The sequence below is a fragment of the Nostoc sp. genome (assembly GCF_036917435.1).
GTDB lineage: Bacteria > Cyanobacteriota > Cyanobacteriia > Cyanobacteriales > Nostocaceae > Nostoc.
On record NZ_JBALDM010000022.1, the window covers coordinates 1 to 230,686 of the forward strand.

Genomic DNA, 230,686 nt, shown 5'->3' on the forward strand with positions numbered 1-230,686 from the left:
CATTGGGAAATCTGGGGGAGGAAGCTGTCAAACCCTACGTCAAAGACATCCTCGACTTACTCAAGGATAAAACTGTTGACTCTACTGTTCGTTACGGTGCAGCAAAGGCATTGGGAAATCTCGGTGAGGCTATCAAACCCTACGTCAAAGACATCCTCGACATCCTCAAGGATAAAACCGTTAACTCCGATGTTCGTCACGGTGCAGCAGAGGCATTTGAAAATCTGGGGGAGGTAGCCAAACCCTACGTTAAAGATATCCTCGACTTACTCAAGGATAAAACCGTTGACAATGGTGTTCGTTCCAGTGCAGCAGTGGCATTGGGAAATCTGGGGGAGGCAGCCAAACCCTACGTTAAAGATATCTTCGACATCCTCAAGGATAAAACCGTTGATCCCTCTGTTCGTTACGGTGCAGCACGGGCATTGGGAAATCTGGGGGAGTTAGCCAAACCCTACGTTAAAGATATCCTCGACATCCTCAAGGATAAAACTGTTGGCTACGATGTTCGTTCCCATGCAGCAGAGGCATTGGGAAATCTGGGGGAGGCTACCAAACCCTACGTCAAAGACATCGTTGACATCCTCAAGGATAAATCCGTTGACTCAATAGTTCGTTACGGTGCAGCACGGGCATTGGGTAAGATAGAAAAACTCAACTTGAATAATATTGTTGTAATTCTGGATAGCATCTATTACGCAGGTCAATCAGAATTTGCACAGTGGCGATTTTTAAGCTATTTCCTGAGTGGCGGCACTGATGAAGTCAAAACACTGCTTACATGGCTGGGCTTTCCTGACACTAAAACGATTCCTGCTCACTTGAACCATGAGCAAGCTGATAAAACTCTCAAAATCTTTGCCCAAGCTTGGGAACCTAGCCGAGATTTTACACGATTACGCGAAGACTTGGCAAAGCAAATTGCAGTAGTTGCGAGAAAAGTCTCTTGGCAACCACAAGATATTGTTATTTTAGAAACTCACTACAACAACCTCAAAAACGCCGGATTCAACGAAGCTGATTCGCTGCAATCAGTAATAGTTAACCTCAAGGGTTGGCAGTGGTTTCTCAACGCCAGAACTACTATTTTAATTCACGCTGCCTTTTGGCTTCTCCTCATCTTCGCTTATCCCAAATTTCCCCAAGTCCAAGCCATCTTCTTTTGGAACCCTTGGGTAAGACGCATCTTAGGCGTGGGCTACGTCGGCTTTCTCCTGGCTTGGATTCCCTTTTTCCGTCGCAAATTATTTGAACCCTTCAAGCCTTCCCTGTTAGCCGATGCCGGGTTAGATAATTTTAACCCCCAAACATACTTTCCAGAATCTCAGGTGAAACTTCCCAGTGCCGAAAAACCCCAAGCAATTACCCAGGTGCTACCCAGCATCACCGGGCAAATTGTTCTAGAAGGTGATTCCGGGTTGGGTAAGTCGATGTTTCTGCGCCATCTGGTAAAAACCTCACCGCGCATTGTGGTTTATCTCCCAGCCCGCAAGTGCGACAAGGGGGTAATTGAAGCAATTCAAGCCAAGCTGCACGGGCAAGCACAAGATGCTGATTTTCTCAAGAATTTAATTTACAGTGGTGCGTTAGATATCTGCATTGATGGACTCAACGAAGTCACAGCCGACACCAGGGCTAAAATTTGCCAGTTTGTGGAAAGCTATTTCCGGGGTAATATCATCATGACTACCCAGCCTCTAGAGTGGACACCACCTTCAACAGCCAAGATATATAAATTACAGCCCCTTGAACAAGCCCAAATTCAGCAATTTCTGCTTTCCCGTCAGCCGCGACTCCCCAAAGATGCGAAAGTTCAAGGTGATGATTACAAACAAGCTTGCAATAATTACTTAGCTCAATCCCTCAGCAACCAGCAATCATCTGAAGAATTAGCTGCTAATCAAAGGGTTCTCTCTAACCCAATGGATTTAACTGTTGTGGCGTTAATGATCTCCCAAGGCGAATCCCCCGATTTGTTTCACTTGCAAGAACAGCAATATAATTTGATTGCAGCCGAATACCTGCAAGAGCGGAATCAGGAATTTCCCTTAAAAAAATTCTCCGATGCTGTTTATCAAATGCGGCTGAACGATGAACAAGCGCTACCTGCGGATGATTTTTACCAGGTAGTCCAGTCTTTAGAAGATGAGAAATATAAAATGGTGGTCAGCCGTCAGTGGCAAAACGAAGCAGGTGCAGCCAAGAGAGAATGGTATTTCCGCCACGACAAGATTATGGATTTCTTTTTAGTGCAGAACTTTCTGGGCGATAGTGATGAAGCGAATAATCGGCTGATTGACCACATGGGCGATTCCCGTTTTCGGGGTGTGTACTTTTTGCTAGTCAATTTACTGCCTTTAGATGCTGCTAAAGAATTGAAGGAAAAGTTAGTTCAATACGCCGCCGATACCAAAGACCATACTGTGAGTGATACCTTTGTGCAACTGTTGCGGCCAAGGGCGTGATATTAATTCGTAATTCGTAATGGGCTACGTCCCGCGACGCTAACGTAATTCGTATTTTAAGAAAGAGACTATAGTCTGAAGCGAAATTTTTGATTTACTTAAAATGAGCCTTTGAACTCCATTAATGAGCCTTTGAACTCCGTTAATGAGTCTTTTAGCTCCATTAATGAGCCTTTTATCTTCATTAATGAGTCTTTGAACTCCATTAATGAGCCTTTTAGCTCCATTAATGAGTCTAGGTTAAGAGTCAATACGGTTCAGTTAAGGAAAATTGTAGGTTGGGTTGAGGCTTTGCGAAACCCAACAAACCTGCCCAAATGTTGGGTTTCGTTCCTCAACCCAACCTACGCAGCTTAAGGTTTTTTGCGCTAACTGAACCGTATTGGGTTAAGAGTAAATTCTTGATTTGATAAAAATCTGACCTCTCACATCATGTAGAAAAGCTAACGCTAAACCTAATCCCTGAGCAAGTTTCCTTACTAGGCAATGGAAGCGAGGTTTTCTAGACAAGAGTGAAAAGTCAGATATTGGAATGAGTCGAAAAAGAGATTGTGTCTGTACTACCGCCAAGTAGAATCAATACTCAGTTCACTTAGAACTAAGCTTAATAAATAGACGGAAGGATTAACCACGTCCCCAGTCGCGATCGCGTTCATAGCGACGGTCATTATCAATGTTGCGAAGGTTATTATCGCGGTTATATTGGCGATCGTTATCGCGGTCATAGCGGCGATGATTATCGCGGTTATATTGGCGATCGTTATCGCGGTCATAGCGGCGATGATTATCACGGTTATATTGGCGATCGTTATCGCGGTCATAGCGGCGATGATTGTCGCGGTTATATTGGCGATCGTCGTTACGAATGTTGCGAAGATCGTTCTGGCGATCATAATCACCATTTCTGTCGTGACGACTATGACGTTCGTAGTTACCATCATTGTTGTGTTCATAGCCGTAGCTATCAAACCCAGCAACATAAGACGCTGGTGTATTAGCCCCAGCTTTTGGAGAAATAGCTAAAGCTGATGCGGATGCTATCAAGCCAGCCAGCAAAATAGAGGTAAAGCGGTTCATAATGTTAGTCAAAAATTATTGACATTATATTGATGCAAGTCCAGTCTGTTTAGGAAAAGCAGATTCCACAAGTCTTTAAATCTATGCTATCAGTCTTGAATAAATCGAAAAGTTTTCTTGAGCGTAGTGATTGAGAAAACTTTTGTTGCCTGTGATACTTTCTGACTTTCCAAATCTCATGAAAAGTTAAAATTAAAATGAGTATTTGAACTGGATGAATCCACCTCGAAAATTTAAATTGAATTTCTAAGCGACAGCAAATCCGGTATATTTTCTAACGTTAGGTTCGTGAAATCCTAAAACAATATCTTCTTTTAGGGATACCTGCTTGAACGAGTTCATTCGCAATACCATTTTCAGTATTATCGGACTAAATCCAAACTTTACTGTCAATTATTTCGATATGAATTAAACAGCTATGCAGGTGTTGTTTATTGTTCCAGCCCTCAGAAATAATTAGATATTGATCGTTTTCTAAGTCAAATGCGGCTCGATTACGTATATTAGCATTTGCATAGGAAATATTGAGATATGCTGCAAGTGTGTTACGGATTACATTTCGGTAACGATCTAGTTTATCCATTTGGTAATCACACAATCATGATAAATGTCTTTGGCTGGCATTAATTCTGATTTGATCTTTCAGTGAATTTTTGAGGCTGGATATTACCCAGCCTACTGTTTGCTATTTGAAGTTAATCTGCGCTTGTGACATCAATGTGAAAGTTATCGAAGTTAGCGATCGCATCCTTCATCTTATCCACCACCTCATCGACAGAAATACTACCTAAGTCTCCAGATGTGCGGGTACGAATACTCAAAGTGTTGGTTTCCACTTCCTTAGCCCCCACCACAGCCATCACGGGTATTTTTTCTTTCTCTGCATTGCGAATTTGTTTACCCAAGCGATCGCCACTAGTATCAACTTCTGCACGGATGCCCAAGCCTCTCATCTTCGCCACCACATCTTTAGCAAAGTCTAGCTGTGTATCACCCACTGGCAGTAATCTAGCTTGCACTGGCGCTAACCACAAAGGGAAATCACCCGCATATTCTTCAATTAAGATCCCAATCAGCCGTTCCAACGAACCAAAAGGCGCACGGTGAATCATTACTGGACGTTTGCGAACCCCATCTTCAGCGACATATTCCAATTCAAAGCGTTCAGGCAAATTGTAATCTACCTGCACAGTTCCTAATTGCCACTCCCGATCTAAGGCATCACTAAAGATAAAGTCAAGTTTGGGGCCATAAAAAGCCGCTTCTCCAATCCCTTCAAAGTGTTCCATCCCCAAAGTTTCAACTGCCCGGCGAATTGCACCTTCGGCTTTGTCCCAAACTTCATCTGAACCGATGTACTTATCACTAGCAGGATCGCGGAAACTGAGTCTAGCTTTAAAGTTTTTCAGTTGCAGACTATTGAACACCGACAAAATCAAATCCACTACACTGAGGAATTCGCTATCTAGCTGTTCTGGGGTGACGAACAGGTGAGAATCATCCACAGTAAAACCGCGCACCCGGGTTAAACCGCCTAATTCCCCTGATTGTTCGTAACGGTAAACAGTACCAAATTCTGCCAGTCGCATCGGTAGTTCCCGATAAGAGCGTAACTCACTCTTATATATTTGGATATGGAAAGGGCAGTTCATCGGCTTCATCACAAAGCCCTGTTCCAGTGCAGCAGCTTCTTGATCGTCTGCCATTAAGGGGAACATATCTTCTTTATATTTCTGCCAATGTCCAGAGGTTTTAAATAAATCTACTCTGGCAATGTGAGGTGTTACTACAGATAAATAACCCCGTTTTACCTGTTCTTGCTTCAGGAAGTCTTCTAAAGTACTCCGCAACAGAGTACCCTTTGGTGTCCACAAAGGTAAACCCGGCCCCACTAAATCAGAAAATATAAATAATCCCAGTTCCTTCCCAAGTTTGCGGTGATCTCGCCGTAGCGCTTCTTCTTTGCGCCGCTTATATTCAGCAAGTTGTTCTGGGCTTTCCCAAGCGGTGGCGTAGATGCGCTGTAATTGGGCTTTAGTTTCATCCCCACGCCAATAAGCACCCGCAACACTTTCTAGTTCAATTGCTTTCGGGTTTAATTCACTGATATTTTCCAGATGAGGCCCTGCACACAAATCCCACCATTCATTCCCCAGGTGGTAAATCGTGATTGGTTCGTTTTTAATATCTGCCAGAATTTCTAGCTTGTAAGGTTCCTTAATTTCCTCAATGCGGCGTGCGGCTTCTTCGCGGCTGACTTCTTCCCGAATTACTGGCAATTTGCGATTGATAATCTTCGCCATCTCTTTCTTGATGGCTTTAAGATCGTTTTCGCTAAATGGTTCTGGACTGTCGAAGTCGTAGTAAAAACCGTTTTCAATCCAAGGGCCGATTGTAACTTGCGCCTTGGGAAACAGCTTTTGTACCGCCATTGCCATTACATGGGAAGCTGTGTGACGAATCTTTTTTAAGTTCTCTGATTCGCTGGTGCGCGGTAAATACATTTTTTCAACTTGTTCTGACTGTTCTGACTGATTTGATGAATTTGGCGACATTGGCTGCTGAACCGTTGGCGAAGTGATTACAAAAGGTGATTTATCTTAATCTGTAGGCTTATTCAACTATAGCGACTTTGGTTTTTGCCAATTCAGCTTTATCTTCCAACGACTGAATTAATTTCTCGCCGGGGATAAAGATAAATTTTTGATCGGTTAGGGACTTCCAAATAAAAAATATCCAACTATTTATTGTGGGGTGGGCATCTTGCCCGCCCATGATTACGGGCGGGCAAGATGCCCACCCCACAAGATGGGATAATTTATTTCTTGGAAATCCCTTAGCTGAGTGTCAAATTCAGGATTCCAGGCGACACCGAATAGCCCGTCGTAGACATCGCTAAATTATCTGATGAATTGCAACTCTGTGTCAGCTACCTCTCATCTGATATATATACGCCTCTTCAAAGGAACTCTACAGACCCAATAGCAAGACCATATAATAAATTCTGTACTATTTGTTACATTTATTAGAATTTTCCGAGGTTATGAGATTATAATAAATAAAAATAATGTTAAGAAACGTAAATAACGTTAATATTAGCTAAGAAAGTTGGAAATATCCTTCTCATTTATGTCAGACTCAAATTTACCAGGGACTGAGTTGCTGAAAACGGTTTTAGAACCCCTGCTAGAAGATTTTCAGCATTGGTTTACGCGATCGCGCCATTTACTCGAAACTGAGCAGCTATCATTTATGAGTGACCAAGAACAATCTGACTTGCTCTTACGTGTTAAACAAGCGCAACAAGAACTAAGTACGGCAAAGATGCTATTTGCTGCTACAGATAAACAAGTTGGGATTGATATGGCAACGTTAATGCCTTGGCATCAATTAGTAACAGAATGCTGGAATGTCGCAATTCGCTTTCGTCAAGGGCGTGAACTCTAAATAGATGGGAGCATGTGTTAAATTTCCACAAAATACTTAGCTACGTCTAACCACAAGACGCTACGGCGTGTCATTAAAGAGATAGTACAAAAAGCTTAATAATTTCTTAACATTATTTGGATTAACAAAATAATGTATCCTATGCTACCGTAAGTAGAATAACGGTTGACAAATAGCTCCATATAGATGTAATAGCACCAAGAGTGCGTCAGATAGTCGTCTTAACTGTGAATCACAGTATCGGCGAAACAAAGCGTTACAAAATAAAGTTTTAAAAATTGTTGTCCTGGAGGAAAATCTAATGTTACACCTACTTTACATTCTTGCTTTTACAATCCTTGCATTTATGGCTGTCGGCAACTTAATTCGTAACCTGATTATGTTTAGTTTTGATCGGGAGCGAACTTACCCAACGAATTCCTCACCGATGAATAATCAAGGCAACTACGGTTATTATTCATCCAAAAAACAATTTGTACCCCATCCAGAGTTATTAGATAGCGCGGGCAACTTAATTAAAGAACCACTTTTAGTAATGCGTTCGATTAACGTTGAAGATGCGCGTCAACATCTGGATGCACTTTACGAAGCATCCCCAGGACGTAAGAGTGAAAATTCAGAGGAAGCATAAAATTTAGGAGTTTGGGTGTAAATTATTGTTGTTTTACATCCTTAAGCCTTTTTTGAGCAGAAATTTATTACCATCCTTGAATTAGAGGCGATCGCGTCGTTAGGCTGGTAAGTTAAAATTTGGTCAGAGGTTATTATAAAAAACGAAAGAACTAAGCCAATTTCCATTTCAGGGGCAAAAGGTTTCTGAGTTTGATGAACCTAACATTCGCCAGTTAATCCTAAAGCCATATTGCATTATTTATCGAGTTGAGGAAGACAAGAAATAGGTAAGTATTGCAAGGTTCTGGCACGCATCAAGATTCAGTCCTGAATTCTGACTGTAGGTTTTTACAACAAAGTGTATTGACAACGTAAATACATCTTGCCTAGACTATGAGGTATGGATGTCTTTTTCGTGCTTAATGGTGTCACCTTCGTTTGGAACGAGGAGAAAGCTCGGATTAATCCCAGCAATCATGACGGCATAACATTTCAGCAAGCCGTAGAAACTTTTTTCGATCCGTTTCTAGTGGTGGTTGATGCAAGCCGCAACAATGAACACCGCGATGCTGTGATTGGCTTGGACAGACGATGAAATCTTTTATACGTCGTCTACATTGAGCGTGAAAACGACATGATTCGGATCATCTCGGCTCGGAAAGCGACGCGCAAGGAACGTGAATATTATGAAAACTGAAGTCTTAAAAAAGCGACTGGACAAAAATCGTCCAATGACGACAATCACAATTCGCATTCCCGAAGATGTAATTGAGGATTTGAAGCGAGTAGCACCATTGTTAGGGTTTTCTGGTTATCAGCCATTAGTTCGTGCTTACATCGGACAAGGACTGAGAGTTGATCTTGAGCGACTTGATGGTGATACTGTTTCTACATTAATTGCGAGCTTGAAACGGCATGGTGTGAGTGATGAGATAATTTGTGAAGCACTCAGTGAAGCTACTGGACGACTCAGCAACAGCTAGTAATGGCAGCATTCTTATATTAATAAGTAGCAGGAGTTACCTGCTTGTAGATTAGTAGCATAGAACAACCTGTGATCTATTATTTAGAAGTGCATTGACCAGATTTGAGGTTATAGTAGATGGGCCACCAGTATCACAACAGGCTCGTAACCGTGGTAAGGGCAATCGGCTTCAAGATTGGAAAAAGACAGTGCGACAAGAGGCTGAAAAATACTGGTCTTCGGAACAAAAAATAGCTACTGGGTTGGTTATGCTACAAATAACCTATTTCTATGATTCCGATCAAATGGATGTAGACAATATAGTGAAGCCTATTCAAGATGCAATTAAAGGATTAGCCTACATCGATGATAAACAAGTAAGCGATCTCGTAGTTAGAAAGAGGAATTTGTCAGGTAACTTTAAAGTAGAAAACATGACCTCCATATTGGCGGAAGGCTTTGACCGTCGCAAACAGTTCTTGTATATTGTCGTAATTGATGCTCCCGATCAGGAGGTACTTACTTGATGGCAACTTCAACCGCAAACCTAGAAAGAGAGCGATTACTGAAACTAGCAGAAGAGTATCGTGAGAAGGGTTACGAAGTTTTTTTTCATCCAAATCTAGAAGACTTGCCTGACTTCCTTAAAACCTATCGCCCCGACATGATAGTACGTAGGGGAGAAGAAAATGTAGTTATTGAAGTCAAGTCGCGCGCCTCACTTAACTCTTCTTCTAATCAATACTTAAGTAATTTAGCTAAAGCGGTAGAAAAACATCCTGGGTGGAGATTTGAATTAGTAATGACCAACCCAGAGGATATAATGTATTCTCTGAAAGCAGAGGGTTCTCTTCAAGAACATGAAATAGAATCACAGTTACAAGTAGCAAGCCACCTTACAACGCAACATCCAGAATCAGCTATCCTATATTCTTGGTCTTTGGTAGAAGCAACTTTGAGACTTCTTGCCCAAAAGGAAGAGCTAAGTTTAGAAAGATTTGATCCACTCTACTTAGTAAACCAATTAGCAATTGAAGGTGTAATTTCAAAATCTGAGTATCAGTTACTAATGAATGCACTCTTATTACGTAATTCTATTGCTCATGGCTTCAAAACTACACAAATTACGCAAAATTCTGTATATGAATTGATTGAGCTTACAGAGCAGTTATTGAAAACTCTACACACTAGCCATGAAGCAGAATAACACTACGGTGGAGTAGATGGTAGTAAAAGACCTGTGCTGAATTTCAAGTCATGCCACGAAGCGATGTCTACGATGGGCTATTCGGTGTCGCACCAATCATAAAATAGGGAGTAGATCGTTTACCACTCCCTACCTTTTCTATGCTTCAATAACTACCCGGAGATTGCCCCGTTTTTTGGCAACGCGACAAGCAGTAGTAGTCCCAGAACGCTCGAATTCTAAATCGAGGATGGTGGGGCCGACTCGCAAATTATGAAATGACAGACGATTAATCGATTCTGGCAAAGCAGGGTCGATGATTCGCAAACAGTTATTTTGAGCATCAGGCACTAAGTTGACCATCATTTGCAGCAGTTGAAAGACACTACCAGTAGCCCAAGCTTGGGGAGTGCAGGCAACTGGATACTGTACAGGGGCATTATCACCGTTCCGTTCGTAGCCGCAGAAGAGTTCTGGAGGACGTTGATAAGGCTGCCGACTAGTCATGTCGAATAAACCTTGGAAAATTTCCAGGGCTTGATCGATAAGACCGAGCGATCGCAATCCCATTGCAATCAGAGCGTTATCATGGGGCCAAACCGAACCAGTATGATAGCCCATTGGGTTGTAAGCAGGTGACAAACTACTCAGGGTACGAATGCCCCAACCATTAAACATATCTGGCGCTCGCAACCGTTCTGCTACACTATAGGCTCTTTCATGTGTGAAAAGACCCAAATGCAGACAATGACCAGGATTTGAGGTAATACTGTCTACTGGTTTGCCATCTCCATCTAAAGCCAAGGCGCAAAAATCTTGGTCTTCCACCCAAAAATCTCGGTTAAAACGAACCTTCAGATTTCTAGCCTCTTCTAGCCAACGATCTGCCAAATCTAGCCGCTTTTTCGTCCTCGCTATTTCTGCTAGGCGCATTTTTGCAGCATAGACATAAGCTTGCACTTCACAAAGGGCAATTGGGCCGTTAGCTAGTTCTCCCTTGTGGTCTACAATACAATCACCAGAGTCTTTCCAACCTTGGTTAACAAGACCGCGTTTAGATTTACGGAAGTAACTGAGGTAACTGTTTTCTTTCGTATTGCGATCGATCCATTCCATTGCTGCTAGAGCATTCGGCCAAAGTTGCTCTAGGAGTTCTTGATCGTGAGTCCAAGCATAATGTTCGGCATAGAGCATCAACCACAGAGGAGTCGCATCAACAGTACCGTAATACGGTGTGTGGGGAATTTCTTGACAACGAGCCATTTCTCCTAAACGTAACTCGTGCAAAATCTTACCTGGTTCTTCTTCGCGCCACTCGTCCTCCATTTTGCCTTGGTATGCCGCCAGTAATATCAGGGTTTCTTTAGCGATTTGCGAGTTTAACATTAGGGTTTGGGAAGCCGTAATCAGCGAATCCCGCCCAAATAGTGTAGAAAACCACGGCACTCCCGCCGAAACAGTCTTATACTTACCAAAAGACTGGCGCAACAAATACATATCTTGCTCGGCCCGCTCAATCACTCGATTGAAGGTGCTTTTATCTGAGCTAATGCGGGTAATTTGCTGTACCCAGTTTTGCTCCTCCATCAACTCAGCAGCTTTCGCCTGTCCTAATGTGATGGCGGCGTTTACGGTTGAACTAGACTGGTTATTTTTCAACATATTCACCCGATAACCCAGCTTGTGGGTTTCGTGAGAAGCTAACTCTAGTCGCCAAACCGCAGTGTAACCCTTGAAATAGTCTGGTTGTCGATGCTGGAATAAAATACGCGATTCCATTACCAAACCATCTAGACCTTGATAGGCAAGTGTTAAAGATTCTTCCCTAAAAGTTGATGGGTCTTTGGGTAAAGTTGAAACACTATCGACGATTCCTTCTTCAGTCGTCGGTTCTACTAGACGTAAAAGCCTACCTCGTTTTTCTCTGTCATAACCCCGGACTTCAAATAAATCAACAAAATCTGCATCAAAGCTGATACTTAGTTCAAAACTGACGGTTGTTGTGCTGTAGTTAGATACCTCTATTTCTTCAAATAGCGCCCCATTCAGAACTATTTCCCGGCTAATTCCCACAGTTTCGGCTTTTAGGCGTTCGTCGATTCTGGGGTTGGTACACAAAGCTGAGAGTGAAAACCCCTTTTCAGCAGTACTACTGAGGAGTACAGGCGATCGCCCTTCAATTTGCAACTCCAAGCGATTGAGAAATCTCGTATCACAGCAAAACAGTCCCATACTGGGATTGCCATCGTTAAGGGAACAGCCAGAAATATTGCCGATAGTATCTGTCACGAAAAATAAATCATCATCTTTAACCGTCAGTGTCGGTTGCGATCTTTCACTCACAACACAAGGCCACTCCGGGATAGGTAATTGTTCAGCAGGAATAAAAGTTTTTCCATCCAGGAAAATTTTTTCCGGGGTCATTAGCGTATCCGGTGTCATTAGCCAAAGTTCCGTGTACAGGTAGTTGATTGTTTGTGGTATTCGGAGTAGAGGTCTTTAACCCTCACGACTTGCAGAAAAAAGACTCTCTCTAAAACTTGTTTGAGACATTGTAGCCAAAATAATTATTAGAGGATGTTTGAAAAGTCGTAAAGTATACTGAAAACCCAACTTCCAAACCTCTACCCGTTGGCATCAGCCTGCCGTTAGGCAAGGGTCGGGAGGCTTTGATACCCTCATTCCCTTGGTAGGGAAGGGGGCTAGGGGGTTAGGTCTGCGAGACTTGGATGTGACAAAAAATACTTTTCAAACAACCTCTCACGTACTGCTGAGAAAGTAGCAGCATTCAAATTAATATAAACAAATATTTATAAATATATATTCTATAAGTCTAAACTTAAGATTGAAAATTGAAAATTTTGAGATAACTCCTTAATCGTTGAACTTTCTCAAGATACAAGACATATAGTCTACTCAGGGAAAATGCTAAATTCCTAGTTTTTATGGCTAGAGGTAGCATTTCTTCCCTAAACTATTATACGATTTTGTTTTAAATATCTTTGGTGTTTAATTAGACAAATTTATGATATTTGATTGACTTTAATCAATCGTTATGTATTGGATATATATGATGGTAGTAATGGTTTTTGGGTAAGAAAATTTATTTAATGGGTGTAAATATCAAGTCGGCGATGTCTATGGTGGGCTACGCCAATGCCTGGGATATCAGTGGTTGTTGGAGAACAAAACAGTTAAAGAATACGAAAATTAGTTGTTATGTACTTACTATTGAAAGATTTTAGCTGTGCAAGCATATTTCAAAGTTAGCTGAGAATGTATATTGGGCGTAGTAGGTTGTCAATCAAAAAATCAATTTTGTTACAAAATATTGCGCCTGCTTGGGCGGAAGCTGCTTTTTAGCGTTCTTTACATATCGCAACTCTCTATTTAACTTGAGAGTCCCTTGGAATTTGTACAATGCAGCTGTGACTTTTGATCTTGTCGAGGTTGAGCGTTTAACAATAATTCATGAGCATTTCGACTTCTGTGCTGAGTGATCTGCTAAAGTCCCTACCATACTTGCGGCCCCAGCTATATTTTAAGGCTTCACTAACGGCGCTCTCCCATGCTATGGAAGATCAAGTTTTGGCTGCGACTTTAGCACAACCCCTTATAATTGCTAGTTTCCAGCGAGAGCGATTCTACCGCCAAGAAGCTCACCGCTACTTGCGACTTGCCTTGCGAAGTAATCAAATATACGTATTATCTGCCCCAGAAACGGATTTTGCCAACAGTTCGGAACACTACGAAAAGATCGCTTTTGAACCAAAGGATGGTTTAAGTCAAGAGTGGCATTTGGTAGTGATTGCTGATAATTATGCAACTTGTCTAGTTTGTCGGGAAAGCCTTGGTTCTATTGCCAAAAACAAGCAAATACCGGAACTAAGTCCTACTTTGGATATAGACACAGCGCGAAGATTTGAGGGAATTTGGACATCGGAAAGGGGAGTTAGCCTCAAAGCGGCCGAATTGCTATTAGACAGGATTTTGGTTTACAGACCCGAACTGGCAAGTAAAATTGAGGAGGCACGTCAGAGGTTTGGCATCGGACAACCGCGAAGCCACTCTGGAGCAGAAGAGTTTAACGAATATGCTTGTGACATTGATACAGATCCCTTTGTGCAGCGCTTAGTAACTTATTTGCAAGCTAGTCAGTACAAATTGCACAAAGCCTACCGTTCCATTGCTGCTCAAGCACGAAAAGAGCGATTAGTCAACTCAATTAGTACTGCGATTCGGCGATCGCTCGATCCTCACGAAGTTCTCCAAGTGGCAGCACAAGAATTAGGACAACACCTAGAAGCTTGTCGCTGTCTAATTTACCGCGCTCAAGCTACAGATAGCCAAGCGATAATTGAACACGAGTTTTTGAATCCCGGTATTTTATCGGTTCATGGGCAAACTTGGGAATTAGAGAAAAATTCCCTATTTCAGGACATCGTGCAACAAGGCGAAGGTGTTTGTATTAGCGATACGCTGAATGATCCTCGTGTAAACAATTCGCCAGGACTTTCCTTGATTGCCAAAAAGTTTGCCATTCGTTCTTGGCTGATGGAACCAGTATTTTATCAGGGGCGATTATTGGGCATTGTGGAGTTACACTACTGCCGGATGCCACCGCACGAGTGCCAACCTGGGGAATTAGATTTGGTAGAAGCGATCGCCACCCAAGTAGGAGCAGCCCTGATTCAAGCCGAAGCCTACGCCAACCTAGAAGAACTTAACCAACAGCTAGAAGCCCTAGACCGCACCCGCAGCAATCTTATAGCCATCACTGGACACGAATTGCGGACTCCCCTATCCACCATTCAAGTCTGTCTAGAAAGTCTCGCTAGCGAGCCGGATATGCCTTTGGAGTTGCAGCAAATCATGCTCAACACTGCGCTTTCCGACTCAGAACGGATGCGAAAATTGGTACAAGATTTCCTCACACTTTCCAACTTAGAAAGCGGTCGAGTGCAATGGCATCCAGAATCCCTGACTTTACAAGAGTGTATAGATTTATCACTCAGTCGCAATCGCAGCCGTTCTTCAACGGAAAAGCCGCCCCAAATCAAGACTCAAATTGCTGAAAACCTTCCTTTGGTTAGGGCTGATGGTGATTGGCTAGTAGAGGTACTGGCAAAACTTATGGACAATGCTTGTAAATTTACATCCCCTGAAGGAGAAATCACCATTAAAGCGATTTCTAACAGCCGTCAAATGGTCGAGGTAACTGTGGCTGACACTGGACGCGGCATTGAACCGAATCGTTTAGAAGTAGTTTTTGACCGCTTCTATCAAGAAGAGGGAGCGTTACGCCGCACCACTGGCGGAACTGGACTTGGTTTAGCTATTTGTCGTCAAATTGTGAATGGCTGGGGCGGAGAAATTTGGGCGGAGTCAACTGGCAAAGACCAGGGTAGTCAGTTTCACTTCACTATCCCCATTGTTCAAAATAGCCACGAGGAAAAGCGGATAAAAGTCAAAAGTAAATAAGAATTGGGCATGGGGCATGGGGAATTGGGAATTGGGAATTGGGAATTGGGCATGGGAATCAATGACCAATGACAAATGACTAAAAACTGTTACAGTCTATAACGCGATCGCAACATGATCCTGCTTGCAGTGTTAGGATTCCCTAAAAACGTTGAGAGAATAGGAACTTTATGGCAGAAAAACTCTCTGGACAAACCCCACTATTTGCTGGCAGCACCGGTGGCTTGCTAAAGAAGGCAGAAGTGGAAGAAAAGTACGCTATCACTTGGACTAGCCCACAAGAGCAAGTATTTGAATTGCCTACTGGTGGTGCTGCTACTGCACGCAAAGGCGAAAACCTGTTGTATTTAGCTCGGAAAGAACAAGGCATCGCTTTAGGTGGTCTACTCCGCCGGAAATTCAAAATTACAGACTACAAAGTTTACCGGATTTTACCCAACGGAGAAACCACTCTAATTCACCCAGCTGATGGTGTCTTCCCTGAAAAGGTAAATGAAGGTCGTGGCAAAGTGCGTTATGTAGACCGTCGGATTGGACAAAACCCCAATCCCTCTAAAGTTAAATTTAGCGGTGTTACTACCTACGACGCTCCGTAACTAGCTCTTAGTAGCTGATGGGTAATTAGTAATGGGTAATTGGTAAGAAAAATAATTACTCATTACCCATTACCAATTACCAATTATTTTTGAAAAATAATGATTTTTCCGCATTTCTCCGAGTTTTCCAACCTAGCACAACAAGGTAACTTCGTCCCCGTATATCAAGAATGGGTAGCAGATTTAGATACGCCCGTATCTGCTTGGTATAAAGTCTGTGCAGGTCAGCCCTATAGCTTTTTGTTGGAATCAATTGAAGGCGGAGAAAAATTAGGACGTTATAGTTTGGTGGGTTGCGATCCGCTTTGGGTTTTGGAAGCAAGGGGCGATCGCACCACCCAATTAAACCGCGATGGTTCGCAAGTCGTTTTTGTCGGCGACCCTTTTGCAGCTTTAGCCGAATGTTTAGCACCTTATCACCCAGTCAAGTTACCACAGCTACCGCCAGGGATTGGCGGATTGTTTGGGTTTTGGGGCTATGAATTGATTAACTGGATTGAGCCGCGCGTGCCAATCTATCCACCAGATGAGCGAAATATCCCTGATGGGTTGTGGATGCAGGTAGACCACCTGTTGATTTTTGACCAGGTGAAGCGGAAAATCTGGGCGATCGCTTATGCTGATTTACGCGACCCCAATGTAGATTTATACGCAGCCTATCAACAAGCGGGCGATCGCGTCACCCAAATGCTCGAAAAGCTATCTCTCCCCCTATCCCCTGAAAAAACTCGATTGCAATGGAACCCGCCAGGAAGTAGGGGAGCAGGGGAGCAGGGGAGCAGGGGAGCAGAGGGGTATGGGAGTAATTTTACTCGCCCTGATTTTTGTGCCAGCGTTGAGAAGGCCAAAGACTACATCAAAGCAGGCGATATCTTCCAAGTAGTAATTTCTCAGCGACTATCAACACCATACACAGGCGACCCTTTTGCCCTTTATCGCTCCCTACGTCAGATAAATCCTTCGCCTTACATGGCTTACTTTAACTTCCAAGATTGGCAAATTATCGGTTCCAGCCCGGAAGTGATGGTGAAAGCTGAAATAGATCCAGATGGTGGAGTTATAGCAACGGTACGCCCCATTGCTGGGACACGTCCACGGGGTAAAACTACCCAGGAGGATGCAGCCTACGCTCAAGATTTACTCGAAGATCCCAAGGAAGTAGCCGAACACGTGATGCTTGTCGATTTAGGGCGGAATGATTTGGGGCGGGTTTGTCAAAATGGTAGCGTCAAAGTTGATGAATTAATGGTGGTTGAGCGCTACTCCCACGTGATGCACATTGTCAGCAATGTTGTGGGTAAATTAGCAGATGGTAAAACAGCATGGGATTTATTGAAAGCTTGCTTCCCAGCAGGTACGGTAAGCGGCGCACCCAAGATTCGGGCGATGGAAATTATCCACGAGTTAGAGTCTAGCCGTCGGGGTGTTTATTCCGGTGTGTATGGATATTACGATTTTGAGGGACAATTAAATACTGCGATCGCAATTCGCACAATGGTGGTACATGACAAGACAGTTAGCGTCCAAGCTGGTGCAGGTTTAGTGGCTGATTCTGAGCCAGAAAAAGAATACGAAGAGACGCTAAACAAAGCTAGGGGTCTATTAGAGGCGATTCGTTGTTTGCGTTGAATTTGGAGACTTGGAGACTGAAAAAAACAGATACAAGTGATCAAAAGAGAAGAAGAATAACTCCAAATTCTTGTACAGACACGATTTATCATCAAATCAAGGGTTTAAGACCCCTACGTCTATACGTAGTATTCTTACAAAGTTAGGCGCACGGAAACCGTGACGCACCCACTTTGCGCTCAGTTCAGTTGAGGTTTAAATCCCCAACTCCAACTGTCTAAAATGTTTGAAGTAATGAGTAATAAGTAATAAGTAATGGGTATTTACTCATTACTCATTTATTTTTAACGCATCTCTCCTAACTCAGCACTCATAAAAGCACACTGGTTTTTATTTGTTAATTGTAAAACCGGGCTAGATACAAGTACAGTAACAGTTCGATTTGCTGTATGAGAATCTAAACCCGACTTTAAAAGTTGATTTATCAATATCCTTCTATTTTGGATTACATAGCTTTTACTTTGAACAGCAAGATGTTTAGAAACCATTTCTGCTACTTCTAAGCCCATGTATCCACAATACCTTGACAAATTGGGAAGCTTTATAAATCCAATCAACATCGAATTTTTTCCAAAGCTAAAGAGACTTTTTTAGACATATTTAACAGTAAGAAAAAGTCTTGGTATCAAAATCCAAGACCCCTATTGAAGTTACTAGAGAAATAAACAAACTTACTCATCCTAATTGGCTAAAGTAAATCGCCCAAATAATTCCAGTTACTCCAATAGCGATTAATAGATTAGTGAAAAATCTCCCGAATTCAACTTCCTGTCCCAGTCTTTTGTCGTCTTGACCGACACTGAAAAACAATGACCACGCTTGATTTGCGTTGATGGTCTCAAAGTTGTTGAAATCAGGTCTAAAAACGACTGTTCCAATCAAATCCTTTCTGGGGTAATCAAAATCAGTTTTCATAAGTTTGCATCTAAATTGTTTTACTTGTCAACTGGAGAAAATTTGTAAATTGCTATCTGTAAACTAATATAAATTATTGTAAATATTATTTGCAACTACTTGACACAATAGAAAAGGTAGTAAAAACCGTAATAAATCTTATGTACAGACGGCGATTTATCGCGTCTCCATAACCGTCAAAATGGTTTTGACAGACCAGTAGGGCATTTCAGATTTGTGCGAAAAGAAGGTGATGTCTATTACGGCACACTATCTTCAGAGAAAGATTATTTGTCGAGATTTGATACATGTATAGGAATCCGATTTGATTTGTAAAAAAAATCTAACTATGTGTAGAGTGTGTTATCGCGTAGTGTAACGCACCAAAGTATTAATTTAGGACTTAGGCATTGACTGGAAAAGCCTGAAACAGCGTGTTTACGTTAACTCACATCATAAGTTCTTTGTAAAGTGCGTAAGTCCTAATAATTCCCTTTAATATGACTTCAGTAAAAATTATCATTTCTATAAATAAAAATTATCATTTTATAGCTGAGGAAGTATTGCTTATTGGTAACAGAATTGTTATGTTTCTTTACATAAAGACACAAAAGCAAGAGAAATGCGTTAAACCACTGCTAACCAAGGTTTTCTAAATAACTATGTAGTTGAGCCTGCAATGTGCTTTGTCGAGTATCCAAACTCAACTAGCTATGGCTTTCGTAAAGCGATGTCTACGACCGGCTACAGCTATGCGAAGACTGCTGAATGCCTTTATTAACAGCTAAACGCATTTCCATTCCGTCTTTTCACATTCGATATAACTGTAATTTTTTTAGGGAATATCTGCTTGCTATGTCTTTTACCATCAAGTCGGCTCAAGGTATCTTTCCCGGCACACTAGTTGCCGATGTTGTTCCAACTGTTGTCGAATCATTCTCTCAACTCAATGCTGAAGATCAACTAGCATTACTCTGGTTTGCTTATACCGAGATGGGTAGAAGTATTACGGTTGCGGCTCCTGGAGCAGCAAACATGGTACTAGCGCAAGGTTTACTTGAACAAATTAAACAGATGCCTTTCGAGGCTCAAACACGAGTCATGTACGATTTAGCTAACCGTTCTGACACTCCCCTTTGCCGTTCCTATGCATCCTTCACTGTAAACATCAAATTGGGCTTCTGGTATCAGTTAGGAGAATGGATGGCCCAAGGAATTGTCGCTCCGATTCCAGAAGGTTACAAACTTTCTCCTAATGCTGCTGATGTGTTGCAAGCAATCAGGAATGCTGATTCAGGTCAACAAATCACAATTCTCCGCAATACCGTAGTTAGCATGGGATTTGACCCGAACGCTCCCGGTAGTTACAAAAAAGTTTCAGAACCTGTGGCTCCCCCCACAGCACCAGCGTTTCGGACTAAAGTCACTATTGAGGGTATCAGTAACCCTACAGTGCTTGGCTATATCAACAACATGAATGCCAACGACTTTGAGGCTGCTGTTGCTCTGTTTACCTCTGAAGGTGCTTTGCAACCTCCCTTTGAAAGACCGCTTGTTGGTCAAGATGCAATCCGCGCTTATATGCGTGAAGAATGCCAGGGATTAAAGATGATGCCAGAACGTGGTATATCCGAGCCAGTGGAAGATGGCTATACCCAAGTTAAAGTCACCGGCAAAGTCCAAACCCCTTGGTTCGGTGCAAGTGTGGGAATGAATATTGCATGGCGGTTTTTGCTCGATCCTCAAGGCAAAATATTCTTCGTAGCGATTGACTTGCTTGCTTCTCCGAAAGAACTGCTCAACCTAGTACGTAAGTAAAGGTTAGATTAGCTGCTGCTTAAGCGTGGATGAGTAAAAAAGCGTAGGCGTAGACATCGCTCTCTCACCACGCTTAAGCATTTGAGTTTATTTAACGGAGTCACCTAAACGAAGCTTAATTGAAGCGGGTTGAACATTTAAGTTGAATCATAACTTGAAATTTGAGGAAAGAGCGATCGCAGACAAATAATATCTGTTTAAAGCTTCAAGTTAGCTTATCCATTGGCGATGATTGTATTTTTGGCAGGAGAATAGCGATCGCAAAACGCCCATAATATTTAGGTTACTTCTAGAGCCAAAATTGGCGATCGCCCTCTAGCATACTGCTTGGATAAATCCCTTTTAAGCGCAGTTTTGCCATCCTATGCGCTCCATATATTGGCATTGGCAAGCGAGGCATTTTTAATGCTCCATGATGCAGTAAGGTCAGTTTCAAAGTAGTTTCAACCACTTGTTCTATGGGAGGAGAAATTAAAGCTGGATGGTTTGCAGTGATAACTGTCAAGCGTAAAGGATGAGCAAGACCGAGCTTTTCAGTTACTTGAGTTGTCACCAGAACTGCTTCAGTAGAAGAAATACGCAGCGCCAAACCTTTTTCTGGTGCAGCTATGGTTTTATTAACCAAATTATATAGTCGAGGAATATTAGACTTCCGACACTCTACTAATATCAATTTACAGCCAATGGCTTCAGCCCATTCTAGGAGATTAGCAACTTCTTGTCCGCAAAAGCGCCCATCACGATAAATCAGTACTATTTTTCCTTCAAACTCCTTTTTTGGTAACAGTCCTTCTAGAAATTGTTTAGGAATTTCTTCACCTGGAATCAAACTATCTTTTAGCAGATAGCGAATAAATTCTCCTTGCTTCCCATAAAGACGCATACTCGCACAAGCATTCATTGTTCCAGAAAGTTTTGTCTTAGACTCTCTGGAAATATCCAATCCAATGAAACAGTCGGCTATTTCTAGAGGTTCAGCCAGAACAAAAGGTAAATTACCCAGCTTGGCGAGAATTCCTGGAACCACCTGATTGAGAATATTTTTATAATAATCAGGATTCTTCAATGTATCTTCATAAATCATCTGGCTAGCTATCTGGCGACTAAGCAATAGATCATATATTTTGTAATAAAGACTACCACCATCTTCCTCATCAGCGTTACGATCGCTCTGGGGCAGAAACGCCAAAACTATTTCAGGTTTAATTTCCATTAATTCATTGACTACTTCCTCAACTTTTGCTCTTGCCTGTGTATCACTTAAGTTTTTTAGCGATATTGATTTGGTAACAAATAGGCTTTCAAATTTATAGCTTTTTAAGCGTTCTTTAAGTTTTTGTATAAAGTCATCCAACCCCACCTCACAAAGATTCAGAACAGTAATCCGAATTGGTCTGGATGGGTCAGAAAATTTATGATGGCGGCGGTAAACACCACCTCTAGAAAGACCTGTGAGAATTTTACTTTGAACACCAATAAATCCATTGCCAAATAGCAAGGGTGTATCTTCAATTGGAACTTGTGGTTGCCAAAACAACTCTGGATAGTGACGGCTGTTGATGCTGATTCCTAACTCAAATCCATAATTATTTAAAGCATTTTCAGCTTCTTTTTTATAGGTAGCTAATAATTCTGTTCGTTTTTTGTAAGGAATTTTGGTTTCTTTGAGTAAATCTCCCCACTTAACGCCAAATCTACTAGCTGTTTCAGGTGTAACGCAAGGACGCAAAGCAGTCATGCCATATTCATACAGCTTTTTCCCTTTGCCAAATTTAATAGCTACCAAGAATTTATTAGATAGATCATCCTGAAGAGCTTTCTTACTAATTTCATTCTTTGCTTGCTCGATAAGTTTTTGCTTGTGTACTAAGGAAGGTTCTCTAATAAGCTGGGTAATAGTACCATTACCTTGGATATCACCAGAAAGAGAGCGAACATTCAGATCAATTAAAAGCTTCTCTGGATTATCCTTTTCGGGATGATTAAGATAAAAATCAGCCAAGCTTTTTGTTAACAAAAACTTACTTTTAAAGGTTAAAGTAATAGCCGCTTGTAAAGTTCCATCTATTTCGATAGTTTCTGCCCAGAATTTTGCCTCACGTCTTACTTGCACACCATTTTTAGACAAAGCAGTTATGGATGAAAAGGGATATGGTTTAGATGTCTTTAGTACCTGATAAGCTAATAGAGAAATGACATTTGCTGAGACTGTTTGCGTGAGTGGAACTTCTTGAAACTGCCAAGTGCGATCGCTAAAGTCTTTTATTCCTTCCAGAGCAATTTGTTCTAGCATAGATTCCCAGTCTATCTCAAAGTCCTGCATTGAGTTCTTGAATTGACCAAGAGCATAAAAATATGGCTTATCCCAAATAACAACTATGTGAGGTAAAATACGACTAAGATGGAAGCTCAAGCTAATGCCTTCCTCCTGTTCAATCTCAGGTTTAAGTTGAAAGCACATTATATTGATATTTGAAAAATTTAAACGGAAAATCTCGCTAGAGGAAAGGGTTTTTATTTCACGAAAACTTGCGGTAGCAATCACCTATAAACCTCACTTACAGAAAATTCACAAACTGAATTAAAGGTACAGTACCTACAGGCAATACCAGGATTAGGAGGGAATATTGTGGCAAAATCATTTGGGTTTTTGCCATGATGCATTTTTTCAAGCTCATAACGTTTTGCTATATCTGCTAACTCAATCTGCACAAATTTAAGTTGTTCAGGAGTGGCTGTAATGATATCAGATGCCAAGTCAGTTTCTAAGTTGTAGAAAGACGCAACAGATGGTTGTTGCGGATAGAGATAGCTAGCTGCTAATAGGTAGACGTAAGCCTGTCGTCGGTCAAAGTCTGATTTACCTGTCTTGAAATCTAAAATATGAATAGTACCATCTTGCTGTTTCAAAGTGCAGTCAGTTGGTGCATATAAAGCGAAAGAATAATTACCTTCTTTGATAGTGATCGGTATAGGAAATCCCTTATCACCTTTGCTCAACTGAATAATTTGCTTGCCAACTAAAATAGGTTTTTTATAATAGTTGTTTAGAATGCCAATGATCCGCTCTTGAACTTCCTCTGACTCCTGATTTAATTTTAGAATAGCTGCAACTTGTTCCACACCCTCAGACTGTGACAAAAGTTGGGGGTCTTGATAAAATTCATAAATTCCCGCTTGTGCTAATTTACCAATTCGCTGATGTTTGTTGTCTTCCAACAGAGCTTTAACTTGAGGTTCTTTCTGACGAACCTTGTTAAAGCCTCGCTTCATATCACAAAACCAGGATTCTTTACCTACTCGTGAATCTGATAAAGACCAAAGATTATAACTTGCAGATGGTAGCCAAACTTGTCCCATAAGTTTCAATTTCCTATGATGAAAGCTGGCATTTGGTGTACCTGGTCTAAATCTCGAATCATAGACAGAATTTCTCTGTTTTTAATTAACAAGAGACTATACACCATCTTATGGTTAGTGGTCAAAGCTTTTAGGAAAAAAACTATATGCTATATCTGTAAATAGACTTTTTACCAATAATTATTTATATAATTCCATCGCTCATACTATGCCTGTGTATGTTCGTACTTTACGTTTTGTTGCAACTTGTGGGATGGCGCTCCTTATCATTTCATCATGCGATCGCATCCCACAACTAAACTAGAAAGGAAGATGTTCAGAATCGCTTGTGAACACCACAACAACTACAGATAAATTAAAAATCGACTTGACTGATAAGCAATTTTCCAGATATGTCAGAAAAACCGCGATGCTCGATTTGAGCATATAGCATCAGGGAATTATTAATTTCATGCGATCGCTACATTGTTAACTTTTGGTGCGCTAGCCTTTGGCATAACGCACCCGACAAAACGAAACAGTAAAAAAATCAACCATTAAAAACGCGACTGCGCCACTTATTCAACCGGGCTCCCCCAATTGTGGCAGACCGTCGAGCATCAGCAACTTGCTCTTGCAAACCTGCAATCTGTTTTGCTTGCGCGTCAGCTTGCTGTTGCAAAGATGTATATTCGCCTGTGCTACTTACATAACTTGAAGTCTGCCAACTACTACTGAATTTTGTTGTCCCGATGTTGGCAAAAGGTCTTAAGTCTGCTAGCTGTTGTTGCAAAGTTGCAATCTGGCTTTCTTGCTCTTGAATCTTTCGCTGCAAGCCTTGTTCAGCTTCTCTACGAGCAGCGATAAACGTATTCACAGGAGTGGCAGTTTCTGGTCTTGGCTTGAATATTTCAGCAAGTATTGCACTCACATCTGTGGGTTTCAGTTTACCGTAAGGAGCGTTGGTAATTAGCGATCGCACCAGTTGAGGTTCATTATTCGTCGCCAGGTTCTTATCACTGCTGGAATTACTCCGCAATAGTTGCAGCATATTGCTAAATTCTAATATCTTTTTGCCCGTCTGGGTTTTGTAACCCCGGTAATATGGCACTATATTCTCCCCAAAGGCATCTAAATACTCGTCGCTATCTAGATAAGAATCAATATCTGCCTCAAAACCTTGCTCATCAAGAATATTACTGTGATGTATCGTCTCAGAATAGTCATCGGGAGCGCGACCTAGCAAGTGTTTGAAGTTTAGTTCAATGGCACGGTAGCGGTAAACGTTATCAAAAAATCTGGAGCGATACAACTCTGATTTGGCAAGCTGACGCACAAACTCACGCACATCGATTATACCTTGCTTGAGTTGAGATTCGGGAACGATCAGCCGTTCACTTTCCATAATGTAGGCATTACCCAACACTTGCCGATAAACTGCCCTAATGACGATTTCAATCTCATCAGGCGAAGCATTAGTCCACAGTTCAATGGGTTCTGCTTGAGGAAAAGCTTGATATTGGCGTTGTCTGGTTTGGTCATCTACGAAAGTCTGCATAGAGTTTATGTGGGTAGGAAGAACTAATGGTTTTGAGAATGTTTGCTAGAAATCTATATTTTTAAAGGTAATGGGAACTAAGTATTTGTTAACGCTTGCGTGGTAAAGCTAATACCAAGTTATTTGTGAAATCGCACTACGTAAAATTACAGGCTGTAGAGGTAGTTCAGGAATTACCCTAAGAAGAAAATCTTTTTTCGGCTATTGTTCGCGTAATATAGCGGTTCTTAGTTGAGTAGGTACTGAACCCCACCCCTAACCCCCTCCCCGCAAGCGAGGAGGGGACTATCATGTAACTTGTATGATTGGGAAACGCTATACCAATTTGGAAAATTATTGCGATAGATGGAATTATAGAACTCTTTCATAAAAAGAATTTTCAATCCAAAATGGTATAATCCCTGAAATTTTAATTCTTTTTACAGTCAAGATTAATTTATCAAGTTTTGGGGACTTTTTTAGTTACATTTTCTAACAAACTTAGACGGCTAACTGTTAATCAGTAACAGCTAATTATCGTGAACAATTAGCAATTAAACATTAACAATTAGCCGTCAACCCCCTTAAGGAGTATTTAAAATTCAAAATGTCAAAAGGATGTCCGCAGTATATTAACTCTCAAGCCCGCTCATCAAATCTAGTGTAGAAACCACCATATTTTATCCAGTATTGTTTCAAAGTATGATGCGGGGTATGTAAACTAGCTTTTGCCTGATATAAAATTACTTGACGATGATCGCCCATCCAGATTTTATTAATGGGGTCAACGGATATTACAGTTCCTCCTAAAGAAGCAACACATTCAGAAAATCTCTCAATCGTTGTATACTCTAATGTCTCGAATATAAAAAAGTTACCCGAACAAATTAAGTGGCGGCTGCGAATCCAGCAACGCATCTTTTTTTCAGCCTGTGGAGGCAACATTTTATATTTGACAGGTTCAAGCTGAATCAACATAATGCTCTCACTGCAAGTAATTCATCAGCAAAACTTTCCCGTTTTTCAAACTGCAAAGGCCCAGCAGTTGAACCCCATATTTGCTTATGAGTTTCAATATCTATACCTTTATCTAGACTTATCCAAGTATGCTCGGTTATTTCTACTTCGCTAACCAGATATGTCTGACATCCATTACGGTTAATCAGACATTGATTACCAGGTTCCACGCTACCCCGAAACATTTCACCCTCTCGTTGGAAAACCATTGAACAGTTATAACGCCGTTCGATACACTCTGGGGTGATGGTTTTGAGGATATCTAATTCACGAGCAGCACCTGCATAAAGCATCTGGTCTTTCAGGCTATAATTTTCGATGTAAATGCGATCGCCACAATCCACTAATCTATGTACTCCCTGGCGATAGGGTGTCCATAAATCGTGATCATAAGCTTGTTCTGAATAAAAACCGATGGCAGAAAAAAATTCAATCGGTAAAGGACGAAAAAAAATGTGAATGTGGGCGTAAAGTTGGGGATTGGCAAAAGATTGCTTGTAGTTGCTAAAATCTCCTGCCATCCAACAGGCTAAGGTGAGTAAATCGCTAGCCTTGGTGCTAGATTCACTGGGCGCTATTGTCATCTTCAACCTCAGTAGTGACAAAACTAGATGATTACTTCTATGTTGTAACTTGATATTGTTAATTGGTTGAACTAGACAAAGAGCGAATCTCTGAAGAAAAGGAAGCTGTTGTCACGCCTTTACCATCACTGGTTTTAATTGTCGCTACCCGAAATCGCAGGTTTGGGGTAGCAAACCAAATTCGTTCTTCAGCAGCAGCAAGTTCATACTCTGTTAGCAGGGTAAAAATACCATCGTCACTTAAATGATATTTAGCCACTGCCGGGATTGTTTCGGCATACCCTTTGTCACGTAAGAGTTTGCCTCTAGAAGGATTTTCTCTATCTGGAATTGGTACTAATACGGTACTACCAGAGATTGGTTTATCGTCCCAGTCTGACTCACCCTCCCAAGTCATCCGAAAGGGATGGGTGATACTGCTGGGGTCAATGTTATACAATTGACAGATTGCTAGTACACCCGGATCGTCGTTGGATAAAGGCTCAATGTCAATGTTAGACAGTACTTGTTCAAAATGGGCGAATGCTAAATGATGACCACTACGCTGCGATCGCCATCGTCCAATTGAAAGTTCAAAAAATTCAGTAATTTCCATTAGAAAAGTGATTTTAAAAAGTAGCTTACAATCCAAGAGATATTTTGGCTAAAAAGTTATTCTACTATTCTAGGGAGGAGTTGGGAGTTAGGAGTCAAGAGTTAGAAGTGAATAGTTAGGAGTTGGAAGAATTTTGCCCATCCCCCTCATCTTCCCACTCCCTACTCCCTACTCCCCACTCACCTACTTAAGCAACTTCAGTAATACTGATAATTTTGCCGCCTGTTCTATGAATGTTTTGCATTTGTCCAGACAGTTGATTGTAGTTAACTATATATTCAAGGTTGCCCAGACGAGTACGCAGATTAGCCGAACCTTTCACTGCTTTAATCAAGAAGCGTTTGCTGGTGCTGCTTACACTAGAACCAGCAGCAGGCGCTTTGATGGATGTGGGTAAGTTTGCACCTATGTCACCGATCAGCTTGGCTTTGCGACTGCTATCGCTGGTAGCTACTCCTCTCGATAAAGTAAAGGTGCGGTTAAAGGTAACATTCTTAATCCCTACTTGAGAGCTATTGCTGCGAGGATAAGGGACAATATTCTCGCCAAAATTTTGCTGATACTCTTGGCTATCAATATAGGAGTCGATCTCAGCATCGTAGCCTTGTTCGTTGTAGATGCGGACGTGTTCGGCAATTTCTGCTTGATCGGCAGGTGGACGGCCTAGCAGGTGTTTGAAGTTCAGTTCAATGAACCGATACTGGGAAGAAGAACTGAAAAACAGGGATTGATAGAGTTCTGATTTCGCAACGGTGTTGACGAACTCACGGACGCTGATTTTGCGATCGCGTAATTGCGATTCAGCAGAGGCTAGGCGATCGCTCTCTAGTAAGTGAGCATTACCCAAAACCTGTTTGTAAACTGCCCGAATCAGTGTTTGTAATTCGCTTTCGCTGGTATTAGGACGTAGTTCAACATTAGGTGAATCAATAACCCAAAGTGACATTTAAGTATCTCCTTAAAAACGTGAATTAAATGAAATTTTCGAGCATCCTACCCTTTATGGAGGTAGATTTTCGCCTCAGTTGTCAGTTATTTTTGCTACTGACTAGCATTTGTAAAATTTTAGTTTTTTAAAGTGCGTTAAATGTGTTCGTATATGACAACTGACGGCAGAATTGTCCAAAAGCCATTCACACTATCTCCCAGTTAACAACTAAATTTTATGAGAAGGATATTCAGCAGATGTTAAAAAACTTTACATCGTTATGACTCAAGGAGTGGCCATGGAGACTTTAAATCTTTATTGGTCTTGATGATTTCAGTTTTTACATCGTTAATGCCTTTATGTATTCTGATACGATGCTGAAACCATATTTGTTAAAATTTGTTAAGTAAAATAATACTTTAGAGAAATTTCAGCTTGTTTTTAGTATTTGATTTGCTATTGAGATACAGGTGATGATATTGCTGTTTTCCCTTGAGCAAAAGTATTAATCGTACTGAGTCATGAAGTTTATCTTGGTAAGTGGGCAAGAATAAATCAAGCTATGTTACGTAATATAAACTTAATTAAGTTGGCTTTTAGTGAGCGTATTAAGTGGCTTACGACAAACCTTATCGAGTTTGGAAAGTAGCCAGTTGGCTGATTAAATGGTCAAAATAGAAAGCAAGAGTTTCCTGCTGATTGGCTGGACACCGCTTCAAACTAGCAGCCTTGATGCTTTTTAAGCCTAATAGCATTGCATCTAGTGGAACGTGTAACTCCTGATAAAGCAAGTTCATATAGTGCAGTCCTGTAGGATTGGTATACTCAGCGTGTCCACCTGCTATGCCATAAGTAATACAGCGAAGAAAATGCCAAAAATCGCGCCAGCAAGCTTGGGCGCGTTCAGGCGGATAAAGTCCACCACCAGGCTGAATAATTTCAGGATAGGTTGCTAAAACCTGCTCTCTAGCTTCATCAACGATTTCGGCGGCGCGATCGCGTAACAATACAGCAACAGGAATCAACTCAGAATTATCTGGTGACAAGGTTGTAATCTGCAATAAATCTTCGTCACTCAGATAGCGGAAAGCATCATCCGCAGCTTGGAATATGGCGATCGCTGCTGTTGAATGGGACTGTTCCCACTCAGCAAAGCTGATAATTCTCGCTTTGGCTATTAATTCTTTGGCGGTTTCGCTTAATTGAGTCATTAATTTAGGGAATTGGGAATTGGGAATTGGAAATTGAGAATTGGGAATTGGGAATTGGGAATTGAGAATTGGGAATTGAGAATTGAGTGGGGAACAGAGGAGAAGTTGTAGTAAGTCTTTCCCCCATGCCCCATGCCCAATGCCCAATGCCCAATTCCCTTAGATTAAATCTTCCCAAATGCGATCGCCATTTCTTAGCATCTGTAAAATAAAGTAAAGAATACCTCTACCAAATGCATCTATGGAAATCCATCAAATCCAAACTGAACTGAAGAACCCAGATTTTCACAATCGTTTAAAGGCGATCGCAGCCCTCAATGATTATGAATCAGAAGTTGCAGTTCCTCTGCTAACAAGTAAACTTCATGACTCAGAATTTTTGGTGCGTTCTTTTGTAGCCAGGGGTTTGGGTAATCAACCATCAGCAGAATCTTTTGCTGCTTTGATGCAAATTATGAAATTTGACGATACCCCGAATGTGCGAGCTGAGGCGGCAAATTCGTTATCGCTATTTGGCAGAGTCGCAGTTTCTCATCTAGTTCTGGCATTTTATCAGGATGACCACTGGCTAGTTAAGCGGAGCATTTTAGCTGCGATCGCCGAAATGGATTGCCCTGAAGAACTATTTGATATATGCGTTCAAGGTTTAAAAGATGAAGATTTCACAGTTCAGGAATCTTCTGTTGATGGACTGGGCTTGCTAGCTAATTCGAGCCAACACAGTGCTGCACTATCCCAAATACTAACCTTAGTGAATAATGAATCTTGTCGAATGCGCGTGCGAGTTAGCTATGCCCTCAAACGCTTTGACGAGCCACAATCAAAAGCAGCCTTGAATCAACTCAGACAAGATGAGGATCACCGAGTTGTCGGAGCGGCTTTAGAAGACTTATTGCCACAATAGCGATTTGAGTTTGTGGGGAATATTGTGATAAAACTTATTTGAAAAATAGCCCATATATTATTTTACCTTAAAATTGACCAAAATATCCGGGTAATCTGCCAAAATCTGGAAGAAAAGATCAACTTTTTCAAGATGAGGAGGCATTTGTGACTGATATACAAACTGGTCAAATGACTTGGCGACTACCAGGTTCCTCAGAATGTGCTTTACATTTGCGGCATAATGCTTCGGAACCTTGGCGATCGTATAAAGAATTTCCCCACTATGTTCTACCCGATCCGCCGGGTTTTTCAGAAGGATACGCTACATTTTTAGCGCTTCTAAAAAAGAACTGGAAGCCAGTATAAAGATTGCTGAGTTAAAAGTGCTGAGTGCCTAGCAATTACTTTTGAAACTCAAAAATCAGGACTCAATTGGTGAAGCACTCAAACTGTCACGAGTTGTTTTACGAGTGTAGGCGTTCCAAACGTCGAGTTCTGAATATGGACGGCTTTTAAGCATAGCCTTAGTTGCTTCTGTGAGTCCTTGGGCTAAAGTAAAATCTGCCCCAGCGATGCTTTGAAGATGTTCCATCTCTACATCGTGGAGGTCAGTTGCTCGCAGGTCTGCATCCCGCAAATCGGCTCCAGTCAATCGAGCATTCCGCAAGCAAGCCCCAGTCAAATAAGCTTTCGTCAAGTCAGCGCCACTTAAAGCTGCACCTTGTAAATTTGCTCCTGTCAAATCAGCACCACTCAGGTAGGCTCCACGCAGATTAGCACCTTGTAAATCTGCATTTCGTAAAGAAGCTGTATTCAGAAAAGCACCATTGAGATTAGCACCCGGCCCTACCGCTCCTGAAGCTTTGTAGTTATATTCTTGGGGCCATTTCGTTTGTGTATCATAACGTGCTACTTGCAGTTTGGCTTCATCCAAATTTGCGCCACTGAGATTTGCTTGTTGGAGGTTAGCACGGTTTAAATAGGCTCCCTGCAAATTAGCCCGACTCAAATCGGCTCCTTGCAGATTAGCGCCTCGCAAATCAGCCCCACTCAAATCGGCATTAGTCAAGACTAGCCCACTCAGGTCAGTTCCTACTAGCTTGGCTTTATTCAAGTTAGCTTGTTGTAAATCAACTTCTCTGAGATTGAATTGATACAAATCGGCCCAATCTATAGGGGTTCCAGCTTTCAAGGCTGTTAATATTTCTGGAGTCGGACTGGGGCGTTCGGCAAAGCCGTTGCCGTAGGCATCGCTAGTAATAAGTTGAGTTTCACTATTTGTCATCAGTTGATAAAAATATAACTTTTGGAGTTATCCTACACTTTAGCGAAATTGGGACTTCATCTTAATTAATCAGTATTCAAGAACGCCAAAATTTGATAAAAGAGGTTTTAAAACAGATGCATATAACACCACCCTTGTCAATGATCGACTTCTTCCGTAAAAGTGAGGGGACATGGTTTACAGAACGCTCCGTTCATCATTTTGACTCCGCGGCGGATGAATCGGGGCAGTCGAATTTGATTATTAAAGTCATGGAAAAGGACGATCCGAAAGTCCAGGAAGTCTGTAAAGCTCAGGGGATAGATCCTACTAAAGCAACAGGTGGTGCTAGCTTTGCATGGCAGGCTAACCTAGATACCAGGCTACCTAATAGCGATAATGCTGCAATTTTGGTTGATGTTCCCGACCAAACGAGGCGTTTTGGAAAACTGATCCGCAACCAAGGCTATGTTGAAAGCATTCCCGTCGTGAGTCGGTATCAGTTTGCCAATGATGGAGTGCTGACTATTGATACTGACTATGACAATAACCAAGGTCAAGAGCGTTGTTGGTTTGTTACAGATGATTTTCGTGTCAGAGTTAGTACCGTGCGAATGATGAACGGTGTCAACTTAATGACTTATTGTTCTGAGCGTCGCTGTGTTTCCCAAGAACTGCTAGAGCAAATGCTCAGTCTGAATCATGCTAGGTAGGGAATAGGGAATAGGGAGATGAGGGGGACAAGGAAAATAGCTCATCCTCAATGCCCAATTCCCAATTCCCAATTCCCAATTCCCAATTCCCCATTAAGGAATGTTGCTTTGTTTCTCATAAATGAGACGTGCATGATTGTCATCATTTATTTTCATGCAAGGGTTAACAAATCATGTTCCATGTATAAGCCTTTCCTGGAATTTTTAGAAAAAGAGCTATTTCAGCGCTTTGATTTACAAAGTAGGGTCATTCCCCCTGGTTTGGAATTCAAAGTTAGCGATCGCGGCAGAAACCCTGCAACCATTCAGAGTTGGTGTTACCAATCTCAAGAGTTGCGGAAAATTCGCTATACCTATATTGATGCCGGAGAAAGCGCCCAAATTTTTAACAGCGTGATTTATCCCAGTCATCACTACGATTTACCCCTGCTAGGGATTGATTTTTTATCCTTTGGCAAAGTCAAAAATCTGATTGTGCTTGACTTTCAGCCTTTGTTTCAGGATGAAGATTATCAAAACAAATATATAACTCCGCTAAAATATCTCCATAATAAATACCCGGATTTGGCACAAAATTTAGAAATGAAGTTTTACGATGCCAACCAGTATTTTTCTAAGTACCTCTTGTTTGCCAAAACAGACCCTGAAACAGTTGCAACGCGAGTCTTTGAAGCTTTTCAAGATTATTTAAACTTGTATTGGCAAATGCTAGCAGATGCAAAACCACTCTACGATCCTGAAGATATCCAACGGATTGTTAAAGCTCAAAAAGACTATGACCAATATAGTGCAGACCGCGATCCAGCATCAGGTCTGTTTAGCAGTTACTTTGGTCATGAATGGTCAGAGCGCTTTCTCCATGAGTTCTTATTTGAAGATGCTGTTCCCCTGGCAGTTAGTGGCAGTAAAAGATAATCGATTGGGCATTGGGCATTGGGCATTGGGCATTGGGAATTGGGAAGAATCTCTTAATAACTCCTAACTCAGCACTCACTTTTTCTAGTTTTGGAGCGAAGCGACGTGACACTATATCAGCCATTTCTGGATTATGCGATCGCCTACATGCGATCGCGCTTAGACTTACAACCCTACCCGATTCCGACTGGGTTTGAATTTAAAAGCGCTGTTGTGGGCAAGGGCAAAAATCAGGAAGAGGTTGTCACCACAAGTTACGCCTTTCAAACCGGAAAATTACGGCAAATTCGTGCCGCTCATGTCCAGGGTGGTAATTCGCTGCAAGTACTGAATTTTGTGATTTTCCCCCGCCTCAACTACGATTTACCCTTTTTTGGGGCGGATTTGGTGACATTGCCAGGAGGACACCTAATTGCTTTAGATATGCAGCCCCTATTTCGGGACGATCTAGAATATCAGGCAAAATATACAGAACCAATTCTACCCATTTTCCATACTCATCAACAGCATCTATCTTGGGGAGGAGATTTCCCTGAAGAAGCACAGCCATTTTTCTCTCCCGCTTTCCTGTGGACTCGTCCCCAAGAAACGGCTGTAGTGGAAACTCAAGTATTTGCCGCTTTCCAAGACTATTTAAAAGCTTATCTGGATTTCGTGGATGAAGCGGAAGCTGTAACAGATTCTCAAAATTTAGTAGCCATTGAACAAGCCCAACTGCGATACCTACGATATCGGGCTGAAAAAGACCCAGCACGAGGAATGTTCAAACGCTTCTATGGTGCCGAATGGACTGAAGAGTATATCCACGGCTTCTTATTTGACCTAGAAAAAAAATTAACACCGATCAACTAAGCATCCTAAGACTTTCGGTAAAAAATATATCTTATCTACGCCCACTGCTGTCAACTTAAGCTCAAAGCTTTGTCCCACAGCCGTTTTCCCCCCTCCTTAATCCCCCCTTATAAAGTGGGGAAACAGGAAATCCGGTTCCCTCCCCTTTATAAGGGGAGGGTTAGGGTGGGGTAAAGCGGATCGTGATGAGTGGTGAGTGGTGAGTGAACTCAATATTCAGTTTTTATATGGGTTTCACGTTAAGTTGACACCCATGATCTACGCCGTGTCACTGATTTATTTAGACATACTTTATTGAAAATACTGGTTGCTCAGTACACTTAAGATGGTTGATTGACTTAAATCTATTTACATATGTTATTATTCTTATAGCTTTAATGTTATGATTTGTGTTGTGCTTTTAAGTTATCAACCAGTAAACTATTTGCTGGTTTAAGCTAAAATAACCTAATTTTAGAACTAAAAAGCCAATTTAAGCAAACTTAGAGATTTTTTAACATACAACCGTTCCTTAATAAAGTTAAAGTTTTGTTAAAAGTAACTCAGATATATTTAAATTCTGAATTTTCGAGAGTTACTGAGGTAAGTATGTTTAGTACCGAGCATTAAGTTGACTGAACGCAAGAGGAATTCTACTGTCATTCTGAACTAAATAGAATGTAGACAGTTTAGTGATATGAGGTTTGAGACTAATGCTAAAAAACAGCGAACTAACGATTAATCAGGGTTCTAATCTCAAATTGAAGTTTGGAGATCAACGATACGAGCAGTTTTCTAGGGTAGAAGTTTTGCGGAATCGTACAGTTGGAAAGCCGTTAGAGTTAAACGTAGTGGAATAAATCTTAATTAAGATGAATTCCACAAATTTAAAATCAACAATCCTGAAAGAAATAGGCAAATATTATGCCAATATATTGCGAGTGGGACTAGTTGATTAGTTTGAGGTTATGCCGAATTAAAGGTTAACCCACCTACAGAATTTACTCAAAGTGAATGGTGTTTTTTAATAACATTGCCAGTCAGCAATAAATATTAGCTTCTTATTGAAAGCTAGTTTTGTCGTGCCTTTAATCTAAAAAGATGAAGAGCATAACTTGTTGCTGGCGTGCATTAGGGTAAATCGCAATTATTACCGAAATATCCCAACTTTTTGCAATACAAGGTCAACAGACATGAATAAGGTTCAAGCATCCTTTGAAGCTACAGAAACTGCATTTCACGTGGAAGGGTACGAAAAAATCGATTTTAGTCTTGTGTATGTGAACGGTGCATTTGACATTAAAAATACAGAAATAGCAGATAGCTATGCTAAATTTGGTCGCTGTCTGACTGTAATTGATGCCAATGTTTATGAACTTTATGGAAAGCAGATCAAGTCATATTTTAGGCACTATGACATTGATCTGACAGTATTTCCCATCATCATTACAGAGCCAGATAAAACCCTTGAAAGTTTTGAGAAAATTGTTGACGCTTTCTCCGACTTTGGCTTAGTTCGTAAGGAACCGGTCTTAGTCGTTGGTGGTGGTCTAATTACTGATGTAGCTGGCTTTGCTTGCGCTGCTTATCGTCGCAAGAGTAACTTCATTCGTGTTCCGACAACGTTAATTGGTTTAATCGATGCAGGTGTAGCGATTAAGGTAGCAGTTAATCATCGCAAGTTAAAAAATCGCTTGGGAGCATATCATGCACCTTTGAAAGTTATCCTCGATTTCTCATTTTTGAAAACCTTACCAACGGCTCAAGTTCGTAATGGGATGGCAGAGTTAGTAAAAATTGCTGTAGTTTCTAACTCGCAAGTGTTTGAAATGCTATACGAACATGGCGAAGAACTACTTTCCACCCACTTTGGACAGGTGAATGGGACACCGGAACTTAAAGAGATTGCTCATAAACTCAACTACGAAGCAATCAAAACCATGCTGGAGTTAGAGACTCCAAACTTGCATGAAATCGACCTCGATCGCGTCATAGCCTACGGACATACTTGGAGTCCTACTTTAGAGTTAGCGCCCCACGTACCTCTATATCATGGTCACGCTGTCAATATAGATATGGCTTTATCTGCAACCATAGCAGGACAACGAGGCTATATTCCAACAGAAGAGCGCGATCGCATTCTAGACTTAATGAGTCGCATCGGTCTATCACTAGATCATCCTCTACTAGATGGGGATTTATTGTGGGATGCTACCGAGTCTATAAGCTTGACACGAGACGGCAAACAACGCGCAGCTATGCCTCGGCCTATTGGTGAGTGCTTCTTTGTCAACGATTTGACTCGTGAAGAACTTGATGCTGCCGTAGCTGAACATAAACGTCTTTGTGCTAAATACCCTCGTGGCGGTGAAGGCGTTGATGCCTACATCGAAAGTCAAGAAGCTCAACTCTTGGGGGTGTGAAGACATGACAAGTGTTTTAGGACGAGAAACAGCTAGGCCAATAACGCCACACAGTATTTTAGTAGCGCAGCTACAGCAAACCCTGAAATTAGCAGAAGAGAACAATATTCCCATAGAGATATTAGATTCTCTGCGTCAAGGAGTTGAATTGGCGGCGGGTTTAGATCCCTATTTGGATGATTACACCACTCCAGAATCGAGTGCCTTGACAGCATTGGCGCAAAGAACCAGTAAAGAAGACTGGAGTAAACGTTTCAGCGATGGTGAAACAGTGCGTCAATTAGAACAAGAAATGCTCTCAGGGCATCTGGAAGGACAGACATTGAAAATGTTTGTTCACATGACTAAAGCAAAGCGCATCCTAGAAGTAGGGATGTTTACAGGATATTCAGCCTTGGCAATGGCAGAGGCACTACCAAGCGATGGGCAACTCATCGGTTGTGAAGTTGACTCCTATGTAGCCCAATTTGCTCAAGCTTGTTTTAGTGAATCTGCACACGGCAATAAAATCGTTGTGGAAGTAGCACCCGCTTTAGAGACACTCCACAAGCTGGCAGTAAGAAAAGAATCATTTGATTTAATCTTCATTGATGCCGATAAAAAGGAGTATGTAGAGTACTTCCAGACTATCTTAGATAGTGACTTGCTAGCTCCTGACGGGTTAATCTGCGTGGATAACACTTTGTTGCAGGGACAGGTTTACCTACCACCAGAACAACGCACCGCCAATGGTGAAGCGATCGCACAATTCAATCGTGCTGTTGCCGCCGATCCTCGTGTAGAGCAAGTTCTGTTACCCATCCGAGATGGTATAACTCTGATTAGACGAGTGGCGTAATCGCAGGATAAAAGCAAGGGGACAAGGGGACAATTCTTTCTCTCCCTGCCTCCCCTGCTCCCTGATCTTTCCCTACTTTCAAAGACTTATGGCAAAATCAATGGAGGATGAATCATGCCAGTACTTCGTATCCTTCATTTAGTTGGATCTGCATACAATGATTTTTACTGTGAGTTGTCACGCAATTACGCCCAAAGCTGTCTGCTAGCTACAGCAAATCCATCGCTCTATGACTTTCTGATTGCATACATCACACCCGATCGCCAGTGGCGATTTCCTTCCTCTCTCAGTCCTGAAGATATAGCTGTCGCCAAACCGATGACGCTGTTAGATGCGATACAGTTTATAACAGCGCAAAACATTGACCTTATGTTGCCACAAATGTTTTGTATCCCTGGAATGACGCATTACCGCGCCCTATTCGACCTACTTAAGATCCCTTACATAGGTAATACTCCAGATGTCATGGCAATAACGGCCCACAAAGCCAAAACTAAAGCAATTGTCGCAGCCGCAGGGGTGAAAGTACCTCGTGGAGAACTGCTTCGCCAAGGAGACGTTCCGACAATTACACCTCCAGTAGTCATTAAACCTGCAAATGCTGACAACTCTTTAGGGGTGTCCTTAGTCAGAGAAAAGAGTGAGTATGATGCTGCCTTGAAGAAAGCATTTGAATTTGCAGATGAAGTGATTGTAGAAACATTCATTGAAGCCGGTCGAGAAGTCAGATGCGGCACTATTGTCAAAGATGGGGAGCTAATCAGTTTACCCCCTGAAGAGTATCAGATAGATCCCCAAAACAGACCCATCCGCAGCTATACTGACAAATTCAAAATACCAATCGAGGGCGACTTAGCTTCAACTGCTAAAAATTATGTCCCAGGTTGGATTGTAGATATTAATGACCCCATCGCCCTAAAGGTTCAGCAAGAAGTTAAGAAGTGTCATTTGGCTTTGGGCTGTCGTCATTATAGTTTATTTGACTTCCGAATCGACCCACAGGGAGAACCTTGGTTCTTAGAAGCCGGGTTATTTTGTATTTTTGACCACAAAGCGGTGATTGCCTCTACAGCGAACGCAGTGGGAATTCCTTTAAATGAGTTATTTATGACGGCAATCAATGAAGCGTTGGGCACGATTTGATGAACGGCAAATCACCTTTTTAGCTTTCTTTTGAATTGGAATAGCACAAGGTTTTCGCTAGCTGCAAGTAATAAGCTGTCGTGTATTTAATTTGCACAGCTAGGGCGGGCAAGATGCCCACCCCACAAGAGATTTATTTTTTGGAGGATGCAAATTAAACTATTTTCAACTTAGAACTCGAATGTAAAATGTAACGCTTACTCTATATGGCGATGAACAGAAGATGAAACAATCCTCAGTGGTTGATAGGTTCCAGTATGATGTCATAATTACAACCATGAAAAACCAGATTTTTGCAGTGTTCCAAAACTTGGGCACTCTTGGATTATTGGCGATCGTATTTCCCTTCAACTTCATCGTCGTACTCATATTGCTGCCGTGGAATTTTTTCAAGCGATCGTTAAGCAAGCAAGTGGTTTTGAACGAGAATCCCAAAAATATCTTGATCGGTGGTGGTAGAATGACCAAAACCCTTCAGCTAGCGCGATCGTTTCACGCTGCTGGGCATCGAGTCATTTTATTTGATCTTGACAAATACTGGTTCAGTGGTTATCGATTTTCTAACGCTGTGGCTGGCTTTTATACAGTTCCTGACTCGCAAGAAGATTTAGAAGGCTATACTCAAGCCGTGCGTGCGATCGCTAAAAAAGAAAACATAGACTTTTTTGTTCCGGTAGGCATTTTCGCTGGCAGCTACTTTGACTCCGAGGGCAAACCAGTGTTATCAAGCTGTTGCGAGAATTTCCACTTCGATGCTGATACAATGAAGCTACTTGATAACAAGTTTACCTTTGCAGAAATTGCCCGATCGCTCTCGCTATCTGTCCCGAAAACCTTCCTAATTACAGATTCAGAGCAAGTACTTAAATTCGATTTTGCCAACGAAAAGCGCAAATATATTCTCAAAACTATTGTCTATGACTCTGTTTTACGCTTGGATCTGACGAAGCTACCAATGGAGTCTCACGAAAAAATGGCGCTTCATGTTAAAAGTAAGCCAATTAGTAAAGATAACCCTTGGATATTACAAGAGTTTATTCCCGGAACAGAATACTGTACTCACAGTACAGTGAGAAATGGTGAATTAACAGTACACTGCTGCTGCAAATCATCTGCTTTTCAAGTCAATTACGAAAACGTCGATCGCCCAAAAATTAAAGAGTGGGTGAGTCATTTTGTCAAAGAATTACAACTAACTGGACAAATCTCTTTTGACTTCATTCAGGCGGAAGATGGGACGGTTTATGCGATCGAGTGCAACGCTCGGACTCACTCTGCAATTACAATGTATTACAACCATCCAGGTTTAGCAGATGCCTATCTCAGTAAAGAGCCTCCGATTGAAACTCTGCAACCCCTGAGTGATAGTAAGCCTACTTATTGGCTTTATCATGAACTTTGGAGACTTAATGAAATTAGATCGTTAAAGCAATTGCAGAAGTGGGTTAAAAATATTTGGCAAGGGAAAGATGCAATCTTTGAAGTTAACGATCCACTACCGTTTTTAATGGTACATCACTGGCATATTCCTTTACTATTACTCGATAGTTTGCGCTCCTTAAAAACCTGGGTGAGGATTGATTTTTGCATCGGGAAACTCATCCAGTTTGGAGAAGATGTAAAATATAAAACCTTTACCTCTGCAATCCCTAAATGATATAGCAATCCGATTTGATTTATGAAATTATTTGCGTAGGTAGGGAGTAGGAAAAGCGAATGATTCCACTATTATGTCAACAATTATAATTATGAGAAAGCATATTTTTGTAGTATTCCAAAACTTGGGTACTCTTGTATTACTGGCGATCGCATTTCCCTTAAACTGCGTCGTCGTCTTAACTTCCTTACTGTGGAACTTTCTTAAGCAACCATTCAGTAAGCCAATTATTGTTAACCCGAATTCCAAAAATATCTTGATCGCTGGTGCGAGAATGACTAAAACCCTTCAGCTAGCGCGTTCATTTCATGCTGCTGGGCATCGGGTTATTATAATTGATATTGAAAAATTCTGGTCAAGTGGTAACAAATATTCCAACTCTGTTGCAGGTTTTTATACCGTTCCCGATCCAAGCAAAGACTTAGAAGGCTACGTTGAAACCCTACACGCGATCGCTAAAACAGAAAAGATCGACTTTTTTATCCCAGTAGCGATTTTTTCCGTCATCCACTACGATCGCGGTAAGCCACCATTACCAGACTTTTGTGAATTTTTCCACTTCGATGCTGATGTCACAAAGAGCCTGGACGACAAGTTTGCCTTTGCCGAAACAGCGCGATCGTTCGGTTTATCTGTCCCCAAATCCTTCAAAATTACCGATCCCGAACAAGTCCTCAACTTCGACTTTTCTCAAGAGAAGCGTAAATACATTCTTAAAAGCATCCCCTACGATCAAATACGTCGCTTGAATCTCACTAAGCTACCTTGCGATACACACGCAGAAACAGCAGCATTTGTCAATAGTCTGCCCATCAGTGAGGAGAATCCCTGGATTATGCAGGAATTCATTCCTGGAAAGGAATACTGCACTCACACTACCGCGCGAGATGGAGAGTCACGAATGTATTGCTGCTGTGAGTCATCTGCCTTTCAAGTCAACTACGAAAATGTTGATCAGCTAGAAATTATGCAATGGGCGAGTCATTTTACCAAAGAACTAGGAAAAACCGGGCAACTTTCCTTTGACTTCATCCAGGCAGAAGACGGAACTGTTTACGCGATTGAGTGTAACCCCCGGACTCACTCCGCCATTACTATGTTTTACAATCATCCAGGAGTAGCGGATGCCTATCTTGGTAAAGATTCTCTGGCTGAATCTTTGCAACCTCTTGGTGATAGTAAGCCAACCTATTGGTTGTACCATGAAGTTTGGCGGCTGAATGAGATTAGAAATTTTAAGCAACTGCAAACCTGGGTAAGAAACATCAGGCGGGGGAAAGAAGCAATGTTTGAGGTGAGCGATCCCTTACCCTTTCTGATGGTACATCACTGGCAGATTCCCTTACTCATTCTCGACAATTTACGAAGACTCAAAGGTTGGATAAGAATAGATTTTAATATGGGCGAGCTTATAGAGTAATACTAATCCGCCATCACAGGTTAATACCCCCGCTACCATTAGCGAGTGTGCGTAGCGTCACTTTTCAAGACGACATCGCACCAATGCTTTGAGCGGTCTAACAACTAAGTTGAGCGGCAGTTAATATCCTTTACGTCACTACCAAAATCTGTTGTCTGCCTGCTCCAACGACTTGTTAGACCGCTTTTTCGTGACAAATTCACGACTTCTCTGCCGCTTTCTGCTTCCTTTTTGCGTAAATCTGCAAAGATCGCATCCAAATCATAATTGAACGATTTGGCATACCCTTCACGAATTCGGTGGATCTCTTCGACAATCTCATCTGTCCACATGGCTTAATCTCCCATTAGTTCGTTGGGTGTGCAATTGAGGGCTAACGGTTCTGGTTAGCGGTTGCCGATATCTTTGCAGCCCACCCAAGCGGCTTCGGTCAATCCACTGTACCAGACTTGTTAGCTGGCGGGATTAGTGTTCCAGATGCTGAAACAGAAGAATTAGGAAGAACCTTTTTCCTTTTTCTTTGCATCTTCATTCTTTTCTAACTCGGTCAGTTGTGTTTGCAAACCGTCAATTTTTTGAGTTATTTCGTGTAACTCTCTTTCAATTTTTTCTTTATCACTATCAAACCGTGTAATAAACTCTTGGTAAGACATCAAACTGTTTTTCGCAATTTGATATTGCTCAATAAGTTCACGAATTTGTTGAATCTTCTGATCTTCCATCTCAACTTGGCTCAACCTCTCATCACATTCTCTCCAGGTTTGCTGTTGACGTTTCAGAAATCTTGTAACATCATCATATTCTCGCCATGCACGAATAAACTGAATACCATTTGCAGCAGTGCCAAGAATATCTCGAATACTTCCTTCTTCTTCTTGAGGACAACATATTATTCTTATATCTTCATGGCTGAAGATAAAGCCGCTTTCATTCGTTGCTCTCCATTCGCGTTCCCACATATATCCTTGCCGAGGTTCATCCTCTAATAGAGGAAATAAAAGACGATAAGTACTCTCAAGCAAATCGGTTAAGCGATCGTTCAGATTTCCATCTTCACTTATTTGGTTCTCCTGAATATGGTTATATAAATAGATAATCTGCTTGGTTAGATCGCTTCCTGCATATATAGCAGGTCTGACCTCTCTACTGACTAGGTTTGTCTTATCAAATCCAAGACCAAATCTTTGATCAGTCTTCCATCGTGGAAAGCTGCGATAACGAAAAAAATCAAGTGCAAAAGTTGGTGACTCCGTAAAGCAAACAACTTTCGCAGTGTAAGTACTCGCCGAATGTTCGGGAACAGCAGCTCGAAGGAAACCCTGTCCTTTGCCTAACTCTTCGGATGCATTTTCGCCTTTAAGTATATGAAGAATTTGATTTTTACCTGTCATGTGTACCAAGAATGGAGACATATCAGGTTTTTCAACTGGTGTAAGCTGAAATGTTGGTGTACCAATCTCATAACTCTTCCAAAACACGCCCGAATTTGGTGGTGGTAAAGGCATCTTTTTACACCTATAGATTTGATACGGTAGCCAGCTAACTATTTATTATACGAAAACTTTCCGTATAATCTTTTTCTAAATCCTAATACATCAAGCATTACAGCTACCTTCTTTCTGGATATACGCAACATTTGTGAGGATGGTCATCGGCCCTTGGGCTTTGAGAATCTCCATTTCTGCTGCGTTTCGCACCAGCAAAGCACCAGCGAATCCTAATGAATTCACAGAGATAGATTGGAAATGCTCCTGCCTTCGCGGTACGATTAACATCCATTCTCGTGTCGCTAGCATATTGTAAGCACCCAATTGCCTTGCATCCAAACCTACAGCCCCTAGCAAACTGTGATAAACTTCTAGGGTTGCTTGGGCTGCTGTAAATGGCGATCGCATCCAATCAGGATTTAGTGGCGCGATCGCGTGTACAAAAGGAAGCTTTGTTAAAGTTGCGTTCGAGTCTTGAAATTGTGTTGCTGTAAGTAGAGGTTCAATCGGTATCTGTAACCCTGAAGATGCAAGTGGTAGTGGTACTAATTGCAAGTGTTTGTGTCGCTGGCTAGCACCTGCATTTTTGCCACTGTTGTAAAATGCTAAACCATCGAAATCAGCCAAACACGCCCACATAGCTGCAAAATCTTCCAGAGTTAGCAAACTTTCCTGTTCCTCGAAGGCACGGGTAACGATTAGCAGGTGATAATCGACAACATTGTATTTATTGAAGATACATACATGAGTATCGGAGATATCCGCCACAAATAAATCTTCTTCATAAGGCAAAAAAGGGTTAAACTCTTCACCAGAAATAACAGATTGTTTTTCTTGTTTCTCCTTAGCTGCTTTTTTGCGATTCAGGTTAGACAAAATCCGCACCAAAAAGCGCACGCCATCCTGTTCAACAAATTCAAATTCTGTCGGTATAGACAGTAGCGCCCCACATTGCAAAGCATATTCAGTTCGTTCTTTAACACTTGTCCATAAAGTGCTAGGTTTCAATAAGATTTTCCCCTGTGGCATTTTTATTCCTTCAGGCATGGTATGGGAACACGCAGTCAAGTTAACGTTATATTGGCGAATATAGCGTTTCCTAATCACATCAGCTACGTCACAGCCCCCTCTCCTCGCGTGCGGGGAGGGGGTTGGGGGTGAGGTTCTTCTCTAAGTTTACACGCATGACAACTGTGTGCCTCTACGAATGAGTATATTCCAATAACGTTTAGTTAAATACCAAACCTTTCACAAAAACGCAATACCCCCGCAACAAAACTGTCACAAATCATATCTACATTAGTAATACATCTAAATATCTTTCCAGACAGCAATGCAAAACCAACCTCGTGATGGAGAACACCCATCAAATAGCATTTTATCCAACACTGCTGACACCAAATATCATAATCAAGCACCCTGGAAAAAGGCTGCCGCCTCTCTATCGCTAGTGCTGCTGGGATCAGGTATGACATTAGCAGGTGGTTACATGGCTGGACATTCTCAGCAAGTGTCTGAAAGTGCATCGAATTTGGCAGTAAGTCGAGTAAGTGCCGCCCCTCCATTAGCAGCTGGCACAGATCCTAATTTTGTCACCCAGGTGGTGCAAAAGGTTGGCCCGGCTGTAGTACGAATTGATTCTTCCCGAACCGTAAAAGCCCAGATACCAAATGAATTTAACGATCCATTTTTTCAACGCTTCTTTGGCTCTCAAATACCACAACAACAGAATCGGGTAGAACGGGGTACTGGTTCAGGTTTTATTATTAGTGCTGATGGTCGTATTCTCACCAACGCTCACGTAGTTGATGGTGCTGATACGGTGACAGTTACACTTAAAGATGGACGTAGTTTTAAAGGAAAGGTTTTAGGAAAAGACGAGTTGACTGATGTTGCTGTTATTAAAATTCAGGCAGATAATCTACCGTTAGTAGCCATAGGTAACTCAGATAAACTGCAAGCAGGAGAATGGGCGATCGCGATCGGCAACCCCCTTGGATTAGATAATACAGTAACTACCGGAATCATCAGTGCTACCGGACGCAGTAGCAGTCTAATTGGCGCTGCCGATAAGCGAGTAGAGTATATTCAAACTGATGCAGCCATTAATCCCGGTAACTCCGGCGGGCCATTGCTAAATTATCGTGGCGAAGTGATTGCCATGAATACAGCCATTATTCAAGGGGCACAAGGATTAGGTTTTGCTATTCCCATCAACACAGCACAACGCATTTCTAGTCAAATAATAGCTACAGGCAAAGTAGAACATCCTTACCTGGGAATTCAAATGATAGGGTTAACGCCTCAGCTAAAACAAAATATCAACTCAGATCCCAATAGCGGTTTGAGTGTGAATGAAGATAAAGGTGTCTTAGTTCTGAAAGTTATGCCAAATTCGCCCGCAGCTAAAGCCGGGATACGTGCTGGTGATGTTATCCAAAAACTCGGTGGGCAATCAGTCACAGATCCAAGCAGTGTCCAAAAAGTAGTAGAAAATAGCCAAGTCGGGGGTGATTTGCGCTTAGAATTACGTCGCAATGGACAAAATCTTAACGTAGGCGTACAACCTGCTGCTTTCCCCACCCAACCAGTACAATAAAAGTCTTTCTATTGAGTCAAAGTGAATTTTTTGGGATGGGTATTTTGCCCGTCCCTTTTTTTAGGTGGCAAAGATAAGCTGGGCATTGCCAAAAACATCAGAAGTTTTCTTCAAAAACAGGGTTATTTTTATGTTTTTGATCCATGACATTAGTCACGGTACGGTTAATTACCTTTTTCACTAGTGGATCGATCTTTTCAGCCATATCATTTATTTGTGAAAGAGATTAATGTTTTTTTTGTGAAATATTAATCCGTTTGATGTCTACTTTATAGAAGGAAAGTTTGCGAATGAGTATTAAAAGAATGCTTGCTAGTGCAGCACTGATTTTACCAATTGCTTTTACCTTTGTTCCTTCCCAGGCTGATGCTCAGATCAGACGACCAGTTCCAGTTAGAATCATTAGAAAACCATCGCCAGTTAGGGTTTACACCCCTGTTCAAGCGAGAAGAATATTGGTTCCTGGACGTTGGGTGCAAACAAATCGTGGTCGCCGATGGATACCTGCTCGCTATGTATATAGAAGATAAAAGACCTAAGCTGTCGTGCATTTAATTTGCATAGCTAGGGCGGGCAAGATGCCCACCCCACAAGAGATTTATTTTTTGGAGGATGCAAATTAAAATATTTTGAGCTTACAAATGCAAAAAATCTTGCCTATCAATATTGATTGCATAGTTCTTTTTTCATAGATTTGGTTAGTGTTTAAAAATCCCCTCGAAAATATTTCTCAAGGGGATTTATTTCATATTGATTAATAAATAGCTAGCAAGAAGTTAAGCTTAATTTTAAGCTAGAGCTACTGCTGGTTGCGGCCAGCGTCCTACTGCCTTACCAATTATTGCTAATTCTTGCATCAATTTATCAAAACGCTCTGGTGTCACAGATTGAGGCCCGTCAGATAAAGCTTTGGCTGGGTTGGGGTGAACTTCTATCATTAGAGAATCTGTACCAGCTGCGATCGCAGCCATTGCCATTGATGGCACAAACTCAGACCAGCCTACGCCGTGGCTGGGATCAATCATAATTGGCAGGTGAGTCAGCTTTCGCAACACTGGCACTACCGATAAATCCAGCGTATTTCGCGTATACTGACGGTCAAAGGTGCGTATTCCTCTTTCACACAAAATCACATTGGGATTACCAGATGCCAAAATATACTCGGCTGCCATCAACCAATCTTCAATAGTAGCTGCCATTCCCCGCTTTAAGAGAACTGGTTTCGGCTGCGCCCCGACTTTTTTGAGCAAGGAGAAATTCTGCATATTTCTTGCCCCAACCTGAATCACGTCAGCAACTGCGACAATCTTATCTAGGTCGGCTGCATCCATCACTTCTGTGATAATACCTAGTCCACTAACTTCTCGCGCGATCGCTAATAAATCCAAAGCACTCTCGCCGTGTCCTTGAAAAGCGTAAGGTGAAGTCCTTGGTTTGTATGCCCCGCCACGTAAAAACTTAGCTCCAGCCGTTTTAACGCGCTGTGCTGTCTCCACAATCATTTCTTCATTTTCTACGGAACAGGGGCCAGCAACTACTACCAAAGGCTGGTGTTCACCAAATATCACATCTCCATTGGGAGTATTAACTACTACTTCCGACGCTTCACCGTGACGGTATTGGCGGCTGGCTCGTTTGTATGGCTGCTCTACCCGTAATACCTGCTCAATCCAAGGACTAAGTTCCTGAATTTGTAGTGGATCTAAGCTAGCAGTTTCACCAACAAGACCAATAACTACTTTGTGTTGACCAACAATTTTTTCTGGAGTTAGCCCCCAGCTAGTTAGTTCCTCATCAATGCGGTTTATTTCCGCCTCTGGGGAACCACTTTTCATTACTATAATCATGTAAAATTTCCTGATTAATTGAGTAATTTTTTTTAAATTGGCTAACCTTATTGTTACCTATTGCCTTAATTACGAGTACTTAAAAATAAAATTTATTTACAAAATAAATAGACAAAATTATAGCGCTCAGTCAGTAGTTTTACTACTGGGTAGCTGGATGTAGGTATAAAAAGATTATATGATTTTAATTAGCAATGTTGAAGTTATAAAGTTTTAACTTCAACATTCACTTCTTAATTTACCCAATACCGCAGTTACCAAATACCTGAGCGCCATTAATTATGAGTTTTTTTGCCGAGTTTCGCGCCAAACTTCCACCATTCGTCCCCAATTGGTGTTTAACTCACTCAAACCGAGCAAACTTCCGACTCTTTCTTCATCCCAAGAGGCAGAAAGAACGCCATAAGTTATCCCTAAGACCCCTAAACCAAATAATCCCATGTTCACCAATAACACGGCGATGGGAGGTAGTTGGATGTCGGAGTAGATAGCAAGCAAATAGCTTACAACCAGGGCGCTAATACCTAAAGCTGTTGGTACGCCACAGAACACAGCTACCCGCCGGATCATCCTCTGGCTGACTACTTGGGGAATAGCCATCTCTTGTTTGGTGTAAGTCTGTTTTTTATCAGCCTGTTTGCCAGATTCTTGTGGCTGTGCTGCTGGTTTACTTTGAGTTTTTGCGGGTTTTTGGCGCTTTTTGTTTGGTTCAAAGGGCAGACGACTGCGTTCAGATTCTTCAGCAGACATAAGCTTTAGTCCCTATCCACGAATACCGAGACGAGCGATCAAAGCTTGATATTTTTCGCGGCTTTCTTGCGATATGTAAGCTAGAAGGCGCTTACGCTGACCAATTAGCTTCAACAGTCCCCGGCGAGAAGAATGGTCTTTTTTATTTGCCTGGAGATGTTCGCTGAGGCGGTTAATGCGCTCAGTTAACATGGCAACTTGGACATCGGACGATCCCGTGTCGGTTTCGTGAACTTGGTAGCTGGAAATTATTTCTTGTTTCCGCAGTTGCGTCAGGGCCATGATTGATTCAATTCTAGTTTTTCTAAATGTATGTAGCAGTCTCCCATAATATCACAGCCCTTAAGCTGGATGTCGAATCATCTTTGCTGCTACACCTTGCAATCTAAAATACTGAGTAGAAAATAGCGATCGCATCTTAACCGCTTTGCGAACTCCACCGCCCTAATTTTGCCAAACAACTATAGTTTCGCAGAATTCTACAATTCTAGGACTAGCCCTTTCAAGGTGGATGGAAATTTTAGTCCATAAATTCTTTTTTAACCTCTTCTGTCTGTGTCGCGCCAGTTGCTACAAGTCGGGGAAGCGCAAGGGCGCACTGGCAACTCTATTGCCTCTGCGGTTAAATAAATTACTTTTAAACCGCAGAGGCACAGAGAACGCTGAGAAAAAGAAGAGATATTACGAGTCACCTTGAAAGGACTAGTCCTAAATTCAATTACTATTCGTTGTGTTAATCTCTTTGTTTGATAATCTTACTTCAATATGAGATACCAGGTAGGGGGTAGTCTTCGCAGTGACGATCCCACGTATGTTATTCGTCACGCAGATGAAAAACTTTATACAAGCCTGAAGGCTGGCGATTTTTGTTACGTCTTCAATTCTCGACAGATGGGCAAGTCATCGCTATTACAGCGCACAAGTTATCGTCTCAGAGAGGAAGGCTATAGCTGTGTTTACTTAGATGTGACTACATTGGGTAGCGAAGATACTACACCAGAGCAATGGTACAAAGGCGTTATTATCAGCTTATTTTATGCCTTAAATCTGGTGGAAACAGTCAAATTTAAGCAATGGTGGGAGATGCAAGCGGGTCTTTCTTCGGTGCAAAAACTACACCAGTTTATAGAAGAAGTGTTGCTGCCAAACACCAAAGCCGAACGTATTTTCATCTTCGTTGATGAGATTGATAGCTTGTTAAGTTTAAGTTTTCCTGCCAGTGACTTTTTTGCTTGGATTCGTCATTGTTATAACCAGCAGGCACACGATCCGAATTTTCAACGGTTAGGATTTACACTATTTGGGGTAGCCAGTCCATCTGACCTAATTTCTGACAAACGTCGCACACCTTTTAATATTGGTACAGCAATAGATTTACATGGCTTTCAACTCCATGAAGCCACGCCATTGTTAAAGGGATTAGAGGAAGTTATCACCCAACCGGAAGCAATACTTAAAGAGATTCTTTACTGGAGTGGGGGACAACCATTTCTTACCCAAAAACTCTGTCAGTTAATTGTCCACAGAGCTTTAGAGACATCTAATAGAAAAATTGATTTACCACCAGGAACAGAAGCATCTTGGATAGAACAATTTGTGCGATCGCAGATTATTCAACATTGGGAAGCCAAGGACGATCCCGAACACCTCCGCACAATTCGCGATCGCCTACTTTTTAACGAACACCGAGCCGGAAGATTACTAGGGCTTTACCAACGAGTGTTGCAGGTAGAGACTAAGGCACAGATAAAAGATACACTTGATGCTTCATCTTTTGATCTTCTTGTCCCAACCGATGATAGTCAAGAACAGACAGAACTGTTGTTATCTGGTTTAGTTGAGAAACACAACGGCTATCTCAAAATTAAAAATCTTATCTATCAGAATGTTTTTAATGCAGAATGGGTGAGCAAGTACTTAGACAATCTTCGCCCCTACTCCCAAACATTTAATTCTTGGGTAGCTTCTTCCTTTCAAGATGAATCACGTCTTTTGCGAGGACAGGCTCTAAAAGACACTCAAAACTGGGCACAGAGCAAAAGTTTGAGCGATTTGGATTATCAATTTTTAACTGCAAGTCTTGAATGCGAACAGCGCGAAGTGCAAACCGCATTAGAGGCAGCCCGCGCCAAAGAAGTAGAAGCACGACTAGCCCAAGAGAAAAAAACTGCTAAACTGCAAAGATTTTTGCTAATTGCAGTGTGTATTGGGTTGCTCGTTTCTTCCTCTCTGGGAATAGGAAGTTTTATTTTGTACCGTAAAGCTCTTAAAAGCGCAAGTCAAGCCAGAAGCAGCGAAATTCGAGCGCTTGTATCCTCTTCTGAAGGATTATTTACCTCAAATCGGAGATTGGATGCACTCATCGAAGCAATTAAAGCCAAACATCGGTTGAAAAAATTAGGTAAACCAAACACAAATATTCAGCGTCAGGTAGACAACGTATTACGGCAAGCAGTTTATGGAGCAGACGAGTACAATCGTTTTTCGGGTCATACAGCAGCTGTTTTAGCAGTAGATGTCAGTCCAGACAGTTCTCTGATTGCCTCAGCAAGTATAGATAAAACGATCAAGCTTTGGCGACGTGATGGTACAAAAGTTGCAACTCTCAAAGGTCATCAGGCAGCAGTTAGGGCAATCGATTTTAGCTCTGACGGTCAGATACTCGCCTCGGCTAGCGAAGATGGCACTATTAAAATCTGGAAGCGAAACGGCACTTTGCTAAACACTTTCAAAGGTCATACTGCTTCAGTCTGGGGAGTAGCCTTTAGTCCCGATGGTCAGTTTCTTGCCTCTGCCAGTTTCGACAGAACTGTGAAACTCTGGAAGCGAGACGGAACCTTACTGAAAACGTTTCAAGATTACACAGTAGGATTTTGGGGAATCACCTTTAGTCCTGATGGTCAAATAGTTGCGGCGGCAAGTCTCGACAAGACAGTAAAACTCTGGAAACGTGATGGTTCGGGTTGGCAAAACGCCAAGCCTTTACAACCTCTCCAAGGTCATACAGGTTGGGTTGTAGGAGTAGCTTTCAGCCCTGACGGTCAGACCATTGCTTCAGCGAGTGAAGATGCAACTGTCAAACTTTGGCAGCGAAACAGCACAGGCGAAAGCTACCACCTTGATAAAACTCTTAAAGGTCATAGCGCTGGGATTTCGGGAGTTGCTTTTAGTCCCGATGGTCAGACTATTGCTTCTGCTAGTCTCGACAAAACAATTAAACTCTGGAACATTGATGGTACAGAATTGAGAACACTCAAAGGACACACTGCATCCGTTTGGGGAGTGACTTTTAGTCCAGACGGGAGCTTTATTGCTTCAGCAGGTGCAGAAAACGTTGTTAGACTCTGGCAAAGTCAAAACCCATTCCAGAAGCCGATAGTTGCCCATAAAGCTGGGATTTGGTCAGTAGCTATTACCTCTGACAGTTCAGCGATCGCTACAGCTAGCCACGAAAACACTGCTAAAATTTGGAGTCGCCAAGGTAAATTGCTCAAAACTTTTACTGAATCTGGGGGCGCAATCTTTGAGGTTTCATTCAGTGAAGACGGCAAATTAATTGCGCTTCGCACTTACGATGATAAGGTAAAACTCAAGAAGCGAGACGGCACTTTAGTCGCTACTTACAAAGATCCTCTCGGTAAACTCTTAGCAGCAGTGTTGAGTCCCGATGGACAAGCGATCGCAATGGCAAATGTTGATAAAATTGCTCAAATATGGAAGCGCGATCGCTCTACACCCCAAATTCTCAAAGGACATCAGGCGGAAGTATGGCACGTCCTATTTAGTCCAGACGGTCGGCTTGTTGGTTCAGCCAGTGGCGATAGTACTGCTAAATTGTGGACGCTTGATGGTAAGTTATTCAAAACCCTTGTAGGTCATTCCGCGACAGTATGGAGAATAGCCTTCAGCCCTAACAGTAAAATGGTAGCTACTGGAAGCGGCGACAATACTGTTAAGTTATGGACAGTTGAAGGCAAGTTGCTGAAAACTTTTAAAGGTCATACAGCTGCAATTTGGGGAGTAGCGTTTAGTCCCGATGGAAAAATTGTTGCTTCTGGAAGTGTGGATGCTACCGTCAAACTTTGGAAGTTAGATGGTACAGAAATCACAACTCTTACAGGACATACCGCAGCAATTAGGGAAATTGCCATCAGTCGGGATGGGACAATGCTTGTCTCAGGGGGTGATGATAACACGCTGATTCTATGGAATTTGCCGCGAATTCTCAACTTAAATCCACCAGCTTATGCTTGCGCCTTAGTGCAAGATTATTTGAAAACTAACACAGCAGTAGAAGAGAGCGATGGCTTTGCCAACGCCAAGGGCGAACGCACTATTTGCGATCCTTTGAATTTAAACTAAAACTCCAAAGACTCCACTTTTTTCATCCTCGAAATTACTTTTCTTGTCTTTTTATTCTGATGCTGAGGATGTACTGTATGTATGGTGCAGGATCTCTCGTACCTCCATTAAAATTTTTCCTAGCATGTTCTTACCACTACCATCAGATCCGCAACCCCAGTAAAAATCGATGGGCGAGTTTTCAACAATTTCTGCTTTGCCTGTGGAAAGCAAGATATCCCTAATATCTGTATGAGTTTGGAATTTACATAACACAGCTTGCCGCATTATGTCGTCTTTAACTTGTTCCCAATCTTGACGAAGTGGGCGGGTTCTTTCACGCCCCATTTTTGCTGCATCTTTAGGGGTTTTAACTAGACGGATTTTTTCTAGATGAGGTGTACCCACAAACTTTTGTGCTTGAAAGTAATGTTCGCTAGTTGACCAATATAATCCATCTAATTCAAAGCCGTGGGGCGAAAAGTTGGATAAACAGCCATATTCTTCACGAGTACTATAAAAGTAGATTGTCATATAAATTGATCCCGCTTTGAATTTTTTATAAAACAGATGATTTATTTTCTGCTGCTTCAATAAACGCCTCAAACTGACGATCAGGAGTCCATTGAATCGCCCCATCCCGTCCAGTAAAAAATAGTTTTGTTTTGCTTTGATTCAATTCAGATAAAACCTTTGGATCAAAGTTAGCAGAAGAAGCGATCGCTACTTCTGGTTGCAGAGCAATAACCAAATCCTTTAATGACTGAGGGGCACACCACAGCACTTGTGGACGAGACAAACTCCCATTTTTAACTAATTGTTGTACCTCTTTAGACTTGACATTACCAACTAATAACCAATTTTGATCTAAAATTTGCAATTGTAAAATAGGTAATTGATCGTTGATTAACTGTGCCACTATTGAACCAGCTTTTACAGCTTGACCAACTACCATTGGTTGATAAGAACCCTGATATTTTTGTAATTCTTGTTGAATTGCCTGAGCCGCAATAGAATTTTCTGGATTAGGGGAATATTCATAAAAATTCTTTATTGGTAAACGTTGCATTAATTCCAGCCAAGCATTACTGTCATTGCCTTGAAAATCAGTTGCGATCGCCCAATTGATTTGATTTACACCCTGCTGTTGTAAAAACGGTAAAATTGTGAAACGTCCAGTCCCTTCATCCCCACTATTAATTAGAGTTACAGTCCCTCTATCTTGAATAACTACAATTGGTTCCGTACCAGATTCTAATACCGTTATCCTAAATAATGTATTTGTAGAATGCCAAAGGGGGATGAATACTAAACCGATCGCCATCACATTAGCAACCCACCACCGACGTTGCCACCAAGGAACTAGCCAAACCAGTATAATCAGTGCGTAAATCACTAAAAGCTGCCAACTCGATATACTCCCGACAGCAACAGAATTTCCTGGCAACTTGCTAAAAAATTCCACTAATTTAATTAGCCAGTCTGTCGGGTAATGTAACACCGCAGCCAAGAAACTCCCTGCGGGAGTCCAAATTAAACCCGCTAAGGCACTAATGATTCCACCGATGCTAATAATCGAAATTAATGGGGTACTAACCACATTCAGCAACAGACTATAAGATGGTACAACTCCAAACACAAAAAGTTGTACAGGTAAAGTCCAAAGAGTCGCAGCGAGGGGAACAGCAATCAAAGAAGCGATCGCAGGTGGTAGCCATGCTAGACGGTTGACTAGCGCAGGTACTGTTACAATTAATCCCAGTGTTGCTAAAAAACTCAATTGAAAGCCTAAATCCCAAATCCATAGAGGATTAAATACTAATAATAGAGTTGCTGCTAATAGTAACGATCCAAACTGTTTTACCTTCCTTTTTAATAGCAGCCCAACTAATGCCGCAAAACCCATAATTACGGCTCTCAGAACCGCAGGTTGAAAACCTGTTAAACTCAGAAAAATAATTAAAGCTAAAAATCCAAGGGTAAATTGTGTTCCCTTCTTTGCCCGCCTCGTTAACTGTAAGATCACACTCAAAATCAAAGAGGTTTGGAACCCGGAAGCTGCCAAAGCATGAGCTAATCCTGCTTGCACAAACAAATCGCGGATATCGTAGGGTAAATCAACAGCTTTGCTACCTAAAACCATTGCACTCACAAGAGGCCCTTCAGGAATACCCAACCACCGAACTTGCGATCGCACAATTCGCTCCCGAATTTGCCACCATCCCCATTTACGATCCTGATCCAAAACATTTATTTGTCGCCCAATCAAACCAGCAAATGCTCCTTCCTGCTTGAGAAACTTCTGAAAATCGAAACCACCAGGATTGGAAGCTGCCTTTGGTTTGTACAAAACTCCAGTCACAGCAATTTGTTGACTAGGGTATAACCCAGTAGCCTGAAGTATAGGCACTGTCACATACAATTTGCCCGTTACCCCTTTTGGCACACCTACTGAACCTTTTTCATTTTTAACTTCATCTATCTGAGTCGCTTCCAGCCAAAATTGTCCTCGCTGACTGCGAGTTAATCGGGGATTACTCGCCACTTCCCCACGAACAATCACAAGTTGTTCTTGATTATTGCTATTTCCAGGTGGGACGAACTGACTAATATCTTTTTCACCTGGTTGCGGCACTCGCCATTGAAAATATAGAGTTGCCAATAATCCCACCAAACCAGCAGCTAGCCATATTCGAGGATGGGAATTAGTTTGCCAAGTGTTAGATACAGCCTTATTTTTGCTTCCAGCATTTTCTGCTTTGTGATCGAGTTGCCGTGGGCTGGTACGTCTTGTAAAAACAATTGCTCCCACTATCGCCAAAACCAAAATCCATACACCACCCCAAGGAACTGCTGTAAACAGCAACCCAAAAATGTAGCCAAGACAAATAATTACACCACTGGTTTGAATCATAAGATTTTTTGTAAAAGCACCTGAGAGTCGGAATTTGCAGCTGGCTTAAAAATAGCTAGGGCAGCAATAACTAAGTGGATCAAATTAAATATAAAATCTTTGCGTCCGGCTTCCCTCTCCTTAGTAAGGTTACAGTGTACATACAAGTCTTTGGTGAGGCAATTTGCGGTTAAGTTCTCAGAGCCACTCAGAAACCTCACCAGGACAAGCGGCATCAAGCATTCCTTTGCCTACGAAGCCAGCGTGCATTGGTTCATGTACTACCACCACCAGAAATAATTGCTACTTTACCCTTTATAGTGCATCGGCTCGATAGACAAAAGCGGGATCGTTGTCTGGGTAAAAGGGTGCTAAAGCCCAGGTTATAGCGATCGCTGGTTTGTATGCAATCAATATATAGCGGTTCTCAGTTGAGTGCAGTACAGATTTAACCCCCAACCCCTTCCCTAAATTTGTTATTGCGGCATACCCATTTGTTATTTCGGCGTGTCCATAACGCACCCTACGAAACTACTAGAAGACTTGAAACCTATACTGTTTATACTTGTGTGTACACCGTAGCCTAAAAAGAGAGAGACTTGGAATTTTCCCCTTTCCCGTGTCCTCTCGTGTATACACAAGTCTGAAGTAGTTGATAAATATCGATTTTACCCCACCCTAACCCTCCCCTTATAAAGGGGAGGGAACTGGATTTTCCGGTTTCCCCCCTTTATAAGGGGGGATTAAGGGGGGTAATTCTACTTGTGTATACATGCGTCGGGAAGGGGGTTAGGTTTTTCCATATCGCGTGGAAAAGTCAGTTATCTAATGTCAATCCAAAGATTCCATTAACTCAATACACTTGTGCATCTGCTGGTGCATGGTTTCCCTATCAGCATGAAATCTTCGTCCATGACCTGGCAGCACCCACTCAAAAGAGTAATTAGCCAAGTTACGCATTGATTTAGTCTGCTCTGACCAAGAATACCAGCAGGCATTGTGGAATCCAGCTAGTTGGTGGAAGCTTTCTGACCAAGCCAGATGATCCCCAGTGAAGAGGAACTGATTTTTATAAAGTAAAACTGTGTGTCCTTTAGTGTGACCGGGAACTGGGATAATTAAGAAATCTGGAGTCAAGGTAAATGGTTCAGAACCAGTTAGCTGTATTTCTACATTGCGAGTATCCGCAGTAATATCATCAATGTGGAGGATGCGATCGCACTGAAAATGCTCGGCAAATTTTTGATGATCTGCTACATCATCTTTATGAGTTAGATACATATAACGAATTGGCCCCAGTTTTTCTAAACCCTTGACTAAAGGCGGCGTAAAGCGGGGAGAATCCACTAAAATGTTACCTTCTGGAAGTTGAATTAAATAGCTAGCAGCACCGTAAGATTTCTCAGAATGATAGCCGCAGTGGTAAATATTTTCAGTTACTAATATCGGAAAACTTTGTTGAACAGCTTTAATATCTTTTGGCTTTTCAACTGTGCCAATAGAACTGGTAGGACAAGCTAAAAGTGCTTGCAGCGCGGCTAATCTTTCCGCCTCATTGGTTGGTTGATGATAAACAGCCGATTGGTCATCAACATCATAAAATACTTCAGGAGCCATCCAGCGACAGGTATCACAATCAATACAGGTAGTATCTACATAAAAATCGCCGTTGACATTTTGGGAGCGACGCTGATTTAAATGAGCCATATTAATCCTTTTGCTTCCAGCCGCTTACTGGGGAGCGATAAATCCTATATCACTAAGCTAGCAAAAGTTGACTTGAGATTGTAGATGCCAGTAGAAGTAAATCTACTCAAAAATAGAGAGTCGTGAAACCAAGTCAGCAGAAAATGGGAAAACTGAACATAGACACTATCTGCTGATATATTCCCAAATATGCTCTACTGTTCTAACTCCAACTGCTCAAATCCCTTTAACTTTGATGACAATAAGTTTTGCATTAAGTGTGGACAAACACTTACAACATTATTCAGAAACCGTTTCCGAGTAATACGACTTTTGGGTGAGGGTGGATTTAGCAGAACTTATGAAGCCAGGGATGTAGATAAGATAGATGAACCTTGCGTAATTAAGCAATTTGTCCCACAAGTTCAAGGAACGAATGCACTTGAGAAAGCAACGGAGTTATTTAAGCAAGAGGCGAAGCGGCTGTATGACTTGGGAGAACACCCGCAAATTCCTCGTCTGATTGCTTACTTTGAACAGGATAAGCGGCTGTATCTGGTGCAAGAGTTGATTCAGGGACAGAATTTATTACAAGAATTGCAACAGCAAGGAGCCTTTAGTGAAGAAAAGATAAAACAGCTTTTGGCTGATTTATTACCTATCCTGAAATTTATCCATGAACGCGGTGTGATTCATCGAGACATCAAGCCAGAAAATATCATGCGCCGTCTGGATGGCAAGTTAATATTAATTGATTTTGGTGTTTCTAAACAAATTACAAAAACTTTTGTAGGTGTTGGCACAACAGTAGGAACGCCTGGATATACGCCATTAGAGCAAATGCATGGTCAAGTTTTCCCTGCAAGTGACCTTTATAGTTTGGGCGTAACTTGTATTCGGCTGTTAACGCAATGTTTACCAAATGCAGATGGTTCTGATGAACTTTATGATGCGCTCATGGGTTGCTGGATATGGAGAAAATACTTACCACAAGGTAGAAGTATTACTCCTGAATGTGGGCAAGTTTTAGATAAGTTAATTCAGGATTATGTGAAGGAACGCTATCAATCTGTTGATGAGGTAATAAAAAATTTTAATCCTATAATTTATCCATCCTCTACATCCAGATATGAAAAATATATAAAAACTAATACATCTACCCAACAAAATTATCGTATGCTCACGCAGGTAGATTACAAAAAACTGGAGAACTTATTAAAAGAACAAAGATGGAGAGATGCGGATGAAGAAACTATGGCTATCTTTCTCAAAGTATATGGTCGAGAAATAGATAAGTGGTTTGACTTAGGATATATTACCAGATTCCACCATCAGCTAATACACACAACAAACAACCTCTGGGTTGGTTACAGCTATGGAAAATTTGGATTCACTGTGCAGAGGTTAATTTGGGATAGCATTGGGGGAAAATCTTCTAATAGCTATCAAATCTGGTGTGATTTTGGTAATAGGGTGGGATGGTGTATGAACAGTTCTTGGAAAAACTATAGTGGTCTTGACTTCACTTTATCAGCACCTAAAGGACATCTACCAAGTGGAATTTTTATGTTATGTCAGGGGTTTGATAATTGGACTTCTAGATTTTCTTGTCTAATTTCGCAACTCGAAAAATGTAATATTAAGTAAAATTTAGTAGTTTACATCCCAGAGGATTAGCTATGAAATGGCGCGTGATTCTTGAACCAGATATAAAAACAGGCGATTGGGCTATATGGTGTCCAGAGTTACCTGGCTGTACTTCAGCAGGAGAAACTGAAGAAGAAGCCTTGGAAAATATCAAAGAAGCAATTCAATTGTATTTCCAGCCGGAATCAATTGAGTTAGCCCCTGGTGCGAGGCAACCTCTTTGGTGAAATTCAGGTCAATACTATCAAGTATCGGTAGAGTATGACCTAAACGCAATCCTAAAATAATCCATCCTTCAAGAGCATTTTGCAAATCCTCCCGGCAAGCCTCTAGTGTCGCAGCGTTTGCCCACACACCTTGACATTCTAGAATTTCGCCATAGAAAGTTCCATCCTCAAGCAACTCATAAGTTGCTTTGTGTATTGCTGTACGAATGTAATTTGTCAACATTTAGATTTTTTACAACCGACTTCATTCAGCTTTTTTAGGACTTATACAAAATATTTTTCAAACTCTCATTTCTCCGTGTCCTCTGCGCCTCTGCGGTTCGTCATTCCGTAACTCGTGCGTAAGTCCTATTTTTAATAAATTTGGTTATAACTGAAATTTCACTTTTAATCGCAAATCCGCCAAACTCTAATTATTATGTATATTTTTTAACTACCAAAAATGCGATCGCGCCCTTTTACCAACGCGATCGCTAAATTTTGCATCCACTAACCAATAAAATGCAGATGATTCATCACCGCACTAATTAGATTATGGGTAACAGGAAGACTATCAACTACCATCCCCAGACACAACAGCATCATGTAGGAGATGGAAAAGAGAAACAACTCTTTAGCTACAGCGCGATCCTCTGGATTTTGCAATAACCGCCAAGATTTGTGGATAAATAATCCTCCCAGAATTAGGGCGATCGCAGCATAAAGAATTCCACTCGCACCCAAAGGACAAAACAACAGCACGGTTGCAACTACGGTCAGCAGTGTATAGTACCAAATCTGCCGTACTGTTGCTACATCACCTTCAATTACAGGTAGCATTGGTATCCCGACCTTTGCGTAATCATCCCGAATCATCAGAGCTAGTGCCCAGAAATGGGGTGGTGTCCACAAAAAGACGATGCCAAAAATTAACCATGCTGACCAGCTTAAAGTCCCTGTGACAGCAGCCCAACCCACTAAAGCCGGAATTGCCCCAGCCGCCCCACCAACAACGATATTCTGGGTGGTGTGGCGTTTTAGCCAGTGGGTATAGACCAGAATATAAAAGACGATGCCAGAGAAAGCTAGCAGTGCGGCTAACAGGTTGGCAAATACTGCTAGGAGTGTAAAGGAAATCGTCGCTAGTGCGATCGCAAAAATTAGAGCATCCCGTGGCTGCACCTTCCCAGAAGGTATGGGACGATGGCGCGTCCGCTCCATGTCATAATCAATATCGCGATCGTAAATACAGTTAATTGTCTGGGCGCTTGCAGCAGCCAAAGTGCCACCAGTGAGAGTTACTAGCAACAGCAATGGGTCTACTTCTCCCTTAGCAGCAATCCACATACTCCCAGCCGTAGTAATCAAAAGCAACGGAATAATCCGAGGCTTTGTTAGCTGGTAATAACTTTGAACTACCTGGAGAAATGTTTCGTGGTGGCGAGAGACATTAGTCTCAATCATTTTGGCTCTGATTCCTTATTTTTCAACAACTTATATACAGCCCCTGATCAAGCTGGCTCTTTCAGACAAACATAAACACAAATTGTCTTCTCCACCTGCGTGGGTCGCAATACTCGCCGTTGCGTCCTTCATCATTGAGTAGGGAGTAGGGAGTAGGGAGTGGGGAGTAGGGAGTGGGGAGTGGGGAGATTAGGGAGATGAGGGAGAAGTATCAATGCCCAATGCCCAATGCCCCATGCCCAATGCCCCATGCCCAATGCCCCATGCCCAATGCCCAATGCCCAATGCCCAATGCCCCATTCCCTACTCAGCACTAACTGAGTCACGCATTGCAAGAACTGTGAAAACCACCAAAGTGCCCAGTAAAGCTGCTCCTATCGCTTGGTGAGAGACGGTGAGAGGCTCGACTTGGAGATGTAATTTGAAAGTGGCGAATCCCAACAAGATTTGTAAGGTCAATAAACCACCAGCTATATTTGCTAGTCGCCGTAAGGCTGGATGTAGCGCTGGTGTACGCCAACAGATAAATACCATTGCCAAGGTTGTCACTGTTGGCGGCACCAAACCAGCAATATGGCTGTACATCACAGTACAAAGTTGAGAATCGCCGAGGCATTGGTGTAGTGCCCAGCGAGAACCTACCAAAGCACCTAACAGACTTTGCAGGTAAACCAGAACAGCAGCAGTTAAAGCTACCCAAGGCAACTTACCAACGGTTCCATTCCCCTGATAGGGTGTGAGTGCCGTGCCGATAATTAGGAGGGTGCTAAAAAATAACAGCGCCGTACCTAAATGGGCGGTAACGATATCAAACCGCAACAGTTCGGTGACGGTAAGTCCTCCTAAGATGCCTTGGAAGACGATTAAAAATAGGGCGAATGTAGATGCCCAAGGTAGCCATTTGGGTAAGAAACGACGATGCCACCAGGATAAGCCGAAGAGTGCGATCGCGCTTACACCAATTAAAGCTGCATCCAATCTGTGAAACCACTCCAAAAACACCTGGAAATTCATTTGCTTGGCTGGCACCAGTTCGCCATAGCATAAGGGCCAGTCTGGGCAAGCAAGTCCAGCATTCATCACGCGGGTGGCACTGCCTATTGCCATCAAAATTAAGGTGGCTATGCATATTTTCCACACCAAGCGCCGAATCATTTCCTTGGGCTTTTGCTGCTCAATTGCCGCTTCATTTTGTTGTTGTAGGACAAATTCGCTCATGAATGATACCTTCTGCCCGCTCTTGGTGGCTCTCTTAAAATTTTCAATTTTCTTTTAGCGTCCCATCTTCACCCTAGCGTATAGGCTAAAGGTTTATAGATTAGCACTCACTTATACTTTGAATCACTCCAGAAAGGTTTTGCCTGAAGCTTTAGGTATTTTTCAAGATGTGAGAAATTGATTAGTCACAATTAATTTAAACATTCTAAATTTTTCCTTAAATTTTTCCACTGATTCATATCTATTTTTAGCAGCATCTCTTAGTCACTTTGTACCCAAAATTAGTAAGATAGTTAAAAAACTTATTAAAATCAATGATAAAACAGTTTGCCTACAGCACGCTCCTCGCGTTCCGAGAGGAATTTCAACCCCGACTAAAACTAGTCCTACGTCTAATGCTTAGGGTCTTCAACCCTTTCATTAACCAAAAAATCCTTCATGCCGTGAAATCCTTAAATCCCTTAAATCAGTGATAAAAATTTCAGACCTTTCGACTCTATACCTTCCAGCCTAGACTACCTTAGTAAGTAGGCAGCTTTGACATAACGTAGTAAATTCAATTAAGTAAGCCGTGAAGATTCCAAGTTCAATCTGGACATTACTCATTGGCATCGTGCTAACCCTAGCCAGCCTTTGGTACGGTCAAAATCACGGTCTGTTGCCAGCAGCAGCCACTGATGAAGCCGTCTTGGTCGATGGTCTATTCAACACGATGATGATCGTTTCTACAGGTATATTCCTGTTAGTCGAAGGTATTTTAATTTACTCTGCATTTAAATATCGGCGGCGTGCAGGCGACAATGAAGACGGCCCACCAGTTGAGGGCAATGTACCTCTAGAAATCCTCTGGACTGCGATCCCAGCAATTATCGTTCTCGGCATTTCTGTTTATAGCTTTGATGTTTACAACGAAATGGGTGGCTTTGATCCCCATTCAATCCATGCAGCAGCAGCGATGAATCAGGAGTCGATGGCAATGCCAGGGCATGGAAGTGCTATGGCTGCTACCTTAAGTGATGCTCCTCCCAACACTGAACCTAACCTCAATCAAGAAAAATCTGATGAGGCAATGCAAGATCCCGCTACGGCAGAAGTTCGTAATGCTGACCAAATTCCCCAACTGCGGAATGCCCCAGGTGTCGGTAGTGTTGCTCCGACAATAGGGGCAAGTCCTGATAAAGCAGGGAAACCAGCACAATTACAGGTCAACGTCACAGGTCTACAATATGCCTGGATTTTCACCTATCCTGAAACTGGTATAACTACAGGTGAAATGCACGTCCCCATCGGGCGGGAAGTGGAAATCAACATGACAGCCAACGATGTAATCCACGCTTTTTGGGTACCAGAGTTCCGCATGAAACAAGATGCGATCCCCGGTAGGCAAAGCGAGTTTCGCTTCACCCCCAAAATAGCAGGAGATTATGTCCTGATCTGTGCTGAACTTTGTGGCCCCTACCACGGTGCAATGAGAGCGCCGGTAGTTGTTGAGTCAGAAGAAGCCTTTGATAAATGGTTGCAAGAACAGTTAGTTGCCAGCAAAGAAACACTCAATCAAGCGATCGCTGTTAACCCTGCGGATTTATCCGCAAACGATTTTCTTGCTCCTTACACCAAGGACATGGGAATTAAACCAGAAATCCTCCATCAAGTTCACCATTAGTCACTCAGTACTCAGCATTTTGCACTCAGCACTCTTATGACACAAGCTCAGTTGCAAGAAACTGCCAATATCCCCGCCCTTCTTGAGGAACCAGGGGTTAGAAAATGGCAAGACTTCTTTGGCTTTCAAACCGACCATAAGGTGATTGGGATTCAATACCTCGTCACTTCCTTTATTTTCTACTGCATTGGCGGCGTAATGGCTGACTTGGTTCGCACAGAATTGCGAACCCCAGAGGTAGATTTTGTTACCCCGGAAGTCTACAACAGTCTGTTTACGCTGCACGCCACGATCATGATTTTCCTTTGGATCGTGCCAGCCGGAGCCGGATTTGCTAACTATCTAATTCCCCTGATGATTGGGGCAAAAGATATGGCATTTCCTCGGTTAAATGCTGTCGCCTTTTGGATGATTCCCCCTGCGGGTGTGTTGCTCATCGCCAGTTTAGTAGTAGGTGATGCACCAGATGCCGGTTGGACTTCCTACCCTCCCCTGAGTTTGGTAACAGGACAAGTGGGTGAAGGCATTTGGATTATGAGTGTCCTGCTGCTAGGTACGTCCTCAATTTTGGGGTCGATAAATTTCCTGGTGACATTGATCAAGATGCGTATCCCCAGCATGGACATCCACAAAATGCCCTTGTTCTGCTGGGCGATGTTTGCTACTTCATCACTGGTTTTGGTGTCAACCCCAGTTTTAGCAGCAGGTTTGATTCTGCTTGCCTTTGACTTAATTGCCGGGACAACATTTTTTAACCCAACTGGCGGTGGCGACCCTGTAGTATACCAGCACATGTTCTGGTTTTACTCCCACCCTGCGGTTTACATCATGATTTTGCCCTTCTTTGGAGCAATTTCAGAAATTATCCCCATCCATTCCCGCAAGCCGATTTTTGGCTATAAAGCGATCGCTTATTCATCTCTAGCAATCAGCTTTTTGGGGCTAATCGTTTGGGCACACCACATGTTTACCAGTGGTGTCCCCGGCTGGTTAAGGATGTTCTTTATGATCACCACCATGATCATTGCCGTACCCACAGGCATTAAAATATTTAGCTGGTTAGGAACAATGTGGGGTGGCAAAATCCAGCTTAACAGTGCGATGTTGTTCGCCATCGGCTTTGTCGGCACCTTTGTAATCGGTGGCATCAGTGGCGTAATGTTGGCAGCAGTGCCTTTTGATATTCACGTCCACGACACCTATTTTGTGGTAGCCCACTTGCACTATGTGCTATTTGGTGGTAGTGTCTTAGGGATTTTTGCAGCCATTTATCACTGGTTCCCAAAAATGACGGGACGAATGGTAAACGAATTTTGGGGTAAGGTTCATTTTTCCTTGACTATTATCGGTTTAAACATGACCTTCTTACCCATGCACAAGCTAGGTTTAATGGGCATGAATCGCCGGATCGCCCAATATGACCCCAAATTCACCACATTGAACGAAATCTGCACTTATGGTTCTTACATACTAGCAATTTCGACATTTCCCTTCATTATCAATGCCATTTGGAGTTGGTTGTACGGCGAGAAAGCTGGTAATAATCCCTGGAGAGCATTGACCCTAGAGTGGATGACAACCTCACCACCTGCGATCGAGAATTTTGATCAAACCCCAGTACTGGCTACAGGCCCTTACGACTACGGTTTGGAAAGGGCTAACGAAGATGTACCTTTATACGATCCCAATCCAATTTTATCTGGCGGGCCAAACTCAGTATTAAGAGCAGAACCCGACCCAGCCGTTGCTGCCAATCCCGAAGATCGCAAATAAACTGGGACTGGGGACTGGGGACTGGTTAATTAATTCTCTTCCCAATGCCCAATGCCCAATGCCCAATGCCCAATGCCCAATTCCCCACTTATCAAAATTCATGCAAAGTCAAACTATTGACCCAGCTATAACCGAACTCAATCATCACCACGCGGCGGAAGCATCTGTTAGTCATCACGAAGAACATCCAGACCATCGCCTGTTTGGTCTATATGTCTTCCTGATTGCTGAAGGGATGATTTTTATGGGACTGTTCGGAGCTTACTTAGCTTTCCGTGCTACCTTACCTGTGTGGCCGCCAGCAGGGACTCCAGAATTAGAGCTATTGTTACCTGGAGTCAATACCGTCAATCTAATTTCTAGCAGTTTTATCATGCACAATGCTGACACTGCGATCAAAAAGAACGATACGCGGGGTGCGCGAATCTGGTTAGCAATTACTGCTTTGATGGGCGCTACCTTCTTGGTGGGTCAAGTATATGAATATACCCATTTAGAATTTGGTTTAACTACCAATTTATTTGCCAGTGCATTTTACGTTTTGACTGGTTTCCACGGATTGCACGTTACCATCGGCGTTTTAGCAATTGTTGCCGTGTTGTGGCGATCGCGCCAACCGGGTCACTACAGTAACGAAAAGCACTTCGGTATTGAAGCAGCCGAAATCTACTGGCACTTCGTTGACGTAATTTGGATTATTTTGTTCGGATTACTGTATCTACTGTAAGTATTAATTATTAGTTGTTTATTCCACGCAAACAACTTAATCGGCCCCCAATAGGGGGCTTTTTTAATTAACAGTTTTATCTCTAAAGTAGAGTAGCAAAAACGTTAAGTATACGGTGATAGTATTTGTGCTTTTAAGTTCCACTCTTCAAGATTTTATCAGTAAGTAGGCTCAAAGTTAAAACAAATTTCTTAACTCCAGACTATTTACTTCTGTCTACAGTTCTAAATACTCTGAACTAGTGTTACATTTACTTAAGTGAGAAAATTACTTAACTATTCACAGAAATAAATTTTATATTAAGATACTAATATAAGGTTATTAAATTAACCAAAGCAAGGGGCTAGCTATAAAAATGCTCCAAAGCATAGGTTGACTGAGAAGCTGACTGCCTCAAATACCAACAATCTAGCGATAAGTATTTATAATCTCAGCCAAGCTCTGAATGGTCAGTAAATTAATAATTAGTATACGCCAAATGAGCCAGAACCCTCTAGTAAGAAAAACACTTCGCAGTCGCTTTGAGACTGTCAAACTGCTGGGAAGCAGAGGATCTAGTAATACTTACTTATTGGCAGGTGCTAGACGTAATAGACATGAAAAACCCCTTACCAGAAAGACACTTCGGAATCGCTTTGAGATTGTCAAACACTTAGGAAGTGGAGGCTCAGGTGATACTTACTTAGCCTTAGACCTAGATTTACCAGGACAACCCCATTGTGTTGTCAAACATTTCCATCCAAAAGATTCCAATCCTGCTATTCTACCTATTGCAAAGAAGCTATTTGACCGGGAAGCGGAAGTTTTATATCAATTAGGCAACGACCACGATCAAATTCCTAGACTGTTTGCTCATTTTGATGAAGATGGAGATTTCTATTTAGTTCAGGAGTTTATTGATGGTCATGCCTTAACTCAAGAAATTATACCAGGTCAGCGTCTTAGTGAGAATGCAGTTTTAAATTTATTAAAAGACATCCTGGAAGTGCTGGCATTTGTCCACCAAAATAACATTATTCACAGAGATATTAAGCCACAGAATTTAATGCGACGGCATTCAGATCAGAAAATTGTGCTAATTGACTTTGGAAGTATTAAGAAAATTGGTGCTTTGGGAGCAGGCTTAACAATTTCTGTTGGAACTCCTGGCTATATGCCAAGCGAACAAGCTAAAGGAAAGCCAAAACTTTGCAGCGATATCTATGCAGTAGGAATGATTGGTATTCAAGCGTTGACAGGTTTAATACCTGAGCAACTACAAGAAGATCCCAATACTGGAGGAGTTATTTGGCGCGATCTGGTAGAGGTAAGTGATGCTCTTGCAAATATTTTAGATACAATGGTCAGCGATCGCTACAACCAACGTTATCAGTCTGCCACAGAAGCTTTACAAGCACTTAATTCCGATCTGGGGTTATCAGAATCTTCAGAATCTACTGGCATCAAGTTAAACACTGATGATACTTATTTACTGAGTTATAAAAACTTTATTTTGCTTTTGGGAATAGGGCTTGGTGCTACCACTAGTTTGATAGTGATAGTGTTAATTTATATGTTTATTAATACAGGTAAATCGTCTCCAAACCAACCTACTCAATTAAATAATTTTATAGAAAGATTGGTTGAGCCACGCTTCACGAATGTCAATGTTAATAGCCTAATACCGAAATCACCAGAAAAATGAGGAACCTGTAAAAACAATTGCACTTATTTTGTAGATATAGCGGTTCCCATTCAGATGCGGTACAAAATTATATCGCCTGGTGTAGGGGCACGGCACTGCCGTGTCCTAACGGGTGTACATCAAGCTTGTCGAGAAACGCTATAGGCAATAGCCAATAAGAAAGAAGGCGATTTGGGTTGTACTAGTTTCTTTAAACAATCAAATATGAATCCTACATATCAAAAAAATAATAATATAACAGCAGTCAAAAAAACGCTTATTAACTAACTAATATAATTTACTTTATCCTAAATATTCTAAAATTTATTCTAGGATAAATAGTTATAAATTCCTGTAATATAAATATAATAAAGAACATTTAAAAATATGGACAATACAAATCAAAAGAAAGCTTTAATTAACAGCGAAATCGCCCTCTTTCTTAGAGGTTTGATTATTGGAAAAGTGCTGACACTTATGGTTATTGGCGGATTGCTTTGGTGGTTGCTGAAGCCGAATTTATTGGCCCGTAACAGCATTGACTCTTCTTCTAATCAAAATTTTAAGACCGTCTCTAATACTGCATCAAGTTTTCAGACAGTTGCAGATGTCCCCCCTGCCTCATTTAATTATGGAGGTAGTACAGCCTGGGCATCTATCCGGCAATTGGTAGATTCTCAGATCCAGAGCGATCGCCCGGAACTACAATTACGTTATGTAGACCCTACTAATGCTAGCCCTGGTTCTAGCTCAGGCATTCGCATGTTGCTTGATGGGAAAATAGACTTTGCTCAGTCTTCTCGTCCCCTTACAGATGAAGAACAAGCTATAGCAAAAGAGCGAGGCTTCACCCTTGAGCAACGTCAGGTAGGTATGGATGCGATCGCAGTGGTAGTCAACCCATCGCTGAATGTGTCAGGTTTAACTGTTGAGCAATTGCAGCAGATTTATTCGGGGCGAATTACTAACTGGAATCAAGTAGGTGGGCCAAACCTACCCATCTCACCTTTGTCTCAACGACCAGAGGACGCAGATACAGTAATATTATCTAGTAACAACGACTTAAAAGGACAAGCACTTAGCTCTAGTGTGAAATATGTCTACTCTACGACAGAAGCAGTGCGCCAACTCAGTAAAATACCTGGTGCTGTATATTATGCGTCTGCTCGTTCAGTAGTACCTCAATGTAGTGTGAAGGCTTTGCCATTGCGTGGAACTTATGGTCAGCTAATTCCCCCCTACCGTGAACCGATGGTATCGCCTGAGCAATGTCCACGTCAGCGCAACCAGCTAAATACTCAAGCCATCAAAAATGGTAGATATCCCATTATCGCTAACTTATTTGTGATTATTAAGCAGAATAAAGGTCGGGAACAGCAGATTGGAGATGCATACACCCAACTTTTATTAACTGATCAGGGACAAAGGGCAATTGAGCAAGCTGGTTTTGTCAGCGTTCGCTAGTAGATTTGGATAACAATTAAGCCCCCTTCCCATAGATAGCTCCCCCAGGGTGGTTTCATACAACCAGAGAAAAACTGAAACTGGTTTTTAAAGCCTCTCCCCCCGTGGGGGAGAGGTTGGGAGAGGGGTCAAAATCTATGGTTCTACATGAGAAATCAAGACTTATGTATTTTTCTTTTTTCGTATGAAACCACCCTGCTTCCCATAGATAGCTCCCCGACTTCTTCAAAAAGTCGGGGAGCTAATCGCACCATCACTCGACAGCATAAGAAGTAAATTGCCGTTTAAAAGGAGAATGAAACCCAATCACAATATCAGAAGGTGGTACACCTAACTCAACCAATCGTTCAGCAACAGACTCTTCTGTACCGTTATACTGAATCCATATTTTCCCATTTTGAATATCAAAATGCATGACTGGGCCAAACACCCGCTTATCTCCTTGCCAGCCAACATAAGCCAGTTGATAATGGTCATTTTCGTTGTCTAAAATTAATTGTGAATTGACTGTATCGGTGTTAGGTGCTATTTGTTGATGTTCGCTTAATACTTGTTTGATAAGTTGTCCATAGCGTTCTATTTTATCCATAGTCGAATTTCCTCACATTTTGGATCGTAAATTATCAACTTAATTTGGTAACGGTGAAGAGCGCGTTGGACAAAAGAAAGTTGAAAAAAGTCTTGATATGTTTCAATAGGAACCGCTAGGTAAAGCGCTCTGTCTGCTTCTTGTTCTTCAATAGCTTGGCAGTAATTTAGATATTTTCCTAGTACAGTATGAAATTCACTAATATCTGAATCTGCAATAAAACTCTTAATCTCAACAGCTATTTTCTCTATATTACGTTGTGCGGCAATTGTATTTTCAGCCGCTAAGTCTATTTGTAAGCTGAAAATACTTTAATTTGCATCCTCAAAAAAATAAATCTCTTGTGGGGTGGGCATCTTGCCCGCCCTAGCTGTGCAAATTAAATGCACGACAGCTTAGTTTAATTGCTTCACTAATACGAATTGTAAAAGGATCGTGAGTAATTATCCACCCATCTTTAATTAATGCTTTTTTTACCTGTTGATGGAAAACATCTTTAGCCATGTTGCTATCTTTAGATTAGGCCAGATTAACCTGAAATGATATTGTTGATTTATATAATGCGTTCCCCGAAGGGGTTGTCGGAGACATCGCACTCTCCATTATTCTCCATTGCTGCGGCAAGTTTTTCGAGATTTTGACGAATAGTGACGCTGCGAATATGATTTACACCCCAGACTCCCTCACAAATATCTAAAGCTTGCAAATATAGAGGTTCCGCCTCAGCATAACGTCCAGTTTCACGATAGATTTCTGCCAAATTATTGAGACTTTCGGCAACATTAGGATGATTTTCTCCCAATAGGTGCTTATCAAGTTCTAAGGCTTTTATACATAAGGTTTCCGCCTCATTGTAACGTCCTTGCTCCCTGTACATATAACCAAGAGCATAGATAGTATCCGCTAAAAGTGGATGCGCCTTTTGCAATAGACGCTGCTTGAGTTCCAATGATTCTAAAAATAAAGATTCTGCTTGCTCGTAACGTCCTTGAGCGCGGTATATCAATCCCAAATTGTGCAAATCTGTTGCAACATCAGGATTCTCTTCTCCCAAAAATCGCTTATCTAATTCTATTGCTTGTAGCGACAAAGGTTCAGCTTCACTGTAACGTCCTTGATGATAATAAAGTAGCGCTAAATTATTCAGTATCAGAGCGAAAGAAAGATGATTTTCGCCAACTAAACGTTTTTCGAGTTCTAATGATTGCAGATACAGAGGTTCTGCTTCCTCATAACGTCCTTGTTCATCATATAGTAATGCCAAATTGTTCAGACTAACAGCGACATCTGCATGGTTTTCTCCCCACAGGCGTTTCCTCAATTCTAAAGCTTCTTGATATAAAAGTTCGGCTTTACTATATTGTCCAGTAGATTTGTAGAGTCCCGCCAAGTTATTCAGGCTAGTAGCAAAAGAGGGATGGTTGTCTCCCAAAATGCGTTTTCTCAATTCTAAAGCTTGTTTATATAATGGTTTGGCTTCGCTATAATTTCCTATTGCTCGATATATTCCGGCTAAATTGTTGAGGCTATTAGCTAAGTCTATCTGTAAACCTGATTCATTTTGCAATTCAATCGCCTTCCGCCAATATTTTATTGCTAATTCCTGTTCTTCTTGATAATTTTGAGATTCACCCCGATCTAACCGGCTGCGGTAAATATCACCTAATCTTGAGTATAAAGTAGCCAAAGTGGGGTCTTTAGTTCCTCGTTCTTGTTCTATTTTCTCAATCAGCTTTTGTAAATCTTGAATTGGCAAGAAAAAGGGGTTATTTTCATTAGTATCTGTGCTAGCTAATTCTGTATCTCGAAAAACAAAGCGTATCGGTTGTAATTCTTTACCAGGAATAGCATTTGTCTTTTTAGATTCAAATCGAAATACACCATTACGCCAACTCCAAAAATCAGGAGCTTTTTTAATTAAGTTGACTAAAATTTGGTTAGTTACCCAAAGCACAATTGCAAAGGGAAACTCGCGCAATCCTTCTCTTGTCCACTGTAAGTAACCAAAAAATTTCTCCTGTTCTGATTGCTCTTTTCCCAATCTGAGAAAATAAAGTTGTTCAGCACCCGTGACAGTAATCACCGCAGGCTTTTGCTGACGGAGATATTCTTCTTGTTGTACCAATTGGTTAAGAGCAGCTTTCAGGCTCGGTTCCTGACGTGCTAAAGTCGCTCGATATGGATGGAAAGCTGATTGTAGTTCAGCTTCATATTGGGCAATAATCTCATCACGAAAGCTAGCATCATCACAAACTGCAATCAGTAGATTTAATCCCCGTTTTTGAGCTTCAATAGAAACAATTAAATCGTCATACGCATCTTGATTTTCTTCCTCATTATCTAATGATTCTTCATTGAACATTAATAGCTCCCTGTCTTCTCAAGCTTTCGATAATAATTGGATGAACATCATACCAAGTTTCATCAGTACGATATTCTAGAACGTATAGCCCGTGTAGCAAATCTAAAAATTCTGCTTGTTTGGGGTCATTGGGCATATATTGTTCATAAACACTCTGCAAAATATCTATATCAATTTTTCCTAAACGGATGGAAAAATCATTGCGAATTTTATTGATTGCTTGCAGGAGAATTTTATCGTCGATGATAACTTCGGCTGAGGAATTTCGCCGAATCATTCGCAGACAAATGCGGCAACATTCTTTAGAGATCCGAATTAACTCTCGTAATACGCCACCACTGTAAATTACAATTTTTTCAGCAGTTTCGGCTGCAATTAATTCACTAGGAATCCGCTTTTGTAAAACTTCACCAAGAATATTTGTTGCTTCGGGGCGAGGTTGACCATTAGGAAAGCGATTTTTGCCTTTATCAAATATTTTTAATACAGGCATTGCCACAACCTGATCGTTAGTTTCTGTGGTGATTATTGTACTAATAAATGTTTCTCGTAGTACAGCGATAGGGATAGTGTAAATAATTTGAAAGTTAGGTTGACAAAGAGCTTTAATATTATCTCGATAAATTTCGTTAACTCTTCCTAAATCAAGTTTATCTAAGTCATCAATAATTACTAAAACGTTTTGTTTAGTTGCAGCTTGAATTAAAGCAGCAATTTCGTTAATTCTGGCGACTAAATCTGATAATTTGCGTTCAAATTCTTGTTTAATTTCATCCCGAACGCTAGCATCTGCTTTTAATTTAGAGCTAATCAATTTTAAGAGGTCAAAACCTATACTAGCTTCTGCTTGTAAATTTGATTCTTCAGTGCGGGTGCGGGTAGCGAACCACTTATAAAGAGCTTCTTTCGTAGAGTGTGGAATATCAACTTTACGGGCTTCTGCCTCTGTCATTAAATTAACTGCGATCGCAAACAATATATTAATATGATTAACAGCCGACATTTCAATTTTGTCAGCAATAGAAAAGAGAACTACAAAATATTTATCTTGGATTTGTCTGCTAAATTCAGCCAATAAAGTAGACTTACCACATCCCCGATGTCCTGTAAAGACAATTTTGCCATCTCTATTAGGACTATCTTCTACTAATTGGTTTAGGTCTGCAATTAAATCATCACCATATTCGACTCTAAATCTTTCCATTTCGTTCCGTTCCATCAACGGAAACAGTTCGAGATTGCTATATGCTTCTTGAAAGGAGTTTAATAAGTCTTGAGACATGGATAGTGCCGTAAACGTGCTAACTATTCATATAATGGCTCATGATTTATGTAGCAAAAGTTCAAACAATGTCTAGGATAGACTATGCCGACATAACTTCTAAAATTACGTTAATAAATAACTACTAGGTGAGTAGTATGTTATGTCTTAAAAAGAGATGCCCTAATATCAGAAATTCAACCTATTAATAAGTAATAGAGGTCAATAATGAATCAGACTGAATGATAGATTATACATTCGATAATTTAAACTGAATGATAGATTATACAGGTAAAATGCTGAAAGCTACTTAACACATAAATAAAATAAAATTTTCAGTTATAAAAATAAATTTTTGGTGTGCTTCGTCTCATCCTCTTTTAGAGGTTGTTTGAAAAGTCATGATTGATGTATCAAATATTTTTTACCCCACCCTAACCCTCCCCTTATAAAGGGGAGGGAACCGGATTTTTATTGTTTCCCCCCTTTACAAGGGGGGATTAAGGGGGGTAATTCGATTTGTACCCCAAAAACGGAGGGAGGCTTTAATTTTTCCTCTCCTTCCCTGCAAGTGAAGGGGCTGGGGGTTAAGTTTGAAAGAAAGAAAGAAAGTTACACACAGCCCTAAAAGGGAGGGAACCGGATTTTTATTGTTTCCCCCCTTTACAAGGGGGGATTAAGGGGGGTAATTCGATTTGTACCCCAAAAACGGAGAGAGGCTTTGATTCTTGCTCCCTTTCCCTGCAAGTGAAGGGGCTGGGGGTTAAGTTTGAAACAAAGAAAGTTACGCACGGCGCTAAAAAGCATTATTTTAATTTTGAATTCCGCCTTGCGGTAATAGTCGCAACCCCACGGATAAATCTCTGGGGTTGTTCTGTTGAACTAATTAAGCGTTATGGAATTATTTGAACAATTTTCACCAAACCAGCTTTTGCGACTTGAAAACCAGCTTTTGCGACTTAAAAACTAGCTTTTGCGACTTGAAAACCAGCTTTTGCGACTTGAAAACTAGCTTTTGCGACTTGAAAACCAGCTTTTGCAACTTGAAAACTAGCATTTGCAACTTGAAAACTAGCTTTTGCGACTTGAAAACCAGCTTTTCTCAACAAATTTCAGCAAATATACCCGTATTTATCTATTTGGCTAATGCCATCCAATACTTTTATTTTTCTGTAACTTTACTGTGGCTGGTGCATCTGCCTATTGCGTATTCTGATGATATATAAGTAACTCAGTGTTGAGGATCAGGGTTATTTATAAATTAATCCAAAAAGGAAAACTATATGACGCAACGGAAACGAAACTCCATGTCACTCACCAAAGCTGAACGACGGATTGAAGGAATGGAGACAATTAACCCTAAGTTAGACTTTAGTAATGGGTTTTCAATTGCTACTTACAACACTAAAGTAATTGAGTTACGAGAAAAACTAGCCGCTTATAATCAAGCACAAACAATAGTAGATAAGACACACAATGCATTAATAGAATCCGAACGTGAGTTGAATACTTATTCTGAGCAAATGCTGTTAAATGTTGCATCTCGCTATGGCAAAAATAGTGATGAATATGAAATGGCTGGTGGAACGCGCAGGTCAGACCGTAAAAAAGCACGTTCAGTAGTAAACCAAACAGTGACATCTGTGAAGTGATTGTTTGGACTCGCTGCTTTTTTACATAATGGTGCGTTGTCAGAAAACTCAACGCACCATTAACGATAAAGATGCTGAGTGCGATCGCAAATGGGCTAAAGGTATTGTCAAACTCAAAATTAGACTTAATTGTAGGTTGGGTTGAGGAACGAAACCCAACATCTACTTTAGTTTATTAGATTGCTCCTCACTCATTTCTTAACTCACATCTCAAAAACAATAAGTTGACGGTATTTTTTATAACCAATACTTTGGTATAAAGCCAAAAATATAACCATTATCAAATTAACATAATGCAATATCGGCGAGCTACAATCGAAGGTGGCACTTACTTTTTTACACTCGTAACATATAAAAGACAAAGATTATTATGCTTACCTACTAACGTATCTTTATTAAGAAATATTTTTCGGTATGTAATGCATCAACACCCATTTATAATTAATGCCTTTGTTTTATTACCTGATCATCTGCACTGTATTTGGACATTACCACAGGGCGATCGCAATTTTTCTACTCGTTGGCGTTTGATCAAAAGCTATTTTAGTCGCCAGTGCATTACTTTATCACAGCAAAACCTATCTACCTCTAGGCAAAATAAAAAAGAGCGAGGTATTTGGCAGCGTCGTTTTTGGGAACACATGATTAGAGACGAGGTAGATTTTAAAAATCACCTCGAATATATTCACTACAATCCTGTCAAACATGGTTTAGTGAAAGTTCCAAAAGATTGGGAATATTCCAGCTTTCATCGTTCTGTTCGTCAGGGTATGTATGATATTACGTGGGGTGCTGGGCAGAAAATTGTTTTTGACTCTGATATTGCTAAAGAGTAGATATTATCTAAATCGTAGGTTGGGTTAAACGAAGTGAAACCCAACATCAGCATTAAGTATTGTGATGCGTAATGTTGGGTTTCGTTCCTCAACCCAACCTACGAATTACTGGTTCAGGTCTGGACTCCCTGGTGTACGCTCGATAAATTCCCACTTACCGACTCTGACTTTGGGGAGTACTCACGCCACAGCAACCGCCACCACGCGAAAACCAACAGCCTTGTGACAAAATGCGCGCACGTAAAAGCGACGAATAGCAGAACGGCAATACTTAGCGCTGTCAATCCAACCACCCCCACGTAGGAGCTTTATGTTATTATCTTTACCAATTAACCACGCAGTACCATCTTTTGGCGCACCCTGGTAGTTGTCATTATATACATCTTGACACCAATCCAATACATTACCATGCATATCGTATAAACCGAAAGAGTTTGGTGAAAATTTTCCTACATTTGTTGTTTGTTTACGATCTTCGCCCTTTGGTGCAGAGCCGTAAGGATACTTACCGTGGTAGTTAACTAAATCTGTGGTAATCGTTTTACCAAAATAAAATGGTGTAGTTGTCCCCGCACGACAAGCATATTCCCATTCGGCTTCGCTAGGTAATCTATATTTACATCTTGTCTTCTGGTTTAGTTTTTTACAAAACTCTACCGCCTCATCCCAACTTACTCGTTCTACAGGTCGCTTATCACCTTTAAAATTGGAAGGATTAATGTTACTACTCATAATTGCTTGATACTGCTCCTGGGTAACTGCATATTTCCCCATGAAGAACCCAGGAACTGTTACTTGATGCTGTGGGCTTTCACTATCGTATCGTTCCACTTCCCCTTCTGGTGAACCCATCGTAAAGGTTCCCCCTGGTATCTGCACCATTTCGAGGGTGACACCATTTCCTAAATCTTCTTCAAAATATTTCGCTTTCTCATTACGGCGGTTGGTGATATTGCCTTGTGCATTTACCGTAACTACTTCAAATTGAAAGGTTTTTAAAGGATTTATTTCAACGCGGCGCAACTCACGGTTAAAATTATCTAGAAATTCTTTAAGTTGAAAGGTTTTTAAAGGATTTATTTCAACTGTAGATTCTCCCTTGGCAGAATTTGCAGCAGTATTTCTAGGTAGTGGCGCAGGTGCTTGTTTACGTTCCCAGCGCAGCCTGTCAATTCTTTTAATTGCCTCAATTGCATCCATATCCTGTCCTGAAGCCGCAGCTAACACCCGAATCCATAATTGCTCTGCCAAATCCAAATTCCCTTCATCTTTTGCGCGATAAGCATCATTTTTCAAAGTAGCAATATCCGCTAGGGTTGCATATCGCGGTACAAGAATCAGGTGAGATTTATTTACAGGTTCAGCAATAATATAAGGTGTTTGTCTCCCATTATTATGCTGACGAACAATTTCCGGCACACGAAAATTAAGATACTGATTCAACCTCTCAACAGTGGCACATTTACCTCGAATACCTAACCCTTCTAGTAATGCAGTAGTAAAAGCACCTTGTTGTAATGCTTCAATTTCATAAGAATATTCCTGTGGACTACAGGAAAAAATACTAATAACTCCTTGTTGACTAGCTTCCTCAGCCGTTTGTCTGCCAATACCTTCACCTGCACGAGTTCCCAAACTGCGACAAGCATCTAAAATCAAGACAACATTATCAGCACCACAGCGACGCAAACGTTCAGTCACAAAGTTAATAGGAATCGCTGTTTCTGTAATATCTCTTGGATTGCCATCACTAGGCATGAGATAATCACGTTCAGCATGGCGTATTCCATGACCACTGAAGAAAAACCAAAAATTATCACCTGCACCCATGAAGGGTTTGTTAAATAACTCCAGCAACACTTGCCGTAAGTTAGCACGGTTGGGACGAGTCGATTTACCGCCAATATCAGGGGAGTCATCAGAGAAGAAGTATATCTTCTCAAACCCAGCCTCACTTTGGAGAAACTGCTGTATTAACTGTGCATCCCGCTTGGCATAGTTTAGCGGTTGCAGATAATCATACTGGTTAATTCCGATCGCGATCGCCCAATTTTTTGCCATCTCACTGTGATTCTTGGCGCTTAAACTTCAGCTTAATCGCTCCTTTACTCCCAGCTTTGAGACCACTGCCAATTAATTTAACTTCCCCATCTGCACTAATTTCTATCGATAGCTCAATTTCATCTAGCTGCATCTTGGAGTTGACTTTTGCTTGCTGTTCAGCTTGATTAAACAAACTTCCCACAACTTTGAGAAAGTGAGTCATATTTTGCTCTAATGTTTGAGCGCTAACCTTAACGGCATCTCCTACGCCTTTGCTACTAATACTTTCCCTACTAGTTTCGTCTCCCCAACTGAGTGTATTAGTACTCCCGCCTTTAGAACCGTCAGGAATCGATATTTTAGGAGTTTCATCCGTTACAATCCAAATGCCTTCGTCTTGGGGTGTTTCTGACATATTACTTTAAATATTTAGATTAAATCTTCCCATAAATTATAGATACAACGCTAGAGATAGCGATTCCAATTGGGGACTTCCAACAAATAAATTATCCAATCTTGTGGGGTGGGCATCTTGCCCGCCCCACAGGAAGTAGTTGAGTATTTTTTTATTTGGAAGTCCCTTACTAGGAAATCTCATTAAGCATTTTGGATATTGCAGCAAGTCCAATAGAGGTAATTTTAGATTATTGGTAAGAATTATTACTCTGTTGCTGTTGAATTCTCTTACCTCGCGCTCTGCTTCTTTTGCTAATTCTTAATCCCTGTAGTAGCAATACCCTGAATAAATTGACGCTGACCAATCAAAAATAATACCATCACTGGAACTGTTGCTATTGTCACCGCCGCCATCATCAAAGGCCAATTATTCGTAAACTGTTCTTGAAACTCAGCCAAAGCCAGTTGCACCGTCCTTAATTCGGGACGGGTTGTGAACACCAAAGGCTTAAACAAATCATTCCATTCGCCGATGAAGGTGAATAAAAACAGCGTTACCAAGGCTGGACGGGCTAAAGGTAATATTACCCACCATAAAATTTGCAGTCTGTTCGCCCCATCGATGGCTGCGGCTTCCTCTAACTCCACGGGAATTGTCTGGAAATATTGACGTAGTAAGAAAATTCCAAACCCGTTGACAGCAGTGGGTAAAATGAGCGCCCAGTATGTATTTATCATGTGTCCCCACTTCAAAACCAAAAAGATGGGAATCACCAATAGCTGAAAGGGAATCACCAAGGTTGCTAAAACTATCAATAGCAGGGCTTGGCGGCCCCGAAACTTCAATCGCGCTAAGGCGTAACCAGCCAAAGCAGAAGTCACAATCTGAAACGCCGTCACAGCGATCGCTACCAAGGTAGAATTAGCAAACGCCAGTAAAAATTTTCCTTGTTGCCACGCAACGCGGTAATTAGCTAAAGACCAGTTATTTTTGGAAACATTTTCCGGGGTTGCTCCCGTCGGTGTAAAGGAGGTGATAAAAACAATAAACAGAGGTAGTAAAACAATAAATGCCCCTACCAGTAAGATTACTAGGCTCAAAAAATCGCCAAATCTCAGATTCCATTTGGGTTCGGACATAAATTTATTATCTATAAAGCATTTATTTTGCTAGTACTAGAGCATCCCGCCCAGCAAAAGTTAATCTATAAACATAGTTACTTGTTAAGTTAAATTAAACCACAGAGATTAGTTACCCTCAGTTCATAGGGTAAATTCAATCTTGGTGTCAAATAATTCTTTTTTTACAGGAGTAAAAATACCATGCAGCAGCTTACAGACCAATCTAAAGAATTAGATTTCAAGAGCGAAACATACAAAGATGCTTATAGCCGGATTAATGCGATCGTGATTGAAGGGGAACAAGAAGCCCATGAAAATTACATCACCCTAGCCGGACTGCTACCAGAATCTCATGATGAATTGATTCGCCTATCCAAGATGGAAAGTCGTCATAAGAAAGGATTCGAGGCTTGTGGGCGCAATTTGCAAGTAACCCCAGATTTGCAATTTGCTAAGGAGTTTTTCTCCGGGCTACACCAAAATTTCCAAACAGCCGCAGCAGAAGGAAATGTGGTTACATGTCTGTTGATTCAGTCTTTAATTATTGAATGTTTTGCGATCGCAGCATACAACATTTACATCCCCGTCGCCGACGATTTCGCCCGTAAAATCACTGAAGGAGTAGTCAAAGAAGAATATAGTCACCTCAACTTTGGAGAAGTTTGGTTGAAAGAACACTTTACAGAATCCAAAGCTGAACTTGAACTTGCAAATCGCCAGAACCTACCCATCGTCTGGAGAATGCTCAACAAAGTAGAAGGTGATGCCCACACAATGGCAATGGAAAAAGATGCTTTAATAGAAGACTTTATGATTCAGTATGGTGAAGCACTGAGTAATATTGGTTTTACCACACGTGATATTATGCGCCTGTCAGCCTACGGACTCATAGGTGCTTAAAACAGTGCTGAGTGCTGAGTTATTAGTCCTGAGTGAAGAGTCAAGAGTGAAGAAATTATCTAAACTTATTCCTTCTTTTTTACTTAATACTGCCTCAGCACTCAGCAACTCAGCACTCAGCAACTCAGCACTCAGTTCAGCACTCACTTAATTCCCCGCCCTCAAGACAGCATAAGCCTAATAATCACTACATGTTTGGTCTAATTGGACATCTGACTAGTTTAGAACACGCTCAAGCGGTAGCCCAAGAATTGGGATACCCAGAATATGCCGATCAAGGGCTAGACTTTTGGTGCAGCGCCCCGCCGCAAATTGTCGATAGCATTATTGTCACCAGTGTAACTGGGCAACAAATTGAAGGACGGTATGTAGAATCTTGCTTTTTGCCGGAAATGTTAGCTAGTCGCCGCATCAAAGCCGCAACGCGAAAAATCCTCAACGCTATGGCTCATGCACAGAAGCACGGCATTAACATCACAGCTTTAGGCGGATTTTCTTCGATTATTTTTGAAAACTTTAAGTTAGAGCAGTTTAGCCAAGTCCGCAATATCAAACTAGAGTTTGAACGCTTCACTACAGGAAACACTCATACTGCCTACATTATTTCTAAGCAGGTGGAAGAAGCCTCGAAACAACTGGGAATTAATCTATCAAACGCAACTGTTGCTATCTGTGGAGCAACTGGAGATATTGGTAGTGCAGTTACACGCTGGCTAGATGCGAGAACAGATGTCAAAGAACTTCTGTTAATCGCCCGCGATCAAGAACGTCTCAAAGAGTTGCAAGGCGAACTAGGGCGGGGGAAAATTATGGGTTTGACAGAAGCACTGCCATTAGCTGATGTTGTAGTTTGGGTTGCTAGTATGCCCAGAGGCGTGGAAATTGACCCCACCACTTTGAAACAACCCTGTTTGTTGATTGATGGTGGCTATCCTAAAAACTTAGCGACAAAAATTCAATATCCTGGCGTACACGTGTTAAATGGTGGGATTGTAGAGCATTCCCTAGATATTGACTGGAAAATTATGAAAATAGTCAATATGGACGTGCCAGCCCGCCAATTGTTTGCTTGTTTTGCAGAATCAATGCTGCTGGAATTTGAGAAGTTATACACGAACTTTTCGTGGGGACGGAATCAGATTACCGTAGATAAAATGGAGCAGATTGGCCGGGTATCAGTAAAACATGGATTTAGACCACTGCTGGTTTAGTCATTGGTCATTAGTCATTAGTCATTGGTCATTCGTTATTTGCAAATGATAAAGGACAAAGGACAAAAGACTAATGACAAAAAAATAGATAACTCGTAACTTATAAACCCTACGATGGCAACTACTGAGCGTAAACCGCTACTGTTAGATTTTGAAAAGCCTTTAGCAGAACTTGCAACTCGAATCGATCAAATTCGACAACTTGCAGAAGAAAATGGCGTTGATGTTTCTGGACAAATTCGGCAACTAGAAGCACGCGCCATGCAACTGCGTGAGGAAATTTTCACGAGTCTATCCCCGTCCCAGCGATTGCAAGTCGCCCGTCATCCGCGTCGCCCCAGTACTCTGGATTACATTCAGGCTATTAGTGATGAATGGATGGAATTACATGGCGATCGCTGTGGTGGTGACGATCCGGCTTTAGTTGGTGGTGTTGGTCGTCTGAGTGGGCAACCTGTGGTGATGTTAGGTCATCAAAAAGGTCGTGATACCAAAGACAATATTGCCCGTAACTTTGGAATGCCTTACCCTGGCGGCTACCGCAAAGCGATGCGGTTGATGGAACACGCCAACAAGTTTAGTATGCCCATACTAACTTTTATCGACACACCAGGGGCTTGGTCTGGGGTAGAAGCAGAACACCAAGGTCAAGGAGAAGCGATCGCTTACAACTTGCGAGAAATGTTTTGTCTTGATGTGCCAATTATCTGCACAGTTATCGGTGAAGGTGGCTCTGGTGGCGCACTCGGTATTGGAGTAGGCGATCGCCTACTCATGTTTGAACACTCCGTTTACACCGTCGCCACTCCCGAGGCCTGCGCCGCCATTCTCTGGAAAGATGCTGGTAAGGCTCCCCAAGCCGCCGTTGCTCTGAAAATTATTTCCCACGACCTGAAAAAGTTGGGAATTATTGACCAAATACTCCCTGAACCAACTGGTGGCGCTCATTCCGACCCTTTAAAAGCCGCTACCACTCTCAAACAAGTGCTGTTAGAAAATTTAGACGAACTCAATCGTTTAACCGCTCCAGAACGCCGCCAACTGCGTTATGAAAAATTCCGCAAAATTGGTGTTTTTACAGAAGTTGCCCACTAAAACCATTGCACAATGATGGATTAGTCAAGGAGCAATGCTATAATTGCCTATGTGCTTAAAGATTTTTAACAATCTAGCCATAGGCATTTGCATGTTTGGTAAATCTACTCAACTCGATTGAGTGGGTTTTGTGTTTTTCATGGCAGGCTACTGCCCTAAACTAAACACCAAACTGTATTTGTAAGATTAAAAATTAAACTGCCTATTATCGCTGAGTAAAACCATAATCGGGTTTAGTCCCGAACAACCTTGTGGTGTATAACTGACGTGGCATTAGCGGTTGAAATGGGAAACTCTAAAGACGAATAAAACCGTCCCTGAGTTAAATGATGTCGGAAGCTCCAAGGTCAACCAAGCAGGTTGGAGTACTTCACGTAATTTAATTTGAGTGAGCGGCGTGGTTTTCCAGGCGAAGATTTGTTGTCTTCACTGGTAAAATTCACAATATGCCACCATTGCATGGAAATATAACATTTACCTAATGGAAATCATCAGATTTTTAGATTCCTTTAATATATCCAAACCAAAAAGTGTAAATAATTGGATGGAAATAGATTTTGGGAACTGCCAAAAAATTGGGAGACACCATGAGTGTTGAGCAAAAACGACGCGCCCTAATTACTGGGGCAAGTAGTGGAATTGGGAAAGCAACAGCTTTAGCCTTTGCGAAAGCCGGAATAGATGTCGCCTTAGTCAGCCGTTCTTTGAATAAGTTGGAAGCTGTGGCAGAAGCTGTACACCATACTGGGGTGCAAGCGAAAGCTTATGCTGTAGATTTAGCGCGGATCTCTGAAGTAAAAGAAAAGATTCAAGCGATCGCCCTTGACTTTGGTGATATAGATATTTTGGTAAACAGTGCGGGTCTTGCCTACACAGCCACTTTGAGCGAAACTCCCTTAGAGGGCTGGCAGCAGGTAATTGACTTGAATCTTACCAGCGTATTTCAGTGCATTGTGGGGATTTTACCTTCAATGCGCGATCGCGGCACAGGGACAATTATCAATGTTGCCTCAATAGCCGCCAAGCAACCCTTTCCCGGTTGGGGAGCATACAGCGTCAGCAAAGCTGGTTTGATAGCCCTCTCCCAAACCCTGGCACAAGAAGAACGCACCCACGGCATTCGTGTCACAGCTATTTGTCCTGGTGCCGTCAATACCGAACTTTGGGACACAGAGACAGTCCATGTCAACTTAGACCGTTCCAAAATGTTAACCCCGGAAATTGTTGCTCAGTCAATTCTCTACACAGTTCTGTTACCACAACAGGCAGTTATTGACGAATTGACCCTTATGCCCAGCGCCGGCGCACTCTAAATTAGGGACTTCCAAATAAAAAAATATCCCAAATTTTCTTGTGGGATGGGCATCTTGCCCGTCCTAATATTGGGGACCGGCAAGATGCACATCCCAAAAATGGATAATTTATTTCTTGGAAAGCCCTTAGTCCTTAGCCCTTTGTCTTTTGCAAATGACTAATGACTAATGACTAATCACAAAACCATAACCACGACTGAATCATGACTATTGCTAGTTCCAACGGTTCCAATTCCTCTCAATCGCCTCTGATTCCCGATTTGGCAGAAGCCATAAGTCCCAGACCCGATCGCAATACTCATAATGGGCGACCAGCAGATGTGTTCCCGCCAAAAGAGGAACAGATGGAGGAAATGAAGGACGCTGTGCGGGCAATAATATTGGGCGTTGGCGAAGATCCCGAACGCGAAGGACTCCTCAAAACACCTAAACGAGTGGCCGAGGCAATGCGGTTTCTTACCAGTGGCTATAACCAATCCCTTGAAGACCTCGTTAACGATGCCATCTTTGATGAAGGACATAGCGAGATGGTACTAGTTAGAGATATTAATTTCTTTAGTCTGTGCGAACACCACATGCTGCCATTTATGGGTAGAGCGCACGTTGCTTACATCCCCAACCAAAAAGTTGTCGGACTGAGTAAACTAGCCCGCATTGTTGAGATGTATTCTCGTCGCTTGCAAGTGCAGGAAAGGTTAACCCGCCAAATTGCTGAAGCAATTCAGACCATTCTGCAACCTCAAGGCGTAGCCGTTGTAATGGAAGCTAGCCACATGTGTATGGTAATGCGGGGTGTGCAGAAACCTGGTTCTTGGACTGTTACTAGTGCAATGGTTGGTGTATTTCAAGAGGATCACAAAACCCGCGAAGAATTTTTTAACTTGATTCGCCACCAACCAGCGTTATTTTAAAAAGTTGGGAATTGGGCATTGGGAATTGGGAATTGGGAATTGGGAATTGGGCATTGGGCATTGGGCATTGGGCATTGGGCATTGATTATTTCCCCCCTGCTACCTTGATTCTTACTTATTCCCTATTCCCTATTCCCTAATCCCTAATTTCTGAAACAACTTGGTTACTTTATCTAAATCCTTATCTCCAGGTGCGTGTTCCACACCACTAGATAAATCAACGCCACTAGGATTAACCTGACTTAAAGCTTCAACGATATTATCTGCTGTTAATCCCCCAGCTAAAAACCAAGGGCAATCGGGGTTAAATTGCTCTAGCATTTTCCAATCTAAGGTTTTGCCTGTACCACCAAGTTGTTCGGGATGGTAGGCATCAAGTAGTAAAGTATCTACGTAGCTTGTGTAATTGGCTGTCGCGTCCAGATGCTCAAGACTACGAATTCTAAGCGCTTTGATAATTTCGACATTGGGTAACTCTTGACGCAATTGGTAGCAAAAATCTGGCGATTCATCTCCGTGTAACTGGACACCAGTTAACCCAGAATCAACAACTATCTGACTGATTTCAGAAATACTAGCGTTGGCAAAAACACCAATTGTATCAATATTTGCCGCCAGTTCTGCCACGGCTGCCCGAATTTGAGATGTAGTCACGTAACGAGGTGAGTTTGACACACAAATAAATCCTAGTGCCGTTGCGCCCAAGGAGGCGATCGCTATAGACTGCTGTGGTTGAGTGATGCCGCAAATTTTAACGCGCATAAAAAAATTAATAAATCTGATAATAATTATCGAAAAAGTCTAGATTATCCGAAAAACTTTTGTGCCTTGGTAATTTTATAATTTTGTAGGTCTAGATTTTAGGAGACAAAAGCTTGATTTCATCTATTTTACTAGCAGCAGCTGCAAATGTTCCCCCAACACCTGCGTGGAATCCTACAGTAGGCATCATCATCAGCATCAGTAGCTTAGTAATGGTTTTACTAAGTACTAGGATCGAAAAACCCCTAGTTGGCCCCAAGTTCCCCATCCTGCCGATTAGTATTCCAACATTCGTTGGAGCTATGGCTTTTGGTCATATTATCGGCATTGGCATCGTTTTAGGACTGACTAACATCGGTCGTCTATAACTTTGCATTTATCGCGGCGTTACAGGTAACGCCGCGATAAATACAAATTTAGATAAATAATTCCCAATTCCCAATTCTCAATTCCCAATTTCAGAGTTTTGCTCACAGACATTAATTGTCTATCCTAGAAATAAGAGCATTTCATAACTCAGCAGTATCGAATTAATGCTCAGAAATATACGTATAAATATATACGCGAATATTGCAGTATAGAAACTACTGGTGATATCTAGTTTTAGGACAATGTAATGCAAACAAATTGGAAAATTGGTTCTTTATTTGGAATTCCTCTATTTTTAGACCCGTTATGGTTTGTGATTTTAGGGTTGACAACCCTAAACTTTGGGGTAGCTTACCAAGAATGGGGAACTGTTATAGCTTGGAGTGCTGGCATAGTTATGGCACTGCTGCTATTTAGTTCGGTATTGTTACATGAATTGGGTCACAGCTTAGTAGCCCGATCGCAAGGCATTAAGGTTAATTCAATTACTCTGTTTCTATTTGGCGGGATTGCTGCTATTGAAGAAGAATCTAAAACTCCTTTCAAAGCCTTTCAAGTAGCGATCGCAGGGCCATTGGTGAGCATCATACTATTTTTCCTGCTCCGTCTAGGAGTTACCGTAATTCCCGATACCAGTCCCCTCAGTGTTATGGTGGGAGATTTGGCGAGAATTAACTTGGTGGTGGGGCTATTTAACATGATTCCTGGCTTGCCTCTAGATGGAGGACAAGTGTTAAAAGCAGCACTGTGGCAAGTAACAGGTAATCGTTTCCAAGCCGTACATTGGGCAGCAAAAGCTGGGCAAATTTTGGGTTATGGTGCGATCGCTCTGGGGTTTGTTGTAGATTTCTTGACAAGAGAGTTAGCGCTTGGTTTGTGGATTGCGATGTTAGGTTGGTTTGCTGTCCGCAACGCCAGCAGCTATGATAACGTGACTACATTGCAAGAAAGCCTACTCAAAGTCGTGGCATCTGATGCCATGACTCGTGACTTTCGGGTTGTCGATGCTGACCAGACATTGCGATCGTTTGCCGATTTATACTTGTTGGAAACCGCTCCCTCACAGGTTTATTTTGCTGCTTCTGATGGACGTTACCGGGGTCTAGTTTCCATTGACGATTTTCGTCTAACCCAAAGAAGTGAATGGGAAACCCAAACCTTACACAGCCTTGTGCATCCTCTGATAGAAATACCCACTGTTACGGAAGCAACAACCATAGCTGAAGTAATTAACAAGCTGGAAAATGAGCAGTTACCTCGAATTACCGTCCTTTCTCCGGCTGGGGCTGTAGCTGGTGTAATCGACAGGGGTGATATTGTGCGAGCATTAGCGCAAAAGTTAAATTTGCGGCTCACAGACGCTGAAATTAAGCGGGTAAAAGAAGAAGGTAGTTATCCGCCTGGGTTGCAGCTAGGAGCAATAGCGAAGTCGATTGCAAATTAACTGTCATACCCTTGTCATAGTTTTGCAATAGATTCGTCAAAAACTTGTGTGATATTGAATTTGGTATTTGGTTACAAAATGCTTTTTTTGGGTAAAAGGTAGGATTTCCTACCTTTTTTATTTTTTAAACTTAAGTTTGACTTAAGAAAATGTCCCAAAGGATTAGCAGGCAAAGTTTTGGAATTACGATCGCTTCCCCTAGATCCCCGACTTCTTAGAGAAGTCGGGGATCTAAATGATGTATAAAAGCCCAAAAAACTGATTTTTTCTTAACTGTGTGCATGTGCTTCAGAACTGTCACGAGTGCGATCGCTCTAGAACTGACTGTAAATTCCTTTAATTTCTGTTACAGCTTCTTTGCTAGTACTTAGCCAATCCCGCCATCTATCTCTTGGACTAGTAGTGTGGATAATAGCATAACCACCTACCTGCTTAAGAACATTGGAAGGAACAGTATCAGCCCATCCTTGAGTTCGATTACTTGGGCCAGGACAACGCTTACAATCTACACCCCAGCGTTGAGGACTAGTTACATATAAAACATTTCCAGCACGATCGGTAATGGCAACAGCAACAGAACCAGTAAATCCTATCAACTTTTTGTCTGTCCAAATTCTTGTCACACCATCGATTCGACCGTTATTGGAAATTTTAATTTGAGTCTCCATTCGACGATGATCGCCAAGCTCTGTGAACTTAGATCCGCTCAGTGGAAAACGCTGAGTTTGTGCTAGTAATAATTTTTCACTGCGTGAACGTGTAAGTATATTGTCTGTGAGTTGAACAGTAGAAAAATTAGAATGTGATATGTCAACTTCAAGCGTAGCTTGTCCTAAAGCAGAATCACTATTTGGTAAAGCTACTACTGCTGTAGTTGCCATTAAAGAAACAACTCCAACAGTTGCAAAAGTTCTTAAAAATCTCATGTGCTTGTTGCCCCAAGAATACTGTGAATTGCTCAGTTATTAGTTAGAGAAAGCGATCGCTTCTTCTATATCCCTTCTAAGAAGTCAGAGATATAAATACTGCTTATCTACCTAAATACTCTAATGCTTGGTATAAAGTTTGTCGGTCGGAAAAGGTCGGAGAAAAGTCGGGTCTTTTTGGTAGATTTACGTAAACTTTTGCGAAAAAATCAAGTTGTTTGTGAGAATATTGTAGGTAATTTTGTATTACTACGGAATAAATGACGATTGAAGAAGCGATCGCAATCGTTGAGCGATTATTGCAACGGGGACGCTTAACGAGAGCGCAAGAGATTGTATTTCGCTATGCCTGGGAAGGTAAAACTTACCTAGATATGGCGCGAGAAGTCACTTATGACCCTGGTCATATCAAAGATGTTGGTTCGCAACTATGGCGATCGCTATCTCAAGCTTTAAATGAAAAAGTTACCAAAAATAATCTGCACGGAGTCCTAAACCGAACCGCACAGCAGAATGGTGCAAACGTCTCCCCAACTTTCACGCCTCGCATCGATTGGGGAGAGGCGATCGACGTTTCCCAATTCTATGGACGGACAACTGAATTAGAAACTTTGAGTAAATGGATTGTGGGCGATTCGACTAACGGCGATAGTAACGCTTCACGCACTCGTGTAGTCACACTGCTAGGTATGGGTGGCATGGGCAAGACTGCGCTCTCGGTGAAGTTAGCAGAACAGCTACAGGCAGAATTTGAATATGTAATTTGGCGATCGCTCCGGCACGCACCTTTTTTTCATGACAAGCTAACAGACTGCATCAAAATTCTTTCCAATCAACAAGCGATCGCATTGCCTGCTGACCCTCACGAGCAAATCACCTGTTTAATCGAGTACTTTCGTAAATCTCGCTGTTTACTGATTCTAGATAACTTTGATACTCTGTTGCAGCATGGTAAGCAGACAGGCTGTTACCGAGAAGGCTATGAATCCTACGGTGAACTTTTGTGGCGATTGGGAGAAACTCGGCATCAAAGCTGTGTTCTGCTCACCAGTCGGGAAAAACCTGCTCAAGTTGCAGCATTGGAAGGTGATGGTTTGCCAGTTCGTACCCTTGCTCTATCAGGATTGGAAGTTGCAGCAGGAGAAACAATTCTCTCACTCAAAGGGTTATTAAGTACAGACAACGAAACCCGCCAGCTAATTGACTGTTATCGTGGTAATCCCCTAGCTTTGAAAATTGCTGCAACTTCAATTCGGGACTTATATCAAGGCAGTATTTCTCGCTTTTTTGCCGAAGGTACAACAATTTTTAATGGTATTGGCAATCTCATCGACCAACAATTTCAACGACTCTCGGACTTAGAGCAACAAGTCATGTATTGGCTGGCAATTAATCGAGAAAGCGTTACGGTGACAGAATTGCAAACAGATTTGACACCTACAGTTCCTAAATCTAAGTTAATCCAAGTTCTGGAGTCTTTATCTTGGCGTAGCTTGATTGAAAGCAATACTGCGGGATTCACACAGCAACCTGTAGTGATGGAATACGTTACAGATTGCTTGATTGAGCAAGTATGTCAAGAAATTGTCACGGAATCACCGCAATATCTGCTAAGTCATGCCTTAATGAAAGCTCAGGCAAAAGACTATATCCGCGATAGTCAAATTCACCTAATTGTGCGGCCGATGTTGGAGCAACTGCAAGTAATTCTTGGCTCTACTCGTCAGCTTGAGCATAAACTGGGCAGATTGATTAACAAACTACAAGATAAAAAACTCCACCCACAAGGGTATGAAAATAACGGAAACAACAAAGAAGCAGAGGAGCAAGAAAGAATTATTCATGCCCCATGCCCAGATAAATTTGGGTATGCTGGCGGCAACCTGCTGAATTTGTTGGCTCAATTGGAAACCGACTTGACGGGGTATGATTTTTCTGATCTCTACATTCGTCAAGCAGATTTGCGTTGGCGCAGCCGGCCGCAGGCATCGCTCAAACTACATCAAGTCAATTTTACCCAGACAACATTTCGAGATTGTGCATTTGCTGCAACCTTTAGCGGTATTACTAGCGTTGTCTTTAGTCCAGATGGGTGTTGTCTTGCTACCAGTGATACCAACGGTGAAATTTATATTTGGGATGCCAACAACGGAAAACAACTCTTTAGCTGTAAACAACACAACAATTGGGTGTGGAGTGTTGCCTTTAGCCCTGTGCATCCAGTCTTAGCAAGTTGCGGTCAAGATCACACTATCAAACTTTGGGACACTACCACAGGAAAATATCTGAAAACGCTGCATGGACACACCAGCATCGTTATAGCCTTGGCTTTTAGTCCAGATGGGCAATTTCTGGCCAGTGCTAGCGACGATCGCACAGTTAAACTCTGGGATATGACAACAACAGAATGTGTGCAAACTCTGGAACATGGCAGTTGTGTGTGGAGTGTCGCGTTTCATCCCACAGGAAAAACCCTAGCGACAGCTGGTGAAGATAACACAATCAAATTGTGGAATCTAGAAACTGGATGTTGCGTACAAACCCTTAAAGGACATCAGCATTGGGTAAAAGCGATCGCTTTTAGTCCAGAAGGGCAAAGGTTAGTTAGTGGCAGTTTCGATCAAACGGTGAAACTTTGGGATCTGCGGACTGGGGTGTGGATGTGTGTGATGACATTGCTAGGACATACAGGATTTGTCACATCAGTAGCATTCAGCCCCAAAGAGGATAAAGCGGCAAGCAGCAGCTATGACCAAACTGTGAAGATTTGGGATATACATACCGGAAAATGTCTGGATACCCTAAAAAAGCATACAAACCGGATTTGGTCAATTGCTTTTCATCCCCAAGGACGCTTGATCGCTAGCGGTGGGGATGACCATGCAGCGAGATTCTGGGAAGTTTCGACTGGACAGTGTACCAAAACCATACAAGGACACAGAAATGCGATTTATGGGATTACCCACAGTTACCAGCAAAACCTTCTTGCTAGCGCACATGAAGACCAGACAATCAAACTCTGGGATGTCAACCTCAATGCCCCGCAACAATTAAAGCTTGGCCTCCAACCTTTTCGTGTACTATACGGACACAGCAATCGGGTCTTCTGTGTTGCCTTTAGTCCCAACGGACAATTTCTCGCTAGTGGCAGCGCCGATCGCACCATTAAACTCTGGAGTCCCTATACAGGACAATGCCTCAAAACCTTATATGGTCATGGCAGTTGGGTCTGGGCGATCGCTTTTAGTCCAGACAATAAATTACTTGCTAGTGCCAGCCATGACCATACAATCAAGATTTGGGACGTGCATTCTGGGGAATGTTGGCAAACATTACAGGGGCATCCTGGATCTGTGCTAGCGATCGCTTTTAGTCCTGACAGCAAAACTCTCTTCAGTAGTGGCCATGAAAAGATAGTTAAACAGTGGGATATTAAAACAGGCATCTGTCTGAATACTTGGCAGGCAGATTCAAACCGTGTTTGGGCAATTGCCGTCAGTCCAGATAATCAATATGTTGCCACTGGTGGTGATGAACAGATAGTGAAATTGTGGGATATTCACACCGGAACTTGTTACCGGATATTCCAAGGACATACTGGCCAAATTGTCTGTATTCTCTTCACCGCCGATGGTAGCCGGATGATTAGCGGTAGTAGCGATCGCACCATCAAAATTTGGCATATAGCTACTGGAGACTGCCTTGCTACACTAGAGAATCACCAAAATTGGATATGGTCACTGAGTCTGAGCCACGACGAGCAAACTCTCCTCAGTGGTAGCCAGGATGAAACAATCAACTTTTGGGATCTTGCTACCGGGAAGTGTCAGCAAACTTTAAGACCAGCCCGCCCTTATGAAGGCATGATTATTACTGAAGTCATGGGGTTGACTGAAGCAGAAATAGCAACTTTAAAAGCTTTGGGAGCCTTAGAAGTTAATTGATGCACGACTACGACACATATCTTAACCTCCAAAATCAGAACCGATGATTTTTAAAACCGATTAGCGATAATCACAGCTTATATCAAGGCTATGGGCGGTAGCGATCGTTGATTCTCCGTAAAATTTATCAATATCCGAAATCAGCTTTTTATTCTTTGTAGAACTTTATAGATAATCCTTCTACTACTTAAGAGGTTTGAACGCGATCGCTAGTACTTAACGGGCATTTTTTACACCGAAAATGAGACAGGCTGTAAAGTTTTGTTTTATCGGCACAAAGTACACAATTCAACCGAAATTACACAATCGTATTTTAAAGGAAAATCAACCATGCGTAAATTAAATCACACTGTTACCAAGGGAACCGCCGTTGTCACCGCCGGACTGCTTATGATGATCGGGATGTCGATGCCGGCGGATGCGGCAGCAACCAAAACATATATGAACGTCTCAACCGGTTTCTGCCTAGACAGCAACGGCAACGGAGAGGTGTACGCGCTTGGCTGCAACGGCGGGAACTATCAGAACTGGAAGAGAGAGGGCAAGCGCCTGGTCAACGTCTCCACTGGAAAGTGCCTGGACAGCAATGCCGAGGGAAAAGTCTACGCACTTGGCTGCAATGGTGGGAACTATCAGAACTGGAAGAGAGAGGGCAAGCGCCTGGTCAACGTGTCCACTGGAAAGTGCCTGGACAGCAACGGCAAGGGAGAAGTGTACGCGCTTGGCTGTAACGGTGGGAACTACCAGAACTGGAACTAATACGGGGCATGACGAAATACGTGCAAAATTACCTACGCTGTAAAGAACACTTGCGGCTGCACACTCCTTATAGCGTTTCCTCTTTGAGGAAGGATATAAGCCTCAATTAGGAGCAGGGCGATCACGGGAGGCTGGTCTTGCCTCTGCACGTTCGAGTAACTTTTGACTTCAACTTCCGACTTCCACCAGCCATCTGGTAGAAGTCGGAAGTCAGACTACTAGCCGCGATCGGGCAAGAATCGTGAACAAGCATCACCTTATTTAAGCCTTGTATTGCTGACATCATAGCCCCCGCTCTTCGAGAGGGGAGGGGGTTGGGGGTGGGGTTCTTCTATCTCACTCAACTGAGAACCGCTATAATACGAAGTTGGGAAATTATTAAAACTTCAAGTTGAAAGTGAGTAAAATGTAAGTACATGATATACTACACCTCTCACTCATCCTGGTTTTATGGCACTGCCAATTGTTGCAATTATCGGACGCCCAAATGTGGGCAAATCCACCCTGGTTAATCGACTCGCCGGGGAGCAAACGGCGATTGTCCATGATGAACCGGGAGTGACGCGCGATCGCACTTACCTACCAGCTTTCTGGAACGGTCGTGAATTTTTAGTTGTAGACACTGGTGGTTTAGTCTTTAATGATGATACCGAATTTTTACCACTAATTCGCCAGCAGGCAATGACAGCCCTTGCAGAAGCCTGTGCCGCCATTTTTGTCGTAGATGGTCAAACAGGCCCCACATCGGCAGACCAAGAAATTGCCGAATGGATGCGCCAACAACGCGTACCTGTGCTACTAGTTGTAAATAAATGTGAATCTCCAGACCAAGGCTTAATGCAAGCTGCCGAGTTTTGGGAATTGGGATTGGGCGAACCTTACCCCATCTCCGCAATTCATGGTAGTGGCACAGGAGACTTACTCGACGAGTTAGTTAATCACATTCCTGCTATTGAAGACATCCCCGAAACTAATGAAATCAAAGTGGCAATTGTCGGCCGCCCGAATGTAGGCAAATCAAGCTTACTCAACTCTTTTGTTGGCGAAGAGAGAGCAATTGTCAGCCCAATTTCCGGCACAACCCGCGATGCTATTGATACCGTCATTGAACGAGACGAGCAAACCTACCGCTTAATTGACACCGCCGGGATTCGCAAAAAGAAACATATAGAATACGGCACAGAATTTTTTAGTATTAACCGTGCTTTCAAAGCGATTCGTCGCGCCGACGTGGTTTTATTAGTAATAGATGCTGTAGATGGAGTCACTGAGCAAGACCAAAAATTAGCTGGGCGGATTATCGAAGAAGGTCGAGCTTGCATCATCGTCGTTAATAAGTGGGATGCTGTCGAAAAAGACTCCTACACAATCTACGACTACGAAAAAACTCTGCAATCACGGTTACATTTTACCGAATGGGCAGAAACAATTTTTGTAAGTGCCTTGTCAGGACAACGAGTAGAAAAGATTCTCGAATTGGTGAAAACGGCGGCTGAATCACACAAACGCCGTGTCAGCACATCAGTTATTAACGAAGTATTAACAGATGCCGTGAGTTGGCATTCACCGCCAGCATCCCGTGGTGGTCGTCAGGGTAAAATTTATTATGGTACACAAGTAAGTAGCCAACCACCAACGATCGCACTATTTGTCAATGATTCCAAACGCTTCAACGACAACTACCGTCGCTACATTGAACGCCAATTCCGGCAACAGCTAGGATTTAAAGGCACGCCCATTATTTTACTTTGGCGTAGCAAAAAAGTCCGTGATGCCGAAATTGGTAACGTTAATAGAGCAACTCGCGTCAAAATAAGTTAGGAGACGCGATTCATCGCGTCTGTATAGGAGTTATGAGTTAAAGTCAAAACTCCTAACTCTCACTCCTAACTCCTAACTCTATCTAAAATGGATTTATTGCGATCGCTGCCACTTGGACTTTATTTAGAACAACCCCAAACTTGGCTGCATAAAATCGATCCGCGAGTCAAATTCGCTTGGTTGATGAGCTTTTTAACAAGTTATGTTTTAGCTAACAATATTTGGCGGGTGCTGCTGGTGGTACTATTGATTGTTGCCACCTTGATTGCCAGGATTCCCCGGCGAGTATGGCAGCAACAAATGGGTTGGCTATTAATGCTATCGTTTTTTGTCTTAGCGATCGGAGCCATCAGCCCTGATGGAATGGGTGTAGATTATCAGCCACGCTTACCAGCCAATGAACAAATATTAACCCAGAAAGCAAACTCCAATAATATTGTTCCAGAGCAGGTAAGCGATCGCAAAAAATACAGCTATGTGCTATTTCACAAAGGCCCAGTAAAAATAACTCGTCGCTCCTTAGATTTAGCAGTACGACTGAGTACACTGATATTTACCGTGATTTACAGCACCAACCTCTATCTATTGACAACCGCACCAGAAGAAATCACATCTGGCATAGAAAGCCTCATGCAACCCTTGCGACGCTTCAAGTTGCCTGTCACAGAAATTGCTTTAACTTTAACCTTATCCTTGCGCTTTATTCCCCTGGTTTTAGAAGAAGTGCAAAACTTATTTCGCTCCGTGATGACGAGAGCAATTAACTGGAAAAAGCTGGGATTAAAAGGAGGGTTCAAATTGTGGATGACAGTGGCAGAAAGACTTTTAGAAAATCTGCTCTTACGAGCCGATCAAATGGCCAATGCAATGATGGTTCGGGGTTTTACCAGTCCCAATGAGCATAGAGTGCAGTGGCACGACTTACGATTCAAAGGGCGTGACTGGCTTGCTATTGCCAGTTTAATTGTATTCTGGGGAATACGCATAGCTATAGGAACTGAAGTTTAATTTTGCACCAAGAAAATGGTATAGAGGTAATTGTCAGTAGTTGTAGTTATTTGTACTCACTGCTGAAAACTGTTAACTAACTATTGACAACGCCTAGAAACAGTATGATCAAGGCTTGGTATTGGCGATCGCTACCCTTAGAAAAGCGCACAGGTTCTGAAATTTTTGCTGCTCTTTTTCGCCCCACATCTGCACCGGGAATTGCAACCCTACTAGAAAGTCCCTACCCAACGCCAATCGATCATCCCCAACTCAACCGATATTCTATCTGTGCAGGCGCTCCTCGTCTAGTTGATGGCATCCCCCAGATGTGGACACCAGAAGTAGGAAAGGTTTTTCCCTTCCTAGAAAAGTTGTCACAGCAAGGGTTAGAGAGAGGTGAGGGGGAGAAGGAAGATAACCAATGCCCCAATGCCCTGCCCTTCACCGGCGGTTGGTTAGGTTGGCTAGGTTACGATGTGGCATGGGAAATTGAACACTTACCCCATCAGAAAATTGATCCCTTACCATTTCCTATAGCTTTTTGGTATGAGCCAGATTGTTTTGCCGTTTTGGATCACGCGCAACAAATTCTTTGGCTAGCCGCCAGTCATGCAAGTGGACTCGATCGGTTAGAGAAAAAATTGGAAAAAAGACGAAGCGATGAAGGAGATGGGGAAATAGGCAAGATAACCAATGCCCAATGCCCCATGTCCAATGCCCCATCGCCTCTTTTGTTTTTGACATCGCAGGCAGATTATGAAACAGCCGTAAACCAGGTGAAAAAATATATTCAAGCTGGAGATATCTTTCAAGCAAATCTTTCATTGCGATTTCAAGCGTCTACATCGGCTTCTGGTTGGGAAATTTACCAAGCCTTACACAAAATCAATCCTTCACCTTTTGCCAGTTATTGGCAAACGCCTTGGGGAGAAGTAATGAGTTGTTCGCCGGAACGATTGGTAATGGTGCAAAATCGGCAAGCTGAAACTAGACCGATCGCTGGGACGCGATCGCGTGGTGTCACACTAGAACAAGATATGCAACTGACACAAGATTTACTCAGCAGCACCAAAGAACGTGCAGAACACATCATGCTAGTGGACTTAGAACGCAATGATTTAGGGCGAGTTTGTGAATGGGGAACGGTTACTGTTGATGAATTGCTAACAATTGAGCGATATAGCCATGTGATGCATCTTGTCAGCAACATCAAAGGTACTTTAAAAGGCGAATGCCTACGGCACGGCGAAGCCGAACGCACAGCCATTGATTTGATTCGTGCCATGTTCCCAGGTGGTACAATTACGGGCTGTCCTAAAGTTCGTTGTATGGAAATTATTGAAGAATTAGAACCCGTGCGGCGCAGCTTATTCTACGGTTCCTGTGGCTATTTAGATTGGCGTGGTCATTTAGATTTAAATATCTTAATCCGCACTCTACTACTAGCTCCCGCGTCTGGTGAAGCACGAGAAGAATCCCCTGCTGGGTACTCAACACTTAACACCGTCTGGGGACAAGTTGGCGCGGGAATTGTTGCAGACAGCGATCCTGAGAAAGAATGGTATGAATCTCTGCACAAAGCTCAAGCACAATTGGCAGCCCTGAAAATGCTGAATAATCAATAGGGAATTGGGCATGGGGCATGGGGCATGGGGCGGAAATAGGAAGATGATGGAATAAAGGAATAGAAAGGCAGAGGAGAGGAGAAGTTTCTCAGGTCTTTTCCTTCTACCCAATGCCCAATGCCCAATTCTCAATGCCCAATTCCCAATTCCCAATGCCCAATGCCCAATGCCCAATTCCCAATACCAATTTTGTGCCATTTAGCCGCAGTTGTGGCAGTATGGAAAGAAGTTGAAAAGTTCGCTGTTGCCATTGGGAACTTCAAAGGGTGTTTTCCCTTGCTATCGCCGAACTTTTAACAAAAGGATCGGGACTGTCTACTACCTTGTCCCTACAGATTGGTAAATTGAAGTCACCAAAGCAGATGGTGATGTTTATCAACAGCCTCTACTCTCTAAATCTACACTTTGCGGCTTCTGTTGTACCATTTCGCTTCACTACCACTAGCTTCATCTGCCAGATTAGAAACTAGATCGAGGTCTTCGTAACCGCAGTTTTGCATTTTAAGCAAATATTTTGACGAATGTTGGTATTATCGTCTGAATGTTTGGAATTCACTGCGAAAAGATATATATACTCCCACCTTGACTACACCTTGACTCTTAAATGAATCCAGAAAACGCAGAAACTTACATAAACCATCCAACTTGGGGTTTACTTTACAAAATCTGTATGGTTGATGATAACCAGGATTTGTTCACCACACTTTATGCCCAGCGCCTGTTTTTTTTGGTCGCAAATGACGTTAAAGGTGTTAAATTCCAGTCTTTAGGACGGACTGAGGCAAGAATGATGTTGGAAAATCGCTTACGTACCCTGCGGCGCAGTGGACATTCTCAGGAGTACGATCAGCTTCAGAGTGTTTTCCAACGCACCTTCCAATGAGTAGTTCGATTTCTGAACGTATTGTTTCCATTCGTTCCTCCCTGCCTACTTCAGTCAAATTGATTGCTGTGAGTAAACAAGTTCCTGCCGAGGCCATTCGGTCTGCTTATGCCGCAGGAATTCGTGATTTTGCGGAGAGTCGCATCCAAGAAGCTGCCAGCAAACAAGCCGAGTTGCAAGACTTACCGGATATTACCTGGCACTTTATTGGACATTTACAAAGCAATAAAGCCAAAAAAGCCCTCGAACACTTCCCTTGGATTCACTCCGTGGATAATTTGAAGCTGGCACAGCGCTTAGATCAATTAGCCCAACAACTAGGAGTGAGTCCCCAGGTTTGCCTGCAAGTGAAAATTCTTCCCGATGCCAACAAGTCTGGTTGGAGTGTGTCAGAACTTTTGGCTGATTTACCCACACTAGATCAATACAAAAGTTTACAAATTCAAGGTTTGATGACAATTCCGCCTTCAGGATTAAATGATTCGGAAATTTTGAATGTGTTTAATCTCAATCGTGAGCTAGCAAAAAAAATCCAGGAGCAAAACTGCTCACACATTAAAATGCAGCACCTATCTATGGGTATGTCAGGCGACTACGAACTAGCAGTGCAAGCAGGCGCAACAATGGTACGATTAGGAACAATATTGTTTGGCGATCGCTCTTAGCCTTTGAACATTAGCCTTGCAAGATAGCATTAATAGAGATCCGGATTTGATGACAAGAATTTTGTAACAGACTGGTGCAATTAGAAACAAAGGATATAGTATTGACAAGAGTAATCGCCAAGGGAAAATGGGGTAAAAAGAGCTTTCCTTCGGACAAACCTTAGGATATAATCTTGACTCATTATTATGTTTAGGCGATGCACAGACCTTTCCAATAAGTGTCAGTTCATCGCCAAAACCTGTAGTATGAGCTACCAATAGCAATATACTTGCTGAAATATCCACCGATGTAGCGATCCGCTCCTATCTAAATAAATCCATTGCCCAAGTCAAACAGGCTATTCGCACCAGGAGAGTACACAGACAATGAACAACATCTTTTCCAAACTCAGAGACTTTGTAGGTCTAAATGAGCAAGTGGAATACGAGTATTACGAAGAAGAACCAGAAACAGATAATAATAATTACCAAAATCTGTATCAGCAAGAAAATCCTCAACCCCCAGCACCGCAAGAGAGCGCAACCGCTCAAAATCGACGTTGGCGGGAACCAGTGCCTACAATGGGAGATGATATCGCAGCAGGTTCAAAGCCAATGGGGAATGTGATTGGTATGCCAGGAGCAATTAACGGAATTTCGGAAGTTTTAGTCCTCGAACCACGCACCTTTGAAGAAATGCCCCAGGCAATTCAAGCGTTGCGAGAACGGAAGTCAGTTGTATTAAATCTGACAATCATGGATCCAGACCAAGCTCAACGAGCAGTAGATTTTGTTGCAGGTGGTACTTACGCACTAGATGGACATCAAGAGCGTATCGGTGAGAGCATCTTCTTGTTTACACCAAGCTGTGTCCAAGTTAGTACCCAAGGTGGCGTTCTTCATGAAGTACCCCAACCGCCATCACGCCCCGCTCGTCCTACAGGTTCTCCTAATCAAACCTGGGGCAACGAAACTAACCGGATGGCACAATAAAGTTAAATTAATTAAAAGTCAAGAGTCAAGGGTCAAGAGTCTAAAGTTCAAATATTGACTCTTGACCCTTAACTCTTGACTATGGAAAGAATGACTATAAAATTTGGTTTAATTGGTGGTGGGGTAATGGGAGAAGCGCTCTTATCCCGCCTTATTGCACGTGGAATTTATCAATCATCAGAAGTCATCGTTAGCGAACCGCTACCTTCACGCCTAGATTTTTTGAAGCAGCAATACGATGTTGCAGTGACGACAGATAATAGTGAGGTTTTCACCCAAGCCAAAGAAGTTGTGTTTTTGGCAGTGAAACCGCAGGTGTTCAGTGCGATCGCTCAAGAATTAGCACATATTGATATTATTAATAGAGAAAACTCTCCCCTGATTATTTCCATATTAGCGGGTGTGCCTTTAAGTCAGCTAGAAGCTGCATTTGTGCAATTGCCAGTTATCAGAGCAATGCCCAACACCCCAGCCACTGTGGGAGCAGGAATTACGGCCATTTGTTCAGGTGCATATACCAATGCCAAGCATCACCAAATAGCACAGCAAGTTTTTTCTGCTGTGGGCGAAGTTGTGGAAGTCTCAGAAGGGCTAATGGATGCAGTCACAGGGCTATCTGGTAGCGGGCCAGCTTACGTGGCAGTGTTAGTAGAATCACTTGCTGATGGTGGAGTATCCGCAGGTTTACCTAGAGCAATTGCCAATCAACTAGCCTTGCAAACCGTACTAGGAACAGCGAAACTGTTGCATGAAACCAAAATGCACCCAGCAGAACTTAAAGATCGCGTTACCAGTCCGGGTGGTACAACCATTGCGGGAATTGCCAAACTAGAACAAGCAGGATTTCGTTCAGCTTTAATTGAAGCAGTAAAAGCTGCCACAGAGCGATCGCAAGAACTGGGAAAATAAAATTGGGAATAGGGCATGGGGCATGAGGCATGGGTAAGATAATGGAGAAATAACCAATACTTCTCTACCAAAGGCTGCGTCAACGGCTTGTCTACGAGACGCTGTTCGCGTTCGGTCAGTACAAGTGCCCAATGCCCAATGCCCAATGCCCAATGCCCAATTCCCAATATCTAACGAAGTTGACAAAAGACTCGTTAGTATAGTAAACAATCTGGTTGCAAATGTGATTGAGTGAATTATCCTGCGCCGTCTCCAGAACTTGACTTAGGGACTATATTTCCCTTCGATCTGGATCAGTTTCAAAAAGAAGCGATCGCGTCCCTAAACGCCGGACGCTCAGTAGTCGTGTGTGCGCCCACAGGTTCGGGCAAAACATTAGTTGGAGAATATGCCATTTATCGCGCCCTGTCGCGGGGGAAACGTGTATTTTATACTACTCCCCTAAAGGCGCTGTCAAATCAAAAATTACGTGACTTTCGAGAAAAATTTGGGTTTGATCAAGTCGGACTGTTAACTGGAGATGCCTCCATTCACAGGGATGCACCGATTTTGGTGATGACTACAGAAATTTTCCGAAATATGCTCTATGGCACACCCATCGGGCAAGTCGGCATCTCATTAGTAAACGTGGAAGCCGTAATACTTGATGAATGCCACTACATGAACGATCGCCAGCGCGGTACAGTTTGGGAAGAATCCATCATCTATTGTCCTCGTGAAGTGCAACTGGCAGCCCTCTCAGCAACGGTTGCCAATAGCGATCAACTCACCGATTGGTTAAATCGCGTTCACGGCCCAACCGACCTAATTTACTCCGATTTTCGCCCAGTTCCCTTAGAATTTCACTTTTGCAATCCTAAAGGGTTATTTCCCCTGCTGAATGATAGCAAAACCAAAATTAACCCCCGTCTTCAGAAAAAAAAGGGCAAAGGGGGAGAAAGGGACAGAGGAAGAAGTGGTAGACCGGAAGCTCCTGGCATAATTTATACCTTGAGCCAGTTAGAGCAACGGGATATGCTACCAGCAATTTACTTCATCTTCAGCCGCCGGGGATGTGATAAAGCGGTGGCGGAAGTGGGTGATTTATGGCTAGTAAATAGTGAAGAATCCCAAATTTTACGGGAACAGATTGATGACTTTTTAGCCCGCAATCCCGAAGCTGGGCGTTCTGGACAAATTGCACCCCTATACCGGGGAATTGCTGCCCACCACGCCGGAATTTTGCCTGCATGGAAAGCACTGGTAGAAGAACTATTTCAGCAAGGGCTGATTAAAGTAGTATTCGCCACTGAGACGCTGGCCGCGGGGATTAATATGCCCGCCCGGACAACGGTAATTTCTACCCTTTCCAAGCGGACTGACACCGGACACCGCCTGTTAAATGCTTCCGAATTCTTGCAAATGGCGGGACGAGCAGGCCGCCGGGGGATGGATAAACAAGGTTATGTAGTGACAGTCCAAACTCCCTTTGAAGGAGCTAAAGAAGCAGCATACTTGGGAACATCCAAGCCAGACCCCCTCGTAAGCCAGTTTACGCCAAGTTATGGCATGGTACTCAACTTGCTGCAAACCCACACCCTAGACCAAACCAGGGAACTGATAGAGCGCAGTTTTGGGCAGTACATGGCCACCTTGCATTTAAGGCCAGAATACGATGAGATTGCCGAACTAGAAAAACAATTAGCTCAACTACACGAGCAAATTGCCGCAGTTGATGAAAATGAACTGGCTATTTATGAAAAATTACGGCAACGCCTGAAAGTCGAACGCCAGATATTGAAAACTCTGCAAGAGCAAGCGCAAGAAGACAGACAAGAAGGATTGGGGATGATGCTGGACTTTGCAGTGTCAGGAACTCTGTTGAGTCTCAAAGGCAAAAATATCACAGTGTCTTCACCCATAACCGCAGTGTTAGTGGGAAAATCGCCTGGTTCTGGTCAAGCTCCTTACTTGGTATGCTTAGGGCATGATAATCGCTGGTATGTGGCAACCACAGGGGATGTAGTCGATTTATATGCCGAATTGCCGCGCATTGAGGTTTCACCGGATTTACTACCACCGCCAGAAATGCCATTGAAACCAGGACAATCACGCCGTGGTAACGAAGAAAGCTTTGCGATCGCAGTGCGTATTCCCAATCCGATAGAATCTTTGCATCTGGCACCAGAAGTAGCAGAACAACTCAGTCGCACTGCTGCCGTCCAAGAGCAATTAGAAGCTCATCCCCTACATCAATCAGGCAATGCTGCCACACTTTTCAAGCGTCGCGCCAAATATGTCGAACTAGAAGCCGAACTCGAACAGCTGCAAGGGCAAGTAGAGCAACATTCACAACGTCATTGGGAAGAATTTCTCAACTTAATCTTAATTCTGCAACACTTTGGCGGCTTGGATAACTTAGTACCCACAGTATTAGGACGAATTGCTGCCGCCATTCGGGGTGAGAATGAATTGTGGTTGGGTTTAGTATTCGCTAGTGGTGAATTAGACAATTTAGATCCCCACCATTTAGCCGCCGCAGCCGCCGGTTTGGTGATGGAAACACCCCGTCCAGATAGCAAGGTTAACTTTGAGCTTAGTAATGAGGTGGCAGAAGCCTTAGCAAAATTACGGGGAATTCGTCGGCAAATGTTCCAACTACAACGGCGGTATAATGTGGCGCTGCCTATATGGTTGGAATTTGAGTTAATTGCCATAGTAGAACAATGGGCGCTAGGTATGGAATGGACAGAACTCTGTGAAAACACAACCTTGGATGAAGGTGATGTGGTGAGAATTCTCCGGCGGACGTTGGATTTATTATCACAAATACCCCACGTTCCCCATTTACCAGACTCTTTCCAGCGTAATGCACATCGGGCAATGCAGTTGATTGATAGATTCCCTGTGAATGAGGTGGTTGAATAAACAGGACACTTTTAGGCACAGAGAATATTTGATAATTTCTTTGCTTTTTTTCTTTTCAGGACTTACGAAAAACTAAATGCTGTAGGGGCAATTCATGAATTACCCCTACAAACTGCCACAAAAATGAATTTAAATTTAATAGTAGTGGTACTTAGTTAAAAATGCTTTTTTGGCTTCGTATATCTTCTCTACGTAATTAATCACATGTACTTAAGAGAAGTTGTAATCACTCTTAGTACACCAAGTTTCCAGTACCACGCAGCTGACGCAAAGAATTTACGCACAATGGACAGTCGCAGCCAAATGTCTTAATTGCAGCATCACTTTCTTCGTCAGTAAAGTTCAACATTGCAACATTTTGATCTGATACAGATGTAACAATAGTTGCAGAACGTGCAGATGAAGTATACGGTTTCTTTCTCTCTGAATCTCGAATGCACACAAAATTGTTTCCACCATGTGGGTTAGTGATACAGGTACGACCGTCTTGTGTGTGCATCAATCGCTGTGTAATACTGCCACTAGCATGGGCAGGATGAAATGTCACTAACGTAGACATCATCGATACAAAGATTGAGGAAGTGGAAAGCAAATTCAGAAGAATTTTTTGGTTCATAAATTTCCTTGAAAAAATTGTCTACTAGCTTAGGGTATTCGATTAACTTTCAAACTTCAAGTGAGTTTTCCCTAAGAATAGCTAGCTATAGGACTCATATTTGATTTCTGAACAAAATTAGGTATTGTAGGGTGTGTTAGAACGCAGTTCGTAACGCACAATTATCGCGGGTTTGGTGCGTTACGCTGTCGCTAACACACCCTACATATTTTTTCAAAAATCAAATAGTAATCCTATATGACACTTGCTATCCAAGAAAGTTCCATATCTACTCAGTTCTATCACAAAGTTATTTTCACAGGATCATTAAGCAATCAAATAGGCTTTAAGTGTGCGCTTAAAGACCGATGAAATCTTATGCAACCGATAAATCGCTCACTACGAACAAAAGTTATATTTTAGATTATTCAATAAAATCGATAACCACTATCGCTATATTTACAAGATTAAAACATTCATTTAAACCAAAAAAATAGCATGAGTATTTAATAATAAATCTGATATAGATTCTCATTCTTAAATGTTTAACTTGTGAAAAACTCTTTTTTTCATTATATTTGAAAAAAGGCTAATATACAAAGTAATTTACTAGCCTCAACACAAAATATGAAGCAAAAAGTACATTCAGAATCTTCAGCTTGTTGCAACGGTGAACATGAAGATCACGAGAATCATAATCACACTCATGATGAGAATCATAACCATGATCATAATCACGATCATGGTGGAGAATTCAATTTAAAAAATGAGGTATTACCTCTGGTAGCGATTTTAAGTTTATATGCACCTGGTGTAATTTTTGAAAATCAATTGCACAATACATTCTACTCAATAGGTGAATATCTGCTTTTCATCCCTGCCTATTTATTAAGTGGATGGAGTGTTTTAAAAACTGCTGGGCGTAATATACTCAAAGGGAGAGTATTTGATGAAACTTTTTTAATGACAGTAGCGACACTCGGCGCGATCGCAATTCATAAATTGCCTGAAGCTGTCGGAGTCATGCTATTTTATAAAATTGGCGAATTGTTCCAAGATGTTGCCGTTAGTCGTTCTCGCAGTTCGATCAAAGCTTTATTAGAAGTCCGGCCAGACTATGCAAATATCCAAATAGGGGGAGAATTAAAAAAAGTATCCCCAAATACAGTAAATATTGGAGATATTATCGTCGTCAAACCTGGAGAAAAGATTCCCTTAGATGGTGAAGTTATCGATGGGAATTCGCAAGTTGACACATCTGCCTTAACTGGAGAATCTGTACCGCGAACAGTGAGGCTGGGTGAGACAGTTCTGGCTGGAATGATCAATAAAATGGGTGTTCTTACCATTAGAGTCAAAAAACTATTTGATGATTCTTCCATTGCCAAAATTTTAGACTTGGTGCAAAATGCCAAAAGTAAAAAAGCAGAAACAGAAAAATTTATTACTAAATTTGCCCGATATTACACGCCAATAGTAGTTTTTACATCTCTAGCAGTTGCAATATTACCGCCTTTATTCATTTCTGGTGCAAATCCTTCAGAATGGGTTTATCGTGCCCTAATTTTACTAGTTATCTCTTGTCCGTGTGGACTAGTTATCAGTATTCCGTTAGGTTACTTTGGAGGTGTGGGAGGTGCAGCTAAACGTGGTATTTTAGTCAAAGGCTCTACTTTTTTAGATACTCTAAATGCAGTCAATACAGTTGTGTTTGATAAAACTGGAACATTAACTCAAGGGGTATTTAAAGTAGTTAATATAGTTCCACAAAATGGCTACAATGAAGCAGAATTACTGCAATTAGCTGCTAAAGTAGAATCGCACTCAAATCATCCTATCGCTCAATCTATCCTTAAGGCTTATGGTGGAAAGATTGATGATTTTGAGGTGAGAGATTATGAAGAGATTGCAGGCTATGGAATTAGAGCCAAGGTTGAAAATAGGGTAGTAATAGCAGGTAGCGATCGCTTACTCCACAGAGAGAATATTGCTCATGATAATTGCCAGTTAGAGGGAACGGTTATTCATCTAGCAGTGGACAATATTTATGCTGGGTATATTATCATTGCTGATGAACTGAAAGAGGATGCGAGACAGGCTATTCAAGCGCTCAAGCGAATGGGTGTAGAGAGAACAGTAATGTTGACAGGAGATAATCAAGCGATCGCATCCCAGATTGCTCAACAGCTAGGCATAGATGCTTATGAAGCCGAGTTATTACCAGAAGAAAAAGTCAATGCCATTGAAAAATTACTCAGCACCGCCGGCAAGCATGGTAAAGTTGCCTTTGTTGGGGATGGCATTAATGATGCGCCAGTGATTGCTAGAGCAGATGTTGGTATGGCAATGGGCGGCTTAGGCTCAGATGCAGCGATCGAAACTGCCGATATTGTGATCATGACAGATGCGCCATCAAAAGTAGCAGAAGCAATCCAAATCGCCAGGAAAACCCGCAAAATTGTTTGGCAAAATATCAGTTTTGCTTTAGCAATTAAAGGTGTATTTATTGGATTGGGTATTTTAGGCATAGCGACAATGTGGGAAGCTGTTTTTGCTGATGTCGGAGTAGCATTGCTGGCAATTTTAAATGCAACTAGGGCGATGAAATAAAATTTATGGGAAATCGGGAATCTGTAATTGGGAAATTGTAGAAGGTGAACTACCCACACTGACTTGGAGTACCAAGTACAGTTTGGGCTTCTGTAATCACGGGGGAATGCCTAAACTTAGACTTTCGCCCAAGTTTAGGACTTACCTCCCCTCCTACAGCAGAGACGGCTGAACCTTCCGCCTTTATCATTCTGATACCCTCTGCTCTAATGTTCATTGCGGCATTTCCATCACGATCATGATGAGTATTGCAATGAGGACAAGTCCACTGGCGGACATCCAACGCCAACTCACCGATTTGATAAAAACAATTAGAACAGAGTTTAGAACTGGGGAACCACCTATCAATCTCAACTAACTTTCCACCTCTGCGTTCTAGCTTATAGACTAAAAAGTTGGTGAATGTTCCCCATCCTGCATCAGATATTGATTTCGCCAATTTATGATTACGAACCATGCCTAATACATGAAGATTTTCTACTATGACAGCTTGGCTATCGCTGACTAACTTGTAGCTAAGTTTATGCAGAAAATCTTGCCTTGAGTTACTAACCCGTTCGTACACCTTGGCAACAACTTTTCTATATGTATTTTTTGAATTACTTCCCTTTACTTTACGTGCTAATTTCTTTTGTTTATGCTTGAGGTTTTTCTCATGTTTGGCAAGATGTTTAGGATTATCGTATTTGGAAACATGAACACCGTCACTGACGACAGCAAAGTGTTTTAACCCTAAGTCAATCCCGTAAATTTTACCTTCTGAAATAATTGGATTTTCACCCTCTCCTGTGGTCGCCACTACGCGAACAGTTTCAGTCAGTATGGATGCAAGATATTTGTCTGATGGAGTTTTACATACAGTAACAGTCTTGATCTTCCCCTCAATCACTCTGTGTATTTTGGCTTTGATTATCCCAATATTACCTGGGAGCTTGAGATTGCCTTCTACAACTTTTACATTTTGAGGATATTGAACAGACTGTTTACCATGCCTGGATTTGAACTTAGGGAAACCAGCACGCTGCTCAAAAAAGTTTTTGTATGCCGTTGTTAGATTCAGCGTTGTCGCCTGTAAAACTTGGCTATAACAATCAGCTAACCAAATCGTATCAACAGATTTTTTGAGTGCTGGAAGAAGTGCGTTGAGCGCTGCACGGGTAAGTCCTTTCCCTGTTTCTTTATAAGTCTCAATTGACTTATTTAGGGCATAATTCCACCACCAACGAGCGCAACCAAAAGCTTGAGCTAATTGGATTTGCTGCTCTTTTGTTGGATATAAACGAACTTGTACAACTTTGTGCAACACTTAACATCACCTCCCTGGTCTACCTATCTTATCATGATATGTATTTTTTGATAAAAATAAAATAATTGTTGATTTGTCATACATCTAATATTTGTCTTTGCTGTGCAAAAAGTTATATTAGATGTAATCCTTATCTACCGCCTTATATCCCGCCACTGATTCCGAGTACAGAATTCAGTGGGGGACTTACGGCGTAACAGTTAAAACTAAAAAGCAATAATTGAATATATTGAACACTCTCAAATCAGATTCCCGCAGAGGTACATTGTGAACCCATCTATTAAAGGAATCGTTAGGGCTGCGTTAGCTTTACTACTAAATTATTCAGAAAATCCAGCCTTTGCACTTCCTCAGAAAATAAATAATCCAATTACTGTTGCTAAATCGCAATCGTTAAAAGACACCTTAATCGTTCCTGGGGAAAGAGTTGGGCCGATAACACGCACAACCACCAAGCAAGATTTGGTGAAACTGTTTGGTGCATCCAATCTCGTTGATAAAACCATTTCTGGCGCTGAAGGAATAGGTAGTTTTGCCGCTACGCAGGTAAATCTAAATCAGGGGCGATGTCTAACAAGAAGCTGCTCCGCATCTACGCTGCTAGTAGTTTGGAGTGATAATACTCGTACTAAACCTCTAGACGTGCGTAACCTGGGTTCAGCTTGGAAAACCCGCGAAGGTATCGGTGTTGGAACTCCCTTAAGTGAGTTACGCAAGAAGTTAGGTAACTTTAAACTCTATGGATTAGGATGGGACTACGGCGGTACTATTTTGTTGGATAGTAGTAAATTAGCTCGATATCAGGGTAAAGTCATCTTGCGAGTAGATGCTGCTCCTAATGCTTACGAAAAGTTCGCCAATGATTATCAAGCTGTTTCTGGGGATAGTACTTTTTCTTCCAGCAATCCCCACTGGAAACCTCTGGGAATCAGACTAGCAGAAATAATCGTCGTTCTTAACCCATCGGACTGATTTTGAAAAATATTAAATGGTTCGTAACGGGAGTATTGCAGGGATTATAAAGGTATATTTAACTAGAATTAAAGTATTATAGAAATTATTATTTTGATACCATAAGCGGTAGGGATGTACAAAAGTGCGCCTCTACGAAGGATATGTCAGTTTAGCTATAAGTTAATATCTACCGTTTTACGGGTATTAGAAAAATGAGGTTTCAAGACTGGGCGACTAGGGTGCTACTAATCTCGCTGATGTTCATGGCTCTAATTGTAGTGCTGCTAATTGGACGAGCGACAAAATTACACAATAATCCGACAATATCCCGTATATCCAATCCACAGGTTACAGCCTGGAGTCAATATCCCCAGGCGCAATTCCAGTCAGCGAAAGAGTTAGAGAAGAAATCTCAACGTGTTCTCAAGTCCCCAGTCAAGACTAAGCAGCCTGTAGCAAGATATGTAACTACTCAAGTTTTTGCACAGTATAGACCACATTATCAAGTTGCTTCGGTTGATCCAAGTAACTATGGAGAACGTTATGCCCAAGATGTTAACGGCTTGCCTCTCAATAATCAACCGATTATCGTCCTCCATGAAACTGGTTATTCTGCTTCCAGCGCCATTAATTTCTTTCAAGTAGCCCATACCGATGAAGGTGTGCAAGCAAGTTACCACGCTTTAGTCAAGTTAGATGGAACGGTGGTTTATCTAGTACCACCAGACAAGCGGGCTTTTGGTGCGGCTAACTCAGTATTTGATGGTTCTGAGGGAGTGGAAACTGTTCAGACTAATCCAAATTTGCCCGCGTCTGTAAATAATTTTGCTTATCACGTTTCTTTGGAAACACCGCCAGATAGTTATGACAGTAGCAGCCAACAAACCCATAGCGGCTACACGGAAGCTCAATATCATTCTCTAGCTTGGTTAATTGCTCAAAGTCAAGTCCCAGATTATCGAATTACTACCCATCATCTCGTAGACCGTTCTGGTAAAAAAGTTGACCCAATAAATTTTGATGGTAAGAAATTTTTGAGCTTACTTAATAAGTATCGTCAGGTCAGACCTATTTATAGAGTAAATAATTAATTTATTAATAAGGTGCGTTATGCTACGCGATAACACACCCTACAAAATTTGTTCAATCTAGCTATTTGCTAAAGCTATAAATTTGCTGCTTTTCTAGGCGATCGCTAATTGATGAAGGCAATGTACCATGCGGGAATGTCTGTCTATCTAGTTGCACCTGTAAATTACTCAAGGGATCGCAACCAGAAGAAATCAGAAATTCTAGTTTTTGGATGTATGGCAAGGTTGCAAGGTTATCCAAAATTTGGAAGATGGCGTGTATGTAAGGATGACCACTTTGTTGATACCAATCAGAGCTAGCAACTTTTGCTTGATCGAAACCCAAGTGTACTGTTAAAGATGGCTCGTCAAATATAGCGATCGCTAACGGACGCGCTTCTTCTTGCAACAATAGATCGTTACTTTTGGCTAAATGTCGCAGTTTCTCTAAACGTTCATAACGTTCAGTCAGTGGATCTGGGTCATCTTGCCAATGGATTGCTACTGTCACCAGATAAGTTTGTAACAGCATGTGACCGAGCTTTTTGGCTTTTGTCGCCAGGTAATATGAATTGTAGTCATTTGCCTCAATTAACAATGGCACGCGATCGACTACTTCCAATCCATAGCCCTTTACTCCAGCAATTTTACGGGGATTGTTGGTAATTAAACGAATCTTTTTGATACCCAAATCCATGAGCATTTGTGCGCCCATCCCGTAGTCTCGCAAGTCAGCAGGAAATCCTAAACGCTCATTTGCTTCTACTGTATCCAGTCCCATATCCTGCAATGAGTAGGCTTTCAGCTTGTTAATCAAGCCGATTCCCCGCCCTTCTTGACGCAGGTATACAACTACACCTTGACCAGCAGCTTCAATCATTTTCATTGCAGCTTGTAACTGCATCCGACAGTCGCAGCGCAAAGAACCCAAAGCGTCACCAGTTAAGCATTCTGAGTGCATCCGTACCATTACTGGCTCATCTTTGAAGGTTTCTGGATCGCCCTTGACAATTGCAACGTGTTCTGTATTGTCTAGAGTATGGCGGTAGGCGTAAATTTCAAACTGGCCGAATTGACTAGGCAGTTTGGTGATTACCTCACGATAGACTAAGCGATCGTGCTTTAGGCGATAGCTGATTAAATCCGCAATACTAATTATTTTTAAATTGTGACGTTTGGCATATTCAACTAACTGCTGCAACCGGGCCATTGAACCATCGGGGTTTTGAATTTCACAAATTACCCCAGATGGATATAGCCCTGCTAGTCGAGATAAGTCTACAGCTGCTTCTGTATGTCCTGCGCGTTTGAGTACGCCTCCAGCTTTTGCCCGAATGGGGAAAATATGACCGGGACGACGTAAATCTGTAGGTTTTGTGGCTGGATTGAGAGTAACTTGGATAGTGCGGGCGCGGTCTTCGGCTGAGATGCCAGTGCTGACACCCAATTCTGGGCCAGCATCAATACTGACAGTGAAAGCAGTTTGGTTAGTATCTGTAATATTGCTTACCATCAAAGGTAAGTCTAGCTCGTCTAAGCGATCGCCTGTCATTGCCAGACAAATCAGCCCTCTAGCTTCCACCGCCATGAAATTAATCGTGTCGGGTGTGGCAAATTGGGCAGCACAAATTAAGTCGCCTTCATTTTCTCTATTTTCATCATCTACCACTACAATTACACGACCAGCTTTTAGGTCTGCTAAAGCGGCATCAATCGAATCAAATTTAAAAGCTTGGGTAGTATTAGGCTGTGACACAGATAGATTTCCAGCTACCAACGTAAATTTTTTTTACAATTTCTTATTTTAGATTGTAGCTCCTTTATAAGGCAGAGAAGTAGACTAGCAATGATTTGATAACGCGGCAAGAATTTTTGCCATTCCAAGTAGGGATTTAAAGTGCGACAGGCAAGGATGAATAGGATAAGGGACTTCCAAATAAAAAAATATCCCAAATTTTCTTGTGGGATGGGCATCTTGCCCGTCCTAATATTGGGGACGGGCAAGATGCCCATCCCACAAAATGGGTAATTTATTTCTTGGAAAGCCCTAAGCGGAAAAAATAGAATATTTTGTAACTTTATCGCGTCCTCTTACTTTCCGTCCAAAAAAAGTAGAGGGGTAATAGAAGTTTTGTATGCTGTGAGTCTAGTCGCTGATATTGTTGATAGCTGAGAACGAATTAACTATTCATGGGATAAGGATTTCAGATCATGGGCAAATTTAGACGCGTACCCGTTGGGATTGTTGGCGCGTCGGGCTATGGCGGAGTACAGTTAGTACGATTACTGATGGATCATCCAGAAGTTGAACTGGTTTATTTAGGCGGTGAGAGTAGTATCGGTAAATCCTTTGGGGATTTGTACCCACATCTGGCTCATGCAACTAACCTGCTAATAGAAGCGGTAGAACCAGAAATAATTGCTCACCGTTGTGAAGTAGTTTTCCTGTCTTTACCAAACGGTCTGGCTTGCCAAATCGCGCCTAAACTTTTAGAAAAAGGATGTAAAGTACTAGATTTGAGTGCAGATTATCGGTTTAGTAATTTGACAACTTATACAAATTGGTATGGCATTGAGAGAAGCGATCGCACCATTGCAGCTACAGCAGTTTATGGATTACCAGAACTTTACCGCGATCGCATTGCCGAAGCTCAACTCATTGGCTGTCCTGGTTCCTATCCCACTGCTAGCCTCCTTGCACTTTCGCCACTATTAAAGCAAGGGTTAATCGTCCCAGAAACAGCTATTATTGATGCCAAATCCGGTACATCTAGCGGTGGACGGCAACCTCAAACCAACTTATTATTAGCTGAAGCAGATAATTCCATTGCAGCTTTCAATATCGGCCGTCACCGCCACACCCCAGAAATTGAGCAAATTTGCAGTGACTTAGCTGGTCACGAACTCATGATTCAATTTACACCGCACCTTATCCCAATGGTACGCGGGATTTTAGCAACAGTTTATGCAACATTGAGCGATCCCGGTCTAGTGCGAGATGACTTAATCACAATTTTCTCAGCCTTCTACCGCAACTCTCCTTGGATAAAAGTCTGTGGTAGCGGCATTTACCCCCAAACCAAATGGGCTAGCGGCAGCAATCTTTGTTATATCGGTGTAGAAGTTGACCCGCGCACAGGTCGCGTGATTGTCATGTCAGCAATTGACAATCTAATTAAAGGGCAGGCGGGCCAAGCGATTCAATGTCTAAACCTGATGATGGGCTGGGATGAAACTTTGGGATTACCTAAACTTGGTTTCTATCCTTAATGGGGCATGGGGCATGGGGCATCAGGTGGGAAGAATTCTGCCCTCAATTCCCAATTCCCAATGCCCCATGCCCAATTCGCAATTCCCTACTTCGGCCCTAAACCTACAGCACCAGCATAAACGGCGCGATCGCCTAGTTCATCTTCAATTCGCAGTAAGCGGTTATATTTTGCTACACGTTCGCTGCGACAGAGGGAACCTGTTTTAATTTGACCGGCGCGGGTTGCTACAGCTAAATCAGCGATCGTTGTGTCTTCGGTTTCACCAGAACGATGGCTAATTACTGAACGTATGCTGTTGCGAGTTGCCAAATCAATGGTTTCTAAGGTTTCGGTAAGAGAACCTATTTGATTGAGTTTAATCAAAATCGCATTAGCGGCTTTTTCCTGGATACCTCTTTGTAAGCGAGTAACGTTCGTCACAAATAAATCATCTCCTACCAATTGCACCCGCGAACCTAACTTCTGGGTCAGCAATTGCCAACTTTGCCAGTCTTCCTCGTGTAAACCATCCTCAATTGACACAATTGGATATTGGTCAACAAGTTGTCCTAAATAATCAATAAACTCAGCCGGGGCATGAGGTTTACCATCGTAAACATATTGACCATTCTTGTAAAATTCGCTAGCCGCCACATCCAAAGCCAAAGCTACTTCTTCCCCTGGCTTGTAACCAGCTTTCTTAATGGCAGCAACCAGCAATTCCAAAGCCACCTGATTAGATTCTAGGTTAGGGGCAAAGCCGCCTTCATCGCCTACACCAGTAAGCAAACCCTTTTCATCTAATACTTGGCTGAGGGTAGCAAATACTTCTGCACCCCAGCGCAACGCTTCCCGAAAGGAAGTTGCGCCAATTGGGACAATCATAAACTCTTGAAAATCCACGTTGTTTGATGCGTGTGCGCCACCGTTAATCACGTTCATCAATGGCACTGGGAGCAAATTCGCTAAAGGGCCACCCAAATAGCGATATAGAGGAATATCTAGAGATTCAGCGCCTGCTTTAGCTGCCGCTAGGGAAACCCCCAAAATCGCATTCGCCCCCAAACTGGATTTGTTAGGAGAACCATCTATGGCGATCATTGTCCGGTCTAGGAGTTCTTGGTTGAGGGCATCCAAGCCTAGTAATTTTGGTGCAAGTGCTTCTCTGACGTTTTGTACTGCCTTGAGTACGCCTTTGCCCCCATAACGGCTTTTATCGCCATCACGCAGTTCGTGAGCCTCAAAACTGCCCGTGGAAGCACCACTGGGAACCTGCGCTAGTCCGACAACACCGTTGGCTAAATGCACTTCGGCTTCAATTGTTGGTCTACCGCGTGAATCAAGAATTTCACGGGCTGCGATCGCTTCAATTGCAGTGTCTAGAAATTTACTCATCTGTTCTTTATCCTTTATTCGAGTGTGTTATGCATTCAGTCCAGTTGCCTAACCCAATCGCTAGCTTATGCTGTTAAGAGACTTTATTGGCTGAGATTAAAGAAGATTTCCATTGTATGGATAGAGATCAAGCCAAAAATGGGTAAGGGAATGTTTATTTAATTCTTTCCCTGATGGCATTTCTACCTGAAACTTTCAGCTAGGTAAAATGTTGACAGAGGATTAACACTAAATTAATTACAGAGAAAAGGTCAATATGCGATTACTACACACAATGCTGCGGGTGGGCAACCTTGAAGAATCCTTAAAGTTTTACTGTGAACTTCTAGGTATGAAATTACTCCGCCGAAAAGATTATCCAGGGGGAGAATTTACCTTAGCTTTTGTGGGCTATGGTGACGAAAGCGACAACGCAGTGATTGAACTAACCTACAACTGGGGGGTAGAAAAGTACGAATTGGGTAATGGTTACGGTCACATTGCCCTTGGGGTTGATGATATTTATGCTACCTGTGAGGAAATCCGCAATCAGGGCGGTAAAATTGTGCGCGAACCAGGGCCGATGAAACATGGTTCGACAGTAATTGCTTTTGTGGAAGATCCAGATGGGTATAAAATTGAACTGATTCAACTGGGATCTCAAGGTTCAGCAGCTAAACAGGAATCACTTGAGCAACTTGTGAGTCAGTAATTCTTATAAAGCTGTAGTAAAATACCCACCGATGTCTTGAAAAGTTGAAGCAAATGCGGGTAGATTGATTTTCCCGCAGACAGGTGTCTCGTGCGTCTGCTTAAGAGAGTGCGAGACTTTTCCGTTTTTGCATACCCTTTTTAGGCGGGTTAGGGGATCTACTTTGCGTAAATCCTATCAGTATTAGCAACACTAAGACTCTAGGCGTAGCCTGTCATAGACATCGCTAAAATAGCACCATCTGGAAAAGTCGGTTCAGAACAGTATTTTAGTTTTAAATTAGAAAATAGGTAATAGATTAAAGTATCACAAAATTACCAATCCTAAATTGCCACCGGAGATACACGCGGATATACGCTAAGAATGTTTGGATAATTAGGGGCTGGGGACTAGAGACTAGAAATTAGTGACTAGGTAAAAGTCTTTCCAATCCCCAATCCCCAGTACTCAAGCCCCAAGCCCCAATCCCTAAACTAAAAATCAAAAGTCTAAAATTCTAAAGATGCAACCTACAGATCCAAATAAATTTACTGATAAAGCCTGGGAAGCAATTGTTAAATCTCAGGATATTGTTCGTGCTTATCAACAACAGCAACTAGATGTTGAACATTTAATTATTGCCCTGTTAGAAGAACCTACAAGTTTAGCAATACGTATCCTAGCTCGATCTGAGGTCGATCCAATCCGCTTCCAACAGCAGCTAGAAGCCTTCACCCAACGTCAACCCAAAGTTGGTAAAAGCGATCAGCTTTACCTTAGCCGCAGTTTAGATGTTTTACTAGACCGAGCCGAAGAAGCTAGAGTCAGGATGAAAGACTCCTACATTTCTGTAGAACACATACTTTTAGCCTTTGCTGAAGACGATCGCATTGGACGAAAGATCCTCAAAAGCTTTAGTGCGGATGCAGCCAAATTAGAAGCTACTATCAAAGCCGTTCGCGGTAGCCAAAAGGTGACAGATCAAACCCCAGAATCCCGCTATGAAGCCTTACAAAAATTTGGCAGAGATTTGACAGAACAGGCAAAAGCTGGAAAACTCGATCCGGTAATTGGGCGAGATGACGAAATTCGGCGGGTAATTCAAGTATTGTCTCGTCGGAGCAAAAATAACCCCGTATTAATTGGTGAACCTGGAGTAGGTAAAACTGCGATCGCCGAAGCTTTGGCACAACGGATGGTAAACGGTGACGTTCCCGAATCTCTGAAAAACCGTCAACTCATCTCTTTAGACATCGGTAGTTTGATTGCTGGGGCAAAATTGCGAGGAGAATTTGAAGAACGTCTGAAAGCTGTCCTCAAAGAAGTTATGGACTCTAACGGGCAAATTGTCCTATTTATTGACGAACTACATACCGTAGTCGGTACAGGTTCCAGTCAACAAGGAGCAATGGATGCCGGAAATCTGCTCAAACCAATGCTGGCGCGGGGAGAACTGCGTTGTATTGGTGCAACTACCCTCGACGAGTTCCGCAAACACATTGAGAAAGACGCTGCTTTAGAACGCCGCTTTCAGCAAGTATTTGTCGATCAGCCAAGTGTGGAAAATACTATTTCCATTCTGCGGGGATTGAAAGAACGCTATGAAGTGCATCACAATGTCAAAATTTCTGATTCGGCTTTGGTAGCAGCAGCAACACTGTCAGCGCGTTATATTAGCGATCGCTTCTTACCAGATAAAGCCATCGATTTGGTAGATGAAGCAGCCGCACAGTTGAAAATGGAGATTACCTCCAAACCAGCCGAATTGGAAACCATCGATCGCCGCCTCATGCAGTTAGAAATGGAAAAGCTATCATTAGCTGGCGAAGAAAAGGGGACTCCGCAAACTAAAGAACGTTTGCAGCGAATTGAGCAAGAAATTGCCAATTTGACCGAAAAACAGCAAATATTTAATGAGCAATGGCAAGGTGAAAAGCAGATATTGGAGGCGATAAGTGCCTTAAAGAAAGAAGAAGATGCGCTGCGAGTGCAAATTGAACAGGCGGAACGTGCTTACGATCTGAATAAAGCTGCTCAACTAAAGTATGGCAAATTGGAAGGAGTACAGCACGAACGCGAAGCCAAAGAAGCCAGCCTTTTAGAAATTCAAAATCAAGGTTCGACGTTGCTGCGAGAACAAGTTACCGAAGCTGATATTGCGGAAATCGTCGCCAAGTGGACAGGAATCCCCGTCAATCGCTTGTTGGAATCAGAACGGCAAAAATTACTGCAACTAGAAAGTCATTTGCATCAACGAGTCATAGGGCAAGAAGAGGCTGTAGAAGCAGTATCAGCCGCCATTCGCCGCGCCCGTGCGGGGATGAAAGACCCCTCTCGTCCCATTGGTTCATTTTTGTTCATGGGCCCTACAGGTGTGGGTAAAACCGAACTTGCTGCTGCTTTAGCTCAGTTTCTCTTTGATTCTGATGATGCCATAATCCGGCTTGACATGTCGGAATATATGGAAAAAAATTCTGTTATGCGAATAGTTGGTTCTCCTCCAGGCTATGTAGACTCTGAAAGAGGAGGACAACTCACTGAGGCTGTTCGCCGCAGACCTTACTCAGTAATTTTGTTAGACGAAGTTGAAAAAGCTCACCCAGATGTGTTTAACATATTTCTGCAAATGTTGGATGATGGTCGCATTACTGACGGACTAGGGCGTACAGCTGATTTTCGCAACACCGTTATCGTTATGACCAGTAACATTGGTAGCGAATATATCTTAGATGTATCTGGTGATGATTCCAAATATGAAACCATGCGGGTTAGGGTAATGGAAGCGTTGCGATCGCATTTCCGCCCCGAATTTCTCAACCGCCTTGATGATATTATTCTCTTCCATGCCCTCAGCCGCACGGAACTGCGGCATATCATCCGTATTCAACTCAAGCGAGTAGAAAATCTTCTGCGTGAGCAAAAAATCTTCTTTGAGATTTCCCAAGCAGCCTGCGATCACCTTGTTGAATCAGGCTATGACCCAGTTTATGGTGCGCGTCCACTCAAACGCGCAATTCAGCGAGAAGTAGAAAACCCCCTCGCCACCAAGTTATTGGAGAATACTTTTATCTCTGGAGACACGATTATCATTGACAAAAATGAGAATGGTTTGTCTTTTAGTAAAAAAGTGCCGGTGAAGGTGTCAGTACCACAGATTGCTACGTAGTTGTAGAAGGCGATTAGAATTTGTAGTTACGCAGACAAAACCCACAGATGTGGGTTTATTTTTTTATTCTCTACGAAATGCTGTGCGATCGCAGAAGCAGTAAAGAGCAATCGCTAGGTGTTCAGATCCCCGACTTCTTTAAGAAGTCGGGGATCTAACTTTCCACAAATGATTTATGATTACTATATGTATGTGCGATCGCTAAATTAATCGCTGCATTAATTTAGTGTTTATAGCGGTTATTGAATTAAAGCTTGAAAGCGTTTATCTTCTCGAATACTATCAAAATCTGAGTCAGTTTTTGCCATCTCACGATATTCGTCAGGATTTATGTTGATAGCCTCCTGTAGATTTTCAAGTGCTAATTCGACATTGTTCTGTGAAGCATAACAGCAAGCCTTGTTGTACCAAGCGTTATGATTATCGGGTTGAAATTTCAGTGCTTGGTCATAGGATGCGATCGCTTCTTCATTGCGGACTAATTTACCTAGCGCAATGCCGCGAATGTCCCAAGCTTGGTGGTCATCTGGTTGAAATTTCAGTGCTTGGTCGTAGGATGCGAGCGCTTCTTCATTCCGTCCTAAATCATGTAGCGCAATGCCGCGATTCTTCCAAGCTTGGTGGTCATCTGGTTGAAATTTCAGTGCTTGGTCGTAGGATGCGAGCGCTTCTTCATTGCGGACTAATTTACCTAGCGCATAGCCCCGATTGTACCAAGCTTGGTGGTAATCTGGTTTAAAATTCAGTGCTTGGTCGTAAGATGCGATCGCTTCTTCATTGCGGACTAATTTGCCTAGCGCATAGCCCCGATTGTACCAAGCTTGGTGGTAATCTGGTTTAAAATTCAGTGCTTGGTCGTAGGATGCGATCGCTTCTTCATAGCGTCCTAAATCGCCTAGCGCATTGCCGCGATTGTTCCAAGCTACGTGGTCATCTGGTTGAAATTTCAGTGCTTGGTCGTAGGATGCGATCGCTGCTTCGTATTCATTAGTAGTAGATAATAAATTTCCTAGTTCAAATAGTAAACGTGGCTTCTGATTATCTGGCTGATGTTTTTCGGTCAGTAAGTCTTGAATTTCTATAACTTTTTCAATTTTTTGTTCAGCAGTGAGTTTCAAATATTTCTCATAGTCTCCTTCCAACAGCAGACGATTTGATTCTTGTTCTACCACTTCGGGTGTAGTCGGTAATTCAAACACGCCAGAACGCCAATCAAAAAAATCTGGGGCGCGATGAATAAAATAGTTTATCGAAAATGAACGCAAAAGAAAAACAAAGGTAATTGGGAAATCATCTCTAAAGCGTTCTCGCTGTTGGTTTAAATGATTTAAAATATGCGGAACACTAGTTAAATTGCTAAATTGTCCTTCTGTAATTTCCCCAAAACTTCTTTTTTCATATTTATATAAAGAATATTCCAGACCTTTAATTAATAAAATATCAATTTGCTTGTCTTTAACAAAGTCTGCGACTGGCTGATATAAATTATCAATCGACTCGACAAAGCGTAAAACTTCAACCTTTTTCTGCCGAATCTCCTGGGGAAGTTTGACAATAAACTTGTCTGCTTCCACAGGTGTACATTGGACAAAAAATAAACCAAATCCTGATTTTCGCTTCAGTGCGCGAAGCAAGTCTTGATAAGCTTCTTCTGGTTCTAGGGGTAAATCATCATCCCAATCACTTAAATTTGGGTTCATGAAAGTTTCGCTACGGCTTCTTTAAATTCTGGAATTCCTTGAATCAATGGATGAATATCATACCAACGCTGCATTTCTCCATCATCATCCAAATAGCGGTATTCTAAAAGACAGCGATTATACATCAAACTCCGATACAAGTCATCATTAATAATGCGCTTAGAACAAGACACTTCCGCTAACAGACACCATTGATGATTTTCCACAGCGCGGCGATAAGTATCTCTAGCTTGAGTAATTGCACGTCGCACCGCCTTTTCTGAAACAGGTAAATCTTCAGAACGTCCAATGGCATCTTGAGTTAACAATAGCAAATTCCTCACATGACCTCCACTCATTAAACAAAGTCTGTCTAAGGTTTGGGGACTGTCGAAAATTTCCGTTTCTAGTGATAGTTCGGGTGCAATTTGCCGGACTCGTTTTTTAATTACTTCCTTAACTTTTTCGAGTCCTGGCTGATAAACCTCTCCCTCAAAAGTTTTTACCATAATCATCGGCAAAATTTGGGGGTCGCCATAGATATCTCTGAGGTCTGTTGCCCTGGTAGAATAGACCATTGAAATGGGGACAGTGTAAATCAAATGGCAATCTAAGGCTTGGAGTTGTTCGCTACGGTCTAAAAAGACTTCTTCATAGTTGGTGCGTTCTCCATCTTTAACTAACACCATCCGGTCTAAGTTATCGACAATTACCGCCAGTTTCTTGTAGCCATTAGGTAAGTGCTGTTTTGCATCCACTAGAAACTCATTTAACACCTGAATTAAAGTGACGGTGTAAGGATCGATTTTTTGGCGAATCTTCTGGCGTAATTCAGGAACAGCCCTTAAATTTGCGGTCAACTTAGCGAATTGAGTTAGCTGTGCTTCTACTCCCAGACTCTCAAATTCTATGGGAGTCTGCGCCAAATCTTTTAAATCTTCCCAACGATCTTTTAACCAGTTAAGTATAGGACGAGGACTAGCAATTCCTTTTAAATCTTTGAGCAAACGGCGGGTACAGGCTAGCAGTATATCAGTATATTGGGCATCTTCTGAATCGATATCTTCTTCATCAGCCGCAAAATACACCACATAAAATTCCCGATTTTCTAAATATTTCTTTAACCTAAGTAATTCTGTAGACTTCCCCGCGCCCCGATGACCAGAATACAATTGACAAGTATTTGTATCTGCTAATCGCATTCGATTTCCCAACTCTTGCTCAATATCCGCATCTCCGCGCACATCTTGACAATCTACATATTTTGGATCGCCTGCGGGTAAGGGTTCAAAGGGGTTAAAGGCATTGTAGAGTTTTGCGAGTAAGTCAGTACTATTAACCATAGGTAAAAAATATTGCAATGTTGCTCATAATAATGGAGATTATAGAAAATAAGGTGCTGTTATTTTCACTGTTTTTCGGGGAATCCTGTAGTTGTATACCCACTATATTTGTCAGTGCATCAAATTAGGTAGGCATTGTTTATGCAACTTATCACTTCGTTAGATATTAGAAATTCAGAATATTTATCAAAAAATCGGCTTATTAGTTATCACCACCAGTTGCGTCTAATTTTTTCGCTGGGTAATCAGGTAAAAAACGTTCTGGAAATTGGGATTTTTAATTCTCTGTTAACAGACATATTGAAGAACAATGGATACAACGTCACTACTGCCGATGTCGATCCCAACCTCAAGCCAGAAATAATTTTGGATTTGACTACAGATTTTACATTACCGAAAGATAAATTTGATGCGATCGCCCTTTTTCAAGTGCTGGAACATTTTCCTTACGAACAGTCAGAAGAAGCGCTGAAAAAACTCGCAGAAGCAACAAAGAAATTTTTGGTGATTTCGATTCCTTATTGCACTCAATACTTGTCATTTCAGATTAAAACCTCTTTCTCAGGTAGACCAAGGCATTTGTTATTCAATGTGCCAAAATTCTGGAGTACAACGCCAGTATGTGACGAGCATTACTGGGAAATGGGTTTGAAAGGATATCCCAAAGAGCGGATTTTAAACTCTGTTGCTAATGCTGGCTTAATTGTAAAGCAAGAATTTATCGATCCTACTTATCCGTATCACTATTTTTTGGTCTTGGAAAAAACTAATAATACTTAGACAGTAGTCTTAACTATACGAATAATATTTGATTTTTGAACAGATACGTAGGGTGCGTTAGCGACAGCGTAACGCGCCAAATCCTTGACAATGGTGCGTTACGAACTTCGTTCTAACACACCCTACAATACTTAGACGACAGTCTCAACTAGCCTAATTAACCTGCCTTCAAAATCGGGAGTAGGGAAATCCGAATCAGAAAATGGGGGCAAACAATCCTCAAAAAAGGTGCGATTGCCTGAGCTATGCTTTTAAAATCCTAATTGGTATCATGCCCTTCTGTGTTCTCCGGGTTTATCCTGGAAAGCGGACGGATAGATTGTATTAGCCGCTATCATCATTTCAGATACTAACATCGAAAATTACCAATTATGCTAGAACAAGGCACTATCAGTATTCATACTGATAATATTTTCCCGATCATTAAGAAGTCCCTCTACTCAGATCACCAAATCTTCTTGCGGGAACTGGTATCCAACGCTGTAGATGCCATCCAAAAGCTGAAAATGGTATCCCGCGCCGGAGACTACGCTGGAGAAATCGGCGAACCGGAAATTGAACTTGCCATTGACAAAGATAACAAAACCCTATCAATCTCCGATAATGGTATCGGGATGACGGTAGATGAAGTTAAGAAATATATCAATCAGGTTGCCTTCTCTAGTGCTGAAGAATTTATTCATAAATATGAAGGCAAATCAGATCAACCCATAATCGGGCACTTCGGTCTTGGTTTCTACTCTTCCTTCATGGTGGCGCAAAAGGTAGAAATTGATACTCTATCCTATCAAGAAGGCGCACAGGCAGTTCACTGGACTTGTGATGGTTCCCCAGCTTTCACCCTAGAAGATTCGTCCCGAACAACTCGCGGCACAACTATTACTCTCAGCCTCCAAGGAGAAGAGGAAGAATTTCTAGAAGAAGCACGGATTAAGAATCTTGTCAAGACTTACTGCGACTTCTTGCCAGTACCAATAAAACTGGGTGGTGAGGTATTAAATAAGCAAAAAGCGCCGTGGCGAGACTCTCCAAGTAATCTCAGTCAAGAAGATTATTTAGAGTTTTACCGCTACCTGTATCCTTTTCAGGAAGAACCTTTGTTGTGGGTGCATCTAAATACTGACTATCCCTTTATCATTAACGGGATTATGTATTTCCCCAAGATGAGGCCGGATGTAGATGTTACCAAAGGACAAATCAAGCTATTTTGCAATCAAGTTTTTGTTAGCGACAATTGCGAAGAAATTATCCCGCAATTTTTGATGCCGATGCGGGGTGTAATTGATAGTAGTGATATTCCGCTAAACGTATCGCGGAGTGCCTTGCAAGGCGATCGCACCGTGAAGCGAATTGGTGACTACATTGCCAAAAAAGTAGGCGATCGCCTCAAAGAACTTTTCCGCGATAATCGTGAACAATACATCAGTGCTTGGAAGGATCTCGGTACTTTTGTAAAATTCGGCGTTCTCAACGACGATAAATTCAAAAAACAAATCGAAGATATCATCGTTTTCCGCACCACCGCCAAGCTGACAGAAAAAGCTGCTGCTGTTGAAACTCCAGTGGTTGAAGTCCAGTCTTCAGACGGGGATGCTTGGCAAGATGTCACTCCTTCACCCAGTGCTGAAAACTCAACCCTCACCGCTCCTTACACCACACTGAAAGAGTATTTAGAACGCAACAAAGAACGCAACGAAAACCGGGTTTTCTACAGCACCGATGAAACAACCCAATCTACATACATAGAACTGCACAAAAATCAAGGATTGGAAGTCCTATTTATGGACTCCTTCATCGACACCCACTTTATCAACTTTCTAGAGCGGGAATATCAGGATGTCAAGTTTACGCGGGTAGACTCAGATTTAGATAATACTCTGCTGGAACAAGACAAAGATAAGGAAATTGTCGATCCGAAGACGAATAAAACCCGCAGTGAGACGATTAAAGAGTTATTTGAGAAATCGCTCAACAAACCCAAACTCAACATTCGTACCGAAGCGTTGAAATCAGACGATCCTCAAGGTACACCACCTGCGATCGTGCTTTTACCAGAGATTCTCCGCCGCCTGCGAGAAATGAACGCCATGATGCAGCAAGGAACAGCAGAGTTTCCCGAAGATCACATTCTGCTGGTGAATACTGCTCATCCGCTAATTCAAAATCTGGCAAATCTGAACCAAGGTAGTATTATCCAAGGTGACGGACAATCATCTACCGATCAGTTAGTGAACTTGATTTGCCAACACGTCTACGATTTAGCGCTGATGTCTCAGAAAGGCTTTGACGCTGAGGGAATGAAATCCTTCGTCGAGCGATCGAATGAGGTACTTACTAAGCTGACGGAACAAGCTAGTAAATAATTGGGAATTGGGCATTGGGCATTGGGCATTGGGAATTGGGCATTGGGCATTGGGGAAGAAACTTGTTAAATAATTCCCCCTCATCTCCCTTGTCCCCCCTCCCTCCTGCCTGCCTCTTCTCCCCACTGCCTTCGCCACTTCTGTTGTCTAAGGCATAGAATGGAAAGGCTGTATTAAAATAACAATCTGGAGATAGTTGCTATGTCTCGTCGCTGTGAACTAACTGGTAAGAAGGCAAATAACGCCTTTGCTGTTTCCCACTCCCACCGTCGTACAAAACGCCTTCAACACGCCAATCTGCAAAGCAAGCGTATTTGGTGGGCAGGCGGAAATCGCTGGGTAAAATTAAAGCTGTCAACCAAAGCAATTAAAACCTTACAAATTAAAGGGTTAGACGCAATGGCAAAAGAAGCTGGCATTAACCTCAATCATTACTAAGTAACCTGGTATTTGATAACCTGAGACGATTACGGGAGACAGGATAAGCGGCTTTGGCCGCTGTTCATCCTGGTTCCCTACCAAAATAGGACTGAAATTAGGCGGCTCAGTACCCAGAATTACAAATTACGAATTACGTTCGCGGAGCGTGCCGGAGGATCTATTACGAATTACTATTACGAATTACGAATTATTTTATCTGCGTTTGTATCCAAAGACGAAAAGCTTTGAGCGTTGAATTTCTGCCTGCTGTTGTACTTTGCTTGAGATATTGGGGAATCGCCTCAACTAGGTTAAATTGAGGAAAATTTAGGCTTTGCTGAGACTCTACATAATGCCCATCTTGCAGAACATTAATTTGGAGCTTTCCTTTATTAAAACGCCAAAGCTCAGGTACTTTTAAAGCTTCATAAATATTAGGATGAGTGCGAGAAGTAATATCAATTTCTAAAGCTAAATCCGGAGGAGGATCTACTTCTAAATCCAGTCGCCTCTTACCGCGAATCTCAGATTCATTTTTTATATAGAAACACTGTTCAGGTTCTATACCTTGAGCCATTGCTTGATTTTTGAAAGTGGTAGAACCAAGACATCTAAACTCAATATCTAATTCTTCCAGAAGCGATTTGACTAAATCGCTAATAATTTCTTTATCGTCTTCATGTTCTGGCAGTGGGGCCATAATCTCCAATATTCCCCTGTCATAAGCAATTCGTGCTGCACGGTGTTCCCCTAAATCCTCTAGAATTGTTTCCAATTCCTGCCAGGTTACATCTCGTAGTAACACTCTTTGTCCTGGTGGAACATGAATGCGCTTTAATTCCAACAACATCATTTCCACTCCCAGTAGCTTATACCTAAATTTAGCTTACTCTAGTTGATTAATTCACTGCGACATGACTATCAATGCTGTTCGGTTAAGGCAAGAGACGCGATAAATCGCCGTCTCTACGAAGAACTCATTATTGTAAAGACGGCGATTTATCGCGTCTTGGGGATCTATATTTTTTATCAAATAACCTTAACCGAACCGTATTGACATCACTATAGTTTAAAGAAAAAAACCTCTGGGAATTCCAGAGGTTTTGGTTCCTGATTTAGTTTCTACTGGTTACTACAATTTGTCTTCAGTCATTTCCCGATAAAGAAGCAAATTATCTGATTTGACTGAAGACGCGATTTATCGCGTCTCTACTTATCGTTGCGATCGCAATTTGGATTAATTCTTCGTCTGTGGTTGCGAACCAGGAATCGTTACATCTATTTGTGTCACCTTTGTTGCTAGCTGCGTCAATGGCGGTTGAATGGCGGCTTGATTGCCAACTACGAGAGTCACGATCTTTTCTGGCTTGAGGTATTCTCGTGCTACCCGTTGCACATCAGCAGCTGTAGTGGCGGCGACGGCTTTTTGATAGCGAAAGAGAAAATCAGCCGGATAGCCGTAATATTCGTATCGCATCAACCTTGATAAGGTTTGGCTGGGATCTTGAAAGTTGAATACAAAGGAGTTAAGTGTAGATTCTTTCGCAAAAGCCAGTTCTTTTGCTGTCACTCTTTGAGTTTGGGTACGCTTGATTTCAGCTTGTAAGGCTTTGACAAACTGCACAGTAGCGTCCGATCGCGTTTGTCCACCAGCGATGAATATGCCAGGATAATCGTAACGGGGACTCCACTGGCCATATACAGAGTATGCTAAACCTTGACGCGATCGCACTTCATTAAATAAGCGTCCGCCAAATCCATTTAACACCCCATTCAATACATCCAGCGTGGCATAATCAGGACTGTCAAACCGTCCGCCTAAATGGCCGAGAAGCACGCTACTTTGAGTTAGTTGTGGTTGATTGACAAAAAACACTCCACCTGTATTAGCTGCCGAAACCGATGGTAATTTAGGTTTAGCAATACCTGGGTTGCGGTTCCAATCGCCAAACTTAGCTTGAATGAGCGATCGCATTTTCTGAGAGTCAAAATCGCCCACAATCCCCAAAATTATATTATTGGGGTGGAAATATTGCTGATAAAAGTTGATCAAATCCTCACGCTCAACCCGATCTACCGTTGCATACTCTATCGTGCGAGAGTATGGACTATCTTTCCCATAGAGCAATTTCTTAAATTCTCGACTAGCAATGCCATCTGGATTGTCATTACGACGGGCAATACCACCTTTGGCTTGAGTTTTCGCCAAGTCTAGCTTTTCTTGAGCAAATACTGGCGATCGCAGCACTTCGGCAAACAGCCCAAACACCGTTTCTAAATCTTCACTCAATGCATCAAAGCTAGCACCACCAGAACCTTCACCAATACTAGCTTCTACAGATGCCGCTCGTTGTTCCAACATCTCATTGAGTTCATCAGCCGAATGCTGCTTAGTTCCCCCAGTTCGCATTACCCCGCCTGTAAAACCAGCTAAACCAACCTTCTCCATTGGTTCCAAGCGATTTCCTGTCCGCACAAACGCCGTACCATTCACCAACGGCAATTCATGATCCTCCATCAAATAGACAACCAAGCCATTTTGAAGAACAAACCGCTCATATTTCGGTATCTTAATCTCAGGTAGCGCTGGCAACTCCAACTCACTATAATGCTTTGCCTCATTCGTCGCCGCCAAAGAAAAATTACAACTTAAAAGCAAACACGCAAAAACAGCAACCAAGGCATAAATTAACCCCTTCCCATTCTTGATTTTCAACGCTATATACCTTTTACCCTTCACCTTATACCTCTGCATATCTTTTCTTCCTTTGCGCCCTTGGCGACTTGGCGGTTCGTTCCTCTTATCCTTCCTTCGACAACAACTTCCCAATCGTGCGATTCCCCGGCGTAAAAGTCTCCTTCGCCACTCGCCCAATATCAGCCGTCGTCACCGCCGAAATATCATCCAACTGCTTAAACAAATTCCGCCAAGAGCCAGTTTTCACCTCATATTCCAACAATTGTTGAGCCATCCCCATATTTGAATCGAGGGTACGCAACAAACCCGCCCGTGCTTGAGTTTTCACCCGTTCCAAATCAACCGCCGCGACAGGCTCCGTTTTTAATTTGTCAATCTCTTGGCGCAAAGCCACCGCCACTTCATCAACTGTATGACCAGGAGCCGTGAGAGCATAGAAAAACATCAAGTTTGGGTACTTATCTCCAGGAAATCCACTGTAACCTTGAGCATTTAGCGCCAAACGCTGTTTTTCTACCAAAGACTTATATAACCGCGACGTGCGCCCATCACTTAATAAACTGCCAATGATTTCATAGACTGCATTATCTGGATGAGTAATTGCCGGACGATGATAACCTTCTAAATACCAAGGTTGAGTAGGTAGTTGTACAGTAACTTCCCGTGTTTGTTTTTGTGGCGGTTCCACCGGGATTTGTTCAACAGCTTTGGTTTTTGCTTTATAGCGGCCAAAATAAGTTTGCGCTAGTTTTTTCACCTCAGTCGGGTTCACATCTCCGACAATTGCGATCGCTAAATTACTTGGTACATAGTGAGTATCAAAGAAATTTTGGACATCATCTGGTGTTAAATTGCGGATATCTTGGTCATAACCAATTACTGGACGCTTGTAGGGATGCACTTTGTAAGCAGTACCGATAAATTTTTCTAGCATTTGTCCAATGGGTGAATTCTCCACCCGCATCCGTCGTTCTTCTAAAATTACATCTTTCTCTTTATAAAACTCACGACTAATTACCGGATCGAGAAATCGTTCCGACTCCAACGACATCCAAAGTTCCAGCTTATTGGCAGGAAAGCTGTAAAAATAACGAGTAGCTTCGGTTGAAGTATTGGCATTTAAACCCACACCTCCAGCTTGTTCGACAATTTGCCCCAATTCGTTTTGCTTGACAAGCTTACCTGCTTGTGATTCTACTTGTTTAAATTCAGCTTCTAACCGAGTAACTTCGTCTTTTTTCCCATTGGCTTTTGCTGTTTTAATTTGAGTATCTAACTGTTGCAATTTATCTAGCAGAGGTTTTTCTGCTTTGTAATCTTGTGTACCGATGCGCGTTGTACCTTTAAACGCCAAATGTTCTAAAAAGTGAGCTACACCGGTTTTACCATCTTGTTCATCTACACCACCCACATTTGCATAAGTAAGAAAGGAAACCACAGGCGCTTGATGTCGTTCCAAGACAAGGAATTTTAGACCATTATCAAGGCGAAACTCCGTTAACTGTTTAATAACTCGATCTAGATAAGGTTGGATTGAACTTTGAACTGGTGAAGTTTGAGTTTTGGCTTCTTGAGGAGGTGCTGTTTGAGTTTGAGCTAGAGCAATTTCTGGTAATAATCCCCACCAGAAAACGATCAAAGCCAACAAAGTCACAAACAACCGCCGTAATAAATCCAAAATTGACCGACTGATCTGGTTCATAAGCAAAAATTAAGATAAAGTTACACTACCTGAGAAACAGGATACTTAGCAAAACGACGTTAATGTTGTATTAGGCTTGTTGAGCTTTTTGACTTGACGTTAGACAATAATGCTACAAATCGTGTTCCGCAAATATCACAATAACTGTTATGCGAGTTTTTAATTCTTCCCCACCCTCAGAGGCTCAGACACGCACCCGGATTTTACAGGCTGCACAACGATTGTTCGCCTCTCAGGGATTTGACGGCACTACCACCCGTGATTTAGCGCAGGCGGCAGGTGTAGCTGAAGGTACGTTATTTCGTCATTTTCCCAATAAAAAAGCAATTTTAGTGGAAGTAGCTACGAATGGCTGGGTAGAGATTTTAACCGATTTATTGACAGAATTAAGTGAAATGGGCAGCTATAAAGCCATAGCTCAGGTGATGCGTCGCCGGATGTGGAACTTTCAAAAAAATGCTGATTTGATGCGCGTTTGTTTTATGGAGGTGCAGTTTCACCCCGATTTGCGCGATCGCATTCAATTAGAAGTGATTACCAAAATGACCGATGTCGGCGAAGCATTTTTCCAAACAGCGATGGATAAAGGCATTTATCGCCAAACTGATGCAAAGCTAGTTGCTAAAGTTTTCTTAGGAATGTTTGCGATCGCAGGTTTTTCTAACAACACCCTTATCGAACCTGACGCTTCCCCCCAACAAATGCAGGAAATGGCTGAAGGACTTGCTGATATCTTTCTCAATGGTGTCTTGGTTAAAGAGTGAGGAATTGGGCATTGGGCATTGGGCATTGGGCATTACTCATTACTCATTACTCACTACTCATTACTCATTACTCAGCACTCAGCACTATTTTCGCTTGCTGACTCCACTGTTGTACTAGCTCGATCGCTGGACATAAATCTCGTCGCTGCATTGTTGCTACTTGCAAGCGCATGATTTGTCGGTGCAATCTGTGAGTGGGTGTCTCTGCCAACTGGGTTACAGAACAGATACCTGCGTGAAGCAATAAACCACAATATTCTACACCTACGCTAGGAATACGTGCCAAGTCAGCTAAAGCCATCCATTTATTTACATACTGAAGATGAATCTGTAATTTATTTGCTAACGCCAGTCGTGCCTCTAGAGTCTTGCCTTGTTTAACTAGGGCTACTGTGGTATTAATCCCACAATTTTGCAGTTGTGATTGTTCGTCATAGCTCAGTCCAGGTAATTGCTCGATTGGCCAGTCACTAGATGCAAGCAGATTTCGATTATTTATATTTTTAGTAGGCATAAAACTAAATATTAGATTTGTTCACTCACATATACAGCAATCCTAAATCATTCGTGAACAACAAGAACCCCGACTTTTTTAAGAAGTCGGGGTTCTGAGCTTCGCCTGACAATAGCATTTCACATTGATTTGTAATATTAGGTTTCTGCGGTAATTAACTCACCTCGCATCACAGTTACCGCTTGTCCAGCGAGAAAAACGCGATCGCCTCCGGTATAGCAGACTTTTACCACTCCACCGCGCTGGGATGCTTGATAAGCCAACAGATCATCTTTGTTTAAGTGATCGCGCCAAAAAGGAGCAAGACAACAATGAGCCGCACCAGTCACAGGATCTTCATCAATCCCTAAACCCGGTGCAAAAAAGCGAGAGACGAAATCATATTCAGAATCAGAGTCGGTAAGACTAGTGACAATGATCTCAGAAATAGGCAACATTTTCAAATTTTGAAAATTTGGCTGTATTTGCCGCACCAAATCTTCAGATTCTAATTCCACTAAATAGCCAAGAGAATTTAAAAAAACAGATTTGTAAGGTACACCCAAAGCTTGTTTGAGTTCTCGCGGGGCGATTGTTTCTTTTGAATGATTCACAGGAAAATCTAACTCAATCCACTCACCTTGCAACTTAGCAATCAGCACTCCGCTTTTAGTATAAAAACGCGCAACTTCATCAGGTGATAAATGCCCTTCTGACCAAAGTACATGGGCGCTAGCTAAAGTTGCATGACCACAAAGCGGTACTTCCAGCGTGGGCGTAAACCAACGCAGATTGAAACCATCATCCTGTCTAACTAGAAAAGCCGTCTCAGATAAATTCATCTCCTGTGCCACATTCTGCATCCAGCGTTCATTTTGGTGAGTAGACAAAACACAGACAGCAGCAGGATTTCCCGCGAAAGGTCTATTGGTGAAAGCATCAACTTGAGTAATGATTTGTCCCATTAGAATCACCTTGAAAATTAGACAGCAATATACTTATCAGGAATAGGTTAAAGATTTATGCCTCTATTTAGTCTGAGGGGACACCAGATCCCCGACTTCTTTAAGAAGTCGGGGATCTGAACACCCGTCTGTTACAACATCCAAATAAGAATCGCCATATACAGTACCTGATAAATTAGGAACGTGGATTAAATAAAATGTACTTTATCCTGTCTCTAGCTTCCCTCTCCTTTATAAGGAGAGGGATTGAGGGTGAGGTAAGCCAGAGATATAAACTGTATGTTATTTAATTCTTATTCTTTAGGAATATAATCTCCAAAAACTAGGATGATGATAAAAATCTTCAGAAGCATCTTTGCTACTGTCAACTTAGCGCTAATTTCTGGAGGATTAGCTAGTTGTGTTGTTGAGGTACCAGAACCATCTACTCCAACTGAGCAACAAAAACCAGTCATCCAACCTACCCAACAACCTAAGCAGGTAAAGCAGAAGGACAAAGATCGTGATGACAAAGATAGCGATCGCAAAGATGATAAACACGACGACAAAGATGATAACGACTAAATAACCTTGAGTTTCTATTTATGCTTATCCAACAAACTTCTACTTCCCTCGTCGATACTTTACGCCTGCGACGGCAACAACTAGCCAATCTCATTGATTTTCCCGTAATTCTTTGGTCAGGTAGCAACAGTCCCCGCAACTTTCTGGCAAATACTTTTCCGTTTCGCGCTAATAGTCATTTCCTCTATTTTGCCGGACTACCATTATCAAATGCAGCAATTCGTTTAGAAGCCGGCAGGCTAGAACTATTTATCGACGATCCATCACCCAGCAGCGCCCTTTGGCATGGAGAAACACCAACACGCAATGAAATAGCCCAGAAGATTGGGGCAGATGTGGCTAGACCAATGGCAGAATTAGAGTCTTGGTTAGAAGATGCCGTCACACTTGCCGTACAAGATGCAGCAACATGGACGCAACAATCGCAACTATTAAATAGATGGGTTTTACCCCAAAGTCCTCCCCAAGGAATTGATTTAGACTTAGCTAAAGCGATCGCTTCTATCCGCCTCACCCACGATGAAGCTGCATTAATCGAGTTGCGAAAAGCTGCTGCTGTCACTGTTCAAGCACACAAAGCTGGGATGGCAGCAACACCTCAAGCCAAGCGAGAAGCAGAAGTTCGCGCAGCAATGGAAGGGGTAATTATTGCCCATAACATGACAACTTCCTACAACAGTATTGTCACCGTTCACGGTGAAGTTTTGCATAACGAACACTATCACCACCCTCTACAAGCAGGTGACTTACTGCTTGCCGATGTTGGTGCTGAAACTGAGATGGGTTGGGCAGGCGATGTAACTCGTACTTGGCCAGTTTCCGGTAAGTTTTCATCTACCCAGAGAGATATTTATAATGTAGTGTTGGCGGCTCATGATGCTTGCATTGCCAAAATACAGCCTGGTGTAGAGTATGAAAATATTCATCTACTAGCTGCGACGGTTATAGCTGAAGGTTTAGTAGAGTTAGGGATTTTACAAGGAAATCCTCAAGATTTAGTAGAAATAGATGCCCACGCGCTATTTTTCCCTCATGGTATTGGTCATCTACTGGGTTTAGATGTCCATGATATGGAAGACTTGGGGGATATAGCTGGGTATGAAGAGGGACGTTCTAGGAGCGATCGCTTTGGCTTAGGCTACCTGCGTTTAAATCGTCCCCTGCGTCCAGGAATGCTAGTTACAATTGAACCTGGTTTTTATCAAGTACCAGCAATTTTAAATGATGCGAATATTCGCTCAAAATATCAGAATGTAGTGAATTGGCAGCGTTTACCTGACTTTGCCGATGTGCGCGGAATCCGCATCGAAGATGATGTTTTAGTTACAACAGAAGGCAGCGAAGTTTTAACAGCAGCATTACCAAATGATGCCGATACCATAGAAAATTTAGTCAATAGCTGAGAGGATGAACTAGCCCTTTCCAAATGACTCATAAAATCTATTGTTTTTCTCAGCGTTCTCTGTGCCTCTGCGGTTCACAAGTAATTTATTTCACCACAGAGGCGCAGAGAAGCCAGTGCGTTGGGCGGGTTCCCCGACTTGAAGCAACTGGCGCGACACAGAGTAAAGAGTTTAAGGAGGAGTTTATTGACCAAAATTTTTATCCACCTTGAAAGGACTAGAGTATAGCTATTCGCATAGTAAAAATATAATAAGATACCTCATGATATCTAAAATAATTCCAAATTCATGATAAAAAACCCCATAAAATTACTACTCAACGGAGTTATTGTCACCTTCGGACTATTCCCCTTATTAGCTCAATCACAGCAGCCTGTACGGGTTTCTGATGCCCAAGTTGCGGCGATGGTAGAAGCGTTGCGACAAGCTGCACCGCAGACAAAAAATCCCAACGATGGATATTATAGTGAATGGCAAGTTAAACCAGAAACCCTCAAAGGCTGGTCAAGAACTTGTCTCAAACGAGAATTAACACCGACACAATTTGAAAACAGTCCAGCGATCGCTCGTCAAGTTGTCTCTTGCATTACCCGCCGGGAGTTAACCAATCAGTTCCGCGCCACCAACAATAATGAAATTGCATCTGTGCGTGGCGCAGCTTGTTGGTGGATGACTGGTAACTATACAGGGTGTGACAAAGGTTTCACTGCTGATTATGTGAAAAAAGTTGTGTACTTTTATCAACAACAGCGTTCAAAACCAGTAGCAACTCAATTAGAAAAGATAACTACTGAATCTTGAAGCAGACATGAATCATAGAACCCCATAGTCTCAGTAATCTAGTCTCAACCTAGTCATATTGAAATATTAGAACAGTTTCAAATTCGAGCCTGTACCACGAAACATTTGAAATCCAAGCAAGATAGGAGAATTTAAGTTTATCCCTGACTTTAGTACAGGGTTGATTGGATTTCAGATTCTGCTAGGAACGTGGATTAAATAAAATGCAAAACTTCATCTTATCTCTAGCTTCCCTCTCCTTTATAAGGAGAGGGATTGAGGGTGAGGTAAGGCCCGGACATAAGCTGTATGTTATTTAATTCTTGTTCCTTAGTGGTATTTCAAGAAAAAGCAATTTGACCAAAATTGAGCAACAACCGTTATCTAACTTTTTTACATTAAGGAATAGAAACCGATCGCAATAATCGCTCAACAACAGTTCTTGCATTCCGTCCTCCTCTAGGAATAAGGCGATGGCAAAGAACATGAGGTACGAGAAACTTCACATCATCGGGAATGACATAATCACGCTCTAATAGAAAAGCTAGCGCTTGGGCAGCCCGTTGTAATGCTAATGTGCCACGCGGACTTACACCAAGAGAAATTTCCTCATCTTGGCGTGTTGCCCGCACCAATTCGAGGATGTACTGTTGCAAGGAAGTTGTCACTTTTACTTGAGAACAGATGTAACGCAATTCCTTTACTTCTGCCAAGGTAATACAGGGCTGTAAATCAGCAACTTTCACACCATTTTGAAGATTTTGCAACATCAGGAGTTCTTCTGCCTCTGAAGGATAGCCCAAACTTAGCGACAACATGAACCGATCCATTTGCGCTTCCGGCAGAGGAAAAGTACCTTGATACTCGACAGGGTTTTGAGTAGCAATGACAAAAAAGGGTTGGGGAACTGGACGAGAGACACCATCGACCGTTACCTGATGTTCTTCCATCACTTCCAGCAAAGCTGACTGAGTGCGGGGTGTAGCGCGGTTAATTTCGTCAGCTAGCAGGATATTGGCAAAGACTGGCCCAGGAAGAAAAGTAAATTCACCGCTTTTTGGGTTCCAGATATTGGTACCAGTGATGTCAGTTGGTAATAAATCAGGAGTACATTGTAGCCGTTGAAACTTGCCATCCAGCGAACGAGCTAAAGATTTAGCGAGCAGGGTTTTACCAACACCAGGGACATCTTCTAAAAGGGCATGACCACCGCCTAGCAACGCTACTAGCACTAAACGTATTGCCTCAGCTTTACCAACGATGGTAAGAGCCAGATTTTGTGTTAAAGCGTCAATTTTTTCTCTCATGCAGGGTGGGGAGTAGGGAGTGGGGAGTGGGGCGTGGGGAGTGGGGAGTGGGGAGTGGGGAGTGGGGAATGGGAGTTATGAGAATTCTTTCCTCACAATTCCCAATGCCCAATGCCCAATGCCCAATCCCCAATTCCCCTAGATACATTGTTCCCACTCAGCACTCAGCACTCAACACTCAAAACTTCTTTAGCAACAACGCAGTCAAGTTGAATTTGTGTTTTCAGGGCTTCTAGAGAAGGAAATTTTTGTTCGGGGCGCAAAAATTTAACTATTTCTACAGCCAGTTTTTTGCCATACAAATCACCAGACCAATCGAATAAATGTACTTCCGCAGATGAATAAGTACCATTTACTGTTGGGCGGTTGCCGATGTTCATTACTCCCAAGGTTTCACTAAGAGCAGCATCTGATGTTTCACTGAAAGTAAAAACACGGACGGCGTAAACTCCTTGACGGGGCAAAAACTTTTCTTTTGGTAGTTGAAGGTTGGCGGTAGGGAAGCCAATCGTTCTGCCTAATTGTTGACCTTGAACGACAACACCAAAAAGAGTGTAAGGGCGACCTAGTAGTAGATTTGCGTTTTCGATGTCGCCTTGCTCAAGGGTTTGGCGGATCAATGAAGTGCTAATGCGGGCATCTTGAGTTTGAGTAGTACTGACGCAGCTACTTTCTGTAGGTGAGTCACCTGTATAAGTTTGTAAGGGAACGATGGTAACGGGGATATTATGTTTGGCGGCAATTAATTGCAAGTCTTTAGCAGTACCACTGCGCTTTTCGCCAAAACAAAAATCCTGCCCGATGCTAATTTGCTGGCATCGCAGTTGCTCCACGAGAATTTTTTGGACGAATTCTTCGGGGGTCAAAGCAGATAATTCTTTATCAAAGGGTAGTAATACCAGTTGCTCTACCCCAAGCGATCGCAATTGTTGGACTTTTTCATCCAGTGGTGTTAACAAAGTCCGGGGTTGCCCCGTGAAAAACTCCTGTGGGTGGGGGTCAAAGGTGACAACTGTTGAATAAATATATTCTTCTTGATTTGTCAGTTGTTGATTTTCCTTTGACTGGGGACTACTAGCTACTGACAAGCGATCGCTACGGTGCAAGACTGGTTGAATTACCCTTTGATGACCAAGATGAACACCATCAAACTTGCCAAGGGCAACAGCAGTCGGCGTTAGCAGCCCAACGCTTGAAGAAGCAACCCACACAGAACACCCATTTTGAGACAAATTTAGCACGTGGATTCTGAGATTTTAGGTTTATTTTAGCTATCAGCAGGAAGCTACCTTATGGTAAACCGCCTTGAGGAGGACATTCACAAACTGCATTTGAGGTCTTGTGCGATCGGTCAGGGTGTTATGCCACCTCTTTTAACTATCAGCCAAAAGCCTAACCCACGGAAAGTAGCTCCAGATGATATAAGAATTTTAGATTTTAGATTTTTTGGTTCATATCCCGCCACGTGATGACAGAACAAATCCAAAATTCTCAGAGCCAAAGTACCCGAATTTCTTAGCGGGACAAAGAAAGTGGTCTGTTTCCATCCAAAATCTAAAATCCAAAATTGGTTGACTGCTAATTGCTAATTCCAGATAACCCCAAATACCAGAGCTAAAAAGGCTCTAGTTCCTTGTTGAGACTGCAATCAGCTTTTAACCCTCCGTTGAGATGCAATGGATAGCCTCTGTGGATGTCTGGGGTTGTGAATCTATAAACTTTGTCCTCCTGTTGTCGCGCTGATCTTGTGGTTGGCGTGACAACTCTGGGCAGCGCTGTCTCACAGTACAACCTACAAGGTACGCTCTCGCGCTGAAAGCTTCTGATCACCAATCTAATCTAAAATCTCCAGTTCCTGCGATCGCAATCTTTAGGAAGAAAACTTACTAACAGGAAAAGATTCTGATAAGGCTACTGAGGTGGGAATCTGAAGTATCAATCCTTCCCGTGCCATGATCGCACCAGGAAATTTCTCAGCGGCCTGTTTCCCGACAACATCCAAAAAGTCATCATCGTGTGCGGGGTCATGGTGGTAAATCACCAGAGTTTTGACATTAGCGGCTTGTGCCAATTTCACAGCTTCTTGCCAGGTAGAATGTCCCCAGCCAATTCTTGGGGATTTTGGCGAATGATATTCTTCGTCTGTGTAGGTAGAATCGTAAATTAAGATGTCGGCATTACGAGCTAGCCACAGCACGTTGTCATCAAGTCGATCGGGAAAATGTTCGGTATCGGTAATATAAGCAGCAGCACCACCACGCCAGTTGACGCGGTATCCTATGGCTTCACCTGGATGGTTTAAAGGTGCTGTTTCTACAGTAACTTCATCAATGTTGATTGGTTGTCCCGGTCGAATGTCGTAGAAATTTAAATTGGCTTGCATAATCTGCAAGGGTACGGGAAAATTCGGGTGCAACATTTGATCGTTGAGGCGCTGTTCTATGGTAGAACCATCAGGTGCGATCGCGCCGTAGATATGAAAGTCATTTCCCTTGACAAACCCTGGGCTAAAGAAGGGAAAACCCTGCATGTGATCCCAGTGAGAATGGGTAAAAAATATGTGAGCTTCTAACGGCATTTGGCGCAACAAAGATTGCCCCAAAACATGTAGTCCTGTGCCAGCATCGAAAATTAAGCGTTTATCGCCCGCTTGCATTGATATGCAAGGGGTATTACCGCCGTAACGAACAGTGTGTGGCCCTGGACTGGGGATGCTGCCGCGAACGCCCCAAAATTGTACGGTAAATTGATTCTCTATCCTAGACATAGGTGTTGCTTGCTGGACTGAGCGGGCGATAATTGAAAAAAATGTTACTTATTTTGTCTAAGTTTATGCTGTCTCACCAATGTTGGTAGAGGGAGGATTTCTTGGTAAAACAGCATACCCTGTTTGTGGCTGATTGTGTAACTGTGAATAAAATACAATCAGGTAAAATTTTCTAGGTTTTGGGGTAAATGTGTATCGGTTATTTCAAGAGTGCCCCTACGTTATAGCCTACATTTTTCTCAGATGCATTTGCATAACCCCAATTTTGTCCTGATAAATCAAATGATTTATTGAAAATTGAATTCCCACTCAGATAATTTATCTAATCCAGTTGCGTAAGTGAGATTGTATTGTAACGGTGTAATACTGATGTGGTTTTTGCGTACAACCTGTACGTCTGTCGGTACATTTTGAGGCAGGTTTAATCCAGTTGGCGGTTCCACATCCTCAATTACTTCTCCGGTTAACCAGTAGTACGTCTTTCCACGAGGATCGACTCGTTTATCAAACACATCAATGTAACGCCGTATTCCTTGGCGGGTAAGAGTAACACCGGCAATTTCTTCCCACTTCACAGCAGGAATATTGACATTGAGCAACATTAAATCTGGTAAAGGTTTTTGCGCTAACTGGTCTACGAGAATTTTGGCAAACTTAGCAGCAGGTTGAAAATCTTTAGATGTGTGACTAATAAGACTTAGGGCTACGCTAGGAATTCCTTCAATTAGACCTTCCATTGCCGCCGAAACAGTGCCGGAATACAAAATTTCAGTTCCCAAATTTGCACCTTGATTAATGCCGGAGAGAACCAAATCAGGAGGAGTATCTAGCAAAGCCCACAGTGCCAATTTGACGCAATCTGAAGGTGTGCCATCGCAAGCCCAAGCTTTGATAGCAGGATGAAAAATTGACTCCACAATTTCAGCGCGAATGGGTTGGTGAAGAGTTAATCCATGTCCAGTTGCCGATCGCTCTCGATCTGGACAAACTACACTAACATCATGACCTGCCTCTGCCAAGTAGTTCGCTAGGGTGCGAATCCCCAAGGCAGAAACGCCGTCGTCGTTACTAATTAGTAATTTCATAGTTATTGGTCATTGGTCATTGGTCATTGGTCATTGGTCATTAGTTATTAGTTATTAGTTATTTGTTATTAGCCATTTGTCAATGTCTGAGGTCACAAGCAGCAAAAAAACATTTATACTCCCTAGTACGCGTGGCACAAGTTTGCCTCTTATCTCTAAAGCCGATTTATCGAGCAGTTCACAGCTTTTGACTATAGACTAATGACTAATGACCAATGACTAATAACTAATGACTAGCAATTTAGAAGCTCAACTTTTAGCACTGCGGCAGGAAGGAGAAAAAGCGATCGCAGCCGCCGACACCCTAGAACGTCTAGAAGAACTCAGAGTTAATTATCTGGGTAAAAAAGGGGAACTGGGGGCACTGTTGCGAAGTATGGGGCAAATGAGTGCAGAGGAACGGCCGAAAATTGGAGCGATCGCCAATACAGTTAAAGAATCTCTGCAAACTAGTCTAGATCAGCAACGCACTGCCCTGGAAGCCGCGCAAATTCAGGTACAGCTAGAGGCGGAAACTCTGGATGTAACTATGCCCGGAATTTATAGCCCTCAAGGTCGGATTCATCCCCTCAACGGTATTATTGACCGAGTGCTTGATATCTTTGTTGGTATGGGCTACACCGTGGCTCAAGGGCCAGAGATGGAAACAGATTATTATAATTTTGAAGCTCTCAATACTCCGCCCGATCACCCCGCCCGTGATATGCAGGATACCTTCTACCTGCCAGACGGTAATCTTCTCCGCACTCAAACCTCGTCAGTGCAAATTCGTTACATGGAAAGAGAAGAACCACCTATTCGTATTGTCTCTCCAGGGCGAGTTTATCGGCGAGATAATGTAGATGCAACTCACTCGGCTGTTTTCCATCAAATAGAACTTTTAGCTATTGATGAGGGACTAACTTTTACAGACCTCAAGGGCACAATTAAAGTATTTTTACAAGCAGTATTTGGCGATTTACCTATTCGCTTCCGTGCCAGTTATTTCCCCTTTACCGAACCATCGGCTGAGGTGGATTTGCAGTGGAATGGGCGCTGGTTGGAGGTGATGGGCTGTGGTATGGTCGATCCAAATGTACTTAAGTCTGTGGGTTACGATCCAGAAATTTATACTGGGTTTGCTGCCGGTTTTGGTGTAGAACGCTTTGCAATGGTGTTACATCAAATTGATGATATTCGTCGGTTATATGCTAGCGATTTGCGATTTTTGCAGCAGTTTTAATCAAATCTCTTGCAAAAATAAATTTGCTCAAAACTTGAAGTAATTCTAATTGCTTGATGAAGCAATTAGAATTACTTCATTTAGTTAACGTTTGGTGTAATTTGTAAAGATTATTAAAGCTTAATCTTAGCTAGATCAAAAAAGTCTGAAAATAGTTTTACTTTTAGGACTCACGCAGAACTAAATGCGGTAGGGGCAATACATGAATTGCCTCTACCGGAAAATTGAGGTTTGAGCTATTTTTTGCCTAAGTCTTGACTTGAAGTATCCTCAATAACCAATGCCCAATGCCCAATGCCCCATCCCCAATGCCCAATGCCCAATGCCCAATGCCCAATGCCCAATGTCCGAATCCATAGGAATATAGCGTGTCAATAACAGAAAATAAAATTAGTGTAGATTCACTAGAATGGTTTTATCGAGAATCTTCACCAATCGGCAGAACTGATTTAGCGCCTGTGTTATTGCTACACGGCTTGGTTTCACAAAGTTATAGCTGGCGTAATATTATACCTGCTTTAGCCAATCAAGGGACAAGAGCGATCGCTCCAGATTGGATTGGTTACGGCTTTTCTGCAAAACCAGAAAAACGAGATTTTGCTTACACACCGGATGCTTTTATCACAGCTTTAGAAGGATTTATCAAAGCACTAGAACTTGAATATTTTTCTTTAGTTGTCCAAGGCTTTTTAGGTTCTGTAGGGTTACAATATGCCTTGCGTCATCCAGAACAAATTGCCAATTTAGCTATCCTAAATACACCAATATCAACTGCTGCCAAATTACCTTGGAAAATTAAACAAATGGGTTTACCTTTGGCAGGTGAAGTAATGACCCAAGACCCCCTATTAGTTGATCGGACGCTAGAGGGTGGTAGCCGTTATCGGATCGGAGACAAGGATTTAGATATTTATCGAAAACCATTTTTGCAAACTTCGTCATCTGGGCGGAGCCTTTTATCAAGCATTCGTAATTTACAGCTTGATTCAGCAATGACAGAAATACAATCTGGCTTTAAAGAATGGCAACAGCCAATTCTGATTCAATGGGGAATGATTGACCCTTGGTTATCTCTAGACATTGCCCAAAACTTTAAAGATACTGCACCAAATGCTGAATTAATCAAACTTAATAACGTCGGGCATTATCCTCAAGAACATTACCACGAAGTTATTTTAGAAGACCTTTTACCCTTTGTGCGTCGTAAAGATACTCATTGAGAATATACTTTTGGCAAAAATCGATATTATAAAAGTCAAGTGAACTTTTTATCACCACCAAAAATGGCTTACAACCACAAGTAAAGGGGATTAGTATTCATGGCTTATTCATGGTTTAAAGCATTTCATATTGTCGGATTTGTCGTTTGGTTCGCTGGTTTGTTCTACCTAGTACGCCTTTTCATCTATCACGTTGAAGCGAACGTTGAACCGGAACCAGCGCGAACGATACTGAAAAATCAGTATCAAATTATGGAAAAGCGTCTCTACTACATCATCACGAACCCAGGAATGTATGTGACGATCGCAATGGCTATCGGTTTATTAAGCACTGAGCCGGATATTTTAAAAGAGGGCTGGTTACATATTAAACTGCTGTTCGTTGCCATTTTAATTGGCTATCATCATTACTGCGCTCGACTTATGAAGAAGTTAGCAGTAGATGAATGTGGCTGGAATAGTCAGCAATTACGTGCTTTAAATGAAGCACCCACAGTTATGTTAGTAGCGATCGTATTACTGGCTGTATTTAAGAATAATTTACCTACAGATATCGCTGCCTGGGCTATTTTTGCCATGATTATTTTCATGGCAGTAACCATTCAACTTTATGCCAAAAAACGCAGGCAGGATAAAGAGAAGTTGACAGCACAGATAGCGCAAGTTCCACAAGAACAAAGTTAGACAAATTTGCTGTCTAATACAAGCTATCAATTGGTGCAAAATTAACGAAAATTTACGATGTCCAGCATTCCCGATTTATTTGAAAAGTCGGGTATTTTACTTTTCATCAGCGACTTATCGCTTACTACAAACCTTTTTTAGGGTATAGTTAACGACTTTAGTAGCTGTGAGTAAATGGTATCTCCCCCAGTCTTTGCAAGAGCGATCGCTCCATAACTTCACTAACAAATTTATTTCCTTGTAAATTGAGGTGAATATGATCGTGATACAAAGCTTGGGGCTTGGTAGCTGAATTGAATATCGGTAAAAAGTCTATATAGTCAATTTGCTGAGTCTTGGTAAAGTCGTTCAAGCGCTGGCGGGCTTTAATTTCGTAATCGCGGGGGCCTGGTTCACCGATTTCTCGCAGTAAGGGAGTCATAACTAGTAAAAATTGGCTGTTGCTTTGGCGAGTCAAGGCTTGAATTTTCCCGATCGCCTCCAAATTAATCCCCACGCGATCGCCTGCTTCATTCTGCACTGCTTTCATTTCGGGAATTACCTTCTGCTTGGCGATATAACGTTGCCATACTTCCACTAAGGCTAAGGGAGGTTTACTATCGGGATAGTTGCGATCGCGTCCTACGGGTAAAGAAGTGGGAGGGGTAGCAAATAAGTCATCGGTATTAATTAATAACACTACAGCTTGCGCGTTGAAATTACCAAACTTCTCTAAATAAGCTAACTCGTTCCTTGGCCCCCAAGAGTTAGCTGAAGCATTTAATACTTCTACTTCCTGATAATTACTATGAGTTGATGATGTCAAAGAACGCATCATCATCGCGGATATTGTATTAGTCTGATCTGTCCACCAACCACCATTAGCAATAGAATCCCCTAACAGCAAAACTCGCAGCCCAGAAGGTGCAGGTATCTTATCGATCGGACTACCTCGCATGGAATACTGATTAATTTCAATGCGATTACCAAAACGACGGGTACGCTGGTTAGGAGCCAATAAATAACCAATTTGCTCATCGCCAATGTAAACTAGGGGATTACCGAAGCCAAAGAGCGATCGCAGTCCGATTTCGACTACCACAAACAATCCCATAACCACCGTCAAAATTACGATTAGCGCCTCTTTCACCTACTCACATCCTCTTATACGGAGTTACTTTTCAACGATAGTAACTGACGTATTGGGAATTGGGAATTGGGCATTGGGCATTGGGCATTGGGCATTGGGCATTGGGAATTGGGCATTGGGCATTGGGCATTGGGCATTGGGAATTGGGCATTGGGCATAAGAGACAGGGGCAGAATTAAAATTACCTTCTTTTCCTCTGCTTCCTAATCCCTAAACATCCGAATTAAGGAGATTTAAGATGTATTGGAATATGTTTAAGTAAGTGGGTCAAATTAAATATAAAACCTCACCCTGCCTCTGGCTTCCCTCTCTTTACTAAGGAGAGGGATTGAGGGTGAAGTTTGATCTTAATATTTAATTACCACTACCTACTTATAAACTTTAAAAACAGCAGTTATATTGCTATTAACTGTTTATCTAATGGTTGACTACAACTTTGATATGTTTTGGCTGCTTGTGCTGCTTTTGTGTAGGAGTATAGCAGTGTTCTCTGGATGATATAATTGTATATTACAGGTATTACTATCGCTACAATTTATATCAGTTTATATCAATTAATGAATATCACAAAGATTTTTTCGAGGGTAGAGTAGGATGATAAAAATAGCCACACGTAAGTATTTAGGCACACAAAATGTCTATGACATTGGCGTTGAACATGACCATAATTTTGGTATCAAAAATGGCTTAATAGCTTCTAATTGTTTCAATAAATCACATTCGACAGCCTATGGTTATGTAACTTATCAGACGGCATATTTAAAAGCTAATTACCCATTGGAATACATGGCGGCACTGTTAACAGCTAACAGTGGCGATACCGATAAGGTACAGAGATATATTACTAACTGTACAAACATGGGTATCACCATAGATCCACCAGATATTAATCGTTCTGGCGTTGATTTTACACCAACAGCAGGAAAGATTCTGTTTGGATTTTCGGCAGTGCGGAACGTGGGACAGAATGCGATCGCTTGTATTTTAGAGGCGAGAAATGAGACAGGAGAGTTTAAATCTCTCGCTGATTTTTGCGATCGCGCGGACTTACGTGCTGTTAACCGCCGCACTCTGGAATCGCTAATTTACTGTGGAGCCTTTGACAAAATTGAATCCAACCGCCAACAGTTAATTAACGACTCAGAATTAGTGTACGATTGGGCACAATCTCGCGCTAAAGATCGAGCTAGTGGTCAAGGAAATCTCTTTGATTTATTAGGCGATGGATTTTCTTCCGCTCAGAATAAAAGAGCAACTAACGCCTTTGAAACTGCTCCTAAATCTAAACCTGTGATGGATTTTACCGCACAGGAAAAGTTGCAGAAGGAGAAAGAATTATTAGGCTTTTATGTATCGGATCATCCGTTGAAATCTTTACGGCAAATAGCACCACTTTTGACACCGATTAACCTTTCGCAACTGGGAGATCAAAGGGAAGAAACAAGGCTTTGTGCAATTGTCATGTTGAATATCGTGAAAAAGGTGGTTACTAAAAAAGGCGATCAAATGGCAATTTTGCAAATAGAAGACCTAACTACACAATCGGAAGCTGTAGTTTTTCCTAAAACTTATGAACGGATTAGTTCCATACTCGTGGTTGATACTAGATTGATTATTTGGGGAAAAGTAGATCGACGCGACGAGCAAACTCAATTTATTCTTGAAGATGCAGAACCAGTAGAAACAGTACAAATGGTAATGGTGGAGTTAAATCCCCAGCAAGCAGGTGATATGGATAAACTACATCACTTGAAAACAATTTTGCAAGACCACTCAGTAGACAAAGAAAAGGCCAAAATGCCAGTAATCGGAATTATCCAAACAGAAAAGTCTCGGAAACTTGTTCGCTTGGGTTGGCAATTTTGCGTACAAGATTCAAGAATAACTGTTCAAGCTTTGCAAAATGCCAGTTTTCCTGCTCATATCAAATCGTTGACTGGTATCTGACACTAGAAGTTAAAAATCCGCCAATACTGAAAAGCAGCTTCAAAATTAGTTTTACTGAACTGTCATCAGTAAAATGGCTTAAGTGTTCAGGATTTAAAAGGTTTTTTTAGTTACTTACGCGGATGATGATTTCATTGAGTAGATGGTATATTTTTATGCTAATAGCCTTAAGGCTGCGACCGGGGGAAGGAGTTAGAACTTGATGATCGTTAACGAGCTACATAAATTTGTTTCATACTGTAAAAGAATTCAACCCCAAACTCATGATGACATTCAAAAGTTCTTTGAAGGTGTGATCCTATTTCCTTATGATAAGGAACTTCTATTACAAGCTTATTTATTTCTGAATATTAAAGATTTGTTTCCATCATGCGCCGAATTGCTGTTATTTGAAAAATCTCCAATTTCAGATTATACAGATTTAGGGAAGTGTGATTTTGTCTACCAGACTTTTAAAGGGAGCTTGTTTTTAATTGAAACTAAGTTTATTGATACAGAAGCAACAGGAGCGACAGAAAGGAAAAGAAGAAATAAACACAGAAACAAGGTATTTGAGCAAGTTATAACTTTAAAAGGTCGATTTAGTGAATATTGGAATATGAGGCTAGATCAATTAGAATGTGGGGTTTTCACCACAGATGCAGAAGTTGCTTGGCGAGGAAGTAGTGTAAACGTCACATCTAAATCAATATCTATAGAGCATCTCGAAAAATGGCGTAGAAGTTATCACACCAGTGAAAAAACTTATGAAGTAAGCAAAATAGTAATGCAAAAACCGAATTAGTTTTCGGAATGTAAGTGAGCTTTTTGCAGTTTATGCTTTTAATTTTTGTTGAGACTTAAATATTAGCTTAACTAGCGATCGCCAACACTAGTATTCAGGAAAACCATTTGTAAAAATAATTTCGTCTTTTTCCAACCATCTTTTTCTAACCATAAGTATCTTTGACCCGGAAAATATGTCAGATTACTGGAATAAATACCAAACGTCTGACAGGAAAATCATACTAATGAGAACTTGGGCTACTATTGCTGTGCTAGCTTCTTCTTGCCTAATATTTGGGGTTATATCTTCTGAAGTAATCGCCGGTACTTCTGGTGTAGCACAAAATGCCGCATCATTTCCTACACCAACAAGTCTGAAAAATATTACTGTTAGCAACTCCGAGTTCGGTCTAAAGAGAATTGACTCCGAAGGTAACGTTAGAATTTTACGCACAATAAGAGTGCCGCTTCAACAGGGAAACGTCTATGGATGGCGGATTAAACTTAAAGACTATCAAGGTGAGGTGAAATGGCGCGAAGTCTTGCATTTACCAAAACCTCCAGAAACTTGGGGTACAGATAACGGTGAAGACTTCTCAATATCAGCAGACGGTACTACATCAATAACACGGCGCACACAACCGGCTCCAGATGGTGTAATTGAGAATTTTTGGACGATCGCTCCTGGCGATCCAGTTGGGAAGTATAGAATAGAGGTCTATATTGATGATCGTTTAATCGGTACTTTCGAGTTTGAAGTTATTCCACTTAAGTAAATGTGATATTAGAGGCTTGATCTAATCCTCTCCTTTTCACGAAGGTTAAGGAGGATTAAGCCTTAATATTCAGAATATTGGAATATTAAGAGATTCTTTGAAAAAGAATATTCTTTATTACTAATTCTACAGCTTTATGCACCCTCATATAGAATCGATATTAGAGATAGAAATTTGATTATTGTTGGGTAGCGATCGTGAATACAGAGGAATTAAAAAGGCGTTTTGCGGCAGGAGAAAGATATTTCCCAGCCGTAAATTTGAGTAGAAACAGGCTAATTGGAGTCTATTTGCCTGGAATCAATTTATGGGGTTCTGACTTGAGTGGAGCTAACCTAGCTAAAGCTAAACTCTGGGGAGCAGATTTGAGTAGAACTAACTTAGCTAAAGCAAATTTGACCAGAGCGAATTTGAGCGGTGTCAAACTGAATGAAGCAAATCTTCGGGGAGCTAAACTCAATTATGCCAAATTGTATGGAGCGAATTTGACTGGTGCTTACTACGATGAAAGCACCCGGTTTTCTAGAGGTTTTGACCCCATTAGTAGAAATATGCAGAAGGTGTAAGGGTATTAAATGCACACCTTAACGGTAGGCTAATAAATGTCAAACAAAATGACATAAAAATGCTTACTGTTACTAAATCAAAGCAAATTGTGATGCCTGGGTTAGGCGTAGCGATCGCAATCTTATCTTTCAGTCTCTTACTTTACGCTCAAGTAGCATCAGCCGCCATAACTTTACCCCTACGCAGCAAAAAGGGAATGGTGGTTTCAGCCAATCCTTTAGCAAGTGAGGCGGGAGTTTTAATGTTACGCAAAGGTGGTAATGCAGTAGATGCAGCTGTAGCCACAACTTTTGCAATCTCTGTAGTTGAACCTTTTTCAGCCGGAATCGGCGGCGGCGGATTTTTGCTGATGCACTCTGAGAAAACTGGCGAGATGAAAGCGCTAGATTTCCGCGAACGCGCACCCCTGAAAGCGACAAGAAATATGTATTTAGACGCACAAGGAAAGGTGCGTCCTAATGCAAGTATTAATGGTTATTTAGCAGTGGCGACACCAGGAACAGTGGCAGGGCTTTATGAAGTGCATCGTCGCTATGGTAAGCTTTCTTGGCAAGAGGTGATGAAACCTGCGATCGCACTGGCTAAAGATGGCTTTATTCTGGGCGATGTTGCAACCTGGCGTTCTCTGCAAACAAACCAATCCTACAAGCAAGCACTGATTAAAAATCCAGCACTGCGGGAAATTTTCACGCACAACGGCGAATTTTATAAACCAGGGGAAAAGCTGGTGCAAAGTGATTTGGCACGCACATTAACAGCAATTGCCCAAAATCCCCAAACTTTTTACACCGGAAGTATAGCTGGAGCGATCGCTTCTGATATGGTAAAAAATGGTGGTTTAATTACTCTCGAAGACCTGAAAGCCTACAAACCAATCTGGCGGACTCCCGTTTGTGGGAATTTTCGTCAAGCTAAAATCTGCTCAATGCCACCCCCATCATCGGGAGGGGTTCACCTATTACAGATTTTAAATATTATCGGTGACACTGATTTAAAATCTTTAGGATGGCACCATCCAGACGCTATCCACTTAATGGTAGAGGCAATGAAGATTGCTTACAGCGATCGCTCAGAATATTTAGGCGATCCTGATTTTGTTAAAGTTCCTGTACAAGAACTGCTCAGTCCAGCTTACGCCAAACAACGCCGCCAAGAAATTAATATGCAAATGGCTAGACCTTCGACCGAGGTCAAGCCAGTAGATAGAAAGACATTACAACGTTTTAGTCAAGCTGACAATCAAAGTTTAGAAGAAAATACCATTCCGTTATCTCATCAGTCTCAAAAAATGCACGCGACGCGCCATGAATCTCCTGAAACAACTCATCTTACTGTTGTGGATGAAGAACGCAACGCTGTAAGTCTGACTTTTACAATTAACCTGAGTTTTGGTGCTGGTGTGGTAACACCAGGCACTGGAATTGTCCTCAACAATGAGATGGATGATTTTGCTGCTGCGCCAGGAGTCCCTAATGCCTTTGGTTTAGTTGGTAACGATGCCAACAGCATTGCACCCCGTAAGACTCCCTTATCCAGCATGACTCCCACAATTGTCACAGAAAATGGTCATTTTCGGATGGCAGCCGGTGCCCCCGGTGGTAGCACTATCATCACCCAGGTTTTGCAAGTCATCCTAAATGTGCTGGAATACAACATGGATGTTGGCGCAGCTGTTTCTGTTCCACGCATACATCATCAGTGGCTTCCCGATGAGTTGCGTGTAGACTCCTGGGGTTTGGATGCTCTCACTATGCAAGACTTACGCCGTCGGGGGCATAAAATTAAGGAAACTACTCCTTGGGGCAACGGTAACGCGATCGCTGTTACATCCGATGGAACTCTAGAAGGCGCGGCAGATCCTCGCGGTGAAGGTTCCCCCAGAGGTTTGTAAAAATCCGAGATGAGGGAGATGAAGAAAATAACCCATGCCCAATGCCCAATGCCCAATTCCCAATGCCCAATTCCCAATTCCCAATAGACTATTGATTTTGGGTTGTTGATTCTGCGTAGCTACTAGTACCAAACTCATTTGCCCGTGCGCTAGGTACTAGTGTCCAACCTGCTTTGATAAGTTTTTGATAAGTTGCCCAACCTTTAGAACCACCTGGTATTTGATAATCTGGGACTGTGAGATGTCCAAAAGCAGTGTAGGGTCGCCAAGGCTGATTGGGTTCTGTCTGTAAATACAAAATTTTCTCTCCGTCGCCACCAGACTTAGATAACCAGCACATTTGTCGATGCATTGCAAACTCCTTTGCTTTTAGCTAACAACTAACGCATATTATCAGACTTTTGTCAAGCTATTTTTCACTCTTATGGGCTATTTTTGGACATGAAGATAAACAGCTTTGCCTCACCTTGCCTATTAGGGTGAGATTTTTCTAATGTTATCCGCGTTTTTTGCGATCGTGTGTAGCAATAACTACTATTTTTAGCGTGAGTTTGCAATTTGCAATCAGACTATTTATTAAAAGCGGCGGGAAACTCCATCCCCAAGTGTCTGTAGAGGGATAGCCACCCCGCCACTTGGGGCATTGGGCATTGAGCATGAAAGACTCTTCCCCATTCCCCATGCCCAAAAACTCCACCCACAAGGGGATGGAGTTTTTCATTTTTACAGCTGTTTTCAGGTAAATAAGCTGAAAATCATCTAAATTGAATAATCAAATAACATAAAACTCTTGTGGGGTGGGCATCTTGCCCGCCCAGTTAAAGAGGGCGGGCAAGATCCCCACCCCACAGGAAATAGTTGAGTATTTTTTTATTTGGAAGTCCCTAACAAACAGAATTCAGGAGTCAGGTGCTACAATACCCTTTCAGGCAAACAAGCTACAGAACTGAATTTTGGCTCCTAACTGACGGATAAGCGCAGCGTCTTGATGTCTAATCCTTCTCTGCGAGAGGCTACGCCTACGACAAGCTCAGGGCATCGCTCCTAAATTCTGACTCCTAAATTCTGACTGCTGAATTCTGACTCCTGAATTCTGTTTTGATCGACTGAAATCATACTAATTCTTTGTGAAACTGGCTCATAGGGATGATTTAGGTTGTCCTTGGCATAGGCTAGTAATTCTTCCGTCCATTCTGTAAACCAAGCAAACACCAAATTGACTTTTTCAATCGCCTCGGCAGTTGTTTGGTCATCCATTTCTATCTTTGCGATCGCGGCATGATCGTTTGTCATAGCATGACCAGATTCTTTATTAAAATGGAATTCCCCACAGTAGCGCAATTGGATACCCATTTCTTCTTCAATTTCTTGTGCCAGTTTTCCAATCAGTTCAAACAATACGTTGCCAGTTTCTTCAATGGCTTCGATAATGGCTAAACGCACAATACTTGATGAGCTATAAATCAAATGAGCCAGCTTGTGTGACAACAGGCGATTCACCACAGTGCGATCGCTGTAGAAAAACTCTAAATACTCAGTGGGTGAGATTTTTTGGCTATCAAAGCCTAATTTGATAAAGTCTTCCAAATACCATGGCCAGTGATGATCGTCCTCATAAGAGTGTTCGTTCACCATAGCCTGATATGGATCTGAGGTTGTCTTTTCGCGCATGACGTAACGATTTAAATCACCAAAACTCATGATAAAAGGAGACATGCAGGGATAAAATTCTAGGCGCTGACGAGCTGATAAAGTCTCATCCCGTAAAAAATTAAAAAATGGCAGGTGGCTGTACTCTTTTTTGAGCTTTAAAATGTGACGTAATGTAGCCTTCATATTTTTCTTTCTAAGATTAAAACTAATGTGATCCTCCTTAGAGTATTAATTATTTTTTATGGAATAATAATAAAGTTTAAGTGTAATTACTTAAAGTAATTATAAATTTAGTTTATGTAAAGAATAAATAGGGGCAATTCATGAATTGCCCCTACTACGTGTATTTCTGCGTAAGTCCTGTATACAGCATATTGCAACAGGCGTGAGGTACAGATCATCGTAGGGGCACAACATGTTGTGCCCCTACCCGTGTACTTCATTTACCCGCAATACGCTGTATGTCTCAAGATTTTAAGGAAATGGTATCAGTGTTGCGTAGTGTAAGTTGATTACACATCACTACAAAGCAAAAAATTACTGTACTTAAATCAAATTTAATTCCATTACATTACCTTCAGAAAACCCAATGCTTTGGTAGAAAGGAGTTTTTTAGCTGATGCTAAAAACAAGGTACGGTGCTTTTATTAAAGGCAGTTTTACTGATAGGAACTCAGACTTTCTGTGCAGATACTTGCTCTAGTTTTTCTTGAGTTTGCAATGCAGAATACAGTCTATTTAGCGCATTTACATAAGCTTGCGCTGATGCCACGATAATATCTGTGTTCGCTGCATGACCAGAAAATACTTTAGATTCATAACGTAAACGAATTGTCACTTCTCCAATGGCATCAATCCCGGCTGTGACTGATTGTACAGAAAACTCAATCAACTCGTTGGGTACATTCACCACGCGGTTGATGGCTTTGTAAACTGCATCTACTGGCCCAGTACCGATCGCAGCATCGGTTAATTCTTCACCGTCTGGAGTGCGGAGGGTGACTGTAGCGGTGGGTTTGGCGTTGCTACCACAGGAAATTTGCACCAACTCTACCCGGAACAAATCGGGCGCTTGTTGGATTTCATCGTTAACGATCGCTTCCAAATCCCAATCAGAAATATCTTTCTTTTTATCTGCTACTTCTTTGAATCTAACGAAGGCTTTATTCAACTCTGTATCAGATAGTTCAAAGCCCAATTCTTTTAATCGGGTGCGGAAAGCATTTCTGCCGGAATGTTTGCCCAAAACGATTTGATTGTCTGACAAGCCAATCAATTGGGCATCCATAATCTCATAAGTCAGTTTGTTTTTTAACACACCATCTTGGTGAATTCCAGACTCATGGGCAAAGGCATTAGCCCCAACGATCGCTTTATTTGGTTGTACTAACATCCCCGTCAAATTGGAAACTAAGCGTGAGGTTTTGTAAATTTGTCGGGTGTCGATATTTGTCAGGGATTCTTGAGATTCTTCTGGTCTGCCGAGATAAGGGTTAAAATATTGCCGCCGCACGTGTAGCGCCATCACCAATTCTTCTAGGGAGGCATTGCCGGCGCGTTCGCCGATGCCATTGATGGTACATTCTAATTGCCGTGCGCCATTTTTTACGGCTTCTAAGAAGTTAGCAACTGCCAAGCCTAAATCATTGTGGCCGTGAACGGAAATAATCGCTTGGTCGATGTTGGGGACATTTTCGATAATGCCTTTAATTATTGCCCCAAATTCGCTTGGGGTGGTGTAACCAACTGTATCGGGAATGTTAACTGTTGTTGCACCAGCTGCGATCGCTCGTTCTAATACTTGGTAAAGAAATTCTGGATCGGTACGGGCCGCATCCATCGGCGAAAATTCGATATCTGTCATGAAGGATTTGGCATAAGCGACCATTTCTTCGGCGATCGCTAACACTTCTGCCCGTGACTTGCGTAACTGATATTCTAAATGAATATCAGAAGTCGAAATAAATGTGTGAATTCTGGCGTTAACTGCTGGTTTTAATGCTTCTGCGGCTGCTTCAATATCTCCTTTAATTGCTCTTGCCAAACTGCAAATTACCGGGCCATTTTCTGTCCCCACAACTTCGGCAATCTTGCTGACTGCTTGAAAATCTCCGGGACTGGCAAAGGCAAAGCCCGCCTCAATTATATCTACACCCAGACGTGCTAGTTGCTTGGCAATAACTAGTTTTTCATCTATATTCAGAGTCGCTCCCGGACACTGCTCTCCATCTCGCAGTGTAGTATCAAAAATTATGATTCGATCTGTTTTGTTTGTCATTTGCGGTTTGTTGTTTAATTTTTACTTGCGTCTTAATATATCTTCAACCTTAGTTTTTCTTTTACTCTTACCTTTGTAAATAATTGCTAAGGATACTAACCTTCAGTTTTTTCTATTTGATCTCTGATATCATTTAAATCTATATATCTATCAGTAGCATTCCGTAGTTCTCTAGCAATCATTCCTTCTGTTGATACTACTGTTATATGTGTATTTTTTGAGCGTAATAGTTCAATTGCTCTTTCAAAATCTCCATCGCCACTGAATAATACTACTCGGTCATACTGGTCTACTGTATTAAACATATCTACGACAATTTCAATATCTAAATTCGCTTTTTGCGAGTAACGACCGGATGTATCATCATAATATTCTTTAAGAATTTTAGTTCTGACTGTATATCCTAGACTAATTAAAGCATCTCTAAAACCCCGTTGATCCTGTGGGTCTTTTAAGCCAGTGTACCAGAATGCATTAATTAATGTTGTTTCTGATTGCTCATGTTTAAAGTATTCTAAGACTCGCCGAGGGTCAAAAAACCACCCATTTTTTTGTTGAGCATAGAACATATTGTTTCCGTCTACAAAAATAGACAGACGATTCATTGGAGAACCCATAGAAATTTACACCTAATAATATAAATGAATTTAGATGGAACAATAGATTATAGCAATTTTCAAATAGCAAGTTTGCTAATATCTATAAAGTAGCTCTTCATCATATAGCTTTTATCCTACCTCTTTCAAGGCATAAAAACTGATGCAACATTGGAGTTGAGATCCTGGGTGCTAAACCTTATTCACCTCCACCACTGCAAGAGCTACCATCTGAATCAAAATCTACCAATAAAATTTAACCAATAACAGCATTCATAGCTGTATAACACTAAAGTTTACTCCTAAAGAGGTATAGCATAAGTAAGCTTCGGGTAGGATATAAGTTGATGCCTATCTAAAGGTAAAGCTTTCAGTATCAGGACATGCTTTGTGGGGAGTACCAATAGTGCGCCAAAGACAGAAGACTACCTTGGGACAGCTTGTGGTAAAACACCCAGTTAAGAGCATAGCTGTTGCTTAGGTTAGGGTAAAATATCGCCACAACCAATTGCAGAGGCGAAGTAGATCCGGCTCTGATCTGTGAGACAATCACCAGTTGTAACTCATTTAACAGAAAAAGAATAAGTTAAGCGGTACCTGAGTAGGAATCTCTTGGGGGCTAGCTCTGCCAATAAAAGTTTGTTGATGAATAGAAGATACTTTACAAATGTATAAGATTATCATTTAATTCTTATTTCAATGTGCTTACACTAAAACGTGGTCTGAATAAATAAAAGTGTTGGACTTAAATCAATCATTAACACGATATGGCAGACGAACCTACATCTACCTTAACTAAAAACTATCTCTCTGCTGCCAATAAACTGTCAAGTAAACCGACAAAAGTAACCTCGACAGCATCAACTCGCCATTCTCGGTGGATGATTCGCTTAGGTCATCTCCTCGCTGGGGCTTGGGTAATGGGCGCAGCAGTGCTGAGTGCTTCTGGTGGGGAATCGGTTCAATTGATGGAAAATAAGGCGCTTTCCGGCTTTTTTCAACTGCGTGGGCCGATTATGCCTCCAGAAGACATCATAATTTTAGCAATAGACGATCAGTCGATATCGGTTCCCGAACAGTACTATAAAACAAATCCGAAACAGTATGCCTACCTAGAAACACTGAAATCTTATCCTTATAAACGTGCTGCTTATGCCCAGATAATTACAAAATTAATCAAAGCAGGTGTCCGCTCTGTAGCGGTAGATGTACTATTTGACACGCCAAGCAGTTATGGAGTTACTGACGATCGCCAATTACAAACAGTATTGCAAAAATATGGCAGTAAAGTTACCTTAGCAGCCGTCTACGAAAATTCGCAGGTTCGCCAAGGGTACTTTACGCAACTGACAGACCCACAAGAGATGTTTCGTAGCGGGTCAGTTTCCATTGGCTCAGTAAATTTTCCCTTAGAGGTGGATGGTAAAGTTCATCGATTGGCAAGTGAGTATTCTAAGTCATTGGCTGAAGATAATTTGATGGAGAAGCTACCCTCCTTTGATGAAGCAGCACTCAGGACAGCACAAGTAAATTATCCGCGACCGAAGGGCGATCGCATTTATTTTTGGGGTTCTGCGGGTACATTTGAGCAAATACCCTTTTGGCACGTACTCGATCCGGAAAACTGGAACACCTATTTGCAGCAGGGAAAGGTCTTCAAAGACAAGATAGTGCTAATTGGTGCAACAGATAAGTTAAATAATGATTATTATCCAGTCGCTGCTAGCAATAGCACTAAACCCATGTCGGGCGTAGAAATTCACGCCAATGCGATCGCAACTTTGATGTCAGGAAAAGCCATCGCCCCAGGAATGAACACACCACCATTGCAGGGTTTGTTTGTGCTAATTCTAGTTGGCAGTGCAGCCTTGGTGGTTAGCAAACGCAAACGTAGTATCAATAAACTTCTATATAGCCTTGCCCTGTCTAGCACTTGGGTAGGAATTAGCTATGGGTTATTTGTCTATGGTGGGTTAATTTTCCCTACCATAGTACCAATGATTGCGATCGCGACGATCGGATTTTCCTACCTGGGAACTTCATTAGTAAGAGAAAGTATCAGAAAACGCCAATTAGTAGACATTTTTCAAAAATATAAAACTTCTCCTATCGTTCAAGAGATTATTAGTCAACAAGATGACTTGCAAGACCTAATCCAGCAACGAGATTTAGCCTTATCAGGGAAAATCCTGGCTCAACGTTACAAAATTGTCAAAGTCCTTGGTTCCGGTGGATTCAGTGAAACTTATGTTGCTGAAGATACTCAACGTCCTGGGAATCCCCCATGTGTTCTCAAGCAACTAAAACCAGCCAGCACCAAACCAGAAGCCTTGCAACTTGCCAGACGTTTATTTCACTCAGAGGCGCAAACCCTAGAAAAATTGGGAATACACGATCAAATCCCTCAACTTTTGGCGTATTTTGAAGAAGATGAAGAATTTTATCTAGTGCAAGAACAGATAATTGGTCATACTTTAAATCAGGAATTGCCATCAGGTAGAACAATTGATGAAATTGCCACGATCAAAATTGTCAGAGATTTATTGCAAACATTAACATTTGTTCATAAAAACAATGTGATTCACCGGGATATTAAGCCCAGTAATATTATCCGACGACACTCAGACGGAAAACTAGTATTGATTGACTTTGGAGCCGTCAAAGAAGTCAGTACCAAACAGCTTGATATTCAAGAGCAAACCCCCTTTACCATTGGTATTGGGACTCAGGGTTACACGCCAAACGAACAATGTTTTGGCCGTCCTCTCTACAGTAGTGATATCTATGCAGTGGGTATGATTGGGATTAAAGCCTTAACTGGTGTAGCCCCTCGTGAGTTAGATAGAGATGCTGATGGAGAGATAAAATGGAGCGATGCCTACGGCGGTAAACTACGCTCTCAATTAAACCACTCTCTAGCTAAGATTCTCAGTAAAATGGTGCTGGATGACTTCAAACAGCGATATCAGTCTGCATCAGAGGTTCTTGAGGATCTGAAAGTTTTTGACCATGTTGTAAATACCCAAAACAGATACCCAATGGTAGGAGATGATTCGTTAATAAATACTTTAGACCAATTAAAGGCTCCTACAAAATCTTGCCCAGAGGCATCCTCAGAAACTCCTTGAGAAGAACACGAAGAGAACTTTGTCTTCTTCGCTTAATATCTGCACCTGATTTAAAATCATCGAGTGCATAGACGCGTAGTCGCTTGAGATCATCGCAACTAAAATATAACTGCGATCGCTTTCTAAATAAACGTGACTAAAATCAGAGAATTTTTTTTACAAAAATTTTCGAGTTTCAAGTGATTATATGTGATTTGAACTACTTTTTTTAGACATATCTTAGAATGTAGATGCACACAATGTAGCTATTTTTTCTAAAAAATGGCCGCAGCGATCGCAACAGAGGTTACATTCATCCGTTTACCTTTTTCTAAATTCCATCCAAATTGATGATCTGGGCTGATATATCTCTGACCGAACTTACAGCCCAATTAACCAAGTAGACGATTATATCCATAATCGGATCGATCGTCAGGGTGCTAAGACAGCGTAGAGAGAGAACTACAGGATATCTTCCTCACCTTACCAGCAGCTATGCATATCGAAAAACCCGCTACCCATGAACCGGAAGCTACATTTTTAGTGCAAGATTCCGAGAGTTTCCCAGAATCAAAAGACTTATCTCAAGGAAATTTAGATCCTTGTCAATGCTCACAAGCCGCCTTACAAATGGCATTAATAGCCAGTGGCTTGGGGTTGTGGGATTGGAATCTCATAACGAATAAAACCTATTACGATCCCCAGTGGAAGGGCATTCTGGGCTATGGAGTAGACGAAATAGATCATGAGCATAAATCCTTTGAGCGACTTGTACATCCACAAGATTTACCAAGAATTCACAAGGTGTTGCACGATTATCTCCAAGGCTTCACGCCTGTGTTTGAAGTCGAATTGCGAATGTTGACTAAATCCGGCGAATGGAAGTGGATTTTGGCTTGTGGCAAAGTATTTCAGTGGGATGAATCTGGTAAACCACTGCGGATGGCAGGGACGCACAAAGATATTAGTCACGAGAAGGCGATGTCTACGACGGGCTGCGCCTACGCTACTCAACAATACCAACAATTTGAACAACTCCAAAGGGAAATTGCTCAACGCCAGTCTACTGAAGACCAACTTAGCGAAAAATCACAGCAATTAGAAACTACCCTCAAAGAACTCAAATATACCCAAAGGCAGTTATTGCAGAACCAGAAAATGGCTAACCTCGGTCAACTGGTGGTGGATATGGCTAACGAAATTAACAACCCCGTTAGCTTTATATACGGCAATCTCCATCCTGTGAGTCAATACGCTGAAGATTTAATCAAAATCGTTGAACTTTACCAACATTGCTATCCCACACCAACACCAGTTATAGCCTTACATCTGCAACGCCTCGACCTTGATTACTTGAAGACAGACTTTTTAAAATTGCTGTGGTCAATGCGAGCCGGATCTGAGCGCGTTAAAGAAATTGTTTTCGCCTTGCGGAATTTTTCAACCTCTGACGAAGGTCAAATGAAAAAGGTTGACCTGCATGAAGGACTTGATAGTGTTCTGAGAATTTTGCAGCATCGTTTGAAAGAAAAGCCAGATAGAGCCGGGATTAAAGTAATTAAAAACTTTGGTGAATTGCCCTTAATCGAGTGTTACTCTGGTGATTTAAATCAGGTATTCATGAACATCTTAACTAATGCCATTGATGCTTTAGAAGAAAGGATGAAACATGATTATTCCTTTACTCCCAAAATTTTTATTCATACGGAAATCGCTAAAAGTCATTTGTCATTAGTAAACAGTAATGAACTTTGGGTAAATGACAAACCAGTAGAAAAAAAACACAGAGTTATCATTCACATTTCTGACAATGGTAAAGGCATACTTCCCCACATCCAAAGACAGATATTTGAACCATTTTTTACCACCAAACCAGTAGGGAAAGGTAAGGGATTGGGACTATCAATTAGTCGGGAAATTATAGTTGAAAAATATCAAGGTAAACTTAAGTGTAATTCTCAACTAGATCAAGGCACAGAGTTGGTCATTGAGATGAACACAACAGCAAGACACTATGCCGCTATTAGACAACACGCCAGCTTCTAAGTAATTAGCGTTGGGTAAGAGGTGTTACAGCAGACTGCAGCGAGTCTGAGAGTAATTACGGGGTTTTCAAATGTATTTAAAGGTTCCGCGTTCAGCACACGAACTTCAACCTAGTTGAACTTGAAACAAGGTGCGTTAGCCTTTGGCTAACGCACCCTACTGGACTGTCTAGGCTAAATGTGTACATTAAGAAAAAGCAGAAAACATTGATTTATCTCAATTTTCTCAAAAATATATTGCAACATTTTAGCCTAGACAGTCCACTACGAAAAAATATGTATGAGGGTTTTGTGAAGAAACAATCTGGTCTATTTGTGAAGAGTTTCCCGTTCTTTCTTAGCAGGTTCCTTATCTTTGAACAAATCAGCTGCTGTTAAGAGTAATTCTCGCAATGTTTGTTTGATTTGACGCTCTTTTCTCGCCAGAGATGTACCAGCTTCTCCTAGTTTATCTTCTAGCTGCGATCGCTTCTCTTCTACCTGCACAACCATAGACTCGGCTTGGGGACGGGCTTTATCGTACCAGTGTTTAGCCTCGTCTAGATAATCTTGAACTTCCATAGAGCGTCCGCCATAGCGTGCAGCTAAGTTAGCACGAACAATCGCTAGCTGCGCTTGCAGTTGCGCGTAACGTTTCTTTAACAATGCTGCTTCTTCACTATCTTTAATGGAATTGATAGCAGAATCAATGGCAGTTTTGGTACTAGCTGGTTTTTCCTTACCCGTCTCTTCAATCTCTGCCAAAATTACATCAACCTCTTGCTGGAGTTCGTCTTCTTCGCCATCCAGTTGAGCCTGTAGCCGCTTAATATCTGTTTGAGTTTTAGCAATGCTTTCGTGTCTTTTGCTATTAATTCCTTCCAGCGCCCCTTCAATAGAAGCTGTCACTTCATCCTTGAGTTCGCTACCTTTTTCTTGGAAGTTTTCAATTACAGCAGAAACAGCTTCTCTAACAAGGTTACGAAGTTCGCTAGAACCTTGTTTAAACTCAGAACCTACTTGAGAAACTGCCGATTTGACAATTTCTCGAATCCGCTCAGTTCTTAATTGTCCGGTTTCTTTTGCTTGTTGCAAGTCTGCTTGAATTTGTTCTTTGATATTGTTAGGCATTTTCAACTCTTGGAATTTAACTAATTGGGATAAAAGTTTCTAGAAATGTTCTTACATGTACATTATGGCGTAGCTAAATTAGGCTCGGTACTTCCTTTAGATAGAAAACTCCAACCCTAGAGAGGTGATATTTAAGGAGGTGTTACCTATTTGTGAGATGATGAATATTTAGTGGTAGTAATTGAGACGGAAATATGTGGCGAGTAAATATTACTTGTTCGGCTGATGCCTGGAAGCTTCATGGTATTGATTTTAAAGCGATCGCCCAGAAGTACAAAGGTGAATTAATTGGTTCCAAAAAAATGCCAGATGGTACACGCATCATGTCCTATAAAATTGAGGATGTTAGCGATGCAGAAACCTTTCAAGAAGAGTGTGCAAATCTTGCTGGATTTCTAACTGACTTTGAATCTCTATAAGATTGCTTGTGACATATACCTATACCCACTATCTCACAATCAGGATAAGTTAAGTGAAAAAAATACTCGTATTAATATTAGTAACGTTTGTGTTATCACTCGGTACTTTTACTTTGCCTGCCAGTGCAGTAGATACAGTTAATGGTGAACAAATATTTAGTGTTCAATGTGCTGGTTGTCATATCAATGGTAGCAACATCGTCAGGCGAGGTAAAAATCTCAAAAAGCAAGCTTTGAAAAAGTATGGTATGGATTCAATAGATGCAGTTACATCTATAGTAACCAATGGTAAAAATAATATGTCAGCCTACAAAGAGCGTCTAACTGAACAGCAAATTAAAGAGGTTGCTGCTTACGTTCTCGAACAAGCTGAAAAAGGCTGGCCTTAGAAAATTAGGAGACGCGAAAAATCTTTGTCTGTAGAGGAGTTGGGAGTTAAAAAATTAGCAGTTATTAACTCTAGCAGTCCTAAATCATTCATAATAAAGTAGAAAAGTTAAAAGGCTGCAAAAATCTACTTGTCAACTCACTAATTATTAACTCTTCTCACTCCTAAACTTGAAAATGAACTTACCCACAGCTAGCCGTCTCCAATTCACTCCTGATTTAAATATCTGCCGTATCTTAAATGGTATGTGGCAAGTTTCCGGCGCACACGGACAGATAAATCCCACAGCCGCCATTGAGACTATGTTCAAATATGTAGATGCAGGCTTTACCACTTGGGATTTAGCAGACCATTATGGCCCGGCAGAAGACTTTATTGGTGAGTTTCGCTGTCAACTAATTGATACTCGTGGGAAAGATGCTTTATCTCAGGTGCAAGCTTTTACAAAATGGGTTCCTCGTCCAGGCAAAATGACAAAAAAACTGGTTGAGGAAAACATTGATATTTCTCTGAGAAGAATGAATGTTCAATCGTTAGATTTGATGCAATTCCACTGGTGGGAATATCAGGATAAAAATTACCTGGATGCCCTTAAATATATGGCAGAGCTTCAGACTGAGGGTAAAATTAAGCATCTAGGTTTAACTAATTTTGACACAGAAAACCTGAAGATTATTACTGAAGCAGGGATCAAAATTGTTTCTAACCAAGTGCAATTTTCTCTGGTTGACCGCCGTCCCGAAGTTAATATGGTACAGTTTTGTCAAGAGCATGACATTAAACTTTTTACTTACGGTACACTGTGCGGTGGTTTGTTATCAGAAAACTATTTGGGCAAACCGGAACCGGGAGGATTTGATCTCTCTACAGCCAGTTTGAAAAAATATAAAAATACAATCGATGCTTGGGGTGGTTGGCGATTATTTCAAGAGTTACTAGCTATCTTGAAGGAAATTGCTAATAAGCATAAAGTGAGTATCGCCAACGTAGCAGTTCGTTACATTTTAGATCAGCCAACAGTCGGTGGTGTGATAGTTGGTGCTAAACTTGGTGTATCTGAACATATAGAAGATAACACCAAAGTATTTAGTTTTAGTTTAGATGATGACGATCGCGATCGCATCATTGCCGTATCTCGCCAATCACGAGATTTGTATCAGCTAATCGGCGATTGTGGCGACGAATATCGGCGATAATTATTAGCGAAAAAGTATTTGCAACAAGCGGCTAAGAGCGTCTACACAATCTACAAAAACAGAGATTGAATAGTCAAATCTTTTTGGGTAATACTAAAATTACGCTGTTCTGCTGTGGCAATGAATGAAACGATCGCCTCACACGCCACAGCAACAGTTAACATCACCAGGTTTCGCGCCAACGGATAATCACAAACATCATCATTCACTTCGGAAGGAACCCGATAAACGTCATTCCAAATCACTTCTGCATAATCAGCCGATAGCCCAGCGTGAAGACAAGGTATGCTTAATTGGTCAGCATAATCTTTTACTGCTTGACGCGCTACACTATTGTCAAATACATCGACAATTAACTGGCTGTCTTTGAGTAGTTGAGTTGTATTTGCTGGTGTTAACTCCTTTGTTTTAGCATCAACTTTAGTACCAATTGCTCGATATAAATTGTTCGCCAAAATCTTCGCCTTGAACGCTCCCACATCAGAACGGTAGTAAGGCTGAGTCGATAAGTTACGTTCCTCAATGCGATCGCAATCTATGACTGTAAGTTTATCAAAACCAGACCGAGCTAAGTTTTCTGCAATATTAGCTCCCAATGCTCCAGCACCACAAATGGTTACAGGATGGTTTTTTAGCTTTGTCATTACAGCATTGGTGCGGTAAAGCTGTTCGTGAAAAAAGATACTCATTGTTCTCACTACTCTTGTTGTTCCATCACAGCCACTAAGGATTGCAAGTCAAAATCGCGATCGCGTCCACTTAGGCAAATGCCAGAACTAACAACAGTTAAATCAGTTTTAGCGATCGCACTACTATGGCGAACACCATCAGCAGTTGTCCAATCGACTGTCCAGTAATCGCTGCGATCGTGGAATTGATTTAAGGTACCGCCGCCCATCTGCAATGCCTTTCTCAGTCGCTTTTCATCCTGTTGGGGTTGAGTAAATCCCTCAATGCGCCGAGTTGCTAATTCATACACTGTACGGATTTCTGGAGTAATGCCTTTAAACTGTAATTCTTCAGCCGGAATAAGTTGTTTGACGGCAGATTGCAGAGTTTCAACAATTACCGGATCGGTACGGCGATCTACTTCCTCAAACCAGCAAGACTGTCCATTCCATCGGGCAATGATTTGCTCAAAAGCGATACCCTCGGTAACTAAGTGGACTGCGAGCGGTTTAACTACTTTCAACCGTTGACGCATATCTGCTTCATTCACGGGGTATGCTAACCAGGTTTGTTTTTGTAGTTGGTGTGCTAACCGCAGCCGTATTTGGGGAAAGTGTTGCAGGTATTCGGTAATTTGGGGTAAGTCTGCTTCTTCTACAAGCGTTGCTGTCTTCTCATCCACAGCCTGAAAGATGCCCCAACCTTGAAATTTACTAGGCTTTGGCGTGAAGGTGTAAACCATCCCGGCTACTCGTGTGCGAACTCGTCCACCTTTAACGCAGGGTGCAAGGAATTGGGTGGTATGTAACTGTGCTTCTGCGATCGCTATTTGGTTGATTAGCTTAAATATGTTAGTCATAACTTATCCCTGTTTAAGCATAATTACATAGAATCTTTTGTAAATCTAGGTATATAAAAAATATAGCCTTAATTTTTAGCAGCAATTTAGACAATTATCTCCAAGGGATAAAACAATGTTTTTGCGTTTTGCATATATCGGACTAAGCCTATTATCGATTGCATTATCTTTCTATCTCAAAACTAAACTTGAAGGATTTTTACAAGAAAATACAGCAATTGCTAATGAAAAATCGCTAGAAGCTTATAAAAATTTGGTGCGTATTGATATGTATATAGTGCTAACTCAAATTGTTTTGTTATTTTGTGCATTGGCTAGTTGTATAGCTTATATTTTTTATCAAGGTTTCGGGGGAGTATTTTCATTATTTCTATTAGGGTTTGCTGTCAGTTTTGCGAAACAAATAGGCGAGTTAGAGGAAAAAGCCCGGACTCTGGATTGTGTAAATAATGAATTAGAAAGTCAATACAAAAAAATTTCTCATACTTGGCAGAAAAAAGCTCTACCTGATTTCTAAATTTCCTAGCTTTCTTACATAATTGCCTCAGACAAAACGAAGAACACAAAAAATATGACTAGCGAAATACAACAAATATCCGATTCACGAAAAAAGTTAGCATCTGCTTATCGTGCAGTTTATGCCATTGGAGTTTTGAGTATATTTTTCAGCATAATAATCTTCATTGCTGGCAATCGATTGCCTGATTATCTAATATTTGGGATAGTATGTTTATTTTTTGGTTTACTCCATCTAGTTTTAGGTTTCTTTGTCCAACGTAAATCGACAATTGCACTAGGTATTGCAGTAGGATTAATGTCGCTAAATGTTTTAGCTGGTATTTACAATTTGATTCAAACAGGTAAACCGTTTGGCTTGGCTATTCCCATGATATTTTTAGCTCAAACAATAGAAGGATTTAAAGCTATACAATTATTAAAGTCAAAGACTTAAGCTAAAATTTTGTTGAGCTAGGGTTCAGACACCCGACTTCTTTTAAGAAGTCGGGTATCTTGGTTTTAATGGTTACTAGAGGGACTCTAATGAAGAAAATCAAGCCTAATCTTTTAGATGGCAGAAGATGACAACCTTTGTAAAATACTCGCAGAAAAGTTTTGTAATAATAAACATTGCCATCCTTTAGAACTTACTTACAGCGTATTGTGGGTAAATGAAGTACACGGGTAGGGGCACAACATGTTGTGCCCCTACGATGATCTGTACCTCACCAAGTTGCAATCTACTTATCATCTCGCACAGGCAACGGCATATCCAAAATCTCCATCAGCAAATCCAGACGAGAGGGGCGCGTTAGAAGTGGGACGAGATTCGGCAAGCTGTAGTAGTCACCCGCAAAAGTAAACGTATCTACAGGTGCTTGCTGCTGCTTCAATTGACTCTCCACCCAGTCGTAATGGCCACCCACACGGACAATCACCACATTGGGCATTATCGCCAACTCCCGGCAGTAAGTCTTGTAGACTTCACCGAAGTAAGGAGCAGCATTTTCGCCCTCGTCCGTCACTATGATAATCTGGTCAACCACCTGCTTCTTCTTCCGCATTGCTTCCAAAGCACAGCCAATGCTAGTACCACCACCTGCGTTGATGTGCTGGAAGGCACGCTCCCAGTCGGTCAACTCCTTGCCCTTTGCCGTAATAGTGTAAGGAATGGTGTCAAAGGCGTAAACAAACAGTTCTGCCTTAGTGATACCAGAGATTAGGGCAGCGAGTTGCTTACCGATCGCAATCGCATTTTCCATTGAACCAGACTTGTCTACCAATAAAGCAGTTGGACGAGCGATCGCACCACGCCGCTTTACCTGTTCGTTTGTCACCTTTTCCAATTGAGCAACCGTGTCTGCGTCAAAATCTCCTGCGTCTGCGGCAACCTGTGCTTTAAATGCTGAGACACGGGTACTCTTAGACGCTGCCTCCAGCTTAGAATCAATCAGCTTTTTGACTTCTGGGTGATCCATTGCACCTCTAGTCTGGAGAGACTTGAGGTTATTGATCGCTTCTTGAGGAGTCATGCTGTTGATTAACGCCACCAAGACAACTGGTGTGAGTTGCTTGATTGCACCAACTGCGATCGTATAGGGAATTTTGAACTCCACAATCAGCCGTGCCTGTTCTGCGGCATTTTCAGCCTTAGCAAGCTGCTTCAGGACATTTGCCAAGGAACCCTCTGGAGGAGTATCGCCAAATAGAATCGCATTTGCCCGTTCATTTGGCTTGATGTGCAGTGAAGCATATAAGTGCTTCATTGCCTTACGACCTCGCAAAGCGGCGCGATCGAACTGAGCCGGATTGCTCTCCCGTACCTTCAAGTAACGCCGTACCGCAGTCCGAGCCGAACGGGGCAGCTTATTTTGCTGCTGCTTCATGAAATCCACCACACGAGCCACCTGATAAGGCGGAAACTCTTGCAGCATCATAAATCCAGCATCACGGTGTTCAATCAAATTGCTGGTTAGTAAATGAGCTAAGAATACTTCTTTATGGTCGCGGACATCGCCATGATGCTGATACCAGACAGCTAGATGTCCGTAGAAAAGGGGATCGAGTTCAACAATTAACTGGTGAATTTCTGCGACTTGCTCAAGTTTGCGGTGAGGAGTTGTGAGCAAACTATTGAGCATTTCTAAACGCAGATCGCGTTCTGCAATATTCATGGGAACCTCCTTTAGGAATTTTGGATTTTGGATTTTAGATTTTGGATTGCAATCTAAAATCCAAAATTGAAGGAGGCAGATGTTGCACGCGGGGCGATAAAGTCACCGCGCAAGTTGTAGAAGCATTGTGTATAACTTTTGCAAAATTATGTAAGCTTCTGCGATCGGGGCGCGGCAACAACTGCCAGTTTTGATGTGATTTGAACGAAATTAGATATTGTAGAGTGTGTTAGAACGGAGTTCGTAACGCACTATTAGGGTTTGATGCGTTACGCTACGTATATTTTCAGAAATCAAACCGGATTCCTCTACTCCCTAAAAGTAGTAGCTGCGTAAGCTGCCATCATATCTGCCACTATTGCGACAGCACTTCTTGAAAGCAGCGACCAGAACCACAAAGACAAAGGTCATTGTTACCAAGCTTTTCTTGTAGTTCCTTGTCGCCATGAACAAGGCGATGGCCACGTTTAACAGCTTTTTCAGATGGGAAGCCACGACGACGTTTGCTCGATACTTCAAAAGCAGAAATCGTCGAAATCTTCAGGCTCGATGTTGAAAGAATTAATCTTTTTCATCGTTCTCACCTCCATATTTAAATGAAATAAAATCACTTCATGCAAGTCGAAAAAGCTGTTGTTTCACACACGGGATTTGAACCCGTAGTTGCTTGATCTTAAGTCAAGTGCCTTACCATTCGGCTAGTATGTAAGCTTTTTCAGTTAGGGCACGAAGTGAAAGTTTTAGGTTTTAGAAAGTTGATTTAAAATAAATCGAATTTCTTTCTTGTTACACTGTTTTTTACTAACAGCGTAAATCATTCGACCTGTATATGCCACAGAACGATGAATTATACCTTTGACAGCATCCGTCACATAATGAGTGGGTGGCAATGGCAAATCTTCAAAGGTAATTAAATACCAAATCTCATTTAGCTTCTGGTATTCATGATAATTATCAATGATGAGAATATCAGTTTGTTCCGGTTTTTGCTTCTGCTTTCGAGATATTTTCTCGACTGCACAAAGAATTCCGGTTTCAGGATGGATATAGAAGCGATCGCGGTGGTTTGTATTTAGCTGATTTCGATACCCTTGGTAAGGCTTGCTATAAAAGCCACCATCAATTATTTCCACATGGCGTTCAACGTAGTCCCACACATGATCGATAACATGCTGTCCTGCCATTGTGTTGGGATCTAATCGTTGACACAGTTGGCTGTAAACTTCATTCCAAGGCTGTCCGACTTGCGATCGCAAAAACCGCCGCAGAGGGCCGAGATGATCCGAAAGATACTTGGATTTATTTATTGGTTTAATCAGGTAAGGATTCAACAATCCATCCTGAATTGCATCCTGGGTGATTTTGTATAATTGCTTCTTAAAGCCAGTAATCTTTTTGAGGCTAATTCTCCTCCCACCACGAGGACGTTCAATCACAATCTCGCTCAAACGATGTTCGCTCATATCTCACGTTGTTTAAATTCAGTTGTTCTAATTGAGTTGTTATTAAACATGAGTTAGCTAACATCATTGAACTCACCTCTGTATTGAGTAAAGGTTATAGATAAATACAATTCAAATAATTGAAATTCCGCACAAGTTAGCAAAGCATTTTTCACAATTGCCTATACCAATTTGGCTACGCTCCCATTAGCGGGAGCGGCAGGAATTGAACCTGCATTCCGTTGCCGGAGAGTGTGTAGACTTCACAAGTTAGGGCGCGGAATAAAATTTAACCATAGACAGCTTCAGGGCGGACGATCAAATCACCACTAGGACGGCGATCGATTACGTAAGCAGAAAGGCGATCGCTATTCACATCTAAATGTCGAGCGACACGCTCTTTCACCGCCACATCATTCATCCCTGCTGCAATTCCCAATTGGGTTTTTGGGACATCAACAGAACGTCCTTCAAATCGAATATGAACCATTGCAATCACCTCTTTTTTAATTACGAATTGATATAAATGGATCTGATCGGGATTGAACCGATACCCTCCCTGTGAGAGTTACACTCACACCTCATGCAAGTTGAAAAAGCTGTGGTAACACCGCAGGAATTGAACCTGCACTTATCGTTCATATACGATCGCTCTACCATTGAGCAAGTATGTAAGCTTTTTCTGTCAGGGCACAAGTGAAATCTGGGAACTCTACCGTTAGAGCTACAGACCCAAGTTTGTATAATTGCTAAGGAAGCGTCTACACAACTTCAACCGCAGTCAAGTTTGGTGGAGCCGTCGGGAATTGAACCCGAATCCTGCAACCGTCCGTTTGTTGGCTTCGGAGCAGTCGAACACCAATCGCGGCCCCAAAAGTCGCATCTATGCAATTGTCAAGCTTCTGAGAGCTTTTAGTTTTGCCTTTTGTTGTCGTCTTTCTTTTCATACTACATTTGTAGTATGAATTCTCCATGATGTCAAGGGGATACTACAAATTTCGCATTGGAATGCGTGTTATTTAGATTCTCTCTTCTAAAACTCTTACTCCCCTTCCCTCGTAGGGAAGGGGCTGGGGGTTAGGTCTTTTTATATAGTCTACTCAACTGAAAATCGCTGTACTACAAAACTAACTACGGTTATCTATCTGAGCGCGTTGCAAACTTCCAGAAAAATCAACATAAACGCTTTTCCATTCAGTGAAAACATCCAAAGCAGTAGTTCCAGCTTCTCGGTGTCCGTTACCGGTTTGTTTCACACCACCAAAGGGCAAATGTACTTCTGCGCCAATAGTAGGGCCGTTAATATAAGTGATACCTGCTTCGATGTCGCGCATGGCAGTAAAAGCCCGATTGATATCGCGGGTGTAAACTGAAGAAGAAAGACCGTAATTGCTATCGTTGAGAATTGCGATCGCTTCCTCAAAAGAATTAACTTCAATTAATGCCACCACTGGCCCAAATATCTCTTCACGGGCAACTCGCATATCGGGAGTTACACCATCCAAAATAGTTGGTTGAAAGAAGTAACCCTTTTTCAATTCGCCTTCACTAGCAATTTCTCCACCAATTAAAACCTTTGCTCCTTCCTCACGGGCGATATCCAAATACTTGCTCACCTGTTGGAGTTGCTTTTCATTGACAATCGGGCCAATATCTGTATTAGGGTCATTACCAGCACCCAAGCGCAACTTACTGGTACGCTCATAAAGCATGGTGGTAAATTTTTCTTTAATATCACGATGCAAAATCAGGCGACTGGTAGCCGTACATCGTTGACCAGTTGTGCCAAATGCTCCCCAGACTGCACCATCTAAAGCAAGTTCCAAATCAGCATCTTCCATCACCACTTGGGCATTTTTACCACCCATTTCCAGACAGACACGTTTGTGAGTGCGTCCACAAGTAGCGCCGACAAAAGCCCCCGTTTCTGAAGAACCAGTAAACGATACTAAATCTACATTGGGATGTTCAACTAAAGCTTTCCCCGCTTCTTCTCCGACACCATGCACCAAGTTAATTACTCCTGGTGGTAAACCAGCTTGTTGGAAAATTTCAATCAATTTAGTTGCACAAGCGGAGGTATCTTCAGCAGGTTTGAGGATGACTGTATTGCCACACACCAATGCTGGCATCGCTTTCCAGCAAGGAATTGCCACAGGGAAATTCCAGGGAGTAATTAAGGCACAAACTCCTATAGGCATCCGCACAGTCATGGCGAATTTATTAGACATTTCCGATGGTGTGGTTTGCCCAAATAGTCGCCGTCCTTCGCCAGCAGTGTAAAAGGCACAGTCAATACCTTCTTGCACATCTCCCCTAGCTTCTGTCAGGGGTTTACCCATTTCTCGACTGATTAACTGGGCAAGTTCTTCTTTATGCTGGAGTAATATTTCCCCGACGCGAAAGATATATTCTGCCCTAGCTGGTGCTGGAACTATGCGCCAACTGCGGTAGGCTTTACGGGCTGCGGCTACTGCTGTATCTACATCATTAAGTTGGGAACGAGGGAATGTGGCAACCACTTCGGTTTTGTCAGCAGGGTTGCGACTTTCTAAACTTGCTTCCCCTACAGCACTCAACCATTTACCATCGATGTAATTGCGGCAAGATAGCGGAGTTGTCATCTTAAAAATCCCTGGGTGTACTAATACAACTTCTGTATGAAGAACGAACCGCAAAGGAGAGGCAGCGCGGTCTTGGGGGTCTCCCCCATGAGCGACTGCCGTCGCAAAGGACACAAAGAAAGAAATAAGAAGCCGAGAAAATTTTGCGAGACTCTGCGTACCTTTGCGTTTACTTTGCGTTCCTTTGCGTTTAAAAACGCTACGATTTTACACAAAGCTGTACTAAGTTTGCTTGCTTTCTAGGTTATCCTCAAGTTTATAAAATTGGTATAAAAATTAAGGGACTAACGCCAATACTCCCACAGGAGAACCAGAACCACCACGCAACCGAAGAATACCGATCGCTAAAGTAGTACCTTTAGGTGGTAACTGATCCAAATTGGTCAGATTTTCCAAAACAATACGCGGTTTTTCCAATACGAGGCGATTAGTAGCAAAAGTGTTATCCTGTCCGGGGTCTACACCATGAGTATCAATTCCGACTCCAGCGATTTGCCGTTCCTTCAGCAAGAATTGAGTTGCATCGCTACCAAATCCAGGAAAATGTGCAATGCCTTGAGCATCATGATTTAGAAATGCACTTTTATCAAACCACTTTTTTTGCCAACCAGTATTCAGTATAACTACGCAGCCTTTAGATATCTCACCGTATTCTTCTTCCCAAGCCACAACATCGGCAACAGTCAGGGCATAATCAGAATTCACGGCTGTGGCTTGGCGAATATCTATGACCACCGCAGGTACAACTAGAGATTGGGCAGGGTATTGGTCAATTCCCATACTATAGCTATGAAAGCTGTTAGGGGCGTTTATATGGGTAGCGCTATGTTCCCCCAAGGCGAAACGTCGGAGGTAATAGCCATCATTATTAAGTTCAGCCACAGTTTCAAATTCTACTGTAGGATCTCCAGACCACTGGGGAATATCTATGTCAATTACGTGACTTAGATGAATAACACGTGTGTAGGTGATACTATTTTGATTTTGGGGTTGTATCATCCCAGCCTTCTACTTTACTTGTATTTAGGGATTTGTTTTAAGGTGCTATCGTCTGGGTTAGGCTATGCCGACGCAAAGAGAGTAATGCCATTACAATATTTTTCAATCAATTGAACTGTAATATTTCTAGTCCTAACTCCTTATTTTAGTATAAATAATCCCCCCAATTCCTGTAAATTTTAGGTTTTTGGGGGGGGGTAAAATGTTGCAGCAAAAAGTGAATTGATCTTAGTTAACAACCAATAGGTTAACTTTTGGATTAAGAAAAGATTAAAGTTCTATCTATGTTCAAGGTTGCCCATGTAGTGGAATCATAATGACAAACTCCGCACCTTCTCCTGGTGCTGAAATACACTGGATTTGTCCGCCGTGTTTTTTGACAACAATTTGGTAGCTAATTGACAACCCCATACCCGTGCCTTTGCCCACGGGTTTTGTAGTAAAGAAGGGGTCAAATAAGCGTTTGCGTACTTCTTCAGTCATACCTAAACCATTATCGGCAAAGCTAATGATTACACGGTCTTCTTCGATGAAGGTACGAATGCGAATTTGGGGAGAAGTCATCTGTTTAGAGTTATTTGCTAATGACAAATGACTAATGACAAATGACTCTTCTAAAACATCGATCGCATTTGCCAACAAATTCATAAATACCTGATTCATCTGTCCAGCGTGACAGACTACTGGTGGTAGGTTGCCGTAGTCTTGGATTACTTGGATTTCGGGATTTCCTGATTTGGTTTTCAGGCGATTTTGCAACAGCAGTAAGGTGTTATCAATACCTTCATGAATATCTACTGCTTTGGTGCCGTCTTCATCAAGGCGAGAAAAATTGCGTAAAGATAAGACTATCTGCCGAATGCGTTCGGCTCCCATGTTCATAGAGTCGAGAATTTTAGGCAAATCTTGCTTGAGAAAGTCTAAATCAATATTGTAGATTTGTTCGTGAATCTCTGGTGTTGGTGGGCAGTGACTTTGTTCATAAAGTTCTACCAAGTGCAACAAATCCTTAGTATATTCACGAGCATGGGTAATATTGCCGTAGATAAAATTGACGGGATTATTGATTTCGTGGGCAATACCTGCAACCAATTGTCCCAAACTGGACATTTTTTCAGTTTGAATCAGTTGGGCTTGGGTTTGTTGAAGTTCTAGCAGTGCTGCTTCTAATTGCTGGGCTTTGTCTTGGGCTGTTTGGGCAGCAATGCGACTTTGGGTGTAGAGTTTCGCTTGGTCAATAGCGATCGCTAATTGAACTGTAACTGCTTGTAGTAATTCTACTTCGTTGTCCAGCCAAGGACGGAAGCCACTACAAGAACCACAGCTAAATGCACCTATTTCGCCAGATTGGGTGTGTACAGGTAGCGACATAAAGGCAGTGAAACCGAAATCTTGCAAAAATAGCTGGGCAGTGCGATCGCCCACAGTCTCAACATTATTAATGCGGATGATTTCTCTATTCAAGGTTTTGGCGGCGATGAGTTCGATTTCTCCATTCGTTGCTTCTTGCTCGTTAAGCAGACAGGGTAAAGAGGAACTTTTCGCCTCGTATACTCTCTCCCAGTAGGGAACCTCAACCTCTTGTCGATACCAAAAGAAGGCGCAGCGATCGATCTGAAATAAGTTACGAATCTCCTGCACTGCGGTTTCCACAATGTAATTAAGATCCAAGGAAGCTCGAATCTGGTTAGAAAGACGATTGAGTAATGCTTCCCGTTGGGCACTTTCCCTGAGTGCAACTTCTGCTTGTTTGCGCTTGATGCCAATAGCAATTTCTTGGGCAGCAAATTCTAGGGCTTTAAAAGTTGATTCTGTTAGTGTGTGGCGAGAAAACATCGCTATTACCCCTACAGTTTCATCTTCAACAACCAGGGGATAGCCAGCGAAGGCAACCATACCCTCTTGCTTTGCCCATTCTTTGTTACCCACGCGGGGATCTGTCTGGACGGAGTTCGTCTGGTGAGGTTTGCCCTCTTCGGCAATTAAACCAATTTTGAATTGACCCACTGGCACACATCTATGGGGCCCATTAATGTGGGTATACATTCCCGAACTGACTTGCAACTCCAATATGTTCTCTTTTTTGTTCAACGTCCAGATGCGACCAAAGGCTGCATCAAGATGTTCAACTAAAGCGTCAGTGCAACGGCGCATCATGTTTTGTAAGCTGTCACTCTGGGTAAGGGCCGCGTCTACCTCGGCACGAAAATTTGCTAAACGCGCGCGTTCTGCTAAAGCTTCTTCTGCTTGTTTGCGATCGGTGGTGTCATAGCAAATACCAACGAAGTTTATAACATTACCATTGGCATCTCTAATAGCAGATGAGTTGCTGGTATGCCATCGCCAAGTGCCATTTTTGTGTTTTATTCGATATTCAATTGCGTCTTGCTTTTCGGTTGTTGTCGCAATTTTTTGGAAATAATCTGCACAGATATGTACATCGTCGGGATGTATGAAGGGAACAAAAGATTGACCTTCAACTTCTGCAACCTCATGCCCAAAAGTTTCAGTCCAGTTAGGAGAAACGTAAGAAAATATCCCTTCAAGGGTCAGGGCAAAAATAATGTTATTGGCGTTTTCAATAATGGTGCGAAACTTGGTATCGCTTTCTATTAATGCTGCTTGTATTTTGTCTCTTGTGTCCCGGACAAGAACTATGATTTGCTGGTCTGGTAACGGCAATAACCTAGCTTCAAAATTATTATTTCCTTGTAAGAACGGTAAGGTATATTCAAAACTGACTGAAGATTGAGTTTCAAGTACTTGAGTTATTGCTTGCTGGTAGCGATCGCTAACAGTAGTCGGTAGGCATTCTCGCAAACTCTTGCCCTGAAAATCTCTTGTGGAAATATACAGGTTCTCTATCTTACCTGGCTTATAATCCAAAATACATCCATCAGCATCAAGACGAAAGTATAAATCAGGAAGCACTTCCAAAATTGCTGTCAGTTCTGATGTTTTTTGGCTTAACTGGGCTTCAACTACTTGGCGTTTTGCAGTTTCAGCTTCTAGGTTTTTCAGCGCTTTTGTTAACGCTCCGTTCCTTTTTTGGGATGCAATATTTTTTAGAAAAAGAGATAAATTTGTAGATGCTGATGAGCTTTCTTTCAGGGTAGTTTGACTTCCCACTATCAGCACTTCTGTTATATCCACACAATAGCCTATGTAACCGACAAAGCTACCATCTACGGCGAATCGTGGTGCGGCTGTATCTAAAATCCAGCGATATTCGCCATCAGCCCGACGCAGGCGATATTGTCTCTGAAAGGAATCATGTCCAGCGAATGCTTCAAAATATATATTGTCACATCGCTCTTTGTCTTCTGGATGGACGCTACAAGCCCAGATATTGCCTATCTCCTGTCCTCGCAGAGATGCAGACCCGCCTGTTGTTAAATATGTTCCAGTAAATTCCAGCCAATTGGAATTTAAATAACAGTAAAGTGCATTGTATCCAGCCATCCAAATCATTAGAGGAGTAGTTTCTGTCTGTCGGCAAAATACTTTTTCATCCTGTGGTATTTCTCCTGCTTCGACCATGATTTGGTTAATGTAGCTCTGCACCTTTTTAGAAAACACTTTTGCCTGCCTGCTCTGCCTAAATTATGAAGGGAATAGTCTGAAAATAGAATTTGTTAATAAATCGATATCATCTTGATTACGGTCTATTATTTATTTTAATACTTTATTTGTTTTTATACATGTAATAATTCCTCTTCTATTATAAATTAAATTCAAAAAAAGATGAAGCTATTATTAAGATTAGCTTCATCTTTTTCTGATGGAATTTAAACTATTCATCTGTCAGGAAAACTATTTAACTATGCTTATTCTAAAAATTACCTTTAAATTCATCTTAGCCATGTAATCATATTATCCAAAACCTTATTTAGCTTCACAAAAACTATATGACTCGCTATGAGGCATTTACATCTTTATCATAAATTCATAATAATCGGTAATTTCATATCAAATAAATATTGATTTTTTATCAAGAAGAATCCAGCATGAATTAGAGTGCTGGCGACTATTTTTTTATGTTATAAAGCTCACAGAAATTCATGTTAGGCGGGAACTACTTTATGGAACCAGATAAACTGGGCCGTTTTAAGGAGTACGGCGAATTCATCCTCCGAAAGATAGATTCTGTGCCCCAGCACCCTTCAAAACAAGAAGATTGGGTTCCAGCTAGTCTTGATGACTGTCTCCTGCGTCTGCGATCGGCTGCCCAGAAAACTGTAGACCTTGCAACTTCACCTGTCAAAATTGGGGTGATGGGGGAATTCAGTAGTGGTAAAACTTTACTTTTAGGCAGTCTAATTGGATATGCAGATGCTTTACCAGTCAGTGAAAACCCCACTACAGGTAATGTTACTGCAATACATATCATCCCGCAAGATGACTTTGCAACTACTCAATTAAGTAATTTTACTGTAGAGTATCTTTCTCACGAAGGGGTACATGAGTGTCTACGCTTCATGCTGGGGGAAGCCCATAAACGCACGACAGCAGCAGGGCTTCCTCCGATACCAGTATCGAAACTCAACTCTGGCAAAGATATTATTGGTTGGTGTGAGGAAGCTTGGAATAGTAGTAACAATTTAGAGTTGCGTTATTTACTCCGGGAGTTGGTATTATTCCTGCGGGCTTATCAAGCTTATGGGGAAGTAATGTGTGGTGGGCATTACCAGATTGATGCTATTACCGCCCGTGAAGGGCTACAGCTGGTTGAACAGCCAATGGCAATCCAAAGTCTGAAATTTGAGGATTTACCGCCAGCGCATATCCGATTACCGAGTCCACCCCAAAGGCTACCAACAAAGTTATTGCAGAATAGCTTCCCACTTATCCGCCGTGTAGATATCGATGTGAAAATCTCACGGGAAATTTGGGATTTTACAGGTGCTGCTAAATTTATTCTGATTGACTTTCCAGGATTGGGGGCTGCTAATTCGGGGGCTAGGGATACCTTTTTGTCACTGCGGGAACTGGCAGAAGTACAAACAATTTTGGTATTGCTAAATGGTAAATCTCCCGGTAGCGATCGCGCCAATAAAATTTTCACCATGATGCAGCAGCAGCGACCGGGACAAGACCTGAAAGATTTAATTCTCGTAGGTGTGGGTCGCTTCGATCAACTCCCCCTAGACAGTGAAGGTGGCGAAAGAGAACTTGACCAACTGATTGAAGATAGTCCACTTTTAAAAGAAGAAACCGTTTTCCAAAAACTCAAAGTTCTGCAAACTACCATTGACGGTGCAGAAGCCTTTACAACTCAAAAAGACCGGATAGTTTTACTGTCGCCATTGTTGGGACTAGCTGAATTAGCAAAACGTTCTAGTACCGTCAAAGCCGGCTCGCCAGATTTTTTGGCTAACTTAGATTATCCTGATTACCTAGATCGGTCTAAACGGCTACAAGATAAATGGGAGCTATTAAGCGAACGGCTGTTAGACAGCGATCCCCGTAGTAATTTAGGTAGACAGCTAGGTTATTTTGGTCAAGATGGGGGACTTAGTAAGCTGCGGGAATTGATTCAAACTCACGTAGCTACTCACGGACTGAAGCAACTGTATGAAGATACTCGCAGAGCGGCTGATGTGGTGAATCAGCAACAAGATCACTTGAAGGACATCATAGACGAAATTCACGAGCAAGGTATCCCCATAGGAGATAGCCCCGCCTTTATCGAGTTGCGCTTTGTAGTCGAAAGCTTGGATAAAATCTACAGGAATTTTCAAAAAGATTTAGGGACAGAACCACTTAAAGACCGACGCGGTATTGTCGTCAGCGATGTAGTTAAAGACGAACTCACTTTTAGAATCCTCAATTGGAACCAGTGGACATTACTCTTCAACAAAGCCAGCAATGGAGCGATCGCTCTGGCAGAATCTAAAGGTGCGGCTGGTAAATTATTCGATCGGGGAAACCGTGTAAATACTTCCATTCCCACCAAAAGCGATGATTTTTATCCAGTATTTGAGAAAACCGTTAAAGAAGCAGAAGATTTTGCCCGCGATCGCATTCATCAAGCAGTGGTAGATTTGTTGAACCAATTGTCAAATTATGTAGCCGCAGAACGCGAACAATTGCAGGCATTTTTCCATCCAGAAATGGAGCAAGAAATTGAAGAAAAATTTGGTTTTGAAGATGCCGATCTCTTTTACAAGTTATTGCTAGGATGCGATCCTAACGAATGGAAGGAAGCAATTCTTTCGGAAATCACTAGTAAAGATAAAACCGTTGCACCTGAAACCATCTTTCCTCTAGCACGTCAAGACGAGAAACACAACGTTGGTCAAATCTTTGACTGGGCACCAGAAAAAAGCCAGGGTTTATCTAGATCGAGCAATCACCAACTTTTAGTACTGCGGCTGCGAGATGAAATAACTGCTAGTGCTAGTCTCCATCTTGTGCAGTATGTTAGTGAAGTTAATCAGCAGATTAATTCCGAATTAGAAGGCATTTTGGATCAAATTATTCCTAGTTTGCAAAACCTTTCCAAAAAAGAAACTTTGCTGAGATATTTAGCGGCTGGAGATTTAGCACCGGAAATAGCAATTCCTACTTGGTTACAGATTCTTTCAGAAATTGCTGCTGTTTCTTACTTAGATGATTTGAGATAAGCTAACTCAGAAAATGACTGATTGCGATCGGGTAGGGATATGAGGGTGTGTTTGTGAGACGTGATGCTATTTTTTATACAATTTTCAAGCGTGTCCCTGGGTTGCTTTTCGAGTTGTTAGAACAGCCTCCAGCCGAAGCTGCTAGCTATCGCTTTGAATCAGTTGAAGTTAAAGAACCAACATTTCGGATTGATGGAGTATTTTTACCTCCACCTAATGCAACATCTCAGACGATCTTTTTTGCTGAAGTACAATTCCAAAAGGATGAGTTACTATACCATCGGTTTTTCTCCGAATCGATGTTGTATATGTATCGGAACCCATCGCTTTATGATGACTGGTATGGGGTAATTATTTTACAGTCCCGCAGCTTGGAACCGGAAAAAACCACTATTCACAGATCATTGCTGAACAGTTCGCAAGTACAAAGGATTTATTTGGATGAGTTAGGTAGTCCTGATGAGCAAAAAGTAGGTATCAGTTTGATGCAGTTAACTATTGCCTCAGATACTCAAATGGTGCAAGAGGCGAAACGTTTAATTGAGCGGGTGCAACAAGAACAGATAACTGTTTTAGCTAAAAAGGAGATAATAGATGTAATCACAACGATTGCTGTTTATAAATTTGCAAACTTAAGTCGTGAAGAGGTAGAGGCAATGTTAGGAGTTAAGTTAGAAGAAACTAGGGTTTATCAAGAAGCTAAACAAGAGGGAATAGAAGAAGGGCGAAAACAAGCAAGACTTGAACTTGTACCTCAGTTCTTAGCTCGTGGTATGTCGATAGAAGAGGTTGCCCAGTTACTTGATTTAACCATCGAACAAGTAAGACTTGCAAATGAGCAAGAATCTTCAACATCAACTTTATAACTGCCGCAATTTTAATAGCGATCGCACTTTAGCCTTCTACATCTCGATAAAATGTAAATTTCTCCATCTTTTGGGCTGTAATGCGTTTAAGACAGCAGCGATCGCTGAGGGCTATGATGTACTTCATGTCATTAGGAAACGCCATAGGACATCTTACCTAGTTGAACAACATAACTTAGATATTGAACAGATCGTAAACTTCAATTCCCTGATGCTGCTTGAATTTGGGCGTGTTAAAATCTCCTACAAAACAAAGTAAATAACGAATGAAAGCGATCGAAGTTACTGGCAAAATTGACACTCAGGGAAACCTAGTCCTAGATGAGCCGATTCAAGGAACAACTTATCCTCATCAGGTGCGGGTGATTGTGTTGGTTCCAGAACCAGCAGAAATAGAAGAGGTTGATCCTGACGACACACCCGTTGAGGAGATTAAAGCCAGCTTGAGAAGAGCCTTGCAGCAAGCAAAAGCTGGGCAACGTCTGCCACTATCCCAAATGTGGGAGGGAATCGATGCCGAATGAACAGCTATCGGTATTAATCGATTTAACTCCAGAATATAAACAAAACTTGCGCGATCTTTCTAAGAGATTTCGCAATATTCGCTCTGATGTTCAACCAATTATCTTGGAATTACAACAAGGAAGCTTTATCGGAGATAGGATTGGAGGCATTGGTGAGGAATATGTTGTTTATAAAGTGAGAGTTCGCAACAGTAATATCCAAAAAGGTAAGAGTGCTGGATACCGATTAATTTATCAAGTTGAGTCACCTACAAGTATTTTGCTACTAACGATTTATGCCAAATCTGATCGAGAAGATGTTGGTGCAAATGAAATCCGAGATATTGTGACTGATTTTTATGGTAGTGAAGGTTAAAACGGGAGCATCTCACATTTGGAAAGTTTTTAGGAGTGTGAGATTCGAGTTTGAACACAGCTACACAGCAATACAGTTTTTCACGAAATTTGATCGTGGTTAGCATCCTTTGCAGCCTTTTTGAACTACTTTGCGGTTAAAACTGACTCATCTAGTGCGGAGATAATGCTGCCATAATCTCAGAAACTTATGCTAATTTGAGATTTTAGATTAAAAATCTTTACTGTCAATATTATCTAAATTTGTCATATTATGGTATATTTCCACAGTTTTTAGCCAGCTATAAACAAACAATAGAAAGTGATAATATAATGAACCCTTTTCAACTGAATAAATATAGCGATAGCGAACCAGAGAAACAACAAAAAAGATTTCCGGGATGGTTTGCTTTAGATTTTGGTACGTCAAACTCCACAGTTACACTTTTCGATCCGATCGAAGTACCGATCGCAGAAATTCTCCCAAAAGAACAGGAAATGCGGTTGCGCGATCGCTTATCACAATGGCTAAGTTCCCCCGCTTCAGTCGCTTTACCAGATGTCAGCGATGATGATTGGGCAAAATTCATCACAGAAATTAGCAAAAATCTGGAGATAGATCCAGAAAAGTTGAGTGAAGTATTTGAAAGTGACAATAAAGAGCGCTTTTTAGAAGCAATTCGCCAAATTGAGCTTTCTTTAGGAAACAGCGAAAGATTTCGCCGTGCTGTCAGCAAAAAACTTTACCAAATTTATCATGAAGTGTTCCGCGTTCCTACCCTAGAGTCGCAAAATCTGATCCCAGTTGTGCTAGATATCGATCGCCGCGATACGGAAATTCCCAGCGAGTTAGAAATTTCGCAGTTAGGGGACTTAAAACTGCGGATGGGTAGGGAAGCTAGAGATAACCGCAAAAAAGCGATCGCCCAAGGTACAAGCAGTTCTTTAAAGGAAATTATCAGCAGATTTCACCATTCGCCCAAACGTTATTTTGGTCAGGAGCGATCGTTTTCAATTATTGTAGATGGTGAAGAAGAAATAATTACCGCTAATCAACTAATTCAATCTGCTTGGGCGCATTTAATCGAGTTAACTGAAGATTACCGCCAACGCGCCCAACGCAGATTTTCAGAAGGAACTTTTTTAACAGCTGTTGTCACCTACCCCACCGTCGCCCCACCAGTTATTCGCAAAGAAGTTAAGGAGTTTGTTGAGCAATTGGGAATCGATGATGTCCAAATTGCTTATGATGAAGCCGTTTCTGTAGCGATATTCTTTTTGTGGCGAGAATTTGGCGGTAATCTTAATATTGGCATTGAATCATTCAAAACTCGTTGCCGTCAAGTCGGAAATAAATGGTCACAAAATGTCCTCGTTTTAGATATTGGCGGGGGAACCACAGACTTAGCTTTAATTGAACTAACTTTAGAAGATAAAACCCCTACCTTTGCCGATTATGAAGATCGGGGTTTAGGAGGACGTTACTATAAACTCACCCCGAAACTATTAGGTTCATCTGGTCATTTACAGTTAGGTGGTGAATTAATTACCCTACGAATTTTTAGATTATTAAAAGTAGCGATCGCAGACTTTTTATTAACAGGAGTAACAATAGGTGATATTGAAAGCGAAAAACTAGAAGATTTAATTAACTCTGAATTAAACGAGCGCTTTTTAGAAAAAGGTAAATTCAAAATTGGCAGCCTTTTAAAATGTCTGGATAAAGAGAATCCAGAAGGTGATATTGCTTATAAAGATGCCCTAGATACTGCCGAGAAAATATTACCTACCCGTTGGCAACAATCACCCCAACGCCTACAATCATTTTATATTCTTTGGGATCATGCAGAAGCTGCTAAACTTAAACTTGGGCAAAAAGCACCAGCAGATAATTCTTTATTAACCTTCACACTTTCTGAACAACAAATTTCTGAACTGCTTACTCAAAGTGCCGTTAAATTGCAAGTCAAAGATCCAAATAGCATCTGCGTCACCCTAGATAACCAGCAATTTGAACGAGCCGCCGTTTCAGGAATTAAAGAAGCGATCGGTATTGCTAAAGGATTGATGGAAAGTCGCTTGCGCCCCGACGATCTCACCAAAGATTCTTGGAATTCCCAAAAAGTTGATTGGTTAATTTTGTCTGGAAAAACTTGTAATTTAGACATAGTGCAACGCCAAATCTACCAAGAATTTAGTAAATCTCCATATTTTGTGTGGAATCCAGAACGAATTACCTTTGTGTTGGAATTTACCAAATTAGCTACCTCTGCTGGTGCTTGCTATGCCGAGAAATTGCGAAGATTAAGATTCGATCCAGAAGAGTCTAAAAGCTTGCTGCGTAAGGGAGCCAACCAACTAGAAATTGATGTCAAAAATCTGTTTTATTATTTGCCTTGTAACTTCAAACGCAAAACTCAAAGTAACGATTTACTAACCATATTCAAGGCTGGACAGGAACTCTATCAACTCGCACCTTGGGAAACTGTTGCTAAAGTTCGGACTGCATGGCAAGGAATCCAGTTAACTAATATTATTTACCGTCAAGACTATGAGGATGGAGATTTACGACTCTGGGGTAGCTTTGACGGTAAAAACCTCATGAATAAACTGGAAATGCAAGAAGCAGAGTTTCTAAAAAAAATTAAAGTCCAGTTTGAAATTGACCAAACCCTTGAATTTAATGTGTTGCTTTGTCAGGGCAATCCCCATTATTTAATTGATATTCCCGGCATTGATTTGGAATCGGTTGTCTCAGAAACATCACCGCTATTTGCTGATGGTAAATTGAACTGGAATATTGCTGTTGAACGTTTCAATAAAGATTTAAATGATGGTGATATTGCCGTCAATGTTATTGAGTCTGCAACTGTCGATCAACCAGATGCCTATCATCTTGTTTTTGAAGTAGGAAATGATGGTAATAAATTGTTCCAAAAATTTCACTATCTGCGCGATGGCGTGACAGAACCAGGAATTGGCTTAATTAGTAATCCCTTACCTCCATTCCCACAAACTAGCCAACACACCTTCTATATTTATCAAACAGACACAGAAACCAACAGCAAAAAATGGATACGAATTGGCGCACTCAGCAAACCAGATGTGACAACAGATTATCCTTGCCAATATCGGGTAACTCTTGACGATCGAGGTATCCTGCGAATGCACGCTGGTGAAATACCTTATTGGACATCAAACAGTCATGAATGTCTAAAAGAAGAGGGATGCGTTTATATTGCTGAATTAGAATTGCAACCCAATGAAGTTGATAAAGAACGCGATCCATTTTGCGGCATACATTAACTCTTGCATTAAACCTCTGCGTTTCTTTGCGTTTACTCCGCGCCTCTTTGCGTTTAAGAATATTAATTTTTTCAACGCAGAGGAGCGCAAAGGTTAGCGCAGAGGAACGCAAAGTTTTACCAAGTTTAATTCGCTACGAATCACATACAGGTAATATTTGGAGGTGATATTTATGCAGCCCTTGCGTCAGTTATTAGATATAGAAAACTCAGAGTTAGCCCGATTACTGCGGTTTAGTTTATATGGACTAGAGGCTACTTTAAATCAGGCTCGTACAGAATTTCCACTAGATCCAGGAGCTAAAATATGTGATGAGGTGCTGGAAGAACTCCATAATCTATTGCAACCTGAAGCCCCGCAGCCAGAGACTGTTTGGGAAGATCCACCAGATGATTTAAAACTAAGTCATCTCCGAGAAGCTTTTAATTCTGACTCAGAACTTAATTATTATCTGGGTAATTCCCAACTACAAAGCACAACGGACTCAGATTTGTGGAATGAGATTCAACGCAAGCTGCTGCGAGTACCAGAAGATTTGGCTGCAACTTGGCGATCGCGCACTTTAGATTTAGCTCAAGAAGTTGGTGCGATCGCAGATAATTCTAACCTCTATCAACTTCCTTTTATCCGCGATGAAATTATCTACCCCGGACTTAGTGGTACTGTTCAAAGTCAGGGCTTGACTTTGTATCAACAAGCACTCTCAAATCCTAGAAATCCTCAAGTAAATGTATCCGATTTACCAGCAGCATTTCTATTTTTATATATGAATTTTATCGAAATAGATCCAGATTTACATCATGCTTTAAAGAGCGTTTTTAGCTTCGATGTCATTTCCTTACACTCCAAACCAGAGCAGCGCGATCAATATATTGATGCTTTAAGCGATCGCTTCCAACGCACCCAAAAAGCTGAAAAAAATACCGATCCCCTGTCAATTCTCCGTGCTTGGATTGACATGGATGAAGCCATACATTCTCTAGTATTTGTACCACCGGCAGAACGTTATTCTTGGTGGGGAAAGCTACAACATGAATCACGACGTATTTTGAAGAAAGTCGCTGATGAAGCAATTAATGCAGGTAATGAAGTGCGAATTCGCCAATTATCGGGACTTTATGCAGATATCTGTACTTCATCCAAGGATGACTTACAACTAGACTGTGGTGGTATTGCTGGCGAAGTCTTAACTTGTCTTCGGGTATATGCGCGAATTAATCAGGATGAATCCCCAGGCCGTGTAATATTTCGCTCATCACGGTAAGAGAATTCTCTGACAAAGGAAAGGCAGACAATTTTACGAATCGCTGCCTTACCTAATCATTTAATGAAGGTGTAAAAACGTTTAAATCTAAAGGATGCCCCAGAAGTGTAAAATCCCTTGACCAGAAAACACTTCAAGCGCAACAGCAGATAAAAAACCAATCATTGCAAAACGACCGTTCCAGTTTTCGCTCTGAGGAGTAAAGCCCCAGCGCAAAGCATTAGGATCTTCTGGAACCGAACCCGTAGTCTTTTTAACGTCTGCCATAAATAATACTCCGAGCTTTTATGTTGTAACAGGTATAACTGCCTGTAAAGTAATGTAACAGATTTTTACGATAATGCAACATAAAAGCAAGGCAAAATTCAGTAGTATATATTACGTGTACGTAATTTTAGGTTAATAGGTTTGCGATCGCCTAACTTATTTTTCAACAATTTTCAGCTACGATGACATCTATAATTACATATAGTAGCTGAGGTGCAGTGCAGTGAGTCAAGTTTTAAGCTTGGAATTAAGTGATGAAGTTTACGCAGCATTGCAGCAGCAAGCCGAGATTTCAGGTGTATCTCTTGCAGAATTAGTAACTACTTCTATAGAACAGCAGTATGGTTCTTTAAGGCATGAAAAGTCGCAAACTGAAATAGAGCAAAAAGCCGCTCGTCAACGCTTCCGAAGTCATGCTGGAAACATTAACCTGGGTTATGCTACAGGAGCAGATAATGAAAGTATTGATGCTGATTTAGTCAGAGCATACAGCGATACATCAGAGGAAACAAATTGAGTGCTTCTACTTGATACATCTGGTCTACTTTGCTATGTCCATAGTGGTGAGCCAGAACATCAAAAAGCAGTTGAGTTTCTGGATAATGTTACCGTGGGCTTAACTCACAGCTATGTTTTGGCAGAGTTTATTGCATTAGCTCAGGTTCGTCGCTTTCCACGTACAGCAGCACTACAATTTATTATTGATTTGTTAGAAAATCCCGATATAGAGACGGTATGGATAGATGAGTTGTTACATCGAGAAGCTATTAAACTTCTAATGGCTCGGCAAGACAAAACCTACTCTCTATGCGACGCTGTTAGCTTTGTATTGATGCATCGGCGTGGTGTCACTGAGGCACTAACCACCGATCGCCATTTTGAGCAGGAGGGCTTTCGACGTTTGTTATTACCCCAAGTATGACAATTCCTAAATTATGCTCAAAAGTCCTTTACGATATCCTGGTGGTAAGTCAAAAGCAATAAATCAAATAGCTGAATACTTGCCAGAGAGCTTTTCAGAATTTCGAGAGCCTTTTGTGGGTGGTGGTTCTGTATTCATTTATTTAAAACAAAAGTTTCCTGATATCAAAATTTGGATTAACGATTTAAACCGCGAACTATTCTTATTTTGGAAGTTTGCTCAATCTGATTTAGCTCAGTTAGTTAAAGAAATTCGGCATATTAAAGTCAAATATACAGATGGGAAATTATTGTTTTTAGAATTAACTAGCGCAGATGTAAATAATTTATCTGATTTAGAAAGAGCAGTTCGTTTTTTCGTCCTTAATAGAATTACTTTTTCAGGAACTGTAGAATCAGGTGGCTTTTCCCAAGAAGCTTTTCATAAAAGATTTACTGATTCTTCGATAGGACGATTAGAAAAACTAGAAGGTGTTTTATCAGAAAATGTGCAAATTACTAATCTCGATTACAGCCACCTATTAAAATCAGCAGGGGAAAATGTATTTTTATTTTTAGATCCACCATACTTTAGTGCTACAAAATCAAAGCTATATGGTAAAAATGGTGACTTGCACACCTCTTTTGAGCATCAGATATTTGCTGAAGTTTTGCAACAATGCCATCATCGCTGGCTAATTACCTACGACGACTCACCGCACATTCGAGAAAATTTCCAATGGGCTAATATCTCAGCGTGGGAATTGCAGTATGGCATGAATAACTATAAGCAGAATGGTGCAGCGAAAGGAAAAGAGCTATTCATTACTAACTACCAAGAACCACTTTATTTGGATAAAAAAGCAAAAAATCAGAAGCTTGTTAATCCAGCTTTGCAGTTGAGCCTTGATATTTCAACCTAATTTTAATAGCGGTCAATTTTCCGGTAGGATAGCTCCCATACCCTTCAACCTAGCTACACCCTACCAAACTACAAACCTTAGCTATGACAACTTTTCCAATCTCTGCTCAAGAAGCCTCTGCTAGCTGGTATATGCTGCTGCAACAATTAATAGATGGCCAATCCTTATCCCGTAGTCAAGCTGCTGAATTGATGCAAGGTTGGCTTAGTGAAGCGATTCCCCCAGAATTATCAGGGGCTATTTTAACAGCACTGAACTTCAGAGGCATTTCTGCCGATGAGTTGACTGGTATGGCTGAAGTATTACAATCTCAATCATCCCCACTCAGCACTCATCACTTACCACTTAGCACTGTAATAGATACCTGTGGCACGGGTGGAGATGGTTCATCAACCTTTAATATTTCTACAGCCGTTGCTTTTGTTGCTGCTGCATCTGGCGTACTCGTCGCCAAACACGGCAATCGTTCAGCGTCAAGTCTCACGGGGAGCGCAGATGTATTGGAAGCCTTGGGTGTAAATTTAAGCGCATCCAGTGACAAGGTGCAAGCCGCATTACAAGAGGTGGGGATCACTTTCTTGTTTGCACCTGGTTGGCATCCAGCACTTAAGGCTGTTGCCCAATTGCGGCGGACTCTCAGGGTAAGAACTGTGTTTAATTTGCTGGGGCCGTTAGTAAATCCTTTGCGTCCAACTGGGCAAGTTGTGGGGTTATTTACTCCCAAACTTTTGGCGACTGTTGCCCAAGCATTAAACAATTTGGGCAAGGAAAAGGCGATTGTTTTACATGGACGAGAAAAACTTGATGAGGCTGGGTTAGGAGACGAAACTGACTTAGCAGTTTTATCAGCTGGAGAAGTGCAGGTAACTACCATTAATCCCCTCGATTTGGATCTAACACCTGCTCCCATAGGTATGCTTCGGGGTGGCGATGTCAAAGAGAATGCGGTGATTCTTAAGGCGGTACTCCAAGGTAAGGGAACTCAAGCGCAACAAGATGTAGTAGCATTAAATGCTTCGTTGGCGCTGCAAGTAGCAGGTACGATGCCTGCGGCGGGCGGGTACGCCATCGCACTACTGGATCACGCCCAAGGGATTAAAATCGCTAAGGATATCCTACAAAGCGGGGCTGCTTGGACGAAGTTGGAGCAGTTAGTTGAGTTTCTGGGGGATTGATTTGCGATCGCAATTGCGGCCGAAACTCTACTACATTCCGTTTAATGGTGACATCGTAGTTACCAAAAAAGTCATGTCCTAAAAGTCCAGTTTCTAGATCCGCACCTGCGATCGCTACTGGTACTTTATTTACTATTACCCCACCAACTGCCATCGAATTAACATAGCCCACAGGAAATTCTACAGCCCTAGAACTAGCGGTGTTGGCCTTAGCTCTCCCCACTGCCACAATTCCCAAAGCATTGGCCATCTCTTGGGTAATGACAGTGCCACTAGCTCCCGTATCCACAATCATGTCAAATTGTTGTTGGCCATTGAAAGTGACTTCCACAATTGGCGTTCCACCAAGTCGCCTTTTAATTGGGGCTGTAAACACTTGCTGATCTGGAATCACCACTGCTGATGAAGGTAAACCTGGCTCTATTGGTAACGGTTTGGTTTCTTGTGAAGGCGAGGTATACTTTGGTGTAATTGCTGTTTGAGGAACCACAACTACTATCCTCTTCCGTTCGGCAAGACGTACAGGGTGAGGAGCAGCTTGTTGTTGGGCGTATTTAATTTGGCGACGATATTCAGTGATTTTGGTTTGAGCGATCGCAAATTCCGGGCTTTGTCGCCGGACTCTTTCCATCAGCGCGATCGCATCTTGGTACTGATTCGCCACCAAAATCCAATCACCTGGAGATTGAGCAGAACGGCTGATACTCCAAGCGCCAACTGCTTTGTCTAATCCTTGTTCAAAAAGACTTGGTTCGCTTTCAGACGGCTCTAGCGGCTGTACTTCTGGAGTAACTGCTGGTGTTGGTGGTTTGACGGCAGGTTCTACTGATGCCAAATCCCCAATTGGCGCGGGTTGCTCATTGCCACCAGTCACAGTGTTCCGTTTGTCTTCACTACAGGCAACACACAAAACCGCTAGAGCGCTTGATACAAAAATTAGGGTTGCACGGGATAAAAAAGACTGAAGCATAATTAATTTTAACCGCCCTAGCTTTGCCAAATCCACTCCCGCCACTTTAAATTCCCAATTTAATTTTAATTAACTATCTAAAAAAATCCCAATTGCCCAACTCATGGGATAATTAACAATCGCAGTATTAGGGAATCGGGAATGGGCAATGGGGAATAGCTAATGGGGAAGAGTTTAGTACTAGCCCAATCCCCAATTCCCAATCCCCAATTCCCAATCCCCAATCCCCAATCCCCAATTTACTATGCCCCTGACTGACGCAATACCTGCTTTACTTGTCTTGGCAGATGGAACCACTTATCGCGGTTGGTCTTTCGGTGCTACGGGAACCGCGATCGGAGAAGTGGTGTTTAACACTGGCATGACCGGATATCAAGAAGTCCTGACTGACCCTAGTTACTGCGGTCAGATTGTCATTTTTACCTATCCTGAATTAGGCAATACTGGGATTAATCTTGAAGATGAGGAATCAGATGGCCCCAAAGTGCGGGGTGCGATCGCGCGGAATATTTGTCACAGTCCAAGTAACTGGCGATCGACACAATCCTTACCAGATTACCTCAAACAAAACCAAGTACCAGGGATCTACGGCATTGATACCCGCGCCCTCACCCGCAAAATTCGGATGTTTGGAGCCATGAACGGTGGTATTTCCACAACCATTCTCGATGAAGCGGAATTGCTAGAACAGGTACAAGCCGCTCCCAACATGGCGGGATTGAATCTGGTTAGCGAAGTCACCACATCAACGGCTTATGAATGGTCAGATCCCACAATTCCAGCTTGGGAATTTAACTCTGAGGCTGCGGAAAATCCTGGGGAAGCCTTTACTGTTGTTGCTCTTGACTTTGGCATAAAACGCAATATTTTGCGACGCTTAGTAAGTTACGGCTGTCGGGTAATTGTTGTGCCTGCTGATACGCCACCAGAAGAAATCCTCAATTACAATCCAGATGGTGTGTTTCTTTCTAATGGGCCAGGCGACCCTGCTGCCGTCACTGGAGGGATTGCAACTGCTAAAGCGCTTTTGTTGAGTCAAAAGCCTATCTTTGGTATTTGTATGGGGCATCAAATCTTAGGTCATGCATTAGGGGCAGAAACCTATAAACTAAAATTTGGTCATCGTGGTTTAAATCAGCCTGCGGGTTTACAACAACGGGTAGAAATTACTAGCCAAAACCATAGTTTTGCTATTGATCCAGATTCTTTACCTACGGCAGTTGTGGAAATCAGCCACTTGAATTTAAACGATCGCACCATTGCCGGGGTACGTCACAAATCTCTACCTGTATTCTCTGTACAGTATCACCCAGAAGCCAGCCCTGGCCCACACGATGCTGATTACCTGTTTGAGCAATTTGTTCAAGCTATGCGAACAGCACGTCAAGCCGCGACAGCCGAGGTGAAATAAAAATGAGGAATGGGGCATGGGGAATGGGGAATGGGGCATGGAGGTAAGGGGGACAAGGAGAACAATCCATGCCCAATGCCCAATGCCCAATGCCCAATGCCCTATCCCAAAAGATTGTAGACAACTTGCTCAAAAACCATCTATACTTGAGCGTTCACTTTAACTCATGAGGAGGGAATTATTGCTGAGCCACTGAATCTAACCGTTAGCCTGAGGGGTACTCGTGAAGTCCGGGATAACTGCCAGCTATTCCGCCTCACAGGTTTGTTAGATGCCTTTTCTGAGCCTACATTTCGCAAAGTGCTTGGCAGTAAGATTGAAGAGGGCCCTAAGCACATTATTTTGGATCTCTCACAAATCGACTTTATTGATAGCTCTGGCTTGGGCGCTCTGGTGCAGCTGGCCAAGCAGGCTCAAACTGCTGAGGGTACTTTGCAAATTGTCACGAATGCCCGCGTAACTCAAACGGTCAAGCTTGTTCGTCTAGAGAAGTTTCTCTCCCTGCAAAAATCAGTTGAAGAAGCTCTAGAAAACGTCAAGTAGTTTTGATTGCTGGAACCGAGAAATAAATTTGGCTATCCAGATTCAACATCGGGTAGCTTAATTTTTAAAACTTCTGGTTTTTTACCTCTCTTCTTGCGGGAGAGGCAAAAAGCCAGTTCAGCTATAATTATGTTTAAAGTTGAGCAAATAACTAGATATCTAGACACCCAATCGTTGGGTACATAATTTTTGGCTAGAACATCGGATAAATAATCAAGTCTGAAAAAGTTATAAAAAATACAAAGTTAACATATTTGTATATATAAACTCGACTTGATCCTATATAATTGAAAATTGTCGCTTACTAAGTAAGTATGACAATGCGATCGCTTAACAGGGTTAATTTGATGTTCAAGTTCTACCCGATATTAGACACAGACTACAATCAGAAGTAGGCAAAACTCAGTTCATGGGCGTTAACATCAGGGTGATTTTCAATACTAACTCTCAATCAAAAAGATGAAATTAGGAAGTAATTTTGATAGTATTGATTATGCTAAGTATACTATCATGGCATACTTCCTAAAAATCAGTCTTTGCGAAGAATGCCTGCCAAATCTAGCCCGTCAAGGAATGATTTATTTGTGAAGTCACAGGAGGAAGAGTTATTAGATGGACAAGATGAAACTCCTAAGCAGGGTTTATCTTGGACTCAAGCACTCTTGGCAACCACAGGGCCATTCCAACAGATTTCCCTCTCACAAGTGCAACAAATTTCTCCTACTGCTTTAGCATATTTGGGGGATGCAATTTATGAGTTGTATGTTAGAATGTTCTATCTGCTGCCATTGCAGCGGTCAGGAATTTACCATAGTCTGGTAGTGGAGCAGGTAAGGGCAGAAACACAAGCGCTACATTTGCGATCGCTAACTCCTCATCTGAGGGACACCGAATTAGAAATTGTCCGACGGGGTAGAAATGCCGCTACAGGCCGCCCTAAGCGACTTAATCCCGAAATTTATCAACAGGCAACTAGTCTAGAAACTCTAATAGGCTACTTATATCTCACCGATTACCAGCGTCTAACCGAACTGTTGCAAATGCTTCATGTAGAAAAAGAGTGAAGACTCAATTTCACAACAATTAGGTACAGCAGTAGATTAGGTTCCAGAAATTACGGTAATCGGTATGTTCAACCATAAGTTATATCCATAAATCAAATGCAGAATAAACCGAGAAAAATCATCAACACTTCTACTACTGGCGAACCCAAGCGTGGGAAACCAATAAAAATTAAGGGTAAGCGTGTTGTTAGTAACCCCACTCGCAATCCCCGGAAATTCGATATCAATCCTATTTCGGCTGAAAATCCGACGCGCAATCCCCGGAAAATAGATAGCAACCCGATTTCTGCGGCAAATCCCACGCGCAATCCCCGGAAATTCGATAGTAATCCTATTTCTACTGAGAATCCCACGCGCAATCCCCGGAAATTCGATACCAATCCTATTTCTAGTGAAAATCCGACTCGCAATCCCCGGAAATTCGATAGTAACCACATTTCTGGCAATTTCCGACAACGAAATACCAACTTCTCCCAGTCGCCTGTATCTACACAACCCACAGCACAACCCACAGAAGAAGATAACGATCTCATCTACGGTCGCCATCCAGTATTGACTGCGTTGCAAAAACAGCGCAACCTCAACCGCATCTGGATTACTACCCGTCTGCGCTACGATCCCAGCTTTCACCATTTTCTCCTGCAAGCTAAGGAAAATGGCACAGTTATTGATGAGGTTGAACCCAAGCGCTTAGACTATCTCACCAATGGGGCTAATCATCAAGGTGTGGCAGCACAAACTGCTCCCTACGGCTATATCGAATTGCCCGACCTTATTGAACAATCTAAATCTGTAACCGATCCCGTTATTGTAGTTGCTGACGGAATTACTGATCCCCAGAACTTAGGAGCAATAATTCGCACCGCCGAAGCAATAGGCGCTCAAGGATTGGTAATTCCACAAAGAAGGGCATCTGGGATAACTTCTACTGTGATGAAAGTGTCAGCAGGTGCATTAGAAAACTTTGCTGTATCTAGAGTTGTCAACCTCGGCCGCGCTTTAGAAGAATTAAAAGAAGCCGGCTTTTGGATTTATGGCACTGCTGCAAGTGGAAGCGAACCCTTGCATACTGTAAACTTCAAAGGCCCAATCGTTTTGGTAATCGGCTCAGAAGGCGAAGGTCTGGGTATGTTGACGCAACGTTCATGTGATTTTTTGGTATCGATTCCTCTACAAGGTAAGACTCCCAGCCTGAATGCCTCCGTAGCAGCAGGGATGGCGCTTTATGAAGTTTATCGCCAGCGATCGCAAAATACGCATTATTTAGATAAGTTACAAAAAATTTCTTTGAAAAAATAACAGTAACAGAGTATAAAGAAATGTAAAAGATAATAAAGCACCATATCGTTTAACACCCTGTAGACGTTTATAAATCGGCTAAAATCATGAAAACCCTTTGGCATAACCTCAAGGAAGTGTTGATTAACACATTCAACTCCATCGGCTTCGCTTGGTGGGTAGAGATTGTGACTCAAAATCCCCGGTGTACTTACTACTTTGGGCCATTTCTGAGTTCTTCTGATGCAAAATTGTCAAGCATTGGATACATAGAAGATTTGGAAGTCGAAGGAGCTACGGGAATTGCTGTGAGTGTCAAACGTTGTAAACCTAATACCTTAACAATTGGTGAAGACCTGGGGGAAAGATTTGACCGCAAAGTACAGCCTGCCTTTGGCGGTCAGATTTAAGTTAGGCGAAAAGCAAGATAATTCGTAATTTCGAGTTGGAATTACGAATTATCTGGTTAAAAGTTAAAAGCCCTTGAACTATTAACAATTAGTAATTACGTTATGGATGGGTATTTAGATTCCAACCATGAGTAGTTGACCAATAGATGTTTGTTTTTTAATCTAAGTAGGTAAGCGTAATTAAATATAAGATCAAACCTCACACTCAATCCCTCTACTTAGTAAGGAGAGGGAATCCGGAGGCAGGGTGAATTTTGATATTTAATTTGACCCAGTTACTTAACCCGATTTTAAATTACGAATTACGAATTACCTGTGGATGAACTTCGAGCCAATGGTCAATGTCATTCAGCACCTGCTGGGGGACTTCCCAAGGGAAAAGATGGGCGGTGTTTGAATAGCAGTGCCACTGAGAATTTTGGAGGTTTTGAGCAGTTTGTAAGCTGGAATCAGATGTGATATGGCGATCTTGTTCGCCAGCAAGTACCAAGCTAGGACATTGGATTTGTGGTAGGTCTGAAACCCGATTGTATCCCGATTGAATGGCACTATAAAGGGCGCGAGTAGCAGCAGGAGAGGTTTGTAGATAAGCTGGTACTGCTTCTTTGGCGATATAGTTGTAAGTTGTGGATGTATGTTGTTGAACTAAGTAGCGGAAAAGCGATCGCTTGCCAAAAGTTTCAATATTCCATTGCCAACTCGGTTTTATATAATTTAATAAGCCAGCAACGCCAGTGTATAAATTATCCTGCCAAGTTATGGTCGGATGGCTACCACGAGGTTTTGCGGCTGTCGCCACCAAAATCATCCCAGTAATGCGCTCTGGTAAACGCAATGCCAGTTCCATTGCCAGAATGCCCCCAAGTGACCATCCCAATACTAGGCACTTTTCAATATTTAAGCGGTCTAGCAGCGCTTCTAAATCAGTTAAATGGTCATTCATATCAAAATTGCCATTCCAGCGACTTTTGCCATATCCGCGTAAATCAGGGGCAATCGTTTGATAGCGTTTTGATAAATGATTGGTGAAGACAGAAAGACTACGACCACTACCAGGATGACCGTGTAAGCCCAGAATGGGGAATCCTTGACCTTGGATGTAAACATTGAGACGTGCAGCAGTGCTAGGATGGCGATCGCTCATGACTTGTCGAACTCAGGTTTAGTGAATGCTCAAGTTTAGAAACTTTTTTAGATAAAGTATTAGAATTTCAAGTTTCAATTCAACACGATATTAAGAAATTGGTTCAAAAACCATTAGAGGGATCAACACTTCATCTTCTAATTGTCCAATACCTAAAAAGCGAGTTTCTTCATCATAAACTCGCACTATTTGAGGAACATCAAAAGTTAGAGAAATTCGCTGACCTTGACACCACTTTTGAGCAGATGTTGCTGGTAAAGTAACAGATGATAAATGTTGTAAAGCTGCATCTGGACAAACGGGTTGAAATGTTCCGGCTTGTAGTTGTGCTTCTAAATCAGTCAAGGTGAGACTATTGGTTAAATCGAAACCACTACTTTCGGTACGGATTAAAGCTGCAAGAGTGCCACCAGTTTCTAAGCTTGCACCTAAGTCACGAGCGATCGCTCTAATATATGTACCACTACCACAAGCGATCGCCACATCCAATTCAGGAAAATCCCCTTCTCTCCAGTTCAAAATATCTATCCGAAAAACTTCCACTGTTCGCACTGGAACTTCCACCGTTTTCCCTTGGCGTGCTAAATCGTAGAGACGTTTACCATCTACTTGAATTGCACTGTAAATAGGTGGTATTTGCTCAATTTTGCCTTCAAATTGTGCTAATGCAGTTTTCACTTCTGCCAAACTCAATCCAGCACAAGGTTGGGAAGTAATGATTTCACCTTGCAAATCATCGGTTGTAGTACGCACACCCAGCCGAATAGTGGCAATGTAAGCTTTGTTCTCTGGCAGATATTGTAATAATCTTGTGGCTTTACCAAGGGCGATTGGTAAAACCCCTGTAGCAGCTGGATCTAAAGTTCCTGCATGTCCCACACGTTTGAGGCGCAATAATTTTCGCACCCGCGCTACGCAGTCGTGGGAAGTCCAGTCAAATGGTTTGTTTAAGTTGAGAAAACCTTCAGATAACACAAAATCAATACTTACTGTATAGCTTTTAAGTAGGTAGGCGTAATTAAATATAAGATCAAACCTCACCCTCAATTCCTCTCCTCAGTAAGGAGAGGGAAGCCGGAGGCAGAGTGAGGTTTTATATTTAATTTGACCCACTTACTTGTATACACTATTAGCGACGAGATTGGAGCGTAATTAAGTTAGGAGTTAAGAATCTTAAATTTATCAGACGCGATTCATCGCGTCTCTACCCCTACTCTTGTACAGACGCGATGAATCGCGTCTCTCCTAACTACATCTTTAGACTTTAAAGTGTTTTGCTAACATATTCAACAGAATTTTTCGTGGTACAAGGCGAGATAATTTGCTTCTCACTTGAGTGGTAGTATCAGAACTAATAACAGTTGGATAGCCTTTTTCCAAAGCGTCTAAACACTCCCAAACAACTTTTTCACAAGAGTACACTTTATCTGTACTACTCGCCAGCGCTGGAGGAAAATTAGCTTCTGCAAAAAAGTTTGTTTCTATTGGCCCTGGACAAGTGACTAAAATACGGACACCATATTGACGGTTTTCTGCCCATAGCGCTTCACTAAAACTGAGAATAAAAGCTTTACTAGCAGCATAAACAGAAAGGTATGGTATCGGTTGAAATGCCGTAATAGAGGATACGTTAATAATACTTCCAGAGCGACGTTGCCGCATCAATGGTAGAAATTTATGGGTTAAATCTACCAATGCTAAAATATTTAATTGTACGATTTTAATTTGTCTTTCTCCATCCCCTTCAGCAAAGTCGCCATAGTATCCAGAACCAGCATTATTGATTAATAAGTCAATGCTTAATTCCTTTGTTTTAGTGGCTTCAAATACAGCATTAGCTGCATTTGATTCTGTGAGGTCTTTGATTATAACGTCTACTTGAATTTTGTGTTTGTCTTGTAGTTCTTTAGCTAATTGGCTTAGTTTCTCTTCCGAACGAGCTACGAGTACAAGATTGGTTTTGCGTGCAGCTAGTTCTTGAGCAAAAGCTTTACCAATACCACTAGAAGCACCAGTAATTAAAGCAGTTGGCATTCTACATATTCAGATAGTTTTTAAGCACTTTATAAATCTTAGCTATGCTGGCTATAAGTTTTAACTACCCAAAGTGATATACCCAAAAGAATAAAAGCAGTACTTAAGTACAGAAGCCTGAGCCCAGGAAGCCTATGGAAGCAACAAGAGCGATCGCAATTCCTGAATTGAGCATATTTACTGCAACTTCTTGAACTTTTTCTTCAATCCCCTGTTTAAGCCCTTCTTGCAAAATATCTTAATCAAATCAGAAATTTGTGGATGATGTCACCGAACAAGGCAAAAGTAAAAAGTAAAAAGGCACTCATAAAGAAAAAGAGCAGTGGTTTGAAGCCCCTGTCTTGAAAAGTTTCCTACGGTGGGAGACCCGCTTGACAGTTCTTTTCGCTAAATTTATTTATGGGGATTATTTTTTTACTTTTTACTTTTTACTTTTTACTTTTTACTTCTTAATGAGCTTGATTATTGTCCGTTTTAGCTTGCAATTGCTGAACTTGCTCAATAGTTAAACCAGTAACACGGACAATTAATGCGATCGCCACTCCTTCGTTGAGCATATTTACTGCAATCTCTTGAGTTTTTTGTTCAATACCTTGTTCAATACCTTGTTCAATACCTTGTGCAAGCCCTTCTTCCAGAATATCTTGATAAATCACAGATTCGCGCATAATATCACTCCGCAAAATTCTTTTAATTACGTCTTTATTTAATACTAACCCAGCTAATACTGCTGTTGACGCAGCAACACTACTGCGGATTCGGGTATCGTTTATTGCTTCAATAATTTGGGCAGCTTCTTCTAAAGTTCGCGTTTGATCTTCGGTTTGACTTAAAGCTGCAAACGGTAGCAAACCTGGAGAATTGAAAAATACTTCGGTTGGTTGTTCCCAAAGTCGAATTACTTCAAATCGGTGTAGGCTATTTTCTAAAACAAATTCTGTTTGATAGACTAGCTCAGAATCGCTTGGTTTGAGATAAATAACTACCTGACGCATTCGTTTATGGGGAAATTTTCGATACACCCGCAAACGATAATCACTCATGCGAAAGGGAATATCAGCTTTGGGCACCGTTTGCAATTCAAGATGGAGAACAAGTTCATCGGACTGCAATAAAATTAGTGCATCGGCGCGGATGGGTTCGAGGGATAATTCAGACGGACTAAGTTCGGTAAGTGTAATTGGTTCACCGAGTAGCCATGTTGCAAAGTCGGCTGAAAATGACTCTGCGAGAAACTTACAGATGTTATCAAACATAGTCTGCAATTATATCAGTAATGTCGTGCCTCTAAAAATTAGGAACGAATTAAGTAATATTTACCTCTTGACTAATGACCCCTAACTCTTGACCATTAACTAATGACTCAAGTAGATATTCTCATCCTATCAAATGGCCCCGGAGAGGTAACAACCTGGGTACGCCCAATAGTAAGGGCATTGCGGCAAAAATTGGGCGATGACCGAAATCAAGTCAGGATCAGTGTAATTTTATCACCTTGCTCAAATGCTAGTGGTAAAGAAGCTGCGATCGCACTTTCTTATCCAGAAGTAGATAGAGTACAAGGTGCAGAGCATTTTTGGCAATTTTTACTCTGGGGTAAAACTTTTGAAAATTGGGATTGGTGCGATCGCGGTGTAGTTGTTTTTCTCGGTGGCGATCAAATTTTCCCTGTAGTCATAGGCAGAAAGCTGGGATATCGCACAGTAGTTTACGCCGAATGGTCAGCCCGTTGGCATAGTTTGATCGATCGCTTTGGTGTTATGAAACCCAAAGTTGCTGCCCATGTTCCCCAGAAATATGCTCACAAATTCACCGTTGTAGGTGATTTGATGCTAGAAGCATCAGAAAGCCTAGATTCAAATTCCCCTTCAGCTATCACTCCATCACTCAAAACTGAATTGATTGGCTTACTCCCTGGATCAAAAGCGGCAAAGTTAGCCCAAGGAGTGCCATTATCTTTAGCGATCGCTGAATACGTTCACGCAAAAAGACCACAAACTAAATTTGTGATTCCTGTAGCCCCAACTTTGGATTTACAAACCTTAGCTAGTTTTGCCGATCCTCAAAGTAACTCTATTGCTGAAATTTTTGGCTTCAGTGGTGCTGAATTAATTCTTCCAGAGGACACTACAGATAAAGCATTACTCAAAACAGCAACGGGTTTAACTGTGGAATTGTCCCAAGAAAACCCTGCATATCATTTATTATCTCAGTGCTGTATCTGCTTGACTACAGTGGGGGCAAACACCGCCGAACTCGGTGCTTTAGCAGTACCAATGATTGTTTTACTACCAACGCAGCAACTTGATGCCATGCGTTCTTGGGATGGTTTACCTGGGTTGTTGGCAAATCTGCCAGGTATAGGTACAGCATTTGCCAACACAATCAATTGGCTATTTCTAACATTTGTGAGACGCAAAGGTTTATTAGCATGGCCAAATATCTGGGCACAAGAAGAGATAGTGCCAGAAATTATGGGTGAAGTCCAACCGCAACAAATCGGGGAAATGGTTTTAGACTTTTTGGCGCATCCAGAAAAATTGGACGATATCCGCGCTAAACTCCGAAATACTCGCGGTGAAAGCGGTGCAGCCCAAAAGATAGCACAGATTGTTGGTGAGGAGATTAGGAAGTAGGAACAGATCGGCAGAATTTAATTTGAATTTTGAATAGTGGGACTCAGACAAAAATTAAGCCAAAATATAGCCCAAACTGCCTTTATAAGTAACAAACACGTCACGATGGATGATGAAGAGTGCTGAGTTAAGAGTGCTGTTAGCGGTAGCGGGGCGTTTAGTCCGTGCTGAGTTCAAAAACCGTCCACAAGGGGCGGGGCATTTACCGAGTGCAAAAGTACTGAGTATTCTTGTTACTCGTTACTCGTTACTCATTACTCAGCACTCATTACTCAGCCCTGACTCTGGTAAACCAATCAAAAAGGTTTAGCCGTGTTGTTTTACGCTTTAGGTTGGGAATTATAGAAAGTAACAATATATACTTTAAATACAATTATCTTTATGCGATTTTTTGTAGTACCCGCTTATAAAAGTATTTTATTGGTAACTCTTTTAGCTGGGTGTTCATCACCAGAAAAAGTGCAATTAACATTACAATCACCCATTCCCTCGCCAAACGCTGAATCATCTCCGCCTCTAAATAATTCTAAAATTTCATCAGAATCGCCTAAAAATACTTTTCAAGATGCACTAGATACAGCTACTAGCGCTACTACTATAAGTCAATCATCTGTATCTAAAGATGATTGGAATTTAGTTTATAGTAAATGGCAAGAAGCAATAAATTTGATGAGAACTGTACCAGATAATAACGAAAATTATGCGATTGCTCAGAAAAAAATTGCTGAATATAGTAAGAATTTAAGTTATGCAAAACAGCAAGCTACAAAAAAAGAAATTATCAAAGAAGAAAAGGTATTAATATTAATTACTCCTCTAAGAAGAGAAACATGTCGAGAGAAGGAAATAATAGAGTCTTTATTTAAAGATGTTCAAAAATATCCTCAGATGATTAATGAGCCGATACCTAAATATGCCCCAGGTGCTTGGGGTTCGCCATTTCCTTTATTGCATACAGCAATTGGATTTGGTTGTAAAGTATACGTCGAATTACTAATTTCCATGAACGCAGATGTTAACAATGTGAGTGATGAGGGCTTAAGACCACTTGATTTTGCATATAAAAAAGATATGGCTGCACTTCTAATTGCAAAAGGCGCAAATATTAATGCAACAAACGATAAAGGTTTAACTGCATTACACTATAAAGCACAAATTAATACTAAAGAAGGTAAGGCACGTATTTATTTAAAAGATATTTTAGAAACATCTGAATTTTTGATATCTAAGGGTGCAAATATAAATGCTAAAGATCGTAATGGCAAAACTCCTCTTGCTTATGCAAAATCAATCAATTTTCAAGAAATGATTAGGCTACTGAAAAGCTATGGAGGACAAGAATAGATATTATGATATCAAGCCACCCTTAAAAAAGCTTCTCGAAAATCTTGCTAAACTTCTAATCATCCAGCACTTAATCCGAAGATTCGCCATTGCGTCGTCCTAGTTCAAAAATGCCACAACTAATACACGCAAGTATACCTAAGCTGATTCCCCAACTAGGCCCTAAAGTGAGTTCTACCCCCCAGTTACATAAAGCCCCAACTACCAAAAAAGGTGCGATGCTGAACAGAGAAGCATAGAAAGCGTTTTGGGATTCTCTCGCTTTACGAGTCCTTTCAAACTCTGTCTGACTAGTATAAAGCGATCGCTCGGCAAAGTTAAACCAACGGTTGAGTTGTTCGATTACCCATTCATTAACTGAGGAAAAACCTAGATATAGCGCCAATGACCACAAACTCGCTCCGGCGATCGCGATCGTATTTAACTCAAAGCGGAAAGGTAAAATTTCAGTCAGCATTGCTTATGAGAGTCCTGCAAAGGGTTAACTTTAGCTGTCGGTAGATGCTAAACAAACCTCTTGTGCAATTTTAAGCATAAAGGTTAACAATATTTCAACTATAAGATTACTATTTTATTTTTGAACAAAATTAGTTATTGTCGGGGAGCCAGTACGTTGCGGTGAATCCAGCGCTGTAGGAGGGTTTCCCAAACTAGGCGACTCGTGAACCCGTGTAGCAACTGGCGTTGTGTTAGAACGGAGTTAGTAACGCACCAAACCCTCGATAATAGTGCGTTACTAGTGCGGCCTGTCCCCTATCCCGCCTCATTCAATACAAAGGAAAATAACCAAATTAATACAACGACTTAATCCACTGCCATTCTTGTGTCAAACCCTCTCTTAAAGAGACTTTTGCCTCATATCCGAGAATTTTTTGCGCTTTAGACACATCAGCAGCAGTGTGGCGGGCATCTCCCATCGCTTTTTCTATGTGGTTTCTTTTGATTGGTTTCCCAACGATTTCTTCAATCGTATCTAAGACTTCTGCTAAAACCACTCTGCTACCACCACCGATATTAAAGATTTCTCCTACTGCTTCAGGTGCGCTGGCGGCAGCTAAATTGGCAGCAATGACATCACCAACAAACGTAAACTCCCGCGTTTGCTGTCCATCGCCGTAAATCGGAATTGCCTCATCCTGCAAAATCGATTTAAAAAATTTATGAAATGCCATATCTGGGCGTTGTTTAGGGCCATAAACTGTGAAATATCGCAATGATACAGATGGCACACCAAAGTTTTTATGATACAGTCTGCACAAAGTTTCAGCCGCTAGCTTAGTAATACCGTAAGGAGAAACAGGTTGAGGGCAAATTCCCTCGTGAGTGGGTAATGTTTCTGCATCACCATATACACTTGATGAAGAAGCAAACACTAATCTTTTCAGGTTTTTAGCATCTTTGGCTGCTTCTAGCAAAACTTGTGTAGCATTAATATTTCTTTCTGTATAACCTCGAAAAGCTTTACCCCAACTAGCTCTGACACCCGCTTGTGCTGCTTGATGGTAAACTACATCAACATCTTTTAAGAGTTCCTGCCAATCTAAAAATTGCATATCTGCTTCGATTAATGTAAAGCCAGGTGAAGAATGTAAATGTGCAATATTTTTATGCTTTAACATCGGATCGTAGTAATCATTGAATTCATCAATCCCGATCACTTCTTCTCCTTGCTGTAGCAATATGTCTACAAGCTGAGAACCAATAAAGCCAGCAGATCCAGTAACGATAATTTTAGCCATGTTGCCTATTTTTTGATACTTTCATAAATTTCTATATTCACAGGTTAGTACTTATAATCAACGATCGTCATTACTTCAGCTTGATTTTTAATCAATTATTGTACTGTTTTAAACATCAGCATTACTTAAATAGATATACTTAAGATTTAAGTAATGTTAGTATATTTATTTAGTTGTTGCTGTTAATAAATCTACTAGTTGACAAAATTGAATCTTAAGAATATGAGCAGCTTAAATTCTAGCAACAGGATGGGCTTATAGCGGTTCTCAGTTGAGTGAGGTACTCAAGTTCCCCACCCCCAACCCCCTCCTCGCTTGCGGGGAGGGGGCTATGATGTAACTCATGTGATTAAGCTAAAAATCTTTTAATTTGCATCCTCAAAAAAATGAATCTCTTGTGGGGTAGGCATAGTTGTGCAAATTAAATGCGCGACAGCTTAAGAAACGCCATAAAACCGATATAGATAATCCTTTCTGCCCTCCCCCTGCCTTTTCTAGTGATGAGGGGGCTTGCACAAGTGTGATAATTGGTGAAAAAATTGATCCGCGAGAGCCGAATAGGGAATTCTCGTTTCGCAAGGGACGCACGAGGAAATCAGTGAAAGTTTTAGTCGTAGGTAATGGAGGGCGCGAACACGCTCTGGCATGGAAACTGTTGCAATCTAAGCAAATCGAGCAAGTTGTCTGTGTACCAGGGAATGGAGGGACAGCAAGTATGGAACGTTGCCAGAACTTGCCCCTAGCAGTAGATGATTTTGAGGGTATGAGCCAATATGCTCTCGAAAATGGTATCACCCTGGTAATAGTTGGGCCAGAAGTCCCTTTGGCAAAGGGAATCACAGATTACCTCCAAGACAAAGGATTGATGGTATTTGGGCCAGTCAGAGCCGGAGCGCAAATTGAAGCGAGTAAAGCTTGGGCAAAAGCCCTGATGCAAGAAGCAGGAATTCCGACGGCGCAGGCTGCGGTATTTACGGAGGCAGCAGCAGCAAAATCTTATGTAAGAGCTACGGGAGCGCCAATTGTCGTTAAAGCTGATGGTTTGGCGGCTGGTAAGGGTGTAACAGTGGCTGAAACTGTTGCACAGGCAGAAAGTGCCGTTGATGCAATTTTTGAGGGGCAATTTGGCAGTGCTGGTGAATTTGTCGTTATTGAAGAATGTTTAATTGGGCAAGAGGTATCAGTTTTAGCGTTAACCGATGGGTTAACAATTCGACCTTTGCTGCCAGCCCAAGACCATAAGCGCATTGGTGATGGCGATACGGGCGAAAATACTGGTGGGATGGGAGCATACAGCCCAGCACCCATCGCTACGCCAGAGTTGATGGCACGTATTCAAACAGAAGTCTTAGAAAGAGCGATCGCAACCTTACGAGCAAAAGGCATTGACTACCGAGGTGTACTCTATGCTGGGTTAATGATTGCACCCAATGGCGACTTGAAGGTTTTGGAATTTAACTGTCGCTTTGGCGATCCAGAAACTCAGGTAATTTTGCCATTATTAGAAACACCCCTAGAAGAATTGATTCTAGCTTGTGTACAACAGCGATTAAGTGAATTGCCGCCCATTGCTTGGAAAGGGGGAGCATCTGCCACTGTGGTTGCAGCTTCAGGTGGTTATCCAGGAGTTTATGAGAAAGGTCAGGTGATTACTGGCATTGACAACGCAGAGGCGACAGGAGCAACTGTATTTCATGCCGGTACGAAATTGAACCAGCAACAACAAATAGTGACAGACGGGGGTCGAGTATTAAATGTAACTGGAATCGGAGAAAATTTTGAGCAAGCGATCGCTCAAGCCTACGCTGGAATCAAATATATTCAGTTTGAGGGCATATACTACCGGAGAGATATCGGTCATAAAGTTAGGAGTTAGGAGTTAGGAGTGCTGAATGTGAGGGAATACCCAATGCCCAATGCCCAATGCCCATTCCCCATTCCCCTAACATATTTGTCGGATTAACTGTTAATTTTTAAGTTGTTGGGCTTTATAACAAAGACTACTAACAACTTTATTTAAGATGCTAAGTCTGTTTAAAACAATTCGAGATGCGATCGCAAGTTGGTGGTCTGAGTTCACACTCCAGACCAAACTACTGGCTGTAGCCACATTAGTGGTTTCATTGGTGATGAGTGGTCTGACCTTCTGGGCTGTGAATACGATTCAGCAGGATGCGCGGATGAATGACACCCGCTTCGGGCGTGATTTGGGGCTGCTACTTGCTGCCAATGTTGCTCCCCTAGTTGCTGACAATAATCTCACAGAGGTTGCCCAATTTTCTCAACGCTTCTACAGCAGCACCTCTAGCGTGCGTTACATGCTCTACGCTGATGAAAATGGGGAAATCTTTTTTGGCATACCTTTTTGGGAAGCTGAGGTAGAAAACTCCCTTACCATTAAACGGCGAATACAACTACCAGAAGATTACCCTGGTGATAGCGAAAAGCCAATGGTGCGGCAACACATGACCCCAGATGGGGCAGTTACCGATGTATTCATTCCTTTAATCGTTAATCAAAAATACTTGGGTGTATTAGCGATCGGCATCAATCCCAATCAGACTGCGATCATTTCCACTAATTTTACCCGCGATGTCACCATTGCCGTTTTTATCACCATTTGGGTAATGGTGATTTTGGCAGGAGTGATTAACGCCTTAACCATCACTAAGCCAATAAAAGAACTCCTAGTGGGAGTAAAGGAAATTACTACCGGGAATTTCAAACAGCGCATTAATTTACCTTTAGGAGGCGAACTGGGGGAGTTAATTTTAAGCTTTAATGAAATGGCAGAGCGATTAGAGCGCTATGAAGAACAGAATATTGAAGAACTGACCGCAGAAAAAGCCAAGCTAGAAACCCTAGTTTCCACGATCGCAGATGGTGCTGTGTTAATTGACAACAACATGCAGGTAATATTAGTCAACCCCACAGCGCGGCGAATTTTTGGCTGGGAAACTACTGATGTGGTAGGCTGCAATGTCTTGCATCACTTACCACCATCAGTACAAATGGAAATCACTGGCCCTTTGTACGAAATGGCAGCAGGTGAATGTGAAAGTGCCGAATTCCGAATTTTTATTAACCAACCCACCCCACGGACGATCCGCATTCTCTTAACTACAGTACTCAACGTGCAAAGAGAAAGCATCAAAGGCATTGCGATTACTGTCCAAGATATAACCCGTGAGGTGGAATTAAACGATGCAAAAAGCCAATTTATCAGCAACGTTTCTCACGAACTGCGAACACCTCTATTTAACATCAAAACTTATATTGAAACCCTGCACGACTACGGCGAAGACTTAGCTTTACAAGAACGGCAAGAGTTTCTGCAAACAGTCAACCATGAAACCGATCGCCTAACCCGCCTAGTTAATGATGTTTTAGATTTGTCAAAACTCGAATCTGGCCGCCAGTATAACTTTGATGGGGTAGATTTAGCCCAAGCGATCGAGCAAACATTGCGTACTTACCAACTCAATGCAAAAGATAAAGGTGTTGAACTTCTTCAGGAAATTGATCCTAATTTGCCCTTAGTAATGGGTAATTACGATTTGTTAGTACAAGTGTTTGGCAACCTGATTGGTAATGCCCTCAAATTCACCAAAGCCGGTGGTAAAGTGGCAATCCGCGCCTACCAACTAGATTTTAAGCCCAATCACAGCCAATCTTCTCCAGTGCGGATTGAAATCTCCGATACTGGAATAGGCATCGCCACAGAGGATCAGCACTCAATTTTTGAGCGCTTCTTTCGTGTAGAAAACCGAGTTCACACCCTAGAAGGCACTGGTTTAGGATTATCGATTGTCAGAAATATTATCGACAGACATCATAGTAAAGTCCATCTCGTGAGTGAAGTCAGCATTGGGACAACTTTTTGGTTTGATTTAACCGCCTTTGAGGAAAAAGCCCCACCAATACAAGTTGAAGCTATTGCAGAAGCATCCAAAATCACTACAGGTTGAAGAATTGGGCATGGGGCATGGGGCATTGGGCATTGGGCACATTGGGCATGGGGCAAGAAACTTGTTAAATAATTTCCCCCTGTCTCCCTCATCTCCCCTATTCCCCTATTGCCGACTCCCCACTGGAAACAAATCAAGGTCTTAATATCACGAACAAAAAACAGACTAATAATAAACCTAATAGCAACAGCAAAGCCTGATTGCGTTTTACCCAAGTTTTTACAACAGCAGCAAAACTGTTAGTGTAATGCTGCTGTTGTAAATCTAACTTTGTCTCTTCAATATTTTGGTAGAGGGTACAGTCTTTGGCGTAAGGACGCTGAGGAAAATTGCAAGTATCATCAGCGTGATAGGTGCAGGTGTCGCACAGATACCCATCCCCAGTGGCGCGGTGCAATGGAATACCGGGATGGCCGTAAGCTTTGAGTGTTGTCCGGCAATAGGGACAATTAATAGCTTGACTATCAACGAGTTGATGGCAGTGGGGACAAGATACAGTAGCCAAAACCTTTAGCGCAAATAGGTAAACACTTTGATTCTAGCCATTTACAAGGATAATGGGGAAATACATACGTAGCTTGTTAATTTTGAGTATGGCTAGCTCTCAAAATTGCTCACTTTATCAGCAAAAGTACTAATTTTTGCCGCTCATTTATATTTTTTAAGTGATTTCTATCACTCAAAATGATTAATGTTATGGCATAATCTAGCAAATATGAGGTTTTGTCCTAAGTCCAATAATTATTTAGAGGTAGAAAAATATTGCCTTTTAATCCTGAGCTATGCCGTAATGAAAGCGAAGTTGAAAGCAAACTCATAGTGCAATATTTGCTACCTCAGCTAGGTTATACTCCTGACACCTGGCATCAAGAGGTTGCCGTTGGTAGCATCCGCTTAGATTTCTTAGCATTTGCCGCACAGGTACTTCCCTTTGTCTTAGATGCCAATTCGCCGTTGAGTGTCGTCATGGAGGCAAAGCATCCCAAACAAAACTTAAATAATCATGTGCCTCGACTCAGGCATTATTTAACCAGCTTGCATGTTAGGTATGGATTGCTGACTAATGGGAAAGAGATTAGAATTTATCAAAAATTACAGACTGACATTCAGTTAATGTTTCAATGTTCTGGGAAGGAAGTTGAGACGAAACTAGAAAATATTAAAAGTTTAATTGGTAGAGAGAGTCTGAAAGAAGGAAAGTTAGTAGATAAACCAGAAGTTAAAAGAGAAAATAATTTAAATTTTGAAACAAAGGGGCAACATTCAATGAAAATAATTGCAGTTTACCACAATAAGGGCGGCGTAGGGAAGACAACCACCGTAGTTAATCTAGCGGCTGCTATTAGTAAGAAGGGTAAAAGAGTTTTAGTAATTGATTTTGATAGTCAAGCTAACACTACATTTGCCACAGGGCTAGTTAAATTTGATGATGAAGAATTTGATGATATCAAGGATTCTAATCTTCTTCAAGTATTGCAATCTGAAGAACTTTATCCTATTTCGGAAGTAGCCAGAAAATCTAATTTCTGTAATCCTGAGATTGATGTTGTTCCTGCACACATAAATTTGATGAGAAATGAAACTGATTTAAATGCTCTTGAGGGTAGTAGACTGGTACTTATAGATAAGTTAGAACATGTAAAAGATAAATATGATGTTGTCCTTATAGATACTCCTCCATCACTAAATCTTTATGCGAGAATTGCTTTGATTACCTCTGATTATCTTATTATTCCATCGGATCTAAAACCTTTTGCAAACCAGGGATTAACAAACGTTAAAGAGTTCATAAAAGGTATTAATACATTTAGAAAACAAATAAGAAAACCTCCTATTGAAACTTTAGGTGTCCTTGCTTGTAAGATATCTACTAATAATCAATTTGTCAAACATACTTTACCTAAAAGACTAGAAGCAATTACAAAACGGTATAATCTTGAAGTAATGGATACAGTAATTTATGATAGAGATGATCTAGCGAAATGTGCTGAAAAATCTCTGATTATAGGAGATATGGAGATAGCTGATCCCATATCTGTGCTTGATTTTAAGCCAGATTCAATTGCCGCTCAAGAATTTGAGTTACTAGCAATAGAAGTTTTACAAAAAATAGGGTTAGATTAATGAAACTATCCACTTCACTTGTTGCTGTCAAGAAAATTACCTCCAGTAAGCCTCGTTCAAATTTTGCAGATGATGAGCTAGAACAAGCTGCTCAGTTAATTTTAGAATCCGAAGGTGTTATTAACCCTATTGTAGTAAAAAGAACAAGTTTGCAATCTTTTGAAGTAGTAGATGGAGACTTTGAGTATTATGCTGCCGCTAGAGCTAAAGAAATAGATATTCGCAAAGGAGAAATGATCGGAGTATTTATTATTGAGTCTGAAAATGAGGAGACTTTAACTAAGCAAGTTCAATTATTTAGACAACAAAAAGCTTTTATTCCCGACAATGTACCTGTTAGCACAGATGGTATTGAATCCCGCTTAATAAATATGGAATCACGGTCTAGCAACACAGAGTCTCGCATCACAAACCTTGAATCACGTTTTGAAAACCGCACTCTTGAATTCCAGACAGAGTTTAGGCTTGAAATTAAAAATATTAATGACAGACTGAAGGAAATTGAAAACCGAATTCCAAAACCAATGGAACCATTGGAGGCACTTAATAACTTGGGTGTATCTGAGCTTACCTCTAAGTTGAAACGGGTTGGTATCAATATTAAAATAATTGAAAAAATAATCAGTGAGCGTGACAATAGTAAATTCAAATCTTTTAGCAATGTCGTAGATCGGATCAAAGGCTTAGGTGACAAAACAATGCTAAAGATTATCGACAGTTTTGCAGAAGGTACAGTCTGACTTTATTCTATAAAGTTAAAATTGGTGACTAATTATGGATAGTCTTGAATCTAAAATTGTTGAAATCTTAAAACGTGGCACTCCCATAAGAGCAGTAAAAATTGCTGATATGCTGGGAGTTGAAAAACGGGAAGTCAACCATTATCTATATTCTTCCTTAAAGAATATGGTTGTCCAAGATAGTGAGTATAAATGGTCATTGAAGACAAATGAAATAGGTAATAATCAGCGTATCCCAACTCAACCACGAACACCTCAAAACAAATCATCAAAACCTGTAACGCAAAATAACGTATACAGTTTTACTAAAAAAGAGATTCAACAAGATACTCCGATTCAACCACCAATTCTGCCAAATCAATCCTCACAACCCGTCAAGCATGAAAAATTGGAGAAATTTTCTCAACAACATTTTCAACCAAACTCACAAACTCCATCCTCACAACCTGTAAAACAAACTAATCCCTATGAAGTTGTCAGGAGAGAACTAGCTCAAGTATCTTCTGAGGAAAAAGTAAAAATTCTAGAAAATGCTTTTAGACAAGATAGATATACAGAACTAGAAGATGAGCAGATAAATGCTCTCCAATCAATTTTGGAAGAGGCTAGACGCGAAGTAAATATAGCTAATACGGCTTATACAGAAGGAAAACTAAGCTTTTGGAAAACTAACTCTTTAGCGATCGCAGTTATATCTATAGCCTTAACTCTTGGTACATTCTTCGTGATTAGTCAACTGAGATACAATTCAACTTACCAACCTACCCCAAATATTCCACAAAATAGGTAAACTTGGCAACCCCTTTGCGATTTTGCTCTTTTCCTTTCTAGATAATATGAAAAGTCAGTTGTACAATATATCTAATGCTAAAACAATTTTGACTATTATTGATGAGTGTTCAAGAAGTTAGTAATTAAGTAAAATAAGTTAATTCAATGCAACCAGCAGATCCCCGACTTCTTCGAGAAGTCGGGGATCTTGTTTCTCACGAATAATTCAGTATAAGGAAAATACTCCAGGGAATTTGTCAGTTGCAAGGTAGAGTTAGCCTAACCCCGCGCCTGTCGCAGTGCATTAAATGCCCTACCTCGCAACGCAACTGGTAACAGCGATAATCCTAAACCAGTCCAAGCTTTAGTAGTTGAATAAGACTGTCCCGCTAAAACTAGCTCTCTGCCTTTTTGCGTTTCACCCTTTTCAATTAAACGCAAACCTAATAATAATTTTGTTTCAGTTAAACGATTTTTTCTAATTGTCTCTAGTTTTTCACAATCAAATTTATAACTTTCTAAATACCGCATTTTATCAAATAAGTAAGGAATGGCTCGATTGATACCTTGCTGCTCTGCATGAGTGCGATATTCCATCAATAATTGTGGTAAATAATAACCCTTTTTTCCAGCCAAAGCTAGACGCACAAATAAATCATTATCCTCACAATTTTGCAGATTTGGCTGCATATATCCTAATTCTTGTAAGGTTGTACGGCGAAATAATGTTGCCCCAACTTGAAAGCTTTGGTGAATAAATACAACTTCCAACAAATTATCTACAATACCTGCTGGTAAATTCTTCCTACCCCAGCGATGAGAATTTTCTTGAGTTTTTGCCTCATCTCGCACATTATTAATATCAATTATCCAATGGTCTGTACCAACAAAATCAATGCTGAAGTCTTGAGCAAGAATTGCTGCGGTACTTGCAAGAAAATCGGGTGTTAGCCGATCGTCATCATCAAATTTAATAAAATATTCACCACTGGCAGCATCAAAACCAGAGCGCATATTATTACTTTTACCAATATTTTGCAGATGACGGATATATTTAATCCGTTCATCTGTGTACTGTGACATCAATTCAGATGTACCATCGCTAGAACCATCATCACAAACAATTAGCTCAAAATCTTGCTCAGACTGATTGAGTACACTGTCAATGGCATAAGGAAGAAGATTGACACGATTAAAAGTAGGAATGCAAACAGTAATTTTAGGCATATATACTAATAACTGGAGAATATAGAAATTTATATGAATTTGCTATAGCGGTTCTCTTTTATGTGAGGTATACCCGCAAGGGCACGGCATTGCCGTGCCCCTACACCTCACAGTATTAATCTATATTTAGCGGAGAGTTCTTTGAATCTTATTCATTGTTTTGCTGAAAAACTTATTGGTTTTGGCAATTATACTCAGTGGCTTTAGTTGTTTTGGTCTTTGTTCTGGATGTTTGAGAAAACGATAGTGCAAAAACTCATTTGCATAACAGATATTAACATCTTGTCCTTGACATAACTGGGCAAAATCACGAGAAGAATAGCTCATATAATGAATGCGATGAATCGGTTTTAAACCTTCTTGATTGTAAAGAACATTATTAATATTAACAAAGGGATCTGCATTAGCACAGTTGCCTGTTCTATCTTCTCCATTGGGACTAAGTGTAAAGTTAAAGAGTGGGCGATCGCAGCGCAAAGTCATATAGTTAAACAAAAAAGCATCATCCCACCATCCATTTGCATTAATCCATTCAATTTCTTTCTGGTTAATTAATTGCTCTTTCATTATTTCAATTTCTTGTACAGAAAATAATCCTTTTTTTGAACCAAAAAAGCTAGAACAATGCAGTTTAGAACGTATATCTGCTTCTGTATATAGCCCAGCTTTTTCTAGAAGTGGAATATTTAATGCTGCAACACTTTTGTCCTTAATGTGTTCCCAATCATCAAAAATAAAATCGTATCTTTCTAGCCGATCAATTACATTATTGAGTGGCTTCATTGCCAAACTATCACCGTCATAAAATACGAATTTATCAAAAATACCCTCAAAGGCAACAAACTTTCTTTGTAAATGACTTTTGTACCAACTAGGACGTGATAATTTCGTATCTTTTTCTCTAGGATGGGCAGCCCAAACTTGATGAGCAAATTCTTCCCAGCGTTGAATTATGTCCCAATTATCAAATAGGGTTACATTCTTTCTAGTATTAATTTCTTGCCTAACTAAATCTAGTCGCTCGTTATATGGAATAATACAAATAGGAATATCTGCGCTAACATTCACCTCAATGCTGTTTAGCAAAGCTACTAATTGGTCAAACACTACATCATTAGCAAGGGTGTAAATACCGAAAGAATCCATTTTGATAAATCCTTTTTATCTTTAGTTCCTGAGTAAGTAGGTAGGCGTAATTAAACATAAGATGAAACCTCACCCTCAATCCCTCTCCTTAGTAAGGAGAGGGAAGCCGGAGGCAGGGTGAGGTTTTATATTTAATTTGACCCACTTACTTAACGCAGACAATGTTATTGACTGAGATATTATTCCCAAATAACCAATAATATACACATCTTTACGCTTTGTGCTGAGGGCAAGGAGGAAAGGATTTTGGTTGCTTTAGATGGATACTAACATTCCGCCACCATAATCCAATACGCTTGGGTTATAGCTAAAACTCTTTGTTAAAGTCAGTTTTTTTAACGTAGACGCGGAGCGGCTTCCCGCAGGGTACCACAGAGACGCAGAGTACACAGAGAGAAGAAAAAAATGCTTAACCCAAGCTTATTGAACTATAATCTTCTCTACGAGACACTGCGCGAATGATTTGGTGGCGGACTTCTTGCGGCTTTGGCATAGACCTTAATTTTTCAATGAAGCGTCTGATGCGATCGCTCTTTACCAAAATCAGCAATGCTAGAAATAAAATACATAGTCTTAGATAGAGGCGGCTAATTTAGTTTCCTGAACTTGGTGGTCAGAATAGCATCCTACAATGAAGATACGTATGCAAACTATTCATAATCGTAAAATCAAAGGCGGGGGCTAAACATTGGGACAATTAGAAGCAGAACCTCTGGCTTTGTCAGGCGCTCAAAAAAATTGGGTCTTACTCGGTGTCGGACTTGGGGTGTTTATGTCTACCCTTGATGTAGGCATCATCAATGTTGCTTTACCCACATTGGTGCAAGCCTTTGATACCAGTTTTCCTACGACTCAATGGGCTGTATTGAGTTACCAGTTAGTCAGTTCCGGTTTAGTTTTGGGGGCAACACGCCTGGGGGATATGTGGGGCAAAAAGTCCTTATATCAAGGGGGGCTTGTTCTGTTTACTCTCAGTTCGCTGTTATGTGGTTTTGCACCTAGTATTGAGTGGTTGATTGCCTTTCGCGCAGTTCAGGGACTGGGTGCTGTGTTCGTCTCTGGGCTTGGTTTGGCAATCATCACAGAAGTTTTTCCATCTTCTGAACGAGGCCGGGCTGTTGGCGTTATCGGTAGTGTTGTATCACTAGGAATTGCTTTTGGCCCTTCGGCTGGCGGACTACTCCTAAGCTTATCAGGCTGGCATAGTATATTCTTCATCAACGTACCATTGGGGATCATAGCTAGTTTCTTAATCGCTAAGGTAGTACCACCTTCTGTACGCATTGAGGATAAACAGAAATTTGACTTTTTTGGAGCTATTTTAGCTTTATTGACTTTGGGTAGTTTTGGTCTGGGTATGACGGTAGGGCAAAGCCAGGGCTTTGGCAGTACCAATGCACTGATATTATTAGCGATCGCCACCCTAAGTTTTACAATTTTTTTGGTAGTTGAAGCGATCGTCAAGCAACCGCTACTAGAACTACACCTGTTTCGCAATCTTCAGTTGAGTATGAGTTTGCTAAGTGGTTGGCTAGCATTCATTGTTATTGGCGGTTCCTTACTCATCGTTCCCTTCTTTCTAGAGGGCGTGAAGCATTATCCGACGATAAAAGTGGGGCTGCTACTAGCCGTGTCACCTGTAATTAGTGGGTTAATTTCTCCACTAGCAGGAACACTTTCAGACCGCTTTGGCGCTAGACTAATCACCCCAATTGGATTGGGGTTGATGATCGGTGGCTGTCTAGGGATTAGCACTTTTGACGCTCAAATTACTGAGCTAGATTACGTGTCGCGCTATTTTATTTACGGCATTGGACTGGGTTTATTTCAATCACCTAACAACAGCACTGTCATGGGAGCAGTACCAAGAGAGCGACTAGGGATTGCTTCTGGGCTGCTGTCTTTGTCACGGACATCAGGGAACACAGTAGGAGTTTGTGTAATCGGGGCAGTATTTGGAGCATTAATCGCTAGCATGTCTGCGGGTGCAGATGTCTCTGTTGCCCCTCCTGATGCGATCGTTGCAGGGTTCCAAGGAACTTTTCGTTTCGCAGCCATAATCCTTTGTGTGGCAGCAGTTACATCCGTTTTAAGGATCGATAAGAGACAGGGGGGTAGGGAGTAGGGAGATGAGGGAGATGAGGGAGATGAGGGAGATGAAGGGGAAGAATTAATAACCAATGCCCAATGCCCAATGCCCAATTCCCAATTCCCAATTATTAAGGAGTTAAATAAATGACAGAGAAATTAGTAGGAAAAGTTGCAATTATCACTGGAGCTTCAGCAGGAATTGGTGAAGCAACTGCGATCGCTTTGGCTTCAGTTGGAGCAACAGTAGTACTGGCTGCTAGACGTGGCGATCGCATTCAGGCATTAGCAGAACGCATTCAAGCTAGTGGTGGTAAGGCATTGGCTATTGTCACCGATGTGACTGACGAAAACCAGGTAAATAACTTGGTGGCAAAGGCAAATGCAGAATTGGGAAGGATCGATATCCTTGTGAATAATGCAGGAATTGCCTTACTCGGCACTATTGAAGCTGGAAATAGCTCAGACTGGCGGCGATCGTTTGATCTGAATGTACTAGGACTGTTATATGCTACTCACGCTGTTTTGCCTCTATTGAAGGCGCAAAAATCGGGGCATATAGTCAATATTTCTTCAGTGGCTGGCCGCACAGCACGGGCGGGCATTGGTGTTTATAATGCTACCAAATGGGGTGTTAATGCCCTCTCGGAAGCATTGCGCCAAGAAGTCTACAAAGACAATATTCGCGTCACCATTATCGAACCAGGTTTGGTGGATACGGAAATCGACAACCAAATTACCGATCCCGTGGCCAAACAACGCATTGAAGAACGGCGTAAGGCAATTACACCTTTGCAAAGTGAAGATGTTGCTGCTGCGATCGTTTATGCCGTCACCCAGCCATCGCGCGTTAATGTCAACGAGATCCTTATCCGACCAACGGGACAAGAACATTAAAGTGAAATTACTGAAAATTTACAGACAAGGAAATAGCTTATTATGTCACTCAGTCGTAGCGACCTCGAAGGCGGAAACGCACAGACGAGACTATTAGAAGCATCACACTCTGGAATCAAGTTAACTACTCTGAGTGAAGATGAGTTACAGCGATCGCTTGATAAAATACTACAACAGCAACCACCAAATTCTGATATCTGGATATTTGCCTACGGTTCGCTGATTTGGAATCCTCTAATCACATACGTAGAACGCCGTGCTGGAATCATTTATGGTTGGCATCGGCGCTTTTGTACATGGATGATCCTCGGTCGCGGGACTCCAGAGAATCCCGGATTGCTCTTAGGACTAGATCGCGGCGGTAGCTGTCGTGGTATTATTTATCGGGTTGCTGCTGCTGATGTACCATCAGAATTACTATTGATTTGGCGACGGGAGATGTTAGCCGGTGTCTACGTTGCTCGTTGGGTAAGGGTATTTGATGGTACGCAGGAATTTAAAGCGATCGCCTTTGTTGCTAATCGCCAACATCCCAGGTACGCTCATCAGATACCTTTCACAACCACTGTTAATAGTATTGCCACGGCATCTGGAAAATTGGGTTCCTGCGCTGATTATCTGATAAACACTGTCGATGGATTAATCGCAGAAGGCATTAAAGATAAAAAATTGCTTTTGTTACGCAAACAAGTGCTGGCAAAACAACAAGCGCTTTTAGTTAGTGGCGATTGACTGATAGGTTATGTGAAAAATAATCTTGATGCCAGCATTTTTAACGTTAGTGATAAATATTGTATCCGCTCAAATTGCTTTCGGTGCAGTAGCTAATATTTTACTCATTTTAGTAACTGGGACAACTACCCCACTTCTTAAATAATGAGGCGATCTTTGTATGGGAGTAAACCCCAGTCGTAAATAAAAACCTTCAGCATAAAGACTAGCAGTTGTAATTACTTTATCTATACCTTGCTCAGTTGCTTCATCGCAAAAATGTTGAACTAAAGCACGTCCAATCCCTTTACCTTGAGATTTAGGATGGACATACAGCCCGATCAGTTCATCAACAATAAAACTAGCAAAACCTATAACAACATCTTTCTCGATCGCAACCCAGCAAGTCTCTACTTTCATACTCTTCAAGATATTTAAACCATCAGGTTTATTCTGGTAATTACGCCAAACTAAAAGTTCTTTTTCGGTGTAGAAAGTTGCAGGTAGAGCTTTGATAGCAGCAATATGAATTGCACTCATTACCCAGCCATCTGTTTCTTGGGCAGGTCTAAGAGATATTTGGTTAGCACTCATGGGTTCAGAGCTAGCATTCAGATTAAATACTTGCTGGAATTTGTGATACAAATCCTTTATTGATATTAGCAGTTTGCAATTGAGTCATATATACAGCACATTGCAACAGGCGTGAGGTACAGATCATCGTAGGGGCACAACATGTTGTGCCCCTACCCGTGTACTTTTCAAGGTAGATCGTAAAATAAAATTGTTTATTCTCAGCGCTCTCTGTGCCTCTGCGGTTTAAAAGTATTTGATTAAACCGCAGAGGCACAGAGAACACAGAGAAAAGAAAAATTATTGTCCAAAAATTTTACCCACCGTAACTAAGTTTTGAAAAAAAGACGGTAAAACTTAGGTTGTCCCAGCTTTTTCCGTAATGCCTCCATGTAAATGTAAAAAACTGGAGTTAGATAGAGAGTCAATATCTGAGAGAACAGCAACCCACCAACGATCGCAATCCCTAAAGGACGACGCGCTTCTGAACCGACTCCTGTCCCCAAAGCAATGGGGAGTGTTCCAATTAAAGCTGCCATCGTCGTCATCATAATCGGGCGGAAGCGAATCAAGCAAGCCGCATAGATGGCATCAAAGGAATTTTTACCTTCCTTGCGTTGCGTTTCAATGGCAAAATCCACCAGCATAATCCCGTTTTTCTTGACGATGCCTACTAGCAAGATGATGCCGATGAAGGAGTAAAGGTTTAAATCCACCTGGAAAATCAGCAGCGTCAGTAATGCACCAAAACCCGCCGAAGGTAAACCAGAAAGAATGGTGATTGGGTGAATGAAATCCTCATAGAGGATGCCGAGAATTAGATAAATTACTAAAATAGACACCAACAACAGCACGCCTAAATCGTTGAAAGACTGTTGAAAGGTTTGGGCTGAACCCTGAAAACTGGTGGTAATTGTTGAAGGGAGTATCTCACTGGCTGCTTGCTTGATAGCATCTGTAGCTTGACTGAGAGACGTTCCGGGGAGCGTGTCAAAAGAGATAGTTGCAGAGGGGAGTTGAGCAACGTGAGTGACGGTGAGGGGGCCAACATTCTGGGTAATATTTGCGATCGCACTTAGGGGAACAAGTTTCTCAGTACTTGATTGCACATAGAGCATCGATAGGGCGGTGGGATCTCGTTGAAACTCCGGTTTCACTTCTAAGATTACATAAAATTGGTCATTTGGAGTATAGATAGTGGAAACCTGGCTAGAACCATAAGCAGCGCTGAGGGTTTGTTCAACCTGTTGGGCGGTAATGCCAAGGGTTGCAGCTTTATCGTGGTCAACTTTGACTTGGATTTGGGGAGTGCTGAGTTGTAAATCGCTGTCAACGTCCCGGAGTCCTGGTAGGGTTTTGACTTTATCTACAAGTTTAGGAACGTATTGGCGCAAGTCTTGTAGATTTAAACTCTGCAACGTGAACTGATAAGTAGAATTGGTTTGTTGTCCACCGATAGGAATAGCTGGCGGAGAGCGAAGGAATGTCTTAAGGCCAACCACACGTCTTAATTTGGGGGTTAACTCTTGAATGATTTCGTCGGCGCTCAATTTCCGTTGAGAACGTGGCTTGAGCAGAATTGTAATTCGCCCAGAGTTGACCGAGGCGTTAGGGCCACTTGCGCCCACAATGGAATCAACTGCTTCAATGTTGGGGTCTTTACGAATTATCTCAACAACCTTTTGCTGGTGACGACGCATATCATCAAAAGAAATATCTTGCGCTGCTTTCGTGTTCCCCATCAGTTGTCCAGTGTCTTCGGTTGGAATAAAGCCTTTGGGAACGATGACGAAGAGATAGACAGTCATTACCAGCAAAATACCAGAACCGATTAGTGTCATCAGACGGTATTTTAAAATCGGCTTGAGCGTCCAATCATATCCTTGCAGTAGTAAATCAAATGCTCGTTCTGAGACTCGATACACCAAATTTGGTTTTTGCTGATGAGATGAACGCAAAAAGCGACTGCACAACATTGGGGTGAGACTGAGGGAAACAAAACCCGAAACCAAAATTGCCACTGCGATCGTCACGGCAAATTCATGAAATAATTTACCGATGATTCCACTCATAAACATGATGGGGATGAACACCGCCACCAGGGAAAGTGTCATTGACAAAATGGTGAAGCTGATTTCCTTGGAACCCTTCAATGCTGCGTTTAAGGGAGATTCGCCCATTTCTCGATAACGGACGATATTTTCCAATACCACGATCGCATCATCCACCACAAAGCCCACAGAAAGGGTCAACGCCATGAGGGAAAGGTTGTCTAGGGAAAACCCCGACAGATACATCACAGCGAAAGTGCCAATGATGGCTACAGGTAGCGCCAAACTGGGAATCAGCGTCGCAGTTGTATCGCGTAAGAATAAGAAAATTACCAATATAACTAGACAAACTGACAAAACTAAGGTAAATTTTACATCGTTGACAGAAGCGCGGATAGTTTGAGAGCGATCGTACATAATCCCCATCTCAATGGATTTGGGAACTTGTTCGCGGAGTGTCGGTAAAAGTTTCTGGATAGCATCAACGATATTTACAGTATTAGCACCCGGTTGCGGCTGTACAGCCAGAACAACAGAATGGCGGTTTGTTACATTGCGATCGCTATATAAATTTGAGACTTTGACGTTTTGCTCACTATCAATCACCTGCCCCAAATCTTGAAGCCGCACGGGTGCGCCATTTTTGTAAGTTACAATCAACTGGCGATAACTGGCAGCATCGGTAAGTTGACCATTGGCCTGAATCGTATAACTTTTGTAAGTGCCAGACAGACTACCTGTAGGTAAGTTGACATTTCCCTGTTGAATTGCAGTTTTTACTTGATTTACACCAATTCCTCTCGATGCCAACTCTCGCGGATCGAGTTGGACGCGGACTGCATATTGTTGTTGACCAAAAACCTGTACTTGAGCAACACCATCAATCATTGAGATTGGCTGACCAACTGTTACCTCTGCATATTCATCTACTGTAGAGATTGGCTGTGTCTCAGAATACATATAAAGGAAGAGAACTGGTGAGACAGAGGGGTTAACTTTCCGGTAGGTGGGCGGGCGAGGCATTCCGGCGGGTAGTTGTCCGGCGGCGGCAGAGATGGCTGCTTGCACATCTTTGGCAGCATCTTCGACTCTGCGGCTAAAGTCAAATTGGAGGGAAATGTTGGTGCTACCAGTTGAGCTGGTGGAATTGAAGGAATTTAGTCCGGCAATTTCGGTAAACTGTCTTTCTAGGGGTGCAGCGACCGAAGATGCCATTGTTTCGGGGGTGGCACCTGGGAGACTAGCGGAGACAGAAATAAAAGGATATTCAACGTTGGGTAGGGCACTAATGGGTAATAGGAAATAACTCATTAGACCGAAGATGAGGATACCGATCATCACCAAGGTGGTCATGACTGGACGACGGATGAAGGGTTCTGAAAGGTTCATTTGTTATCCCAGAAATGTGGTAAAGATGGGACGAACCGCAGAGGCGCAGAGGACGCAGAGAGAAGAAAGAAATGCTTAACGGCTTGAATATCTGGTTTCAACACATATAGAAGTCCTAAATGATTTCTAAAAAACTCTCTTGATTCTCCTCTCTGCGCCCTCTGCGTCTCTGCGGTTCGTAACTCATTTCGGATGTTTAAAATCACGATCGCCCGCCTGTAAATGAAAATACCCGCCGGAATTTAACTTGACTGAGTTTTTTCCGCCACGATTCCATGTAGATATAGAACACAGGGGTTAAATACAGGGTTAATATCTGAGAAAATATTAGTCCGCCTACAACTGCAATCCCTAGAGGACGACGGGATTCCGAACCAGCCCCAAATCCGATCGCTATGGGTAAGGTTCCCATTAATGCTGCCATTGTCGTCATCATAATCGGGCGGAAGCGCACTAAGCAGGCTTGATAAATCGCCTCGGAGGGCTTTTTTAATTCTTCTCGCTGGGCAACGATCGCAAAGTCTACCATCATGATGCCGTTTTTCTTGACGATACCCACCAACAGAATGATGCCGATGAAGGAGTAAACGTTGAGTTCAACGTGGAATATTATCAGCGTTAACAATGCCCCAAAACCTGCTGATGGCAAACCGGAAAGAATTGTAATTGGGTGAATGAAATCTTCGTAGAGGACACCTAAGATGAGATAAATTACGAGGATGGCGATCGCTAACAATAAACCCAAACTCGGCAGTGAACTCTGAAATACCTGGCTTGCACCCTGAAAGCTGGTGCTAATGCTGGCAGGAATCACCCGATCGATCAGTTTTTGAATCTCTTCGTTGGCATTTCCCAAGGACACACCAGGGGCAAGGTTAAAGGAAATGGTGGCGGCGTTCATCCGACCGTTATGATTAACCATTAACGGGCTGACTCCCTGAGATAGTTTGGCGAATGTCTTTAGAGGTACTGCTACTCCAGTGTTGGAGTTAATATACAATGTCAATAGATCATTAATATTCTCCTGATACTGGGGTGCTAATTCCAAAATTACTTGATACTCATTGGTGGCTGCATAGATAGTTGACACTTGGTAGGAGCCGTAAGCACTTCTCAGGGTATTTTCGATTTGCTGGGCGGTAATTCCGTAAGTTGAGGCTTTATCGCGGTCAATGTCAATTTGAATCTGGGAAGCAAATTGTAAATCGCTGTTGACATCTTGGAGTTCTGTCATCTCCTTCATCTTGGTAACAAGTTGAGGAACATATTCTTGTAAGGGCTTGACATCAGAACTCTGAAGTGCAACTTGATAAAGTCCCGTGCTTTGTTGAGCGCCAATGGGTATGGCTGGGGGATTTTGTAAGAATACTTGGATGCCTGGAACAGTGGCGAGTTTGGTTCGCAAATTTTGAACTATTTCATCAGCACCAAGTTGGCGCTGCGATCGCTCTTTTAACCGAATAAACAAACTGCCGGAATTAGCTGCAACTGCCGCCCCACCGCCACTAGCACTAGATCCCGCGCCAATATTAGAGTTGACTGCATCGACATTGGGATCTTGGCGAATCAGGTTAGCAACTGTCTGCTGATGTTGAACAAGATTATCGAAGGATGCATCTTCGGCTGCTTGGGTAATCCCTGTAATTTGTCCGGTATCTTCGCTAGGAATAAAGCCTTTGGGAACTATCACCAACAGCCCAACTGTCACCACCAAGAGAAAGGCGGATAAAATCATCGTGGTGAGGTGATATTTTAAGACTTTTTTCAGACTCCAATCGTACAAACCCAAGAAGCGATCGAAGACATATTCGGAAGCTTGATATAACCGACTTTGATTAGCATGATTTACAGGACGTAGAAAACGACTGCACAACATGGGAGTCAAGCTTAAAGACACAAAACCAGAGACGAGAATTGCAACTGCGATCGTCACAGCAAATTCATGAAATAATCTTCCTAGTACTTCACTCATGAACAACATGGGGATGAAGACTGCAACCAGAGAAAGGGTCATCGATAGAATTGTAAAACCAATTTCTCTCGACCCATTCAACGCCGCTTCTAACGGACTTTCACCCATTTCTATATGACGGACGATATTTTCTAGCATGACGATCGCATCATCCACTACGAAACCCACAGAAAGGGTCAACGCCATTAGTGATAGGTTATCTAGTGAGTAGTGCAGCAAATACATCACCGCAAAAGTACCAATCAGCGAAACTGGTAATGCCAAACTGGGAATCACCGTTGCCGAGAGGTTCCGTAAAAATATGAAAATTACTAAAATAACGAGAGCGATCGTCAGAATCAACGTAAATCTGACATCATCTACTGAATCTCGAATCGATTGAGATGCATCATAGAGAACCCCTATTTCCACAGATGCCGGAATTTGCTCTCGCAACTTCGGCAGCAATTTCTTAATCGTGTCTACGACTTGTACCGTATTGGTTCCGGGCTGTCTTTGAATTGTGAGAATAATGGCGCGAGTATTGTTGTACCAGCTTGCTACTTTGTCGTTTTCTACACTGTCAATAATCCTACCCAGTTGATTAAGATAGATAGGCATTCCATCTTTATAAGACACAATCAACTGGCGATAAGCAGCCGCATTTTCAAGTTGCCCGTTAGTCTGGACTGTAAAATTCTTATGATTTCCCGAAAGACTGCCGGTAGGCAAATTGACGTTACCCTGTTGAATCGCCGTCGCCACCTGATCTAACCCAATTTGCCGCGCTGCCAATTGCTGAGGATCTAGTTGAATTCGAGCCGCATACTTTTGCGAACCGTAGACGGCTACTTGTGCCACCCCGTTGATTGTAGATAGCTTTTGGGCCAAATAAGTCTCGGCATAATTGTCTACCTGAGAAAGAGGCAAAGTGGGAGAATCTAAATAAAGGTAAAGAATCGGCTGATCTGCGGGGTTAACTTTGCTATAGGTGGGAGGATTGGGTAAATCGTTCGCAATTTGTCCCGATGCTCCCGATATCGCTGCTTCTACATCCTGCGCCGCATCATCAATGTTACGGCTCAAGTTGAATTGCAGGGTAATTTGAGTCTGTCCCAGAGTGCTAGTTGAATTTAGCGAATCAAGTCCAGCAATGCTAGAAAATTGCTTCTCTAAAGGACGGGCAACCGATGCTGCCATCGTTTCGGGGCTAGCTCCCGGTCGGGAGGCGCTGACCTGAATTGTGGGATAATCCACACTGGGTAAGTCGCTGATTGGCAGCAGGCGATAACTCATGAAACCGAAGATTAAAATTGCCGTCATCACCAGAGTTGTCATGATGGGGCGGCGAATAAATGGTTCTGAGAGGTTCATGAATCACCTCCGCCTGACTTTTGGGAATGATTTTTTCTTGGCTGATTTGAGTCATTAGCGCCTTGGGAATTACCGGCTGTCTTGACGCGGATTTTGCCCCCCGAAACGAGATTCGCCTGACCATCGGTGACAATTTTATCGCCTGGTTGCGGCCCTTTCTCAATCACATCTAGTCCATCAATGGTGCTGCTAACAGTGACTGGAACATTTTGCACAGTCATATCTGGCTTAACTACAAAAACAAACTGGCCATCTGGGCCATTCTGCACCGCTTGGGAAGGTACAACCGTTGCATTGGGTTGTTCGGTCAGTGTTAGCGTTGCATTCACAAATTGACCGGGAAACAAATGTCCCTGAGTGTTGTCAAAGTCGCCAATCAGTTGAATAGTCCCCGTGGTGTTATCAACCGTATTATTGACAAATGTCAAAGTACCTGGAACAGAATGAGTTTGATCGTTAGGGAACGTCACATCTACCTTCAGCTTGCCATTCTGCATATACTTTTGTACCTGGGGCAGATTTGTTTCAGGAACGGAAAAAGCAACTTGAATCGGGCGAATTTGGGTTAGAGTCACAAGGGGAGTTGTGCTGTTAGCTTGCACCACATTGCCCAGAGTTACCAGAATATTGCCAGCGCGACCATCAATTGGCGCATAAATTTTGGAGTAAGATAATTGCACTTTGGTATTGTCTAACGCTCCTTGGTCAGAACGGACAACAGCTTGAGCATTTGCGATCGCAGCTTGATCGCCTTTGACAACAGCTTGAGCATTAGTCAGCGCCACTCGATCGCTTTGCAAAACAGCTTCGGCATTAGCGATCGCCTCTCGATCGGCTTGGAGGGTTGCTGTGGCCGATTTACTATTAGAAACGTATTGCTGTGCTTGATCTAAACTAATCGCACCCTTCTTATACAATGCACCATAGCGATCGCTCTGTCCCTGAGCAAATTCTGCTTGGGCTTGATCTTTCGCTAAAGTCGCCTGGGCTTGTCGTACCAGCGCTTGGTCTTTAATTAAAGTGGCTCTCGCTTGCTCTATTTGACCCAAATCTCTGGTTAATCCATCTCTAGCTTGTTGTACCGAAGCTTGGTCTTTGGCGACAGTTCCTTGGGCTTGCTGGATTGCAGCATTTTGCGATCGGTCATCCAGGGTAAACAAAAGTTGTCCCTTTTTCACATCTTGACCTTTCTTGAAATAAACTCCAATAATCCGTCCGCTAGCTTCAGGCGTAATCGATACCGTAGAACCAGATTGCACATTCCCGATCGCCTGCAATTGCACCGGAACCGTTTTTTGTGTAACCATCGCCACCGTTACAGGTGTCACTTGCTGCTTATTGCGCCCAGATTTTTCAGTTTTGTCTGACTTAGCCGCAACCGTATGGATACCAAAAATACCCAGCCCAGCCAGCAACAGCACGCCCAAAATTACCAAAATAATCTTTCTTGGCGATCGCGGTAACTTCGGCTCTACACTTTTCTCATTTTCAATCAAACTGTCATGAGCAATTTCATGGTTCATCAGAACCTCCACAGGATTTTAGTTTATTAAAAACAGAATTCAGAATGATAACTAAGTGGGCAAGAATAAATCAAACTATGTTACGCAATACAAAATTAATTAAATTGGCTCTTAGTAAGGGCTTTAGCCCTATTTTCAGGGCTAAAGCCCTTACTACAAACCTTTAATTATTTACACCCACTTACTTAGTCCCTAAGTAAAATATCTCTCTAAACTCTCATTTCTCCGTGCCCTCCGCGCCTCTGCGGTTCGTTATTCCTATTAATTGATTCTGAATTCTTTTTCAAGACTGACTTAACTGCTGCTGTAAAAGTTTAAGAGCTTGTTTTTCTATCTGCCGGACTCGTTCTCGACTAATACCCAGACGCTGACCAATTTCTTGTAGAGAAAGTTCGTTGCCATCTGTCAATCCAAAGTGCAAATTTAATATTTCTTGTTGTTGGCGAGACAGGTTTCCTAATAAATTTTCAACCTCTTGATTGAGAGATTCTTCAGTGTTATAACCATTGGAAGAATATCTATGATCTTCTATTAAATCTTGTAATTGTATCTCTTTATCTGCCCCAACTCGAATATCTAGAGAGATAGTTTGACGAGCCAAAAGGAGAAATTCTCGAATCTGACTAGGTTTTAAAGAAAGTGCATCAGCAATTTCGGTACTGGTGGGGATACGACCCAATTGTTGAGATAATTCTCGCTGAACACGCTTAATTTTGTTTAATTTTTCATTGATGTGAATGGGTAATCGAATTGCACGCCCTTGTTGAGCGATCGCTCTAGTAATTCCTTGACGAATCCACCAGTAAGCGTAGGTTGAAAACCTGTATCCTAGAGCCGGATTGAATTTCTCAACCCCTCTTTCTAAACCTAATGTACCTTCTTGAACTAAGTCCATCAACTCTAAGTTACGTCTCTGATATTGCTTGGCAATTGATACTACAAGGCGGAGATTAGAAGCTATCATTTTCTGTTTAGCTTTTTTCCCTTGATTTAACTGCTGAAGTAATTCCTGTTCGCTTAACTGCATCCGGTTAGCCCATTCTGAAAACGTGGGTTTACGCTTTAATTCAACAGCCAACTTTTCTGACTCAGCAAGTATTGTCATCATCTGCTGAACTTCTTGGGCAAAAATAATTTCTTGATCCTGGGTTAATAGAGGTATCCTTCCAATTTCTTTAAGATAAGCACGGACTGTATCACTTGTAGCTTTGTTTGTGTCACTAGCTTTAGTATCTGAGAATGTTAAGTTACTCATATAAGTTCATCTCTGCCTATTAATTAGGGAATGGGGAATAAAGAAAGGTTCGCGGTGGTTAGATCCCCGACTTCTTCAAGAAGTCGGGGATCTTGCAACTTTATGTCTATTTCCCACCCTGCAAACTCACATGATTAGTCCCCGATTGAATCAATTTGCTCAAGTCTGCAACGGCGCTAGCATACTGAGGATCGGCTAATGTCCCCAAGGTTCGGTTTTCTATTAATGCTTTCTGTTGTGCCTCGGTTAACTCCACGGTAATATCTGGTGCAATGCCGATATGATTGATATCTCGACCTTTGGGTGTGTAGTATTTAGCGATCGTTAATTTCAGCCCCGAACCATCATCCAGTGGTTCTACGGCTTGAACTAAACCTTTCCCGAAGGTGCGAGTGCCTACTAACCTGGCGCGATTGTCATCTTGAAGCGCTCCTGACAAAATTTCGCTGGCGCTGGCAGATCCCTTATCCACCAATATCACTAGAGGTTTGTTGGTGAGAGGATGTCCCGACGCATTGTAGTTGTCTTTAACTTGATCCCGATTTACCAAAGACACGATCGCTCCTTCCTTCAACCACATACTGGCAATTTGCAAACTCGCATCTACCAGTCCACCCGGATCGGAACGCAAATCCAAAACATAGCCCTGCACCTGCTGTTTTTCTAATGCTTCAATTGCTTGATGCATCTGGGCGGGTGCAGTTTCGGTAAACTCTGGTAAACGAATATAGCCAATCTTACCTGTCGGTGTGGTTTGAGCATTATAAGTTACAGGATGAATGGCAATATTTGCGCGGGTAAGTTTGAAAATTTGCGATTGGCTACCCCGTTGAATCGTCAGTACTACCTTAGTTCCCACCGGGCCGATAATCCGCTTAACGGCATCTTCGATTTTCATTCCCTGAGTTATGTCACCGTTAATCTGCACAATTAAATCACCCGGCAAAATACCCGCTTTAAAAGCAGGCGTTCCTTCGATTGGGGCAACAACAGTTAAGGCTTTAGTTTTTTCATTCTCTGCCAGTTCCAGCCCTACACCACTGAGGTTGCCAGAAATATCGCTATTTAAGGCTTTAAATTCCTGGGGGTCAAAAAACTCTGTGTAGCGATCGCCTAATTTCCCTACCATTTCTTGAATCGCTCCATAAGCCTCTTTCTTAGAACTATAGGAGCGGCTAAGATATTGCTGTCTAATTGCTTTCCAATCTTGATGGTTAAAGCTGACATCAACATAATTTTTATCGAGGATTTGCCACACCTCATCCACCAGCTTTTGAGGAGTAGTTTGGGTTTTAGCTAGAGCTTTATAAGAGTAGAGGCTAGTTCCTGTCAAGATTGCTGCAATAACAGCAATTTCTATCTTGAGGATCAATTTCTGTTTGAACATAATTTAACTCTTAAAGAACAATACAGAATACAATCAGTGGCATAACAATAATTACGAATTACGGCGAGGATAGGCAGTCTTAAAAATATCTTGAATTTTAGTCTTTTGTTCAGCCGTCAGATTCAGGCTGAATACTGCTTTACGCATCTTTTCACCTTGTTGCAATTTCGCTGACAATTCCTTGACTTGATCTGGAGTCAGAACTGCCTCAACTTGCTGGCGAACTGCTTCGCGCTTCTTGGCGCGTTCTGGCGTATTCGCTCCAGGAGTGTTTGGCGCAGAAGTGTTGGTATCAGATACCTTTGTTCCACTATTGTCACCTTGAGACACATCGGGAGACTTAGAACTGGTGCAACCTGTCATTCCTGCAATCAGGATAGTTGCAAATAAAAGGGTTGGTAAAATTATCTGTTTTTTAATCATTTACTTTTGTCGTTTTGTTGTACAAAATACGATTGTTTTAGCTCAATTTAGAGGATGTCTGCCTGTCTTTTAACTCAGCACGGGCTAAACGCCCCGCTATCCATGTACAGCACTCTGAACTCATCACTCTTCATTCATACCAGCTAATTTTAAAAGTTGGGATAGATTTGTGCATGAACTAGAATTCCTAATCTGACTAGGAAAAAAGTACTCAAGCTATTGTGACTTTTTTCCTAATTGAGGAATAATTAATCAGTCGAAACGGCTCTATCGATACTAGAGATGGATTCGTTATATAGGAAGAAGAGATTCATCCTAAAATTGTAAAAATATTTATGGTTTTGTTACAAAGGCCACTGAGTTGGAACAGTTCTATGGTTCGCTTGACTTACCCATCATTTCGTCTGTTGCTTTATCTAGAGTGGCTGTTGTTAGCCACGGCAATGTTTATGGAAGTTGTGCTGCCGTTTGAGTTGTCCTGGTCTTTGTTGCTAAGAGTTGTTGCGATCGCAACTTTCAGCTTGATGGGCTTGAAACTACCGATGGTGAAGCTGGAAACTAAATTATTTTATACAGCCCTGGAATTCGGTTTAATTTTGCTACCAACAACTCAACATGGCTTATCTAGCCGCCCCGTTTTCCTGCTGTGTCTAGTACTGGTAATGCGGAGTTGTCTGATATTTAAGCGATCGGGACAGTTGCTTGTCTTGGTTTTATCTCTGCTCACCTATGGAACACTGCTTTTATCAAGACCGATTATGCCTGAGAATTTTAGGCGAGATATAATTGCCATGTCTTGGGATTGGCGATTAAGTAATATTTTATTGTTTAGCTTAACGTTAGTATTCGCTTTATTGTTAATTAATGCTCTGCTTGCAGAGCGCCAAAGTCGAGAGCAGTTAGAAATTGCCCATTTGCAATTAGAGATCACCAATCAACAACTGTGTCAGTATGCGCTACGGATTGAAGATCAGGCAACCTTGCAAGAACGCAACCGAATTGCCCGCGAAATTCATGATGGTTTGGGACACACTCTAGTTGCTCAAACTATTCAGATTAATAACACTCTATTGTTTTGGGAATCAAATAATGACAAAGCATTAACATTTCTCAAGCAGGCAAAGGAATTGGGGGCTGAAGCGCTGCTAGAAATTCGGCGATCGCTTTCTGTGTTACGTTCAAATCCTTTGCAAGGACAATCTCTGACATCAGCCATTGAAAAGCTGCTAACAGATTTTCAGCAAACCACAGGCATTGAACCATCTTATAAAATTGACGTGCCGTATTCTTTACCAACAGAAGTAAACACAGCCCTGTTCCGCATTGTGCAAGAATCGCTGACAAATATTTGCAAACACGCTGAAGCCACAAGTGTCACTGTTGGATTACTGGCTCACGCTGGAATAATTCATCTATCAATAGAAGATAATGGAAAAGGATTTAATCCCACTCAAAATACAACTGGGTTTGGGTTACAAGGGATGCGAGAACGGGCGGTTGCACTGGGCGCTCAGTTAAATCTCCACAGTAAACTAGGAACAGGTTGCTGTATTTCTGTTTCTTTGCCACTATCAAAGCTGTTATTTTAGCTATGATTCGGATTTTATTAGTTGACGATCAGCATCTTATTCGCCAGGGACTTAAGAGTATGCTTGAGTCGAATGCAGAGATGCAGGTAATTGGTGAGGCGGAAAATGGACAACGCGCACTCGAACAGATTCCGGCACTGCAACCCGATATTGTGCTTATGGATGTTCGGATGCCCGTAATGGATGGAGTTGCGGCAACAAAAGCCATCGCTCAACAATATCCTGACATTAAGGTTCTTGTCCTCACCACCTTCGATGATGATGAGTATGTTTTCCAGGCGATGCGACTAGGTGCAAAGGGCTATTTGCTCAAAGATACCGAACCAGATGAACTGATGTTAGCAATTCGATCTGTCTATAAGGGACAAACCCTACTTGGCCCGGGATTGTTTGAGAAAGCACTCACTCCGGTTGCCGCACCAGTGCCTTCTGTGCAACCCCCTCCAGAATTAGCGCAACTCACACCCAGAGAATTAGATGTATTACGCTTAATTGCTTCTGGAGCTAATAACCGTGAAATTGCTGAATCGCTGTTTCTTTCAGAAAACACAGTTAAAAATTATGTTACCAGTATTCTGAGTAGATTGAGTTTACGCGATCGCACCCAAGCCGCTTTGTTTGCTCATTCGTTCTTTGGTGGAGCTAAATAGCTAATTCTGCGGGTTTAAGCCCCCCGCTTCTAACAACCTCTTATTTTATCCCAGTTGCATTACTTAATTACGTAAAGCCTGCGGCATAGCTTCGCTTAACGCGGAGCGTGCCGGAGGCTCTATTACGAATTATTTTAGCG

At 41.8% G+C, this 230,686-nt stretch carries 202 protein-coding genes, 2 tRNA genes, 1 other RNA gene and 3 pseudogenes (1 of these 208 cut by a window edge); 113 read left to right on the forward strand and 95 right to left on the reverse strand.

What is annotated here, in order from left to right:
• The coding region (locus tag V7K98_RS08550) for a HEAT repeat domain-containing protein (RefSeq protein ID WP_335020713.1) at nucleotides 1-2,465 on the forward strand (2,465 nt) is incomplete at its 5' end.
• 624 nt (nucleotides 2,466-3,089) lie between these two features.
• Here the strand turns inward: V7K98_RS08550 and V7K98_RS08555 are convergent.
• The 3 genes and pseudogenes from V7K98_RS08555 to thrS form a co-directional block, all read right to left on the reverse strand.
• Nucleotides 3,090-3,542 carry a hypothetical protein gene (locus V7K98_RS08555; protein WP_335020715.1) on the reverse strand — a complete coding sequence of 151 codons (453 nt, stop codon included), beginning with the start codon at nucleotides 3,540-3,542 and terminating at the stop codon, nucleotides 3,090-3,092.
• 246 nt (nucleotides 3,543-3,788) lie between these two features.
• A pseudogene (locus V7K98_RS28890) lies at nucleotides 3,789-4,125 on the reverse strand (XisI protein).
• A 112-nt stretch (nucleotides 4,126-4,237) separates the two neighbouring features.
• Entirely contained in the window at nucleotides 4,238-6,097 is a 1,860-nt protein-coding gene (gene thrS, locus V7K98_RS08565; RefSeq protein WP_335020719.1) for a threonine--tRNA ligase, read from the reverse strand.
• 574 nt (nucleotides 6,098-6,671) lie between these two features.
• On the opposite strand from thrS, the gene V7K98_RS08570 reads away from it, so the two are divergent.
• From V7K98_RS08570 to V7K98_RS08595, 6 genes are all read left to right on the forward strand, one after another.
• Nucleotides 6,672-6,989: a DUF2605 domain-containing protein gene (locus V7K98_RS08570; RefSeq protein ID WP_335020721.1), complete on the forward strand. Its 318-nt coding sequence runs from the start codon at nucleotides 6,672-6,674 to the stop codon at nucleotides 6,987-6,989.
• Between the two features lie 301 nt (nucleotides 6,990-7,290).
• The gene (locus V7K98_RS08575) at nucleotides 7,291-7,620 is read left to right on the forward strand and encodes a DUF2973 domain-containing protein (RefSeq protein WP_334937865.1); all 330 of its coding nucleotides are present in this window, start codon (nucleotides 7,291-7,293) and stop codon (nucleotides 7,618-7,620) included.
• Nucleotides 7,621-8,001: 381 nt separating this feature from the next.
• The gene (locus V7K98_RS08580) at nucleotides 8,002-8,196 is read left to right on the forward strand and encodes a BrnT family toxin (protein ID WP_335020723.1); all 195 of its coding nucleotides are present in this window, start codon (nucleotides 8,002-8,004) and stop codon (nucleotides 8,194-8,196) included.
• 91 nt (nucleotides 8,197-8,287) lie between these two features.
• Nucleotides 8,288-8,584, forward strand: a complete 297-nt coding sequence (locus tag V7K98_RS08585) for a hypothetical protein (protein WP_335020725.1) — start codon at nucleotides 8,288-8,290, stop codon at nucleotides 8,582-8,584.
• A gap of 94 nt (nucleotides 8,585-8,678) precedes the next feature.
• Complete coding sequence (locus V7K98_RS08590) at nucleotides 8,679-9,092, forward strand: RusA family crossover junction endodeoxyribonuclease (protein ID WP_335020727.1); 414 nt, start codon at nucleotides 8,679-8,681, stop codon at nucleotides 9,090-9,092.
• On the forward strand, nucleotides 9,092-9,772 hold the full coding sequence (locus tag V7K98_RS08595; RefSeq protein ID WP_335020729.1) for a hypothetical protein: 681 nt from the start codon (nucleotides 9,092-9,094) through the stop codon (nucleotides 9,770-9,772). The genes V7K98_RS08590 and V7K98_RS08595 overlap by 1 nt, the downstream gene beginning before the upstream one ends.
• Before the next feature lie 138 nt (nucleotides 9,773-9,910).
• Here V7K98_RS08595 and V7K98_RS08600 read toward each other — a convergent pair whose 3' ends face one another.
• Nucleotides 9,911-12,193, reverse strand: coding sequence for an amylo-alpha-1,6-glucosidase (locus V7K98_RS08600; protein WP_335020731.1), 2,283 nt, complete (start codon nucleotides 12,191-12,193; stop codon nucleotides 9,911-9,913).
• A 1,029-nt stretch (nucleotides 12,194-13,222) separates the two neighbouring features.
• Here V7K98_RS08600 and V7K98_RS08605 point away from each other — a divergent pair.
• From V7K98_RS08605 to trpE, 3 genes are all read left to right on the forward strand, one after another.
• Entirely contained in the window at nucleotides 13,223-15,232 is a 2,010-nt protein-coding gene (locus V7K98_RS08605) for a DICT sensory domain-containing protein (RefSeq protein WP_335020733.1), read from the forward strand.
• 170 nt (nucleotides 15,233-15,402) lie between these two features.
• The gene (locus tag V7K98_RS08610) at nucleotides 15,403-15,828 is read left to right on the forward strand and encodes a photosystem I reaction center subunit II PsaD (protein ID WP_335020735.1); all 426 of its coding nucleotides are present in this window, start codon (nucleotides 15,403-15,405) and stop codon (nucleotides 15,826-15,828) included.
• A 99-nt stretch (nucleotides 15,829-15,927) separates the two neighbouring features.
• Nucleotides 15,928-17,457 carry an anthranilate synthase component I gene (gene trpE / locus V7K98_RS08615; protein WP_335020737.1) on the forward strand — a complete coding sequence of 510 codons (1,530 nt, stop codon included), beginning with the start codon at nucleotides 15,928-15,930 and terminating at the stop codon, nucleotides 17,455-17,457.
• 284 nt (nucleotides 17,458-17,741) lie between these two features.
• Here trpE and V7K98_RS08620 read toward each other — a convergent pair whose 3' ends face one another.
• Both V7K98_RS08620 and V7K98_RS08625 read right to left on the reverse strand, forming a co-directional pair.
• Nucleotides 17,742-18,017 carry a hypothetical protein gene (locus tag V7K98_RS08620; RefSeq protein ID WP_335020739.1) on the reverse strand — a complete coding sequence of 92 codons (276 nt, stop codon included), beginning with the start codon at nucleotides 18,015-18,017 and terminating at the stop codon, nucleotides 17,742-17,744.
• Nucleotides 18,018-18,132: 115 nt separating this feature from the next.
• Entirely contained in the window at nucleotides 18,133-18,372 is a 240-nt protein-coding gene (locus V7K98_RS08625) for a hypothetical protein (protein WP_335020741.1), read from the reverse strand.
• An 834-nt stretch (nucleotides 18,373-19,206) separates the two neighbouring features.
• Between V7K98_RS08625 and V7K98_RS08630 the strand changes: the two genes are divergently transcribed.
• Nucleotides 19,207-20,169 carry an orange carotenoid protein N-terminal domain-containing protein gene (locus V7K98_RS08630; RefSeq protein WP_335020743.1) on the forward strand — a complete coding sequence of 321 codons (963 nt, stop codon included), beginning with the start codon at nucleotides 19,207-19,209 and terminating at the stop codon, nucleotides 20,167-20,169.
• Nucleotides 20,170-20,458: 289 nt separating this feature from the next.
• On the opposite strand, the gene V7K98_RS08635 is transcribed toward V7K98_RS08630, so the two are convergent.
• The 8 genes from V7K98_RS08635 to V7K98_RS08670 all read right to left on the reverse strand — a co-directional run bounded on the left by V7K98_RS08635 (nucleotide 20,459) and on the right by V7K98_RS08670 (nucleotide 29,527).
• Entirely contained in the window at nucleotides 20,459-22,630 is a 2,172-nt protein-coding gene (locus V7K98_RS08635) for a Piwi domain-containing protein (protein ID WP_335020745.1), read from the reverse strand.
• A gap of 80 nt (nucleotides 22,631-22,710) precedes the next feature.
• Entirely contained in the window at nucleotides 22,711-23,529 is an 819-nt protein-coding gene (locus V7K98_RS08640) for a PD-(D/E)XK nuclease family protein (protein WP_335020747.1), read from the reverse strand.
• A 529-nt stretch (nucleotides 23,530-24,058) separates the two neighbouring features.
• Entirely contained in the window at nucleotides 24,059-25,066 is a 1,008-nt protein-coding gene (locus V7K98_RS08645; RefSeq protein WP_335020749.1) for a phycobilisome rod-core linker polypeptide, read from the reverse strand.
• Nucleotides 25,067-25,684: 618 nt separating this feature from the next.
• Nucleotides 25,685-26,023, reverse strand: coding sequence for a CpeR family transcriptional regulator (locus tag V7K98_RS08650; RefSeq protein ID WP_335020751.1), 339 nt, complete (start codon nucleotides 26,021-26,023; stop codon nucleotides 25,685-25,687).
• The gene (locus tag V7K98_RS08655) at nucleotides 26,017-26,646 is read right to left on the reverse strand and encodes a chromophore lyase CpcT/CpeT (RefSeq protein ID WP_335020753.1); all 630 of its coding nucleotides are present in this window, start codon (nucleotides 26,644-26,646) and stop codon (nucleotides 26,017-26,019) included. The genes V7K98_RS08650 and V7K98_RS08655 overlap by 7 nt, the downstream gene beginning before the upstream one ends.
• A gap of 58 nt (nucleotides 26,647-26,704) precedes the next feature.
• Complete coding sequence (locus tag V7K98_RS08660; protein WP_335020755.1) at nucleotides 26,705-27,241, reverse strand: phycobiliprotein lyase; 537 nt, start codon at nucleotides 27,239-27,241, stop codon at nucleotides 26,705-26,707.
• Between the two features lie 187 nt (nucleotides 27,242-27,428).
• Nucleotides 27,429-28,187, reverse strand: a complete 759-nt coding sequence (locus V7K98_RS08665) for a phycobilisome rod-core linker polypeptide (protein ID WP_335020757.1) — start codon at nucleotides 28,185-28,187, stop codon at nucleotides 27,429-27,431.
• Between the two features lie 611 nt (nucleotides 28,188-28,798).
• On the reverse strand, nucleotides 28,799-29,527 hold the full coding sequence (locus tag V7K98_RS08670; protein WP_335020759.1) for a phycobilisome protein: 729 nt from the start codon (nucleotides 29,525-29,527) through the stop codon (nucleotides 28,799-28,801).
• A gap of 94 nt (nucleotides 29,528-29,621) precedes the next feature.
• Here V7K98_RS08670 and V7K98_RS08675 point away from each other — a divergent pair, with 94 nt between their 5' ends.
• Together V7K98_RS08675 and V7K98_RS08680 are read left to right on the forward strand one after the other, a co-directional pair.
• Nucleotides 29,622-30,284, forward strand: a complete 663-nt coding sequence (locus V7K98_RS08675) for a HEAT repeat domain-containing protein (RefSeq protein WP_335020761.1) — start codon at nucleotides 29,622-29,624, stop codon at nucleotides 30,282-30,284.
• 146 nt (nucleotides 30,285-30,430) lie between these two features.
• The gene (locus V7K98_RS08680) at nucleotides 30,431-30,631 is read left to right on the forward strand and encodes a hypothetical protein (RefSeq protein WP_335020763.1); all 201 of its coding nucleotides are present in this window, start codon (nucleotides 30,431-30,433) and stop codon (nucleotides 30,629-30,631) included.
• Between the two features lie 55 nt (nucleotides 30,632-30,686).
• Here the strand turns inward: V7K98_RS08680 and V7K98_RS08685 are convergent, their stop codons facing one another.
• Nucleotides 30,687-31,550, reverse strand: coding sequence for a pentapeptide repeat-containing protein (locus V7K98_RS08685; protein WP_335020765.1), 864 nt, complete (start codon nucleotides 31,548-31,550; stop codon nucleotides 30,687-30,689).
• 116 nt (nucleotides 31,551-31,666) lie between these two features.
• On the opposite strand from V7K98_RS08685, the gene V7K98_RS08690 reads away from it, so the two are divergent.
• Together V7K98_RS08690 and V7K98_RS08695 are read left to right on the forward strand one after the other, a co-directional pair.
• Nucleotides 31,667-32,242 (forward strand): phycobiliprotein lyase, encoded by a 576-nt coding sequence (locus tag V7K98_RS08690; RefSeq protein WP_335020767.1) that lies wholly within the window; start codon nucleotides 31,667-31,669, stop codon nucleotides 32,240-32,242.
• A 180-nt stretch (nucleotides 32,243-32,422) separates the two neighbouring features.
• Nucleotides 32,423-33,157 carry a 15,16-dihydrobiliverdin:ferredoxin oxidoreductase gene (locus V7K98_RS08695; protein WP_335021085.1) on the forward strand — a complete coding sequence of 245 codons (735 nt, stop codon included), beginning with the start codon at nucleotides 32,423-32,425 and terminating at the stop codon, nucleotides 33,155-33,157.
• Here V7K98_RS08695 and V7K98_RS08700 read toward each other — a convergent pair.
• Nucleotides 33,138-33,281 carry a hypothetical protein gene (locus V7K98_RS08700; RefSeq protein WP_335020769.1) on the reverse strand — a complete coding sequence of 48 codons (144 nt, stop codon included), beginning with the start codon at nucleotides 33,279-33,281 and terminating at the stop codon, nucleotides 33,138-33,140. The two genes, V7K98_RS08695 and V7K98_RS08700, sit on opposite strands and share 20 nt — an antisense overlap.
• Here V7K98_RS08700 and V7K98_RS08705 point away from each other — a divergent pair.
• The 7 genes from V7K98_RS08705 (at nucleotide 33,263) to V7K98_RS08735 (ending at nucleotide 41,469) form a co-directional block, all read left to right on the forward strand.
• Nucleotides 33,263-34,009 carry a phycoerythrobilin:ferredoxin oxidoreductase gene (locus V7K98_RS08705; RefSeq protein ID WP_335020771.1) on the forward strand — a complete coding sequence of 249 codons (747 nt, stop codon included), beginning with the start codon at nucleotides 33,263-33,265 and terminating at the stop codon, nucleotides 34,007-34,009. The two genes, V7K98_RS08700 and V7K98_RS08705, sit on opposite strands and share 19 nt — an antisense overlap.
• Before the next feature lie 692 nt (nucleotides 34,010-34,701).
• The gene (locus tag V7K98_RS08710; protein ID WP_335020773.1) at nucleotides 34,702-34,848 is read left to right on the forward strand and encodes a hypothetical protein; all 147 of its coding nucleotides are present in this window, start codon (nucleotides 34,702-34,704) and stop codon (nucleotides 34,846-34,848) included.
• A gap of 333 nt (nucleotides 34,849-35,181) precedes the next feature.
• Nucleotides 35,182-36,411, forward strand: a complete 1,230-nt coding sequence (locus tag V7K98_RS08715) for a sedoheptulose 7-phosphate cyclase (protein WP_335020774.1) — start codon at nucleotides 35,182-35,184, stop codon at nucleotides 36,409-36,411.
• Nucleotides 36,412-36,415: 4 nt separating this feature from the next.
• The gene (locus V7K98_RS08720) at nucleotides 36,416-37,249 is read left to right on the forward strand and encodes an O-methyltransferase (RefSeq protein ID WP_335020776.1); all 834 of its coding nucleotides are present in this window, start codon (nucleotides 36,416-36,418) and stop codon (nucleotides 37,247-37,249) included.
• Between the two features lie 114 nt (nucleotides 37,250-37,363).
• Entirely contained in the window at nucleotides 37,364-38,392 is a 1,029-nt protein-coding gene (locus V7K98_RS08725; RefSeq protein ID WP_335020778.1) for a D-alanine--D-alanine ligase family protein, read from the forward strand.
• A gap of 223 nt (nucleotides 38,393-38,615) precedes the next feature.
• Nucleotides 38,616-40,049 (forward strand): ATP-grasp enzyme, encoded by a 1,434-nt coding sequence (locus V7K98_RS08730; RefSeq protein WP_442940405.1) that lies wholly within the window; start codon nucleotides 38,616-38,618, stop codon nucleotides 40,047-40,049.
• Between the two features lie 91 nt (nucleotides 40,050-40,140).
• Entirely contained in the window at nucleotides 40,141-41,469 is a 1,329-nt protein-coding gene (locus V7K98_RS08735) for an ATP-grasp domain-containing protein (protein ID WP_335020780.1), read from the forward strand.
• Between the two features lie 104 nt (nucleotides 41,470-41,573).
• On the opposite strand, the gene V7K98_RS08740 is transcribed toward V7K98_RS08735, so the two are convergent.
• The 3 genes from V7K98_RS08740 to V7K98_RS08750 all read right to left on the reverse strand — a co-directional run bounded on the left by V7K98_RS08740 (nucleotide 41,574) and on the right by V7K98_RS08750 (nucleotide 43,985).
• On the reverse strand, nucleotides 41,574-41,801 hold the full coding sequence (locus tag V7K98_RS08740; RefSeq protein ID WP_335020782.1) for a hypothetical protein: 228 nt from the start codon (nucleotides 41,799-41,801) through the stop codon (nucleotides 41,574-41,576).
• 162 nt (nucleotides 41,802-41,963) lie between these two features.
• Nucleotides 41,964-42,974 (reverse strand): hypothetical protein, encoded by a 1,011-nt coding sequence (locus V7K98_RS08745; protein ID WP_335020783.1) that lies wholly within the window; start codon nucleotides 42,972-42,974, stop codon nucleotides 41,964-41,966.
• Between the two features lie 90 nt (nucleotides 42,975-43,064).
• Nucleotides 43,065-43,985, reverse strand: coding sequence for an ATP adenylyltransferase family protein (locus V7K98_RS08750; RefSeq protein WP_335020785.1), 921 nt, complete (start codon nucleotides 43,983-43,985; stop codon nucleotides 43,065-43,067).
• Between the two features lie 304 nt (nucleotides 43,986-44,289).
• Here V7K98_RS08750 and V7K98_RS08755 point away from each other — a divergent pair, with 304 nt between their 5' ends.
• Both V7K98_RS08755 and V7K98_RS08760 read left to right on the forward strand, forming a co-directional pair.
• The gene (locus tag V7K98_RS08755; RefSeq protein ID WP_335020787.1) at nucleotides 44,290-45,555 is read left to right on the forward strand and encodes an HhoA/HhoB/HtrA family serine endopeptidase; all 1,266 of its coding nucleotides are present in this window, start codon (nucleotides 44,290-44,292) and stop codon (nucleotides 45,553-45,555) included.
• A 290-nt stretch (nucleotides 45,556-45,845) separates the two neighbouring features.
• Entirely contained in the window at nucleotides 45,846-46,085 is a 240-nt protein-coding gene (locus tag V7K98_RS08760) for a hypothetical protein (RefSeq protein WP_335020789.1), read from the forward strand.
• Between the two features lie 258 nt (nucleotides 46,086-46,343).
• Here V7K98_RS08760 and aroF read toward each other — a convergent pair whose 3' ends face one another.
• From aroF to rpsO, 3 genes are all read right to left on the reverse strand, one after another.
• Nucleotides 46,344-47,402, reverse strand: coding sequence for a 3-deoxy-7-phosphoheptulonate synthase (gene aroF, locus V7K98_RS08765; protein WP_335020791.1), 1,059 nt, complete (start codon nucleotides 47,400-47,402; stop codon nucleotides 46,344-46,346).
• Nucleotides 47,403-47,681: 279 nt separating this feature from the next.
• Nucleotides 47,682-48,152, reverse strand: coding sequence for a PAM68 family protein (locus tag V7K98_RS08770; protein ID WP_335020793.1), 471 nt, complete (start codon nucleotides 48,150-48,152; stop codon nucleotides 47,682-47,684).
• 12 nt (nucleotides 48,153-48,164) lie between these two features.
• The gene (rpsO, locus tag V7K98_RS08775; protein ID WP_334892134.1) at nucleotides 48,165-48,434 is read right to left on the reverse strand and encodes a 30S ribosomal protein S15; all 270 of its coding nucleotides are present in this window, start codon (nucleotides 48,432-48,434) and stop codon (nucleotides 48,165-48,167) included.
• Between the two features lie 483 nt (nucleotides 48,435-48,917).
• Here rpsO and V7K98_RS08780 point away from each other — a divergent pair, with 483 nt between their 5' ends.
• Nucleotides 48,918-52,514 carry an AAA-like domain-containing protein gene (locus V7K98_RS08780; protein ID WP_335020795.1) on the forward strand — a complete coding sequence of 1,199 codons (3,597 nt, stop codon included), beginning with the start codon at nucleotides 48,918-48,920 and terminating at the stop codon, nucleotides 52,512-52,514.
• A gap of 51 nt (nucleotides 52,515-52,565) precedes the next feature.
• On the opposite strand, the gene V7K98_RS08785 is transcribed toward V7K98_RS08780, so the two are convergent.
• The 4 genes and pseudogenes from V7K98_RS08785 to V7K98_RS08800 form a co-directional block, all read right to left on the reverse strand.
• Entirely contained in the window at nucleotides 52,566-53,027 is a 462-nt protein-coding gene (locus V7K98_RS08785) for an NADAR family protein (RefSeq protein WP_335020797.1), read from the reverse strand.
• Between the two features lie 25 nt (nucleotides 53,028-53,052).
• Nucleotides 53,053-55,407: a ComEC/Rec2 family competence protein gene (locus V7K98_RS08790; protein ID WP_335020799.1), complete on the reverse strand. Its 2,355-nt coding sequence runs from the start codon at nucleotides 55,405-55,407 to the stop codon at nucleotides 53,053-53,055.
• A 192-nt stretch (nucleotides 55,408-55,599) separates the two neighbouring features.
• Nucleotides 55,600-55,737: pseudogene (locus V7K98_RS08795) on the reverse strand (dihydroxyacetone kinase subunit DhaK); the annotation flags it as partial.
• Between the two features lie 480 nt (nucleotides 55,738-56,217).
• Nucleotides 56,218-57,093 carry an MBL fold metallo-hydrolase gene (locus tag V7K98_RS08800; RefSeq protein ID WP_335020801.1) on the reverse strand — a complete coding sequence of 292 codons (876 nt, stop codon included), beginning with the start codon at nucleotides 57,091-57,093 and terminating at the stop codon, nucleotides 56,218-56,220.
• Between the two features lie 189 nt (nucleotides 57,094-57,282).
• On the opposite strand from V7K98_RS08800, the gene V7K98_RS08805 reads away from it, so the two are divergent.
• Together V7K98_RS08805 and V7K98_RS08810 are read left to right on the forward strand one after the other, a co-directional pair.
• Complete coding sequence (locus V7K98_RS08805; protein ID WP_335020803.1) at nucleotides 57,283-58,719, forward strand: serine/threonine-protein kinase; 1,437 nt, start codon at nucleotides 57,283-57,285, stop codon at nucleotides 58,717-58,719.
• Nucleotides 58,720-58,751: 32 nt separating this feature from the next.
• Nucleotides 58,752-58,946: a type II toxin-antitoxin system HicB family antitoxin gene (locus V7K98_RS08810; RefSeq protein WP_335020805.1), complete on the forward strand. Its 195-nt coding sequence runs from the start codon at nucleotides 58,752-58,754 to the stop codon at nucleotides 58,944-58,946.
• On the opposite strand, the pseudogene V7K98_RS08815 reads toward V7K98_RS08810, so the two are convergent.
• Together V7K98_RS08815 and V7K98_RS08820 are read right to left on the reverse strand one after the other, a co-directional pair.
• Nucleotides 58,930-59,169: pseudogene (locus V7K98_RS08815) on the reverse strand (type II toxin-antitoxin system HicB family antitoxin); the annotation flags it as partial. The gene V7K98_RS08810 and the pseudogene V7K98_RS08815 sit on opposite strands and share 17 nt — an antisense overlap.
• Before the next feature lie 266 nt (nucleotides 59,170-59,435).
• Nucleotides 59,436-60,389, reverse strand: coding sequence for a heme o synthase (locus V7K98_RS08820; RefSeq protein WP_335020807.1), 954 nt, complete (start codon nucleotides 60,387-60,389; stop codon nucleotides 59,436-59,438).
• Nucleotides 60,390-60,562: 173 nt separating this feature from the next.
• Here V7K98_RS08820 and V7K98_RS08825 point away from each other — a divergent pair, with 173 nt between their 5' ends.
• Nucleotides 60,563-60,706 (forward strand): histidine kinase, encoded by a 144-nt coding sequence (locus V7K98_RS08825; RefSeq protein ID WP_335020809.1) that lies wholly within the window; start codon nucleotides 60,563-60,565, stop codon nucleotides 60,704-60,706.
• Here the strand turns inward: V7K98_RS08825 and V7K98_RS08830 are convergent.
• The gene (locus V7K98_RS08830; RefSeq protein ID WP_335020811.1) at nucleotides 60,693-61,607 is read right to left on the reverse strand and encodes a COX15/CtaA family protein; all 915 of its coding nucleotides are present in this window, start codon (nucleotides 61,605-61,607) and stop codon (nucleotides 60,693-60,695) included. The two genes, V7K98_RS08825 and V7K98_RS08830, sit on opposite strands and share 14 nt — an antisense overlap.
• Nucleotides 61,608-62,178: 571 nt before the next feature.
• Between V7K98_RS08830 and V7K98_RS08835 the strand changes: the two genes are divergently transcribed.
• From V7K98_RS08835 to V7K98_RS08855, 5 genes are all read left to right on the forward strand, one after another.
• Complete coding sequence (locus V7K98_RS08835) at nucleotides 62,179-63,270, forward strand: cytochrome c oxidase subunit II (protein ID WP_335020813.1); 1,092 nt, start codon at nucleotides 62,179-62,181, stop codon at nucleotides 63,268-63,270.
• Nucleotides 63,271-63,306: 36 nt separating this feature from the next.
• A complete protein-coding gene (ctaD, locus tag V7K98_RS08840) occupies nucleotides 63,307-65,043 on the forward strand; it encodes a cytochrome c oxidase subunit I (protein ID WP_335020815.1) in 1,737 nt (578 codons plus the stop codon).
• 100 nt (nucleotides 65,044-65,143) lie between these two features.
• Nucleotides 65,144-65,770: a cytochrome c oxidase subunit 3 gene (locus V7K98_RS08845; RefSeq protein WP_335021089.1), complete on the forward strand. Its 627-nt coding sequence runs from the start codon at nucleotides 65,144-65,146 to the stop codon at nucleotides 65,768-65,770.
• Nucleotides 65,771-66,248: 478 nt separating this feature from the next.
• Nucleotides 66,249-67,454, forward strand: coding sequence for a serine/threonine-protein kinase (locus tag V7K98_RS08850; protein ID WP_335020817.1), 1,206 nt, complete (start codon nucleotides 66,249-66,251; stop codon nucleotides 67,452-67,454).
• Between the two features lie 366 nt (nucleotides 67,455-67,820).
• Entirely contained in the window at nucleotides 67,821-68,897 is a 1,077-nt protein-coding gene (locus tag V7K98_RS08855; protein WP_335020819.1) for a substrate-binding domain-containing protein, read from the forward strand.
• A gap of 253 nt (nucleotides 68,898-69,150) precedes the next feature.
• Here the strand turns inward: V7K98_RS08855 and V7K98_RS08860 are convergent, their stop codons facing one another.
• Genes V7K98_RS08860 through V7K98_RS08875 form a run of 5 tightly spaced genes read right to left on the reverse strand, consistent with a single transcriptional unit; the run spans nucleotide 69,151 to nucleotide 73,130 of the window.
• Nucleotides 69,151-69,486, reverse strand: coding sequence for a XisI protein (locus tag V7K98_RS08860; protein ID WP_335020821.1), 336 nt, complete (start codon nucleotides 69,484-69,486; stop codon nucleotides 69,151-69,153).
• Nucleotides 69,474-69,794, reverse strand: coding sequence for an element excision factor XisH family protein (locus tag V7K98_RS08865; protein WP_335021091.1), 321 nt, complete (start codon nucleotides 69,792-69,794; stop codon nucleotides 69,474-69,476). Before V7K98_RS08865 ends, V7K98_RS08860 begins: the two co-directional genes overlap by 13 nt.
• Before the next feature lie 58 nt (nucleotides 69,795-69,852).
• Entirely contained in the window at nucleotides 69,853-69,990 is a 138-nt protein-coding gene (locus tag V7K98_RS28895) for an element excision factor XisH family protein (protein WP_442940406.1), read from the reverse strand.
• Nucleotides 69,991-70,039: 49 nt separating this feature from the next.
• A complete protein-coding gene (locus V7K98_RS08870; protein WP_335020823.1) occupies nucleotides 70,040-71,848 on the reverse strand; it encodes a tetratricopeptide repeat protein in 1,809 nt (602 codons plus the stop codon).
• Nucleotides 71,838-73,130 (reverse strand): ATP-binding protein, encoded by a 1,293-nt coding sequence (locus V7K98_RS08875; RefSeq protein WP_335020825.1) that lies wholly within the window; start codon nucleotides 73,128-73,130, stop codon nucleotides 71,838-71,840. Before V7K98_RS08875 ends, V7K98_RS08870 begins: the two co-directional genes overlap by 11 nt.
• A gap of 1,262 nt (nucleotides 73,131-74,392) precedes the next feature.
• Here V7K98_RS08875 and V7K98_RS08880 point away from each other — a divergent pair.
• Both V7K98_RS08880 and V7K98_RS08885 read left to right on the forward strand, forming a co-directional pair.
• Nucleotides 74,393-74,761 carry a hypothetical protein gene (locus V7K98_RS08880; protein WP_335020827.1) on the forward strand — a complete coding sequence of 123 codons (369 nt, stop codon included), beginning with the start codon at nucleotides 74,393-74,395 and terminating at the stop codon, nucleotides 74,759-74,761.
• A 293-nt stretch (nucleotides 74,762-75,054) separates the two neighbouring features.
• The gene (locus tag V7K98_RS08885) at nucleotides 75,055-75,597 is read left to right on the forward strand and encodes an REP-associated tyrosine transposase (RefSeq protein ID WP_335020829.1); all 543 of its coding nucleotides are present in this window, start codon (nucleotides 75,055-75,057) and stop codon (nucleotides 75,595-75,597) included.
• Between the two features lie 180 nt (nucleotides 75,598-75,777).
• On the opposite strand, the gene V7K98_RS08890 is transcribed toward V7K98_RS08885, so the two are convergent.
• From V7K98_RS08890 to V7K98_RS08900, 3 genes are all read right to left on the reverse strand, one after another.
• A complete protein-coding gene (locus tag V7K98_RS08890; protein ID WP_335020831.1) occupies nucleotides 75,778-77,658 on the reverse strand; it encodes an SUMF1/EgtB/PvdO family nonheme iron enzyme in 1,881 nt (626 codons plus the stop codon).
• 1 nt (nucleotide 77,659) lies between these two features.
• Entirely contained in the window at nucleotides 77,660-78,055 is a 396-nt protein-coding gene (locus V7K98_RS08895) for a Pepco domain-containing protein (protein ID WP_335020833.1), read from the reverse strand.
• 293 nt (nucleotides 78,056-78,348) lie between these two features.
• The gene (locus tag V7K98_RS08900) at nucleotides 78,349-79,176 is read right to left on the reverse strand and encodes a carbohydrate ABC transporter permease (RefSeq protein WP_335020835.1); all 828 of its coding nucleotides are present in this window, start codon (nucleotides 79,174-79,176) and stop codon (nucleotides 78,349-78,351) included.
• Between the two features lie 183 nt (nucleotides 79,177-79,359).
• On the opposite strand from V7K98_RS08900, the gene V7K98_RS08905 reads away from it, so the two are divergent.
• From V7K98_RS08905 to folE, 5 genes are all read left to right on the forward strand, one after another.
• Nucleotides 79,360-80,058, forward strand: coding sequence for an aldehyde oxygenase (deformylating) (locus V7K98_RS08905; RefSeq protein ID WP_335020837.1), 699 nt, complete (start codon nucleotides 79,360-79,362; stop codon nucleotides 80,056-80,058).
• A 191-nt stretch (nucleotides 80,059-80,249) separates the two neighbouring features.
• Entirely contained in the window at nucleotides 80,250-81,269 is a 1,020-nt protein-coding gene (locus V7K98_RS08910; RefSeq protein WP_335020839.1) for a long-chain acyl-[acyl-carrier-protein] reductase, read from the forward strand.
• Nucleotides 81,270-81,383: 114 nt separating this feature from the next.
• On the forward strand, nucleotides 81,384-82,364 hold the full coding sequence (locus V7K98_RS08915; RefSeq protein WP_185586002.1) for an acetyl-CoA carboxylase carboxyltransferase subunit alpha: 981 nt from the start codon (nucleotides 81,384-81,386) through the stop codon (nucleotides 82,362-82,364).
• 587 nt (nucleotides 82,365-82,951) lie between these two features.
• Entirely contained in the window at nucleotides 82,952-83,677 is a 726-nt protein-coding gene (locus V7K98_RS08920; RefSeq protein ID WP_335021093.1) for an SDR family oxidoreductase, read from the forward strand.
• A 203-nt stretch (nucleotides 83,678-83,880) separates the two neighbouring features.
• On the forward strand, nucleotides 83,881-84,588 hold the full coding sequence (gene folE / locus V7K98_RS08925) for a GTP cyclohydrolase I FolE (RefSeq protein ID WP_335020841.1): 708 nt from the start codon (nucleotides 83,881-83,883) through the stop codon (nucleotides 84,586-84,588).
• A 129-nt stretch (nucleotides 84,589-84,717) separates the two neighbouring features.
• Here folE and V7K98_RS08930 read toward each other — a convergent pair whose 3' ends face one another.
• Nucleotides 84,718-85,350 carry a phosphoribosylanthranilate isomerase gene (locus V7K98_RS08930; RefSeq protein ID WP_335020843.1) on the reverse strand — a complete coding sequence of 211 codons (633 nt, stop codon included), beginning with the start codon at nucleotides 85,348-85,350 and terminating at the stop codon, nucleotides 84,718-84,720.
• Between the two features lie 113 nt (nucleotides 85,351-85,463).
• Between V7K98_RS08930 and psaK the strand changes: the two genes are divergently transcribed.
• Nucleotides 85,464-85,718 carry a photosystem I reaction center subunit PsaK gene (gene psaK, locus V7K98_RS08935; protein ID WP_335020845.1) on the forward strand — a complete coding sequence of 85 codons (255 nt, stop codon included), beginning with the start codon at nucleotides 85,464-85,466 and terminating at the stop codon, nucleotides 85,716-85,718.
• Nucleotides 85,719-85,966: 248 nt separating this feature from the next.
• Entirely contained in the window at nucleotides 85,967-87,163 is a 1,197-nt protein-coding gene (locus V7K98_RS08940; protein WP_335020847.1) for a site-2 protease family protein, read from the forward strand.
• Nucleotides 87,164-87,477: 314 nt separating this feature from the next.
• Here the strand turns inward: V7K98_RS08940 and V7K98_RS08945 are convergent, their stop codons facing one another.
• Entirely contained in the window at nucleotides 87,478-88,044 is a 567-nt protein-coding gene (locus tag V7K98_RS08945) for a hypothetical protein (RefSeq protein WP_335020849.1), read from the reverse strand.
• 305 nt (nucleotides 88,045-88,349) lie between these two features.
• On the opposite strand from V7K98_RS08945, the gene V7K98_RS08950 reads away from it, so the two are divergent.
• From V7K98_RS08950 to V7K98_RS08970, 5 genes are all read left to right on the forward strand, one after another.
• Nucleotides 88,350-92,033 (forward strand): WD40 repeat domain-containing protein, encoded by a 3,684-nt coding sequence (locus tag V7K98_RS08950; RefSeq protein WP_335020850.1) that lies wholly within the window; start codon nucleotides 88,350-88,352, stop codon nucleotides 92,031-92,033.
• A 330-nt stretch (nucleotides 92,034-92,363) separates the two neighbouring features.
• Nucleotides 92,364-92,792: an RICIN domain-containing protein gene (locus tag V7K98_RS08955; protein WP_335020852.1), complete on the forward strand. Its 429-nt coding sequence runs from the start codon at nucleotides 92,364-92,366 to the stop codon at nucleotides 92,790-92,792.
• A gap of 450 nt (nucleotides 92,793-93,242) precedes the next feature.
• Entirely contained in the window at nucleotides 93,243-94,613 is a 1,371-nt protein-coding gene (gene der / locus V7K98_RS08960; RefSeq protein WP_335020854.1) for a ribosome biogenesis GTPase Der, read from the forward strand.
• An 87-nt stretch (nucleotides 94,614-94,700) separates the two neighbouring features.
• Nucleotides 94,701-95,621 (forward strand): energy-coupling factor transporter transmembrane component T family protein, encoded by a 921-nt coding sequence (locus V7K98_RS08965; RefSeq protein WP_335020856.1) that lies wholly within the window; start codon nucleotides 94,701-94,703, stop codon nucleotides 95,619-95,621.
• A gap of 104 nt (nucleotides 95,622-95,725) precedes the next feature.
• The gene (locus V7K98_RS08970) at nucleotides 95,726-97,228 is read left to right on the forward strand and encodes an anthranilate synthase component I (RefSeq protein WP_335020858.1); all 1,503 of its coding nucleotides are present in this window, start codon (nucleotides 95,726-95,728) and stop codon (nucleotides 97,226-97,228) included.
• Here the strand turns inward: V7K98_RS08970 and V7K98_RS08975 are convergent.
• Nucleotides 97,222-97,353 carry a hypothetical protein gene (locus V7K98_RS08975; RefSeq protein WP_335020860.1) on the reverse strand — a complete coding sequence of 44 codons (132 nt, stop codon included), beginning with the start codon at nucleotides 97,351-97,353 and terminating at the stop codon, nucleotides 97,222-97,224. The genes V7K98_RS08970 and V7K98_RS08975 overlap by 7 nt on opposite strands.
• Between V7K98_RS08975 and V7K98_RS08980 the strand changes: the two genes are divergently transcribed.
• The 5 genes from V7K98_RS08980 to proC all read left to right on the forward strand — a co-directional run bounded on the left by V7K98_RS08980 (nucleotide 97,346) and on the right by proC (nucleotide 100,657).
• On the forward strand, nucleotides 97,346-97,525 hold the full coding sequence (locus tag V7K98_RS08980) for a hypothetical protein (protein WP_335020862.1): 180 nt from the start codon (nucleotides 97,346-97,348) through the stop codon (nucleotides 97,523-97,525). The genes V7K98_RS08975 and V7K98_RS08980 overlap by 8 nt on opposite strands.
• A gap of 307 nt (nucleotides 97,526-97,832) precedes the next feature.
• Nucleotides 97,833-98,111 carry a transcriptional coactivator PipX gene (pipX, locus tag V7K98_RS08985; RefSeq protein ID WP_335020864.1) on the forward strand — a complete coding sequence of 93 codons (279 nt, stop codon included), beginning with the start codon at nucleotides 97,833-97,835 and terminating at the stop codon, nucleotides 98,109-98,111.
• The gene (locus tag V7K98_RS08990) at nucleotides 98,108-98,776 is read left to right on the forward strand and encodes a YggS family pyridoxal phosphate-dependent enzyme (protein ID WP_335020866.1); all 669 of its coding nucleotides are present in this window, start codon (nucleotides 98,108-98,110) and stop codon (nucleotides 98,774-98,776) included. The genes pipX and V7K98_RS08990 overlap by 4 nt, the downstream gene beginning before the upstream one ends.
• A gap of 366 nt (nucleotides 98,777-99,142) precedes the next feature.
• Entirely contained in the window at nucleotides 99,143-99,748 is a 606-nt protein-coding gene (locus V7K98_RS08995; RefSeq protein ID WP_335020868.1) for a cell division protein SepF, read from the forward strand.
• 90 nt (nucleotides 99,749-99,838) lie between these two features.
• Nucleotides 99,839-100,657: a pyrroline-5-carboxylate reductase gene (proC, locus tag V7K98_RS09000; protein WP_335020870.1), complete on the forward strand. Its 819-nt coding sequence runs from the start codon at nucleotides 99,839-99,841 to the stop codon at nucleotides 100,655-100,657.
• On the opposite strand, the gene V7K98_RS09005 is transcribed toward proC, so the two are convergent.
• The gene (locus V7K98_RS09005; RefSeq protein ID WP_335020872.1) at nucleotides 100,604-100,843 is read right to left on the reverse strand and encodes a hypothetical protein; all 240 of its coding nucleotides are present in this window, start codon (nucleotides 100,841-100,843) and stop codon (nucleotides 100,604-100,606) included. The genes proC and V7K98_RS09005 overlap by 54 nt on opposite strands.
• Before the next feature lie 45 nt (nucleotides 100,844-100,888).
• Between V7K98_RS09005 and V7K98_RS09010 the strand changes: the two genes are divergently transcribed.
• A complete protein-coding gene (locus V7K98_RS09010; RefSeq protein WP_335020874.1) occupies nucleotides 100,889-103,564 on the forward strand; it encodes a DEAD/DEAH box helicase in 2,676 nt (891 codons plus the stop codon).
• A 232-nt stretch (nucleotides 103,565-103,796) separates the two neighbouring features.
• Here the strand turns inward: V7K98_RS09010 and V7K98_RS09015 are convergent, their stop codons facing one another.
• On the reverse strand, nucleotides 103,797-104,180 hold the full coding sequence (locus V7K98_RS09015; protein ID WP_335020876.1) for a hypothetical protein: 384 nt from the start codon (nucleotides 104,178-104,180) through the stop codon (nucleotides 103,797-103,799).
• A 606-nt stretch (nucleotides 104,181-104,786) separates the two neighbouring features.
• Here V7K98_RS09015 and V7K98_RS09020 point away from each other — a divergent pair.
• Entirely contained in the window at nucleotides 104,787-106,769 is a 1,983-nt protein-coding gene (locus V7K98_RS09020) for a heavy metal translocating P-type ATPase (RefSeq protein WP_335020878.1), read from the forward strand.
• A gap of 49 nt (nucleotides 106,770-106,818) precedes the next feature.
• Here V7K98_RS09020 and V7K98_RS09025 read toward each other — a convergent pair whose 3' ends face one another.
• The gene (locus V7K98_RS09025; RefSeq protein ID WP_335020881.1) at nucleotides 106,819-108,075 is read right to left on the reverse strand and encodes an RNA-guided endonuclease InsQ/TnpB family protein; all 1,257 of its coding nucleotides are present in this window, start codon (nucleotides 108,073-108,075) and stop codon (nucleotides 106,819-106,821) included.
• A gap of 267 nt (nucleotides 108,076-108,342) precedes the next feature.
• On the opposite strand from V7K98_RS09025, the gene V7K98_RS09030 reads away from it, so the two are divergent.
• The gene (locus V7K98_RS09030) at nucleotides 108,343-109,047 is read left to right on the forward strand and encodes a hypothetical protein (RefSeq protein WP_335020883.1); all 705 of its coding nucleotides are present in this window, start codon (nucleotides 108,343-108,345) and stop codon (nucleotides 109,045-109,047) included.
• Between the two features lie 194 nt (nucleotides 109,048-109,241).
• Complete coding sequence (locus V7K98_RS09035; RefSeq protein ID WP_335020884.1) at nucleotides 109,242-110,120, forward strand: N-acetylmuramoyl-L-alanine amidase; 879 nt, start codon at nucleotides 109,242-109,244, stop codon at nucleotides 110,118-110,120.
• 61 nt (nucleotides 110,121-110,181) lie between these two features.
• On the opposite strand, the gene ribBA is transcribed toward V7K98_RS09035, so the two are convergent.
• Nucleotides 110,182-111,855: a bifunctional 3,4-dihydroxy-2-butanone-4-phosphate synthase/GTP cyclohydrolase II gene (gene ribBA / locus V7K98_RS09040; RefSeq protein ID WP_335020886.1), complete on the reverse strand. Its 1,674-nt coding sequence runs from the start codon at nucleotides 111,853-111,855 to the stop codon at nucleotides 110,182-110,184.
• A 455-nt stretch (nucleotides 111,856-112,310) separates the two neighbouring features.
• Here ribBA and argC point away from each other — a divergent pair, with 455 nt between their 5' ends.
• Entirely contained in the window at nucleotides 112,311-113,369 is a 1,059-nt protein-coding gene (argC, locus tag V7K98_RS09045) for an N-acetyl-gamma-glutamyl-phosphate reductase (RefSeq protein WP_335020888.1), read from the forward strand.
• Nucleotides 113,370-113,455: 86 nt separating this feature from the next.
• On the opposite strand, the gene eno is transcribed toward argC, so the two are convergent.
• Nucleotides 113,456-114,745: a phosphopyruvate hydratase gene (eno, locus tag V7K98_RS09050; RefSeq protein WP_335020890.1), complete on the reverse strand. Its 1,290-nt coding sequence runs from the start codon at nucleotides 114,743-114,745 to the stop codon at nucleotides 113,456-113,458.
• A 256-nt stretch (nucleotides 114,746-115,001) separates the two neighbouring features.
• Between eno and gloA the strand changes: the two genes are divergently transcribed.
• Together gloA and clpB are read left to right on the forward strand one after the other, a co-directional pair.
• Nucleotides 115,002-115,436 (forward strand): lactoylglutathione lyase, encoded by a 435-nt coding sequence (gene gloA, locus V7K98_RS09055; RefSeq protein WP_335020892.1) that lies wholly within the window; start codon nucleotides 115,002-115,004, stop codon nucleotides 115,434-115,436.
• A 502-nt stretch (nucleotides 115,437-115,938) separates the two neighbouring features.
• On the forward strand, nucleotides 115,939-118,581 hold the full coding sequence (gene clpB, locus V7K98_RS09060; protein ID WP_335020894.1) for an ATP-dependent chaperone ClpB: 2,643 nt from the start codon (nucleotides 115,939-115,941) through the stop codon (nucleotides 118,579-118,581).
• A 239-nt stretch (nucleotides 118,582-118,820) separates the two neighbouring features.
• Here clpB and V7K98_RS09065 read toward each other — a convergent pair whose 3' ends face one another.
• Together V7K98_RS09065 and V7K98_RS09070 are read right to left on the reverse strand one after the other, a co-directional pair.
• Complete coding sequence (locus V7K98_RS09065; RefSeq protein WP_335020896.1) at nucleotides 118,821-120,281, reverse strand: tetratricopeptide repeat protein; 1,461 nt, start codon at nucleotides 120,279-120,281, stop codon at nucleotides 118,821-118,823.
• Nucleotides 120,278-121,603 (reverse strand): ATP-binding protein, encoded by a 1,326-nt coding sequence (locus V7K98_RS09070; RefSeq protein ID WP_335020898.1) that lies wholly within the window; start codon nucleotides 121,601-121,603, stop codon nucleotides 120,278-120,280. Before V7K98_RS09070 ends, V7K98_RS09065 begins: the two co-directional genes overlap by 4 nt.
• Nucleotides 121,604-121,744: 141 nt before the next feature.
• Here V7K98_RS09070 and V7K98_RS09075 point away from each other — a divergent pair, with 141 nt between their 5' ends.
• The 3 genes from V7K98_RS09075 (at nucleotide 121,745) to rpmB (ending at nucleotide 125,184) form a co-directional block, all read left to right on the forward strand.
• Nucleotides 121,745-122,383 carry a class I SAM-dependent methyltransferase gene (locus V7K98_RS09075; protein ID WP_335020900.1) on the forward strand — a complete coding sequence of 213 codons (639 nt, stop codon included), beginning with the start codon at nucleotides 121,745-121,747 and terminating at the stop codon, nucleotides 122,381-122,383.
• Nucleotides 122,384-122,754: 371 nt separating this feature from the next.
• Complete coding sequence (htpG, locus tag V7K98_RS09080; protein WP_335020902.1) at nucleotides 122,755-124,746, forward strand: molecular chaperone HtpG; 1,992 nt, start codon at nucleotides 122,755-122,757, stop codon at nucleotides 124,744-124,746.
• Nucleotides 124,747-124,947: 201 nt separating this feature from the next.
• Nucleotides 124,948-125,184 (forward strand): 50S ribosomal protein L28, encoded by a 237-nt coding sequence (gene rpmB, locus V7K98_RS09085; protein ID WP_335020904.1) that lies wholly within the window; start codon nucleotides 124,948-124,950, stop codon nucleotides 125,182-125,184.
• A 190-nt stretch (nucleotides 125,185-125,374) separates the two neighbouring features.
• On the opposite strand, the gene V7K98_RS09090 is transcribed toward rpmB, so the two are convergent.
• From V7K98_RS09090 to V7K98_RS09100, 3 genes are all read right to left on the reverse strand, one after another.
• Complete coding sequence (locus V7K98_RS09090) at nucleotides 125,375-126,016, reverse strand: Uma2 family endonuclease (RefSeq protein ID WP_335021095.1); 642 nt, start codon at nucleotides 126,014-126,016, stop codon at nucleotides 125,375-125,377.
• A gap of 387 nt (nucleotides 126,017-126,403) precedes the next feature.
• Nucleotides 126,404-127,921, reverse strand: coding sequence for a M16 family metallopeptidase (locus V7K98_RS09095; RefSeq protein ID WP_335020906.1), 1,518 nt, complete (start codon nucleotides 127,919-127,921; stop codon nucleotides 126,404-126,406).
• 46 nt (nucleotides 127,922-127,967) lie between these two features.
• Nucleotides 127,968-129,566 (reverse strand): M16 family metallopeptidase, encoded by a 1,599-nt coding sequence (locus V7K98_RS09100; protein WP_335020908.1) that lies wholly within the window; start codon nucleotides 129,564-129,566, stop codon nucleotides 127,968-127,970.
• Nucleotides 129,567-129,715: 149 nt separating this feature from the next.
• On the opposite strand from V7K98_RS09100, the gene V7K98_RS09105 reads away from it, so the two are divergent.
• The gene (locus V7K98_RS09105; RefSeq protein ID WP_335020910.1) at nucleotides 129,716-130,330 is read left to right on the forward strand and encodes a TetR/AcrR family transcriptional regulator; all 615 of its coding nucleotides are present in this window, start codon (nucleotides 129,716-129,718) and stop codon (nucleotides 130,328-130,330) included.
• A gap of 67 nt (nucleotides 130,331-130,397) precedes the next feature.
• Here V7K98_RS09105 and V7K98_RS09110 read toward each other — a convergent pair whose 3' ends face one another.
• Both V7K98_RS09110 and V7K98_RS09115 read right to left on the reverse strand, forming a co-directional pair.
• Nucleotides 130,398-130,844 (reverse strand): DUF4332 domain-containing protein, encoded by a 447-nt coding sequence (locus tag V7K98_RS09110; RefSeq protein WP_335020912.1) that lies wholly within the window; start codon nucleotides 130,842-130,844, stop codon nucleotides 130,398-130,400.
• A 137-nt stretch (nucleotides 130,845-130,981) separates the two neighbouring features.
• A complete protein-coding gene (locus V7K98_RS09115) occupies nucleotides 130,982-131,788 on the reverse strand; it encodes a PhzF family phenazine biosynthesis protein (protein ID WP_335020914.1) in 807 nt (268 codons plus the stop codon).
• A gap of 327 nt (nucleotides 131,789-132,115) precedes the next feature.
• Between V7K98_RS09115 and V7K98_RS09120 the strand changes: the two genes are divergently transcribed.
• The 4 genes from V7K98_RS09120 to V7K98_RS09135 all read left to right on the forward strand — a co-directional run bounded on the left by V7K98_RS09120 (nucleotide 132,116) and on the right by V7K98_RS09135 (nucleotide 134,556).
• On the forward strand, nucleotides 132,116-132,352 hold the full coding sequence (locus V7K98_RS09120) for a hypothetical protein (protein ID WP_335020916.1): 237 nt from the start codon (nucleotides 132,116-132,118) through the stop codon (nucleotides 132,350-132,352).
• A 20-nt stretch (nucleotides 132,353-132,372) separates the two neighbouring features.
• On the forward strand, nucleotides 132,373-133,755 hold the full coding sequence (locus V7K98_RS09125; protein WP_335020918.1) for an aminopeptidase P family protein: 1,383 nt from the start codon (nucleotides 132,373-132,375) through the stop codon (nucleotides 133,753-133,755).
• A gap of 23 nt (nucleotides 133,756-133,778) precedes the next feature.
• Complete coding sequence (locus V7K98_RS09130) at nucleotides 133,779-133,967, forward strand: hypothetical protein (protein WP_335020920.1); 189 nt, start codon at nucleotides 133,779-133,781, stop codon at nucleotides 133,965-133,967.
• A gap of 76 nt (nucleotides 133,968-134,043) precedes the next feature.
• On the forward strand, nucleotides 134,044-134,556 hold the full coding sequence (locus V7K98_RS09135) for a hypothetical protein (protein WP_335020922.1): 513 nt from the start codon (nucleotides 134,044-134,046) through the stop codon (nucleotides 134,554-134,556).
• A 377-nt stretch (nucleotides 134,557-134,933) separates the two neighbouring features.
• Here V7K98_RS09135 and V7K98_RS09140 read toward each other — a convergent pair whose 3' ends face one another.
• Nucleotides 134,934-135,842 (reverse strand): AAA family ATPase, encoded by a 909-nt coding sequence (locus V7K98_RS09140; RefSeq protein WP_335020924.1) that lies wholly within the window; start codon nucleotides 135,840-135,842, stop codon nucleotides 134,934-134,936.
• A 19-nt stretch (nucleotides 135,843-135,861) separates the two neighbouring features.
• On the opposite strand from V7K98_RS09140, the gene V7K98_RS09145 reads away from it, so the two are divergent.
• Nucleotides 135,862-135,984, forward strand: coding sequence for a hypothetical protein (locus tag V7K98_RS09145; RefSeq protein ID WP_335020926.1), 123 nt, complete (start codon nucleotides 135,862-135,864; stop codon nucleotides 135,982-135,984).
• Nucleotides 135,985-136,006: 22 nt separating this feature from the next.
• On the opposite strand, the gene V7K98_RS09150 is transcribed toward V7K98_RS09145, so the two are convergent.
• A complete protein-coding gene (locus tag V7K98_RS09150) occupies nucleotides 136,007-137,083 on the reverse strand; it encodes a bifunctional riboflavin kinase/FAD synthetase (RefSeq protein WP_335020928.1) in 1,077 nt (358 codons plus the stop codon).
• 51 nt (nucleotides 137,084-137,134) lie between these two features.
• Between V7K98_RS09150 and V7K98_RS09155 the strand changes: the two genes are divergently transcribed.
• Complete coding sequence (locus tag V7K98_RS09155) at nucleotides 137,135-137,311, forward strand: hypothetical protein (RefSeq protein WP_335020930.1); 177 nt, start codon at nucleotides 137,135-137,137, stop codon at nucleotides 137,309-137,311.
• 401 nt (nucleotides 137,312-137,712) lie between these two features.
• Here V7K98_RS09155 and V7K98_RS09160 read toward each other — a convergent pair whose 3' ends face one another.
• Both V7K98_RS09160 and surE read right to left on the reverse strand, forming a co-directional pair.
• On the reverse strand, nucleotides 137,713-138,609 hold the full coding sequence (locus tag V7K98_RS09160) for an MBL fold metallo-hydrolase (RefSeq protein ID WP_335020932.1): 897 nt from the start codon (nucleotides 138,607-138,609) through the stop codon (nucleotides 137,713-137,715).
• A 287-nt stretch (nucleotides 138,610-138,896) separates the two neighbouring features.
• The gene (surE, locus tag V7K98_RS09165; RefSeq protein WP_335020934.1) at nucleotides 138,897-139,694 is read right to left on the reverse strand and encodes a 5'/3'-nucleotidase SurE; all 798 of its coding nucleotides are present in this window, start codon (nucleotides 139,692-139,694) and stop codon (nucleotides 138,897-138,899) included.
• Between the two features lie 229 nt (nucleotides 139,695-139,923).
• Here surE and pheS point away from each other — a divergent pair, with 229 nt between their 5' ends.
• The 3 genes from pheS (at nucleotide 139,924) to hemJ (ending at nucleotide 142,820) form a co-directional block, all read left to right on the forward strand.
• Nucleotides 139,924-140,916, forward strand: coding sequence for a phenylalanine--tRNA ligase subunit alpha (gene pheS / locus V7K98_RS09170; RefSeq protein WP_335020936.1), 993 nt, complete (start codon nucleotides 139,924-139,926; stop codon nucleotides 140,914-140,916).
• A 368-nt stretch (nucleotides 140,917-141,284) separates the two neighbouring features.
• The gene (locus V7K98_RS09175) at nucleotides 141,285-142,136 is read left to right on the forward strand and encodes an alpha/beta fold hydrolase (RefSeq protein ID WP_335020938.1); all 852 of its coding nucleotides are present in this window, start codon (nucleotides 141,285-141,287) and stop codon (nucleotides 142,134-142,136) included.
• Nucleotides 142,137-142,235: 99 nt separating this feature from the next.
• Nucleotides 142,236-142,820 carry a protoporphyrinogen oxidase HemJ gene (hemJ, locus tag V7K98_RS09180; protein ID WP_335020940.1) on the forward strand — a complete coding sequence of 195 codons (585 nt, stop codon included), beginning with the start codon at nucleotides 142,236-142,238 and terminating at the stop codon, nucleotides 142,818-142,820.
• 157 nt (nucleotides 142,821-142,977) lie between these two features.
• Here hemJ and V7K98_RS09185 read toward each other — a convergent pair whose 3' ends face one another.
• Together V7K98_RS09185 and V7K98_RS09190 are read right to left on the reverse strand one after the other, a co-directional pair.
• Complete coding sequence (locus V7K98_RS09185; RefSeq protein WP_335020942.1) at nucleotides 142,978-143,949, reverse strand: SGNH/GDSL hydrolase family protein; 972 nt, start codon at nucleotides 143,947-143,949, stop codon at nucleotides 142,978-142,980.
• 14 nt (nucleotides 143,950-143,963) lie between these two features.
• Nucleotides 143,964-144,107: a hypothetical protein gene (locus tag V7K98_RS09190; RefSeq protein ID WP_335020944.1), complete on the reverse strand. Its 144-nt coding sequence runs from the start codon at nucleotides 144,105-144,107 to the stop codon at nucleotides 143,964-143,966.
• A 436-nt stretch (nucleotides 144,108-144,543) separates the two neighbouring features.
• Here V7K98_RS09190 and V7K98_RS09195 point away from each other — a divergent pair, with 436 nt between their 5' ends.
• From V7K98_RS09195 to ggt, 5 genes are all read left to right on the forward strand, one after another.
• Nucleotides 144,544-145,896, forward strand: coding sequence for a helix-hairpin-helix domain-containing protein (locus V7K98_RS09195; protein ID WP_335020946.1), 1,353 nt, complete (start codon nucleotides 144,544-144,546; stop codon nucleotides 145,894-145,896).
• Nucleotides 145,897-146,098: 202 nt separating this feature from the next.
• Nucleotides 146,099-146,680: a hypothetical protein gene (locus V7K98_RS09200; protein ID WP_335020948.1), complete on the forward strand. Its 582-nt coding sequence runs from the start codon at nucleotides 146,099-146,101 to the stop codon at nucleotides 146,678-146,680.
• 226 nt (nucleotides 146,681-146,906) lie between these two features.
• Nucleotides 146,907-147,437, forward strand: coding sequence for a hypothetical protein (locus V7K98_RS09205; RefSeq protein WP_335020950.1), 531 nt, complete (start codon nucleotides 146,907-146,909; stop codon nucleotides 147,435-147,437).
• A 197-nt stretch (nucleotides 147,438-147,634) separates the two neighbouring features.
• Nucleotides 147,635-148,003, forward strand: coding sequence for a pentapeptide repeat-containing protein (locus V7K98_RS09210; RefSeq protein ID WP_334856198.1), 369 nt, complete (start codon nucleotides 147,635-147,637; stop codon nucleotides 148,001-148,003).
• Between the two features lie 59 nt (nucleotides 148,004-148,062).
• On the forward strand, nucleotides 148,063-149,895 hold the full coding sequence (gene ggt / locus V7K98_RS09215; protein ID WP_335020952.1) for a gamma-glutamyltransferase: 1,833 nt from the start codon (nucleotides 148,063-148,065) through the stop codon (nucleotides 149,893-149,895).
• 88 nt (nucleotides 149,896-149,983) lie between these two features.
• On the opposite strand, the gene V7K98_RS09220 is transcribed toward ggt, so the two are convergent.
• The 5 genes from V7K98_RS09220 to V7K98_RS09240 all read right to left on the reverse strand — a co-directional run bounded on the left by V7K98_RS09220 (nucleotide 149,984) and on the right by V7K98_RS09240 (nucleotide 154,443).
• Nucleotides 149,984-150,247 carry a hypothetical protein gene (locus V7K98_RS09220; RefSeq protein WP_335020954.1) on the reverse strand — a complete coding sequence of 88 codons (264 nt, stop codon included), beginning with the start codon at nucleotides 150,245-150,247 and terminating at the stop codon, nucleotides 149,984-149,986.
• A gap of 144 nt (nucleotides 150,248-150,391) precedes the next feature.
• Nucleotides 150,392-150,616 carry a hypothetical protein gene (locus V7K98_RS09225; protein WP_335020956.1) on the reverse strand — a complete coding sequence of 75 codons (225 nt, stop codon included), beginning with the start codon at nucleotides 150,614-150,616 and terminating at the stop codon, nucleotides 150,392-150,394.
• A 323-nt stretch (nucleotides 150,617-150,939) separates the two neighbouring features.
• Nucleotides 150,940-151,731, reverse strand: a complete 792-nt coding sequence (locus V7K98_RS09230) for a hypothetical protein (protein WP_335020957.1) — start codon at nucleotides 151,729-151,731, stop codon at nucleotides 150,940-150,942.
• Between the two features lie 490 nt (nucleotides 151,732-152,221).
• Nucleotides 152,222-153,826: a 2-isopropylmalate synthase gene (locus tag V7K98_RS09235; RefSeq protein ID WP_335020958.1), complete on the reverse strand. Its 1,605-nt coding sequence runs from the start codon at nucleotides 153,824-153,826 to the stop codon at nucleotides 152,222-152,224.
• A 95-nt stretch (nucleotides 153,827-153,921) separates the two neighbouring features.
• Nucleotides 153,922-154,443 carry a LabA-like NYN domain-containing protein gene (locus tag V7K98_RS09240; protein WP_041565194.1) on the reverse strand — a complete coding sequence of 174 codons (522 nt, stop codon included), beginning with the start codon at nucleotides 154,441-154,443 and terminating at the stop codon, nucleotides 153,922-153,924.
• Between the two features lie 746 nt (nucleotides 154,444-155,189).
• Here V7K98_RS09240 and V7K98_RS09245 point away from each other — a divergent pair.
• Nucleotides 155,190-157,550, forward strand: a complete 2,361-nt coding sequence (locus V7K98_RS09245) for a CHASE2 domain-containing serine/threonine-protein kinase (protein WP_335020960.1) — start codon at nucleotides 155,190-155,192, stop codon at nucleotides 157,548-157,550.
• A 474-nt stretch (nucleotides 157,551-158,024) separates the two neighbouring features.
• Nucleotides 158,025-159,575: a PAS domain-containing sensor histidine kinase gene (locus V7K98_RS09250; protein WP_335020962.1), complete on the forward strand. Its 1,551-nt coding sequence runs from the start codon at nucleotides 158,025-158,027 to the stop codon at nucleotides 159,573-159,575.
• 308 nt (nucleotides 159,576-159,883) lie between these two features.
• On the opposite strand, the gene V7K98_RS09255 is transcribed toward V7K98_RS09250, so the two are convergent.
• A complete protein-coding gene (locus tag V7K98_RS09255; RefSeq protein ID WP_335020964.1) occupies nucleotides 159,884-160,684 on the reverse strand; it encodes a histidine kinase in 801 nt (266 codons plus the stop codon).
• 194 nt (nucleotides 160,685-160,878) lie between these two features.
• Between V7K98_RS09255 and V7K98_RS09260 the strand changes: the two genes are divergently transcribed.
• From V7K98_RS09260 to V7K98_RS09270, 3 genes are all read left to right on the forward strand, one after another.
• Nucleotides 160,879-161,103, forward strand: a complete 225-nt coding sequence (locus V7K98_RS09260) for a hypothetical protein (protein WP_335020966.1) — start codon at nucleotides 160,879-160,881, stop codon at nucleotides 161,101-161,103.
• Between the two features lie 53 nt (nucleotides 161,104-161,156).
• Nucleotides 161,157-161,492, forward strand: coding sequence for a cytochrome c6 PetJ (gene petJ / locus V7K98_RS09265; protein WP_335020968.1), 336 nt, complete (start codon nucleotides 161,157-161,159; stop codon nucleotides 161,490-161,492).
• 175 nt (nucleotides 161,493-161,667) lie between these two features.
• Nucleotides 161,668-162,687 carry an aldo/keto reductase gene (locus V7K98_RS09270; protein WP_335020970.1) on the forward strand — a complete coding sequence of 340 codons (1,020 nt, stop codon included), beginning with the start codon at nucleotides 161,668-161,670 and terminating at the stop codon, nucleotides 162,685-162,687.
• A gap of 50 nt (nucleotides 162,688-162,737) precedes the next feature.
• Here V7K98_RS09270 and V7K98_RS09275 read toward each other — a convergent pair whose 3' ends face one another.
• Both V7K98_RS09275 and V7K98_RS09280 read right to left on the reverse strand, forming a co-directional pair.
• The gene (locus V7K98_RS09275; RefSeq protein WP_335020972.1) at nucleotides 162,738-163,376 is read right to left on the reverse strand and encodes a HesA/MoeB/ThiF family protein; all 639 of its coding nucleotides are present in this window, start codon (nucleotides 163,374-163,376) and stop codon (nucleotides 162,738-162,740) included.
• Nucleotides 163,377-163,384: 8 nt separating this feature from the next.
• Nucleotides 163,385-164,215: a hypothetical protein gene (locus tag V7K98_RS09280; protein WP_335020974.1), complete on the reverse strand. Its 831-nt coding sequence runs from the start codon at nucleotides 164,213-164,215 to the stop codon at nucleotides 163,385-163,387.
• A 115-nt stretch (nucleotides 164,216-164,330) separates the two neighbouring features.
• On the opposite strand from V7K98_RS09280, the gene V7K98_RS09285 reads away from it, so the two are divergent.
• Both V7K98_RS09285 and V7K98_RS09290 read left to right on the forward strand, forming a co-directional pair.
• The gene (locus V7K98_RS09285) at nucleotides 164,331-164,732 is read left to right on the forward strand and encodes a hypothetical protein (protein ID WP_335020976.1); all 402 of its coding nucleotides are present in this window, start codon (nucleotides 164,331-164,333) and stop codon (nucleotides 164,730-164,732) included.
• A 54-nt stretch (nucleotides 164,733-164,786) separates the two neighbouring features.
• Nucleotides 164,787-165,167, forward strand: coding sequence for a hypothetical protein (locus tag V7K98_RS09290; RefSeq protein WP_335020978.1), 381 nt, complete (start codon nucleotides 164,787-164,789; stop codon nucleotides 165,165-165,167).
• A 286-nt stretch (nucleotides 165,168-165,453) separates the two neighbouring features.
• Here V7K98_RS09290 and V7K98_RS09295 read toward each other — a convergent pair whose 3' ends face one another.
• The 9 genes from V7K98_RS09295 to V7K98_RS09335 form a co-directional block, all read right to left on the reverse strand.
• Nucleotides 165,454-166,887, reverse strand: coding sequence for a vWA domain-containing protein (locus V7K98_RS09295; RefSeq protein ID WP_335020980.1), 1,434 nt, complete (start codon nucleotides 166,885-166,887; stop codon nucleotides 165,454-165,456).
• Between the two features lie 636 nt (nucleotides 166,888-167,523).
• A tRNA-Leu gene (locus V7K98_RS09300) sits at nucleotides 167,524-167,596 on the reverse strand.
• Nucleotides 167,597-167,627: 31 nt separating this feature from the next.
• A complete protein-coding gene (locus tag V7K98_RS09305) occupies nucleotides 167,628-168,350 on the reverse strand; it encodes a hypothetical protein (protein WP_335020982.1) in 723 nt (240 codons plus the stop codon).
• 268 nt (nucleotides 168,351-168,618) lie between these two features.
• Nucleotides 168,619-168,819 (reverse strand): hypothetical protein, encoded by a 201-nt coding sequence (locus V7K98_RS09310; RefSeq protein ID WP_012407952.1) that lies wholly within the window; start codon nucleotides 168,817-168,819, stop codon nucleotides 168,619-168,621.
• A gap of 112 nt (nucleotides 168,820-168,931) precedes the next feature.
• Nucleotides 168,932-169,001 (reverse strand) — tRNA-OTHER (locus tag V7K98_RS09315).
• Between the two features lie 116 nt (nucleotides 169,002-169,117).
• Nucleotides 169,118-169,201: a transfer-messenger RNA gene (gene ssrA / locus V7K98_RS09320) on the reverse strand.
• Between the two features lie 255 nt (nucleotides 169,202-169,456).
• Complete coding sequence (locus V7K98_RS09325; RefSeq protein ID WP_335020984.1) at nucleotides 169,457-170,953, reverse strand: aldehyde dehydrogenase family protein; 1,497 nt, start codon at nucleotides 170,951-170,953, stop codon at nucleotides 169,457-169,459.
• A gap of 276 nt (nucleotides 170,954-171,229) precedes the next feature.
• Nucleotides 171,230-171,952, reverse strand: coding sequence for a cyclase family protein (locus tag V7K98_RS09330; protein ID WP_335020986.1), 723 nt, complete (start codon nucleotides 171,950-171,952; stop codon nucleotides 171,230-171,232).
• 288 nt (nucleotides 171,953-172,240) lie between these two features.
• Complete coding sequence (locus tag V7K98_RS09335) at nucleotides 172,241-175,492, reverse strand: PAS domain S-box protein (protein ID WP_442940408.1); 3,252 nt, start codon at nucleotides 175,490-175,492, stop codon at nucleotides 172,241-172,243.
• Nucleotides 175,493-176,034: 542 nt separating this feature from the next.
• On the opposite strand from V7K98_RS09335, the gene V7K98_RS09340 reads away from it, so the two are divergent.
• From V7K98_RS09340 to V7K98_RS09365, 6 genes are all read left to right on the forward strand, one after another.
• Nucleotides 176,035-178,578, forward strand: coding sequence for a proteasome protein (locus V7K98_RS09340; protein ID WP_335020990.1), 2,544 nt, complete (start codon nucleotides 176,035-176,037; stop codon nucleotides 178,576-178,578).
• Nucleotides 178,579-178,631: 53 nt separating this feature from the next.
• Entirely contained in the window at nucleotides 178,632-179,444 is an 813-nt protein-coding gene (locus V7K98_RS09345; RefSeq protein ID WP_335020992.1) for an Rpn family recombination-promoting nuclease/putative transposase, read from the forward strand.
• Between the two features lie 266 nt (nucleotides 179,445-179,710).
• Nucleotides 179,711-179,968 carry a type II toxin-antitoxin system RelN family antitoxin gene (locus V7K98_RS09350; RefSeq protein WP_335020994.1) on the forward strand — a complete coding sequence of 86 codons (258 nt, stop codon included), beginning with the start codon at nucleotides 179,711-179,713 and terminating at the stop codon, nucleotides 179,966-179,968.
• Nucleotides 179,958-180,323: a type II toxin-antitoxin system RelE/ParE family toxin gene (locus V7K98_RS09355; protein WP_335020996.1), complete on the forward strand. Its 366-nt coding sequence runs from the start codon at nucleotides 179,958-179,960 to the stop codon at nucleotides 180,321-180,323. Before V7K98_RS09350 ends, V7K98_RS09355 begins: the two co-directional genes overlap by 11 nt.
• 311 nt (nucleotides 180,324-180,634) lie before the next feature.
• Nucleotides 180,635-183,607: a molecular chaperone gene (locus V7K98_RS09360; RefSeq protein WP_335020998.1), complete on the forward strand. Its 2,973-nt coding sequence runs from the start codon at nucleotides 180,635-180,637 to the stop codon at nucleotides 183,605-183,607.
• Nucleotides 183,608-183,779: 172 nt separating this feature from the next.
• Nucleotides 183,780-184,871: a hypothetical protein gene (locus tag V7K98_RS09365; protein ID WP_335021000.1), complete on the forward strand. Its 1,092-nt coding sequence runs from the start codon at nucleotides 183,780-183,782 to the stop codon at nucleotides 184,869-184,871.
• A gap of 87 nt (nucleotides 184,872-184,958) precedes the next feature.
• On the opposite strand, the gene V7K98_RS09370 is transcribed toward V7K98_RS09365, so the two are convergent.
• Complete coding sequence (locus V7K98_RS09370; RefSeq protein ID WP_012407945.1) at nucleotides 184,959-185,138, reverse strand: high light inducible protein; 180 nt, start codon at nucleotides 185,136-185,138, stop codon at nucleotides 184,959-184,961.
• Between the two features lie 223 nt (nucleotides 185,139-185,361).
• On the opposite strand from V7K98_RS09370, the gene V7K98_RS09375 reads away from it, so the two are divergent.
• The 4 genes from V7K98_RS09375 (at nucleotide 185,362) to trpD (ending at nucleotide 188,136) form a co-directional block, all read left to right on the forward strand.
• Nucleotides 185,362-185,655, forward strand: a complete 294-nt coding sequence (locus tag V7K98_RS09375) for a hypothetical protein (RefSeq protein WP_335021001.1) — start codon at nucleotides 185,362-185,364, stop codon at nucleotides 185,653-185,655.
• Nucleotides 185,656-186,060 carry a type II toxin-antitoxin system VapC family toxin gene (locus tag V7K98_RS09380; protein ID WP_335021003.1) on the forward strand — a complete coding sequence of 135 codons (405 nt, stop codon included), beginning with the start codon at nucleotides 185,656-185,658 and terminating at the stop codon, nucleotides 186,058-186,060.
• Nucleotides 186,061-186,073: 13 nt separating this feature from the next.
• The gene (locus tag V7K98_RS09385; protein WP_335021005.1) at nucleotides 186,074-186,961 is read left to right on the forward strand and encodes a DNA adenine methylase; all 888 of its coding nucleotides are present in this window, start codon (nucleotides 186,074-186,076) and stop codon (nucleotides 186,959-186,961) included.
• An 83-nt stretch (nucleotides 186,962-187,044) separates the two neighbouring features.
• Nucleotides 187,045-188,136 (forward strand): anthranilate phosphoribosyltransferase, encoded by a 1,092-nt coding sequence (gene trpD / locus V7K98_RS09390; protein ID WP_335021007.1) that lies wholly within the window; start codon nucleotides 187,045-187,047, stop codon nucleotides 188,134-188,136.
• Here the strand turns inward: trpD and V7K98_RS09395 are convergent.
• Nucleotides 188,066-189,106, reverse strand: coding sequence for a retropepsin-like aspartic protease family protein (locus V7K98_RS09395; RefSeq protein WP_335021009.1), 1,041 nt, complete (start codon nucleotides 189,104-189,106; stop codon nucleotides 188,066-188,068). The genes trpD and V7K98_RS09395 overlap by 71 nt on opposite strands.
• A gap of 244 nt (nucleotides 189,107-189,350) precedes the next feature.
• On the opposite strand from V7K98_RS09395, the gene carA reads away from it, so the two are divergent.
• The 6 genes from carA (at nucleotide 189,351) to V7K98_RS09425 (ending at nucleotide 193,812) form a co-directional block, all read left to right on the forward strand.
• On the forward strand, nucleotides 189,351-190,517 hold the full coding sequence (carA, locus tag V7K98_RS09400) for a glutamine-hydrolyzing carbamoyl-phosphate synthase small subunit (protein WP_335021011.1): 1,167 nt from the start codon (nucleotides 189,351-189,353) through the stop codon (nucleotides 190,515-190,517).
• Between the two features lie 16 nt (nucleotides 190,518-190,533).
• Nucleotides 190,534-190,680, forward strand: coding sequence for a hypothetical protein (locus V7K98_RS09405; RefSeq protein WP_335021012.1), 147 nt, complete (start codon nucleotides 190,534-190,536; stop codon nucleotides 190,678-190,680).
• Nucleotides 190,681-190,694: 14 nt separating this feature from the next.
• A complete protein-coding gene (locus V7K98_RS09410; RefSeq protein WP_083782327.1) occupies nucleotides 190,695-191,060 on the forward strand; it encodes an STAS domain-containing protein in 366 nt (121 codons plus the stop codon).
• A gap of 584 nt (nucleotides 191,061-191,644) precedes the next feature.
• Entirely contained in the window at nucleotides 191,645-192,124 is a 480-nt protein-coding gene (locus V7K98_RS09415; RefSeq protein WP_335021014.1) for a Mini-ribonuclease 3, read from the forward strand.
• A 96-nt stretch (nucleotides 192,125-192,220) separates the two neighbouring features.
• The gene (gene rlmB / locus V7K98_RS09420) at nucleotides 192,221-193,423 is read left to right on the forward strand and encodes a 23S rRNA (guanosine(2251)-2'-O)-methyltransferase RlmB (protein WP_335021016.1); all 1,203 of its coding nucleotides are present in this window, start codon (nucleotides 192,221-192,223) and stop codon (nucleotides 193,421-193,423) included.
• A gap of 86 nt (nucleotides 193,424-193,509) precedes the next feature.
• A complete protein-coding gene (locus tag V7K98_RS09425) occupies nucleotides 193,510-193,812 on the forward strand; it encodes a DUF1816 domain-containing protein (RefSeq protein WP_335021018.1) in 303 nt (100 codons plus the stop codon).
• A gap of 295 nt (nucleotides 193,813-194,107) precedes the next feature.
• Here V7K98_RS09425 and V7K98_RS09430 read toward each other — a convergent pair whose 3' ends face one another.
• From V7K98_RS09430 to V7K98_RS09450, 5 genes are all read right to left on the reverse strand, one after another.
• The gene (locus tag V7K98_RS09430; RefSeq protein ID WP_335021020.1) at nucleotides 194,108-194,956 is read right to left on the reverse strand and encodes an alpha/beta fold hydrolase; all 849 of its coding nucleotides are present in this window, start codon (nucleotides 194,954-194,956) and stop codon (nucleotides 194,108-194,110) included.
• Nucleotides 194,957-195,046: 90 nt separating this feature from the next.
• Nucleotides 195,047-195,931: a tRNA pseudouridine(55) synthase TruB gene (gene truB, locus V7K98_RS09435; RefSeq protein WP_335021097.1), complete on the reverse strand. Its 885-nt coding sequence runs from the start codon at nucleotides 195,929-195,931 to the stop codon at nucleotides 195,047-195,049.
• Nucleotides 195,932-196,213: 282 nt separating this feature from the next.
• On the reverse strand, nucleotides 196,214-196,990 hold the full coding sequence (locus V7K98_RS09440; protein WP_335021022.1) for an SDR family NAD(P)-dependent oxidoreductase: 777 nt from the start codon (nucleotides 196,988-196,990) through the stop codon (nucleotides 196,214-196,216).
• A gap of 103 nt (nucleotides 196,991-197,093) precedes the next feature.
• Nucleotides 197,094-197,222: a hypothetical protein gene (locus tag V7K98_RS09445; RefSeq protein ID WP_335021024.1), complete on the reverse strand. Its 129-nt coding sequence runs from the start codon at nucleotides 197,220-197,222 to the stop codon at nucleotides 197,094-197,096.
• A gap of 217 nt (nucleotides 197,223-197,439) precedes the next feature.
• Nucleotides 197,440-198,246: an Rpn family recombination-promoting nuclease/putative transposase gene (locus V7K98_RS09450; protein WP_335021026.1), complete on the reverse strand. Its 807-nt coding sequence runs from the start codon at nucleotides 198,244-198,246 to the stop codon at nucleotides 197,440-197,442.
• A gap of 102 nt (nucleotides 198,247-198,348) precedes the next feature.
• Here V7K98_RS09450 and V7K98_RS09455 point away from each other — a divergent pair, with 102 nt between their 5' ends.
• The 3 genes from V7K98_RS09455 to V7K98_RS09465 all read left to right on the forward strand — a co-directional run bounded on the left by V7K98_RS09455 (nucleotide 198,349) and on the right by V7K98_RS09465 (nucleotide 200,970).
• Nucleotides 198,349-199,626, forward strand: coding sequence for a lipid-A-disaccharide synthase (locus tag V7K98_RS09455; protein ID WP_335021028.1), 1,278 nt, complete (start codon nucleotides 198,349-198,351; stop codon nucleotides 199,624-199,626).
• A gap of 109 nt (nucleotides 199,627-199,735) precedes the next feature.
• Nucleotides 199,736-199,936: a hypothetical protein gene (locus V7K98_RS09460; RefSeq protein WP_335021030.1), complete on the forward strand. Its 201-nt coding sequence runs from the start codon at nucleotides 199,736-199,738 to the stop codon at nucleotides 199,934-199,936.
• 71 nt (nucleotides 199,937-200,007) lie between these two features.
• Entirely contained in the window at nucleotides 200,008-200,970 is a 963-nt protein-coding gene (locus tag V7K98_RS09465) for an ankyrin repeat domain-containing protein (protein WP_335021032.1), read from the forward strand.
• Between the two features lie 70 nt (nucleotides 200,971-201,040).
• Here V7K98_RS09465 and V7K98_RS09470 read toward each other — a convergent pair whose 3' ends face one another.
• Nucleotides 201,041-201,427 carry a hypothetical protein gene (locus V7K98_RS09470; protein WP_335021034.1) on the reverse strand — a complete coding sequence of 129 codons (387 nt, stop codon included), beginning with the start codon at nucleotides 201,425-201,427 and terminating at the stop codon, nucleotides 201,041-201,043.
• A gap of 334 nt (nucleotides 201,428-201,761) precedes the next feature.
• Entirely contained in the window at nucleotides 201,762-202,709 is a 948-nt protein-coding gene (locus V7K98_RS09475; protein WP_335021036.1) for an NAD-dependent epimerase/dehydratase family protein, read from the reverse strand.
• 598 nt (nucleotides 202,710-203,307) lie between these two features.
• On the opposite strand from V7K98_RS09475, the gene purD reads away from it, so the two are divergent.
• Entirely contained in the window at nucleotides 203,308-204,585 is a 1,278-nt protein-coding gene (purD, locus tag V7K98_RS09480) for a phosphoribosylamine--glycine ligase (RefSeq protein ID WP_335021038.1), read from the forward strand.
• Between the two features lie 145 nt (nucleotides 204,586-204,730).
• A complete protein-coding gene (gene nblS / locus V7K98_RS09485) occupies nucleotides 204,731-206,677 on the forward strand; it encodes a two-component system sensor histidine kinase NblS (RefSeq protein ID WP_335021040.1) in 1,947 nt (648 codons plus the stop codon).
• Between the two features lie 133 nt (nucleotides 206,678-206,810).
• Here nblS and V7K98_RS09490 read toward each other — a convergent pair whose 3' ends face one another.
• A complete protein-coding gene (locus V7K98_RS09490) occupies nucleotides 206,811-207,182 on the reverse strand; it encodes a zinc ribbon domain-containing protein (protein WP_335021042.1) in 372 nt (123 codons plus the stop codon).
• A gap of 257 nt (nucleotides 207,183-207,439) precedes the next feature.
• On the opposite strand from V7K98_RS09490, the gene V7K98_RS09495 reads away from it, so the two are divergent.
• From V7K98_RS09495 to V7K98_RS09505, 3 genes are read left to right on the forward strand one after another with little or no spacing between them, the layout of a single operon-like run.
• A complete protein-coding gene (locus V7K98_RS09495) occupies nucleotides 207,440-208,801 on the forward strand; it encodes an AAA family ATPase (RefSeq protein WP_335021044.1) in 1,362 nt (453 codons plus the stop codon).
• Nucleotides 208,801-209,541 carry a ParB N-terminal domain-containing protein gene (locus tag V7K98_RS09500; protein WP_335021046.1) on the forward strand — a complete coding sequence of 247 codons (741 nt, stop codon included), beginning with the start codon at nucleotides 208,801-208,803 and terminating at the stop codon, nucleotides 209,539-209,541. The genes V7K98_RS09495 and V7K98_RS09500 overlap by 1 nt, the downstream gene beginning before the upstream one ends.
• Nucleotides 209,542-209,575: 34 nt before the next feature.
• Nucleotides 209,576-210,331, forward strand: a complete 756-nt coding sequence (locus V7K98_RS09505) for a hypothetical protein (RefSeq protein ID WP_335021048.1) — start codon at nucleotides 209,576-209,578, stop codon at nucleotides 210,329-210,331.
• Nucleotides 210,332-210,591: 260 nt separating this feature from the next.
• On the opposite strand, the gene V7K98_RS09510 is transcribed toward V7K98_RS09505, so the two are convergent.
• Both V7K98_RS09510 and V7K98_RS09515 read right to left on the reverse strand, forming a co-directional pair.
• Nucleotides 210,592-211,539: a glycosyltransferase family 2 protein gene (locus V7K98_RS09510; protein ID WP_335021050.1), complete on the reverse strand. Its 948-nt coding sequence runs from the start codon at nucleotides 211,537-211,539 to the stop codon at nucleotides 210,592-210,594.
• Nucleotides 211,540-211,665: 126 nt separating this feature from the next.
• Entirely contained in the window at nucleotides 211,666-212,685 is a 1,020-nt protein-coding gene (locus V7K98_RS09515; protein WP_335021052.1) for an Npun_R2821/Npun_R2822 family protein, read from the reverse strand.
• Between the two features lie 688 nt (nucleotides 212,686-213,373).
• Between V7K98_RS09515 and V7K98_RS09520 the strand changes: the two genes are divergently transcribed.
• The 3 genes from V7K98_RS09520 to V7K98_RS09530 all read left to right on the forward strand — a co-directional run bounded on the left by V7K98_RS09520 (nucleotide 213,374) and on the right by V7K98_RS09530 (nucleotide 216,402).
• Nucleotides 213,374-214,810, forward strand: coding sequence for an MFS transporter (locus V7K98_RS09520; RefSeq protein WP_335021054.1), 1,437 nt, complete (start codon nucleotides 213,374-213,376; stop codon nucleotides 214,808-214,810).
• A 110-nt stretch (nucleotides 214,811-214,920) separates the two neighbouring features.
• Complete coding sequence (locus tag V7K98_RS09525; RefSeq protein WP_335021056.1) at nucleotides 214,921-215,670, forward strand: SDR family NAD(P)-dependent oxidoreductase; 750 nt, start codon at nucleotides 214,921-214,923, stop codon at nucleotides 215,668-215,670.
• Nucleotides 215,671-215,712: 42 nt separating this feature from the next.
• The gene (locus V7K98_RS09530; protein ID WP_335021058.1) at nucleotides 215,713-216,402 is read left to right on the forward strand and encodes a gamma-glutamylcyclotransferase; all 690 of its coding nucleotides are present in this window, start codon (nucleotides 215,713-215,715) and stop codon (nucleotides 216,400-216,402) included.
• A gap of 69 nt (nucleotides 216,403-216,471) precedes the next feature.
• Here the strand turns inward: V7K98_RS09530 and V7K98_RS09535 are convergent, their stop codons facing one another.
• From V7K98_RS09535 to V7K98_RS09565, 7 genes are all read right to left on the reverse strand, one after another.
• Nucleotides 216,472-217,026 carry a GNAT family N-acetyltransferase gene (locus V7K98_RS09535; RefSeq protein WP_335021060.1) on the reverse strand — a complete coding sequence of 185 codons (555 nt, stop codon included), beginning with the start codon at nucleotides 217,024-217,026 and terminating at the stop codon, nucleotides 216,472-216,474.
• A 257-nt stretch (nucleotides 217,027-217,283) separates the two neighbouring features.
• Nucleotides 217,284-220,394 (reverse strand): efflux RND transporter permease subunit, encoded by a 3,111-nt coding sequence (locus V7K98_RS09540; protein WP_335021062.1) that lies wholly within the window; start codon nucleotides 220,392-220,394, stop codon nucleotides 217,284-217,286.
• Between the two features lie 202 nt (nucleotides 220,395-220,596).
• Nucleotides 220,597-223,719, reverse strand: a complete 3,123-nt coding sequence (locus V7K98_RS09545) for an efflux RND transporter permease subunit (RefSeq protein WP_335021064.1) — start codon at nucleotides 223,717-223,719, stop codon at nucleotides 220,597-220,599.
• Nucleotides 223,716-225,242, reverse strand: a complete 1,527-nt coding sequence (locus tag V7K98_RS09550; RefSeq protein WP_335021066.1) for an efflux RND transporter periplasmic adaptor subunit — start codon at nucleotides 225,240-225,242, stop codon at nucleotides 223,716-223,718. The genes V7K98_RS09545 and V7K98_RS09550 overlap by 4 nt, the downstream gene beginning before the upstream one ends.
• A 283-nt stretch (nucleotides 225,243-225,525) precedes the next feature.
• The gene (locus V7K98_RS09555) at nucleotides 225,526-226,497 is read right to left on the reverse strand and encodes an RNA polymerase sigma factor, RpoD/SigA family (protein WP_335021068.1); all 972 of its coding nucleotides are present in this window, start codon (nucleotides 226,495-226,497) and stop codon (nucleotides 225,526-225,528) included.
• Nucleotides 226,498-226,603: 106 nt separating this feature from the next.
• Nucleotides 226,604-227,884: a S41 family peptidase gene (locus V7K98_RS09560; protein WP_335021070.1), complete on the reverse strand. Its 1,281-nt coding sequence runs from the start codon at nucleotides 227,882-227,884 to the stop codon at nucleotides 226,604-226,606.
• A gap of 51 nt (nucleotides 227,885-227,935) precedes the next feature.
• The gene (locus tag V7K98_RS09565) at nucleotides 227,936-228,307 is read right to left on the reverse strand and encodes a hypothetical protein (protein WP_335021071.1); all 372 of its coding nucleotides are present in this window, start codon (nucleotides 228,305-228,307) and stop codon (nucleotides 227,936-227,938) included.
• 374 nt (nucleotides 228,308-228,681) lie between these two features.
• Between V7K98_RS09565 and V7K98_RS09570 the strand changes: the two genes are divergently transcribed.
• Both V7K98_RS09570 and V7K98_RS09575 read left to right on the forward strand, forming a co-directional pair.
• Nucleotides 228,682-229,896, forward strand: a complete 1,215-nt coding sequence (locus V7K98_RS09570; protein WP_335021073.1) for a sensor histidine kinase — start codon at nucleotides 228,682-228,684, stop codon at nucleotides 229,894-229,896.
• Nucleotides 229,897-229,898: 2 nt separating this feature from the next.
• Nucleotides 229,899-230,546, forward strand: a complete 648-nt coding sequence (locus tag V7K98_RS09575; RefSeq protein ID WP_335021075.1) for a response regulator transcription factor — start codon at nucleotides 229,899-229,901, stop codon at nucleotides 230,544-230,546.
• Nucleotides 230,547-230,680: 134 nt separating this feature from the next.
• Here the strand turns inward: V7K98_RS09575 and V7K98_RS09580 are convergent, their stop codons facing one another.
• A protein-coding gene (locus tag V7K98_RS09580) for a lysozyme inhibitor LprI family protein (RefSeq protein WP_335021077.1) crosses the window boundary here: on the reverse strand, nucleotides 230,681-230,686 show its 3' portion. It continues 417 nt past the right edge of the window; the window shows 6 of its 423 coding nt (coding positions 418-423); the start codon falls outside the window, past its right edge; its stop codon occupies nucleotides 230,681-230,683.

Bases quoted from the DNA above. Each gene is read 5' to 3' on its own strand.
- pheS (WP_335020936.1), top strand. From the start codon at position 139,924: ATGACTAGCAATTTAGAAGCTCAACTTTTAGCACTGCGGCAGGAAGGA.
- V7K98_RS08900 (WP_335020835.1), bottom strand. From the start codon at position 79,176: ATGTCCGAACCCAAATGGAATCTGAGATTTGGCGATTTTTTGAGCCTA.
- rpsO (WP_334892134.1), bottom strand. From the start codon at position 48,434: ATGGCCCTGACGCAACTGCGGAAACAAGAAATAATTTCCAGCTACCAA.
- V7K98_RS08750 (WP_335020785.1), bottom strand. From the start codon at position 43,985: ATGCCACAGGGGAAAATCTTATTGAAACCTAGCACTTTATGGACAAGT.
- V7K98_RS08910 (WP_335020839.1), top strand. From the start codon at position 80,250: ATGTTTGGTCTAATTGGACATCTGACTAGTTTAGAACACGCTCAAGCG.
- V7K98_RS08810 (WP_335020805.1), top strand. From the start codon at position 58,752: ATGAAATGGCGCGTGATTCTTGAACCAGATATAAAAACAGGCGATTGG.
- V7K98_RS09220 (WP_335020954.1), bottom strand. From the start codon at position 150,247: ATGCATCGACAAATGTGCTGGTTATCTAAGTCTGGTGGCGACGGAGAG.
- V7K98_RS08745 (WP_335020783.1), bottom strand. From the start codon at position 42,974: ATGCCTTTACCACCACCAAATTCGGGCGTGTTTTGGAAGAGTTATGAG.
- V7K98_RS09255 (WP_335020964.1), bottom strand. From the start codon at position 160,684: ATGCCTAACAATATCAAAGAACAAATTCAAGCAGACTTGCAACAAGCA.
- V7K98_RS09155 (WP_335020930.1), top strand. From the start codon at position 137,135: ATGGTAAACCGCCTTGAGGAGGACATTCACAAACTGCATTTGAGGTCT.
- V7K98_RS08625 (WP_335020741.1), bottom strand. From the start codon at position 18,372: ATGAAAACTGATTTTGATTACCCCAGAAAGGATTTGATTGGAACAGTC.
- V7K98_RS09280 (WP_335020974.1), bottom strand. From the start codon at position 164,215: ATGACTAACATATTTAAGCTAATCAACCAAATAGCGATCGCAGAAGCA.
- proC (WP_335020870.1), top strand. From the start codon at position 99,839: ATGACTATAAAATTTGGTTTAATTGGTGGTGGGGTAATGGGAGAAGCG.
- clpB (WP_335020894.1), top strand. From the start codon at position 115,939: ATGCAACCTACAGATCCAAATAAATTTACTGATAAAGCCTGGGAAGCA.
- V7K98_RS09405 (WP_335021012.1), top strand. From the start codon at position 190,534: ATGGGGAATGGGGAATGGGGCATGGAGGTAAGGGGGACAAGGAGAACA.
- V7K98_RS08585 (WP_335020725.1), top strand. From the start codon at position 8,288: ATGAAAACTGAAGTCTTAAAAAAGCGACTGGACAAAAATCGTCCAATG.
- V7K98_RS28895 (WP_442940406.1), bottom strand. From the start codon at position 69,990: ATGGCTAAAGATGTTTTCCATCAACAGGTAAAAAAAGCATTAATTAAA.
- V7K98_RS08790 (WP_335020799.1), bottom strand. From the start codon at position 55,407: ATGATTCAAACCAGTGGTGTAATTATTTGTCTTGGCTACATTTTTGGG.
- V7K98_RS08655 (WP_335020753.1), bottom strand. From the start codon at position 26,646: ATGACAATAGCGCCCAGTGAATCTAGCACCAAGGCTAGCGATTTACTC.
- surE (WP_335020934.1), bottom strand. From the start codon at position 139,694: ATGAAATTACTAATTAGTAACGACGACGGCGTTTCTGCCTTGGGGATT.
- V7K98_RS09245 (WP_335020960.1), top strand. From the start codon at position 155,190: ATGGCAGACGAACCTACATCTACCTTAACTAAAAACTATCTCTCTGCT.
- V7K98_RS09095 (WP_335020906.1), bottom strand. From the start codon at position 127,921: ATGCAGAGGTATAAGGTGAAGGGTAAAAGGTATATAGCGTTGAAAATC.
- V7K98_RS08665 (WP_335020757.1), bottom strand. From the start codon at position 28,187: ATGTCACTTTGGGTTATTGATTCACCTAATGTTGAACTACGTCCTAAT.
- V7K98_RS08780 (WP_335020795.1), top strand. From the start codon at position 48,918: ATGAGATACCAGGTAGGGGGTAGTCTTCGCAGTGACGATCCCACGTAT.
- V7K98_RS08855 (WP_335020819.1), top strand. From the start codon at position 67,821: ATGGACAATACAAATCAAAAGAAAGCTTTAATTAACAGCGAAATCGCC.
- V7K98_RS08660 (WP_335020755.1), bottom strand. From the start codon at position 27,241: ATGGAAATTACTGAATTTTTTGAACTTTCAATTGGACGATGGCGATCG.
- V7K98_RS09335 (WP_442940408.1), bottom strand. From the start codon at position 175,492: ATGGTCGAAGCAGGAGAAATACCACAGGATGAAAAAGTATTTTGCCGA.
- V7K98_RS08685 (WP_335020765.1), bottom strand. From the start codon at position 31,550: ATGACAAATAGTGAAACTCAACTTATTACTAGCGATGCCTACGGCAAC.
- V7K98_RS08720 (WP_335020776.1), top strand. From the start codon at position 36,416: ATGACAAGTGTTTTAGGACGAGAAACAGCTAGGCCAATAACGCCACAC.
- V7K98_RS09510 (WP_335021050.1), bottom strand. From the start codon at position 211,539: ATGCCTAAAATTACTGTTTGCATTCCTACTTTTAATCGTGTCAATCTT.
- V7K98_RS09425 (WP_335021018.1), top strand. From the start codon at position 193,510: ATGAAAACCCTTTGGCATAACCTCAAGGAAGTGTTGATTAACACATTC.
- V7K98_RS08730 (WP_442940405.1), top strand. From the start codon at position 38,616: ATGAAACAATCCTCAGTGGTTGATAGGTTCCAGTATGATGTCATAATT.
- V7K98_RS08955 (WP_335020852.1), top strand. From the start codon at position 92,364: ATGCGTAAATTAAATCACACTGTTACCAAGGGAACCGCCGTTGTCACC.
- V7K98_RS09465 (WP_335021032.1), top strand. From the start codon at position 200,008: ATGCGATTTTTTGTAGTACCCGCTTATAAAAGTATTTTATTGGTAACT.
- V7K98_RS08690 (WP_335020767.1), top strand. From the start codon at position 31,667: ATGCATATAACACCACCCTTGTCAATGATCGACTTCTTCCGTAAAAGT.
- V7K98_RS08950 (WP_335020850.1), top strand. From the start codon at position 88,350: ATGACGATTGAAGAAGCGATCGCAATCGTTGAGCGATTATTGCAACGG.
- rpmB (WP_335020904.1), top strand. From the start codon at position 124,948: ATGTCTCGTCGCTGTGAACTAACTGGTAAGAAGGCAAATAACGCCTTT.
- V7K98_RS08770 (WP_335020793.1), bottom strand. From the start codon at position 48,152: ATGTCTGCTGAAGAATCTGAACGCAGTCGTCTGCCCTTTGAACCAAAC.
- V7K98_RS09505 (WP_335021048.1), top strand. From the start codon at position 209,576: ATGGATAGTCTTGAATCTAAAATTGTTGAAATCTTAAAACGTGGCACT.
- V7K98_RS09285 (WP_335020976.1), top strand. From the start codon at position 164,331: ATGTTTTTGCGTTTTGCATATATCGGACTAAGCCTATTATCGATTGCA.
- V7K98_RS08970 (WP_335020858.1), top strand. From the start codon at position 95,726: ATGATCAAGGCTTGGTATTGGCGATCGCTACCCTTAGAAAAGCGCACA.
- V7K98_RS08640 (WP_335020747.1), bottom strand. From the start codon at position 23,529: ATGGGACAAGTTTGGCTACCATCTGCAAGTTATAATCTTTGGTCTTTA.
- V7K98_RS09450 (WP_335021026.1), bottom strand. From the start codon at position 198,246: ATGTTTGATAACATCTGTAAGTTTCTCGCAGAGTCATTTTCAGCCGAC.
- V7K98_RS08715 (WP_335020774.1), top strand. From the start codon at position 35,182: ATGAATAAGGTTCAAGCATCCTTTGAAGCTACAGAAACTGCATTTCAC.
- V7K98_RS08580 (WP_335020723.1), top strand. From the start codon at position 8,002: ATGGATGTCTTTTTCGTGCTTAATGGTGTCACCTTCGTTTGGAACGAG.
- V7K98_RS09135 (WP_335020922.1), top strand. From the start codon at position 134,044: ATGATAAAAAACCCCATAAAATTACTACTCAACGGAGTTATTGTCACC.
- V7K98_RS08700 (WP_335020769.1), bottom strand. From the start codon at position 33,281: ATGGCTGATATAGTGTCACGTCGCTTCGCTCCAAAACTAGAAAAAGTG.
- V7K98_RS08980 (WP_335020862.1), top strand. From the start codon at position 97,346: ATGCCCAATTCTCAATGCCCAATTCCCAATTCCCAATGCCCAATGCCC.
- V7K98_RS09275 (WP_335020972.1), bottom strand. From the start codon at position 163,376: ATGAGTATCTTTTTTCACGAACAGCTTTACCGCACCAATGCTGTAATG.
- der (WP_335020854.1), top strand. From the start codon at position 93,243: ATGGCACTGCCAATTGTTGCAATTATCGGACGCCCAAATGTGGGCAAA.
- pipX (WP_335020864.1), top strand. From the start codon at position 97,833: ATGAATCCAGAAAACGCAGAAACTTACATAAACCATCCAACTTGGGGT.
- V7K98_RS09105 (WP_335020910.1), top strand. From the start codon at position 129,716: ATGCGAGTTTTTAATTCTTCCCCACCCTCAGAGGCTCAGACACGCACC.
- V7K98_RS09195 (WP_335020946.1), top strand. From the start codon at position 144,544: ATGATAAAAATAGCCACACGTAAGTATTTAGGCACACAAAATGTCTAT.
- V7K98_RS09525 (WP_335021056.1), top strand. From the start codon at position 214,921: ATGACAGAGAAATTAGTAGGAAAAGTTGCAATTATCACTGGAGCTTCA.
- aroF (WP_335020791.1), bottom strand. From the start codon at position 47,402: ATGATTATAGTAATGAAAAGTGGTTCCCCAGAGGCGGAAATAAACCGC.
- V7K98_RS09130 (WP_335020920.1), top strand. From the start codon at position 133,779: ATGACTCATAAAATCTATTGTTTTTCTCAGCGTTCTCTGTGCCTCTGC.
- V7K98_RS09545 (WP_335021064.1), bottom strand. From the start codon at position 223,719: ATGAACCTCTCAGAACCATTTATTCGCCGCCCCATCATGACAACTCTG.
- V7K98_RS09440 (WP_335021022.1), bottom strand. From the start codon at position 196,990: ATGCCAACTGCTTTAATTACTGGTGCTTCTAGTGGTATTGGTAAAGCT.
- V7K98_RS09555 (WP_335021068.1), bottom strand. From the start codon at position 226,497: ATGAGTAACTTAACATTCTCAGATACTAAAGCTAGTGACACAAACAAA.
- V7K98_RS08570 (WP_335020721.1), top strand. From the start codon at position 6,672: ATGTCAGACTCAAATTTACCAGGGACTGAGTTGCTGAAAACGGTTTTA.
- V7K98_RS09225 (WP_335020956.1), bottom strand. From the start codon at position 150,616: ATGAAAAACTCCATCCCCTTGTGGGTGGAGTTTTTGGGCATGGGGAAT.
- V7K98_RS08905 (WP_335020837.1), top strand. From the start codon at position 79,360: ATGCAGCAGCTTACAGACCAATCTAAAGAATTAGATTTCAAGAGCGAA.
- V7K98_RS08820 (WP_335020807.1), bottom strand. From the start codon at position 60,389: ATGATTGAGACTAATGTCTCTCGCCACCACGAAACATTTCTCCAGGTA.
- V7K98_RS08760 (WP_335020789.1), top strand. From the start codon at position 45,846: ATGAGTATTAAAAGAATGCTTGCTAGTGCAGCACTGATTTTACCAATT.
- V7K98_RS09110 (WP_335020912.1), bottom strand. From the start codon at position 130,844: ATGCCTACTAAAAATATAAATAATCGAAATCTGCTTGCATCTAGTGAC.
- V7K98_RS09205 (WP_335020950.1), top strand. From the start codon at position 146,907: ATGAGAACTTGGGCTACTATTGCTGTGCTAGCTTCTTCTTGCCTAATA.
- V7K98_RS09075 (WP_335020900.1), top strand. From the start codon at position 121,745: ATGCAACTTATCACTTCGTTAGATATTAGAAATTCAGAATATTTATCA.
- V7K98_RS08605 (WP_335020733.1), top strand. From the start codon at position 13,223: ATGAGCATTTCGACTTCTGTGCTGAGTGATCTGCTAAAGTCCCTACCA.
- htpG (WP_335020902.1), top strand. From the start codon at position 122,755: ATGCTAGAACAAGGCACTATCAGTATTCATACTGATAATATTTTCCCG.
- V7K98_RS09140 (WP_335020924.1), bottom strand. From the start codon at position 135,842: ATGAGAGAAAAAATTGACGCTTTAACACAAAATCTGGCTCTTACCATC.
- folE (WP_335020841.1), top strand. From the start codon at position 83,881: ATGACTATTGCTAGTTCCAACGGTTCCAATTCCTCTCAATCGCCTCTG.
- carA (WP_335021011.1), top strand. From the start codon at position 189,351: ATGCCCCTGACTGACGCAATACCTGCTTTACTTGTCTTGGCAGATGGA.
- V7K98_RS09470 (WP_335021034.1), bottom strand. From the start codon at position 201,427: ATGCTGACTGAAATTTTACCTTTCCGCTTTGAGTTAAATACGATCGCG.
- V7K98_RS08850 (WP_335020817.1), top strand. From the start codon at position 66,249: ATGAGCCAGAACCCTCTAGTAAGAAAAACACTTCGCAGTCGCTTTGAG.
- V7K98_RS09200 (WP_335020948.1), top strand. From the start codon at position 146,099: ATGATCGTTAACGAGCTACATAAATTTGTTTCATACTGTAAAAGAATT.
- ctaD (WP_335020815.1), top strand. From the start codon at position 63,307: ATGACACAAGCTCAGTTGCAAGAAACTGCCAATATCCCCGCCCTTCTT.
- V7K98_RS09455 (WP_335021028.1), top strand. From the start codon at position 198,349: ATGACTCAAGTAGATATTCTCATCCTATCAAATGGCCCCGGAGAGGTA.
- ggt (WP_335020952.1), top strand. From the start codon at position 148,063: ATGCTTACTGTTACTAAATCAAAGCAAATTGTGATGCCTGGGTTAGGC.
- V7K98_RS08575 (WP_334937865.1), top strand. From the start codon at position 7,291: ATGTTACACCTACTTTACATTCTTGCTTTTACAATCCTTGCATTTATG.
- V7K98_RS08785 (WP_335020797.1), bottom strand. From the start codon at position 53,027: ATGACAATCTACTTTTATAGTACTCGTGAAGAATATGGCTGTTTATCC.
- V7K98_RS08755 (WP_335020787.1), top strand. From the start codon at position 44,290: ATGCAAAACCAACCTCGTGATGGAGAACACCCATCAAATAGCATTTTA.
- V7K98_RS08710 (WP_335020773.1), top strand. From the start codon at position 34,702: ATGCTAAAAAACAGCGAACTAACGATTAATCAGGGTTCTAATCTCAAA.
- V7K98_RS09500 (WP_335021046.1), top strand. From the start codon at position 208,801: ATGAAACTATCCACTTCACTTGTTGCTGTCAAGAAAATTACCTCCAGT.
- V7K98_RS09235 (WP_335020958.1), bottom strand. From the start codon at position 153,826: ATGACAAACAAAACAGATCGAATCATAATTTTTGATACTACACTGCGA.
- V7K98_RS09565 (WP_335021071.1), bottom strand. From the start codon at position 228,307: ATGATTAAAAAACAGATAATTTTACCAACCCTTTTATTTGCAACTATC.
- V7K98_RS08990 (WP_335020866.1), top strand. From the start codon at position 98,108: ATGAGTAGTTCGATTTCTGAACGTATTGTTTCCATTCGTTCCTCCCTG.
- V7K98_RS08645 (WP_335020749.1), bottom strand. From the start codon at position 25,066: ATGCAGACTTTCGTAGATGACCAAACCAGACAACGCCAATATCAAGCT.
- rlmB (WP_335021016.1), top strand. From the start codon at position 192,221: ATGCAGAATAAACCGAGAAAAATCATCAACACTTCTACTACTGGCGAA.
- V7K98_RS08920 (WP_335021093.1), top strand. From the start codon at position 82,952: ATGAGTGTTGAGCAAAAACGACGCGCCCTAATTACTGGGGCAAGTAGT.
- V7K98_RS09015 (WP_335020876.1), bottom strand. From the start codon at position 104,180: ATGAACCAAAAAATTCTTCTGAATTTGCTTTCCACTTCCTCAATCTTT.
- V7K98_RS09360 (WP_335020998.1), top strand. From the start codon at position 180,635: ATGAACCCTTTTCAACTGAATAAATATAGCGATAGCGAACCAGAGAAA.
- V7K98_RS08800 (WP_335020801.1), bottom strand. From the start codon at position 57,093: ATGGCTCATTTAAATCAGCGTCGCTCCCAAAATGTCAACGGCGATTTT.
- V7K98_RS09115 (WP_335020914.1), bottom strand. From the start codon at position 131,788: ATGGGACAAATCATTACTCAAGTTGATGCTTTCACCAATAGACCTTTC.
- V7K98_RS09190 (WP_335020944.1), bottom strand. From the start codon at position 144,107: ATGCCCAATGCCCAATTCCCAATGCCCAATGCCCAATGCCCAATGCCC.
- gloA (WP_335020892.1), top strand. From the start codon at position 115,002: ATGCGATTACTACACACAATGCTGCGGGTGGGCAACCTTGAAGAATCC.
- V7K98_RS09395 (WP_335021009.1), bottom strand. From the start codon at position 189,106: ATGCTTCAGTCTTTTTTATCCCGTGCAACCCTAATTTTTGTATCAAGC.
- V7K98_RS09035 (WP_335020884.1), top strand. From the start codon at position 109,242: ATGAGGTTTCAAGACTGGGCGACTAGGGTGCTACTAATCTCGCTGATG.
- V7K98_RS09340 (WP_335020990.1), top strand. From the start codon at position 176,035: ATGGAACCAGATAAACTGGGCCGTTTTAAGGAGTACGGCGAATTCATC.
- V7K98_RS08885 (WP_335020829.1), top strand. From the start codon at position 75,055: ATGCAATATCGGCGAGCTACAATCGAAGGTGGCACTTACTTTTTTACA.
- V7K98_RS09330 (WP_335020986.1), bottom strand. From the start codon at position 171,952: ATGATACAACCCCAAAATCAAAATAGTATCACCTACACACGTGTTATT.
- V7K98_RS09575 (WP_335021075.1), top strand. From the start codon at position 229,899: ATGATTCGGATTTTATTAGTTGACGATCAGCATCTTATTCGCCAGGGA.
- V7K98_RS09240 (WP_041565194.1), bottom strand. From the start codon at position 154,443: ATGGGTTCTCCAATGAATCGTCTGTCTATTTTTGTAGACGGAAACAAT.
- V7K98_RS08595 (WP_335020729.1), top strand. From the start codon at position 9,092: ATGGCAACTTCAACCGCAAACCTAGAAAGAGAGCGATTACTGAAACTA.
- V7K98_RS09430 (WP_335021020.1), bottom strand. From the start codon at position 194,956: ATGAGCGATCGCCATCCTAGCACTGCTGCACGTCTCAATGTTTACATC.
- V7K98_RS08880 (WP_335020827.1), top strand. From the start codon at position 74,393: ATGACGCAACGGAAACGAAACTCCATGTCACTCACCAAAGCTGAACGA.
- V7K98_RS09065 (WP_335020896.1), bottom strand. From the start codon at position 120,281: ATGAACCCAAATTTAAGTGATTGGGATGATGATTTACCCCTAGAACCA.
- V7K98_RS09310 (WP_012407952.1), bottom strand. From the start codon at position 168,819: ATGGTTCATATTCGATTTGAAGGACGTTCTGTTGATGTCCCAAAAACC.
- V7K98_RS09515 (WP_335021052.1), bottom strand. From the start codon at position 212,685: ATGGATTCTTTCGGTATTTACACCCTTGCTAATGATGTAGTGTTTGAC.
- V7K98_RS09325 (WP_335020984.1), bottom strand. From the start codon at position 170,953: ATGACAACTCCGCTATCTTGCCGCAATTACATCGATGGTAAATGGTTG.
- V7K98_RS08675 (WP_335020761.1), top strand. From the start codon at position 29,622: ATGGAAATCCATCAAATCCAAACTGAACTGAAGAACCCAGATTTTCAC.
- V7K98_RS09350 (WP_335020994.1), top strand. From the start codon at position 179,711: ATGAAAGCGATCGAAGTTACTGGCAAAATTGACACTCAGGGAAACCTA.
- V7K98_RS08995 (WP_335020868.1), top strand. From the start codon at position 99,143: ATGAACAACATCTTTTCCAAACTCAGAGACTTTGTAGGTCTAAATGAG.
- V7K98_RS08635 (WP_335020745.1), bottom strand. From the start codon at position 22,630: ATGTGCTTTCAACTTAAACCTGAGATTGAACAGGAGGAAGGCATTAGC.
- V7K98_RS08725 (WP_335020778.1), top strand. From the start codon at position 37,364: ATGCCAGTACTTCGTATCCTTCATTTAGTTGGATCTGCATACAATGAT.
- eno (WP_335020890.1), bottom strand. From the start codon at position 114,745: ATGAGTAAATTTCTAGACACTGCAATTGAAGCGATCGCAGCCCGTGAA.
- V7K98_RS09090 (WP_335021095.1), bottom strand. From the start codon at position 126,016: ATGTTGTTGGAATTAAAGCGCATTCATGTTCCACCAGGACAAAGAGTG.
- V7K98_RS09100 (WP_335020908.1), bottom strand. From the start codon at position 129,566: ATGAACCAGATCAGTCGGTCAATTTTGGATTTATTACGGCGGTTGTTT.
- V7K98_RS08895 (WP_335020833.1), bottom strand. From the start codon at position 78,055: ATGTCAGAAACACCCCAAGACGAAGGCATTTGGATTGTAACGGATGAA.
- V7K98_RS09230 (WP_335020957.1), bottom strand. From the start codon at position 151,731: ATGAAGGCTACATTACGTCACATTTTAAAGCTCAAAAAAGAGTACAGC.
- V7K98_RS08740 (WP_335020782.1), bottom strand. From the start codon at position 41,801: ATGTGGACAGATGAGATTGTCGAAGAGATCCACCGAATTCGTGAAGGG.
- V7K98_RS08930 (WP_335020843.1), bottom strand. From the start codon at position 85,350: ATGCGCGTTAAAATTTGCGGCATCACTCAACCACAGCAGTCTATAGCG.
- V7K98_RS08890 (WP_335020831.1), bottom strand. From the start codon at position 77,658: ATGGCAAAAAATTGGGCGATCGCGATCGGAATTAACCAGTATGATTAT.
- hemJ (WP_335020940.1), top strand. From the start codon at position 142,236: ATGGCTTATTCATGGTTTAAAGCATTTCATATTGTCGGATTTGTCGTT.
- nblS (WP_335021040.1), top strand. From the start codon at position 204,731: ATGCTAAGTCTGTTTAAAACAATTCGAGATGCGATCGCAAGTTGGTGG.
- V7K98_RS08870 (WP_335020823.1), bottom strand. From the start codon at position 71,848: ATGTTCAATGAAGAATCATTAGATAATGAGGAAGAAAATCAAGATGCG.
- V7K98_RS08735 (WP_335020780.1), top strand. From the start codon at position 40,141: ATGAGAAAGCATATTTTTGTAGTATTCCAAAACTTGGGTACTCTTGTA.
- V7K98_RS08845 (WP_335021089.1), top strand. From the start codon at position 65,144: ATGCAAAGTCAAACTATTGACCCAGCTATAACCGAACTCAATCATCAC.
- V7K98_RS08940 (WP_335020847.1), top strand. From the start codon at position 85,967: ATGCAAACAAATTGGAAAATTGGTTCTTTATTTGGAATTCCTCTATTT.
- V7K98_RS09250 (WP_335020962.1), top strand. From the start codon at position 158,025: ATGCATATCGAAAAACCCGCTACCCATGAACCGGAAGCTACATTTTTA.
- V7K98_RS09355 (WP_335020996.1), top strand. From the start codon at position 179,958: ATGCCGAATGAACAGCTATCGGTATTAATCGATTTAACTCCAGAATAT.
- V7K98_RS09020 (WP_335020878.1), top strand. From the start codon at position 104,787: ATGAAGCAAAAAGTACATTCAGAATCTTCAGCTTGTTGCAACGGTGAA.
- V7K98_RS09125 (WP_335020918.1), top strand. From the start codon at position 132,373: ATGCTTATCCAACAAACTTCTACTTCCCTCGTCGATACTTTACGCCTG.
- V7K98_RS08875 (WP_335020825.1), bottom strand. From the start codon at position 73,130: ATGTCTCAAGACTTATTAAACTCCTTTCAAGAAGCATATAGCAATCTC.
- V7K98_RS09370 (WP_012407945.1), bottom strand. From the start codon at position 185,138: ATGGCAGACGTTAAAAAGACTACGGGTTCGGTTCCAGAAGATCCTAAT.
- V7K98_RS09260 (WP_335020966.1), top strand. From the start codon at position 160,879: ATGTGGCGAGTAAATATTACTTGTTCGGCTGATGCCTGGAAGCTTCAT.
- V7K98_RS08695 (WP_335021085.1), top strand. From the start codon at position 32,423: ATGTATAAGCCTTTCCTGGAATTTTTAGAAAAAGAGCTATTTCAGCGC.
- V7K98_RS09365 (WP_335021000.1), top strand. From the start codon at position 183,780: ATGCAGCCCTTGCGTCAGTTATTAGATATAGAAAACTCAGAGTTAGCC.
- V7K98_RS08555 (WP_335020715.1), bottom strand. From the start codon at position 3,542: ATGAACCGCTTTACCTCTATTTTGCTGGCTGGCTTGATAGCATCCGCA.
- trpE (WP_335020737.1), top strand. From the start codon at position 15,928: ATGATTTTTCCGCATTTCTCCGAGTTTTCCAACCTAGCACAACAAGGT.
- V7K98_RS09385 (WP_335021005.1), top strand. From the start codon at position 186,074: ATGCTCAAAAGTCCTTTACGATATCCTGGTGGTAAGTCAAAAGCAATA.
- V7K98_RS09560 (WP_335021070.1), bottom strand. From the start codon at position 227,884: ATGTTCAAACAGAAATTGATCCTCAAGATAGAAATTGCTGTTATTGCA.
- V7K98_RS09530 (WP_335021058.1), top strand. From the start codon at position 215,713: ATGTCACTCAGTCGTAGCGACCTCGAAGGCGGAAACGCACAGACGAGA.
- V7K98_RS09160 (WP_335020932.1), bottom strand. From the start codon at position 138,609: ATGTCTAGGATAGAGAATCAATTTACCGTACAATTTTGGGGCGTTCGC.
- V7K98_RS08610 (WP_335020735.1), top strand. From the start codon at position 15,403: ATGGCAGAAAAACTCTCTGGACAAACCCCACTATTTGCTGGCAGCACC.
- V7K98_RS09290 (WP_335020978.1), top strand. From the start codon at position 164,787: ATGACTAGCGAAATACAACAAATATCCGATTCACGAAAAAAGTTAGCA.
- V7K98_RS08650 (WP_335020751.1), bottom strand. From the start codon at position 26,023: ATGTTGATTCAGCTTGAACCTGTCAAATATAAAATGTTGCCTCCACAG.
- V7K98_RS08945 (WP_335020849.1), bottom strand. From the start codon at position 88,044: ATGGCAACTACAGCAGTAGTAGCTTTACCAAATAGTGATTCTGCTTTA.
- trpD (WP_335021007.1), top strand. From the start codon at position 187,045: ATGACAACTTTTCCAATCTCTGCTCAAGAAGCCTCTGCTAGCTGGTAT.
- V7K98_RS09295 (WP_335020980.1), bottom strand. From the start codon at position 166,887: ATGAATATTGCAGAACGCGATCTGCGTTTAGAAATGCTCAATAGTTTG.
- V7K98_RS08620 (WP_335020739.1), bottom strand. From the start codon at position 18,017: ATGTTGATTGGATTTATAAAGCTTCCCAATTTGTCAAGGTATTGTGGA.
- V7K98_RS09120 (WP_335020916.1), top strand. From the start codon at position 132,116: ATGATGATAAAAATCTTCAGAAGCATCTTTGCTACTGTCAACTTAGCG.
- V7K98_RS08805 (WP_335020803.1), top strand. From the start codon at position 57,283: ATGCTCTACTGTTCTAACTCCAACTGCTCAAATCCCTTTAACTTTGAT.
- V7K98_RS09070 (WP_335020898.1), bottom strand. From the start codon at position 121,603: ATGGTTAATAGTACTGACTTACTCGCAAAACTCTACAATGCCTTTAAC.
- V7K98_RS08860 (WP_335020821.1), bottom strand. From the start codon at position 69,486: ATGGATAAAATAGAACGCTATGGACAACTTATCAAACAAGTATTAAGC.
- V7K98_RS09570 (WP_335021073.1), top strand. From the start codon at position 228,682: ATGGTTCGCTTGACTTACCCATCATTTCGTCTGTTGCTTTATCTAGAG.
- V7K98_RS09540 (WP_335021062.1), bottom strand. From the start codon at position 220,394: ATGAACCTTTCAGAACCCTTCATCCGTCGTCCAGTCATGACCACCTTG.
- argC (WP_335020888.1), top strand. From the start codon at position 112,311: ATGGGCAAATTTAGACGCGTACCCGTTGGGATTGTTGGCGCGTCGGGC.
- V7K98_RS09270 (WP_335020970.1), top strand. From the start codon at position 161,668: ATGAACTTACCCACAGCTAGCCGTCTCCAATTCACTCCTGATTTAAAT.
- V7K98_RS08965 (WP_335020856.1), top strand. From the start codon at position 94,701: ATGGATTTATTGCGATCGCTGCCACTTGGACTTTATTTAGAACAACCC.
- V7K98_RS08630 (WP_335020743.1), top strand. From the start codon at position 19,207: ATGTCTTTTACCATCAAGTCGGCTCAAGGTATCTTTCCCGGCACACTA.
- V7K98_RS09460 (WP_335021030.1), top strand. From the start codon at position 199,736: ATGATGAAGAGTGCTGAGTTAAGAGTGCTGTTAGCGGTAGCGGGGCGT.
- V7K98_RS09550 (WP_335021066.1), bottom strand. From the start codon at position 225,242: ATGAACCATGAAATTGCTCATGACAGTTTGATTGAAAATGAGAAAAGT.
- V7K98_RS09475 (WP_335021036.1), bottom strand. From the start codon at position 202,709: ATGGCTAAAATTATCGTTACTGGATCTGCTGGCTTTATTGGTTCTCAG.
- V7K98_RS08600 (WP_335020731.1), bottom strand. From the start codon at position 12,193: ATGACACCGGATACGCTAATGACCCCGGAAAAAATTTTCCTGGATGGA.
- V7K98_RS08915 (WP_185586002.1), top strand. From the start codon at position 81,384: ATGGCAACTACTGAGCGTAAACCGCTACTGTTAGATTTTGAAAAGCCT.
- V7K98_RS09305 (WP_335020982.1), bottom strand. From the start codon at position 168,350: ATGAGCGAACATCGTTTGAGCGAGATTGTGATTGAACGTCCTCGTGGT.
- V7K98_RS08830 (WP_335020811.1), bottom strand. From the start codon at position 61,607: ATGAGCGAATTTGTCCTACAACAACAAAATGAAGCGGCAATTGAGCAG.
- thrS (WP_335020719.1), bottom strand. From the start codon at position 6,097: ATGTCGCCAAATTCATCAAATCAGTCAGAACAGTCAGAACAAGTTGAA.